This is a genomic window from Aromatoleum bremense (genome assembly GCF_017894365.1).
GTDB lineage: Bacteria > Pseudomonadota > Gammaproteobacteria > Burkholderiales > Rhodocyclaceae > Aromatoleum > Aromatoleum bremense.
Genome location: NZ_CP059467.1, coordinates 2,163,670 through 2,387,088 on the forward strand (window position 1 = coordinate 2,163,670; position 223,419 = coordinate 2,387,088).

A 223,419-nucleotide genomic window follows, 5' to 3' on the forward strand; every position below is an offset into this window, starting at 1 on the left:
ATCCCGGCACCCGCTCGGCCCAAGGAACAATCCGGACTCGAACACAACCGCTTTGATGGACTGCCGGATGGACTAATTTAGTCCAGCAGTGGGTGGATTTCGGTGGATCTCATTGGAATGTTGTCTAGCGAAAAATTCTTTTCTGACAACCGCTTATGGAACTCAGTGGATTTCCATGGAAGCCTAATTGGAGCGGGCGATGGGAATCGAACCCACGGCTCTAGCTTGGGAAGCTAGGGTATTACCATTATACGACGCCCGCGCTTCAGCCCGATTTGCGCTGAACAGGGCTGCCATTCTAATGGCGGGCGCGGCAGCGCGCAATGCGTGAGTCAGGCGTGCGGCGGGGGCTTCGGGGAAACCGGCGACCGGGCAAGCGCCGGCGGGGGACATGGTAAGATTTCGGTTCATTGCACCCTCGACAGCTTCAGCATGATTGAGCTCATCATCAATGGCAAACCCGAGCGCCTCGACGACGCGCCGACCGTGCTCGCGCTGCTCGAAGCCAGGCAGCTTGCCGGCAAGCGTCTCGCAGTCGAACGCAACGGCGAGATCGTGCCGAAAGGGCAGCATGCGCACACGCTGCTCGCTGACGGCGACCGGCTCGAGATCGTCGTCGCGGTCGGCGGCGGCTGAAGCCTTCGCCGCCCCGGCTGGCGGTCGCTGAGCCGCGCCTTCATCAACCCGATTCCTACAGGCCGAACATGAACGACTCCCTGACGATCGCAGGCAAGTCCTACCGCTCCCGTTTGCTGGTGGGCACCGGAAAATACAAGGATTTCGCCGAGACGCGCGCCGCGATCGATGCGAGCGGCGCCGAGATCGTCACCGTCGCGATCCGCCGCACGAACATCGGCCAGAACGCCGATGAGCCGAACCTGCTCGACGTGCTGCCGCCCGAGCGCTTCACGATCCTGCCGAACACGGCCGGCTGCTACACCGCGGACGACGCGGTGCGCACGCTGCGGCTCGCGCGCGAGCTGCTCGATGGTCACGCGCTGGTCAAGCTCGAAGTGCTCGGCGACCCGGTGAGCCTGTTTCCGAACATGCCTGAGACGCTGAAGGCGGCCGAAACCCTCGTCAAGGACGGTTTCCAGGTGATGGTGTACTGCGCCGACGACCCGATCCAGGCGAAGATGCTCGAGGACATCGGCTGTGTCGCGGTGATGCCGCTGGCGTCCCTGATCGGCTCCGGCATGGGCATCCTGAATCCGTGGAACCTGCGGCTGATCATCGACCAGGCGAACGTGCCGGTCCTCGTCGATGCCGGCGTCGGTACCGCATCCGACGCGGCGATCGCGATGGAGCTCGGCTGCGACGGCGTGCTGATGAATACTGCGATCGCGCACGCGAAGGACCCCGTGCTGATGGCGTCGGCGATGAAGAAGGCGGTCGAGGCCGGGCGCGAGGCGTTTCTTGCCGGACGCATGCCGCGCAAGCATTATTCGGCCGATCCGAGCTCGCCGACGAGCGGTCTGATCGGTTCCTGAACGAACGTCGCGCGCGCCGCCTGCAAGCTGGACCGCGCGCGTCGACCCTTTTCGCCGTGCCGGCACGCGCGCCGGTATGGATTCGCACGACGTTACGATCCCCGACGATGACTTTTCCCTCCCACAACCCGCCGGAAACCGGGCATCCATCCGCAGCTCCGGACGAAGCGCTCCCGGCCGCGGAAGCCCCTGTGCCGGGCGACCCGGAAGCGCGTTTTTCGAGCCGCTCGATCCGCAGCTTCGTGCTGCGCCAGGGACGCATGTCGGTCGCGCAGCAGCGCCACCTCGACGAGACGCTGCCGAAAGTCGGCATTCCCTACCGCGTCGCGCCGCTCGATCTCGACGCGGCGTTCGGACGTGCGGCGCCGAAAATCGTCGAAATCGGTTTCGGCATGGGCGAGACGACCGCGAAAATCGCCGCTGCGCTGCCCGACAAGGATTTCCTCGCGATCGAAGTGCACGGGCCGGGAGTCGGCAGCCTGTGCAAGCTGATCGCCGAAGGCGTGCTCGACAACGTGCGGATCGTCCAGCATGACGCGGTCGAAGTGCTGCGCGACATGATCCCCGAGCGGGCGCTGGCCGGTGTCCATGTGTTCTTTCCCGACCCGTGGCACAAGAAGCGTCATCACAAGCGGCGCATCATCCAGCCCGACTTCGTCGCGCTGATCGCATCCCGGCTCGCGCCCGGCGCTTACCTGCACTGCGCGACCGACTGGGAGGAATACGCTCAATGGATGCTCGAAGTGCTCGCCGCCGAGCCGGCGCTGGAGAATACTGCCGATGGCTACGCCCCGCGTCCCGCCTACCGCCCCCTGACGAAATTCGAAAACCGCGGCCTGAAGCTCGGGCACGGCGTGTGGGACCTGGTGTTCAGGCGGCGCGGCTGAGCGAAGCACGCGTCGAACGGGAGATCTGAACGATGGTGAAACGCATCTTTGGCTTTCTCGGCGCGGTTCTCGCAGGATTCTGGCGCACGCTCGACGTGCTGCGACGCGTGGTCCTCAACGCGGTATTCCTGCTGTTGCTCGCCTTTGTCGTGGTGCTGCTGTGGCGCGCGCTGCCGGCGGTGCCGGACGGCGCGGCGCTGGTGCTGCGCCCGGCCGGTCCGCTCGTCGAGCAGACAACGTTCGAGACCCCGCTCGGTTTGCTGCGCAATGGCGGCGTCGCGCCTTCCCAAACCGTGCTGCACGATCTGCTCGAAGCGGTGGGGGCGGCGCGCGACGACAGGCGGATCAAAGCGCTCGTCATCGAGACCGACCGTCTCGGCCCGACCGGCCTGTCGAAACTCGCCGAACTGCGCGCCGCGATCGTCGCCTTCCGCCAGAGCGGAAAGCCGGTGTTCGCCCGCGGCGAACGCTTCACGCAGGGGCAGTACTACCTCGCCAGCGTCGCCGACGAAGTCCATGTCGGGCCCGACGGCTTCGTGCTGCTGCAAGGGCTCGCACGCTATATCAGCTATTTCGCCGGGGCGCTCGACAAGCTCGGCGTCAGGATGCACGTGTTTCGCGTCGGCGAATACAAGGCGTTCAGCGAGCCTTTCACGCGCAACGACATGTCGGAAGCGGACCGCGAAGCGTCGCGCGATCTGCTCGAAGGGCTGTGGACCAGCGTGCGCGAGGATCTCATCGCGAGTCGCCGCCTCGCGCCCGAGAAGCTCGACGCCTACGTCAGCGCTTACCCCGCCGCGCTCGCGGCAACCGGTGGCGATGCGGTGCGGGCGGCGCGCGATGCCGGCCTGATCGATCGTGCGAGCACGCGCGACGAGTGGCGCGACCTGCTCAAGGCGCGCGTCGGCGCAAGCGAGGACGGCAAGGATTTCCGCCGCGTGGAGGCAGACGACTATCTCGCCGTGGTGCGCGCCGCGCGCCCGGGCCGGGACGAGCACGTCGCGGTGCTGGTCGCGCAGGGGGCGATCATCGACGGCAGCGACACGCAGTCGGCGGTCGGCGGCGACAGCCTCGCGCACCTGATCCGCACGGCGCGCGAGGACGAGCGGGTGAAGGCGCTGGTGCTGCGCGTCGACAGCCCCGGCGGCAGCGCGTGGGCGTCGGAAGTGATCCGGCGCGAGCTCGAACTGACGCGCGAGGCGGGCAAGCCGGTTGTCGCGTCGATGAGTTCGGTCGCCGCGTCCGGCGGTTACTGGATCGCGACCGGGGCCGAAGAGATTTTTGCGAGCCCCGCCTCGCTGACCGGGTCGATCGGCATTTTCGCGCTGTTCCCGGAGCTCGCCGGAGCGCTCGACAAGCTCGGCGTGAATACAGACGGGGTCGCGACCGGTCCTCTCGCCGGCGCCTTCGATCCGCGTCGCCCGCTCGAACCGACGGCGGCGAAGACGATCCAGCTCGGCATCGAACACGGTTACCGGCGCTTCCTCGAAACCGTCGCCAAGGCGCGCGACATGAGCGCCGCCGAGGTCGACACCGTCGCGCGCGGACGCGTCTGGACCGGCGAGGCGGCCACCAAGCTCGGGCTCGTCGACCAGCTCGGCGGCCTGGAGGCCGCGGTCGCCGCGGCAGCGACTCGCGCCGGCTTGAAGCGCTACGAGACGGTCTGGCTGAGAGCGGACGTCGGCCCCGGCCAGCGACTTCTGCAGCGCTTCGTCGCCGCGGTGGTGCCGGCCCCCGGTCTTTCCGGCCTTTCCACGTCGCCGCTCGCCGTCGTCATCGACGGTTTGCAGCAGGATGCCGGCGAGCTGCTACGCTGGAATGACCCGCGCCACCTCTACACGCATTGCCTTTGCGAAGCGCTCTAGCCGAGGACGATCCCATGTCCACTCCCGATTTGCACCGCGTTGCCGTGCTGTCGCCGCGCCGCGCCCTGGTTGCCCTGCTGTTGCCGTTGCTGCTCGCCGCGTGTGCCGGAACACGCGACACGCCCGGCGTGCTGGACCTGACCCCGGCAGCAGGCGTCGGGCCGAATCAGCAGCTGTATTTCGAGCTCGCGAGCGGCGACTACGATTGCGAGCTCGGCGTGAAGGTGCGCGTCAGCCGCGACTTGCACGACGCGAATCGTCTCGAACTGGGTTGGGCCGGCCGCTCGTTCGATCTGCGGCGCGACGCGTCGTCGTCGGGCTTGCCCCGCTTCGAGGCGCGCGACGCGGGACTGGTGTGGATCGACCTGCCGTGGAAGAGCATGCTGCTCGATTCGCGCGAGGACCGGCCGCTCGCGACGGAGTGCCGCCCGGCCTGACGCCGCTGTGCACGGCCCGCTCCCGCTGGACCCGCTCAGTCGCGCAGGAACAGCGTCAGCAGGTCGTTGAGGAAATGCCGGCCGCGTTCGGTCGGGCGGATGACGTCCGGCGTGACCTCGACCAGGCCTTGCTCGCGTGCCGTCTTCAGTTCGGCTTCGATCGCCGCGAGCGGCAGGCCGGTGCGCTCGGCGAACAGCCGGCGCGGGACGCCGCCGCTCAGGCGCAGCGCGTTCATCATGAATTCGAACGGCAGTTCGACGACGCCGACCGGGCGGCGTTCCTGCACGAACTCGCGGCTCTTCGCCGCGTCGAGGTAGCGCCCGGGATGCTTGTGGCGCATCTCGCGCACGATGCCCTCGAAGCTCGACAGCTTGCCGTGCGCCCCCGCGCCGACGCCGAGGTAGTCGCCGAACGTCCAGTAGTTCAGGTTGTGGCGACATTCCTCGCCGGGCCGGGCGAACGCCGACGTCTCGTAGTGGTGGAATCCCGCGCCGGCGAGCCGCGCTTCGATCGCATCCTGCATGTCGGCCGCGATGTCGGTATCGGGCAGCGGCGGTGGGGCGTGGTGGAATGGCGTGTTCGGCTCGAGCGTCAGCTGGTAGCACGACAGATGGGTCGCGCCGGTCGTGAGCGCGGTGTCGAGGTCGGCGAGCGCCTGCTCAAGCGTCTGCTCCGGCAGCGCGTACATCAGGTCGAGGTTCACGCGATCGAAGTTCGCCAGCGCGGTGTCGATCGCGACGCGCGCTTCCCGCCCGTCGTGGATGCGCCCGAGGCGCACGAGCTGCGCGTCGTCGAAGCTCTGGATGCCGAGCGACAGGCGGTTCACGCCGGCAGCGCGGTAATCGCGGAAGCGGCCCGCCTCGACGGTACCGGGATTGGCTTCGAGCGTGATTTCGGCGAGCGGGTCGAGCGGCAGCAGCATGCGCACGCCGGTCAGCAGGCGGTCGAGCGCCGCCGCCGACATCAGGCTTGGCGTACCGCCGCCGATGAACACCGACAGCACGCGCCGTCCCCACACCTGCGGCAACGCGGTCTCGATGTCGGCGAGCAGCGTGTCGATGTAGGCCTGCTCCGGGATGTCGCCGGGGCCGCCGCGCGACGCATGCGAGTTGAAGTCGCAGTACGGGCATTTTTTCACGCACCACGGGTAATGCACGTACAGCGCGAGCGGCGGCGACGCCGTCAGTTGTGCTCGCTCCGGCAGTAGGCCTGGAGTGGCCGGGGCGGGCGCGAGGGGGATGATGCGATGTCGGGTCACAGCGGTTCGGTGGACAGGCGGGACAGCAGGTGGCGCATCGCCGCGCCGCGGTGGCTGAGCGTGTTCTTCAGCTGCGCGTCGAGCTCGGCGGCAGTCTGGGCGAGCTCGGGGACGAAGAACAGCGGATCGTAGCCGAAGCCGTTGGCGCCGCGCGGCGCGTAGAGGATCGTGCCGTGCCACTCGCCGTCGGCGATCACCGGCCGCGGATCGTCGGCATGGCGCACCAGTACCACGACAGAATAGAAGAATGCGCGCCGGTCGGGGCTGCCCGCGAGCCGCTCGATGAGCAGCGCGTTGTTGCGCGCGTCGGACTTCGGCTCGCCGGCGAAGCGCGCCGACTGCACGCCCGGCGCTCCACCGAGCGCCGCGACGCACAGCCCGGAGTCGTCGGCGATTGCCGGCAGCCCGCTCAACGCGGCAGCGTGTCGCGCCTTCGCGAGCGCGTTCTCGACGAATGTCGGGTGCGGCTCGTCGGCTTCCGGAATGTCGAACGCCGACTGCGGCAGCACCTCGATGCCGAGCGGCGCGAGCAGCGTCGTCATCTCGACGGCCTTCTTGGCGTTGTTGCTGGCGAGAACGAGTCGGGTCGTCATGATTTCAGTTCCGGTCGATCGCCGCTTTCTGCACTTCGACGAGCCGGCGGATACCGGACTCGGCAAGCTCCAGCAGCGCGTTGAGCTCGGCGCGCGAGAACGTCGCGCCTTCAGCGGTGCCCTGCACTTCGACGAACCCCCCCGCGCCCGTCATGACGACGTTCATGTCGGTATCGCAGCCCGAATCCTCGGCATAGTCGAGATCGAGCACCGGCACGCCCTGGAACACGCCGACCGACACCGCGGCGACGAACTCGCGCAGCGGGCTGTGCGGCAGCTTGCCCGCGGCGACGAGTTTGCGGAACGCGTCGTGGACCGCGACGCAGGCGCCGGTGATCGCGGCGGTGCGGGTGCCGCCGTCGGCCTGCAGCACGTCGCAGTCGATGACGATCTGGCGTTCGCCGAGCGCGCTGAGATCGACGACTGCGCGCAGGCTGCGGCCGATCAGGCGCTGGATTTCCTGCGTGCGCCCGCTCTGCTTGCCCTTGGCCGCCTCGCGCGCGCTGCGCGTGTGGGTCGCGCGCGGCAGCATGCCGTATTCGGCGGTCAGCCAGCCCTGGCCGCGGCCGCGCAGGAACGGCGGCACGGTGTCCTCGACGCTGGCGGTGCACAGCACGCGCGTGGCGCCGAATTCGACGAGCACCGAGCCTTCGGCGTGGCAGGTGAAGTTGCGGGTGATCGTGACCGCGCGCAGCTGGTCGGGGCGGCGTTGGCTGGGACGCATGAAGGATTCCTATCTGCTGTACTTGTGAATGGCGTGGTTGATTTCGGCGATCGCTTTCTCGATCTCGTCGTCGCTGATGTCGCCGGCGGCGGTCGGTGCGCGCGCGTGTCCGAAGACGTTGAGCTGCGTCGTGACCCGGTCGAGCGCCCTCGTCTGCGTCGATTCCATGTCGTCGTGCGCCGCGCCGCTCTCGTCGTGCCAGTACATCGCGATCATCGACAGGTTGTCGCAGCCCGGGCCGGCGAGCTGCTCGGCGCGGTCCAGCAGCTTCGGCACGGCGTGCATGACATTGGTTCCGGCGAGCCCGTCGACGACGCCCTGGTCGCGTACCGGGCCCCACACGCCATCGGTGCATAGCGCGAGGATGTCTTTGTCGCGCAGCGGCATCGGCATCGACAGTTCGACCTGCGGCGCCCGCGTGCCGCCGAGACAGCTGTAGATGCGATTGCGTTCCGGATGGTGCGCGGCTGCTTCGGCGTCGAGCAGGCCCTGGTCCATCAGCAGCTGCACGCGCGAATGGTCGCGCGTCTGTGCGGCGATGCGCCCGTGTCGCAGCAGGTAGAGGCGCGAGTCGCCGGCATGCGCCCAGTGCGCGAGGCCGTCCTGGACCACGCAGGCGACGACCGTCGTGCGCGGCGCGTCGTCGAGGTCTTTGTCGAACGCGTAGTCGACGATCGCGCCGTGTGCGTTCATCAGCACGCGCGACAGGAAGCGCGCCGGCTCGGCAAGCGTCGGTGTCGCTTCGCGCTGGAACGCTTTGGTGATGAACTGCACGGCCAGATGCGCGGCAATGTCGCCATGCAGGTGTCCGCCCATGCCGTCGGCGATCACCATCAGCAGCGCGTCGCGCGAGTAACAGTATGCGAGGCGGTCCTGGTTGCTTTTGCGCCGGCCGATGCGGCTTTCCTGATAAATCGTGAATTTCATCGCGCGCCTCTCAAGTGCGACCGATAAAGGATTTGATGCGCGTGCCCAGGTCGCCGAACAGGCCGGCCGGGACCGTGTCGTCGTCGCCCCTTTGCATCAGCGTCTTTTGCAGCGAATAGACGCTCTGGGGCCGCTCGAGCGGATCAAGTTTCAGGCACCAGTCGATCGTCTGCAGCAACTGCGCCGAATAGCGCGTGGCATACGCCCTGGTCGCCGGGACGAAAGTGTCGCGCCGGCTGCGCTCGTCCGAGCGCGGCGGCGCGGTGCCGGCGATGCATGCGTACAGGCTCGCGCCAACACTGTAGATATCGCTCCACGGCCCCAGCGCGTCGCGGTTCGTGAACTGCTCGGGGGACGCGAAGCCGGGCGTATACATCGGTTTGAGCATCACCTGGCCGGTCAGCAAGGTCTGGCGCGCGGCGCCGAAGTCGAGCAGCACCGGCGTGCCGTCGTTCCGTAGATAAACGTTCGACGGCTTGATGTCGAGGTGCAGCAGCTTGTGCGAGTGGACTTCGCGCAGGCCGTTGAGCATGCGCGCGAAGACCGCCCGGATGAAGGCCTCGCGCACCCCGTCGCGGTGTTTGTGGATATAGTCGTGCAGCGTGCGGCCGCGCTCGAACTGCATCACCATGTACACTGTGCCGTTGGCGCGAAAAAAATTGAGCACCCGGACGACGTTCGGATGCATCAGCTTCGCGAGCGAACGGCCTTCCTCGAAGAAGCATTTCATACCGTAGCGGAAGGCCGGCCGGTTCTCTTCCGTGACCTGCGGTTCGAACTCGCCGTCCTTGCGCAGCGCGAGAGAATTCGGCAGGTATTCCTTGATCGCGACCGCCGTGCCGTGGCGATCACGGGCGAGATAGACAATCGAAAAACCGCCGACGGAAAGCTGCCGCTCTATTTGGTACTGGTCCAGCTGGAAGCCGGATGGCAGAGGGCAGTTGGCTTGAGGCGGCATCGACAGGGGGAGAGCCGGAGTCGGCTTTCCGCGGGATTTTCTTGATTGGGCCTGCAGTGTAAAGGATCGCGGCAGGTTCCCGGAGACACTTCATGATCCACAGCATGACCGGTTTCGCTGCGCAGACGCGGGACCTTGGGCCGGTGAGCCTGCATATCGAACTGCGCAGCGTCAATTCGCGCTATCTCGATCTGTTTTTCCGCATCGGCGACGAGCTGCGCCAGGCCGAGCCGGCGCTGCGCGAGCGGATCACGGCGAAACTCACGCGCGGCAAGGTCGAATGCCGTCTCAACCTGCAGACGAACGGCGCCGCCCCGCGCAAACTCGCCCTGAACACCGCGCTGCTCGACCAGCTGCGCGACGCCGAACAGCTCGTGCGCGAACGCCTGCCGCAGGCCGGGTGCCTGTCCGTCAATGAAGTGCTGCGCTGGCCCGGCATGCTCGCCGACGACGGCGTGAGCTTCGAGCAGCTGCAGCCGGCGCTGATGGAACTCGCACAGGCCGCGCTCGACGAGCTCGCCGCGACGCGCCGGCGCGAAGGCGACAAGCTCGCCGCGATGATCCGCGAGAGGCTCGCCCGCCTGCGCGAACTGGTCGCTCAGGCCGAGCCTCGCGTGCCGGTGATCGTCGCCGAATACCAGGAGCGCCTCGCGACGCGGCTGCGCGACGCGGTCGCCGCGCTCGACGAGGACCGCATCCGCCAGGAAGTCGCGCTGTTCGCGCAGCGCATCGACGTCGCCGAGGAGCTGTCGCGCCTCAGTACGCATCTCGACGAAGTCGAACGCATCCTCGCCGCGGGCGGCGCCGCGGGAAAACGGCTCGACTTCCTGATGCAGGAGCTGAACCGCGAAGCAAACACCCTGGCCTCGAAATCCGCCGCCACCGACGTCACCGGCATCGCGATGGAAATGAAAGTGCTGATCGAGCAGATGCGGGAGCAGGTGCAGAACATCGAGTAGCGTTTCGCATAGCTTCATCCCGTCGCAAAAACCAATAAGGCCCGCGCAGTTAGCGGGCTTTGTTGTATCTGAGCGCATCACGTCATATCATGGAATCGCGGTCTAGGCGTGTACCCAAACGTGCACCCAAAGCTGGTAATGGCCGAAAAGTTGGGTACACACGAGGTGATGACATGAGCAAGCTGACGGACGTTCAAATTCGCAACTGGATCAAGGCCGGCGACCGCTTCGAGGGGCGAGGGGATGGTGGCGGGCTGTACCTGCGTTTCCGCGCTGCGGATGCGGTGCCGTCCTGGCTGTTCCGGTATCGCCTCATGGGCAAGCAGCGCGTCATGGTGATCGGCAACTACACCAATCTGTCACTGGCGGACGCACGCAAGGAGGCGAAGCGGCTGTCGGCTCAGGCCGCACTCGGTCACGACGTGGCAGGGCAGAAGCAGGAGCGCAAGGCCGAAGCTGTCGCCAAGATCGAAGCCGAGGCGCGCAAGGTGACGGTTGCTGATCTGGCTGACGACTACTTTCAGCGGATGATTGCCGGACGATGGAAGCACCCCAACATTGTGCGCAGCAGGATCGAAAAGGACATCAAGCCAGCTATCGGCAAGATGAAGGTGGAATCAGTACGTCCTGCCGACATAGACGCCATGTTGCAGACTGTCGTGAAGCGTGGCGCACCGACCATTGCAAACGACGTGCTGCGCTGGGTGCGGCGCATGTTCGACTACGCGATCAAGCGGCACCTGTGTGAGTACAACCCCGCCGGGGCGTTCGATCTGGCGGACGCTGGCGGCAAGGAAGATGCGCGCGACCGGGCGCTGTCGAGGTCGGAACTGGTCGCATTCTTCGAGGCGATGCGCAGCGCCAAGGGGTTTTCAGTGGAAAACGAACTGGCGGTGAAGCTCTTGCTGTTGCTCGCCGTGCGGAAGCAGGAACTAACGGCGGCGCGCTGGGACGAGTTCGACCTGGACGCGGCTGTGTGGCACCTGCCAGCCGAACGCACCAAGACCGGGGCGGCAATCTCGATCCCCCTGCCTACGGTGGCTGTCGGATGGCTGCGCGACCTTCACCGGCTGGCCTGCGGTTCTGCATATGTGTTTCCTGCTCGCAAGATGCAGCACCGGATGATTCCCCACATCCATGAGAACACGCTGAATGTCGCGCTCTCCAAGGTGAAGCACGGACTCGACCCCTTCACGATTCACGATCTGCGGCGCACGGCGCGGACGCACCTTGCTGGGCTGGGTGTGCCTCCCCACGTTGCCGAGAAGGTGCTGAACCACAAGCTGAAGGGCGTGGAAGGCCGGTATGACCGATATGACTACTTCGAGGAACGAAAGGGTGCGCTGAACCAGTGGGCGGCGCTGATCGGGCAGTTGGAGCAAGGCGGCGCGGACGTGATCCCGATCCACGAGAAGCGGGCCGGTGGGAAGGGGTGATGCCTGTGGGTAAGTCTGTGCGAAACATGTGGATTATTTTTTGCTGTATGGGCTGAGGCGACCGTTACAATACGCCTTGAGTGCTGTTGATACGGTATTCGATTTCAAATTCTTACCCTGGAAGCAAACGATGCTGTTACTCACTACGACCCGTGATGCCTTTCTCGCGCCACTTCAATCCGTGATCGGTAATAGATGCCGTTCGCTACCGTCTTTTTGCCATGGCCTCCTGAACTCCGGGACTCACATCCGCAACGAAACCAACCTGACCGGCGGCGAAAACGTTGGCGGAAAAACGGCTGTACCTACTGCACCGGACGCCGCGAGCGATGATGACGGCGGCGGCGATCCCGACCCCGAGCCAGAGCGACGACACCCTCGCACCCGCAAGACCCGCAACACTTCTACCGCTGGCAGTCCTGCCGCCCCCCGCGCGCACGTCCCTGGCGCGCTCCAAAACTTCGATGCACTTCCCGACGCTGCGCATGTGCGCCTGCCAGTCGTCTGTGGCCTCTTCGCCTGCTCGCCTGCGACTGCATGGCGGCGAGCCAAAGCCGGAACCCTCCCCGCACCTGTAAAGCTCTCCGACCGCGTTACCGCGTGGCGTGTCGGTGATCTGCGCGCGGCGCTTGCCGACATTCGAGCATAGGGAGGCGCGACCATGACAACCAAACGCCACATGCGCGGCGGGGATGCGCACGTCCAAAAAGAAGCGGCCCACACCCCGAGGGATGCAGGCCGACAAACAACTGACTCCGGGAATTCTACCAACCCTGACCCGGTAGCGGGCTGGTACGCGCTCGGCAAGCCTGCGCGCATGAAGCGCCAGCAAAAGCGCACCTGGCGGCGCAGGGGCGGCGGCGCGATCAGCGCTGATCTGGTGGCGCTGCTGATCCTCGCGGCGGTGGCGGCGCTGCTGCTCGCGGAGGTGTGGCTGTGAACGCGCGCGACATCATCGAAGCCTTCCGCGATGCGATGCACGAAAGCCGAATCGTTCCGCCTGCGGTGATCGAGGCGGACGGGCTGCTGCATCGCTTTCACGTCGAGGGCGACCGGCGCGGCACGCTCAACGGCTGGTATTCGCTGCATCTGGATGGCCGGGCGGCGGGCGTGTTCGGCAACTGGAAAACCGGGCTGCGCTCGACGTGGGTGGCGGACGGCAAGCGCATGAGCGACACCGAGCGCGAGGCGTTCGCCAAGCTGATCGAGGCGGCGAAGATCAAGGCGCAAGCCGAGCGGCGGGCGGAACACGAGGCGCGGGCTATCGAGGCGCGGGCCGAATGGGATGCTGCGGCACCGGCTGACCCAGCGCACCCGTACCTGACCAGGAAGGGCGTGAAGCCGCACAACCTGCGCCAGCGTGGCGGGCTGCTGATCGTTCCTCTGTTCGATGCTTTTGGGCTGCTGTGGAACGTGCAGCGCATCCAGGCGGACGGCGGCAAGCGGTTCAAGCCGGGCCGGGCCGGTGGCCTGTTCTCTCCGATTGGCGACTTCACCAACCCGGCAATCATCGTGATCTGCGAGGGATGGGCGACCGGCGCAACGCTGCACGAAGAAACCGGGCACCCGGTGCTGTGCGCGATGAACGCGGGCAGCCTGCTGCCAGTGGCGACGGCGGCGCGTTCCGCCTGGGCTGGTGCTGAACTGGTGATCTGCGCGGACAACGACCGCCAGACCGAAGGCAATCCGGGCGTGACGTATGCAACCGCTGCGGCGAAGGCGACCGGGGCGAAGCTGATCGTTCCCGAGTTCCCCGAGGGCGTGGCGGGTTCCGACTTCAACGACTTGGCGGCGATCCGTCGGAAAGGGGCGCGTCATGGCGAATGACCTGCTCGATACCGCGACCGCTGATCTTTTCGGCGCAGACGTGGCAGACGTTCCGCTGATCGAGGCGAACCCCGCGCCAATACTGGCCGGAACGGCAGAACGTGAAGAACGTGAACTCAATAGCTCGCTGAAAAATGTTTCTGGCCTGGGGGCGGCTGAGGGCGCTGAGGCTGATTGCGCATTGCTTCATCCGTTTGGCGACGTTCCAGACGTTCCAGACGTTCCGCCCAATAACGGCGCGGGTTCTAGCGGAACGGCAGGCGGAACGGCAGACGTTCCAGGCGTTCCGGCGCTGGCCGATCTGATCGAGGCCGCGACCGCTGGCGAGGGTGGCGACACCGAGGAAACGGCGGTTCCGTCCGTGCCAGAGGATGAACGCCCCTGCTTCAAGGTGTATGACGACTGGACGCTGCTCGACACCGGGCGAAGGCTGAGGCCGGGCGTGTGGCTGCACGGCATGAGCAAGCCGAAGAAGGAGGAAATGCCGGTTCCCGTCGACACCTGGGTATGCGGGCCGCTGCATATCGAGGCGCAGACCTTCGACGGCGGAGAAAACAACTTCGGGCGGCTGCTCCGCTTCAAGAACACGGCGGGCCGCTGGCGTTCGTGGGCGATGCCGATGGAACTGCTGAAGGGCGACGGTTCCGACCTGCGCGGCGAACTGCTGGCGATGGGGCTGGAACTTGATCCGTTTGCACGCCAGAACCTAGCGCGCTACCTGCAAGAGCGCACGCCGAAAAAGCGCATCCGGTGCGCGCTGCAAGTCGGATGGTGCGGCAGTGTGTTCGTGCTGCCTGATGCGGTGATCGGGCCGAACGCGGCGGGCGTGATCTTCCAGAGCGGCGAACGCTCGCACGACGAGCATGGGCAGGCCGGAACGCTCGACGGGTGGCAAGCCGAGATCGCGGCGCGGGCGGTGGAGAATCCCCTGTTCCTGCTGGCGCTGTCGGCGGCGTTCGCCGGGCCGCTGCTCAAGCGCACCAATACCGAGGGCGGCGGGTTGCATTTCGTGGGCGATTCCTCGACCGGCAAGACGACGATTCTGGAAGCCGCGTGTTCCGTGTGGGGCGGGCCTGGGTATCGGCGGAGCTGGCGGGCGACCGCGAACGGGATGGAGGGCGCGGCGGCGCTGCTCAATGACTGCCTGCTGGCGCTAGACGAAATCAGCGAATGCGATCCCCGCGAGGTGGGCGCAATCGTCTACAGCCTGGGCAACGGGCGCGGGAAGCAGCGGGCGAGCCGAACGGGCGCGGCGCGATCCGTGACCCGGTGGCAGGCGTTCATCGTGTCGACGGGCGAGCGCACCATCGGCACGACGATGATGGAAGGCGGGCAACGCACGAAGGCCGGGCAGGCTGTGCGGCTGCTCGACATTCCTGCGGCGCGGCGCTTCGGCTGCTTCGATGAACTGCACGGCATGGCAACCGGCACCGCGCTGTCGGATGCGATCAAGCGGGCGGCGACTCAACATCATGGCCGGGCCGGGCGGGCGTTCCTCGAACGGCTGACGCACGACGAGCGCGACATGGCCGGGCGGCTCGAACGCTTCAAGGCGCTGCCTGCCTTCAATCCGCCAGAGGCCGAAGGGCAGGACAAGCGAGCGGCATCCCGCTTTGCACTGCTGGCGCTGGCGGGCGAACTGGCGACCGAGTACGGCATCACCGGCTGGCCGGAACAGGCGGCGCTCGACGCTGCGGTGATCGGGTTCCAGGCGTGGCGAGCCATGCGCGGCGGCGGCAACGACGAGCGGCGGCAAATCCTCGACAAGCTGGCCGGATTCCTCGAACGGCATGGGGATAGCCGGTTCTCCGACTGGACGGCAGACGGCGCGGCGATCCGTGACCGGGCGGGCTGGTGGAAGCCTGACGATGCGGGCGGGCGGCTGTACCTGTTCAATGCGGACGGGCTGCGCGAGGCGCTGAAGGGCTTCGACTTCAAGCGGGCGCTCGACGTGCTGGAATCCTGCGGCGTGATCCCCAAAGCGAGCGCGACGGGCGAACGCTCGAAAACAGAGAACGTCGGCGGGCGCAAGGTACGCGTCTATCCCGTCCGTGCCGACGCGCTGCATGGGGTGGGCAATGGGGCTTGATGACCTGCTCGCCAGACTGGAACGGGCCGCTGGAACGGCTGGAACGGCAGACGTTCCCGCAGACGTTCCAGCAAATCCCTTGCAAACACTGGGCGGAACGGCTGGAACGGCTGGAACGGCAGAAAAAGGCAAAGGCGGGGGCGATTCCAGCGAAACGCTGCCGAGCGACACCGCGCCGCCCATCCGGGCAGCGCGCTGGCTGCTGCACTACGCCGACCGCGAGCCGCTTGAAGTGTGGTTCGCGCCCGCTGCCGACCATGCCGAGGCACTGGTGGCCTATCCCGATGCTGTGGCGGCTGAACCGCTGGCCGAAGTACGCACGCAAGTACGCAACGAGGTACGCACGGAAACGACGGCGCGGGGCTGCTCGACTTGCCGACACCGCAAGAGGCCGGGCCTGTCGGCGGGCTACTGCGGCGGCGGGCGTGACGATCTTCCTGCCGCGTATGGACTGCATCACCCGCTGCGCAAGCTACCCGACGACCAGGGCGCGAGCTGCGCCAGCTACAAGACCTTCGAGGACTGACCATGCAAAAGACCTTCCCCCCTGAGTTCTCCGCGCTGATGGCGCAGTACCACGCTACCGCTGCTGGCCTGGGTGACGATCACCCGATCACGCGGCGGCTGTGGTTGATGGTGGTGCACACCGCGCCTTCGTGGTTCGTGGATGAAATGTCCGCGATGGCGAAGGACATGGGCCTGATCCCTGAGCCGTGCGCGTGCGACGACGACGGCCAGAGGTTCTACAGCCCCGATGCGCTGGCGGCGAAGCTGGGCATCCCCGCAGACGAGGTGCAGCAGCACATGGATGTGCTCAGGGCCGATGCGGCAGCGATGGGCCTGCCTGATGCGATCCTGGCGAAGGATGCGACCGAGTTGAATCGGCTGCACTGATCGAGGACGACGCCATGACCAGGAAGAAAACGCCACCAACCCCGAAGCCGAGGAAGGCGATCCATTGCCGAGCCGACGACGACCCCGAGGTGACACACCGCAACTATGCTCAGGCGATCATCGCGCCCGAAGTGGGCGCGTTTCGCATCGTGTCGGCGTGCGAGCAACCGGGCCTCAAGGATCAACTCGATACCCCTGCCATGATCCGGCTGCTGAAAGATCGCGGCGAGGCGGTCAATCAGGGCGACATGACCCACGCCGAACAGATGCTTGCGGCTCAGGCGACGGCGCTTCAAACGCTGTTCGTGCGGCTCTCCGAACGGGCGATGGAGCAAGGGCACACGCCGAACATCGAAGCCTTCATGCGGCTGGCACTGCGTGCGCAATCGCAGAGCCGGGCAACGCTGGAAACCCTGGCGACGATCAAGAATCCGCCGATGATCTTCGCCAAACAGGCGAACGTCACGACGGGGCCGCAGCAGATCAACAACGGAACCGTCGCGGGATCGTGCGCGCGGGAAAACGAAACCGAGCAAAGCAAACTATTCGAGGTCGAGAATGGGCAACGGCTGGACACCCGAGCGCCGGGCGCGACAATCCGAACTGATCCGGCAATGGCGACCGTGGGAACAATCGACGGGACCGCGAACCGCTGAAGGCAAGGCGCAGGTATCGCGCAACGCTTTCAAGGGCGGCTGGCGCGATCAACTGCGGGCGCTGGGGCGGGCGCTACAGGCGCAAGAGCAAGCCCGGCGGGACGCGCGCTGCGACGGGGGGAGGGCTGAAAGTCCGGCGCTTCAAGCTGGGAAACCGACCGGTATCAATCGTGAGAGCGCTAACCTGAAATAGCCGAGGACGCGAACCGGCACGCCGGCACGGCGCGGAACTGTTTACCAAGGTGGTTACCACGAAGACCAGGGTACGCAGCTAAGCAGTTACGCAAAGAGGTACGCATGCAAAGCGGGTTTCCATGGTCGCGGTTACCACATCGGTTTCCACGAACACCCGGTATCCGTGCGCGCTGCTTGGCACAATCTGGCCTATGGACTCAAGACGTGAAAATGTGTGCACCCATGCGTGTACCCACCACTGATCCACATTGAGAGAAGCCCAGTAGCGGCGCGGGTTTCACGGCTAACTCAATATTCAGGTGCAATTGAATGAGGTTGCGGGGTCGCAGCACGTCGCAATAATCGATAAAGCCCGCGCTGTTAGCGGGCTTTATGATTTCCGGTAGCAGTACGTCATATGAGCTCGGAAAGCTTTGCGAAGCTATGAGAACTCCTGGAAAGGAAGTGTTGTATTGCAAGACCTGACCCCATGTGTGGACCCATGTGTGTGCCATGTGTGTGTGACCCCATGTGTGTGGGCCGGCGTCCAGGCACCCGTTTTCAACGGGGCAGGACGAAGGCGGCCCGGCTGTAGCAACTATGTAACACGGTGTTGCGAAACTGCTCTTCCTGATTTCGTTCCTTTCATCCGACCAAGGAGAAACCATGAAGGCCAAGTTCATCGCCCTGGCGCTCGCGGGCGCCGTTTCCACGCCGCTGCTGGCGCAGTCCAACGTCACCGTGTATGGCGTCGCCGACACCTACTTCGGCTACGGCAAGTATGACGACAACACCTTCACCGGGGTCAACAGCGGCGGCCTGTCGGGCTCGCGCCTGGGCTTCAAGGGCAGTGAAGACCTCGGCAACGGCCTGAAGGCGCTGTTTGTCCTCGAATACGCGCTGAATCTTGACAAGAACGAAGGCGTCGGCACCAGCGGCGCGCGCCAGCAGTTCGTCGGCCTGCAGGGCGGCCTCGGCTTCCTCGGCTTCGGTCGCCAGTACGCGCCCGGTTATTTCGTGAACAAATACGACGCCACCGCCGGCTCCAGCGCGCTCAGCCCGCAGATCCAGCTCGCCAAGGCGGCCAAGTCGACGATCGACGCCGGCAGCGGCTCGCGCTTCGACAATTCGATCAATTACAAGTCGCCCAGCTTCGGCGGCCTGAGCGTGAACGCCATCTACAGCTTCAACGAGACGAACCAGGACGACGACCGCCGCAGCAACGACAAGCTCGGCCTCGGCCTCGAATACAAGGGCGGCCCGCTCGCCGCCGGCCTGACCTTCCAGCAGATCGAAGGCGGCGACGACCGCAAGGACCAGAAGGAATGGATGCTCGGTGCCGCCTATGACTTCGGCGTGGTGAAAGTGCTCGGCTCCTACCAGCAAGTCAAGGACGTCATCGGCAAAGCAGGCAACACCGACAAGCTCTTCCAGATCGGCGCCGTCGTCCCCGCCGGCACCGGCAAGGTCCATGTCGCCTGGGGTAAGCTCGACGCCGACCAGGGCAGCGACTACGACGTCAAGTCCTGGGTGCTGGCCTACACTTACCCGATGTCCAAGCGCACCACGCTGTATACCGGCTTCCTGCGCAACGACAACGGCAGCCTGACGAGCCAGACCAACCTCGCTAGCAATACGGTCGACGGCAGCAAGATCACGGGCGAAGACAGCGACAACTTCGTCGCCGGCCTGCGCCACACGTTCTGACGCCGACTGCCACCCCGGATGGGCGCCCTGGCGCCCGTTTTTCGATAGAGCCGCACGGATCTGTGCACAGATCTGGGGTCAGGTCTTGCAATAGCGCATCCTCCTCTGTCATAGTGCTGCCATGGCACGTCCCTTGAGACTCGAACTCTCCGGAGGTCTTTACCACGTCACCTCGCGCGGCGATGGCAGGGATGATATTTACCTGTCGGAGGAGGACCGGGAAATCTGGCTGGCGGTGCTGGGGCAGGTGTGCAAGCGCTTCAACTGGGTGTGCCACGCCTGGTGCCAGATGACCAATCACTACCATCTGGTGATTGAGACGCCGGAGGCGAATCTCGCCGCGGGGATGCGCCAACTCAATGGCGTTTATACGCAACGATTCAATCGCTTGCATGGGCGGGTAGGACATGTGTTCCAGGGCCGATACAAGGCTATTCTGGTCGAGCGTGACAGCTACCTGCTCGAACTCGCGCGGTACGTGGTGCTGAACCCGCTGCGCGCCGGGATGGTCAGGGAACCCGAAAGCTGGCGATGGAGCAGCTACCTTTCCACGTGCGGGTTGGCGCCGGCGCCCGAGTGGCTGCGGACCGACTGGGTACTCGCGCAATTCGGACGGCGGCGTGTCAGCGCGATTCGCAAGTACGTTCAGTTCGTGCACCAGGGTGCGCGGCTGCCGAGTATATGGACGCAGTTGCGCGGGCAGATTTACTTGGGCTCGGAAGCTTTTGTGGCCCAGATGCATACGCAACTGGAGCAGAGGCCGTCACTGGATGAAATCCCGCGTGCGCAAAGGCGGGGGGCGCCTCAGCCGCTGACGGATTTTGAGTCGCGCTATGGGCGCCGCGAAGCGATGGCCCGTGCGTACCTGTCGGGCCAGCATACGATGGCGGCGATCGCAGAGCATTTTGGCGTGCACTACTCCACCGTGAGCAGAATGGTGCGAAGCCATGAAAATTCCGGGAAGAGGTGATCTTGCATTGCAAGACCTGACCCTATGGTCCCTCTGTTGACCCTATGGCCCCTCTCGACCCTATGGCCCCTCTGAGAGACTTCGACATGATGCTGTCCCGCCTCACGCTGGGCGTCGCGATCCTTGCCGCCTTGGTGCTGTTCATGTCCGGCTCGGGCACGCGCTTCGGGCTGTGGCCGTTTCAGACCGGCTTCCTGCTGCTGAAATGGGCCGCGTATTTCGGGCTCGCGGCGGCCGCGGTTGCGCTCGTCGGTCTGCTCGCGCCGAAGCTGCGCGCCGGACGGGGCCTCTGGTTCGCTGCCACGCTCACGCTCGGCCTCGCCGTCGCGGCCGTGCCGGCGTACTGGATGCAGGCGGCCGGCAAGGTGCCGCCGATTCACGACCTCAGCACGGACCTCGACAATCCGCCGGCTTTCGCCGCGGTGTTGGCGCAGCGGGGCGACGCGTCGAACCCGCCCGAGCATGGCGGCCCGGCAATTGCCGAGGCGCAGCGCCGCGCCTATCCGGACATCCGGCCGCTGGTGCTGTCGCTGCCGCCCGCGCAAGCGTTCGCGCGCGCATTGCGGGCAGCGCGCGCGATGGGTTGGGAGATCGTCGCGCAGGATGCTGCCGCGGGACGGATCGAAGCGACGGCGACGACGCTGTGGTTCGGCTTCAGGGACGATGTCGTCGTGCGTGTCGCGCCGACGGACGGCGGCAGCCGCATCGACGTCCGCTCGGCGTCGCGCGTCGGCGTCAGCGACGTCGGCGCCAACGCGAAGCGGATCCGTGCCTATCTGGCGAAGCTCGCCGACTCCGCCGATTGATGTTCAGCAGCCGGAGAGACACTTCGCGTCGGCGTCGAACGTCATCGTCCGGCCGCTCAGCGGCACGCGCATCGGCACCGTCACGGCCTTGCCGAACTGCGCGGTGCGCGTCTCCGGCAGCAACTGGCCGTTCCGCGTCGCCGCCTCGTTGGCGTGCGACGCGATCACCGCGTTCGGCTTGACCATTTCGTTGATGACATAAGCCGCTTCGGCCGGGCCCGTCGTGAAGGTGCCGCCGATATTGATCACCGCGAGCTTCGCGTTGTAGAAGCGCCGCACGACGAGATCCTGCTCGGCGGTCACGCCGGTGTCGCCGGACAGGTACGCGACGAGGCTGTTCGAGAACTTCAGCACGTAGCCGCCGGGCGGGCCGACGTAAGCGGTCAGTCCGGCGGCTTTCAGCGCTTCGGCGTGGCCGTCGTCGAGAAACGCCGGGTCGAGGCCGTTGCTGTGCACCGCCGGCACGCTGGCAATGGCGACCCCGCCGACTTTTGCGCTGCCGCCGAAGCGCAGCAGCTGGACCTGCTTCGGGTCGCCGCCCGCCGCCTTGAGACGGGCCGCGAGGAAGCCGTGCATCTCGCCGCCGACGACCAGTTTCGCTTTCTTGCCGACGACGATGTTCACAGTGTTGGAATTCGGCGTCACCTTCACCGAGGCATCCGGTTTGCCGCATTCTCCCGCGTTCGCCGCCGGCGTGTGGGCGTCGCCGAGATGGTCGCCATGCACATGCGTCAGCAGCACCGCGTCGATCTGCCCGAGGCGCGGGTCGTCTGCGCCGCGCACGGTGCGCCCGGGGTCGTAGAGGATGCGGGTACCGTCGGGGTCCTCGAAGACCATCGCGCGGTCGAGTGCGCAGAATTCGCCGTCGTGGCTTCCGAGCGGGGTGACCTTGACGGTTGCGCCCTCCGCAGCGGGCGTGGCCGCAGTGGCCGGCGCGGCTGCCGCGATTGCTGCGAACGCGAGCGCGAAAGCTGTCGTTTTCATTCTTTTCCCTCCGTGGGGGCGGCCGGCGGCGCGAGTCCGCACGGTCAGGCGCCGTCGACGCCGGAAAACCTTTCCGAAGCTTAGACCACCGGCCGGCATCCAGCCCGCCGGGGCGGCGCAAGTGCGAACGGGGCGGAGGTCGCCGGCCTGTCGGCGGGGCGCGATGGCGCTGACGCTCGCGCTGCGCTATCCGGCGCTTTTCGCCGCCGTCGGCACGCACTCCGGCGCCGTGCTGCACAGCGTGTCGTCGGCGCTGCAGGCCCGGGCGAGCGGCCTAAGGAGCGTGGCGTTTTTCGGGGCGACGGTGCGGCGGGCCGTTCGCCGCGTCGACATGTTGGCGGTGGTACACCGGTGTGGCGCTCACCACGCCGGGGATTTCCCGTATCCAGCCGACCAGTCCCAGAGTGTCGGAGAAGCGCGTGCAGTCGCTGATCACGGCGAGCTTGCCCGCCGCCGGGTTGATCGTGCAGATGTCCAGCTCGGGCACCGCTGCGATTGCCCGGGCAACCTCCGCGGTCCGTTCGGGCTGCGTCTCGACGAGGATCCCCGGAACATGGGCCGGGGAATCGTCGGCAACCAGGGGTGAAGAACCCTCCGCCGCGGAGCCGTATCGTGCGCCGAAGCTCCTGAAAAGGAAGTGGAGCGCGACCGGCAGCAACGCGAGCGCCGGGTCGACGACGATGCCGAGAAAAGCGCCCGCCAGCGCGAGAAGAATCAGGCGCGGGAGCTGATGCTGCCTCTTCCATCGGGAACTCGATCGTGCATCCATTGCTATTGCTCCAGAACAGGGCTTGCTGCACAGAAGCGGGAGCCATGTGGAGGATACAGCTTAATGGGTATTCGATATGTCAACAACAAGTAGATTCATTCAGTGACGGAATGCCGTTGAGAGTGCCTCGGGGCAGATCCACCAGCTGGAATCACGCTGCGGGGGAGTCAAAAAACCCTGTCGCCGGAGCTGCGCGGCGATAGCGGCATGCCTGCGCTTTTGCACTCCACATGCACTTTGATCGGCGCGCGCCCGCAGGATTCCTCAGCCCGCCGTTTCTTCGGCAGGTGGTTCCACGCCACCGCTGCGCAGGATTCAGGAGCCGGCGGGATCCACCCGCGCGCCTTTTTCGGTCAGCAGCGCGCGAAGAATCGAGCGATGGCAGTGCGATTCGTCGGCGCAATAGCAGCCGACGGAAAAATTCGCGTGGTGCGACAGGGCCGCGAGCACGTCGAGCGAGCGGCTGTTGTCCGGCGTCGCCATCTCGGCGCGGTAGTGCCTGGCGAAAGCCTGCCAGTCGGCGGATGTGCTGGCGTGTTGCGCCATCTTCATCGTCGCTACGCTCGGTGCGAGGTTCGGATACCAGACGTCGTACCAGTCGCGCGACGCGAACTCGGTTTTCCGCACGCCGCGCGGAGGCCGGCGCACGGTCCCGATGCGCAACCCTTCGTCTGCGGCTCGCGGCGTGCCGAGCCGCACGATACGAACGACCATTACTGCTCCTCGCGTGTTGCCGCGGGAATATCCGCGGTGCCCGGCGCGGCCTGCGGCGAGCTTCACAGTTCCTTATAGACGAGCCTGACTTCGTCGGCACCATGCACCCGTTCGAGGCGGCGCACGGTGAAGTGGCCGCGGGCCATGTCCTGGAAGTGGTCGATGAACAAAGTGTTGATCAGCGCCCCGCCGACCGCGCCAACGACCGGTACGGCTTGTGCCGCGACTTTCTGCGACACGGTGATCGAAAAACGCGATGCGACCTGGGTGATGAGCTGCACGATCGCCGGCGCGCCGCGGGCGATCGCGCCCTGCTGCGTGGCGTATCGCGCCGCCTCGGAGACAGCTTTCGCCATCGCCGCGCGCGCCGCGAAGTATCCCGTCTCCGCGGCGTCGTCATGGCCGGATTTCCCGCCCAGCGCCAGCACCTGGACGCACTGCAGGCGCGCTTCGGCCGAACCGAGGTCTTCGCCTTCGCTGCGCGCGATCTCGGCGATCGAGCGCAGCATGATCGTCGTCGACAGCGGCAGCTCGATCGCCAGCGCCGCGAGGCCGAATGCGCCGCCCGCCGCGCCGGTCGTCCCCACCGCGAGCTTGTGCCAGCGGTTCGACGTCGTCTCGGCCCGTTCGGGGTCCAGTGTGCGCAATGCGACGTCGAGCGCGGCCTCGATCGCCTTGCGCGTGGCGTTCATCACCGCCGCGTTCCAGCTCTTCGGCAGCATTCCGAAGCCGCGCTCGATCGGCGACCCGACGACGTCGCTGATGCGCGCGGCCAGCCCGGGGTTCTCGAGCAGCGCGCGCGCGCGGCGCAGGTCTTCGATGTCTGCAGCGGTCAGTCCCATGCGTGGCTCCGGTATCGAACGTCAGAGGTGCGGCGGGGAAGACGGTTCCCTCCCGGACCTCCGCGCGGGCGCCGCGCGTTGCGTCGGTCTGCGCGGCGGTTTATCTTCGCAGGCTTTGCTGTTTCCCGATACGAGCCCGAGGATGCCGATGAAACCCGTGCAACCACCCCGCCGCGGAAGCGTCCGCGCCGGCGCTGCGGACTGCCGCGCATGAGCGTGCAGCTCGAACTCGGGCTGCGTGACGTCGCCGCGCTCGGCCAGGTGTTCACGCCGGAGCCGGTCGTGCAGGCGATGCTCGCGCTGCGGCGCAATCGCGGCCGCGTGCTCGAGCCGGCGTGCGGCGACGGCGCGTTCCTGCGCCACTTGCCCGGCGCAGTGGGCATCGAGTTCGACCGCGCGCATTGCCCGCCCGGCGCGCTGAACGAGGATTTCTTCGCCTATCCGGTCGTCGAGTGCTTCGACACCATCATCGGCAATCCGCCCTACGTGCGCTTCCAGGACATTCCGCCGGCGACGCGACGGCTGCTGCACGCGGAACATTTCGACGGGCGCTCGAACCTGTACCTGTTCTTCATCGAGAAGTGCGTGCGCCATCTTGCGCCGGGCGGCGAGCTGATCTTCATCACGCCGCGCGACTTCCTCAAGGGGACCTCCGCCGTGAAGCTCAACCGGCTGCTGTTCGCCGCCGGCACGATCACCGAGGCGATCGAACTGGGCGACGCGCGGGTGTTCGACGACGCGGTGCCGAACTGCCTGATCTGGCGCTTCGAGAAGGACTGCTTCGCGCGCGGCATGCGCTACGCGCAGATCGGTGTCGCCGACCGCCTTGCCGCGGCACTCGCCGCGCCGCGCTGGGAGGTTCGCCACCTGATCGAATGCGCCGGGCACCTGATGTTTGCGCGCGGCGACTATCCGCTGCGGCTGTCGGACGTCGCGTTCGTCAAGGTCGGCGCGGTGTCGGGCGCGGACGACCTGTATGCGGGCGCGGCGGGCGCGAACCGCGATTTCGTCTGCTCGGCGACGGTCAGGACCGGCGAGACGCGGCGCATGCTGTGGATCGCGCCGGGCGAACCGCCGCCGCCGGCGCTGCTCGCGCACAAGGCGCGGCTGATCGCGCGCCGCGTCCAGCCTTTCGACGAGTCGAACTGGTGGCACTGGGGGCGCGGCTACCATCAGTCGGAGCAGCCGCGGGTGTACATCAATGGCCGCACGCGCACGCCGCGGCCGTTCTTCCTGCACGAATGCCGCCATTACGACGGCGCGGTGCTGGCGGTTTTCCCGCGCCGCGCGGACATCGATATCGCCGCCTTCCGCGATGCGCTGAACGACGTCGACTGGGCCGATCTGGGCTTCGTCTGCGATGGCCGCTTCCTCTTTTCGCAGCGCAGCCTCGAGAACGCGCCGCTGCCGGAGCACTTCCGGGCCTTCGCCGCGGTCTGAGTGGTGTGGGAGCGCGCTACTCCGGCTGGTGTAATATTGGTTGCAATTCACTTGCCGCGGCACGTCCGCCTGCGGACTTTCCCGAGAAAATCTCATGGTTCCTCATCTGACTACCGCGCTGACCGGCCCGCTTTTGGAACTGGAAAAGCGATTCCTCGACCACGCGACGGAAATCGAGCGCTGGATGCGCGTGCAGTGGCAGGACCACCTGCCGCCGTTCTACGGCTCGACGGATCTGCGCAACTCCGGTTTCAAGCTCGCGCCGGTGGACCTGAACCTGTTCCCGGGCGGCTTCAACAACCTCAACGACGCCTTCATGCCGCTGTGCGTGCAGGCGGCGCAGGCGGCGATCGAGCGCATCTGCCCCGATGCGCGGCAACTGCTGCTGATCCCGGAAAACCACACGCGCAACCAGTTCTACCTGCAGAACGTCGCCAAGCTGGTGTCGGTGCTGCAACTCACCGGGCTCGACGTGCGCCTCGGCTCGCTGCTGCCCGAGATCACTGCCCCGACGACGCTGGAGCTGGCGAACGGCAGCACGCTGACGCTCGAGCCGCTGGAACGGCGTGGCGCGCGCCTCGGCCTCGCCGATTTCGAGCCGTGCGCGGTGCTGCTGAACAACGACCTGTCGGGCGGCGTGCCGCCGATCCTCAAGGGACTCGACGACCAGTGGCTGATCCCGCCGCTGCATGCGGGCTGGCACGTGCGCCGCAAGTCGATCCACGCTGCCGTCTATGACCGCGTCGCGCGCGATTTCGCCGCAGTCATCGGCATCGACCCGTGGCGCATCAACCCCGAATTCGGCGTGTGCAGCCAGATCGACTTCCACGAACGCACCGGCGAGGAACGCCTTGCCGACGAGGTCGACGCGCTGCTCGCGCGCATCCGCGAGAAATACCGTGAATACGAAGTCACCGAGACGCCGTTCGTCGTCGTCAAGGCCGATGCCGGCACTTACGGCATGGGCGTCATGACGGTGCGGGACGCGTCCGAAGTGCGCGGCCTGAACCGCCGCCAGCGCAACAAGATGAGCGTCGTCAAGGAAGGCCTCGAAGTGCACGAGGTCATCATCCAGGAAGGCGTGCATACTTTCGAGACCGTCGACGATGCGGTCGCCGAGCCGGTCGTCTACATGATGGACCACTACGTCGTGGGCGGCTTCTACCGCGTGCACACCGAGCGTGCGCGCGACGAGAACCTCAACGCGCCGGGCATGCACTTCAAGCCGCTGGCGTTCGAGACCTGCTGCTCGCTGCCCGACTGCCGCCAAGGCCCGGACGCGGCGCCGAACCGCTTCTACGCGTACGGCGTCGTCGCCCGGCTCGCGCTGCTCGCGGCCTCGATCGAGATCGAGGAAACGATGCCGGCCGAAGCCGAACTGGCGGCGTGAATGAACCATCCCGATCGGATTCCCGGCGAGCGCCCGGCGCCTGAGCCCAAAGTGCGGCCGTCGCGCCCGCTGAACCTTGCCTTCATCCTCGACCCGCTGCACGGCCTCAAGGCCTACAAGGATTCGAGCATCGCGATGATGCGCGAGGCCGCGGCGCGCGGTCACCGCGTATCGGCGATCCAGCGCGAGGCGCTGACGTGGCGCGAGGGCGTGGTCGCCGCGCGCAGCCACGCGATCCACACCCGTGCCGACGAGCGCGGCTGGTACGAAGCGGGCGACGAGGCGTCGCTGCCGCTCACCGCGTTCGACGCGGTCGTGATGCGCCAGGACCCGCCGTTCGACTTCGAATACATCGCCGCGTCGTGGCTGCTCGAACGCGCGGTGGCGGGCGGGGCGCGCGTGTTCAACGATCCGCGCGCGATCCGCGACCATTCGGAGAAGATCGCGATCACCGAATTCCCGCAGTTCACCGCGACGACGCTGGTCGCGCGCGACGCCGCCGATATCGACGCGTTCATCGACGAGCTCGGCGACGTGATCCTCAAGCCGCTCGACGGCATGGGCGGCAGCCAGATTTTTCGCGTGACTGCTTCCGATCCGAACCGCAACGTCATCGTCGAGACGCTGACGCACGAAGGCGCGCGCACCATCATGGCGCAGCGCTTCCTGCCGGCGATCGCCGACGGCGACAAGCGGGTGCTGATCATCGGCGGCGAAGTCGTGCCCTATGCGCTCGCGCGCATTCCGAAACCCGGCGAGACGCGCGGCAACCTCGCCGCCGGCGGGCGCGGCGTGGCGATGCCGCTGACCGGCCGCGAGCGCGAGATCGCCGAATTCCTTGCGCCGGTCCTGTGGCAGCGTGGCCTGATGGTCGTCGGCCTCGACGTCATCGGCGGCCACCTTACCGAGATCAACGTCACGAGCCCGACGTGCTTCGTCGAGATCGCCGCGCAGACCGGTTTCCCGGTCGCCGGGCTGTTCGTCGACAAGCTCGAACAGGCCTGCGCCTGATGCGCCGGTGGCACGCGCTTGGCCGCCTCGGCGCGGCTTGGGTCGCCCTGTGGTGCGTCGTGCTCCTCGGCGCGTGCACGCAGCCGCAGCTCTTCCACCAGGAAGCCTATGTGTTCGGCACGCGCGTCGATCTCACCGTATACGGCGAACCGCACGAGGCCGCGGCGGAGGCGATGGGCGCGGTGCTGCAGGAGTTCGACCGCCTGCACCGCGCCTACCACGCGTGGCAGCCTTCCGAACTGACGGCGCTGAACGAGGCCATCGCGCGCAGCGAGGCCGCTACGGTGTCCGACGAGCTCGCCGCGATGCTGACCGACGCGCAACGCCTGTCGGCAGCCGGCGACGGGCTGTTCAACCCGGCGATGGGCGCGCTGATCGGCCTGTGGGGATTCCACGGCGACGAATTCGCGCCGCGCCTGCCCGATGCGGCCGCGCTGGGCACGGTGCTCGAAGCGCGGCCGCGCATGTCGGACCTCGTCATCACCGGCAATCGCGTCGAGAGCCGCAATCCGGTCGTGCAGCTCGATCTGGGCGGTTACGCGAAAGGCTACGCACTCGACCGCGCAGTCGCGATCCTGCGCGACAAGGGCATCGACAACGCGCTCGTCAATATCGGCGGCAATGTCATGGCGCTCGGCAAGAAAGGCGATGCGCCGTGGCGCCTCGGACTGCAGCATCCGCGCGAGCCGCAACCGCTCGCGACACTGCCACTGTACGACGGCGAGGCGATCGGGACGTCGGGCGACTATCAGCGCTATTTCGAACTCGAGGGGCGACGTTATTCGCATCTGCTCGATCCGCGCACCGGCATGCCCGCGACCGGCAGCCAGTCGCTGACGGTGCTGGTCACGCCGCGCGAGGACGCCGGCACGCTGTCGGACGCGGCGAGCAAGCCCGCCTTCATCGCTGGCGACGACTGGCGTGAATACACACGTCGCTACGACATCGACCACGCGTTGCGCGTCACCGCGGACGGCCGCATCGAAGTCACCCGTGCGCTGCGCGCCCGCCTCCAGTTCCCCTCCGGCACGCCGGAAGTCACCGTCGTCGATTAGGTTGACCATGCCCCCTCGCCCGCATCTAGATCGCTTTGCCATGGGATTGATGGTGCTGCTGTGCACCGTGTGGGGATTGCAGCAGGTCGCGATCAAGCTTGCCAACGCCGGCATTTCGCCAGTATGGCAGGCCGGGCTGCGCTCGCTCGGCGCAACGGCGCTGGTGTGGGCGTGGGCGAGCGCGCGCGGCGTGAAGCTGTGGTCGGCAGACGGTACGCTCGCGCCGGGCCTCATCGCCGGTCTGCTGTTCGCCGGCGAGTTCGCGCTGATCTTCTGGGCGCTCGAATTCACGACCGCGTCGCGCGGCGTGATTTTCCTGTACACCGCGCCGTTCTTCGTCGCGCTCGGCGCGGTGTGGCTGCTGCCGCACGAGCACATGCGCCGCGCGCAGTGGGCTGGCATGGCACTGGCGTTCGCCGGCGTGCTGGCGCTGTTCGGTGAAAGCCTGCTGCTGGCGTCCGGTCGCGCCTGGATCGGCGACCTGATGATGCTGCTCGCCGCGAGCATGTGGGCCGCGACGACGCTGACCGTCAAGGTCAGCCCGCTGATCCGCGTGCCGGCCGAAAAGACGCTGCTGTATCAATTGGGCGTCTCGGCGCTGGTGCTGCCGCTGCTGTCGCTCGCGTTCGGCGAGCCCGGCGTGTTCGCGCCGACGGCGATGGTGTGGGCGAGCCTCGCATTCCAGACCGTTGTCGTCGCCGCCGCGAGCTACGTCGCATGGTTCTGGCTGATCAGCCAGTATCCGGCGACGCGCTTGTCGTCGTTCTCGTTCCTGACGCCGGTGATGGGCGTGCTCGCCGGCGGCATCCTGCTCGGCGAGGCGCTGACGCCGGCGGTGTTCGCCGCGCTCGCGCTCGTCGGCGCCGGCATCTGGATCGCGAATCGCCCGTCGCCGGCGCGCTGAGCGCCACGCCTGCAGCGCGGCCTCAGGCCGTTGCCGCGCCTTCTGCGCGCAGCCACTCGGCAAAGCGCGCAACCTCCGGGCGCGGCGCCCCCGGTGCGGTGACGAGCCAGAAGCCGCGGCGCGCAATCTCGCGCGGGCTGCCGCCGACGCACTGCAGACGGCTGTCGGCGAGCAACTGGTCGAGCAGCTGGGCGCGGCCGATCGCGATGCCCTGGCCGGCGACCGCCGCCTGGATCAGCTGGTCGTAGTGGTTGAATACCAGCACCGCGCGCGGCCGGATGTGCTCCAGTCCCATCGCCGCCAGCCAGTCGCTCCAGCGCAGCCAGGGATAGCGCGGATCGTCGAAGTCGAGCAGCACGGTGTCGGGGAGCGTCGTGGCGTCGAGCGGGCGCGCGGCCAGCACCGGGCTTGCGACCGGCACGACCGACTCGCCGAACAGGTGCTCGGCGCCGGCCGGCGCGTCGCGGTCGGCGCAATAGCGCACGGCCAGATCGACGCCTTCGCGCCCCAGCTCGAACACCCGGTTGCTGGCCGCGACGCGCACGTCGATGTCGGGGTAGCGCGCCTGGAAACGCGACAGCCGCGGCACCAGCCACAGCGCCGAAATGCCGATGGTGGCAGTCACCGTCACCGGCCGCGGGCCGCGCGCGCGCAGCGCGTCGGCGAGTGCGGCATAGTCGTCCAGCCAGCCTTGCGCAGCGCGCGCGAGCCGGGCGCCCTCGGCGGTCAGCGCCAGAGTGCGCACGCCGCGCACGAATAGCCGCACTCCCAAGGCGTCCTCCAGTGCCTGCACCTGCCGGCTGATTGCTGACTGGGTCAGGAACAGTTCCTCTGCGGCGCGCGTGAAGCTCAGGTGCCGCGCGGCGGCGACGAAGCCGCGCAGCGGATCGAGCGGCAGGAGTCGGCGGAGTGGGTTATGCATGATTTCTGCGCATCCGAACGATGCGCCTTTTCCGTTTGCAGGGCCATGATGTACTGACAATACTGCAGTCACGGCGGTACGGATAGATGCACGACGTGCATCCGAAATCGCCGTCACGGGAGTTCCTCATGAACATGCCTACGCAAATCACCAGGCTGGCCCTCGGGCCGCGCGAAACGATGGTTCTCGACCACGCGCAGGGTGTGGAAGTGATCGCGCGCCAGGGCTGCGTATGGCTGACCCAGCATGGCGACAGCCGCGACATCGTGCTCGATCAGGGCCAGTCATTCACGCTGGAAAGCGCCGCGGGCGTCGTCATGACGACGTCGCGCGGTGCGGAACTGATCCTGCGCGCGGCGCAGCCGGGGAGCGTGGCAGCAGCGCGAGCGGGCTGGCTGCGGCGGCTCGCGGGCTGGCTCGATCCGCGCGCGGGCAGCCGCGTGTGCGCCGCGCTCGAGGGGCGCGTGCGCATGCACCGCGTGGCCTGATCCGGGACATCCGCGCTCCGGATCGGCTACATTGACTTATCAACCGTTCAACGAACTGGAGTGCGACCCCATGTCGAGTCCGAAGATGGAGTTCTGGTACGAGTTCGCCAGCTCGTATTCCTACCTGTCAGTGATGCGCATCGAGAGGCTCGCGACCGATGCCGGCGTCGACGTGCAGTGGCGGCCCTTCCTGCTCGGGCCGGTGTTCCTCGCGATGGGCTGGAACGATTCGCCGTTCAACATCTATCCCCCCAAGGGACGCTACATGTGGCGCGATCTGGCACGGCTGGCGGACAAATACGACCTGCCCTTCCGCCTGCCCACCCGTTTCCCGCGCAGCGGCGTGCTCGCCGCGCGCGTCGCGCTGCTGGGGGTCGAGCCCGGGTGGGTGGCCCCGTTTTCGCGCAAGGTGATGCTCGCGAATTTTGCCGAGGACCGCGAGATCGGCGAGGCGGACGTGATCAGCGGGATTCTCTCCGATCTCGGTCTGCCGGCGCGGGAGCTGCTCGCCGCCGCGGTCGCGGATGATAACAAGCTTGCGCTGCGCCGCCAGACCGAGCGCGCGGCCGAACTGGGGCTGTTCGGCGCGCCCAGCTTTCGTATCGGCGATGAGATGTTCTGGGGCAACGACCGCCTGGAGGACGCGCTCGCGTGGGCGCAGCGCACGACCGCCTGAGGTCGCGCGCGACGACTTACTTGCCGTCGCGGGCCTTTTCCTGCTCGCGCTTGCGGATCCGTTCGTCGTAGCGCGCGCGGTCGCGGGCCGCGTCTTCGGCCCGTTTCGCGGCCTCCGCTTCGGCTTTTGCGCGTTCGCGCGCTTTTTCCGCGTCTTGCTCGCGTTGCCGGTCACGGGCGGTGGCGGCATCGCGGGCAGCCTGCGCGTCGCGTTCCCGTCGCGTGGCCTCGGCGGCAGAATCGGGCGCGATCTGCGTGTCGGCCGACGGCGGCGCGGCAGGTGGCGGCGCGACCGGCAGCGGAGCCGGTGCTCCCGACGGCGGCGCGGGCGGCATCGTGCCGCGCAACGCGGCCTGGCGCTGTTTTTCGGCGAGTTCGAGCCGGCTCGCCTCGGCTTCGATCGTGCGCGCCTTGCGGATCGTCTCGAGGCGCGCTTCCTTCGCCTTGGCGATGCAGCGATTGACGAGAAAACGTTCGTAGCACGCCGGTTCGGCGCGACGCAGCGCGTCGTCGGCCTGTTCGCGCAGCGCCTTGGCTTCGTCGCGCAGACGGGCAGCGTGCTCGAGATCGGCTTCGGCGGCGCCCGTGGTCGCGGCCGCGACGGCGAGCAGCAACGGCAGCAGGCGAGGGATCATCGGCATTGGGCAGCAGTCGATTGGGGGGATGCGTAGAATAACGCCTTTGCCCGAAGATGCGCTGACGTGATCCAGTTCCGCAACCTGCGCCTCGCCCGAGGCGCCAAAATCCTCGTCGATGCGGTTTCGCTGCAGATCCACCCCGGCTGGCGGGTCGGTCTGACCGGCGCGAACGGCACCGGCAAGTCGAGCCTGTTCGCGCTCTTGCGCGGCGAATTGCACCAGGACCAGGGCGATCTCGACATCCCCGCCGGCTGGCAGATCGCGCACGTCGCGCAGGAAACCCCGGCGCTGGCGAAAGCCGCGATCGAGTACGTGCTCGATGGCGACGTCGAACTGCGCACCATCGAGGCGCAGCTCGCCGCGGCCGAAGCCGCGCACGACGATGTCCATGAGAGTACTCATGGCGAAGGCCACATTGGTGCTCACATTGGTGCTCATATTGGTGACCTCCACGCCCGGCTGCACGAGATCGGCGGCTACGCGGCGCGCGCCCGCGCCGCGGCGTTGCTCGACGGCCTCGGCTTTCTGCCGGGTGAGGCCGACCGCCCGGTGTCGGACTTCTCCGGCGGCTGGCGCATGCGGCTGAACCTCGCGCAGGCGCTGATGTGCCGCTCCGACCTGTTGCTCCTCGACGAGCCGACCAACCACCTCGACCTCGACGCGGTGCTGTGGCTCGAACAGTGGCTGCGCGACTACCGCGGCACGCTGGTGCTGATCTCGCACGACCGCGAGTTCCTCGACGCCTGCGTCACGCACATCGCGCACATCGAGTCGCAGCGCCTGACGCTGTATTCCGGCGGCTACTCCGACTTCGAGCGCCAGCGCGCCGAGCGCCTGTCGCAGCAGCAGTCGCTGTTCATCAAGCAGCAGCGCGAGATCGCGCACATCGAGGACTACATCCGCCGCTTTCGCGCGAAGGCGACGAAGGCGCGCCAGGCGCAGAGCCGCATCAAGGCGCTCGAACGCATGGAGCGCATCGCCGCCGCGCATATCGACACGCCGTTCAGCTTCAGCTTCCGCGACGGCCCGCCGGCGCCCGATCCGCTGCTGCAGGTCGAGGACGGCGTCGTGCGCTACGGCGAGCGCACCGTGCTCGGCGGCATCCGCCTGACGCTGCGCCCGGGCGAGCGCATCGGCCTGCTGGGGCGTAACGGCGCCGGCAAATCGACGCTGATCAAGCTGCTCGCCGGCCAGCTGCCGCTCGCCGCCGGCAGCCGCAGCGAAGGCAAGGGCTTGGCAATCGGCTATTTCGCGCAGCACCAGCTCGAAACGCTGCGCCCGGACGAGTCGCCGCTGCAGCATCTGACGCGCCTCGACCCGCGCACGCGCGAGCAGGAGCTGCGCGACTACCTCGGCGGCTTCGACTTCCGCGGCGACATCAACGCAACCGGCACCGGCGCCGGCACGCCGTGCGGCAGCTTCTCGGGCGGCGAGAAGTCGCGCCTCGCGCTCGCGCTGATGATCTGGCAGCGGCCGAACCTGATGCTGCTCGACGAGCCGACGAACCACCTCGACCTCGAGATGCGCCACGCGCTGACGCTCGCGCTGCAGGACTACGAAGGGGGCATGGTGCTGGTGTCGCACGACCGGGCGCTGCTGCGCGCGACCTGCGACCGCTTCCTGCTCGTCGACGCCGGCCGCATCCAGCCCTTCGACGGCGACCTCGACGACTACCGCGACTGGCTTGCCGAGCGTCGCGCGCAGGCGAGCGAAGCGGCGAAATGCCCGGACCGCAGCGCCGACAAGGCAGCGCGCAAGGCCGACCGCGAACAGTCCGCGGCCGAGCGCCAGGCGCGCCTCGCCGCGCGCCGTCCGCTGGTCAAGGAACTCGAACAGCTCGAAAAGAAGCTCGCCGGCTGGCACGGCGAGAAGAAGCTCCTCGACGCGCACCTCGCCGACCCGGCGCTCTACAGCGGCGCCGAAGCCGGCCAGCTGCAGACGCTGCTCAAGCGCCAGGCGGAACTCGCCGGCTGGGTCGACGACGCCGAGCTGCGCTGGCTCGAAATCTCGGAGCAACTCGAAGCGATGCAGGCTGATTGAGTACGCCGAAGCGCTTCTGGCGTCTGCCCGCGCCTGCGGCTTTGCGCATACAGTAGCGATTCGAACGCCCGTTCCGGGCGGGTTGCGGAGAATCGACATGTCGTCCATCCCGGTGCCGCTCGAACTGCCCGATCTCGTCGCTGCGCGCGAACGCATCCGCGACGCGGTCGTCCGCACCGGCCAGTGGCAGAACGACGCGCTGTCCGACGAACTCGGCGTGCCGCTGCAACTGAAGCTCGAAAACATGCAGCGCACCGGCTCGTTCAAGCTGCGCGGCGCGACGCACAAGATCGGCCGCCTGCTGGAGACCGGTGCCCGGCTCACCGGCGTCGTCGCCGCGTCGGCCGGCAACCACGCGCAGGGGGTCGCGCGCGCGGCGGCGCGGGCCGGCCTCTCCGCGGTCGTCGTGATGCCGACGAACGCGCCGCTGACGAAAATCCAGGCCTGTCGCAAGCTCGGCGCCGACGTGCGCCTCGTCGGCGACACGCTCGAAGCCGCTGCCGACGAAGCGCGCCGGCTCGCTGACGGCGAAGGGCTCGCGCTGATCCACCCGTATGACGACTGGGACGTGATCGCCGGCCAGGCGAGCTGCGGCCTGGAGATGCTCGAAGACGCGCCGGACATGACCGTCGCGATCGTGCCGCTCGGCGGCGGCGGACTGATCTCCGGCGTCGCGCTGGCGCTGAAGCTGCAGAATCCGGCGATCCGCGTGATTGGCGTGCAGACCGACGCGGTTGCGCCGTGGCGGCATTTCCTGCGCGACGGCACGCTCGAAGCGGTGCGGCCGGACGCCCACACCATCGCCGACGGCATCAAGGTGAAGCGCCCGGGAATGCTGACGCGGCAGGTGATCGCGCGCCACGTCGACGACATCGTCACCGTCGATGACAACGCGATCGCCGAGGCGATCGTCACGCTGCTCGAACGCACACGCACGATCGGCGAGGGCGCGGGCGTGGTCGGGCTCGCAGCGCTGCTGCAGCGCAAGGTCCGCCTCGCGCCCGACGACCGCGCGGTGGTCGTGATCTCGGGCGGCAACGTCGATATGACGCTCGTCGGCCGTTCGATCGACTACGGCCTCGCGTCGAGCGGGCGGCTGATGAGCGTCGCGGTGATGATTTCCGATGCGCCGGGCCAGTTGCTCGCGCTGCTGAAGACCGTCGCCGAGCTCGGCATGAACGTGCGGCATGTCGAACACCGCCGCGGCGAACTGCACGTCGCGGTCGGCATGACCGAAGTGATCCTGCAGATCGAGACGCGCGATGCCGAGCACCAGCACGCGCTGCTGAGGCACTTCGCCGCACAGGGCCTCGTCGTGCGCAACCTGCTCGCGGGCTGAGGTCCGGATTCGCCGGCCAGGCCATCCGCGCCGCTGCTAGAATCGCGGCTTTCCTCTTGCGCTACAGGATATTGCCGTGCAACTCGTCTGTCTCGACCTCGAAGGTGTGCTGGTCCCCGAAATCTGGATCGAATTCGCCGAGCGTACCGGCATCCCGGAACTGCGTCGCACGACCCGCGACGAGCCCGACTACGACACGCTGATGAAGTACCGGCTGAACATTCTCGCCGAGCGCAAACTCGGCCTGCCGGACATCCAGGAAGTCATTTCCAGCATGGGGCCGATGGCCGGCGCGCGCGAGTTTCTCGACGAGCTGCGCGAGCGCTACCAGGTCGTGATCCTGTCCGACACCTTCCAGGAATTCGCCAAGCCGCTGATGAAGCAGCTCGGCTGGCCGACGCTGCTGTGCCATCGCCTCGAAGCCGATGCGAACGGCGTGCTCGTGAACTACCATCTGCGCATGCCGGACCAGAAGCGCGAGGCAGTCAAGCGCTTCAAGGAGCTGAACCTGACAGTGGTCGCGGCCGGCGACTCGTACAACGACACCGCGATGTTGGGTGAAGCGCACGGCGGCATCCTGTTCCATCCGCCGGAAAACGTCATCCGCGAATTCCCGCAGTTCCCGGTGACGCACAACTACGCCGAACTGCGCCGCGAGATCGACAAGGCTTTCGCCCGCGTCGCCTGACCGGGACCTGCCATGCACCGCGACCGCCATTTCACGCTGTCCGCGTCCTGCCCCGACCGCGTCGGCCTCGTCGCGCGGGTATCGGGCTTCATCGCCGAACATCGCGGCTGGATTCTCGAGACTTCGCTGCACGCCGAACCTCCTGCCGACGGGGAGGCGCTCGGGCGCTATTTCATGCGCATCGAGATCAGGGCCTCGTCGCTGCCGTTTCACCTCGCCGAGTTCCGCGAGCGTTTCCGTCCGCTCGCGGACGAGCTCGAGATGGATTGGACGATCACCGATTCAGCGGTCAAGAAGCGCGTCGTCGTGCTGGTGTCGAAGCAGGAGCACTGCCTCTACGACCTGCTCGCGCGCTGGCAGTCGAAGGAGCTGGACATCGAGATCCCGTGCGTGATCTCGAACCACGACACGTTCCGCGGCCTCGTCGAGTGGCACGGCATCCCGTTCCACCACGTGCCGGTGAACACCGACAACAAGGCGCAGGCCTACGCCGAAGTGGGGCGCATCTTCGAGGAGGTGCGCGGCGAAACGATGGTGCTCGCGCGCTACATGCAGGTGCTGTCGCCGGAGCTGTGCGCGGCGTACGCCGGGCGCATCATCAACATCCACCACAGTTTCCTGCCGAGCTTCGTCGGCGCGAAACCGTACCACCAGGCGTGGGCGAAAGGCGTCAAGCTGATCGGCGCGACCTGTCACTACGTGACCGCGGACCTCGACCAGGGACCGATCATCGACCAGGACGTGATCCGCATCGACCATTCCGATTCGGTCGAGGACATGGTCCGCTACGGCAAGGACATCGAAAAGATGGTCCTTGCGCGCGGCCTGCGCTACCACCTTGAGGGCCGTGTGCTGGTGCATCGCAACAAGACGATCGTGTTCCGCTGACCGTTGACCACTGACCGCCGGCGGGCCGCCGTGAGGCTCGCGCGGTGCGCCGCCGTGGCGTAGCATTGCGCCCCTTTCCCGACCGGCTGCATCCGCTTATGGGCAAGACCTCCGCACGGGCCTGCGGCGTCGATTTCGGCACCTCCAACTCCACGGTCGGCTGGCTCCGGCCCGGCGTCCCGGCGCTGCTCGAACTCGAGGGCGACAAGCCGACGCTGCCGTCCGCGGTGTTCTTCAACGCCGACGAGGAGACGACGTGCTACGGCCGCGCCGCGCTCGCCGAATACCTCGAAGGCTACGAAGGCCGCCTGATGCGCTCGCTGAAGAGCCTGCTCGGCAGCAGCCTGATGGACGGCCAGACCGAAGTGCATGGGCGCGCGTTGCCGTTCCGCGACCTGCTCGCGAGCTTCATCGGCGAACTGAAGGCGCGCGCCGAGGCGGCGGCGGGACGAAGCTTCACGCAGGCCGTGTTCGGGCGGCCGGTGCATTTCGTCGACGACGACGAGAGCGCCGACCGCAAGGCGCAGGACACGCTCGAGGCGATCGCACGGCAGGCGGGTTTTCGCGACGTCAGCTTCCAGTTCGAGCCGATCGGGGCGGCGCTGCATTACGAGATCGGCCTCGAGCGCGAGGAACTCGTGCTGGTCGCCGATATCGGCGGGGGCACCGCAGACTTCTCGCTCATCCGGCTGTCGCCTGCGCGCGCCGGGCGCGACGAGCGGCGCGAGGATCTGCTCGGCAACGCCGGCGTGCATGTCGGCGGCACCGATTTCGACCGCGCGCTGAGCCTCGAATGCGTGATGCCGCTGCTCGGCTATCGCGGCCGGATGAAGAACGGTGCCGACGTGCCGTCGAGCCTCTTCTTCCAGCTCGCGACCTGGCACACGATCAATTTCGCCTACACGCGGCAGGCGTGGGCCGACCTGCAGCACATCTATCGCGATGCCGTCGCGCGCACGGAGCTCGACCGCCTGTCGCGGCTCGTCAGCAGGCGCGAAGGGCACTGGCTCGCGCTGCAGGTCGAGCAGGCGAAGATCGACCTGTCGCAGGCGCCGGCCACGGCGCTGCGGCTCGACCGGCTCGAACCCGGGCTCGTGCACCAGATCGGCCGCGAGGCTTTCACCCGTGCGACGACGGCGCTCGTCGAGCATGTCGCGGCGGCGGTGGCGCGCCTGCTGAATGATGCGGGGGTCGCGCGTGATCGGGTCGACACGATCTATTTCACGGGCGGCGCCAGCGGCGTCGCGCAGCTGCGCGCGCGCATCGCGGCTGAGCTGCCCGCAGCGCGCAGTGTCGAAGGCGACCTTTACGGCAGTATCGGCACCGGGCTCGCGATCGAGGCGGCACGCCGCTACGGATGAACGGTCCGCGCCGGGCCCGAAAAAGCAAAAAGCCCGGCAATGCCGGGCTTTGACTCGTTGCGCGGGCCGTACTGTTTACCGGACGGCCGCGCGAGAGATCGTATCAGCGAGGATCAGAGCGGGCGGATGTTGCCTGCCTGCTTGCCCTTCGGGCCGGACGTCTCGTCGTACTGAACTTTCTGACCTTCGGTCAGGCTCTTGAAGCCCGAACCCTGGATCGCGGAGAAGTGTGCGAACAGATCTTCGCCACCGTTGTCCGGCGTGATGAAACCGAAGCCCTTGGAGTCATTGAACCACTTAACAGTACCAGTTGCCATTTCGAAAAATCCCAAATCAAAGTTAATGAAGGGCGTTTGCCCGGAAGTGCGGCAATCGAGATCGGGGAAAGACGAACTGAGTACCCAAAGGCCGTCGAGCACGAAAAACCACGCGATTGCAGATGCGCATGCGCAGTCTGGTGAAAAACGGACGCGCGGTCAAGGGCTGAAATGGGTTGTCACGCTCATTCCGGGGTTTTGTAGGGGGTTGCCGGTATATGCGGGGGCAATGTCATACCTCTCAGGTGGTAATTCGGCGGCCCGCGGGGCATTTCCCGGCGGTCGCCTGCGCACCCGAAAGTTGCCGCGCCGAGCGTGCCCGGTGGCAGAATCCGGCCCACTCCAGATCCACGATAGCGCGGGGCGGCATGAGTTCCCAATTCAGACTGATGAGCGAGCGGCGCTTCCTGCCGTTTTTCATCACGCAGTTTCTCGGCGCGTACAACGACAACCTGTACAAGAACGCCCTGGTCGTGCTGATGACGTTCGAGGCCGCGCGTTTCACGACGATCGCGCCGGGCGTGCTGGTGAACCTTGCCGCCGGGATCTTCATCCTGCCGTTCTTCCTGTTCTCGGCGACGGCCGGCCAATGCGCCGACAAGTTCGAGAAAAGCCGGCTCATCCGCTGGACGAAACTGCTCGAAATTCTCGTCATGACGCTTGCGGCGCTGGCGTTTGCGCTCGAATCGCTGCCGCTGATGCTCGTCGCGCTGTTCCTGATGGGGGCGCAATCGGCACTGTTCGGGCCGGTGAAATACGCGATCCTGCCGGTGCATCTGCGCGAGGACGAACTGGTCGGCGGCAACGCGCTCGTCGAGTCGGGCACGTTCGTCGCGATCCTCGTCGGCACGATCGCCGGCGGGGTGACGATCAGCCTGCCGGGCGGCCCGCTGTGGGTGTCGGTCGCGGCGCTGTCGGTGGCGGTGCTCGGCTACGCTGCGAGCCGTGCGATCCCGACCGCCCCGGCGGCCGATCCCGGGCTGCGCATCAACTGGAACCCGTTGAGCGAAACCTGGCGCAACATCCGTTTCACCCGCGGCGATCGCACCGTGTTCCTCGCGGTGCTCGCGATCTCGTGGTTCTGGTTCTACGGCGCACTGCTGCTGTCACAGTTCCCCGGCTATGCGAAGGACGTGCTCGGCGGCGACGAACACGCGGTGACGCTGTTGCTCGCGGTGTTCTCGGTCGGCATCGGCATCGGTTCGCTGATGTGCGAGCGGCTCTCGGGCAAGCATCTCGAGCCGGGCCTCGTGCCTTTCGGTTCGATCGGCCTGAGCCTGTTCGCGTTCGACCTGTGGTGGGCGAGCCCGGCGCTCGCGGCGGGCAGTGCGCCGCTGCCGCTGGCCGCGGTGCTCGCCGATGCGGCGACGTGGCGGGTGCTGGTCGATCTGCTGCTGATCGCCGTGTTCGGCGGTTTTTTCATCGTGCCGCTCTACACGCTCGTGCAGGCCCGCTCCGCGGCGGCTCACCGCTCGCGCGTCATCGCCGGCCTCAACATCCTCAATGCGCTGTTCATGGTCGCCGCCGCCGGCATGGGTGCGGGGCTGCTCGCGGCCGGCCTGTCGGTGCCGCAACTGATCCTCGTTGGTGGGTTGCTCAATGCGGCGGCGGCGCTCTTTCTCTGTGTCCGGGCGCCAGAGTTCCCGCGGCGCTTCGTCGCCTGGATGCGCGGCACGGCTGCCAGTCGCCCCGGCAATGCCCGTTGACGGCCCTGCGGCTCATTCCCGCAGCAGGAAGTTCTCGAGCGCCGCGGCGACCTGCTCCGGCTGGTCGTGCTGGAGATTGTGGCCGGCGCCGGTCACGGTTGCGACCCGCACGTCGGCGAAACATGCGAGCCGCTGCCGGTATTCGTCCGAAGCCGCGGGGAATCGGTCGAGCACGTAGCCTTGGTCCGAGACCAGCAGCAGCACCGGCGCCGTGATCGCGCGCCAGCAGGCCATCGTGTCCTCGAGGCGGTACGGTGCAGGCGCGGCGGTCTTGTGCCAGGGGTCGCAAGCCATTTCGACTTGCCCGTCAGGCAGCACGCGGCCGACGTTTCGCGCGAGGAATGCCGCACGCTCCTCCGTCAGCCGCGGGTTGGCCTGCTGCAGGCGCCGCGCCAGCGCGTCGTGATCCGCATAGCGCCGCAACTGCGGGTCGGCCAGCACGGCGTCGAGCCACTGGTCGAGGCGCTTCGGCGCTTCGTCGGCGCTACCGTCCTTGAGACCGAGAACGTCGAGTATCGCCACCTGCGACACGCGTTGGGGCCGCGCCCCCGAATACACGCCGGCGATATTCCCGCCCATGCTGTGGCCGACGAGGCGCGCCGGGCGGTCCGGCGAATAATGCGCGAGCAGGGCGTCGAGATCAGCGTAGTAATCGGGAAACCAGTACGGCCGGCGCAGCCACTCGCTCGCGCCGTAGCCCCGCCAGTCGGGCGCGATGACGTGCCAGTCCTTTGCGAGCGCGGCGACGACAAACTGGAACGTCGCCGAGCTGTCCATCCAGCCATGCAGGAAGAACACCGGCGGCGCGTCGGGAGCGCCCCAGTGCCGGACGTTGTAGCGCAGCCCGCGCACATCGAGCTGCTCGCATCGGGATTCGGGATTCGATTTCATGACGGCAATGGTAGCAGCGCACGGGCCGGGACTGGCGCGAGCCGGTGCGCTGCAGCGGCCGCCCTCAGGCGAGAGTGACTTCCCGTGCCGTCAGCGAATAGCGGAAAGCCGCCGGGTCGAGGCTGTCGAAGCGCGTTCCGCCGCTTTCGCCCTGCGGATACATCAGGTACGGCGCCTGCGGTCCGCTGCTGCCCGGCAGGCGCACGTCGTGGGCGAAGTTGTAGCCGAGCCAGTTCATCTCCCACGCGCCGAACAACACGCGGCGCGCGGTTGCGACTTTCGGGTCGTCGAGCGCGAGGCCGCCCGGCGGTTCCTCGAGCACGACCTTGCGCACGTCCGCCGGATCGACCGGCACCCAGCCGAACTGCTCGAGCCAGACTTCGGCACGACAATGCTGTGCTTTCGAGACGTCGCCGCTCTTGCCGAGGCTTTTGTAGCCGAAACGCGAGTCGGCGACGCGCACGCCATACACGTCGCGTGCCGGCAGGCCTGCGGCGCGCGCGAGCCCGACATACAGGGCGTTCAGATCCGCGCACTTGCCGGAAAGATCGCGGTTTTCGAGCATCGTGCGGATGTCGCCGAGGCCGCAGCCGCGGGTCTTTGGGTTGCGGAACGTGTTGTCGACGATCCACTCGTAAATTGCCCGTGCGCGCGCCTCGTCGCTGGTCGCGCCGCGCACGATCGACTCTGCCGTGTCGCGCACGACACCGTCGGTCGGAATCAGCGCGGTGGGGCGGGTGTATAACGCCCGTTCGGCCGCCGGCAACTCGCGCGCGGGCCCCGGGCGGGTGAAGTCGACGGCCCGGTCGCAGGTCGCGAAGCGGCTGACGACTTCGAGCAGCGGGCTCACGGCGCCCGGCGCCCATTCGGCCTGCAGCATCGCGGCGCCGTAGTCCGCTTCGGTGACGACGCGCATCGTATCGGCATTGCCCCGCCACAGGTTGCCCATCGGGCGTATCCATTGGGGATCGTCGATGGACGGCAACGGCACCCAGACGCGCGTCGGGTCGCCGCTCGCGGCGGGCTCGATGCGGCTCGTCAATTCGAAAACGCGCCAGCCGTTGGCGGGGTGGGGCGCGAAAGGCTGCGCTGTCGCGGAGTCGGCGGCGCGGCTCCAGGCCGGGAGCGCGAGGCTGGCGGCGAGGGCGGAGGTTTTGAGGAAATTCCTGCGGTCCATGACAATCGTCCTGATCAGTGTGGTGTGGGGTCGTTCGGGGGCGCCACGAGCGTCATGACGCGCTCGCGCACGGCGGGGTCGTTCCAGTCGAGTTCGCCGCGTATGCGGTGGCGGGGCCGGTGGGAGGCGTCGAGGAGAAACGTCGTCGGGAGGAAGCGCACGTCCCAGGCGCGGGCGATGATCTGTTCGGGGTCGGCGACGACGAGCGGGTCGAGGCCGCGCGCGGCGAAGAACCGGCGCACGTCGCCCTCGCGGTCGGCGACCGCGACGGTGAGCAGCGCGAGGCCCGCTTCGGCAGCGTCGAGGCGCACCAGCGCGGGCATTTCGGCGCGGCACGGCTCGCACCAGGTCGCCCAGAAATTGACGAGTACCGCCCGGTTTCGCAGCGGTTCCAGCGCCGCCTGCAGCACCGCGGGGCGTGCATCGCGCGGATCCACCGCCACCGCTTCGAAGCGGCCGGGCGCGCCCGTGCCGCGAGTTGCGGCGACGAGCGTCGTCGGCGCAGCAGCAAGCGCCGCGAAGCTCGCGAGCGACGCCAGCGTGCGCCTGCGCAAGGCGCGACTGATGTCGGACATTGTCGTGTCCCGATTCCTGTCAGCCGCCCCGGCGCGGAAGCCGCCGGGGCTTAAATTGAGCGTGCGCGTTCGCGACGCCCATCGAAGAGGGCGGTACACAGACCGCCGGCCCGGTTCCGGGCATATCAATGATGTACCCGGAACCGCGGACGCCGGAACATCCGCTGGCATTTTCCGGCCGATGAGCGACAACGCCCGGCCGGACCGCGCATTATCGCCGCTGCAGCCGGATTTCAGAACCGGTCAGTGGCAGAACTTTGCGGGGACGCTTGCGGGGAGGGGGAGCAGCGGCGCCGTCAGCGACGGAGCGGGATCGGCGTTGCCCGTTCGACCGCCACGGCGGTGATGCTGTTCTTCGGGCTGCCTTCGATGAGCTTGTCGGAATAGGTGAGATAAACCAGGACGTTGCGGCGCACATCGACCATGCGCACGACCTGCAGCCGCTTGAACAGCACCGACAAGCGCTCGGAGAATACTTCCTCCTGCTGCGGCAGCGGTTCGCGCGTGCGGATCGGGCCGACCTGGCGGCACGCGATCGACGCTTCCGCGAGGTCTTCCGCAAGACCGACCGCGCCCGACAGTCCACCGGTCTTCGCGCGCGACACGTAGCACGTCACGCCCTCGACGCGCGGGTCGTCGTACGCTTCGACGACGACCTTGTGGTTCGGGCCGATCAGCTTCCACACCGTCGATACTTCGCCGACCGATTCCGCCCGCAGCGGCAGCGGCACGGCCGCGATCAGGGCAAGGATGGCGGCGAGGCGGCGGGCGCGCAGGGCGGGGCGGGGACGGGAAGATCTCATGGGCTGCGGTCCTGTGCGGGAAAGTGAGGTTTTCGGGTCATTCATCATTCGTCGATCGACGTGCGACGCGTCCGTTGCCGCTTGCGTTCGCCCTGCGTCCGCTTCGCTTCGAGCCGCCGGATCTTTGCTGCCCTGGTCGGACGCGTCGCGACCCGCGCGAGCGGTTTTTCATGGGCGCGGGCGATCAGCTCCGCGAGCCGGGCGCGCGCGTCGGCGCGGTTGCGGTCCTGGGTGCGGAAACGCTGGGCGCAGATCACGATCACGCCTTCGGACGTCGCGCGGCGCCCCGCCAGTTTCAGCAGGCGGGCGCGGACATCGTCGGGCAGCGACGGCGAATGCGCGGCGTCGAAGCGCAGTTCCACCGCCGTGGAGACCTTGTTGACATTCTGCCCGCCGGGGCCGGACGCGCGGATGAAGCGCTCTTCGAGTTCCTCTTCGGGCAGCGGCGACAGGAGCGGGACATCGACCATGGGCGACAGTATAGACCGCGGGACCGGGCGCCCTGGGACGGCGCCCGGTCGTGCCGGTCCCCGCCCCCAGCCTCGCCCGGTTCGCCTTACGAGGCGTGCAGCGACTGCAGGATCGCGGCGCCCAGCGTCGCCTGCGACTGCGCGCCCGACACCGCGAGTTTGCGGTTGAAGATGAAGAACGGAACGGCGGTGATGCCCTGCTTGCGGATCTGGCCCGCCATCCGCCTGACCGCCGCCGCATCGTCGTCGCTTTCGAGATAGGCGAGGACGGTTTCGCGCTCGTCACCGGCCGCGGCAGCGATATCCGCGAGCGTGGCGCTATCGCCGAGGTCGCGGCCGTCGCGGAAATGGGCGGCGAACAACGCGTGGCCGAGTGCGTTGACATGTTCCTGGGTGTGGCCGAGCGATTGTGCCCGGTAAGTCAGGCGATGCGCCTTCAGCGTGTTCGGACGGGTCGCGATGCGATCGAAAGCGAAAGTCACGCCATCGGGCGCGCCGGCTTCCACGATCCGGGCGAGGACTTCGTCGGCTTGGCGCCGCCCGCCGAACTTCGCGTCGAGGAACGGCCGATAGGGCACTCCGGCTGCCGGCGTGTCCGGATCGAGGAAGAACGGCAGCCGGTTCACGCGTATTTCTTCGAGGTCGGCGACGCCGTGGCCGACCTCCTCGATGGCCTGGCGCAGACGCTCGTTGCCGATGAAGCACCACGGGCAGACGAAGTCGGAAACGAAATCGATATCGAGAATCATGGAGGTTTTCTGTCGATTGGACCGTACGGGACGGCCGGAGAGCTCAGCGTGTTTCGGGGATGTCCGGGAGCCAGCGCGCTTCCCAGCTTGCCACATCCGGCAAGTGGCGGGACAGGGTGTTCTGCAGGCGGCTTTCGGCGCGATCGAGCAGGGCGAGGATTTCCGCGTCGGGCGCTTCGGGCAGCACCGGGACCAGCCGCACGATCAGGGCGCCTGCGCGCTGTCCGGCGCGCCCGGGAAAACCGGCACCCTTGACCCTCAGTTCGCGCGTCGTCGCCCGTCCGGGTTCGAGCTTCAGGTGGCGAACGCCGTCCGGCAGCGGAATCGGCAACTCGCCCCCCAGCAGCATCCTGAACGCGCTGACCGGGCGGCTCAGTATCAGGTCGCGACCGTCGAGCCGGTACAGCGCGTGCGGCGCCAGAACGACACGCAGGACCAGGTCTCCCGGCTCGCCGCCGGCGCGATCGCAGTCTTCGCCGGCCCCGGCGACCCGCAGTTCGTCGCCGTCGAGGACGCCGGCCGGAATCCAGACACGGAGCGTCCGCGCTGCGCGCGCCTGCCCGCTGCCGTGACAGGCCGCGCAGGCCTGCCTGCTCAGATAGCCGCGGCCCCCGCAATCGCCGCAGGGGGCGAGGCTCCTGCCATGGCGGACACGTCCCGAGCCGTGGCAGGTGGCGCACAGCCGGGTATGGCGCAGCACTTCCTCGCCGCTGCCGCCACAGGCATCGCACGGAATTTCATCGGCGATCGTGAACGCTTTCTCGCCGCCGGCGAACGCTTCTTCCACGCTCAGCACCAAGTCCTCGTGACGGTCGGCCCCGCGCGGCGGGGCTTCGGGAGGCGCATCGCCGGCCTCCGTGGCGTGGCGCGCCGCTGCCGGCGCCCGGCCGCGTGAATGTCCGGCGAGAAGGTCCTCGTAGGCGGCGCGCAGGCGCTTGAAATGCTCGATCGCGGCCGGATCGGCATTGCGGTCGGGGTGCCAGCGCATCGCGAGGCGGCGAAAAGCGTGCTTGATTTCGCGTTCCCCGGCGCCCGGGGACAGACCGAGGAGGCTATGGGGGTCGGTGCGCGACATTACACGCGAAAAAAGAGTTCATCGTCAGGAGTCCGGCGCAGCAAAGTGGGACAGGGTAACGCCTGACTCGCGCTCCGTCGAATCCCGCTGCGCGCGAGGGATCGACGTCTTTGCCCCCGGCGCCGGCCGGCTTCGACGCGGGGACCCTTGGTGATCGGCGGCACGGGCTGGCACAATCGGCCCCGCGGATACTTTCATCCCGGTAAGCGAATCCTGCAAGAAACGACGGAGAGTGCGCCGCCTGCGGGTCGGCACGACGAAGACATGCCCGGAACCCTGATCATCATCACTGCGCCGTCGGGTGCAGGAAAAACGACGCTCGTCAGCGGTCTGCTCGAACGCGATCCGCAGGTGAATCTGTCGGTGTCCTACACGACGCGCGATCCGCGTCCCGGCGAGCGGGACGGACGCGAATACCACTTCGTCGATGTCGCGACGTTTCGCGCGCTGCGCGATCGCGGCGAGTTCCTCGAATGGGCCGAAGTGCATGGAAACTACTACGCTACTTCGAAGGTCTGGTTGAAACAGCAAATCGCGACCGGGCAAGACATCCTGCTCGAAATCGACTGGCAGGGCGCGCAGCAGGTGCGCAAGAGCTTTCCCGACGCCGTCGGCGTGTTCATCCTGCCACCGTCGCTCGAAGAGCTGGAAGCCCGCCTGCGCGGGCGCGGCACCGACAGCGACGACGTGATCATGCGGCGGCTGCTCGGGGCGCGCGGCGAGATGCGTCATGTCGGGGAATTCGACTACGTTATACTCAACAACGACTTGCAGTGTGCGATCGACGACCTCGTCGCGGTCGTGCGGGCTTCGCGCTTGCGTTATGCAAACCAGCACGCGCGACATCTGCAGTATTTCGATTTTCTTGAACAGGACTGAACCATGGCTCGCATCACGATCGAAGATTGTCTGAAAAGGATCCCCAACCGCTTCCAGCTCACGCTGGCCGCGACCTACCGCGCGCGCCAGATCACGATCGGCTCCACGCCTCAGGTCGAGATTGAAAAGGGCGACAAGGACAAGCCGACCGTGATCGCGCTGCGCGAAATCGCGGCCGGAAAAGTCGGTCTGGAAGTCCTCAATCGCGGGCAGGCCTGACCCCTGCGGGGGGAGGGAACAGCCGATGGACGCTGCAGCGATTCCCGCTCCGGGCCCTTTCGGTTCGCCGTCCGGCCCCCCCGTGTCGTCTGATTTCATCGCGCTCAGGAAGAAGCTCGGGACCTATCTGCGTCCCGAGGATGTCGAGAAGGTCGAGGCTGCCTACCACTTCTCGGCGAGCGCCCACGAGGGGCAGCTGCGCATCAGTGGCGACCCGTACATTTCGCATCCGGTCGCCGTCGCCGACATCGTCGCCGACTGGCACCTCGACGCCCAGGCGCTGATCGCCGCCCTCCTTCACGACGTGATGGAGGACACGCACATCTCGAAGCAGGAGATCGCCGAGCGCTTCGGCCGCACCGCCGCCGAGCTCGTCGATGGCCTGTCCAAGCTCGACAAGATCGAGTTCCGCTCGCACGAGGAAGCGCAGGCCGAGAACTTCCGCAAGATGCTGCTGGCGATGGCGAGCGACCTGCGGGTGATCCTCATCAAGCTCGCCGACCGCCTGCACAACATGCGCACGCTGCAGTGCGTGCGGTCCGCAAAGCGGCGCCGCATCGCCAGCGAGACGCTCGAGATCTACGCCCCGATCGCGAACCGGCTGGGCCTCAACAATCTCTACCGCGAGCTGCAGGAGCTCGCGTTCGAGCACAAGTACCCGATGCGCTACCGCGTGCTGTCGCGCGCGATCAAGGCGGCGCGCGGCAACCGCCGCGAGGTCGTCGGCAAGGTGCTGCAGGGCATCGAGGAGCGTCTGCCGCAATGGGGCATCACGGCCGAAGTGCAGGGCCGCGAGAAGCACCTGTTCGGGATCTACCGCAAGATGGCCGAGAAGCGGCTGTCGTTCTCGCAGGTGCTCGACATCTACGGCTTTCGCGTCATCGTGCGCGACGTGCCGAGCTGCTACCTCGCGATCGGCGCGCTGCATTCGATGTACAAGCCGGTGCCGGGCAAGTTCAAGGACTACCTCGCGATCCCGAAGGCGAACGGCTACCAGTCGCTGCACACGACGCTGATCGGACCGTTCGGCACGCCGGTCGAAGTGCAGGTCCGCACCGCCGAGATGCATCACATCGCCGAGACCGGCGTCGCCTCGCACTGGCTGTACAAGGAAGACGAGAAGACGCTCACCGAGCTGCAGCAGAAGACGCATTCGTGGTTGCAGTCGCTGCTCGAACTGCAGTCGGCCTCGGGCGGCGCGACCGAGTTCCTCGAGCACGTCAAGATCGATCTCTTCCCCGGCGAAGTGTACGTGTTCACGCCGCAGGGCAGGATCCTGTCGCTGCCGAAAGGCTCGACGCCGGTCGATTTCGCCTACGCGGTGCACACCGACATCGGCAACCGCTGCGTCGCCTGCCGCGTCAACGGCGACCTGATGCCGCTGCGCACCGAACTGCACAACGGCGACCAGATCGAGATCATCACCGCCGCGCACGCGAATCCCAACCCGGCCTGGCTCGCGTATGTGCGCACCGGCAAGGCGCGCGCGCAGATCCGCCACTTCCTCAAGGGCGCGCAGCAGGAAGAATCCGTCGCCCTCGGCGAGCGGCTGCTGAACCAGGCGCTGCGCCCGCACGGGCTGACGCTCGGACAGATCAGCACCTTCGCGTGGGAGCGTTTCCTGCGCGACCGCAGCATGCGCAGCAAGAAGGAAGTGTTTGCCGACATCGGCCTCGGCCGGCGCCTGCCGGTCATCGTCGCGCGCCGCGTCGCGCAGGCGCAGGACCTCGAATCGGGCCGGCCGAACGTCATCAAGCCCAAGCCCGCCGGCGCGATCCTGATCCGCGGCAGCGAGGGCATCGCGGTGCAGCTCGCGCGCTGCTGCCAGCCGATCCCGGGAGACCCGATCATCGGCATGATCCGCAAGGGCCAGGGCCTCGAAGTCCACCTGCACGACTGCGCGGTGGTGGCGAAGCTGCGCAGCGACCGCGGACGCTGGGTCGACGTCGAGTGGGAGACGGGCGAAGACCGCCTGTTCGACGTCACGATCCGCGTGCTGACGCGCAACACCCGCGGCGTCCTCGCCAAGGTCGCGAGCGCGATCTCGGAGGAGGACTGCAACATCCAGAACGTCAGCATGGACAACGAGCAGGGCATCTACACCGCGATCAACCTTGTGCTGCAGGTCCGCGACCGGATGCATCTGGCAAAAGTCATGCGCGGCGTGCGACGGGTGCCGGAAGTCGTGCGGATCGGGCGGCTCAAGGGCGACGTGCGCAGCTGACCGGGCGGCGAGGCTGCGGTGCGGCCTGCGGTACACCGATCGCGATTGGCGCATTCGGGACGCTCGCCTACAATTGCCGATCTTTCCGGGAGCAATGCATGGCGATCTACGAATCCGAACACACCAAATTCATGCGCGAGTGGCTGGCGAAGCATCCGCAGGAAATCGAGGAACAGCGCAAGGGCCGCGCCCTGTGGTGGGACAAGCCGCAGGACGTCGTCGCGCAGGCGCGCCTCGACCAGTCGAAAGTGCCGGTCAAGCCCTATTACTACGATATCAACCACTGACGCGCGCCACCCGCGCCGCGGCACGCAACGCCTGATTGTGGAGCGGGTCGGACGCACGAACGTGTCTGACCGATGCCGCCATGTCGCTTCCTGATTCGCTGGTCCTGATCGACGTCGAGACGACGGGCGCGAACCCCGTGTCCGACCGCGTCACCGAGATTGCCGTGCTGCGCATCGAGCGCGGTGAAATCGTCGCGCGCTGGGAGAGCCTCGTCAACCCGGAGCGCCCCATCCCGTCGCTGATCCAGCGTCTGGTCGGCATCACCGACGAGATGGTCGCCGCGGCACCGACGTTCGCCGAACTCGCCGACAGCGTGCGCGGGCATCTCGACGGGGCGGTGTTCGTCGCCCACAACGCGCGCTTCGATTACGGCTTCATCCGCAACGAGTTCTCCCGCCTCGGCCAGCAGTTCGAGGCGTCGGTGCTGTGCACCGTCAAGCTTTCCCGCGCGCTGTACCCGCAACACCACCGTCACGGGCTGGACGCGCTGATCGAGCGCCACGGTTTCACGTGCGGCGCGCGCCATCGCGCGATGGGCGATACCGACGTGCTGTGGCAGTTTGCGCGCCTGGTCTCCGGATCCTTTTCCGCCGACGTGCTCGCGCACGCATGCGAGCGGGCGATGAAGCTGCCGGCCCGGCCGCCCGGACTGCCCGAAGGGGCGCTCGAGGGCGTGCCGGACGCGCCGGGCGTGTATTCGTTCTTCGGCGACAGCGACCGGCTGCTGTACGTCGGGCGCAGCGCGAGCCTGCGGGCGCGGGTCATGGAGCATTTTTCGGCCGGCGGCCGCGACGGCCGGGAGGCGGGATTGGCGCGCCAGGTGCGCCGCGTGGAATGGGAGGAGACTGCCGGCGAGTTTGCCGCGTCGCTGCGTGAAGCCGACCTGCTCAGGGCGCGTCGGCCGCTTCATGCACGGCCGGCGGTCGGCGGCGAAGAGGTGTTCGGCCTGCGCCTCGTGCCACAGCGCAAGCGCGCACCGATCTTCGAGCGCGTGCCGCTGCATGCGACCGATCCGGCGGCCTGGGAAGCGGTCCACGGCACTTTTCGTACCCGCAAGGAGGCCGACAGCCTGCTGCGTGAACTCGCCCAGCTCTACCAGCTATGTCCGCGCCGTCTCGGTCTCGAGGGCGGCAGCGGCGCCTGCGGCGCGCACGAGGCGCGGCGCTGCGCCGGTGTGTGCGCCGGCAAGGAGAGCATCGCCGCGCACGATGCGCGCCTCGCGGGCGCGCTGGAGTCGGTGGCGCTGCGCGCGTGGCCGTGGGCCGGCGCGGTCGTCATCGAGGAGCGCTGTGCGCATTCGGGGCGCGAGGCTTTCCATGTCGTCGACCACTGGTGTCATCTCGGCAGCGCGGACAGCGCTGAGGCGCTCGCGGCGCTGCTCGGCAACCTGCCGGCGCGCCGCTTCGACCTCGACACTTACCGCATGCTGGTGCGCTGGTTCGCTGCGGAGGCGAATCTGGCTGCCGTGCGACCGATCGAGACACTCGGCTGAGTCAGGCCTGGCGCCGCACGCCGGGCGGCCTCGGGGGTCAGGCGGCGATCGATTGCAGGCTGCGCAGGTCGGTGAGCGTGATTGAACGTCGGCCGCGCGGCACGATGATGCCGTCGCGGGTGAGCCGGTTGAGGACGCGCGAGAAAGTCTCCGGGGTCAGGTTGAGTTGCGAGGCGATCGTCTGCTTGTCGCACGACAGGCGCACTTCGGCATGCGGTGCGCTGCAGTCGGCATGCTGCACGAGGTAATGCGCGACGCGCTGGGTCGAGCTGCGCTGGATGCATTGCTCCATCCCTTCGACGAGCTCGCCCATCCGTTCCGACAGCCGCGCCATCAGCGCCTGCGTCAGCGACGGGTGCGCGGCCATCGCGGTCTGCAGCGCGGGGCGCTGCAGATGCAGCACCACGCTGTCGCGCGTTGCCTGGGCCGCGAGCGTCTGCGGCGTGTCGGACAGGATGTTCTCCTCGCAGAACGAATCGCCCCGGCCCGCGAGGCGCACGATCTTCTCGGCGCCCGCACTGGAGATCAGGAATAATTTGACTTCGCCCTCGATGACCGCGTACATGCCGGCCGGACGCGCGCCGCGGTGCATCAGCATTTCGCCGCGCGACGCACGGCAGACCCGCACTCCTCGCGAGAGGCGCTGTAGCGTTGCCGGATCGAGGCTGCTGAAGGGTTCAAGACAGGAAAGTGACTGGAACGCCGGGGTCTGGATAGCGGTCGCCATATTGTCGTGCTCCTTCGAGATGCTCGTGTTCAGGGATGCAGGCCGCAGTCTAGACGCTCCACGTGACGATCGACCCACTACGGGTCGGGCAGGCAAACTGGGGATACCTCCTTGGAGGTATAGGGGAATAAATGCAAGTCATTGACGCAAATGGTTTATACGGAATCATGGTAGCGATGGCCAGCAACCCCGGGGAAAAGGGGGTATGGGTGTGAACAGCGCCGGCAATGCGGATGTCCTTGTTGGCGTCAGGGTCATGGGCCGTGTGCGCGCCTCGATCGCGGGTCGCGCGACGCAACTGCTGCTGGTGCTGGCGTTCGTCGCCGTGGCGTTCATCAGCCTGGTCGGAATCGGCGCCTCGGCGGTCATCGTCGAAACCGTCCAGGGCAGCGGCAGCGCGGTCAACGCGGCGGGCGGACTGCGCCGTCTTGCTCATCGCGCAGCCAGCGTCGCGCTCGCAGCAGCCCTCGATGGCCGTACCGGACATGCCGAAGTCGCAGCGGCGATCGGTGCGTTCGAGGCCGGGCTGGGCCATGCGACGCTGGAGAAGGTGCTCGAACACGAACCGGGCAGCGTCTTCGCCTCGGTTTACCGCAGCATCCACGCGGACTGGTATGTGAACCTCAGGCCGCGCCTGCTCGGGGCGCCGGAGCTCGCGAGCGAAAGTCCCGACGTGTTGTTCTACGAGGACCTGCTCGCCGACGTCGACGCATTCACGGCGCAGATCGACGCGCTGGTGGCGGTGCTCGAGCAGGAAACCGAGACCGGCATCGAGCAGCTGCGCATGACGCTGGCGGTCGCGCTCGGGATGGTGATGGTCGTCATGGTCGCGGCGCTTTGCGTCATCCGCCAGCGCGTGTTCATGCCGCTGACCGAGCTGCGCGACTGCGCCGCACGCATCGCCAGCGGCGATTTCCGCGCCCGCAGCCGCTACACCGGGCGCGACGAACTCGGCCGCGTGGGTTCGGCGTTCAACGCGATGGCCGACGAGCTGTCGACCGTCTATTGCGACCTCGAGCAGCGGGTGGAGCAGAAGACCGCGGACCTGATGCGCAGCAACCGCGCGCTGGAGCTGCTGTACCACGTCATCGCGCGCCTCTATCACGCCCCGGCCTCGCCCGAGACGTATGCCGAGACGCTCAAGGATCTCGAACAGGTGCTCGGGCTCAAGGGCAGCTTCGTTTGCGTGCAGCCCAAGCACGGCGGCGTCGCAACGGTCCTTTCGACGACGATGGGCGACTGTCCGGCCCGCTCGCGCAGCGAGGAGGAGTGTACCCATTGCCCCGGGCGGACGATGCCGTGGAGCTATCGCCGTGAAGGCGACCTCGATGTGTTCCTGGTGCCACTGCGCGATGCCGACCACCTCTACGGCATGATGCGGCTCGCGCTGCCGCCGGGCGAGCGGCTGCGCGCGTGGCAGCACACGCTGGTCGAAGCGGTATCCCGCCACATGGGGATCGCGCTGGGCATTTCGCACCAGAGCGAGCGCGAGCGGCTCCTCGCGCTGCAGGAGGAGCGTTCGATCATCGCGCGCGAACTGCACGACTCGCTGGCGCAGTCGCTGTCGTACATGAAGATCCAGGCGAGCCTGCTATCGTCGGCGCTGCAGCGGCCCGAGCGTCGCGACGACGCGTCCGACATCCTTGCCGACATGAAGGGCGGCATCAACGCCGCGTACCGGCAGCTGCGCGAGCTGCTGTCGACCTTCCGCCTGCAGATGGAGGGGGATTTCGCCCGCCTGCTCGGCAGCACCGTCGAGGAGTACGCCGGCCGCAGCGGGATGCCGATCGACCTGGAGATCCGCCTCGGCGTGTGCCATCTGAACCCGAACCAGGAAATCCACGTGCTGCACATCATTCGCGAGGCGCTGTCGAACGCGACGCGCCATGCCCGCGCGAGCTCGATCCGCGTCGGGCTGTTCGGCCATCCGGACGGCGTCCGGGTGATCATCGAGGACGACGGCAAGGGCATTCGGCCGGCCGCTGCCACCGAACCGCACCATTACGGCCTGGCGATCATGGCCGAGCGGGCGCGGGGACTGGGCGGGGTGCTCGAGATCGTGCCCCCTCCCGACGGCGGCACGCGCGTCAGTGTCCGCTTCGACCCGGCCGCCCGGCACGAGGCTTCGTCACCCGCACCCACTGCCGAGGCGCAATGAACGACAGGAACGACACTCCCCAATCGGTCGTCATCATCGATGACCACCCGCTGTTCCGCAAAGGACTGATCCAGCTGCTGCGCACCGTGCCCGGCTTCCTCCTGGTCGCCGAAGCGGCTGATGGCAAGGAGGGCATCGCGCACATCCTGCATCTGCGCCCCGACCTGCTGCTGCTCGACCTGAACATGAGGGACATGTCCGGGCTCGAGGTGCTGAAGTTCGTGCGCCAGGCCGATCTGGACACGCGCGTCGTGATGGTCACCGTCTCGGATGCCGCCGAGGACCTCGTCGCGGCGCTGCGCGCGGGCGCCGACGGGTATCTGCTCAAGGACATGGAGCCGGAGCAGATGGTCGAGGCGCTGCAGGCCGCGGCAGCGGGACGCATCGTCGTGTCCGAGGCGCTGACCCACCTGATGGCGGCAGCGCTGCGCCGGGAAAAGCGTCCCGACAGCGTCACCGATGCGGGCCTCACCGAGCAGGAGCAGCGCATCCTCGAGCGCATCGCGGCCGGCCTGTCGAACAAGCTGATCGCCCGCGAGCTGGGCATCGCCGAAGGCACCGTCAAGGTGCACGTCAAGCACGTGCTGCGCAAGCTCAACTTCCGCTCGCGCGTCGAGGCGGCCGTATGGGCGGTTGCGAACCACCGCGGCGAGCGCTGAGCGCCGATCGATCCCCGCATCGCTGCGCGCCTCGCGCAGCGATATCCGGCCGGCCCCCTCATTTTTCCAAGCCGTAGTCTATGTTGAAGTCAGATTGACGGCTGAGGACGCGACTCATTCAGAAGGATTCTTTTCGCCCACTGCAAGCGGCGCTTGTCAGGTAGCGTTTTTCGCGGAGGAACCCGACCATGTTGAAACGCAAGCTACTCATCACTACCCTGATCGGCGCTGGCCTGATCGGTACGATGGCGTTCGGCGAGTACCAGGCTTCGCGGATAGCCAATACTTCCGCGCTGCTGACGACGATCGGCGTGCCGTTTTGTGCGCCGCAACGCAGCGGACCCCAATACAAGACCTTCTTCCGGCTCGCCATGGCGCAAGCGGAAGGCGGCCGTAAGCCGGCGCGAACCGAAGTCGGTCCGTTCAGCAGAGCGATCCCGGAGGCGGAGTCGATCGCCCACGCTGATGCCAACCCGCTGCTCATGAACAACCTGGGTACCTTGCACTACCCGATCACGACTTCCATACCAACCGCGCAGCAGTTCTTTGACCAGGGCTTGCGTCTTGCCTACGCCTTCAACCATGGCGAGGCGCTGCGCGCATTTCGCAAGGCGCGCACGCTCGATCCTGAGTGCGCGATGTGTTACTGGGGTGAAGCGCTCGTGCTGGGGCCCAACATCAACGCTCCGATGGACCCCGCTGCTGTCGCGCCTGCCTTCGATGCGGTGAACAAGGCGCAAGGGCTCTCGGCCAGGGCGAGCGCGAAGGAACGCGCCTTGATCGAAGCGCTGACGGCGCGCTACGCGCGGGATCCGCAGGCAGACCGCGCGGCGCTCGACGCAGCCTATGCCGACGCGATGCAGCGGGTTGCGGAGCGCTATTCCGACGACGACCAGATCACGCTGACCTACGCCGAATCCCTGATGGATCGGCAGCCTTGGGACTACTGGGAAGCCGGCGGCTTTCGACCCAAGGGGCGCGCGGCCGAGATCGTCGGCCTGCTGGAGAAAGTGCTGCGCAAGACGCCGGATCATCCGGGCGCGATTCACTACTACATCCATCTCACCGAGAGCTCCAGCGATCCTGCCCGCGCCGTGCCCTACGCGCAACGTCTGGGCCGGCTGATGCCGGGCGCCGGGCATGTCGTGCATATGCCGTTCCACACTTTCTTCCGTGTCGGCATGTACAAGGAGGCGATCGAGGCGAACCGGCAGGCCGTGCGTGCGGACGAGACCTACATCGCCCGTTCGGCGCCGGTCGGCATCTATCCGCAGGCCTACTATCCGCACAACGTTCACTCGCTGATGGTGTCCGCACAGATGGCCGGCGATGGCGCCACCGCCATCGAGTCCGCCACCAAGCTGGTCCGAATCGTCTCCGATGCGGCGGCCAAGAACATCCCCTGGGTGCAGCCGATCATGGCCGCGCCCTATTTCGCCCACGCGCAGTTCAGTGACGCGAAGACCATTCTCGGCCTGCCCGATCCGGGTGCGGACTTCCCCTATGTGCAGGCGATGTGGCACTACGCACGCGGTGTGGGCCTGGCCGGCGCCGGTGATGTGAGCGCGGCGCAGGCCGAAGTCGATGCGATCGTCGGCCTCGGGCAGCAAAACGACTTTGCCGACCTGGTCACCGGCGGCGTGCCGGCGAAGGACGTGCTGCGCCTCGCTGAACAGGTGCTGCGTGCGCGCATCGCCCAGGCGAACCGGGACCCGGTGCGCGCCGTTCGCCATTTCGAAGCGGCGGTCGCGCTGGAAGATGGGCTGGCCTACACCGAGCCGCCCTATTGGTACTATCCGACGCGCCAGTCCCTCGGGGCGGCACTGCTGCTCGCCGGCGACCTGGACAATGCGGAGAACGTGCTGCGCTCGAGCCTGGCACGCGCGCCCAACAATGGCTGGGCGCTGTTCGGCTTGATGCGGCTTTACGAGCAGCGCAGCGATGCGCCGGGTGCCCGGGCCGTCAGAGATTTGCTGGACAAGGCGTGGATCGGCGACACCCGTACCCTGGAACTTTCACGCCTGTGAGGGGCCGCGCTCGAGCGCTGTCGTGATGGGGTGGGTCAGATGTCGGCCGCGGCGAAACCGGAGTGAGCGAGTTCCGGTGATCCTGAAGCGCGGTTTCGCTTCCGGCAGCGAAACCGCGCTGTTTGACACTCAAGCAGCCTCCCGGAGCGCTCCGCTCTGTGGTTAAATCCACGCCCATGCTTTATGCCGCCGATCTCGCCTGTCTGAAGGGTGACCGCCTGTTGTTCCGTGGCCTCTCCCTGCAGGTGGCGCCCGGTGCCATGCTGAGAGTGGCTGGTCCGAACGGCTTCGGCAAAACCAGTCTGCTGCGCATCCTGTGCGGGCTCGCGCATCCCGAAGCGGGCGAGATTCGCTGGAACGGCCGGCCGATCGCCAGCGACCGCGAATCCTTCCATCGCACGCTGCTTTATCTCGGCCATGCGCCGGCCCTGAACGACCTGCTCACGCCGCTCGAAAACCTGCGCTTCACGTGTGCCGCGGCGGGCGACGAGGTCGACGAGGATGCTTGCGTCGACGCGCTCGTGCGCATCGGCCTCGCCGACCAGCTCGATCTGCCGGCGCGCGTGCTGTCGCAGGGCCAGCGCCGGCGCGTCGGGCTGGCGAGGCTTTTTCTCGGCATCGGCCGCAGCCTGTGGGTGCTCGACGAACCATTCACCGCGCTCGACGCCGCAGCGGTCGCCGATCTCGCCACCACGCTGTCGGATCACTGCGCCGCGGGCGGTCTCGTGATCCTGACGACGCATCAGGACGCCCCTTTTGCCGCACCGCCGACGGTGCTCGATCTTTCCAAGGTGGCCGCTTGAGCCGTACGCTGGGTCCGTTTGCTGCAGTGCTGCGTCGCGATCTGCTGCTCGCATGGCGAGGCCGGGCCGACGTGCTGGTCACGCTCGCGTTCTTCGTCGTCGTGGTGTGCCTGTTTCCGTTCGGCATCGGCGCCGAAACCAACCAGCTGCGTTCGATCGCGCCCGGCGTGCTGTGGGTCGCGGCGCTGCTCGCGACGCTGCTGTCGCTGCACCGCCTGTTCGCGCAGGATCACGCCGACGGCACGCTCGAGCAGCTGCTGCTGTCGCCGGAGCCGACGGTGCTGTGGGTCGTCGCCAAGGTCGTCGCGCACTGGATCGCCACCGGCCTGCCGCTCGTGCTCGTCGCGCCCGCGCTGGCGCTGCTATTTGACGTGGAGCAAGGAGCGCTCGGGGTCCTCGTCCTATCGTTGGCGCTCGGCACCCCGATCCTGGCCCTGCTCGGCGCGGTCGGCGCGGCCTTGACGCTGGGGCTGCGCGGCGGCGGCATGCTGCTCGCGCTGCTGGTCCTGCCGCTGTTCGTTCCGGTGCTCATTTTCGGCGCCGGCGCGGTGGATTCCCACCTTTCCGGCACCGGGGCGGACGCCCATATCCTGCTGCTCGGTGGCGGGCTGCTCGGGGCGCTGGCGCTGGCGCCCGTCGCATGCGCGGCGGCGCTCAGAATCGCAGTCGAATGATGAAAGAGATGAAAAGACCTGAACGCGGCAAGAGCCTGTTTCGCTTCGCGGCACCCCAGCTGTTCTACCCGCTCGCGGGCGCCCTGGCGCCGTGGTTCGCCGGCGCCGCCGCGGTGCTCACGATCATCGGGCTGTGGCTCGCGTTCTTCGTTGCCCCGACCGATGCGCAGCAGGGCGAGGTGTATCGCGTGATCTTCATCCATGTACCGGCGGCGTGGATGTCGATGTTCGTGTATCTGATCATGGCGTTCTGGTCGGCGGTCGGACTGGTCATGAACACCCGCCTGTCGTTCATGATGGCCCGCGCGCTGGCGCCGACCGGGGCGATGTTCTGTGTCGTCGCGCTGGTGACCGGCGCGCTGTGGGGCAAGCCGACGTGGGGGGCGTACTGGGTGTGGGATGCGCGCCTGACGTCGCAGCTGCTGCTGCTGTTCCTGTACTTCGGCTTCATGGCGCTGACCGAAGCGATCGAGGATCCACGCCGTGCCGACAAGGCGGGCGCGATCATCGCCCTCGTCGGCGCCGTCAATGTGCCGATCATCTATTTCTCCGTGAAGTGGTGGAACACGCTGCACCAGGGGGCGTCGGTGAGCCTGACGAAAGCACCTTCGATGGCCGCGACGATGCTCGCGGGCATGCTCGTGATGGCGCTGGCGTCATGGGCCTACACGATCGCCGTGACCTTGTGGCGGGTGCGCCCGCTGATTCTCGAGCGTGAACGTCACGCCGAATGGGTCGCGGCCGAACTCGACGCGCTGGAGGGCAGGATCTGATGCAGTGGGAGTCATGGAGCGCGTTCTGGCAGATGGGCGGTGCGGCGCCGTTCGTGTGGGGCAGCTACGGCATCACGGCGCTGCTGGTGGCAGGGGAACTGATCATGGTCATGCGCCGTCGTAAGGACGCCCTGCGGCGTCTGCTCAGGCTGCGTCGCGCGAGGGCGGGCGGCAGCGGCGGGCAGCGTGCTTTTGAGGAGATCGTTGAATGAAACCCCGTAGCAAACGTCTGCTGCTCGTGGCCGGCGCCGTCGCGTTGCTGGTCGGTGCGGTGGCGCTGGTGCTGAACGCGTTCCAGCAGAACCTGGTGTTCTTCCATACGCCCACCGAGGTCGCGGAAGGCAAGGCGCCCGTCGGCCGGGCGTTTCGCATCGGCGGCATGGTCGAAACCGGCTCGATCCGCCGTGCAGCCGATGGCGTGACCGTGCAGTTTGCGATCACCGACACGGCGAAAGTGATTCCGGTCTCCTACAAAGGCTCCCTGCCCGACCTCTTCAGCGAAGGGAAGGGCGCGGTGGTGCAGGGCACGCTCGGCCCCGACGGCCAGTTCCAGGCGTCCGAAGTGCTCGCCAAGCACGACGAAAATTACATGCCGCCGGAGGCGCAGCACGCCGTCGATCAGGCCAAGAAAGCGGCACAGACGGTGGCCCAATGATTCCCGAACTCGGCCATTTCTCGCTGATTCTCGCGTTGGTGCTCGCGCTCGTCCAGGCGGTCGTCCCGATGATCGGCGCCAACCGCAACCGCATCGCGCTGATGGCGGTCGGGCGGCCGGCGGCGCAGGGGCAGTTCCTTGCCATCGCGTTCGCCTTCGGCTGCCTGACCTGGGCCTTCGTCACGAGTGACTTCTCGCTGCAGCTGGCGGCAGTCAATTCGCATACCGACACGCCGCTGATCTACAAGATCACCGGGGTGTGGGGCAACCACGAGGGATCGCTGCTGCTGTGGGCGCTGTCGCTGTCGCTGTGGACGGTGGCGGTGACGGTGTTCAGCCGCAACCTGCCCGACGCCTTCATGGCGCGCGTCCTCGGCGTGCTCGGCTGGATCAGCGCGGGCTTCCTGTCGTTCACGCTGGTCACGTCCAACCCTTTCGACCGCCTGCTGCCGGCGGTCGCGCAGGGGCGCGACCTCAACCCGCTGCTCCAGGACGCGGGCATGATCATCCACCCGCCGCTGCTGTACATGGGCTACGTGGGCTTTTCGGTCGCGTTTGCGTTCGCGATCGCCGCGCTGCTCAGCGGCCGCATGGATGCCGCTTGGGCGCGCTGGTCGCGGCCGTGGACGACGGTCGCGTGGGTGTTCCTCACCGCCGGCATCGCGGTCGGGTCGGGCTGGGCCTACTATGAGCTCGGCTGGGGCGGCTGGTGGTTCTGGGACCCGGTCGAAAACGCGTCCTTCATGCCGTGGCTGCTCGGGACCGCGCTGATCCATTCGCTCGCGGTCACGGAGAAACGCGGCGCGTTCCGCAGCTGGACGATTCTGCTCGCGATCAGCGCGTTCTCGCTGTCGCTGCTCGGCACTTTCCTGGTCCGCTCGGGCGTTATCACCTCGGTGCACGCGTTCGCAACCGATCCGCGTCGCGGCCTGTTCATCCTCGCGCTGCTGGTGCTGGTGATCGGCGTTTCGCTGACGCTGTTCGCGTGGCGCGCGCCCAAGCTCGCAGGCGGCGGCAGCTTCGGCCTCGTGTCGCGCGACGCGACGCTGCTCGGCAACAACGTCCTGCTCGCAGTGGCGACGGGTTCGGTGCTGCTCGGGACGCTCTACCCGCTGTTCCTCGACGCGTTGAACCTCGGCAAGATCTCGGTCGGGCCGCCGTACTTCGAGGCGGTGTTCGTGCCGCTGATGACGCCGGTCGTGGTGCTGATGGTGCTCGGGCCGTTCGTCCGCTGGAAAGGGGACGGCATTGGGCGCGTGCTGCGGCCGCTGCTGCCGGTGATGATGGCGAGCATCGCGATCGGCCTCGGCGTTGCGTTCGCGGTCGGGCACGTCACGGTGCGCACCGTGCTCGGCCTGGTGCTGGCGTCGTGGGTGTTGCTCGGCAGTGCCCGGCTGCTGATGAGCCGCTTCGCCGAGCGTCGCGGCGCGAGCCCCGCGGCGGTGCTGCGGGGCATCCCGTCAGCGTGGTGGGGAATGTGGCTCGCGCATGCCGGCATCGGCGTCTTCATCATCGGCGTGACGATGGCCGGCAGTCTCAACGAGCGCCTGGACGTCAGGATTCAGCCCGGCCAGACTGCACAGCTCGCCGGCTACACCTTCACGTTCCGCGGTGTCGCCGACGCCCCGGGGCCGAACTACGACGCCGCGCGGGCGACGATCGAGGTGACGCGCGGTGGTCTCCCGGTCGCGACGCTGCACCCGGAGAAGCGCTTCTACGTCGCGCAGCAGATGCCGATGACCGAGGCGTCGATCGACATCGGCCCGTTCCGCGACGTGTACGTCAACCTCGGCGACCGCCTCGACGACGGCAGCTGGGTCGTCGGCCTGTTCTACAAACCCTTCATCAGCTGGGTATGGCTCGGCTGCGTGCTGATGGCGGTCGGCGGCGTTTTCGCCGCCTCGGATCGTCGCTACCGCCGCCTCGCGGAGCGTGAAGCGCCGGCCGGCGCGGCGCGCCGCACGACATGAGTAATCGACAATGAAAGCGAAGTTTCTCGTCCCCCTCGCGTTATTCCTCGTGTTGGCGGGTTTTCTCGGTTACGGGCTGCAGCTCAATCCGCGCGAGGTGCCGTCGCCGCTGGTCGACAAACCGGCGCCGCAGTTCCGCCTCGCGACACTGGCTGCCCCCGACGCCGCGCTCGGCGTCGCCGACATGCGCGGCGAAGTGTGGCTGCTGAACGTCTGGGCGTCGTGGTGCGTGTCCTGCCGCGAGGAGCATCCGGTGCTGATGGAGCTCGCGCGCGACAAGGTCGTGCCGCTCGTCGGCCTCAATTACAAGGACACGCGCCCCGAAGCGATCGCCTGGCTCGAAGCGCACGGCGACCCTTACACCGCGTCGGTCGTCGACGCGGATGGCCGCGTGGGGATCGACTACGGCGTGTACGGCGTGCCCGAGACTTTCCTCATCGACCGGCAGGGCGTGATCCGCTACAAGCATATCGGGCCGGTCACCCGGGAGGCGGTGCGCGACGTGCTGCTGCCGAAGATCGCGGAGCTGTCGCGTGCGAGCTAGATCCTCCTTCTGGCGTCTGCTGCCTTCGGCCGTGTCGGCCGTGCTGTTCACGCTGATCCTCGCCGTTGCCGCGCCGCAGGTTCTTGCCGCTGACGAAGCCGTGCCGCTCGTGACCGACCCGCAGCTCGAAGCGCGCGTCATGGATCTGTCGCACAAGCTGCGCTGCCTGGTGTGCCAGAACCAGTCGATCGCCGAATCGAACGCGCCGCTCGCGCTGGACCTGCGCAACCAGGTCCGCGAGCAGCTGGCGGCCGGCAAGAGCGAAGAGGCGGTGGTCGATTATCTCGTCGCCCGCTACGGCGATTTCGTGTTGTACCTTCCGCCGTTCAAGGGCACGACGCTGCTGCTGTGGCTGGGGCCGGCGCTGCTGCTCGTCGCCGGTGCGGGCTGGCTCGGATGGCGCCTGCGCCGCCGCGCCGCGGAGGTCCGCAGCGCGCCGCACCTGACGCGTGACGAGCGTGCCCGCGCCCGCGCCCTGCTCGACGGCACGTCCCCTGGCACGTCCCCTTCCTCCGAGGAGCCCCGTTCGTGATTCCCTTCCTGATTCTGGCCGCCGTGCTGGTGGCCGGTGCGTTGCTGCTTGTCGTTCCGCCGCTGCTCGGTGGCGGGAGCCGCGCGCGCGAACAGGCGCACCGGCAGCGCCAGGCCGAAACCGTGCTCGTCGTGCTGCGCGAGCAACTGGCGGAGCTGGAGGCCGAACATGCGGCCGGCCACATTGCCGAGGCCGACTATCAGCGCTCGCGCGAAGAGCTCGAACAGCGCGCGCTCGAAGAGGGGCGCGCGGCCGAAAGCGGCGCCGATCTGCGGCCGGCACGCCCATGGGCGGTTGCGATCGTCGTCGCGCTGCCGGCGCTCGCGGTGCTGTTCTACCTCGCGCTCGGCGAACCGCGCGGGCTCGATCCGGCGCAGATCGCCGCGCAGCAGGAACACCAGATCACGCCCGAGCAGATGTCGGCGCTGGTCGCCCAGCTCGCGCAGCGCCTCGAACGCGAGCCGAACGATGTCGAGGGGTGGATGATGCTCGGCCGCTCCTACTCGATGACGAACGATCTCGACGGGGCCGCGGCGACCTGGCGCAAGCTCGGCGCGAAGATTCCGGACCAGGCGGACATTCTCGCCGACTGGGCCGACCTGCTCGCCGGCGCGGCGGGTGGCAGGTTCGACGGCGACCCGGATCGCCTCATCCGCCGGGCGCTCGAACTCGACCCGGCTCACCTCAAGGCGCTCGCGCTCGCCGGCACGGCGGCGTTCCAGCGCGAGGACTTCGCCGCCGCATCCGCTCACTGGGAACGCATCCTCGCGAACATGGACCCCAGCGAAGGCGTTTACGCGGCGGTCGTCGCAAGCATCAACGAGGCGCGCTCCAAGGGCGGCATGCCGTTGCTGGAAGCGGCGGGCCCGGGTGCGGCGGCGCGGACGGGCCGCAGCGCCGGCGAGGCGGTCGACGAGGCGCTTAAGGTCAGCGGCCGGATCAGCATCTCGACCGAGCTTGCCGCGCAGGTCGAAGCGGACGACACTGTGTTCGTCTTCGCCCGCCCGATGGAGGGCGGGATGCCCGTGGCGGCGCTGCGCCTGCGCGCGGGCGAACTGCCCGCGTCATTCAGCTTTGAAAATGCACCACGCATGGCGAAGGGACCGCTCCCGGCGCAATTGAGCATCGGAGCGAGATTGTCGAAGCAGGGGGAGGCGACCGCCCAGGCAGGCGATCTTGAAGGGGAGCCGGTGAACGTCGCGCCGGATGCGGCGAACGTGGAGATCGTGATCGATCGGGTTCGCAACTAGCGCTGCCGTGCGCGAGGCGGGCGGACGAGGCTATTTTCGCGAGGACGTTCAAGCGGGCGGGTGGCCGCGATCCGGCCGCGGCGAAGTGCATGTTGCACCCCGCGCGTCCGGTGCAAGGGGATGTGCTCAGGTCCCGGCGCAACCGCAGCCGCCGCCACCGCCACCACATCCGCCAGCACTGCGCGGGGCCGGTTCGGTCGGCACGGGTTCCTGGGCGTTCAGCTGGACGGTGAAATCGATGACGATATTGCCCGGTTCGCGGGCGACGTAATTGATCTTGATCTGCGAGCCATAACGCTGCTGGATCTGACCGAGCAGCGGCAGCGGGTCATGGTCATTCACGAAACGCATCGTTTCCCCTTCTTCCAGGGACTCGAGGGCGCCGAAGATGGCGGCGTGGCGAAAACGCTTGGCGACGCCGCGGGCGTCGAACGGGAATACGGAACGGTCGATGATCGGCAGTTCATTCATGAAAGCATCCTCCGGGGGTGGGGGTGGGTGCGGCAAGTGTCCGCTGGTTGGAAATGCTAGGGAGCCGCAAGCGCTGCCGCCTTGAGCAAGAACAAGAATCGCGTGGCGACGCGACGACGTCAACGAGTGTTTGACGGCGGAAAATCCTCGCCATCGATGAGCAGTTCGAAGCGCTCGTCGATCAGGCGCGGATCGTCGAAATGACGGCGCCCGACGAACGCGGTCGCGTGCCGCCCCCACTGGCGCATCGCGCCCGGGTTGACGATTCCCATCGGCCAGAAGAGGAAGCGCTCGGCGCGTTCGGTGCCGGCGACGAAGCCGTCGGGACCGTACAGGCTGCGGCTTTCGCCGTGCGGCAGCGGTAGGCGGCGCAGGACGTCGTCCGCCTGCAGGGCATAACGGGACGACGGCGTCGACACCGGAGAGGGCTGCTCGTGCACGCGCTGCAGGTAATGCGTGCGCGGGGCGATGCGCAGCACGACGCGCTGCGGCTCGGCCTGGCGCGGCAGGGCCTGCGGCACGAACCGCCACTCGTCGACCGAGGCCGGGGCGATGCGCGGTCGTGCGCGCGGCGTCGGGAAGAAGAAATGGTAGCAGCCGCAGGGGTGGATGCTGTCGAACAGCAGCGGTTCGCCGTCGGGCGCAAGGGTCACGCGCCACACCAGGCCGTCGAGATGTCCGGCGAGCAGGTCGAGCGCGCCGCGGGGCGGCCGCGCCGGGAACCACGCCGTGTAGACGAGCTGCAGCAGCACCTGCCCGCCGACGCGCGCGTGCGCCGCGCGGTAGAAAACGGCCGGCTGCGACGGATCGACTCTTGCCGGGCCTCGCGGCGGCCACGCCGGCGTGCCGATCAGGTCGTCGTCGCCCGCGACATCGACTACCAGCACCGGCGCATGGGCGAGCGCGAGGACGCGCAGGGCTTCGCCCTCCACGTACGGCACGCCGAGCGGATTCGCCGCTGCCTCGCGGATCTGCCGCGCCTGTTCGCGTCGCGACGGCAATGCTTCGTCGGGCGGGGCGAAGTGCTGCAGCCGACCCTGAACGGGCAAGGAGGCGAGCGGCAGCGCGAAGACTTGTGCGGTCTCGCGCTCGAACACGCGGACGCCGGCGGCGAAGGGGATCCGCGTCAGCGGGTAGAGGCCGGCAATGCGCCGTACGGTGCTGTAGTCGTCCGGCACCACCGCGGCATCGCGCAGCGCGGCGAGCCGGACGGGGTCGGCAAGGTCGGCCGCGAGCAGTTCGTCGTGACACTGTGCGAGCGCCGCTGCGAGGCCGGCGTGCGGCTGTGGAATTGCGGCGGTGAGCGCGTCGCGTGCCGGCGGCGGAAGGTTCGCGATTTCGGCGCTGCGCGCCGTGGCGTCGAGGCGTGCGAGTCGTCCCGCCCAGAATCGCACCGCGGCGTCGCCGGTTGCTTCGGTGCGGAAGCTTGCGAGCAGGCGATCGACCCTCAGGTGCGGAAAGCCGCGGATGCGGGTCGCCGACGCGTCGCCGACCCCTTCGCGCGCCACGACGGCATCGACGCGGGCGAAGAGGGCTTCGCAACGCGCGTGCGGGTCGATGCGCGGCGCCGCGCGAAACGGTGGGCCGGCGCACGCGGTAAGCAGCGTGCTTCCCGCCGCGATCAGCGCGACGAGCGTTCGTCTCGTGCCAGTTGCCATGCAGCCCCCGCCCCCGGCCGTCCGCTCAGCCGGAATATTCGAAACGTACCCGCTTGACGTTGCAGAGCAGTTCGTAGGAAATCGTCTTTGCGGCCTGGGCGATGCGGTTCACCGGGATGTTCGCGCCCCACAGCTCGACGCGGCTGCCCAGGCCGGCAGCGGGGAGATCGGTGAGATCGATGGTCAGCAGGTCCATCGATACGCACCCGATCAGGCGCGTGCGCAGGTCGTCGACGGCGACCGGAGTGCCGTTGGGCACGCTGCGCGGATAGCCGTCGGCGTAGCCGAGCGCGACGAGGCCGACGCGAGTCGCGCGCTCGGCATGGAAGTGCGCGCCGTAGCCGAGCGGCGCGCCCGCGGGTATCTCGCGTACCGCGATCACCGTGCTCTCGAGCGTCATTACCGGACGCAGGCCGTTCGGCTCGTCGGGCATCGGATCGGCGCCGTACAACAGGATGCCGGGGCGCGCCCAGTCGCGGTGCGCGGCCGGCCAGCCGAGGATCGCGCCGGAGTTCGCGAGGCTGCGCGGACCGGGCAGCTCGCGCGTTGCGGTGTCGAATGCCGCGAGCTGCTCGCTCGTCGCGAGGACTTGCGGCTCGTCGGCGCGCGCGAAGTGCGTCATCAGCGTGATGCCGCCGACCTTGCCGCTGTCCTTGAGGCGCTGCCACGCCGGGCGCAGCTCGTGCGGCAGGAAGCCGGCGCGGTTCATGCCGCTGTTCATCTTGAGCCATACCTCGAGCGGCAGCGCCGGGCGCGCGTGGTCGATGATGCGCAGCTGCTCGGCATGATGGACGACGATCCACAGGTCGTGGCGAACCACTTCGTCAAGCTCGGCGGCGGCGAACACGCCTTCGAGCAGCAGGATCGGCTGGTCGATGCCGGCGGCGCGCAGTTCGAGCGCCTCTTCGAGGAACGCGACCGCGAAACCGTCGGCGTCGGCGGCGAGCGCGCGCGCGCATTGCACCGCGCCGTGGCCGTACGCGTTCGCCTTGACGACCGCCAGCGCGCGGCCTCCGTGCCGGCCCCGGGCGAGATGGTAGTTATGGCGCAGGGCGTCGAGATCGATCAGCGCGCGGGCGGGTCTCATGCAGCAGCGAAGGCCTGGGCCTGGTGAGCGGTAAGACGCTACTTTGCCACAGCGCCGCCGGCTTGCGTCGGCGCTGTGGCGCTTCAGTCCATTGCACTGCGGGCGACGGCCAGATTGCGCTGGGCACCTATGTGGCCGCGAGCACCTCGGTGCGTTTCGTCGACTGGCCTTGGGCATCGCCGGGCCGCGGACTGGCCGTCCTGGGGGCGAGCGGACTCGCCTGGACGGCGTTCAGCGAGCGGCGCCACATCTATGATCTCGGCTCATGGGCCTACGCCGGGTCGATGCCGACTCTGGCCGGGATCGGCCTCGCGCAGCTGGCGCAATGAGTGGTCGTACCCGGATTGGCGTTGTGTGCCTGCGTGAATGGCATCCGATGCGCCCGAAACCTGCCGGGAGGCCGCCGACCGGCGACGAGGGTAGGATTCAATGACGGACGACGAGAACGCCAGGCCGGCTTGATGGAGGTCCTCGAGATGCCTCGACCAGACGCCGGAGATTGACATGCGTATTTACGAGAGATGGATCCTGCCCCGGCTGATCGACCTCGCCATGCGCAATCGCGAGGTGCGGCGCTACCGGGCGCGCGTCGTGCCGCAAGCGCGCGGATGGGTGCTGGAGATCGGCATCGGTTCGGGGCTCAACCTGCCCCACTACGGCGCGGGGGTGCAACGGCTCTACGGTCTCGACCCGTCGGGAAGGCTCCTTGCCATGACGGGCAAGCGCGTGTCCGGTGCGCACTTTCCGGTCGAGTTGATCAACTGCGGCGCGGAGGCGATTCTCCTGGCGGATGGCAGCATGGACGCGGTGGTGACGACCTTCACGCTGTGCAGCGTCACCGACCCGCTGCAGGCGCTGAGGGAGATGCGCCCCGGGTGCTCAAGCCGCACGGCCTGCTGCTCTTCGCCGAGCACGGCCTTGCCCCGGAGCCGGGTGTGCAGCGCTGGCAACGGCGTCTCACACCGGGTTGGCGCCGCATCGCCGGCGGCTGTCACCTGGATCGCAAAATGGACGCGCTGATCGGCCAGGCGGGTTTTGCAATTGAGCACTTGGTGACCGAATGCGCCCGCGGGCCGCGTCCCATGACCTACATCTACTGCGGACGCGCTCGCCGCTGAGGATGCATGCCGGGGCTCCACGCCCGGCCGTGGCGGACTGCCTCGGTGCCTAGCGCTGCATTGCGATGATCGCCATGCCGGCGAGCGCGACGGCCGCGCCGACGGCGTCCCAAGGGGTGGGCGTGACCCCTTCGACGGCCCACAGCCAGGCCAGGGCAACGATAATGTACACCCCGCCGTAGGCAGCGTAAGTGCGCCCTGCCGCAAACGGATGCAGCGTGAGCAGCCAGAGGCGAAGACCGCGAGGGCTACCGCCGCCGGCAGAAGCAACCAGGCAGGTTTGCCGTGCTTGAGCACGAGCCAGGGGAGGTAACACCCGAGGATCTCGGCCACAGCCGTAACGGCAAAGAGGCCCGCAGTCTTGGCAAGTTCGATCATGATGGGCCGTGCCTTTCGGGGTTCTCTGCCTTTGCACGGCAGGCCCGAGCCTCGTCATGGGCGGCGGCAACCAGTTCATGAAGGATGCCGCAGTCCGCGGCCACGTGCCCGGCGCCGCAGCTCGCTCGCAACGCCAGCAACTGATTCTCCAGCGCGCTCAGGGACTTCAACCGCGCCTGCACCCGTCCGAGATGCTCGTCGATCAGCCGGTTGATCTCACCGCAATCGGCCTCCGGGTGGGCGACGAAATCGAGCAGGTGCCTGATCTCCGCAAGCGACATGTCGAGCGCCCGACAGTGGCGGACGAAGCTCAGGCGCTCCAGGTGCGCCGCGCCGTAGGCACGGTAGCCGTTCGCTGCCCGGGCGGGCGGCGGCAGCAGGCCCTCCTTCTCGTAGTAGCGGATCGTTTCGACATCCACGCCGGTCGCCTGGCCAAGTTCGCTGATGCGCATGACACCTCCTCGCACGATTGCTCATGCTACGCCGTTGACCCCGGAGCGACTACAGGGTTTTCAATGTTGATACTGCCGAAGCGGGCAGGACTCAGGGAACCCTCGAAAGGAGCGCGAGATGAAACCATTGATCACGTTGGGACTGGCCGCGGCCCTGGCGATGTCGGCGCCGGCCGTCTTTGCCGCCGATGCGCCGGGCGGCGCGGGCGGGCAGACGAAGCAGGAGGCCCCCGGCACGGCGGACTTCGACAAGCAGATGGCGCAGGTGCAGGAGAACATGAAAGCGATGCAGGAGCAGATGGACAGGATCCGCCAGACGCAGGATCCCCAGGCGCGGCAGAAGCTGCTCCAGGACCACTGGGCCACGATGCAGAACAACATGCAGATGATGCACGGGATGTTGGGGCCGGGGATGATGGGCTGCTGCGGCAGCGGCCCGATGATGGGCCAGGGCATGAGGGGCGGCCGCATGATGGGTGGGCCGATGTGGGGGGACTACCGGCGCCTGACGCCCGAGCAACTCAAGCAGCGCCAGTACATGATGGAGCAATACATGCCGATGCAGCAGATGATGATGGATCAAATGATGCAGCATCAGCAGTGGATGTGGCAGCAGCCGCAGCCGAAGTGAACCGTCCCGGGGCGGTCACTTCGGTGCCTCGCCCCGCGAGCGACGTTCCATTCCTCGTGCATGAACACCATGAAACAATCCGTTTTCGTCATCACCAACATGGACTGCCCGACCGAGGAGGCGCTGATCCGCAAACGCCTCGCCGCGCTGCCGGGCGTGGATGCGCTGACGTTCAACCTGATGGAGCGCCGGCTCACCGTCGGCCACGCCTTGCCCGACGAGCGGCCGATCCTCGACGCGCTGCGCGAGATCGGCATGCAGGCGCGGCCCGCGCAGCAGGCGCGGTCCGAAACCTGCAGTAGCTGCGAAGCCGATCGGGGGTCCGCCGTATCAGCCGGAGCCTGGGGACTGGTGGCCGCCTCGGGCGCCGCCGCGATCGGTGCCGAGCTCCTCGCCTGGACCGGTGCGTCGGAGACCACCCCGGCGGTCATCGCGCTCGCCCTGCTCTCCATTGCCACCGGTGGTCTTCCCACGCTGCGCAAGGGTTGGATCGCGCTCAGGACCTTCACCCTCAACATCAACTTCCTGATGAGCATCGCCGTGATCGGGGCAATGGCCATCGGCGAGTGGCCCGAGGCCGCGGTGGTGATCTTCCTCTTCGCCCTGGCCGAGCGCATCGAGACCCTGTCGCTCGAACGGGCCAGGAACGCTATCCGCGGCCTCATGGCGATGACCCCGGATACGGCCAGCGTGCGCCTGGCAAGCGGCGAGTGGCATGAATTGGCCGCCGCCGAAGTGCAGCTGGGGCAGACTGTCCGCGTGCGGCCCGGCGAGCGCATCCCGCTCGACGGGGACGTCACCGCCGGCGCGAGCGCGGTGAACCAGGCACCGATCACCGGCGAGAGCATCCCGGTGGAAAAGGCGCCGGGTGACGCGGTCTTCGCCGGCACCGTGAACGAGCGCGGCGCCTTCGAGTTCCGCGTGACGGCGATCAAGGGCGACACGACGCTCGCGCACATCATCCGCGCGGTGCAGGAAGCGCAGGGGCAACGCGCCCCCAGCCAGTGCTTCATCGACCGTTTCGCCCGTGTCTACACCCCGGCGGTCGTGCTGCTCGCGGTGTTGATCGCGGCGGGGCCACCGCTCGTCTTCGGCGCCCCGTTCCAGGACTGGTCCTACAAGGCGCTGGTCATGCTGGTGATCGCCTGCCCGTGCGCGCTGGTGATCTCGACCCCGGTCACGATCGTGAGCGGGCTGGCGGCCGCGGCGCGACACGGCATCCTGGTCAAGGGCGGCGTTCATCTGGAGAACGGCCGCCTCATCCGCGTGGTCGCCCTGGACAAGACCGGAACCCTGACCCACGGCCGGCCCGTCATGACCGACGTCATTGCGCTCGCGGAACGGCCCGCGGACGGGCTGCTGCAGCTGGCCGCGAGCGTCGATACCCATTCCGAGCATCCGGTGGCGGAAGCCATCGTCGCCGCGTGGCATGGCTCCGAGCGGCGCCCCCTGCTCGACGTCACCGCCTTCGAAGCGCTCGCCGGTCGCGGCGCGAAGGCCACAATCGATCGCGGCCTCTACCACGTCGGCAATCACCGCCTGGTGGAGGAGTTGGGCCTCTGCACGCCGCGCGTCGAAGCAGTGCTCGAGCGTCTGGAGCGGGAGGGCAAGACCGCGGTGGTGCTCGCCTCCGAACGCGAACCGCTGTGCGTGCTCGGCGTGGCGGACACCGTGCGCGGCCACAGTGCCGAGGCGATCCGCGAGCTCCACGCGCTGGGCGTCGTGTCGGTAATGCTCACTGGCGACAACCCCACCACCGCGCGCGCCATCGCCGATGCGGTCGGTATCGACGATGCCCGCGGCAATCTGCTGCCGGAGGACAAGCTCGCCGCCATCGACGACCTGCTCGCCCGCTACGGCACGGTCGGCATGGTGGGCGACGGCATCAACGACGCGCCCGCGCTCGCCAGGGCGTCCATCGGCTTCGCCATGGGCGCGGCGGGCACTGACACCGCCATCGAGACGGCCGACGTGGCGCTCATGGACGACGACTTGCGCAAGCTGCCGCGCTTCATCGCGCTCTCGCGGCGCACCGCGCAGGTGCTGCGGCAGAACATCACGCTCGCCCTCGGCATCAAGGCGGTGTTCTTCGCGCTCGCGCTTGCGGGGCAGGCAACACTGTGGATGGCGGTGTTCGCCGACATGGGGGCGAGTCTGATCGTGGTGGCGAACGGGCTGCGGCTGCTGCGAACATAGGGCAAGTCGTCCGAGGGAGCGCATCACGCACATTCCGCCCGACGTCTCTGCCTCATGCGCCGGCGCCCGCGCAGGCGAGGTGACGACAGATCCGCGGTAACCTACAATCGACGCCGTGCGCAATTTCGTGATCATCTTTCTCGTGTTTTTTCTGCCGCTGCAGTGGGGAACCACTGTTCTGGCGGCGTATTGCCTGCACGAGGAGAGTCCGGCTGCAATGCAGCATATCGGTCATCACGCACATCATCGCGAGCATCATGGCACCACTCTGAAAGAGGACGGTGGGCAGAAAGGCAAGGCATGGGACGCGAGTTGCAGTGCGGACCACGAACACAGCCATTGCACTCACGCCATCGTTCATGGCTCGCGCCTGCCCGAGATTTTTGCATCCGGGACAGGCGAAAGCCCCTACGGGACGTTTGTCCCCGACCCGCCGTTCGACGGCCTGCTTCGTCCGCCTCAAGTCACCCTCGCCTGACAGGCCGGCGAGGGTAATCAGTATCGTGCGCGCTCCGATCGAGGATCGATCGCGCACGCTCCCTCGTCGGTTTTCCATGATCCGCCGCGTCGCGCCCATCGCCCGAGCGGATCGGACCCATTTCCGACGAGGATTTCATGAGAAGAATACCCCCGAGGGGCGGCGTGACGCTGTGTGTGGCGTTGTGCCTTCCCGTAGCCGCATGGGCGCAGGACCGGCCCACGACCCCCTCACCGAACGTTGAATCGGTACCGGCTGCGCTTGCGCCGACACACGGTCAAGCGCCGACCGCGATCGCCGCGGCGGGCGCACAGCGACTCTCCTTGCGCCAGGCCATCGAACTTGCGCTCACCCATAACCCGGATCTCGCGGCAGCCACGCTGGAGGTGGACGCCAACGAAGGTGTTCGCCAACAGGCGGGCGCGTACCCCAACCCCGAAATTGCCTACCTTCAGGAAGACACGCAGCGCGCAACACGCACCACCACGCTGCAACTGAACCAGCCGATCGAACTGGGCGGCAAGCGGACGGCACGCCTGGCCGCGGCCGAGCGTGGCTACGACATCGCAACCGAGGATCTGGCGGCACGGCGACTGGCGCTACGTGCGGCCGTTACTACGGGCTATTTCGATACGCTCGCCGCGCAGGAACGCGTGCGCGTGGCAGACGAAGCCCTTGAACTGGCCGGGCGCGCCACGCGCGCGGCGACTTTGCGCGTGAAGGCCGGCAAGGTTGCGCCGATCGAGGAAACCAAGGCGCAGGTCGCGCAAGCCGGCGTGCAAGTGGAAGCAAATCAGGCACGCAGCGAGTTGCGAGGTGCCCAGGCACGATTGGCTGCGCTGCTTGGGCAAGGCCAGCCCCAAGCTTTGGTGCTCGACGGCAATCTAGACGCACTGCCGACCTACCCGACGCTGGAAGAAATGCAAGGACAGGTCGAGAACGCGCCGGCGCTTCGCCGCGCACGATTGGAGATCGAGCGCCGCATGGCCCTCACCGGGCTTGAGAAGGCGCGCCGCATCCCGGATCTCATCGTCAGTCTGGGAGCCAAGCGCGAGGAAGCGCTCGGCCGCAACCAGGCCATCGTCGGCGTGTCGATCCCGCTCCCGCTGTTCGACCGCAACCAGGGCAACCTGCTGGAGGCGCTGAAGCGCGAGGACAAGGCCCGTGAGGAGCTGAGATTCGCGCAACTTCAGGTTTTCGCCGACGCCGTGCAGGCCCGCGAACGGCTGGAGTCGGCCCGCATGCAGGCCGGGGCGCTCGCCGCGCAGGTGCTCCCCGGCGCGCAAAGCGCGTATGAAGCGGCGGTCAAGGGGTTCGAGCTCGGCAAGTTCAGTTTCCTCGAGGCTCTGGACGCCCAGCGGACCCTGCTGGAGGCGCGCGTGCAGGCGCTGCGCGCGATGGCCGAGGCGCATCGCGCCCGCGCCGAACTGGATCGCATCCTGGGAAGCGGTGATGCGGAACCCATCGCATCTGCGCCCGCTACCCGTTGAAAGCATTGGAGACATCTATGAACGAACCGAAACCCAAGAAGCAGATGTTGGCGATTGTCGCCGTTCTCGCCGCCGGATTCCTACTTGGCGCCGCGATCCTGACCAGCGAGAAAACCGCCCCGGCCGGCGACGGGCATGGCGAGCACCAGGAGGCAGCCCATGACGACGAGAAGGGCGGCCAGCATGCCGACGAGCACGACGACGAAGACGGCGAGGCGCACGATGAGGCGCGTGCCGAACCGGCGAAAGGTCCGCATGGCGGCAAGTTGTTGCGCGATGGGCGCTACGCAGTCGAAGTGACGATCTTCGAGACCGGGGTCGAGCCGCAGTTCCGCCTGTACCCTTATCTCGACGGCAAGTCGCTCCCTGTCGACCAGAGCCAGGTCGAGCTCACGCTCGAGCGCCTGGGGCAACCGGCGCAAGTCTTCAAGTTCGAAAAGGAAAAGGACTACCTCAAGGGCGACGCCGTGGTGGTCGAGCCGCATTCCTTCGCGGTGAAGGTGCGGGCGGTGCACGACGGCAAGACCTACCAGTTCGGCTACGAACAGGCGGAAGCTCGCGTCGCGATGACCGATGCGCAGTTGCAGGGAGCGGGAGTGGAACTCGCCACTGCGGGGCCGGCCATGATCGGCACCACCGTGAGCCTGCTCGGGGAGGTCCGCTACAACAGCGACCGCACCGTGCAGGTTGTGCCCCGACTGGCAGGGCTGGTGGAGTTGGTTGCCGCCAACGCCGGCGACCGCGTCCGCAAGGGCCAGGTGCTGGCCGTGCTGAGCAGCCAGGCACTGGCGGATCAGCGCACGGAGCTCCTCGCAGCGCAGCGCCGCTTGGCTCTTGCGCGCACCACGTACGAACGCGAGAAGACTTTGTGGGAAGAGAAGATATCGCCGGAGCAGGACATGCTGCAGGCGCGTGCGGCGATGCAGGAGGCCGAGATCGATGCCCTGAGCGCGCGGCAGAAGCTGGCGACGCTGGGCAGTGTGCCGGGCGGCGGCGGGAGTCTGACGCGCTACGAGCTGCGTGCGCCGATCGACGGCGTCGTCACCGAGAAGCGCGTCTCGATGGGCGAATCGGTCAAGGAGGACGCTGCCTTGTTCACCGTGTCCGATCTGTCCTCGGTATGGGTCGAGGCGCCGGTGTCGGTGCAGGACCTAGCCGTGGTCGCGACGGGGCAGAAAGCGAGCGTGCGGGCGAACGCATTCGAGGCCGTAGCCGAGGGGCGTATCGCGTATGTCAGCGCGCTGATGGGCGAACAGACCCGCAGCGCGATGGCGCGAATCGTGGTGAACAACGACAAGGGGCTGTGGCGCCCCGGTTTGCCGGTCACGGTCGAAGTGCTTGCGGACGAAACGCAGGTGCCGGTCGCCGTGGCCGCCGACGCAATCCAGGACCTGCGCGACTGGAAAGTGGTGTTCGGCCGCTATGACGATGCGCTCGAAGCCCGACCGCTCGAACTGGGCCGCCGCGACGGCCGCCATGTCGAGGTCCTGGGCGGACTCCGAGCGGGCGAACGCTATGCCGCGAAGAACAGTTTCGTCATCAAGGCGGAACTGGGCAAAGCCGGCGCGAGCCACGATCACTAATCCGGAGGCACGACGATGAAACAGATCACTGCAATCATTCGCCCCAACAGGCTCGAAGCCGTGGAAACGGCGCTCCATGCGCTGCCGCACCTGCCGGGTTTTACCGTTTTCAAGGCCACGGGGCACGCGCGCGGCCACGGCCAGGATCACCGTTTCGTTGCCGATGAATGGAACCCGGATGCCCACGATGCGCTGGTGCTACTGGTCCTGTGCACCGACGACGATGCGCCGGCCATTGTCGAAGCCGTGACCGAGGCGGCCCATACCGGCCATCCGGGCGACGGCATCGTCGGGATCGCGGAGCTTGCCGCCGCGGTGCGTATCCGCACCGGCGAACGCGACGCTGCGGCACTCTGAGGGATATCCCATGTTCGAACGCATCATCCGTTTCGCCATCGATCAACGATGGATCGTCCTCCTGGCTGTGCTCGGCATGGTCGGAATGGGCATCTATAACTACCAGCGCCTGCCCATCGACGCCGTGCCGGACATCACCAACGTCCAGGTGCAGATCAACACCGAGGCCCCCGGCTACTCGCCGCTGGAGGCCGAGCAGCGCGTCACCTTCCCGATCGAAACCGCGATGGCGGGGCTGCCACTGCTCGAAGAGACGCGCTCGCTGTCGCGCTACGGGCTGTCACAGGTTACCGTGGTGTTCAAGGACGGCACCGACATCTACTTCGCGCGCCAGCTTGTCAACGAACGCATCCAGGAGGCACGCAGCAAACTGCCCCCCGGACTCGCGCCGGCACTCGGACCGATAGCCACCGGTCTCGGCGAGATCTACATGTGGACGGTGGAAGCCGAGGACGGCGCCCGGAAACCGGATGGCACGGCCTACACGCTGATGGACCTGCGCGAGATCCAGGACTGGATCATCAAGCCGCAGCTGCGCACCGTGCCGGGCGTGACCGAGATCAACACCATCGGCGGCTATGCCAAGGAGTTTCACGTCGCACCGCTGCCCGACCGTCTGGTGTCGTTTGGCCTCGCCATCAGCGACGTCGTGACCGCGCTGGAGCGCAACAACGCGAACGTCGGCGCCGGCTACATCGAGCGCAGCGGCGAGCAGTACCTGATTCGCGCCCCCGGACAGGTGTCGAATATCGACGACATCGCCAACGTCATCGTCGGCCACGCCCGCGGCGTGCCGATCCGCATCCGCGATGTGGCTGAGGTGGGCCTGGGCAAGGAACTGCGCACCGGCGCCGCAACCGAGAATGGCCGTGAAGTAGTGCTGGGCACGGTGTTCATGCTGATCGGCGAGAACAGCCGGGACGTGTCGCGCGCGGTCGATCAGCGCCTGCAGGCGGTCAACAAGACGCTGCCCGCGGGCGTCGTCGCCAAAACCGTCTACGACCGCACGCTGCTCGTCGACAAGGCCATCGCGACGGTCAAGAAGAACCTGACCGAAGGCGCGCTGCTGGTCATCGTGATCCTGTTCCTGTTTCTCGGAAACATCCGCGCGGCGATCATCACCGCGCTGGTGATTCCGCTGGCGATGCTGTTCACCTTTACCGGCATGGTGAGCAACAAGGTCAGCGCCAACCTGATGAGCCTGGGCGCGCTCGACTTCGGCATCATCATCGACGGCGCGGTGGTGATCGTCGAGAACTGCGTGCGGCGCCTCGCCCACGCGCAGGCCGCGGCCGGGCGCCCACTGACGCGCAACGAACGCTTCCATGAGGTTTTCGTGGCATCCAAGGAGTCGCGGCGGGCGCTGCTGTTTGGTCAGCTGATCATCATGGTGGTGTATCTGCCGATCTTTGCGCTGACCGGCGTCGAGGGCAAGATGTTCCACCCGATGGCGTTCACCGTCGTGACGGCGCTCGTCGGCGCCATGATCCTGTCGGTGACCTTCGTGCCGGCCGCCGTGGCGCTGTTCCTGTCGGGCAAGATCAGCGAGAAGGAAAACCGCCTGATGACGTGGGCGAAGCGTGGTTATGCCCCGAGCTTCGATTGGGTGATGGCGAGAAAACCGCTCGTGCTCACGATCGCCTGCGTCTGCGTGGTGCTGTCGGGTTTGCTCGCGACGCGCATGGGCAGCGAATTCATCCCGAGCCTCGACGAAGGCGACGTTGCCCTGCACGCGCTGCGGATTCCGGGCACCAGCCTGACCCAGGCGATCGACATGCAGGTGCAGCTCGAGCAGACGGTGAAGGCGTTCCCGGAGGTCGACACCGTGTTCGCCAAGCTCGGCACGGCCGAGATCGCCACCGACCCGATGCCGCCGAACGTGGCCGACAACTTCGTGATGCTCAAGCCGCGCGACCAATGGCCGGACCCGAAGCGACCCAAGGCCGAGCTCGTCGAGGCGATGCAGACCGCGGTGCAGCAGGTACCGGGCAACAATTATGAGTTCACGCAACCGATCCAGATGCGCTTCAACGAACTCATTTCGGGCGTGCGCAGCGACGTCGCGGTGAAAGTGTTCGGCGACGACATGGACACGATGGCCGAGACGGGCGAGCGGATTGCCGAAGTGCTGGAAGGCATTTCCGGGGCCGCCGATGTGAAAGTGGAGCAGACCACTGGTTTGCCGATGCTGACGGTGCACATTGACCGCGACCGCACCGCCCGGCTGGGCCTGAACGTCGCCGATGTGCAGGACAGCGTCTCCGCCGCACTGGGCGGCCAGGAGGCCGGCGCGGTGTTCGAGGGCGACCGGCGCTTCGACATTCTGGTGCGGCTGCCCGAAGCCTTGCGCAGCGACCTCGACGCGATGCAGCGCTTGCCGCTCCGGCTACCGGCCGGGGACAACGGTGCGGCCCGCGGATTCGTGCGCCTGGGAGACGTCGCAAGCATTCGATCGGCGCCCGGCCCGAACCAGATCAGCCGCGAAAATGGCAAGCGCCGTGTGGTCGTGACCGCGAACGTGCGGGGGCGCGATATCGGCTCATTTGTCGCGGAAGCCGAGGCCCGGATCACCGAGATGGTGCAGGTGCCGACGGGTTACTGGACGACCTGGGGCGGCACTTTCGAGCAGCTGCAAAGCGCCGCCAAGCGCCTGCAGATCGTCGTGCCGGTCGCGTTGCTGCTGGTGTTCACGCTGCTCTTCGCGATGTTCGGCAACGTCAGGGACGGACTCATCGTGTTCACCGGCGTGCCGTTCGCGCTGACGGGCGGGATTCTCGCACTGTGGCTGCGCGACATCCCGCTGTCGATCTCGGCCGGTGTTGGCTTCATCGCGCTGTCCGGTGTGGCGGTGCTGAACGGACTGGTGATGATCTCGTACATCCGCAGCCTGCGCGACGATGGCCTCGCGCTGGACCACGCGATCCGCGAAGGCGCGCTGACGCGACTGCGTCCGGTGCTGATGACGGCATTGGTGGCGTCGCTGGGCTTCGTGCCGATGGCCATCGCCGTCGGGACTGGCGCCGAAGTGCAGAGGCCGCTGGCGACGGTCGTGATCGGCGGCATCCTGTCCTCCACCCTTTTGACGCTGCTGGTGCTGCCCGCGCTGTACCGGCTCGCGCACGCCCGCGATGAGCAAAGGCAATTGTCCCGAATTGCGGTCGCCGCGGCAGCTGCCGCGCCCGCTGCAAGCATCTGACTGAAACTGAAACGGGGTACGAACCGTGCCGCGCCGCCTACGAGCGAAACGCGCTCGAGTTCGTACCCAATCGAGAGAGATCCAAATGGAAGCACGTACCAAGATCGTTTTTCTTGCAGCCCTGGGCGGACTTGCCGGATCCGCGAGCAATATCGTTCATGAATGACATGGCAGACAAGGGACCGATGGCGGCTCACCTTGAGCAGGCGCTCCTCGACGCGGTCCGTACCGGCAACGCGCAGGAAGTGCTTCGGCGGCTGGACGACGGGCTGTCCTTCGCCTGGCGGGACGCGGAAGGATGCAGTGCCCTGTTTCATGCCGTGTACCGGCGCCAGTGGAAAGTGGTCGACGCTCTGCTGGCGCGCGGTGCGTCAATCGATCTACCTGATTTTCGGGGCTGGACGCCGCTCTTCTGGGCCGCCTTCAACGGGCACGCGGATATCGTCATGTTTCTGATCAGCCGTGGCGCCGATCCCGACGTTCGCACGGCCGAAGGTGAATGGCCCCTGTTCTGGGCAGTTTACAAGGGCCACATGGCGGTTGTCCGACACCTGCTGATCGGCGGAGCAAGGAGAGACCTGCTTGATGGGGATGGACATGACGTGCTCTGGCTGGCACGGACTCTGAAGCGACGGGAGTTCGTAGCGATGCTGGAAGGGCAGCGTCGCCGGCACGGTATCTCGCGTGCCCAACCGGACGAGACATGAGCGCAGGGGCCGCGCACTATGACCGGCGCACAGTAACCCTCTCCTGATTGCGTGTCTCGCCGGCTAGTTTCCGGCTCTAACGAAGCAGCCGCCTTACCCAAGAACCGCCAGCTCGGGCAGCACCTCAATGCGAGCGTCAGTGGTGAATGTCCGGGAAATGCGGGTGCTTATCGATCATGGCAGCGCGACGTCCCGGCCATCGCCCGGAGCGTCGCCTGGCCGGATGAGCGCCGCGCGTCCCCTCGACTGCGACCCTCATCCGGCACCGCCCTCATGGTCGACCCCAGGATCGCCGTCACATTACGGTAATATTGCGCATCTTCCGGGCCCTGCCTGCGCCCGGAAGCCGGCCTCCGGAGGGCCTGGTCATGCGTCTGCACCCACTCTTGAAGCCCCTCGCCTACCTTGCAGGCTGCCTCCTCTACGCCGTCCCCGACTGGCTGACCGACGAGTTCGGGTCGGTCAGCATCGACCAGGTTCTCTATCACCTGAATCTCGGCACCGATGGCCTGCTCTCGAGCGACCCGCAACTGCTCGTGCGCTTCCTGTGGCGCGGCGTCGCGCTGCCGGTTGCCCTCGCGCTCGTGCTGTGGGCCCTCGACACGTACGTCCGCTACCTCCGCGCGCATCCGCAAGCCGCGCCGATGCGGGTGATCGGCCCGGTGCTCGGCGCGATCCGCCGGCGCGGTGCGCGCATCGGCGAGCTGCTGAGGGGAGCGTTCCGGCGCGCGCTGCCGCACGCCCTGCCGCTGGTCGTGTTCGGCACGGGGGCGGCGTTCTTCATCGACAGCTTCTCGCTCGCGAGCTACGTCCGCACTTATTTCGGCGAGGATTATTTTTCCGGATCCTATGTCGACCCGCGCCGCGTCAGCCTGCGCAAGGAGAAGCCGAAAAGCCTGGTCCTGATCTACGTCGAAAGCCTCGAGAACACCTACTCGGATCCGGCGCTGTTCGGGCGCGACCTGCTCCAGCGCCTCAACGCCTACAAGTCGCGGGCGATCGCGTTCGACGACTATCGCCAGATGCCCGGCGCCCATTTCACGATCGCGGGAATCGTCGCGACGCAGTGCGGGTTGCCGTTGAAGTCGGTGGCGCTGTTCGGCGGCAACACGCAGGGCGAGCAGATCGACCGCTTTCTGCCCCGGGCGCACTGCCTCGGCGACATCCTCGCCGGGCTGGGCTACACGAACGTGTTCCTGAACGGCTCGAGCCTCGTCTTCGGCGGGGTCGGCAACTTCTTCCGCGATCACCATTACGCGAAAGTGCTCGGCCGCGAAGAGTGGGTCGGCCTCGGCGAAAAACCCGAGACAATGAGCGGCTGGGGGCTGCACGACGACGACCTGTTCCGCCGCGCGCGCGAGGAGCTCGGCGTGCTGATGAAGGCGAAACGGCCGTTCAACCTGACGGTGCTGACGATCGACACCCACCACCCCTACGGGCATCTGTCGTCGCGCTGCGCGCGCGAAGGACGCAGCGATTTCGACGGTATCGTCGAATGCACGGCCGGCCAGGTTGCCGACTTCATCGAGCATATCGCCGCGAAAGGCTGGATGGATCGCGTCGCGATCGTCGTGCAGGGCGACCACCTCGCGATGGGCAACACGTCGTACGACAAGCTGATCCGCAACCCGCACCGCACGATCTTCAACCTGCTGATCGGCGGCGACAGGAAGCTCGTGAAGAATACCGACGAGGTCACGCATTTCGACATGCTGCCGACGATGCTCGACCTCGTCGGGCTGCGCGTCGCAGGGCAGCGCGCCGGCCTCGGCTACTCGGCGGTCGGCCCGGCCACGGTGCCCCGCCCGGCCGACCGCCTCGCGCGCATGGAAGCGCAGCTGATGAACTACAGCGCGACCTACCGCGAACTGTGGGAGCTCCCTCCGGCGCCCGACGGCGGCCCGGTGCAGCTTGTCGCGCCCGATCATCCGCCGACATCGCCGCTCGCCGACCCGCGCCAGCTTGTGCGCGTCAACTGATTGCCGCGCAGGGGCAATGCCGGGCAGCGCATGCCGCGCCACGCTCGCCTCTCGCTGCCGAATCGAAAACCGCCTTTATACGCATATAACAGCAAGTTTTTGAGATGCGTAAGCCGTACGTAAGTCTCCGGGACTACTTTTCGTCTGTCCGGACGAAAGACCGGCCTGACTACCGTACGAGTGGAGGGAGACATGCAAAACGACATGGTGGCAAGAGTCATTGCCAATCCGAAGTACCAGCGCCTGGTGAAGTTGCGCACGTCATACGGCTGGCTGCTGACAGCGATCATGATGGTCGTCTACTACGGCTACATCGCGGTCATCGCGTTCAACAAGGAGCTGTTCGCGCAGCGGCTCGGCGAAGGCGTCATGACGGTCGGCATTCCGGTCGGCTTCGGCGTGATCGTGTTCACGATCATCATCACCGGCATCTACGTGCGCCGCGCGAACTCCGAGTTCGACAGGCTGACCCAGGAAATCATCAAGGAGAGCGCCAAATGAGCGGCCGTTTCACGCATATCGGCGCCGGGCTCGTCCTCGCGCTGCTGTCTGCCGCCGCGCTCGCCGCGGGGGGCGACCTCGGCCAGGCCGAGAAGCAGCCGACCAACTGGACCGCGATCGCGATGTTCGGCGGCTTCGTCGTCCTCACGCTGTTCATTACCAAGTGGGCGGCGGCGAAGACCAAGTCGGCGGCGGACTTCTACACCGCCGGCGGCGGCATCACCGGCTTCCAGAACGGGCTGGCGATCGCCGGCGACTACATGTCGGCGGCGTCGTTCCTCGGCATCTCCGCCGCGGTGATGGCGAACGGCTACGACGGACTGATCTACTCGATCGGCTTTCTCGTCGGCTGGCCGGTGATCACTTTCCTGATGGCTGAACGCCTGCGCAACCTCGGCAAGTTCACGTTCGCCGACGTTGCCGCGTACCGCTTCAAGCAGACGCCGATCCGCGCGTTTGCTGCGTCGGGCACGCTGGTCGTCGTCGCGTTCTACCTGATCGCGCAGATGGTCGGCGCCGGCCAGCTGATCAAGCTGCTGTTCGGCCTCGAGTACTGGATGGCGGTCGTCATCGTCGGCGCACTGATGATGGTGTATGTGCTGTTCGGCGGCATGACGGCGACGACGTGGGTGCAGATCATCAAGGCTGTCTTGCTGCTCGCCGGCGCGTCGTTCATGGCCTTCATGGTGCTGCTGGCCTACGACTTCTCGCCGGAAGCGCTGTTCGCCGCTTCGACGCAGGTCAAGGAGCAGCTCGCGCTGTCGGCCGGCAAGACGCCCGAGGAGGCGAGCATCATCGGCCAGGCGATCATGGGGCCAGGTTCGTTCATCAAGGACCCGATCTCCGCGATCTCGTTCGGCATGGCGCTGATGTTCGGTACCGCCGGCCTGCCGCACATCCTGATGCGCTTCTTCACCGTGCCGGATGCCAAGCAGGCGCGCAAGTCGGTGTTCTGGGCGACGACCTGGATCGGCTACTTCTACGTGCTGACCTTCATCATCGGCTTCGGCGCGATCGTGCTGGTGTCGACGAACCCGGGTTTCCTCGACGCGAAGGGCGTGCTGATCGGCGGCGGCAACATGGCCGCTATCCACCTCGCCAACGCGGTCGGCGGCAACGTCTTCCTCGGCTTCATCTCGGCGGTCGCGTTTGCGACGATTCTTGCGGTGGTCGCCGGCCTGACGCTGTCGGGCGCCTCGGCAGTGTCGCACGACCTGTACGCGACGGTGTTCAAGAAGGGCAACGCGGATTCCGCGTCGGAGCTGCGCGTGTCGCGGATGACGACGGTCGCGCTCGGCATCGTCGCGGTCATCCTTGGTATCGCGTTCGAGAAGCAGAACATCGCGTTCATGGTGTCGCTGGCCTTCGCGATCGCGGCGTCGGCCAACTTCCCGGTGCTGTTCATGTCGGTGCTGTGGAAGGACTGCACGACGCGGGGTGCGACGATCGGCGGCTTCCTCGGCCTGATCACCGCAGTCGCGCTGACGGTCGTGTCGCCGTCGGTGTGGGAAGCGACGCTCGGCAATCCGAAAGGCTCGGCGCTGTTCCCCTACACGTCGCCGGCGCTGTTCTCGATGGCCGCGGGCTTCATCGGCATCTGGCTGTTCTCGATCCTCGACAACAGTGCGCGTGCGAAGGAAGACCGCGCAGGTTACCTCGCGCAGAAGGTGCGCTCCGAGACGGGTATCGGCGCGGCCGGCGCCTCGGGCCACTGAGCCTGGTTTGCAAGCCGCCGTCCGTCACGGTGACGGGCAGCGGTGAACAGCAAAACGGCGACGACCGGAAGGTCGTCGCCGTTTTGCATTCCGGTTCGCCGCAGCGTGCGGTCAAGAGTTTCCGCGTTCGCCCGCCGCGTGCACGGCGAGCCACACCGCGTCAGGCCCGGTCGAGACGATGCGGTGACGGCAATGTGCCGGAATCGTCACCCAGTCGCCGGCGCGCATCACGAGCTGTCGGCCATCGGCGAACGCGAGCACCGCCTCGCCGCGCGCAAGCATCACCCACTCGTCGTCGGGCTGGTCGTACCAGAAGCCTTCCGGGCTCGCCGCCGCGTTCGACGCGATGCGCTCGATGCGCAGGCGCGCGTTGGCGAACAGCTTGTCGAAAATCTCCGTGCCGCTTGCGGGCGACGGCAGGTCGAACAGGTTGCCGTGGTCGGGCATGGTCCGTCACTTGCCCCGCTTCAGGTCGACGAGCGGCACGATGCCCGGTGGCAGGTCGAATTTCGGGCGGTTCGCTTCGGGCTCGGCCAGCGGCACGCACGGTTTCAGCGTCGCGAGGCTGCGCACGGTGAGTTCGTGGTAGCAGCGCGTGCCGTCGACTTTCCATTCCATTTCCTGCGCGGTGAGTTCGCGGACCACCTTCGCCGGGACGCCCGCGGCGAGCATGCGTGGCGGGACGACCATGTCGGCCTTGACGAAGGCGCAGGCGGCGATGACCGCCGAGTCGCCGACGATCGCGTTGTCCATGACGACCGCGTTCATGCCGACGAGTGCGTTGCGGCCGATGCGGCAGCCGTGCAGCACCGCCGCGTGGCCGATGTGGCCGTCCTCCTCGACGATCGTGTCGAGGTTCGGAAAGCCGTGCATCACGCAGTTGTCCTGCAGGTTCGACCCCGGTTCGAGAATGATGCGGCCGAAGTCGCCCCGCAGGCTCGCGAGCGGCGCGACGTAGCAGCGCGCGCCGACGATGACGTCGCCGATCAGCACCGCGTCGGGGTGGACGAAGGCGCTCGGGTGGACGACCGGACGCAGGCCGTCGATTTCGTAGCAGGGCATCGTTTGAATCTCCCGGATTCGAAAAGGGGACAAGACCGCCGGAGGATGGCGAGCGGAGCGCGGCGACGAGCGCTTGCGCGGGTTGGGGCGCCCAGAGCCGGCGATGCAAACGGGGCGCCGCAGCGCCCCGTTTGCACGGCAACCGGCGTTACCTCATTCGACGTGATAGCGCCGCTGCACGACGCGGAAGCGGTTCGCGACGAAGGCGCTGTCGGCGTAGCTCGCATTGGCCGCCGGGTTCATGCCGACTCCATGATAGTCGGAGAACGCCGCCGACTGATTGACGAACACGGCGCCGGTCAAGTTGATCGACAGCGCCGCACCGGCATGCATCGTCGCCGTGGTGATCGCGTCGAGCACCTGCGGCTTCGTCGAGTACACGCCGACCGTCAGCGCGCCGTGCTCGCGCACGATGCGCTCGGACAGCGCTACCGCGGCGTCGGCATCGGCGACGCGGACGACGAACGAGATCGGGCCGAAACGCTCGGTCATGTAGCTTTTCTCGTCGCTCGCGTCGCAGCTGAGCAGCACCGGCGTGCGCACTTCCGCGTTCGGGAACTCGGGGTGTTCGAGTTTGCGCGACGCGAGCACGACGCGGCCGTACTCGCCGGCTTCGTCGATGCGGCGCAGCGTGTCCGCGGACTGGATCGCTCCGAGCACCGCGGTCGCGACCGCCGGGTCCGCGAGCGTCTTGTCGATCGCGGCGGCGAGATCGGCGGCGAACTCGTCAAAGCTCTTGTGTCCCTGGTCGGTGTCGATGCCGCCGGCCGGCACCAGGATCGCCTGCGTCGTCGTGCACATCTGGCCGGAATACAGGCACAGCGTGAACGCGAGGTTGCGCAGCATCGCCTTGTACGCATCGGTCGACTCGACGACGACGTTATTGACGCCGGCGAGCTCGGCGTACACCTGCGCCTGCCGGGCGTTGTCGATCAGCCACTGGCCGAACAGGTTGCCGCCGGTGAAGTCGATGGATTTGACCGCCGGGTGGGTCGCGAGCGCCTGCGTGTCCTCGCGCTTGGTGACGACCGCGAGGCTGACGAGGTTCGGGTCGAGGCCCTGCTCGGCGAGCACTTCGCGGGCGATGCGCACGGTGATCGCCGCCGGCAGGATCGCGTGCTCGTGCGGCTTGACGATCACCGGGTTGCCGGTCGCCAGCGCGGCGAAGAAGCCCGGATAAGTGTTCCAGGTCGGGAAGGTGCCGCAGCCGATTACCAGCGCGACGCCACGGCCGACGATCTCGAAGTGCTTCTTCATCCGCAGCGGCGGATTCTTGCCCTGCGGCTTCTCCCACACCGTTTCGGCGGGGATGCGGCTCATCTCGTCCCACGCATAGGCGACCGCTTCCAGCCCGCGGTCCTGCGCGTGCGGGCCGCCGGCCTGGAAAGCCATCATCCAGCCCTGGCCGGTCGTCAGCATCACCGCATGCGCAATCTCGAAGCTGCGCTTGTTCAGGCGGTCGAGGATCTCGAGGCAGACGCCGACGCGTCCCTCCGCCCCGAGCCGCTGCCAGCCATCCTGCGCGGCCTGCGCCGCCTCGATGAGCGCCGACGGCGAGCACACCGGATAACGCACACCGAGGTCGGTGCCGTAGGGCGAGCGTTCCGGAGCGAGCCGGCCGGTTTCGCCGGCCTGGTCGAGCGGGAAGTCCTGGCCGAAGCAGGCTGCGACCGCGCGCTTGCCGTCTTCATTGGCAGTCTCGCCGTAAACCTTCGGGCTCGGCATCTCGGGATACGGCGTCCAGAAGCCGCGGCTGCGGATTGCCTGGACGGCTGCGTCGAGCGTGGCGCGGTGTTTTTCGAACAGCGGGTGGGTCATGGAACTCTCCTCTCGTCGGGATGGAATGCCGCCGCGCAGGGCTCTGCGTTCTGGGGTGCGCCGATGTTGCAGTGCGGCAAATTGTCAAGCAAAAAACAGTTGTCTTTTGATCTGGGTCAAGATTACTATTGATTGACCGGTCGGTCAAACAACGCCAACACCCCCAATTCGACGCTGGCAGGACGCGACCAGGACGCCGACAGGGTGCCACGCCGCACCCGGGCAAACAATCAGGAGACCTGAATGAGCAACGAGCTTGACATGCAGGGAGAAACGATCCGCATGGAAGTCGTCGGCGGGGTCGCGACGCTGACGCTGAACCGGCCTGACCGGCTCAACAGCTTCACGAACCGCATGCACGAGGAAGTGCGCGAGGCGCTCGCCGCGGTGAAGGCCGGTCGCGAGAGCGGCATCGTCCGCGTCCTCGTGATCACCGGTGCCGGGCGCGGCTTCTGCGCCGGGCAGGATCTCTCCGACCGCGCCGTCGCGCCGGGCGAGGCGCCGGTCGATCTCGGCGCATCGGTCGAGAAGAACTACAAGCCCTTGGCGATGGCGCTGCGCAATCTCGACCTGCCGGTGATCGCCGCGGTCAATGGCGTCGCCGCCGGCGCCGGGGCGAGCATCGCGCTGGCGTGCGACCTCGTGTTCGCCGCGCGTTCGGCGAGCTTCATCCAGTCGTTCAGCAAGCTCGGCGTGGTGCCGGATACCGGCGGCAGCTGGATCCTGCCACGCCTCGTCGGCCCGGCGCGCGCGCTCGGCCTCGCACTGCTCGGCGAGAAGCTCGGCGCCGAACAGGCCGAACAGTGGGGCCTGATCTGGAAATGCGTCGACGACGACGCGCTGATGCCGACCGTGCAGCAGGTCGCGGCGAGCCTCGCGCAGGGGCCGACCTTCGGCTACGCGCAGACCAAGAAGGCGATCTGGGCGAGCTCGACGAACGGCTTCGAAACCCAGCTCGACCTCGAGCGCAACATGATGACGGTGTGCGGCCAGTCGAACGACTACCGCGAAGGCGTCGCCGCGTTCATCGAAAAGCGCGCCCCGCGCTTCAAGGGGGACTAGGACATGAAACTCTCGCCATTCGCCGCAAAGGACGTCAAATGAAGGCGCTGAACAAGAACGTGAAAGTGCTCGTGATCGGCGCCGGCGCGATGGGCAGCGGCATCGCCCACATCGCCGCGCGCGCCGGCCACACGGTGTATCTGTACGACGGTCGCCCGGAGGCGGTCCAGTCAGGGTGTGCCGGCATTGACAAGGACCTGCGCTACCTCGTCGCCAAGGGGCGGCTGCCCGAAGCCGAGGCGCAGGCCATCCGGGTGCGCGTGCTGCCGGTCGCGGCGCTTGCCGACGCGCGCGACGCCGGCCTCGCGATCGAGGCGATCGTCGAGAACCTCGACGTCAAGCAGGCGTTGTTCAGGGACCTCGAAGCGCTGCTCGGCGAAGACGCGATCCTCGCGAGCAACACCTCGTCGCTGTCGATCACCGCGATGGGCGCCGGACTCGCGCGCCCGGGGCGCTTTGCCGGGCTGCATTTCTTCAACCCGGCGCCGCGCATGGCGCTCGTCGAGGTCGTCTCGGGCCTCGCGACGGAGCGCGCGATCGCCGACACGCTGCACGCCACGGCGCGGGCGTGGGGCAAGATTCCGGTGCATGCGAAATCGACGCCGGGCTTCATCGTCAACCGCGTCGCCCGGCCGTACTACGCTGAAGCGCTGCGCGTGCTTGCCGAGAAAGCCGCGGAGCCGCAGACGCTCGACGCGATCCTGCGCGAAGGCTGCGGTTTCGCGATGGGGCCGTTCGAACTGATGGACCTGATCGGGCACGATGTGAACTTCGCCGTCACCCGCTCGGTGTTCGAGGCGTATTTCAACGATCGCCGCTTCGCCCCGAGCCTGATCCAGCAGGAACTCGTTTTTGCCGGCCGGCTCGGGCGCAAGAGCGGGCGCGGCTTCTACGACTATGCCGAAGGCGCGGTCAGGCCGCCGGTGCGCAGCGAACCGGTGCGCACCGCCGAGGCGAAGATCGCCGTTGTCGGCGACATCGGCGCCGCGGCGCCGCTGATCGCGCGGCTCGAAGCGGGCGGCGTCGAGGTGCGGCGCGAAGCGGGCCAGGGCGGACGCGGCTGGATGAAGATCGGCGCGGCGTGCGTCGCGCTGTCCGACGGACGCACCGCGACCCGCCGCGCGGTCGAGGAGGAGTGCCCGAACCTGGTGCTGCTCGACCTGTGTCTCGACTTTGCCGCGACCGGGCGCATCACCGTCGCGCGCGCCGACCAGTGCGGCCTCGGCGCCTTCCGCGCAGTCATCGGCACGCTGCAGAAAACCGGCGCCAATGTGAGCGTCATCGACGACGTGGCCGGCCTGCTGTCGCTGCGTATCGTCGCGATGCTCGCGAACGAGGCTGCCGACGCGGTGCTGTACGGCGTCGCCAGCGCCACCGACGTCGATACTGCGATGTGTCACGGCACGAACTACCCGAAGGGCGGGCCGCTCGCGTGGGCCGACCAGCTCGGCGCGGCGTTCATCGCCGAAGTGATCTCGAACCTTGCGGCGCATTACGGTGAAGAACGCTATCGCGTGTCGCCGTTCCTGCAACGCAAAGCCTTCAAGGGAGAGCTGGTGCATGACTGAGGCGGGATTCAGGGATCTCACCAACGGACTCGAGCCGCAGGCGCTGGCCGAACGGGTGCGCGACGGCATGTCGGAGATGGACCCGACGCTGAAGGGCTTCGGCATCGGCGTCGAAGCGATCGGGCCCGGCTACGCGAAGATGACGATGACGGTGCGCAAGGACATGCTGAACGGTTTCGGCATCTGCCACGGCGGCTTCATCACGCTGCTCGCCGATTCGGCGTTCGCGTATTCATGCAACAGCTACAACGAAATGACCGTCGCGTCCGGCATCAGCCTTGACTTCATGGCGCCGGGCCGCCCGGGCGACGTGCTCATCGCGGAAGCGAAAGAGCTTTTCGTCGCCGGTCGCACCGGGGTCTATGACGTCAGTGTCGTCAACCAGAAAGGCGAGCTGCTCGCGATGATGCGCGGCAAGTCGTACCGGTTGAAAGGCCGGGCGGTCGTGGATTTGTGAGCAACCCTTGACGTGGATCGGAGCGCGCGATGTCCAGTGGTGGCCACAATCGCGCTTCATCATGAAATCCACGCAGCCGAAAACCTTTGGAGGAGAGAACCATGCCAGTGAAGACGCCGTCGCCCGGTGATCTGGAGCCGATCGAGACCGCCAGCCGGGACGAACTGCGCGCCTTGCAGCTCGAGCGGCTGAAATGGAGCGTGCGCCACGCGTATGAAAACGTGCCGCATTACCGCAAGAGCTTCGATGCGCAGGGCGTCCATCCCGACGACCTGAAAACGCTCGAGGACCTCGCCCGGTTTCCGTTTACCGCGAAGGCCGACCTGCGCGACAACTACCCCTTCGGGATGTTCGCGGTGCCGCGCGGCAAGCTCGCCCGGATCCATGCGTCGTCGGGCACGACCGGCAAGCCGACCGTCGTCGGCTACACGCTGAAGGACATCGACACCTGGGCCAATGTCGTCGCACGATCGATCCGCGCTGCCGGCGGACGGGCCGGCGACATGGTGCATGTGTCCTACGGCTACGGCCTGTTCACCGGCGGCCTCGGGGCGCATTACGGCGCCGAGCGGCTCGGCTGCGTGGTGGTGCCGATGTCCGGCGGCCAGACCGAGAAGCAGATCCAGGTGATCCAGGACTTCAAGCCCGACATCATCATGGTGACGCCGTCCTACATGCTGACGATCCTCGACGAGATGGAGCGCATGGGAATCGACCCGAAGTCGACGTCGCTGAAGATCGGCATTTTCGGCGCCGAGCCCTGGACGCAGGGCATGCGCGAGGCGATGGAGGCGCATTCCGGGCTCGAAGCCGTCGACATCTACGGCTTGTCGGAAGTGATGGGGCCGGGCGTCGCGAGCGAATGCGTCGAGTCGAAGGACGGCCCGGTCGTCTGGGAAGACCACTTCTACCCGGAGATCATCGATCCGCATACCGGCGAAGTGCTGCCCGACGGCGCCGAGGGCGAACTGGTGTTCACGACGCTGACGAAGGAGGCGATGCCGGTGATCCGCTACCGCACGCGCGACCTGACGCGGCTGTTGCCGCCGACCTCGCGCAGCATGCGACGCATGGCGAAGATTACCGGGCGTTCCGACGACATGCTGATCATCCGCGGCGTGAACCTGTTCCCGACACAGGTCGAGGAGCTGATCTGCAAAATGCCCAAGCTCGCGCCGCAGTACCTGCTCGAAGTCGACAAGCAGGGCCACATGGACACGCTGACGGTGAAAGTCGAGATCAACCCGGAGGCCGACGTCGGACGTCATCCGGAGCAGAAGGAAGCGCTGGCGAAGGAGCTCGCGCACCACATCAAGACCTTCATCGGCGTCTCGGCGAAGGTGCATGTCGGCGAGCCGTTCTCGATCGAGCGCGTGACGATCGGCAAGGCCAGGCGCGTCATCGACCGCCGCCCGAAGGAATGAGCGCAGTAGGACTCATCAGAGAATTTGAATTCTCCGGCAGCGCGATCCCGCGCCGCCGGACATGAAGAAGGAGCATATTCGATGTACACACAAGCTCTGGATATTCCCCAGCAGAACACCGAGGCGAAGGGCCCGCGGACGATCGAGAACCCCGCCTACCAGGCCGAATTCGACGCGAAGATCGACGCCGGCGGCTATATCGAGGCGAAGGACTGGATGCCCGAGTCCTATCGCAAGACGCTGGTGCGGCAGATCAGCCAGCACGCGCATTCCGAAATCGTCGGCATGCTGCCCGAAGGCAACTGGATCACGCGTGCGCCGACATTGAAGCGCAAGGCGATCCTGCTCGCGAAAGTGCAGGACGAAGGCGGCCACGGGCTGTATCTGTACGCGGCGGCCGAGACGCTCGGCGTGTCACGCGACGAGCTGCTCGACGCGCTGCACTCGGGCCGTGCGAAGTACAGCTCGATCTTCAACTACCCGACGCTGACCTGGGCCGACATCGGCGTCATCGGCTGGCTCGTTGACGGCGCCGCGATCATGAACCAGATCCCGCTGTGCAAGTGCAGCTACGGCCCGTATGCCCGCGCGATGGTGCGCATCTGCAAGGAAGAATCCTTCCACCAGCGCCAGGGCTACGACCTGCTGCTGGCGATGATGAAAGGCACCGAGGAGCAGCGCGACATGGTGCAGGACGCGGTGAACCGCTGGTGGTGGCCGTCGATCATGATGTTCGGCCCGCACGACAAGGACTCGACGCACTCCGCGCAAAGCTCGCGCTGGGGCATCAAGCGCATCTCGAACGACGACCTGCGGCAGAAGTTCGTCGACGCGACGGTCGAGCAGGCCAAGGTGCTGGGCGTGACGATGCCGGACCCCGAGCTGAAATGGAACGAGGCGCGCGGCCATTACGACTTCGGCGCGATCGACTGGGACGAGTTCTGGAACGTCGTGAATGGCCACGGCCAGGGCAACGTCGACCGGCTCGCGGCGCGCGTCAAAGCCTGGGATGACGGTGCCTGGGTGCGCGAAGCCGCGCTCGAATACGCGCGCAAGCACGACGCACGCGACAGCCAGGCCGCGTGAATCCCGATAACAAACCGACCGAAGGGCGGGCTGAGCCGCTCTCAACAGAGGAGATGAGACATGGAACGCAAGGAATGGCCGCTGTGGGAAGTTTTCGTCCGCAGCCGTAACGGGCTCGACCACAAACACTGCGGCAGCGTGCATGCGCCGGACGCGAAGCTCGCGCTGCAGGTCGCGCGCGACGTCTACACCCGCCGCCAGGAAGGCGTGAGCCTGTGGGTCGTGCAGGCCGACCACATCGTCGCTTCCGACCCCGACGCGAAGCCGGAGCTGTTCGATCCGGCCGAAGACAAGATCTACCGGCACCCGACGTTCTACCAGCTGCCGGACGAAGTGAACCATATGTAAAGAGGGCGATGACGATGACCCAACAGATGACAAGCCCCGAACATATCGAATACGTGCTGCGCCTCGGCGACAACGCGCTGATTCTTGGCCAGCGCCTGTCCGAGTGGTGCGGCCACGCGCCGGTGCTCGAAGAGGACATGGCGCTCGCGAACATGTCGCTCGACCTGATCGGCCAGGCGCGCATGCTGCTCACCCACGCCGGTCGGCTCGAAGGCCGCGGTCGCGACGAGGACCAGCTCGCGTTCCTGCGCACCGAGCCGAACTACCGCAACCTGACGCTGTGCGAGCTGCCGAACCAGGACTTCGCGCGCACGATGGTGCGCAACTTCCTCTACAGCAGCTTCCAGAAGCTGCTGTGGGAACGCCTGATGACGTCGAGCGATGCCGAACTGGCCGCGATCGCCGCGAAAAGCATCAAGGAAGCGCGCTACCATGCGCAGCACGCTGGCGACTGGGTGATCCGCCTCGGCGACGGCACGGCCGAATCGCACGCGCGGGCGCAAGGCGCGCTCGACTACCTGTGGCCCTACACCGCTGAGTTCTTCGTCACGACGCCGGTCGACGACACGGTCGCGGCGGCTGGCGTCGGCCCGGCGTGGAGCGAACTGGAAACGGCCTGGGAAGCGCTCGTCATGCCGGTGCTGGCCGAGGCGACGTTGACGGTGCCGGCGCGCACGCCGTTCCGTTCGTACGGCAAGTTCGGCCGCCACAGCGAGCACATGGGGCATCTGCTCGCCGAGATGCAGATCATGCAGCGCACCTACCCCGGCGCGCAGTGGTGAGCGGGGCGACGACCGCCATGCTGACCGAAGCCCGCGCCTGGGAGGTGCTCGAGGCCGTGCCGGACCCCGAGATCCCGGTGATCTCGGTGACCGAGCTGGGCATCGTGCGCGAAGTCGTCGCGACGGCCACAGGCCTGCGCGTCGTCGTCACGCCGACCTACTCCGGCTGCCCGGCGACCGAAGTCATCGCGCAGAGCATCCGCGACGCGCTCGTCGCTGCCGGCGGCGGAGACGTGACGGTCGAGACGCGTCTCGCGCCGGCCTGGACGACCGACTGGATCACCGAGCCGGCGAAGGAAAAACTGCGCGCCTACGGCATCGCCCCGCCGGGCGGCGACGCACCGGTCGGCCCGCAGCCGATCCGCTTCGTGCCGAAGAAGCTCGCGTGTCCGCGCTGCGGCTCGACCGATTCGGTGCGCCTGTCCGAATTCGGCTCGACCGCGTGCAAGGCGCTGTATCGCTGCCGCTCGTGCCTCGAACCGTTCGAATATTTCAAACCGATCTAAGTCGCCCGAGAGCGGCCACGGAGACCACTGATGACCCCCAGAACGCCGAAATTCCATCCCCTGAAAGTCACCGAAGTGCGGCGCGAGACGCCCGAATCGGTAAGCCTGCGTTTCGAGGTGCCGGCCGAGCTCGCCGACGACTACCGCTTCGTGCAGGGCCAGCACCTGAACCTGAAGGTGCGGGTCGGCGACGAAGAGATGCGCCGTTCGTATTCCATCTGTGCCGGCGTCGATGACGACGAACTGCGCGTCGCGATCAAGAAGATCGCCGGCGGCGCATTCTCGACCTGGGTCAACGACAACGGCATCAAGGTCGGCGACGTGCTCGACGTAATGACGCCCGAAGGCCGGTTCCACACGCCGCTCGACCCGTCGCATGCCAAGCACTACGTCGCGTTCGCCGCCGGCAGCGGCATCACGCCGATCCTGTCGCTGATCAAGACGACGCTGCGCGCCGAGCCGAAAAGCCGCTTCACGCTGGTGTATGGCAACCGCCGCCAGGGCAGCGTGATGTTCGCCGAGGCGCTCGAGGACTTGAAGAACCGCTATCTGTCGCGCTTCACGCTGTACAACCTGTTCTCGCGCGAGGAGCAGGAAGTGCCGCTGTTCAACGGCCGGCTCGATGCCGCGCGCGTCGCCGCGTTCCTCGACACGCTGATCCCGGTCGATACCATCGACGAAGCGTTCATCTGCGGCCCCGGCGGCATGATCGACGAAGTGGAGGCGGCGCTGCACAAGGCCGGCGTCGCGCACGAGCACGTTCATCTCGAGCGCTTCGGCGTGCCGGCTTCCGCGCCCGAACATCATGTCGAGCCGGGCGACGCGGCGCAGGCGAAAGTCACCGTGATCGCCGACGGTCTCAGGCGCGAGATGGAGTTCCGCGCCGAAGATCCGTCGATCCTGGACGTCGCGCTGCGCGCCGGCATGGACCTGCCGTATTCGTGCAAGGGCGGCGTGTGCTGCACCTGCCGGGCGAAAGTCATCGAAGGCAAGGTGCGCATGGACAAGAACTTCACCCTCGAGCAGCCCGACATCGATGCCGGCTACATCCTCACCTGCCAGGCGCATCCGCTGACCGAGCGGGTCGTGATCACGTTCGACGAGCGCTGAGCGCCCGACGGCGACCCGGAAACGGACGAAACGGAAAAAACAGCGCATGGCTCGAGGCAAGGCACCCACATTCGAACTGCAGCGCGCGACGATCCTCGGCGCGGCTGCCGCGCTGTTTGCGCAGAAAGGCTTCCACAACGCATCGATGTCGGCACTCGCGGAAGCCTGCGGCGTCTCGAAGCCCCTGCTGTACCACTACTACCGCGACAAGGAACACATCCTCTTCGACATCGCGGACAGCTATATCGACCGCCTGCTGGCGATCATCGACGGCGTTGCGGCACGCGGCCTCGACGACGACGCGCATTTCTCCGAGCTCGTCACACGGTTCATGGAGGAATATGAACACGCGCACGACCAGCACATCGTGATCGTCCAGGACGTGAAATTCCTGCAGCAGGAGCAGGCGGCGAAGATCGCCGAGAAGCAGCGCAGGGTGGTTTCGGCGTTCGCCGACGCGATCGTGCGGATCGAGCCGGGCCTGAAGGGGCGCAAGCTCGAACGTCCGGTCGCGATGATCCTGTTCGGCATGATCAACTGGACTTTCACCTGGATGCGGACCGACGGGCGGCTCACATTCCGCGACATGGCTCCGGTCGTGACCGGGATTTTCCTCAACGGCGTCAAAGGGTTCATCGAACAGAGCGGCAGGGTCACGGCATGAGCGGCGAGCCCCGCGGGCCCGCTGCTGTCGCCTTCCGGACTGCTCTCCGCGACATCGGGGAGCAGCGCAGCCCAAGGTGCATGTACGATGTGCGGCGGTGGCTTTCCGAGTGATGCGTCGGCCACCGCATCAATTCGGGCAAGATGAGGAATTTTTGCTCGTCAACCAGCGATTTGATACACAATAATCAGTCTGAGCAACAAAAAGTGTTGCACGTGGCCGGGACCCAGTCCGGGGTCGGCCGCTTATAAACCGAAGAGGAGGAGACACACATGAAGCTACGCACTTCAGTAATCGCGGTTCTCGGCATGGCTTTCGCGGCAGGTGCTGCTCACGCCGACATCAACGTCGGCGTTACCGTTTCTGCCACTGGTCCGGCCGCCTCGCTCGGCATCCCGGAAAAGAACACCATCGCGCTGATGCCGACGACGATCGGCGGTGAGAAAGTCAATTACATCGTGCTCGATGACGCTTCGGACACCACCGCCGCGGTGAAGAACATCCGCAAGCTGGTCTCCGAGGACAAGGTCGACGTCGTGCTCGGCTCGACGGTTTCGCCGAACTCGCTGGCGATGATCGACGTCGCCGCCGAATCCGGCACGCCGATGATCTCGATGGCCGCTTCGGCGCGCATCGTCGAACCGGTCGATGACAAGAAGCGCTGGGTGTTCAAGACGCCGCAGAACGACGCGCAGATGTCCACCGCGATCATCGAGCACATGACGAACAGCGGCGTGAAGACCGTCGCCTTCATCGGCTTCGCCGACGCCTACGGCGAAGGCTGGTACGAGCAGTTCTCGAGCGTCGCGGATGCCCGCAAGCTCAAGCTGGTGGCCAACGAGCGCTTCAACCGCAACGACACGTCGGTGACCGGCCAGGTGTTGAAGCTGATCGCCGCACGCCCCGACGCGATCCTGATCGCCGGTTCCGGCACGCCGGCGGCGCTGCCGCAGAAGGCGCTGAAGGAGCGCGGCTACACCGGCAAGATCTACCAGACCCACGGCGTTGCGAACAACGACTTCCTGCGCGTCTGTGGCAAGGATTGCGAAGGAACGTTCCTGCCGGCCGGGCCGGTGCTCGTCGCGAGCCAGCTCGCCGATAGCAACCCGGTGAAGAAGAGCGCGATCGAGTACATCACGAAATACGAGGCGGCAAACGGCAAGGGCAGCGTGTCGACGTTCGGTGCGCACGCCTGGGATACCGGCGTGCTGCTCGCCGCGGCGGCGCCGGAAGCGCTGAAGAAGGCGAAGCCGGGCACCAAGGAGTTCCGCGCTGCGCTGCGTGACGCGCTCGAGAGCGTGAAGGAAGTGCCTGCCGCGCACGGCATCTTCACGATGAGCCCGACCGACCACCTCGGTCTCGACCAGCGTTCGCGCGTGATGGTGCAGATCCAGAACGGGGCCTGGAAGCTCGTCAAATAATCAGTCGGAAACACGCTGAAGCAGACCGGTTCGGCGGCGTCGTCGGGCGCCGCCGAACCCGCTTTCGATGCATCGGAGACAGACCGGGTCCCGCCTTGGCAGGTTCTGGTCCGGTAACGAGGTTTGTCCATGGATTTCCAGATAGCTCTGCTGCTCGGGCAGGACGGCATCACCAACGGGGCGATCTATGCGCTGCTCGCGCTCGCGCTGGTGTTGGTGTTTGCGGTCACTCGGGTGATTTTTATTCCACAGGGTGAGTTCGTGTCGTACGGCGCGCTCACGCTGGTCATGATCCAGGCCGGCGCGATTCCCGCGACGGTATGGCTGCTGCTCGGCGCCGGGCTGCTCGCGGCGGCGCTCGATGTGCGTCTCGCGCTGCGCGCCGGCCAGCCCGGCCGGCTCGTGCGGCTCGTCGGCTGGTATGTCGCTTATCCGCTGGCCCTGGTCGCGCTGCTGTACACGCTGCCCGTCAAGGACTTCCCGATGGCGGCGCAGATCCTCTTCGCGCTGGCCGTCGTCGTGCCGATGGGACCGCTGATGTACCGGCTCATCTACCAGCCGATCGCCGCCGCGCCGGTGCTGGTCCTGCTGATCGTGTCGGTCGCGGTGCACGTCGCGATGGTGGGCCTGGGGCTCTTGTTCTTCGGCGCCGAAGGCTCGCGCACGCCGCCGTTCTCGGAAGCGCGCTTCGAAATGGGCCCGGTCATGGTTTCCGGCCAGACGATCTGGGTCGTGGTCTCGTCGCTCGTGCTGATCGTCGCGCTCTACCAGTTCTTCGAGCGCACGCTCTACGGCAAGGCGCTGCGGGCGACCGCGATCAACCGGGTCGGGGCGCGGCTGATGGGCATTTCGCCGGCGCTCGCGGGGCGGCTCACGTTCTTCCTCGCCGCGCTGATCGGGGCGCTGTCGGGCGTGCTGATCGCGCCGATCACGACGATCTATTACGACACCGGCTTCCTGATCGGCCTGAAAGGCTTCGTCGCCGCAATCGTCGGCGGGCTGGGGAGTTATCCGATGGCCGCTGCCGGCGCACTGCTGGTCGGCCTGCTCGAAGCGTTCAGCTCGTTCTGGGCCAGCGCACACAAGGAAGTGATCGTGTTCACGTTGATCATCCCGGTTCTGCTGTGGCGCTCGCTCAGAGGCCGCCACGTGGAGGAGGAGGAATGAAACCGATGTTCTCCCCGCGCCTGATTCTTGGCGTCTTTATCGCGGCGCTCGCGGTGGCTCCGCTCGCGCTGTCGCCGTTCTACGTCACGCTCTTGAACTACATCGGCCTGTATGCGCTCGTCGCACTCGGGCTCGTGCTGCTGACCGGCGTCGGCGGCCTGACGAGCTTCGGCCAGGCCGCTTTCGTCGGCCTCGGCGCCTACACCACCGCGGTGCTCACGACGGCGACCGAACTGCCGGGCTGGCTCGCGTGGGCGGGTGGCTCGCCGTGGCTCGCGCTCGTCGTCGGCCTGGTCTTCACCGCGGTCGTCGCGCTGGTACTGGGATCGCTGACGCTCAGGCTGTCCGGCCACTACCTGCCGCTCGGGACGATCGCCTGGGGCATCAGCCTGTACTTCCTGTTCGGCACGCTCGACACGCTCGGCGGCCACACGGGTCTGACCGGCGTGCCGCCGATCACGGTGTTCGGCTTCGAACTCGACCGCGGCGAAGAGCTCTACTACCTGATCTGGCTGTTCCTGCTGGCGGCGGTGTTCACGACCCAGAACCTTCTCGATTCGCGTGAAGGGCGCGCGATCCGGGCATTGAAGGGCGGCATGGTGATGGCCGAGGCGATGGGCGTGAACACCGCGCGCTCGCGGATGATCATCTTCGTCATCGCTGCGCTGCACGCCTGTGCGTCCGGTTGGCTGTACGCGCACCTGCAGCGCTTCGTGAACCCGACCCCGTTCGGCCTGCACATCGGCATCGAGTACCTGTTCATGGCGGTCGTCGGCGGGGCGGGCCAGGTGTGGGGCGCGCTCGTCGGTGCCGGCGTGATCACCATCGCCAAGCAGTGGCTGCAGGACGTGCTGCCGAGAATCTTCGGCCAGAGCGGCAACTTCGAAGTGATCTTCTTCGGCCTGATGATGGTCATCGTGCTGCAGCGGGCGCGCGACGGCCTGTGGCCGCTGCTGGCGCGGCTCGTGCCGGTGCGTGTCGTGCGCCGCGAACTCGACGCCGCCGCCGAGGCGCTGCCGAGAAAGCCGCTGCCGGCCAAAGGCGAAGTGATCCTCGAGGCCAAGGAGGTCACGCGCCGCTTTGGCGGCCTGGTCGCCAACAACAACATGAGCCTGTCGGTGCGCGCCGGCGAGATCCTCGCGCTGATCGGTCCGAACGGTGCGGGCAAGAGCACGATGTTCAACCAGATCTCGGGCGTCGATACGCCGACGTCGGGCGAAGTGCGGTTCCTCGGTCGCGCGGTCGCGGGGCGCGACTCGCGCGAGATCGCGCGCATGGGCATGAGCCGCACGTTCCAGCACGTGAAGCTCTTGCCGACGATGACGGTGCTGGAGAACGTCGCGATCGGCGCCCACCTGCGCGGCGACAAGGGCGTGCTCGCGTCGGCGTGGCGGCTCGACCGCAGCGAGGAAGCGCGGCTGCTGAACGAAGCCGCGCGGCAGATCGAGCGGGTCGGGCTGGCCGAGCACATGTTCGATGCGGCCGGCAGCCTCGCGCTCGGCCAGCAGCGCATCCTCGAGATCGCCCGCGCGCTCGCCGCCGACCCCTGCCTGCTGCTGCTCGACGAGCCGGCCGCGGGCCTGCGCTTCAAGGAAAAGCAGGCGCTTGGCGAGCTGCTGCGCAAGCTGCGCAATGAAGGCATCGGCATCCTGCTCGTCGAACACGACATGGACTTCGTGATGGGCCTCGTCGATCGCGTCGTCGTCATGGAATTCGGCGAGAAAATCGCCGAGGGCCTGCCGGAAGACGTGCAGAAGAACCCGGCGGTGCTCGAAGCCTATCTCGGAGGCGTCGAATGAACGCGAACACCCACGGCAGCAACCTGATCCTGAAAACCGTGCTGGAAGTGCGCGACCTGACCGTGTCGTACGGCAAGGTCGAAGCGCTGTCGAACGCCAACATCAAGGTCGGCGAAGGCCAGATCGTCACCGTCATCGGCCCCAACGGTGCGGGCAAGACGACGATGCTGTCGGCGATCATGGGATTGCTGGAGTCGCGTGGCAAAGTCGACTTCGACGGCACCATCGAAGGCGTGCCGGTCGTCGAGCGCATGGTGGCGCGCGGCATGAACCTGGTGCCCGAGAAGCGCGAGCTGTTCGGCGAGATGACCGTCGAGGACAACCTCGTGCTCGGCGCGTTCCAGCGCCATCGTTCGGGCCACCGCGACCACGCGCAGACGATGGAGGAGGTCTACCAGCTGTTCCCGCGCCTCAGGGAGCGGCGCAGCCAGCTCGCCGGCACGCTCTCCGGCGGCGAGCGCCAGATGCTCGCCGTCGGCCGCGCGCTGATGGCCAAACCCAAGCTCTTGATGCTCGACGAGCCGAGCCTGGGCCTCGCGCCGCTGATCGTGCGCGAGATCTTCCGCATCATCAGCGAGCTGCGCCGGCGCGGCGTGTCGATCCTGCTCGTCGAGCAGAACGCGCGCGCCGCGCTGCAGGTCGCCGACTACGCCTATGTGCTCGAGACCGGCGAGATCGCGATGGAAGGCCCCGCCCGGCAGCTCGCCGACGACCCGCGCGTCATCGAGGCTTATCTCGGCCTCGGCGGCAAGCATCAGGAAATGCTGTCGACCTGAGTGCAGGAGGTGCGGCGGCGCCCCGGCGTCCGTCGCACCCGTTGCCCGGCGGTCATGCGTCCGCCCTGTAAGTCGAAAACGGGCCCCGGGCAGCGCCCGCGCGGTGGCGCATCGCCCGCGAATGCTGGCAGAATGACCGCGGTTCGAATTTTCGATTCCCGCCCCAGGAGGCACCGTGAATTCCCGTCTGCTCCAACCCGTTCGCCTCGGCGCGCTGGAATTGCCGAATCGTGTCGTGATGGCGCCGCTGACGCGCTGCCGCGCCGACAATCCCGAATTTGCCCCGACCGAATCGACGGCGCGCTATTACGCACAACGCGCGAGCGCCGGCCTGATCGTATCGGAGGCGACGATCGTCTCGGCACAGGGGCGCGGCTATCCTTATACGCCTGGCATCTGGTCCGACCCCCAGGTCACCGGCTGGCGGCGCGTGACCGACGCAGTCCATGCCGCCGGCGGGCGCATCGTCTGCCAGCTGTGGCATTGCGGCCGCCTGTCGCTGACCGAATTCCACGATGGCGAACTGCCGGTCGCGCCGTCCGCGATCAATGCCGAATGGAAGATGTTCTCGGCCGAGGGGCTGAAGACGACGCCCACGCCGCACGCGCTGAGCCGCGAGGAAATCGCCGCGATCGTCGCCGACTTCGGACGTGCAGCCCGCAACGCAGTGCTGGCAGGCTTCGACGGCGTCGAGATCCATTCGTCGAACGGCTATCTGATCCACCAGTTCTTTTCGCCGATCGCCAACCGGCGCGACGACGAATACGGCGGCAGCCACGCGAACCGTGCGCGCTTCTTCTTCGAGGTGCTCGATGCGGTGGCCGCCCAGTGGTCGCCGTCGCGCATCGGCTTCCGGCTCAACCCAATGATGAACCGCTTCCATGGCATGCGCGTCGACGAGGACACGCTGCCGATGTTCGAGTACGTCGTACGCCGTGCCAATGCCTATGAGCTGGCCTATCTGCACCTGACCGAACCGTATCTGCCGAACCAGCTCGACGGCGCGGTCGGCGCGATCGACGAGGTGGCGCGCCATTTTCGCGATATCGCGACGATGGCAATCGTGACGAATGGCGGCTTCGACCAGGTGCGCGCCGAAGCTGCGCTCGCCGCCGGAATCTGCGATGCGGTCGCGTTCGGGCGCCCGTACATCTCGAACCCGGATCTTGTCGAACGCTTCCGGGTGGGCGCGCCGTTGAATGAGTGGGATGTGGATACCTTCTATCAGGGAGGCGACCGGGGCTATATCGACTATCCTACGCTCGGTGGATGACGGTTTTATGGCGGTGAAATCGCTGTTTTTCGTGTTGTATCCACGTTCGGGGCCAATGCCCCGACAACCGCGACGGTGCTAGAATCCGCGCGGTAAAGCTGCAATTCTGTACCACACACACACCAATCGAGGATAAGCATGAACAAAGGTGAATTCGTCGAGGCCCTGGCCGACCGTCTGGATGTTTCCCGTGCGCAGGCCGACCGGGCCCTGTCGACCGTGCTGGATATCATCGTCGAACGCATGGCTGCCGGCGAAAAAGTTGCCTTCACAGGCTTCGGCTCTTTCGAAGTGTCCGAGCGGGCTGCGCGTACCGGGCGGAATCCGCAAACCGGTGCCTCGATCAAGATCGCCGCGTCGCGCGTGCCGAAGTTCTCCGCCGGCGCTACGTTGAAGACCGCAATCAACAGCAAGTAAGAAGCCCGGCTTTTTCATGCCGAAGAAGGACCCGGCGCCTCCTGGCGTCGGGTCCTTCGTTTTTCTCTTTCCCGGATACGGAAAATCGGGTACCATCCGCATCGTTGTGCAATGCAGCAGTCGGTCTTTTTTCAGGTCTATCTCGCGGGATCAGGATTCCGCGGACCCAGCCGAGGGACTGTATCCACAGCCCCATCGCCCCCGACCCTCCCGTCGAACTCCATTCGTTCTTCTGATCGTATGGCATCGCGAATGCCGGTTGGTGCCGATGCGCGGTCGATTTCCGTCTGTTTTTCCGACGGAATCCGGCCGGCCCAAGCCCATCGCGCGCTTGCCGCCACCGCGTCCCCTATGGGACGGTGCGATGCTTTTTTATTTGCCCGATCACCCGGGCATCGATTCGGCACGACCATCCGTTGTGCCGGACATACAAGGAAGAACCCATGACGTTCCAGGAACTCGGCCTCCACGAAGCCCTGCTTCAAGCCATCGCAACCACCGGTTACACGGTCCCGACTTCGGTCCAGGAGCAGGCGATTCCCGCCGCGCTCGCCGGCGCCGACCTGATGGTGTCCTCGCATACCGGCAGCGGCAAGACCGCCGCCTTCACGCTTCCGAGCCTGCACCGCCTGATCGACCGCAAGCCTGCGCCTGGCGCCGGCCCGCGCGTGCTGGTGCTGACCCCGACGCGCGAACTCGCGCAGCAGGTCGAAAAAGCAGTCAAGACCTACGCCCGCAACCTGCGTTACCTGAACACCGCGTGCCTTGTCGGCGGCGCGCCGTTCTTCGCCCAGGCGAAGCTGCTGTCGCGCCCCGTCGACGTCGTCGTCGCGACTCCCGGCCGCCTCATCGATCACCTCAACCGCCGCAAGCTCAAGCTGTCGGACATCGAAGTGCTGGTGCTCGACGAAGCCGATCGGATGCTCGACATGGGGTTCGTCGAGGACATCGAGACCATCGTCGCCGCGACGCCGGCCAGCCGCCAGACCCTGCTGTTCTCGGCGACGCTCGACGGCGTGGTCGGCAACCTCGCGCGCAAGATGACACGCAATCCGCAGCGCATCGAGATCGCCGCGACGGTCGAGAACCGCGCGAACATCGAGCAGCGCCTGCTGATGGCCGACAACATCGTGCACAAGAACCGCCTGCTCGAATCGCTGCTCGGCGGCGATGACCTGCAGCAGGCCGTCGTCTTCACGGCGACCAAGCGCGGTGCCGAGGAGGTGTCGCTGAACCTGCAGGAAAAAGGTTTTTCGGCCGCTGCGCTGCATGGCGACATGCACCAGACTGCGCGTAACCGCACGCTGGACAAGCTGCGCCAAGGCCGCATTGGCGTGCTCGTCGCGACCGACGTCGCGGCGCGCGGCATCGACGTCGCCGGCATCAGCCACGTGATCAACTTCGACGCGCCCCGGCAGGTCGAGGACTACGTGCACCGCATCGGCCGTACTGGTCGTGCCGGCCGCGACGGCATCGCGATCACGTTCTCGGGGCCGCGCGAGATGGGGATCATCCGCGCGATCGAGCGCTTTACCGGCAAGCCGCTCGCGGTGCATGTGATCGAAGGCCTCGAGCCGACGCAACGCCCGTCGTCGCCACGTCGCGCGCCGACCAGTGGCAAGCCGGGCTTCGGCGGTCGCCCGGGCGGGTCGTCGTACGGCCGCGAAAGCCGTGACAGTCGTCCGGGCGCCGGCAAGGGCTGGTCGTCGGAGTCGCCGTCCGGAAACCGGGGCGGCTACGGTCGTGACGGTGGCGCCGGCCGCAGCGAAGGCAGCCGCTTCGGCGGCGACCGTCCGGACGGCGCCCGCCGCCCGCGTCCGGCTGCCCGCGGCTGAACGATCGAGCGGGACGACTATCCCAAGGGTCGTCCTTGCGACGAGGCGCGCGGCGCGTGAGCCGCTCACCTCGTCGTGTAGCCGGATCGGTTGCTCGACGTTGTATGCCGGAATGAAAAAAGCGCGGAACCGCCACAATGCGGTTCCGCGCTTTTGCTTTTTGGCGTCGCGTCGCGTCGCGCAGGGTCCCGTGGTCGCAGCGTTGCGCGTCCGGCGGGGCCGGACACTGCTGCCACGGCCCGCGCCGCCGGCTTCAGCTGCGGCCGGCGCTGACTTCGGTGGCGCGCAGCTGCGCCGCGAGCTTGTCGAGGACGCCGTTGACGAAACGGTGGCCGTCCGTGCCGCCGTAGCCTTTCGCCAGCTCGATCGCCTCGTTGATGATGACGCGGTAGGGAGTGTCGAGATTGTGCTTGAGTTCGTGCGTCGCGAGCAGCAGGATTGCACGTTCGACTGGCGACAGTTCATGCACGGCGCGATGGATGAACGGCGCGAACTCTGCCTGCAGGTCGTCGACGTTGTTCAGCGTGCCGCGCAGCAGGCTGATGAAGAGCTCGCGGTCGGCCTTGTCGAAGCCCGAGACCTGGCTGACATGCTCCTCGATGAGCGGCATCGAGTTGGCCGAAAGCAGCCACTGGTAAATCCCCTGCAGCGCGAATTCGCGCGCCCGGCGGCGGGCAGCCTTGCCGCTCATTGGAGCTGTTTCAGCAGCTTGGCCATCTCGATCGCGGTGCGGGCGCAGTCGGCGCCTTTTTCCTGCATCCGCGCGAGGGCCTGGTCGTCGTCTTCGGTCGTCAGCACGCCATTGGCGATCGGCATGCCGGTGTCGAGCCCGACACGGTTGATGCCGCTGCCCATCTCGTTCGAAACCAGCTCGAAGTGGTAGGTCTCGCCGCGGATCACCGCGCCGAGCGCGATCAGCGCATCAAAGCGGCCGCTGCGCGCCATCGTTTGCAGCGTCAGCGGGATTTCCAGCGCCCCCGGAACGGTGGCGATGCGCACCAGTTCCGGCGACACGTTCAGGCGCAGCAGCTCGGCGGTGCACGCCGACAGCAGGCCTTCACAGACGTCCTGGTTGAAGCGGCTCATGACGATGCCGACGCGCAAGCCGCGGCCGTCGAGATCGGTTTCGAATTCGGGGATGTTGTCGTAACGGGCCATGTTCGATTCTTCAATGACAAAAAGGCCGGCAGCACGGTCGCGATGCGCGACGGCTCCCGGCGCGGAGGCTCAGGGTAACACCCTCAGGGGCGTTCGACGAAGCCGGTGATCTCGAGGCCGAAGCCGGCCATGCTCGGGATCTTGCGCGGGCTGGCGAGGAGCCGCATCTTGCCGACCTTCAGGTCGCGCAGGATCTGCGCGCCGACGCCGAAGAGGCGCGCGTCCCATTTCGCCGCGAGCGGGGTGTCACCGCGCAGGCCGGCGAGCAGTTCGCTGCCCGACTGCGGCCGATAGAGCAGCACGATGACGCCCTGTTCGGCTTCCGCCAGGCGCGCCATCGCCTGATTGACAGGGAAAGTGTGGCGGCCGCTCTCGGGATCGATGAAGTCGACGACCGAAATCGGCTCATGCACGCGCACCAGGGTTTCGCGCTCGGGGCGTATTTCGCCGTGCGAGAGCGCGAAATGCACTTCGCCGGTCGTCTTGTCTTCGAACGCAGCGAGCCGGAAGCGGCCATACGGCGTCTCGACGTCCTTTTCGGCGACGCGCTCGACCAGGTGCTCGTTCGCGGAACGGTACTCGATCAGGTCGCGGATCGCGCCGATCTTCAAGCCGTGCTCTTTCGCGAACTCGACGAGATCCGGCAGCCGCGCCATCGTGCCGTCGTCCTTGAGGATCTCGCAGATCACCGACGCTGGTTCGAGCCCGGCCAGCGCAGCGAGGTCGCAGCCCGCTTCGGTGTGGCCGGCGCGGATCAGCACGCCGCCCTTCTGTGCCATCAGCGGGAAGATGTGGCCGGGCTGGACGATGTCGGCCGGCTTGGCGTGGCGCGCGACGGCCGCCTGCACCGTGCGCGAGCGATCGTGTGCGGAAATGCCCGTCGTGACGCCTTCAGCCGCCTCGATCGAGGTCGTGAAAGCGGTGCCGTGCGGCGAGCGGTTGTCGCGCACCATCAGGTGCAGGTCGAGCTGGCGGCAGCGCGCTTCGGTCAGCGTCAGGCAGATCAGCCCGCGGCCGAATTTCGCCATGAAGTTGATCGCTTCCGGCGTCACGTGTTCTGCGGCGAGCACGAGGTCGCCTTCGTTCTCGCGATCTTCCTCGTCGACGAGCACGACCATGCGGCCGGCGCGGATGTCCTCGATGATCTCGGTGATCGGGGCGAGTGCGCTCATTGTGCGGACTCCTCACGCCAGGCGAGCATGCGTTCGACGTAACGGGCGATGAGGTCGATCTCGAGATTGACGCGACTGCCTGCGGCGAGGTGCTTGAGATTGGTCACGGCCACGGTGTGCGGGATCAGGTTGATCGAGAATTCGCGGCTTTCGACGCGGTTCACCGTCAGGCTCACGCCGTTGACCGTGATCGAACCTTTCTTCGCGATGTAGCCGGCGAGCGTTGCCGGTGCCCGGATCACGAGGTCGTGGCTCTCGCCGACCGGCGTGAAGCTCACGACTTCACCGACGCCGTCGACGTGGCCGGTGACGAGATGGCCGCCGAGCCGGTCCGCGAGGCACAGCGCCTTCTCGAGATTGACCTCGTTGCCGACCGCGTCGAGGCCGGTGGTGCAGTTCAGCGTTTCACGCGACACGTCGAACTGCACGCGGCTGCCGTCGAGCGCGACGACGGTCAAGCAGACGCCGCTGTTCGCGATGCTGTCGCCGATGTGCACGTCGGCGAGGTCCAGTCCGTCGGCATCCACGGTCAGGCGCACGCCGTCCTGCAGGGGTTCGATACGTTCGATTCGGCCGCAGGCGGCCACGATTCCGGAAAACATGATGGAGGGACGGGCGAGTGGGTGAGCAGCGATTGTAGGCGAAAGTCGGCGAAAAACGGTGGATTGCCAGTCGCTTTCCGTCGCGGCCTCCCTGCGCCGGGTTCAGTGCAGCGCGCGGTCGAGCAATTCGCCGAACGGCTCCGCCGCCATGAATCCGACGACGCGCAGGCCTTCGCGCTCCTTGCCGTCGCGATCGAAGAAAATCATTCCCGGCGGACCGAACAGCGTGAAACGCTTCAGCAGCGCCTTGTCGTCGTCGCTGTTCGCGGTGACGTCGGCCTTCAGCAGCAGCATGCGGTCCATGCGCGCCTGCACCGCGCGGTCGCTGAACGTGAAGCGCTCCATCTCCTTGCACGACACGCACCAGTCAGCGTAGAAATCGAGCATCACCGGGCGGTCGGCGGAGGCGAGGCGTGCGTCGAGTTCGGCGACGGACGCGACTTTCTCGAAACGCGGCGCATTGGCGACGGGCGCCGACGCTTCCGCCCGCAGCACCGCGAGCGGCTGCAGCGGGTCGCGCGAGCCGGCCAGCGCCCCGACGAACATCGCCGCCCCGCCGATCAGCATGATGACGCCGGTGCCTTTCCAGAAGCGCGCCCAGCCTTTCGCGTGCGCCGGCAGCGGGTCGATCGCGTGCAGGAAGATGCCCGAGAACAGCAGCAGCGCCGCCCACGCGAGCATCGTCACGAGCGCCGGGACGACCGGCGTCAGCAGCCACACCGCGACGCCGAGCAGCATCACGCCGAAAGCTTTCCTGACGCCTTCCATCCACGGCCCGACTTTCGGCAGCACCGAGCGCGCGGCGACACCGACCGCGATCAGCGGCGCGCCCATGCCGAGCGCCATGACGAACAGAGCGAGTCCGCCGAGCGTCGCGTTGCCGGTCTGCGCGATGTAGAGCAGCGCCCCGGCGAGCGGCGCGGCGACGCACGGCCCGACGATCAGCGCCGACAGCACGCCCATGATCGCGACGCCGCCGAGACTGCCGCCTTTCTGGTGATTCGCGGTCGAGCTCAGGCGGCTTTGCAGCGCGCTCGGCAGTTGCAGCTCGTAGAAGCCGAACATCGACAACGACAGCAGCACGAACACCAGCGCGAAGGCGCCGAGCACCCACGCGTTCTGCAGCGCGGCCGACAGCAGCGTGCCGGAGATGCCCGCCGCGATGCCGGCCACGGCATAGGCTGCCGCCATGCCGAGGACGTACACGAGCGACAGCGCGAAAGCGCGTCCGCGCGAGATGTGGTGGCCGTGCCCGACGATGACGCCCGAGATGATCGGGATCATCGGAAAAGTGCAGGGCGTGAAGGCGAGCAGCAGGCCGAAGCCGAAGAAACTCAACAGGACCAGCGGTACGCTCGCGTCACGCAGCAGGCCGGCAATGCGGCCGCTTTCGTCGCCGCTCGGAGCCGTCCCGGAGCTTGCGCCCGCCGTGTTGCCGGGCGACAGGAGGCGGTCGATCAGGCTGCCGCCCGCCGCTACCGGCGTCGCCGTCAGGTCGATGTCGGTGCTCTGCTGCAGCGGCGGGTAGCAGATGCCGCCGTCCCAGCAGCCCTGGCTCGTCGCGGTCAGGCGGAACGCGGTGACGCCTTCGGCTGCGGTGACCGGCAGCAGGATCCTGATCCTGTCGCGGTAAGTCTCGACATCGCCGAAGAATTCGTCGTGCCTGATCTTGCCCGGCGCGCGTTCCGGAATGCCCAGTTGCACGGCCGGCGGGTCGGCGGTGAACTTGAACTTGTCGCCGTAAAGATAGTAGTCGTCGGCGATGTCGAACGTGATCTCGACGGTGGCGGGATCTAGCGCGCGAGCAGCGAAGCGGAAGGCTTTTTCGGGCTCGATCGGGCTGCCTTGCGCGAATGTCGGCGGGAGCAGGGCAAGCAGGCTGGCCAGGGCGGCCAGCAGTAACAGGAGGCGGCGCATCGGTGCGGGAAGGGTGTCGGAATTAGTCGGATTCTGGGGCGTGGCCGGCAACGGGGCCTGAACCGGGATCAAGCCGTTCGAAGATGACGCACTGCGCGCGATCACGGGGTCGGTCTGCGCCCGGTGGATGCCAGAGCCGTCTCTGCGGCCACCCAGTCGAGATAAGCAGGCAGACCCCGCACAACAGGGACCGCGATGATCTCCGGAAGTTCGTACGGGTGCGCGGCGCGGACCGCGGCTTCGAGCGCCGCGTAGCGGTCGGCGCTCGTCTTGATGAGCAACGGAACTTCCGCCGCCTCTTCGATCGCGTCGTGCCAGCGATAAACGGAACGGCAGGGCGCGAGCATGTTCACGCACGCGGCGAGCCGCTTTTCGACGAGATGCGACGCGAGCGCACGGGCACTCGCCTCGTCGGGAAGATTCGTCAGGACGACCAGCACTTCGTTCATTCGCGGGCTCACCCCTTTCAACTCTCGGCGGCCGGCTTGACGAGCGTCACGGGGATCGTGGAGCGCTTCAGCACCTCGTGTGCCACCGAGCCGAGCACCCTCTGCAGCAGCGCGGTGCGCCCGTGGGAGCCCATGACGACCTTGTCGAAACCGTGTTCCTTCGCGTAGCGGGTGATTGTGTCCGCGACATGGCCGACCGCGACGTGGTGGGTGTAGGGAACGTGCGCTTCGTCGAGGATGTGGCGCGCGGGGGCGAGCGCCGCGAGCCCTTCGTCGCGATGGTAATCCTCGAGCTCCTCCGGGCTGACGAACAGCCGCGCATGGCCCGAGTCGATCGGAATCTGCACGTTGAGGAGGTGGATGTCCAGCTGCGCGTCGCTGCGATAGAGCGCCAGCACGTGCGCCACGGCGCGGTTCGCGTTGTCCGATCCATCCACGGGTACGAGCACTTTCATCATCGCCATCGCAATCTCCTTTACTTGTCGCCCGGGCGCCCGGCGCGCGGGTCGTCGACCGCCAGTTCGACCAGCGGCGGCGGCGCCGCGCCACGCCTGGCGAGCCAGCTGCCGAGCACGACGACGAACGCCGCGCCGATCACCGACGTTGCATAGTGCAGCCACGACGGCATCTCTTCGACCCACGGCCTGACCGTCACGTCGCCGACCAGCATGCCGCCGGCGATCCAGCCGAGCAGCGCCGCGCCGAGCGTGATGACGACCGGGAAGCGGTCCATCAGCTTGAGCACGAACTTGCTGCCCCAGACGATGATCGGGATGCTGATGACGATGCCAAAGACCACCAGTCCGAGATCGTCTTTTGCCGCGCCGGCCACCGCGATGACGTTGTCGAGGCTCATGACGGCGTCGGCGATGATGATCGTGCGGATCGCGCCGAGCAGGTGCGGCGCGCCCTCGACGCCCGCGTGGCTGTCGCCTTCCTCGGGCTGCATCAGCTTGAGGCCGATCCACAGCAGCAGCAGCGCGCCGATGATCTTCAGGAACGGCAGTTCGAGCAACTGCAGCGCGAAGAAGATCAGCACGATGCGCAGCGCGATCGCGCCGACAACGCCCCACGCGATGCCCTTGCTGCGCTGGTGCTCGGGCAGCTTGCGGCACGCCAGCGCGATGACCACCGCGTTGTCGCCGCCGAGCAGGATGTCGATCGCGATGATCTGCAGCACCGACACCCAGAATGCGCCATCGGTCATGAATTCGAACACGTGTGAACTCCTTGCTGATGGGGGCCGGCCGGCGCCGCGTGCCGCTCCGTAGTCGCTATGTTCCGCACGGTACGCGCGCTTGGCAATCCGTATATGCCGCAGGCAGGCCGCAGCTGTGCGCGGCGCAGGAAAACGCGTGGAACTTTGACTCTGCCGGCCGTTCAGATCGTGCGGCGCTGCCGTCCCTTGCGCGGGCTCGGGGCTACTGCGCGCCGCACTTTTCGATGCCGCCATCCGTTTTCGACATCCTCGCCGAACAGCGCATCGCCGAAGCCATCCGGCGCGGCGAATTCGACAACCTGCCCGGCGCGGGGCGCCCCCTCCATCTGGACGACGAACCTCTCGTGTCGCCGGAACAGCGCATGGCGAACCGGATACTGAAGAACGCCGGCTTCGCGCCGGCCGAAATCATGCTGCGCCGCGAAATCGCCGCGCTGCGGGGGCAATTGGCCGACAGCGCCGGCAGCGAGCGTGACGATATCAAGCGGCGCCTCGCGCAGCTGGTCGCGGCGCTCGGCATGATGTCGCGCCGGTGATCGGCGCTGCGTGCGGTCGTCCGGAGGTCTGAAAGGTCAGGGCAGCTTGACCGCCTCGATCTTCGCCTTTGCGCCGATCCCCCGCGTCGTCGGCAGCGGCACGTAATGGGCGCGGCTGGTGACGTTGTCGTCATGGACCGCGAAGCCGACGTTATACACGCCCCCTTCGGCGAGCGCCTTGTCGTCACTGCTCGCGAGGCCGAGCGGGCGGATGATGACGACGGTCCAGACGCCGTCCTGCCAGCTGCCCGAAGCCTTGTTGTCGGCCGCCGAACCGCTCGCCTGCGCCGCGCTGAGAACATACTGCGGCAGCATGTCGCCCTCCTTCCAGCCTGCGCCGGCATCGAAGGGTGCGGCGTTGCCGCCCTGGACGAGAAGGTGTTCCTTCTTGAACACCTGCTCGGCCGTGACGGCCTTGGCGCCGGCCTTTGCGGCGTCGAACATGAACTTCGGCTGCTTTGTCTCCTTGTCCAGGTTCGAAGCGAAAGGATTCTTGCCTGCGTCGAAATTGCGGTATTCGAGGACGTACCCGTCGTCGGCCATGCCGACCGGATTGCTGCGGTGCGCACGCCACTGGATCAGGTCGACGAAGCCGCCCGCCGCCTTGAGGCGCTCGATCTCGGCGAGCGGCTTGCCGGTCTTCCAGTCGGACGGGTCGGTGCGCGTTGCCGGCAGGTATTTGCGCACGTCGGTTTTCTTGATCGCCGCCAGCAGCGGGTTGGCCGCCACTTCCTCGCTGCTCGCCTGCCCGCGGGTGTCGCGCTCGCCATCGTGGCACGTCAGCCAGCACCCCTGCTCGGCGAACAGCGGCACCTTGCCGTCGTCGAGCATGATCGACACGCGGTCTTCATAGATCGCCGGTTGCTTGCCGTCGCGGACCTCCTGCTTGAGACGCGGGCCGCCGTACGCTTTCCACTCCTTGCCGTCGAAACGGTAATACGGGTATTCGACGCCGGGCCACGCGCCTTTCGTTTTCCACTGCAGGCGCAGGTACGCGTTTCGCGTGTCGTAAGCGGCCTGGACCGTCAGAACAGCGTGATCTCTTCGGCGGGAACCTTCGACCAGTCGATGGTCGCCGGATCGGCTGCGATCGAGGGGCCGGCGGTGAGGACAGCGCAAATCGCGCTCAGTGCAAGCTTGTTCATGGCGTCTCCTGGTCGTGAAGAAGGGTTCTGGCGCCGGTTGCGTGGCGCTGCTGCCAAGATATGCCGGACAGCATAATACCGATACTGTCGACGCGGCAGATTCATGACGAGCGCGTTGACTCCGGGCAGCCGGGGCCGGGCCGATGAGCGATGTCAGGTCGCTACTTGAGAAGCCGCCGCCGCGTCAGCGCGAGCGCCAGCCAGAAGGCTGCGGCGCCGTAGCCGGCGATGACGCCCAGATGCAGGGCGACGTTCTCCGGCAGCCGTCCGAGCAGCAGCGGGCGGGCGAGTTCGATCGCGTGCGTCAGCGGCAGCAGGGTCGCGGCGGCACGCAGCGCGGGGGGGAGCTGTTCGATCGGGAAGAACACACCGGACACCAGCGTCATCGGCGTGATGAACAACGTGAAGTAATACATGAAGAAGTCGTAGCTTGGCGCGAGCGCCGTCATCACCAGGCCGAGCGCGGCGAACGCGAGGCCGACGAGGAAGATCAGCGGCAGCAGCCACAGCACGTAACGGGTGTCGACGAGGCTGAAGGCCGAGATCACGAGCAGGATCGCGGCGCCCGACAGCAGCGCTTTCGACGCCGCCCACACCAGCTCGGCGAACACGACGTCGTCGAGGTCGATCGGTGCGTTCATGATCGCTTCCCAGGTCTTCTGCACGTGCATGCGCGAGAAACCGGAATACAGCACTTCGAACGACGCCGCATTCATCGTCGAATAGCACACCATGCCCGCCGCGAGAAAGCTGATGTAGCGCACGCCGCCGACTTCGGGCACCAGCATGCCGATGCCGAAGCCGAGGCCGAACAGGTAGATCACCGGGTCGGCGAGGTTGCCGAGCACCGACGGCAGCGCGAGCTTGCGCCAGACGAGGAAATTGCGCCGCCATACCGGGATGAAGCGGCGCGAGAGTTGCGGCGCGCGCCAGGAACTCGCTGAGGTCGGCATCGATTCGCTCTGGTCAGTCCCTGAGCTCGCGCCCGGTGAGCTTGAGGAACACGTCTTCTAGGTTCGCCGGGCGGTGCAGGTAACGCAGGCCGCTCTGCGCGGACAGGTGTGCGAGCAGCGGCGCCGCGTCCTCGACGTAGCAGAAGGCGGTCTCGCCGCTGACTTCGAAGCGCCGCGCGAACGCCGCCGCATGCCGCGCGGCCCAGGCTTCGGCGCCGCCCGCGGCACCGCCGCCGTTCCAGTCGCCGTAGACCTCGACGACCTGCGGCTCGATCTGCGCGGCGATGACATCGCGTGGGCTGCCTTCGGTCAGCATGCGTCCGGCGTCGAGAATCGCGAGGCGGTCGGCGAGGCGCTCGGCCTCGTCCATGAAATGGGTCGTCAGCAGGATCGTCGTGCCGGCGCGGCTCAGGTGCTTGAGGCGTTCCCAGATCAGGTGGCGCGCCTGCGGATCGAGGCCGGTGGTCGGCTCGTCGAGGATCAGCAGGTCGGGGCGGTTGACCAGCGCGCGGGCGAGCGTCAGGCGCCGCTTCATGCCGCCCGACAGCGCCTGGATGCGCGCGTCGCGCTTGCCCTCGAGGCCGGCGAACGCGAGCAGCTCCGGGATGCGCGCGCGGATCGTCGCCTCGTCGAGGCCGAAATAGCGGCCGTAGACGATCAGGTTCTCGGCGCACGTGAAATCGGGGTCGAGGCTGTCCTGCTGCGGCACGATGCCGACGCGCATGCGCGCTTCCCGCGCGCGCGCCGGCACCGGCAGGCCGGCGAGTCGGATCTCGCCGGCGGACGGCGCGGTGAGCCCGAGCGCGCAGCGCAGCGTCGTCGTCTTGCCGGCGCCGTTCGGGCCGAGCAGCGTGAAGCACTCGCCGCGTCGCAGCTCGAGGTCGATGCCGGCGACCACCTCGGTGTCGCCGTAGCGCTTGCGCAGGCCGCGGATCGACAGCGGGGAGGCCGGCGACCGGCTCGCGAGCGTCAGGGGACGATCCGCCTGCACCGGCTCTCCGGAAAAGTCCGTCCTCGCAAGATGCACTGCATCATCATCCTACCGGCGGCTTGGTGTCGGTGAAGCTCGGGCGGGCGAACAGGCGTGCGGCCAGTGCCGCGAGCGCGGGGTGCCCGGCGCGCCAGTCGTAGTCCGGATGGCGCAGGTCGAGGTAGGCGAGCGCGGCGCCGACCGCAATGTCGCCGAGGCTCAGGCTGTCGCCGTGCAGCCAGTGACGACCGGTCGCGCGCCGCTCGAGCTCGTCCAGCGCCCGGCCGATCTTGCCCGTCTGGTGCGCGATCTCGTCGTCGCTGCGCTTCGCCTCGGGGCGGCGCGACTCGAGCACCATCGCGACGGCCGCATCGGTGATGCCGTCGGCGAGCGCCTCGATCTGCCGCACCCGCACCGCCTCGATCGGTTCGTGCGGCAGCAGGTGCGGGGAAACGTTGAGGGTTTCGAGGTAGCCGGCGATGACGGGGGAATCGAAGAGCACTTCGCCGCCGTCGGTGAGCAGCGCCGGCACCTTGCCGAGCGGGTTCACGGAAGGGATGCGCGTGTTCACTTCCCACGGCGAATCGACGACGAGCTCGAACGGCAGCCCTTTTTCGGCGAGGATGATGCGGATCTTGCGCGCGTACGGGCTGGTGAGCGAGGCGAAAAGCTTCATTGCGGCGATCTCCTTGAGGGCGGGTGCCCGGGCACTGTTCAGCGCGGCGCCCAGGCGCGCGCGATGATGTCGCGGATCAGATGCAGCTTGCCGTGGAAGAAATGGTCGGCGCCCGGGACGACGACGATCGGCAGTTCCTGCGGTCGCGCCCAGTCGAGCACGTTCGCCAGCGCGACGTTCTCGTCCTCGGCGCCGTGGATCACCAGCGTATCCTTCGGCACCGCTTCGGTGGTGTAGCTGCGCGCACCGCGCACTTCGCCGGTCGCGGTGCCGACCAGCACGATGCGCTCGGCCGGCGTCAGGCTGTCGGCGAGCCGTTTCGCGACCCGCGTCTGGACGAAGGCGCCGAACGAGAATCCGCCCAGCGCGATCGGCAGGCTGCCCCAGCGCGATTGCGCCCACGCGATCACCGACAGCATGTCCTCGGTCTCGGCGTCGCCATGGTCGTGCGCGCCCTCGCTCTTGCCGACGCCGCGGAAGTTCGGCCGGATCGTGGCGTAGCCGAGTTCGCGCAGGCTGCGGGCGAGCGTGTGGGCGATCTTGTTCGTGTTCGCGCCGCCGAACAGCGGGTGCGGATGGCACACCAGCGCGATGCCGCGGATCGTCCCGGGGACGTCGATCAGCGCCTCGATCGCGCCGTCCGGGCCGCGCAGCAGCACGCTTTCGCTCGCCTGCGGCCGGCTCATGCGGCGTCCGGCAGGCGCAGGCGGGTCACGATGCGGCCATGGACGAGATGCTCGTCGATGATCTCGTCGATGTCTTCCTTGTCGATATACGTGTACCAGACGTTGTCGGGGTACACGACGAGCACCGGGCCTTCGTCGCAGCGGTCGAGACAGCCGGCCTTGTTGATGCGGATCTTGCCGCGGCCCTTGAGGCCGAGCGCCGCGATGCGGTCTTTCGCATACGTCTGCATCCCGGTGGCGTTGTGGTTGTTGCAGCAGGTGTCGCCGGGTTCGCGCTGGTTGCAGCAGAAGAAAACGTGGTGCTTGAAGTAACTCATCGACGGTCTCCGGTGGGGAAGGTGGCCGGCGCCGCAACGCCGGACCGGCTTCGGGCCGATTATAGCTGCGGGACAATCCTCCCCGCGCAGTTCAGCGCCCGGCCAGGTGTTCGCCGCGCCACAGGCCGATCGCGGACAGGTAGGCCAGCGCGAGAAACGGCCACAGGTTCGCCGTGAGCCGGGTCAGACCGTGGAAGTTGAGGAAATTTCCCTGCGGCAGCGACGCCAGCCCGAGCATGAAATACGGGTTGTCGGGGAGCAGGTTCGTCAGCGTCGTGGCCGCCAGCATCGTCACGCCCGCGAGCGCGTGCTGGTGCAGGCGCGGCAGCAGCAGCGCCGCCGCCAGCAGCGGCACGCCGTACAGCAGCCCGCGCGTGGTGCCGGGCGTGAGCCACACCAGCGCCGCGCCGGGGGCGAAGAACGACGCGGTCGCGACGGTCTTCGCGGCAAGCCCGAGCAGCAACAGCAGCGCAACCGGCAGCGGACTGGCCGCCTGCATCATGCAGCGGCAGAAAAGGCCGACGGCGACGATGCTCACGGCGACGACGACCGATTCGAGCAGGATGAAGCGTTCGGGATCGAAATGCAGGGGCGTCGGCAGGCCGAGCAGCTGGCGCAGGTCGCCGCTGCCGAACAGCAGGCTGTCGGGCATCAGCTGCGCGAGCAGCCACAGGCCCAGCAGCATCAGGCCGAGGTCGCCCGAGTGGCCGGGAATGATGCGTTCGGAGCGCCAGCGGTGCAGCCAGCCGCGCTCGTCGAACAGCGCATGGCCCCAGCGCGCGCCGGCGAGCGCGCCGATCAGGCCGCCGAGGACGTTGAACCCGAGGTCGATGTTCGACGACACGCGGGTCGGCAGGAAATTCTGCGTGACTTCCATCGAGAAGCTCAGCACGCCGGCGATCAGCGTCGCGACCACGACTGCGCCGGCGCGCCCGAGGCGCTCGGGGAGCGCCGGCGCGAGCACGAAGCCGAACGGCACGAAGCCGAGCAGGTTGAGCGCGAGATCGGCGTAGCGGAAATACTTCGGCCACGGCGCGAACAGGAAGTCCAGCGGTGGCAGGCCCGTCGGCTTCCACCCGGCGAGCGGGTGCAGGCAGGCGTAGACGATCAGCAGTCCGTACGCGAAGGCGAGGTGGCGCGGCAGGGTGGGAACGGCGCGCGCGGCGGGCATCGGCAGGTCCGGGCGAAGAATCTGGGAAGCCGATTCTATCCCGGACGCCGGGGCGGGGACGTCGTCCCCGCTGCAGCGGATCAAACGGTGGTCGTCAGGCGGCTGTCCGCGCAGCGGTGGCGGGTGAGGGGGTTGAGCCGGCGCAGCACGTTGGCTGGCGCATATTCCTTCTGCAGCGCGTCCCAGTCCACGGCGTCGAGTGTGTTCTTCACCAGCAGGCCGAGGTCTGTGTCGCCTTCGGTCAGCAGCCGGCGGCCGAAGAACAGCGTATCGGCATCTTCCTCGCGCAGCGCGAGCGCAAGGTAGTCGCGGACGTTCGCGGTCAGCGTGAGGTCGGGCGTGCCGCGACCGGACAGCGGACGAAAGCCGCGCGCGTCGAGCGTGAAGTCGAGCGTCAGCCCGGCGTCGCGGACCTTGATGCGCAGGTGCCGGCCGCTCAGCGGTTCGAGGTTCTCGCGCGGCAGGATGCGCCCGAGCGCGAGGTTCAGCGCGGTGGTCAGTGCGAACGTCGGCGGGCGCTGCGGCAGGCGCGCGGCAAGGCGCGCGAGCGGCGCGGGCAGCGTGAAGGCCGGGAGGCGAAGCGTGGTCATCGGGATGGGCTCCAGGAAGGCGGATTCAGGATGGAACGTATTGTTCCACACCCGGGCGGCCGTGCCAGAAACCGTTGCACGGCGCCTCGACCATGCATTCGGCGCTGCGGCGGAAAGCTTCCTGCGGGGCGAGCCGCTCGTCGGCGGATTCGCGGAACAGTTGCAGCACCCGGATCGTATGCTCGCCCTGCGGACTCACCCGCACGACCTGCGCCGAACGCCGCACCGACGACAGGTCGGCGAGCAGGTTATGCACGCGCGCCGATTGCGTCTGCACGCCGTTGAGCGTCAGGAAAGGTTCGCCTTCGCGCGTGCGCAGCACCAGGCCGTCGCTCATGCCGAGGCAGCGGAATTCGCAGGTGTCCTTCTGCAGGTTGAAGTGGCGCGCGGTGAAGCAGCGCGCCGAATGCGCGAGCGGCAGCCGGCCCCACGCGAGCACCTCGGTCTTGATCTGCGGCGCGCCCGACGCGAGCAGCTCGGCGAGCACCGCGCCCGACATCTCCGGCGGCGCGACCCAGCGCGTCGCGCCCGACTCGGCCAGCAGCGCAAGCGTGTGCGGATTGAAGATGTTCAGCGTCGGCCCGGCGATCCAGTCGCGTCGGCCGGCGCCTGTCAGCAGGTGCACGGCCGACATGTCGTTCGCCTCGACGCGGAAATCGGCCTGGGCGACGATGCGGCGCAATGCCTTGAGATCGGATTCGGATTCGATCAGCGACTGCGACGACAGCACGACTTCCTTGCCGGCCGCCCGCAGCATCGCGGCGACCTCGAGCCAGTCGTCGAGGCGCAGCTCGTGGCGGCGCGAGCACACGGTCTCGCCGACATAGACGACGTCGGCTGGGCTGTCGGCGACCTGCGCATAGAAGTCGAGCGTCGCCTGGCGTGGCCAGTAATAAAGGAGGGGGCCGAGAGCGAGTTTCATCGGGGTCATCGGGTTCATCGCGTTCATTTCCACGGCCGGTAGTACGCGCCGAGCGTATGGCTGCGGCCTTCGGAGACTTTGTCGAGCTCGGCGATCCAGGCCGGCTGGACGCGGAAGCCGTCAATGTCGCGCATCACGCGGTCGAGCGCCTCGCGCCACACGCGCGTGACCTGCGCGACGTAGGCCGGGCTCCTCTGGCGGCCTTCGATCTTGATCGCGCGAATGCCGGCGCGGGCGAGGTCGGGGAGCAGCTCCAGCGTGTTGAGGCTGGTCGGTTCCTCGATCGCGTAGTAGGTCTCGCCGCCCACGTCGAAGCGGCCCTTGCACAGCGTCGGGTAGCCGGCGCGTTCGCCGTCACCGAAGCGGTCGATGAGGATGCCGTTGAGCCGCGTCTCCATCCCGCTCGGCGTCTGTTCCCAGCGCACGTGCTTGCCCGGCGAGCACGCGCCGTTGCAGTTCGGCGATTCGCCCGTCGCGTACGCGGACAGCGCGCAGCGCCCCTCGACCATCACGCACAGGCCGCCGAAGCCGAACACTTCGATCTCGACCGCGGTGTTCGCGATCACCTGCTCGACCTGCGGCAGCGACAGCACCCGCGGCAACACCGCGCGCTGGATGCCGAAGCGTTCGGCGTAGAAGTTGATCGCCTCGTAGCTCGTCGCCGAGCCTTGCACCGACAGGTGCAGGCGCAGTGCCGGGTGCGTCTTCTGCGCATAGGCCATCAGGCCCGGGTCGGCGAGGATCACCGCGTCGATGCCGAGGTCGGCGGCGCGGTCGATCGCCGCGGTCCAGGCCGACCAGTTGCCTGCCTGCGGATAGGTATTGAGCGCGAGCAGCACCTTGCGGCGGCGATCATGGGCGTAGCGCACGCCTTCGCGCATCGCGTTGGCGTCGAAATTGAGCCCCGTGAAGTTGCGCGCGTTGGTCGCGTCCTTGAAGCCGAGATAGACGCAATCGGCGCCGTGGTCGACGGCCGTCTTCAGCGCCGGCAGGCTTCCTGCCGGGCAGACGAGTTCTATTCTGGAATTGGAGGTCATGGAGGGGGCTGGGGAAAAGAGCCCCGCAACCATAGTGCGACTCGCCCCGGGCCGCGTTGACCGGGGTCAAGGGCGCGGCCGGCGGCTCCGTGCAAGCGCCGGCCCCCGTTGCGGCGATCGAAACCTACCGTGCCGCGTTCGGGAAGAACAACTGCTCGCCGCCGATCCTGTAGGCGGCGATCGCCTGTTGGCCCGCCGGGGAGACGATCCAGTCGATGAACTGCTGGCCAAGTTCGCGCTTGACGTGCGGGTGCTTCGCGGGATTCACGAGGATCACACCGTACTGGTTGAACAGCCGCTGGTCGCCTTCGACGACGATCGCCAGGTCCTGGCGGTTCCTGAACGACAGCCACGTGCCGCGGTCGGCGAGGAGGTAGGCGCCGAGCGACGCCGCCATGTTCAGCGCCGGCCCCATGCCCGAGCCCGAGTCGCGGTACCACGGCCCCTTCGCCTGCTCGATGTCGATGCCGGCGAGCTTCCACAGCCGCAGTTCGGCCGCGTGCGTGCCGCTCTTGTCGCCGCGCGACACGAACGGTGCCTGCGCCGCCTCGATCTTCTTCAGCGCCGCGACGATGTCGCGCCCGCCGGCGACCTTCGCCGGATCGCTCTTTGGTCCGACGAGGACGAAGTCGTTGTACATGACGTCGCGGCGCCCGACGCCGTGGCCTTCGGCGACGAATTTCTCTTCGGCTGCGCGGTCATGCACGAATACCACGTCCGCGTCGCCGCGCCGCGCGGTATCGAGCGCCTGGCCGGTGCCGAGCGCGACGACGCGCACCTCGATGCCGGACTGCTGCTCGAACGCCGGCAGGATGTGGCCGAACAGGCCGGACTGCTCGGTCGAGGTCGTCGACGAGACGATGATGAACCTGTCGCCGGCGTGCGCGGCGGCGAGGCCGAGCACGCAGGCGAAGGCGGTCAGCAGGGGGCGAAGCAGATGTGCCATGAAGAATCTCCGTGAAAAGAAAATGTTGGTGAAAACCCGGAATCGCGCGCCAAACAGCGCCCATCTGCAGGGTGTTGTACCAAAAGCCGCGGCGAGCGGGCCAGCGCGATGCGAATGCGCGGAGTGTTCTTCGGCAAATGCATGCATAAGTCCATCGGCATCGCCGGCGCGCTTCGCGTGCTGCATTTCGCCGGTCTGCCGGGGATATCCCGTTCCTGCCCGGTTACAGCCCCTCGGCGCTGGCAAAAATGACTGTTGCTTCTTGTCGGGGGTGAATGGGTTTCCCCGGTGAACACGGACTTTCGGCGGGTGCGGCGTGAAAGTCGCCGCAGCGTTTTCGGGTAAGCTTTTCCGATGAGCGTGAAACTCGAATACCGTTTCGTCGCCGGGGTGGCCGAGGCGCCGCCAGCAGCGGCACTGCAGCTGCAGAATCCGCTGCTGGCGATGCTCGACGCGATCCGTGTGCAAGGATCGATCGGCAAGGCGGCGACGCAGCTCGGGCTGTCGTACCGCCATCTGTGGGGCGAGCTGAAGAAGCACGAGGCGATTTTCGGCCAGGCGCTGCTCGCCAGCGGCCAGGGCCGGGCGGCGCGGCTGTCGGCGTTCGGCGAACGCCTGCTGTGGGCGGAAAAGCGCATCCTCGCGCGCCTGCTGCCGCAGGCGGAGAGCCTCGCCGGCCAGCTCGACCGCGAACTGTTGCTGGCCGTCGATCCGGGGCTGGCGCTGCTGCCGGCCTGTGCGAGCCACGATCTGCTGTTCGGCGTGCTGCGGGACGCGCTGCTGGGCGGCGCGCGCGTGCTGCTCGATGTCGAATACGTCGGCAGCACGCGCGCGCTCGAACGCCTCAATGCCGGTGCCTGCACCGTGGCGGGCATCCACCTGCCGCTCGATGACGAACGGCTGTGCCGGCGCGGCTCGCGGATCCACCTCGCCCTCGGGTGCGAACTGCGGCTCGGCGTGCACAAGCTGATCCGCTTCGCCCGCCGCGAACAGGGGCTGATCGTCGCGCCCGGCAACCCGCTCGGGCTGGTCTCGCTGAACGACCTCGCGAGACCCGGCGTGGTGTTCGTCAATCGCCTGCGGGGTTGCGGCACGCGGCTGATGTTCGACGAACTGCTCGCGCGCGCGAACGTGCCGCCAGCGGCGGTGGCCGGCTACGACACCGAGGAGCCCACCCATCTGTCGGTCGCGGCGAACGTCGCCGCCGGCAGCGCGAGCTGCGGCTTCGGCCTGCGCGCCGCGGCCGCGCGCTTCGGCCTCGATTTTGTCCCGCTCGCGCACGAGCAGTATTTCCTCGTCTGCCTCAAGGATGCGCTGGACACGGCGGCAATGGAGGCGGTCATCGGCGTGTTGCGCAGCGCAGATTTTCGGCGGCTGGCCGGGGCGGTGCCGGGCTACGATGCCGAAGCCGCAGGCGAGATCGTGTCGCTGCGGCGCACGCTGCCCTGGTACAAGTAGCGCGGCAGGCGCGGCCCCTGCCGGATCCCGGCCACGCCCATGCCGACGCTCCCCGGTGGGCAGATCCGGCCTGCGGCTCATCCGCCTTGTCGTGACGATTTCTTCGCGGGTCGTCAGCGTCGCTTCGCTTCGTCCCACAGCCTACGCACGAGGCGCTTCGCGAGCACCGGCGTCGCGCGGCGGCGGTAGGGCACGCTGACGAGCGTCGTCTCCATCGGCTGGATCGCACGCTTGATCTGGCGCTCGATGACCTCGAGCGCCGCGTCGTCGAGCGGCTGCCCGGCGAGCGTGTCGAGGCCGCCGACGAATTCGGGCCGCGACGACACGCCGGTGCAGGCGATGCGCAGCTCGCCGATCGCGTCGCCGTCGCGCCGCAACGCCACCGCGACGCCGGCGAGCGGGAAGTCGATCGCGCCGCGCACGCGCAGCTTTTCGTAGCCGCTGAGCCGGCCGGCGACGAGCGGCACCGTGACGGCGAACAGCAACTCGTCGGCTCCCAGCGCGAGCCAGCGCATGCCGTCGTCGACGTAGAGTTCGGCGAGCGGCAGGCGCCGGATCCCTTGCGGGCCGAGGAGCTCGACCTCGGCGCCGAGCGCGAGCAGCGCGGGCGCGACATCGCCGCTGAAGGCCGCATAGCAGCGGCTCGATTTCGGTGCGACGCGGCAGATGTCGCCAGCGAGCTTCATGCAGTAGTTGTTGCCCTGGCGCCAGCTCTCGCTCTGGTTGAAGTACTGGCAGCGCGTTTCGAGGCACAGGTTGCCGCCGAGCGTCGCCGCGGTGCGGTGCGTTGGGCCGGCGACGCAGAGCGCGGCCTGTGCGAGGGCCGGCAGATGGGCGCCCACTGTGGGGTCGGCGGCGAGCGTCGCGAGCGTGACGCCGGCGCCGATGCGCAGCGTGTCGCCGCTGCGCTGCAGTTCGCGCATCTCCCCGACGTTGCCGAGGTCGATGACGACGTCGGCGTCGACGAGTCCGCGGCGCATGTTCGGCACGAGGTCGGTGCCGCCGGCGATGAAGCGGCTCGCCGGATGTTCGCCGCGCAGGCGGACCGCGTCGGCGGCGCTCACCGGACGCAATACACTGAAATCGGACAGCGCGCCCATCATGCTTCTCCTTTTGCGGTGGCCGGCGCAGGGGCGCCGACGCGGGGTTTGCGGTGCAGCGCGTCGAAGACCCGGTCCGGCGTGAAGGGCATTGCCTGGATGCGGGTGCCGGTGGCGTCCTCGATCGCCGCGGCGACCGCGGACATCACGCCGGCCAGCGGGCCTTCGCTCGCTTCCTTGGCGCCGAACGGGCCGTTCGGGTCGAGGCTCTCGACGATATGCACTTCGATGTCGGGCGATTCGATGATCGTCGGCACGCGGTAGTCGAGCAGGCTGACCGCCTTGTGGCGGCCGTTCTCATAGACCGTCTCCTCCGAGATCGCCTGCCCCATGCCCATCCAGATCGCGCCCTGGACCTGGCCTTCGACCGACATCGGGTTGATCGCGAAGCCACAGTCGATCGCGGACCAGACCTTATCGACGGTGACCGTGCCGAGCTCGGTGTCGACGCTGACTTCGACCGCCTGCGCGGCATACGAGAAACCCATCGTCGAGCCGACCGCACCGCCGCGCTGCTTGCCGCCCTGGAACTCGGTGGGACACGTGAAAGTGCCCTTGACGGTCAGCATGCCGACATCGACGAGGGCTTCCTCGACGATGTCGTGGAACGGGATCTGGCGCGACGCATCGCCGACGACCGCGGCGGCTTCGCCGAGCCAGTCGACATCGGCCTCGGAAACCTGCAGCCGCTTCGCCGCAGCGGCGACCAGCACGCGCTTGAGGTTGCGCGCGGCATCTGCTGCGGCGTTGCCAACCATGAAAGTCACCCGTGACGAATACGAGCCGTTGTCCTTTGGCGTCAGCGCGGAGTCCGTGGCGATGAGGCGTAGGCGGCGGTACTCGACGCCGAGGATTTCGGCGACGACCTGGGTGATGATCGTCGACGAGCCCTGGCCGATGTCGGAAGCGCCCGTCAGGATCGTGATGCCGGCGTCGAAATCGACGCGCAGCGCGATTGTCGCGTGCGGCTGGCCAGTGAAATGCACCGGCTTGGCCGAGCCGCTGACGAAGTGCGAGCAGGCGATGCCGATGCCGCGCTTGATCGGGCCGTCGCTGTCGGCCTTGAGCCGCGCGGCACGCTCGCGCCAGCCGCTCGCCTGCTCGACCCAGTCGAGGCACTCGGGCAGGCCGTAGCTCATCACCTTGAGGCCGTTGATCGTCTCGGTCGGCGCCTTGAGCAGGTTGCGGCGGCGCACCGCGAAGGCGTCGAGGCCGAGTTCGGCGGCCATCATGTCGAGCAGCGATTCGAACGCGAAGCGCACATTGACCGTGCCGTGGCCACGCATCGCGCCGCACGGCGGGTTGTTCGTGTAGACGCGGTAGCCGTCGTACTTGACCGCGGGAAGGTCGTAGAGGCCGTTCAACAGCGCGCCTGCATACAGGATAGTCACCAGCCCGTAGCCGCCGTACGCGCCGCCGCGCTGCACGACCTCGGCCTCGCAGGCGGTCATGCGCCCGTCGCGCGTCAGGCCGAGCTTCATGCGGACCTGAGTCTGCGGCCGGCCGCGGTGCGTGAGGAAGGCTTCCTCGCGCGTCTGCAGCAGGCGCACGGTGCCGCGTGCCGCGCGGGCGAGCAGCCCGGCGATGATCTCGAAGTTCAGCGTCTCGACGCGGTGACCGAAGCCGCCGCCGACGAACGGCTTGATGACGCGGATATAGGCCGCGTCGAGCTTCATGCAGCGCGACAGCGATTCATGCACGTAGTACGGCACCTGGGTCACCGACCACAGCGTGAGGTGCCCGCGCTCGTTGTCCCACGCCGCGAGCGCGGCGTTCGGCTCCATCATCGCGTGGTGGACTTCGGCGCACTCGAAGGTGTCCTCGCGGATCAGGTCGGCCGCTGCGAAACCGGCGGCGGTGTCGCCGAACTCGTTGTGCACCTCGCGCTCGATGTTGCCTTTCTTGTTGTCGTGCAGCAGCACAGCGTCGGCCTTGCGCGCATCGGCCGCGGCGAAATAGGCCGGCAGTTCGCGCACCTTCAGCCGGATCAGCGCGAGCGCCGCGTCGGTGGTCGCCTCGTCAATCGCGGCGACGGCGGCGACCGGCTCGCCGACATAGCGGATGCGGCCGCGCGCGAGCGGGAATTCATTCTGCGCGATCGGGATCACCCCGTAAGGCGTGTCGCAGTCGTCACCGGTGACGATGCCGCGCACGCCGGGCAGCTTCAGCGCTTCGCTGATATCGACCTCGAGCAGCTCGGCGTGCGCGTAGGGGCTGCGCAGGATCTTGCCGACCAGCGCACCCTGGGCCGGCAGGTCGGCAGTGTAGCGGGCCGTGCCGGTGACTTTCTCGACGCCGTCGATGAGCGGCAGGCGGGCGCCGACGCCGCGCGGTGCAGCGTTGGCCGCGCCGGGCTTGCGCAATTCGCGGTCGGGCGCGTTCATGCCGGCACCTCGCTGCCGCAGGCGGCAGCCTCGACCGATTCGATGATCTTCACGTAGCCGGTGCAGCGGCACAGGTTGCCGGCGAGCGCCGCGCGGATCTCGTCGCGCGACGGCTGCGGGTTGCTGCGCAACAGCGCTTCGGCCGCCATGATCATGCCCGGCGTGCAGAAGCCGCACTGGCTGCCGAGATGCTCGTGGAACGCGCGCTGCAGCCGCGACAGGTTGCCCTCGTGGCTGAGGCCCTCGATCGTCTCGACCGAGCGCCCGGCGACGCTGTGCGCGAGCGTGCAGCACGCGAGGCGTGGCTGGCCGTCGACGAGCACGGTGCAGGCGCCGCATTCGCCGCCGTCGCAGCCCTGCTTCGTGCCGGTCAGGCCGAGCGTGTCGCGCAGGTAGTCGATCAGCAACGCATTCCCGGCCACTGCGTCCTCGCGCGGCCGGCCATTCACCGAAAGTGTCAGCAGGGTCTTCATGTCGCCTCCTTGGGCGAACCGCCGCGAGCGCAGGTGCGATCCTCGCCGGTCCGGCATCAATGTTTGATATCAAACAATTTAACGTGAAGCGATGCTAGCACCGTTGGAGGCAACGGAAAATATGAAGCGCAAAGCAGCGGTCGGTCGCGAGGCTGCCCCTGGAAGCGCATGATTTTCAATGGATTCGAGCCGATGATGCGAATGCTCGGCCTGCTCCGGCTGCAATAAACGGCCGCGGTTTGTGCGCTCGCCCGAAAGGCACGCAGCAGCTGCCGCAACTTTTTTGTCGGCGTCCCGCCGCAGCGCCGGGACGGACGTGCAGTCGGGGTGCGGGCGTGATTTGACCTCGCCGGAGCCGGAGGGAACAATGGCCGGCATCGAAACCCGGAGAGCCTGTGCGATGAATTCCGGCAACATGGCTGGCGCAGCGGAAGGAAGATCGCGCGCCGCGACGGGCGAAGGACAGCCGGCGCTGCCGCGCATCGTGCTGCTCGGCACCGGCGGCACGATCGCGGCGGTGGCGAGCGATGCGACGCAGCTCCACGACTACACCGTCGGCGCGACCACCGACGAACTGCTCGCCGCCGTGCCGCAACTGCGGGCGCTCGCCGAGGTCCGCGGCGAACAGCTCGCCAATGTCGACAGCCGCGACATCGACAATGCGCTGCTGCTGAAGATCGCCCGCCGCGTCGACGCGCTGCTCGCGCAGCCCGATGTCGACGGCATCGTCATCACGCACGGCACCGACACGCTCGAGGAGACGGCGTATTTTCTCAACCTCGTGCTGAGGAGCGCGAAGCCGGTCGTGCTCGCCGGCGCGATGCGTCCGGCGACCGCGCTGAGCGCCGACGGGCCGCTGAACCTGTACAACGCTTTTCTCGTCGCCACCTGCGCGGCGGCGCACGGCAAGGGCGTGCTGGTGATGATGAACGACCGCATCGGCGCCGCGCGCTTCGTGACCAAGGCGGCCACCACCGTGCCTGACGCGTTTCGCGCGTTCGAGCAGGGCAACCTCGGCGAAGTCGCCGCGGGCAAGGTTCATTTCTTCACCGCGCCGTTGTGCCGGCACACCGTCGACAGCGAGTTCTCGCTCGCCGCGATCGGCGAGCTGCCGCACGTCGACATCCTCTACGACCACCAGGGCGCGGGGCTGCACCACTATCGCGCCGCGATTTCCGCCGGCGCGCGCGGCATCGTCGTTGCCGGCTGCGGCAACGGTGGCCTGTCGCCGGCGGCGCGTGCCGGCGCCGAAGAGGCGGCACGCCACAGCGTCGCGGTCGTGCGCTCGAGCCGGGTCGGACAGGGCGTGGTCACGGCGTCGGCCGACGACGCGGTGCTCGGCACCGTCGCGGCGAACTCGCTGAATCCGCACAAGGCCCGCATTCTGCTGATGCTCGCGCTCGGCCGTTCGCGCGACGCCGGCGAGCTGCAGTGCTGCTTCGACCAGTACTGAACCGGGCGCCGCGTGCGGCGGCGCTCAGCGCCCCGCGTGCGGCTGGTGCTGCGTCTGCAGGTGGGCGGCGACGTGGCCGTGGACGGGCTTGACCAGCGTCTGCGGCAGCAGCGAACCGGCGATCATGCCGACGATGCCCGCGAGCATGCCGGCGAAATGCGGCGGGACGTCGGCGTCGGGGGCGGCGATCTCGAGCAGCACCCAGACGACGAGGCCGGCCAGGATCGACACCAGCGCGCCCTGCGTGCTGGCGCGCTTCCAGTACAGGCCGAACGCGAGCGGCACGAAGGCGGTCGCGAGCGTGACCTTGTAGGCGTTCTCGACCATGCCGTGGATCGTCTCCTCGGTGTACGTCGCATACCACGTGATCAGCAGCGCGAACGCGACGACGACGAGCCGCGTGAGCAGCAGGAACTGGCGATCGTCGAGGTGGCGGAACGTGCCGCGCAGGATGTTCTCGGAGAAGGTCACCGAGGGTGCGAGCAGCGTGCCCGAAGCGGTGCTCATAATCGCCGACAGCAGCGCGCCGAAGAACATCACCTGCGCGAACAGCGGAGTGTGCGCGAGAATCAGCTGCGGCAGGACGTGCTGGCTGTCGCTTTGCTGGTAGCGGGCGACCAGTTCGGGGTCGATCAGCGTCGCCGAGTACGCGATGAACAACGGCACGAACGCGAAGAGAAAGTAGCCGGAGCCGCCGAGCAGCGTGCCGCGCACGGCGATCTTCTCGTCGCGCGCCGAGTTCAGCCGCTGGAACACGTCCTGCTGCGGGATCGAGCCGAAACCCATCGTCAGGATACCGGCGAGGAAGGCGATGATGTCGGCCGGGTCGAGCGCGGGCAGGAAGTTCAGCTTGCCGGCGGCGCTCGCGTGGCTGACGACCGTGCCGACGCCGCCGGCCATGTCGCCGACCAGCCAGGCGATGTAGAACAGCCCGGCGATGATCACGATCATCTGCATGAAGTCGGTCAGCGCCACCGACCACATGCCGCCGAACAGCGTATACCCCAGCACCACCGCGGCGCCGATCATCATGCCGGCCTCGTTCGAGATCGCGCCGTCGGAGAGGGTGTTGAACACCAGGCCGAGCGCGGTGATCTGTGCCGCGACCCAGCCGAGGTAGGAGACGACGATCGCGATCGAACACAGCACCTCGACGGTGCGCCCGTAGCGCAAGCGGTAGTAGTCGCCGAGCGTCAGCAGGTTCATGCGGTACAGCGGGCGCGCGAAGAACAGGCCGACGAGGATCAGGCACAGCGACGCGCCGAACGGATCGGACCACAGCCCGCGCAGGCCTTCGTCGATGAACGTCGCGGAAATGCCTAGCACGGTTTCCGAGCCGAACCACGTCGCGAACACCGTCGCGGTGACGATGTACAGCGGCAGGTGGCGCCCGGCCGCGACGTAGTCGGTGGTGTTCTTGACGTGCGTCGCCGCGTACAGCCCGACGCCGATCGAAACCAGCAGGTAAGCGATGACGAAGCCGATCAGCATGGGCGGGTTCTTCCGGGGACGTGGATTGAGCGGGCCGAAGTTTAACGCAACGAATTTCGTTGCGGGGGCCGCCCGAATCGATCCGGATTCGCGTCCGATCGTGCCGACGAACGGGCCGACGATTGTGCCAAATTTCGTCGTCCCGTCCCGTCCCGTCCCGTCCCGGAGTGCGGAAGCGCGCTGCGCTCAGCCGTGCAACGGCCCGTGCTCGCGGCGGCGGCTCGCAGTCGCGAGCGTGTCGAGGATCACGTCGATCCCCGCGTCGAGCACGCTGTCGTCGATCACCAGCGGCGGCGCGAAGCGCAGCACCGTGTGGTGCGTGTCCTTCGTCGCGATGCCGCGCGCGAGCAGCAGTTCGGCACCGGTCGCGGCGTCGAGGATGCGCGGATCGAGCTCGATGCCGACCAGCAGACCGCGGCCGCGCACTGCCGTCACGCACGACGGCGCACCGTCGGCGAGCCGCCGCATCAGGTGTTCGCCGAGACGCGCGGCGTTTTCCCACGGCCGCGTTTCCTCAAGCAGATCGAGGACTTCCAGCGCGACGGCGGCGCCGAGCGGATTGCCGCCGAACGTCGAGCCGTGGTCGCCGGGGTGGAACACGTCCATGACTCGCGCGTCGGCGAGGAACGCCGACACCGGCAGCAGGCCGCCGCCGAGCGCCTTGCCGAGGATCAGCCCGTCCGGATGCACGCCTTCGTGCTCGCACGCGAGCAGCCGGCCGGTGCGCCCGAGCCCGGTCTGCACTTCATCGACGATCAAGAGCACGTCGCGCCGGCGGCAGATCTCGGCGCAGCGAGCCAGATAGCCGTCGGGCGGCACGATGATGCCGCCTTCGCCCTGGACCGCCTCGACGAGGAAGGCCGCGGTGTCCGGCGTGATCGCCGCTTCGAGCGCGTCGGCGTCGCCGTACGGGATCAGCTTGAAGCCGGGCGGGAACGGCCCGAAGCCGTCGCGGTACTGCGCCTCCGACGACATGCCGACGATCGCGGTCGAACGGCCGTGGAAGTTGCCCTGGCAGGCAATAATTTCGGCGCGGTCCGCAGCGACGCCCTTGACCTTGTACGCCCACTTGCGCGCCGCCTTGAGCGCGGTTTCGACGGCTTCTAGGCCGGTGTTGACGGGCAGCGCCCGCTCGAAGCCGAACAGCGCGCACAGCCGCTCGAGCAGCAGCGGCAGGCGGTCGTTCGAGTACGCACGCGAGGTCAGCGCGAGGCGCTGCGCCTGGTCGTTGAGCGCGCGCAGCAGGCGCGGGTGGGCGTGACCGAAGCTCACCGCCGAATACGCGCTCATCATGTCGAGGTAGCGCCGCCCCTCGACGTCCCACAGCCACACGCCATTGCCGCGATGGAACACCACCGGCAGCGGCGCGTAGTTGTGCGCGCCGAAATGCTGTTCCTTGGCGCGCAGCAGCGCAGTGCCCGGGCCGAGCGCGGCGCCGGCGAATTCGGCGATCCAGCCGGCGCCCGCGCCGAGCGGATCGAGTTCGGGCACGTATTCGACGATCTCGAATGCCGCGAAGTCGGGGCACGCGCGCAGCGCGAGCAGCGCGTCGGAAAGCTCGTCGGCCGCGAGACCGCCGCTTTCGAGACATGTCACCGCCGGAAAGATCGCCGGATCGAGCGCGTCGAGATCGAGCGTGACGCCGAACGCAGCGGTGTTGCGCCGCACGACGCCGAGCGCGTCGGAGAATACCGCCGACAGCCCCCGCTCGCGGATCGTCGCCATGTCGAAGATCGTCACGCCGAGCCGCTGCAGGCGCTCGAACTCTTCCGGTTCCCACGAGCGCGCGCCGATGATGCAGACGTTGCGCGGGTCGAGGCGCGGGCCGGGGATGCCGGTCAGCAGCGGATCGCCTTCGCCGAGCACTGCCGCGAGCGGCATGCCGTGGATGTTGCCGGAATGGGTGCTGGCGTCGGTGTGGCTGTCGAGGTGGGCGTCGATCCAGATCAGCCCGAGCGTGCCGCGCGCCGCGACGCGGCTGGCGATCGCCGGCCAGGTGCCGACCGCGATCGCATGGTCGCCGCCGAGGATCAGCGGGAAGCGCGCCGGGTCGAGCGCGGCGAGTTGGTCGGCGACGCTGCGTGCCAGGTCGCCGACGCTCTTCAGGCGTTCCTCCATCGACGCGCCCGGCGCCGCTGAGTCGTGCGGCAGCAGCGTTTGCTCCCATGTTGCGGTGATGCCGAGGCCGCGCAGCCGCGCGACGAGGCCGGACGCCTGCAGCGCCGCGGGGCCCGCGTCGGGGCCGCTTGCGGGCGCGCCAAGCGCCGACGCGACGCCGAGGATGCTGACAGCGGCATGCGTCGCGGAATCGTTCGAGATATGAAGCGGGGCTGAATGCGTCATGACATCCTCCCAGGCCGCAGCTGCGGACGAACAAGTCAAAATGCTTGACGGTTCGACGTGGGCGACAGGGATTCGTTCAGCCGCCGCAACGCGTGGCGCCGCGTCGACTGCGCCCGGGCTCCCGGCGCGGCCGCTCAGGCGAAGCCGCGGTACAGCTCGATCGTGACGATCGCCGCGAGCAGCAGCGCGACGACGGCGAGCAGGCGCCCCTGAAAACGCTGCGCCGCGGTGAGGCGATCGAGCTGCTCGCGCTGGACGGCGTGGTGCAGCGCCGGCTCGACCAGCGCCTGATGCATCAGGCGCGGCAGCTGCGGCAGCGTGCCGGCCCACGCCGGCGCCTCGTCGCGCACGCCGCGCAGCAGCGCGCGCCAGCCCATGCGCTCGTCCATCCAGCGTTCGAGGAACGGCTTCGCGGTCTTCCACAGATCGAGATCCGGGTCGAGCTGGCGGCCGAGGCCCTCGATGTTCAGCAGCGTCTTCTGCAGCAGCACGAGCTGCGGCTGCACTTCCATCTCGAAACGGCGCGCGGTCTGGAACAGGCGCAGCAAGGTCTTGCCGAACGAGATGTCCTTCAGCGGGCGGTCGAAGATCGGCTCGCAGACCGCGCGGATCGCCCCTTCGAACTCGTCGACGCGGGTGTGCGCAGGCACCCAGCCGGCTTCGATGTGCGCGCGCGCGACGCGGTTGTAGTCGCGCTTGAAGAAAGCGAGGAAGTTCTGCGCGAGGTAGTTCTTGTCGACTTCGGTCAGCGTGCCGACGATGCCGAAGTCGAGCGCGATATAGCGTCCGTCGGCATGCACGAAGATGTTGCCCGGATGCATGTCGGCGTGGAAGAAGCCGTCGCGGAACACTTGCGTGAAGAAGATCTCGACGCCGGCGCGCGACAGCCGCGACAGGTCCGTGCCCTGCGCGCGCAGCGTCGCGAGCTGCGAGATCGGCACGCCGTGCATGCGCTCCATGACCATCACCGACTTGCCGCACCAGTCCCAATAGACTTCGGGCACGACGAGGAGCAGGGAGTCCTTGAAATTGCGCCGCAGCTGCGAACAGTTGGCCGCTTCGCGCATCAGGTCGAGCTCGTCGTGCAGGTATTTGCTGAACTCGGCGACCACTTCGCGCGGCTTGAGCCGCCGGCCTTCGACCCACAGCCGGTCGAGCAGCATCGCCGCGGTCTCGAGCAGCGCGAGGTCGTGCTCGATGACGCGCTCGATGCCGGGGCGCAGGATCTTGACCGCGACTTCGGTGCCGTCGGGCAACCGGGCGAAATGCACTTGCGCGACCGAAGCGGAGGCGACCGGGGTGCGGGCGAAATCGACGAAGACGTCGTCGACCGGCCGCCCGTAGAAGTCCTCGAGGACTTTCAGTGCCTGCTCGGTCGGGAACGGCGGCACGCGGTCCTGCAGCAGCGCGAGCTCGTCGGCGAGGTCGGTCGGCAAGAGGTCGCGGCGTGTCGACAGCATCTGGCCGAACTTGACGAAAATCGGGCCGAGCGACTCGAGCGCCTGGCGCAGTCGCACGCCGCGCGGCGCCGACGGGCGGCGCCAGAAAAACACGACGTGCCACAGCCGCAGCAGCCGGCCGCTCGGATCGGCGTCGAGCACCATCTGGTCGAGGCCGAAACGCAGGCCCACGGTGACGATCTTGGCGAGGCGGAACAGGCGCACGGGAGGGGGTGAAAGAGGGAAACCGCGGACTTTAGCCCGAAAGGCGGGGCGGCGAAAGGCACAATCGGGCGCAACCGCGCGCGAACTGCGAAGCGCGGCGGGTCCGGTGGGGCCGATCCGTTATAATTCAGCCCTTTTACGATTTCCCGAGTGCCATGAGCGCCGATTCGAAAGTACAACTCACCGCCTTGCTGCGCGCCGCGCTCAAGAGCATCGCGCCGGAACTGGCCGATACGCCGATCCACCTCGAACGGCCGAAACAGGCCGGCCACGGCGATTTCGCGACGAACCTCGCGCTGCAGCTCGCGAAACCGCTGCGCCGCCGCCCGCGCGAGCTTGCGGAGTTGCTGCTCGCCGAGCTGCCGCGCTCCACGCTCGTCGCGGCGACCGAAGTTGCCGGCGCCGGGTTCATCAACTTCACGCTCGCCGCCGGCGCGAAGACCGCGGCGGTGCGCGTGGTGCTCGAGCGCGGTGCCGATTTCGGCCGCGGTCCGCGCAACGGCACCAGCGTGCAGCTCGAGTTCGTCTCGGCGAACCCGACCGGCCCGCTGCACGTCGGCCACGGCCGTGGCGCGGCCTACGGCGCGTCGCTTGCCGCGGTGCTCGATTTCGCCGGCTCGGACGTGACCCGCGAGTACTACATCAACGACGCCGGCCGCCAGATGGACATCCTCGCGCTGTCGACGTGGCTGCGCTATCTCGCGCTGTATGGCGTCGACATCCCGTTTCCGCCGAACGCCTACCAGGGCGACTACGTCATCGACATGGCGCGCGCGCTGCGCGAGGGGCACCAGGACCGCTTCGCCGGCTTCACCGCCGAACAGATCCTCGCAGGCAGCCCCGGTCTGCCGCTCGCCGAGCGCAAGGACGACGAGGCGAAGACGCAGCGCGAGGATCACCTCGACGCGCTGATCGCCAACGCCAAGCGCCTGCTCGGCGAGGACTACCACTTCGTGCACGGCTTCGCGCTCAACGAGCAGCTCGGCGACGGCCGCGAGGATCTCGAAGAATTCGGCGTGCATTTCGACAAGTGGTTCTCGGAGAAGAGCCTGTTCGACACCGGGCTCGTGGACCGCGCGGTCGCCGAGCTCGAAAAGTGCGGCCACGTGTATCTGCAGGACGGCGCGAAGTGGTTCCGCTCGACCGCGTTCGGCGACGAGAAGGACCGTGTCGTGCAGCGCGAGAACGGCCTGTACACGTATTTCGCGTCCGACATCGCGTACCACCTGAACAAGTACGAGCGCGGCTACGACCGCATCATCGACATCTGGGGCGCCGACCACCACGGCTACATCCCGCGCGTCAAGGGCGCGATCGCCGCGCTCGGCCTGCCGCCGGAAAAGCTCGAGGTGACGCTGGTGCAGTTCGCGGTGCTGTATCGCAACGGCCAGAAGGCGTCGATGTCGACGCGCTCGGGCGAATTCGTCACGCTGCGCGAACTGCGCCGCGAAGTCGGCAACGACGCGTGCCGCTTCTTCTACGTGCTGAGAAAGAGCGACCAGCACCTCGATTTCGACCTCGACCTGGCGAAAAGCCAGAGCAACGAGAACCCGGTGTATTACGTGCAGTACGCGCATGCGCGGGTGTGCTCGGTGCTGCAGCAGTGGGGCGGCGAGGCGGCCGAACTGCGCGCCGCGCAACTGGATCTTCTCGAAAACGAGCGTGAGCTCGCGCTGTGTGCGCGCCTCGGCAGCTTCCCCGAGCTGGTCCAGAACGCCGCCGCGGACTACGCGCCGCACCAGGTTGCGTTCTACCTGAAGGACCTCGCGGCGGAGTTCCACAGCTGGTACAACGCCGAGCGCATGCTCGTCGACGATCCCGCGCTGCGTCTGGCGCGGCTCGCGCTGGCGGCAGCGGTGCGGCAGGTGCTGGCCACCGCGCTGGCGCTGCTCGGCGTGTCCGCCCCGCAGTCGATGTAACGACGTAACGTCCGGAGAATCCCGTGAGCCGCGCCCCCAAGTCCCGGCCGACAACCGGCCGCCCGCCCGCGAAAAGCGGCGGCGGCGTGGTCGTCGGCATCTTCATCGGCCTGATCCTAGGCGCGCTGTTCGCGGCCGGAGCCGCGTGGTGGTTCACCCGCTCGTCGCCTTTCCAGACGCCGCAAGGCAGCGTGCCCAGCCGCGTGCCGTCGGCGCCGGACCAGCCGCCGGTGTCGCTGCCGGGCAAGCCGGGCGACCGTCCTGTCGTCAAGCCCGACTTCGAGTTCTACAAGATCCTGCCGCAGGGCAATGTGGCGCCGGCCGAAGTCCCGCCCGCCCCGCCGCCCGCAGCCCCCGTCGCCGAGCGGCTGTACCTGCAGATCGGCGCTTTCGAGAATCCCGCCGAAGCCGACAACCTCAAGGCGAGGCTCGCGCTCGCCGGCATCGAGGCGAGCGCGCAGCGGGCGCAGCTGCCCGACGGACGCACGATGCACCGCGTGCGGATCGGGCCGTTCGCCAAGCCGGAAGACATGAACCCGGTGCGCACGCGGCTCGCCGAGGCCGGCTTCACCGGGACCGTCGTGAAGGCCAGCCCCTGATTCGCGGCTCCATGCCGCCGGCACGGGCGTTTGCGGGAACGTCCGCCCGCGGCCGCCGTCCGAGACCCTGTCATCAACCCGGGAGCAATGCATGAATCGTCGTCTCGCCCTCAAGCAACTTGTCGCGCTCGGCGCGCTGTCCACGCTGGGCGCCTCCGCCTCCGCCCCTGTCTTCGCCCAGCGGGAGGCTTTCCAGACGCTGGGTACGAAGGTGCCGACCGAAGTCGCGGGCAAGGTCGAAGTGATTGAGTTCTTTTCCTACGGCTGCCCGCACTGCCACGACTTCGAACCGCTGCTCAACGGCTGGGTGAAGAAGCTGCAGGGCGACGTGAGCTTCGTCAAGGTGCCGATCACGTTCAACCGTCCCGAATGGACGGCGCTGGCGCGGCTCTACTACACGCTTGAAGCGATGGGCCAGGCCGAAGAGAAGGGGCCGGCGGTGTTTGCCGCGATCCATGAGCAGAAGCAGCCGCTGTATCGGGACGATGCGCTGATGCAGTGGGCGGCGGGCGCCGGCCTCGACAGCAAGCGCTTCGGCGACATCTACAAGTCGTTCGGCGTGCAGTCGAAAGTGCAGCGCTCGAACCAGATCGCGGCGGCCTACAAGGTCAGCGGCGTGCCGATGATGGCCGTCGACGGCCGCTACACCGTTTCCGCGAGCTCGGCGGGCGGATTCGAGCAGATGCTCAAGGAAGTCGACCAGCTGATCGCGCGCTCGCGCAGCGAGCAGAAAAAAGGCTGAACTTCGCCACGGCGCGCAGCCACCGGCCGACCCGCGCGGCCGGATAACCCTACCGGGTAAAAGCTTCTTTCGCCGGGCGCCCGATCCGCGTATCGTTTTCGGCGGAAGCGGGTCGGCGTCCGTATGACGTCGCGTTGCACAGCCCGTCTTCGACAAACGGAGGCAGCGATGCAGTCACTTCAGGCGGACGTCGACGCCGCGCAATTCGACGCGGTTCTGGAACAGATCGCGAACAAGTTGCCGGCCGACCAGGCGGCGCTCATCGAGCCGTTCGCGCGGCGCTGGTTCGGCCAGGTCGCGCCGGAGGATCTCGTCGACCGCTCGGTCGACGACCTGTACGGCGCCGTGGTCAGCCACTGGCAGTTCGTGCGCAAGCATCGCGGCGGCACGCGCTTGCGCGTGTACAACCCGAAGCTCGAAGAGCACGGCTGGGAATCCACACACACCGTCGTCGAAATCGTCAATGACGACATGCCGTTCCTCGTCGATTCGATCACGATGGAAGTCAACCGGCAGGGGCTCACGCTGCACCTGATCATCCATCCGGTGATGCGTGTCGTGCGCGACGAAGCGGGCCAGTACCTCGGAATCGCCGAAGACGGCGACACGCGGGGGCATTACGAGTCGATCATCCACGTCGAAGTCGACCGGCGCACCGAAGCGGACGACGTCGACGCGCTGCGCAGCGGGCTCGAGCGCGTGCTTGCCGACGTGCGCGCGGCGGTCACCGACTGGCCGGCGATGCAGCAGCGCGTGGTCGAGATCATCCAGGGTATCGAGCAGGACCCGCCGCCGGTCCCGCCGGACGAGGTCGCGGAGACGGTGGCTTTTCTGAAGTGGCTGCTGGACGAGAACATCGTGCTGCTCGGCTGCCGCGACTACGAGCTGGTCGCCGCCGACGGCGACAGCGAACTGCGCATCCGGCCCGGCTCGGGGTTCGGCTTGCTGCGGCAACGTCCGGGAGAGAACGTGTCGCGCTCGTTCGCCGCGCTGCCGATGAACCTCAAGGCGACGCTGCCGAATCTGCCGGTGCTGCTGACCGTGACCAAGTCGAACACGCGCTCGACCGTGCATCGGCCGGGGTTCATCGACCGGTTCAGCGTCAAGGTGTTCGACGAGAACGGCCACGCGCGCGCCGAGCGCCGTGTGATCGGGTTGCTCGCGTCGACCGCGTACAGCACCAGCCCGAGGCTGATCCCGTTCCTGCGCCGCAAGGTCGCAGCGGTCGTCGAGCAGGCCGGCCTGCTGCCGAAGAGCCATGCCGCGAAGGCGTTGCTGACGATCCTCGAACGCTATCCGCGCGACGAGCTGTTCCAGATCTCGACGGAGGATCTGTACCACCAGGCGATGGGCATCCTGCGGCTCGGCGAGCGCCAGCGCACGCGCCTTTTCGTCCGCACCGACCCGTTCGCGCGCTTCGTCTCGTGCCTGATCTACGTGCCGCGCGAGCACTACAACACCGACCAGCGGCTGCGCATGCAGGCGGTGCTGATGGAAGCGTTCAACGGCAGCAGCTCCGAGTTCGACGTGCAGTTCTCCGAATCGGCACTGGCGCGCATCCTGATCATCGTGCGCACGCGCGACTCGACGATTCCGCCGTTCGACGTGCACGAACTCGAGCAGCGGCTGGCGCGGGCGACGCGGCGCTGGGAAGACGAGCTGCAGCGCGCGATCCTCGAACACTGCGGCGAGGAGCGCGGCATGGCGCTGCTGCGCCGCTACGCCGACGGTTTCCCGGCCGGCTACCGCGAAGAATACGCGCCGCGCGTCGCGGTGTTCGACATCGAACAGATGGAGTCGCTCGCCGATGACCGCGACCTCGGCATGAGCCTCTACATCCCGCTCGAAGCGCCGCCGGGACGCCTGAACTTCAAGATGTACCGCGTCGGCGCGCCGGTGCCGCTGTCGCAGAGCCTGCCGATGCTCGAACGCATGGGCGTGCGCGTCATCGACGAGAAGCCGTCGGAGATCGAGCGCCAGGACGGGCGCTGCGTGTGGATCCACGATTTCGGGCTGGCATATGCGGGCGCCGAAGAGCTGAACATCGACCGCGTGCGCGCGCTGTTCCACGACGCTTTCCTGCATGCGTGGCGCGGCGAGATCGAGAGCGACGACTTCAACCGCCTGACGCTGCTCGCCGGACTCACGTGGCGCGAGATCGTCGTGCTGCGCGCCTACGCCAAGCACATGCGCCAGGCGGCTTTCACGTTCAGCCAGGCGTACATGGAACAGACGCTCGCGGCGCACCCGAAGCTCGCGCGGCAACTGATCGACCTGTTCGCGCTGCGCTTCGACCCGGCAGGCGGCGGCGAGCGCGAGGCGCGCACGGCGACGCTCGTCGCGAGCATCGAGGCGGCGCTCAACACCGTCGCCAACCTCGACGAGGACCGCATTCTGCGGCAGTTCCTCGCGATGGTGCTGGCGACGCTGCGCACCAACTACTACCAGCGCGCGACCGACGGCGGGCCGAAGCCGTACCTGTCGCTGAAGCTCGATCCGCGCCGCATCCCGAACCTGCCGCAGCCGCTGCCGATGTTCGAGATTTCGGTCTATTCGCCGCGCTTCGAAGGTGTGCATCTGCGCGGCGGGCGCGTGGCGCGCGGCGGGCTGCGCTGGTCCGATCGCATGGAGGACTTCCGCACCGAGGTGCTCGGCCTGGTGAAGGCGCAGATCGTCAAGAACGCGGTCATCGTGCCGGTCGGCTCGAAAGGCGGCTTTGTCATCAAGAACCCGCCCGCCGGCGACCGCGAGGCGCTGCTGGCCGAGGGCGTCGAGTGCTACCGGACGTATCTGCGCGGCCTGCTCGACGTGACCGATAACCTCGTGCAGGGCAAGGTCGTGCCGCCCGTGGATGTGCTGCGCCACGACGAGGACGACCCTTACCTCGTCGTCGCCGCCGACAAGGGAACGGCGACGTTCTCCGATCACGCGAACGCGGTGGCGGCCGAATACGGTTTCTGGCTCGGCGACGCGTTCGCGTCCGGCGGCTCCGCGGGCTATGACCACAAGAAGATGGGCATCACCGCGCGCGGCGCCTGGGAGTCGGTCAAACGCCACTTCCGCGAACTCGGGCTGAACACGCAGGAACAACCGTTCACCGTCGTCGGCATCGGCGATATGTCCGGCGACGTGTTCGGCAACGGCATGCTGCGCTCGCGCAAGATCCTGCTCGTGGCGGCGTTCGACCACCGCCACATCTTCATCGACCCGATCCCGGACGCCGAAACCTCGTTTGCCGAACGCGAGCGCCTGTTCGCGCTGCCGCGTTCGTCGTGGGACGACTACGACAAGGCGCTGATCTCGGCAGGCGGCGGCGTGTGGTCGCGCCACGCCAAATCGATCCGCCTGTCGCCGCAGGTGCGCGAGGCGCTCGGCATCGAAGCCGAGGTGCTGGCGCCCGCCGAACTGATCCGCGCGATCCTCGCCGCGCCGGTCGATCTGCTCTACAACGGCGGCATCGGGACGTATGTCAAGGCGACCAGCGAGACCGACGCCGCGGTCGGCGACCGGACGAACGACGCGGTGCGGGTCAATGGCGCGGCGCTGCGCTGCCGCGTCGTCGCCGAAGGCGGCAACCTCGGCGTCACGCAGCTCGGGCGCATCGAATACGCGCTCCGGGGCGGCAAGATCAACACCGATGCGATCGACAACTCGGGCGGCGTGGACTGCTCGGATCACGAGGTGAACATCAAGATCCTGCTCGACAGCGTCGTCGCCGAAGGCGATCTGACCGAGAAGCAGCGCAACGCACTGCTTCTCGAGATGACCGACGAGGTCGCCAGCCTCGTGCTGCGCGACAACTACGGCCAGACGCAGGTGCTGTCGGTGACGCGCTCGCGGGGCGTGGCGCTGCTCGGCGAGCAGGCCGAATTCATCCGCCGGCTCGGCCATGCGGGGCGCCTCAACCGCAAGCTCGAGTTCCTGCCGATGGACGAGGAGATCGCCGAGCGGGCGCTCAAGCAGACCGGCCTCGTCGCACCCGAGCTCGCGGTGCTGCTCGCGTACAGCAAGATCGAGCTGTTCGACGAAGTCATCGAATCCGACGTGCCGGAGGACCCGTACATCTCCGCCGCGCTGAAGAATTATTTTCCGCAGCCGCTGCGCGAACGCTACGCGGCGCAGATCCAGCGCCATCCGCTGCGGCGCGAGATCATCGCGACGCACGTCGTCAACAGCATGATCAACCGCGTCGGACCGACTTTCGTCAGCCGGCTGCACGGCGAACTCGGCGCCACGCCCGCGGAAGTCGTCCGGGCCTACATGGCGAGCCGCGAAGTGTATGGCCTCGTGCCGACGTGGCGCGACATCGAGTCGCTCGACAACGTCGTCGCCGACGCGGTGCAGACCGAGATGATCAGCGAGTCGGTCCGGCTGATCGAGCGCGGCGCGGTGTGGTTCCTGCGCCACCGCAACTGGATTGCCGACTTGCAGGCGACGCTCGACTACTTCTCGGCGGGGGCGGCGGAACTGTCGGCTGGGCTGCGCGACTTTGTCCAGCCGGCGTACCGCGAAGTCCTCGACGCCGTCGCTGCAAGCTTCATCGAGAAAGGCGTGCCCGCGCCGCTCGCGCAGCGCATCGCGTCGCTCGACGAGCTGTATTCGGCGCTCGACCTCGTCGAGGTCGCGGCGGAAACCGGCCGGCCGGAGGCGACCGTCGCCCGCGTGTATTACGGCCTCGGCGATCAGCTCGACCTGTACTGGCTCGGCCTGCAGATCTCCGCGCTGCCGGCCGAATCGCGCTGGCAGGGGCTCGCGCGCAGCGCGCTGCGCAGCGAGCTGTCGAACCAGGCGCGCATCCTCGCTGCCGAAGCGCTCAGGCATTGTCCGGGCGTCGAACCGCCCGAAGAGGTGATCGCCGCATGGGAGTCCCGCAACCGGAGCAACGTCGAGCGTTACCGGCACCTCCTCGCGGACGTGAAGACCGCCGCGCAGACCGACATGTCGATGCTGTCGGTGCTGTTGCGCGAGCTGCGCAACATGAGCTGAAGAGCGCCGGGTCGGCGCTGCGGGTCTACAGTTCGACCTGCGTGCCGAGCTCGACGACGCGGTTCGGCGGGATGTGGAAGTAGTCGGCCGCACTGCCGGCGTTGCGGAACATGACGATGAAGAGCTTCTCGCGCCAGCGCGGCATGCCGGAACCGACGCGCGACACGAGGGTTTCGCGGCCGAGGAAGAACGACGTCTCCATCATGTCGAATTTCAGGCCGAAATCCGCGCACCGCACGAGCGCTGCCGGCAGGTCGGGGTCGTCCTTGAAACCGTAGTTCACGCGCACGCGGTAAAAGCCGTAGTCGAGTTCCTCGACGACCACGCGCTCGTTGTCGGGAACGTGCGGCACATCGGCGGTCTCGACCGTCAGCAGCACGACCCGGCGGTGCAGCACCTTGTTGTGCACGAGGTTGTGCAGCAGCGCGCGCGGCACGCCCTCGAGCCAGGTCGTCATGAATACCGCGGTGCCGTCGACGCGCGGCGAGGGGCTGTTGAACATCGAGCGGATGAAGCTGTCGAGCGGCATCGTGTCGCTGCGGATGCGGCTGTTGAGCAGTTCGCGGCCGCGCTTCCAGGTCGTCAGCAGCGTGAAGATCAGCGCCCCGATCAGCAGCGGGAACCAGCCGCCGGCGAGGATTTTCACGGTGGTCGCGGAGAAGAACGCGACGTCGACCGCGAGGAACACGCCGAGGAAGAGTCCCGCCTGCAGCCTGCCCCAGCCCCACAGCGCGCGGACGACGACGAACGCGAGCAGGGTGTCGATCATCATCGTCAGCGTGACTGCGATGCCGTACGCCGACGCGAGAGCGCTCGACGAGCGGAAGCCGACGACCAGCGCGATCACCGCGCCGAGCAGCATCCAGTTGATGCTCGGCACGTAGATCTGGCCCATCTCGCGTTCCGACGTGAAGATCGTGCGCATGCGCGGCGCGTAGCCGAGCTGCATCGCCTGGCGGGTCAGCGAATACGCGCCGGAGATCACCGCCTGGCTGGCGATGATGGTCGCGAACGTCGCCATCGCGACCATCGGGTACACCAGCGCGTCGGGCACCAGCAGGTAGAACGGATTGCGCACGTTGTCCGGGTGAGCGAGGATCAGCGCGCCCTGGCCGAGGTAGTTCAGGTACAGCGCCGGGAACACGACGAGGAACCACGCGAACTTGATCGGCCGGCGGCCGAAATGCCCCATGTCGGCGTACAGCGCTTCCCCGCCGGTGATCGCGAGCACGACCGCGCCGAGCGACAGCCAGCCGACCAGCGGCATGTCGGCGAAGAAGCGCAGCGCCCAGCGCGGGTCGAGCGCGCCGATGATTTCGGGATGCAGCGTGATGCCCAGGATGCCCAGCACCGCGAGCAGGACGAACCACACCAGCATCACCGGCCCGAAGATCCTGCCGACACTGCCGGTGCCGTGGCGCTGCATCAGGAACAGGCCGAGCAGCACGACCAGCGCGATCGGCAGCACGTACGGGCGGAACGCCGGAGTCGCGACTTCGAGGCCTTCGACCGCCGACAGCACCGAGATCGCCGGCGTGATCATGCCGTCGCCGTAGAACAGCGCGGCGCCGAACACCCCCAGCGACGACAGCACCCACGCCTTGCGCCCGGGCGGCACCGCGCGCAGCACGAGCGAGGTCAGCGCCATGATGCCGCCTTCGCCGCGGTTGTCGGCGCGGGTGATGAACAGCACGTATTTCGCCGACACCACGAGCACCAGCGCCCAGAACACCAGCGACAAGATGCCGTAGACGTTCTGCGGCGTCACCGGCACCGCATGCGGGCCGTTGAAGACTTCCTTCAGCGTGTAGAGAGGGCTTGTGCCGATGTCGCCATAGACGACGCCGATCGCGGCGACCGCGAGCCCGGCAATGCCGCGTCGCGGAGCGGGGGCGTGCGCGGTGGCAGCTGCTGCGGGTGAAGTATTTACACCCTCGAGTGCCTGCATGAATACTCCCGGGGGACTTGGCGCGAGGCGCGTAGATTAGCGCAGTGCACCATTACCGACGAGCAGATTTTCACGCTCCGGAGAAGAATCTTCGGCCGTCAGGGGCTCATCGGCGGCACCGCTGCAAGGTCGCGCGCGTTGCTGGGCTCGACGCCCAGGGCCGCCGCGACGCCGGGATGCATGATGTGGCCGGCGCAGATGTTCAGCCCCTGCGCCAGCGGCGGGTCGTCGCGCAGCGCCTGGCGCCAGCCCTTGTCGGCGAGGGCGAGCACGCAGGGCAGCGTCGCGGCGTTCAGCGCGAGCGTCGAGGTCCGGGCGACTGCGCCAGGCATGTTCGCGACGCAGTAATGCACGACCTCGTCGACGACGAAGGTCGGATCGGCATGAGTCGTTGGGCGCGAAGTCTCGAAGCAGCCGCCCTGGTCGATCGCGACGTCGACGACCACGGCGCCGGGGCGCATCCTGCGCACCATGTCGCGCGTGACGAGCTTCGGCGCGGCGGCACCCGGTACCAGCACCGCGCCGATCACCAGATCGGCGTCGAGCACCGCGGCTTCGATCGCGTCGGTGCTCGCGTGCAGGGTGTGCAGCTGCGGGCCGAAGCGATCGCCGAGACGGCGCAGGACTGCCACCGACCGGTCGACGATGGTCACCGCGGCGCCCATGCCGAGCGCGATCAGCGCGGCGTTGCTGCCGACCACTCCGCCCCCGAGGATCACTACCCGCGCCGGTTCGACGCCCGGCACGCCGCCGAGCAGCAGCCCGCGGCCGCCGGCTTCTTTCTCGAGGCAGTGCGCGCCCGCCTGCACGCTCATCCGCCCGGCGACTTCCGACATCGGCGCGAGCAGCGGCAGCCCGCCGTCGGCGTCGCTGACCGTCTCGTATGCGATCGCGGTGACGCCGCTCGCGAGCAGGTCTTTCGCCTGTTGCGGGTCCGGGGCGAGGTGGAGATAGGCGAACAGCACCTGGCCGGCGCCGAGGCGCACGCGCTCGACGGGCTGGGGTTCCTTGACCTTGACGATCAGTTCGGCCGCGGCATACAGCGCCCCGGCGTCGTCGACGATGCGTGCCCCGGCGCGCCGGTAGTCGTCGTCTCCTGCGCCGATGCCGCGCCCCGCGTCGCGCTCGACGATCACCTCGTGGCCGTGCGCGACGACCTCGCGGACGCTCGCCGGCGTGAGCCCGACGCGATATTCATGGACCTTGATTTCCCTCGGTACGCCGATAAGCATGCTGAAAACCTCCCGCGAAGGTGGCCGGACGCCGGCCGGCGCGACCCCGGGCAGCGGCCCGATTGCCGCATCGCCTACAATCGTAGCCTTCCCCAACGACTGCAAATCGAAATGCAAGTATCCACGATCCCGCCCGAATCCGCCGCACTGGAAGACGCCGTCGGCGTGGTGCACCGCCCGGCCGAAGGGCCGGTGCGCATCGTGTCGCTGGTGCCGTCGCTGACCGAACTGGTGTGCGGGCTCGGTCTCGCCGACCAGCTCGTCGGGCGCACCGGCTTCTGCATCCATCCGCGCGACATCGTGAGGAGGGTCGCGAAGATCGGCGGCACGAAGGACGTCAGGATGGAAGCCGTGCGGGCCCTCGAACCCACTCACCTGATCGTGAATATCGACGAGAACCGGCGCGAGACGGTCGACCGGCTCGCCGCATTCATCCCGAACGTCATCGTCACCCACCCGTGCGCGCCCGAGGACAATTTCGGGCTGTACCGGCTCTTCGGCCGGATCTTCGAGCGCGACGCCGAAGCCGGCCGGCTGGCCGCGGATCTCGCCGCCGCCCTCGATGCCGCGCGCGCCGCCGCCGTGTCGCTGCCGCCGGAGCGGGTGCTGTACCTGATCTGGCGCGAGCCGTGGATGAGCGTGTCGCGCGACACGTATATCTCGGCGACGCTGCGCGCGGTCGGCTGGGAAACGGTGCCGGGCGACGCATCGAGTCGTTATCCGGAAATCGACTGGCAGGCGCCCGCGCTCGCGCAGGCGCAACGGGTGCTGCTGTCGTCCGAACCCTACCGTTTTCGCGCGTCGCATCTGGACGAGGTCGCGCGGCTGTCCGGCCGGCCCACTGTGCTGATCGACGGCGAAATGACGTCCTGGTACGGCAGCCGCGCCGCGGCCGGGCTGCGCTATCTCGTGCGGCTGCGGGAGCGGCTCGCCGCGGCGTGAGGAAAGCTCGCGGGCCGCTTCGACGCCGGCAGCCGATTCAGCGCGAAGCGAGCTCCTGCGCGAAGTTTTCCGGCGTCATGACCGCGAACAGCGACCGCAGCAGGCGGTGGCGGTTGAGCTTCAGCAACGCCTTGTCGCGGCTGACGAGATGGCTCGCTTCGCCGTCGCGCGCGATCTCGAGAAACTTCTGGTCGTCGCGGTCGCGGCACAGCGGCAGTGCGGGCAGCGCCTGTGCCGGTCCGTCGACCCGTGCGGGTGCACCGCGGTCGGCGAGTAGCGTGACCCGCGCCGTGTAGCCGGCGAGGATCGTCGCCTGGCGTTCGGCATCGACGCCGAACTGGCGGTATGCGAGGACGTGGCGCAATTCGTCGAGGGCGTCGGTGCGCGTGACGAGCGTGAGATGGCGGCCCTCGATCAGGTCTCGCAGGCGCGCCAGCGCCGGGTCTTCGAAAAGCCACAGCGCCATGACGGTATTCGTGTCGAGGACGACGCGCGGGCAGGGAAGGTCGGGCATCGGGTCTTCCGGGGAGCGGTCAACGACTGCGAGGGGGCCGCAGCCCCCTCGCGATGTGCGAGCGGCAGCCCGCGTCAGGCCGCCTGGGTCGCGTCGAGGCGGATCTTGACGAAGGAGCCGGGAGCGTCTTCGATCGGCTTGAGCTTGCCTTTCGCCGGGTCGCGCACGTCAACCTGCTCGGGATCCTGCAGCACCACCCATCCCTGCCAGTCGGTCCACCACGAACCCTCCTGGTGCTGCGCGCCTTCGAACCACGCGTCGGCGTCCTTCGGCAGCTTTGCCGACGGATTCAGCCAGTAGCCGTACTTGTTCGATGCCGGCGGGTTGACGATGCCGGCGATGTGGCCGGAGCCGCCGAGCACGAAGCGTACCGGCCCGCCGAGCGCCTGTGCGCCGGTGTAGGTGCTCTTCCACGGCGCGATGTGGTCTTCGAGCGTCGAGATGAAGTAGCACGGGATCTTGATCTTCGACAGATCGATCGGCACGCCGTCGATGACGATGCCGCCCGGCTCGACGAGCCGGTTTTCCATGTACATCGTGCGCAGGTAATAGCTGTGCATCTTCGCCGGCATGCGCGTCGAGTCGGAGTTCCAGTACAGCAGGTCGAACGGGAACGGATCCTTGCCCATGAGATAGTTGTTCACGACGAAGGACCAGATCAAGTCGTTCGCGCGCATCATGTTGAACGTGCCGGCCATCTCGGAACCTTCGAGGTAGCCGCGCTCGAACATCTTCTTTTCGAGGCTCGATACCTGGCCTTCGTCGATGAACACGCCCAGTTCGCCCGGCTCCGCGAAGTCGATCATCGTCGTGAAGAACGTTGCCGTCGCGATGCGCTTGTCCTTCTTCGCGGCGAGGTAGGCGAGCGTCGTCGCCAGCAGCGTGCCGCCGAGGCAATAGCCGCAGACGTTCACTTCCTTCTCGCCGGTCTGCTTCTCGATCGCGTCGAGCGCCGCGATGATGCCTTCGTGCATGTAGGACTCGAAGGTCTTCTCGGCCAGGCGCTCGTCGGGATTCACCCACGACACGACGAACACCGTGTGGCCCTGGTCGACGCACCACTTGATGTACGAATTCTTCTCGCGCAGGTCGAGGATGTAGAACTTGTTGATCCACGGCGGCACGATCAGCAGCGGGCGCTTGAGCACCTTGTCGGTCCGCGGCGTGTACTGGATCAGCTGCATCATGTCCGTCTGGAACACGACCTTGCCCGGCGTCGTCGCGACGTTGCGGCCGAGTTCGAACGCGGTCGTGTCGGTCATCTTGACGCGCAGCTGGCCGCCGCCGTCTTCCATGTCGCGCAGCAGGTTGTTCAGGCCCTTGATCAGGTTCTGGCCGTTGTTCTTGACCGTCTCGCGGAAGACCTCGGGATTCGTCAGCGCGAAATTCGACGGCGACAGCGCGTCGATGTACTGGCGCGTGAAGAAGTTCACCTTCTTCTGCGAGTGCTCGTCGAGCCCTTCGACACAGCACACGGTGTCATGCACGTGGCGCGCGGTGATCAGGTATGACTGCTTGATGAAGTCGAACAGGAAATACTCTTCCCACTGCTCGTCCTTGAAGCGCTTGTCGGCTTTCTCGGGTTGCGCGATCGGGGCGCCGTGCATGCCCATGACGCGCAGCATCGAATGCTGCCACAGCGAGAAGTAGTCCCACACGAGGTTCATCTGCGACTGGGCGAGCTTGTAAGGATTGGCCAGCAGCTTGGCCATCATGTCCATGAACGCCTGCGCGATGCCCAGCTCGTCGCTGGGCGTGGAGACGCCTTTCTTGAGCTGGCGCTGGACGTGTTCGCTGATCAGGTGCGAAGCGCGCTGGGCGACTTCCGCGTAGGTCTTGGCGACCTCCTTCGGGTCCGGCAGCTCGGCAAATACATTCTCGGGGGTGGGTGCAGCCATCTCTCTAGTGCTCCTGTTTTTCATGCAATGCGTTCGAATCGGATCGTGCCGTCGTCGCTGGTCAGCCTGCGAGCCTCGTTTCTTTTGACAAGGTAGTTGAGGTGAGCGATCGCTTCTCCCATCGCGAACATGACCTGGTGCGTGTCCAGCTCGCGGGGAAACAGTGTCGAGAGAACGTCCGCGGCGCTGCCGGGCATTCCGATTGCGCCCAGCAGTTCGTCGCAGCGTTCACGGTGGTGTGTTTCGAGCTGTGCGATTCTTGTCCTGATGCCGCGGAATGGTCGACCGTGCGATGGTAGCACGAGCGTATCGTCGGGCAAGTCCTTGAAGCGATTCAGCGAATCGAGGAACCAGCCGAGCGGATCGTCATTCGGCGTTGCCGCATAGACGCTGACGTTCGTCGAAATGCGCGGTAGCAGCATGTCACCCGAAATGAGTACCCCGAGCTGCGCGCAGTACAGGCTCGCATGCTCGGGCGCATGACCATATCCTACGATGACGCGCCACTCGTGGCCGCCGATCGTCACGACGTCGCCGTCGAACAGCCGGTGGTAGGCTCCGGGTAGCGTGGGCACGCCGCGGCGGTAACCGTTGCCGCGATCGACGAGCGCCGCCAGGCGCCCGTCGGCGAGTCCATGGCTGCGGAATTGCGCGACCATGTCGGTGACCGAATATCCAGGTAGCTGGTTCCACGTCGTATGGCCGCACAGGAACTCGCCCTGCGTCATCCAGACCGGTGCGCCGTCGCGCGCGGCGAGCCAGGCCGCCAGGCCGAGATGGTCGGGGTGGTGGTGGGTGACGATGACGCGGCCGACCGGGCGCCCGTCGTTCGCGAGGATCGTGTTCCAGTGCTCGCGCACTTCGTCGAGACCGAAGCCGGTGTCGATCGCGGTGAGCGTTTCGCCGTCGTCGAGCAGCCACAGGTTGATGTGGTCGAGGGCGAATGGCAGCGGCATCCGCACCCAGCTCACACCCTTCGCCACGGGAAGCGTCTCGCCGCCGGCAGGGGTCTCGCTGAACGGATACTGCAGTTCGGTAAGACGGTTCATCGGTTTCTCTCCGTTGGACGGGGCACGCAATCGCCGATTGCTCAAACCCCTCAATTCTGATTAACTTTTTCGCTCTCTCAGAGCGGCTGCTTGCGCTGGACGCAATCGACCAGGCCGTTTTACTTCGGGCACCGACCAATGGCAAGCGAACAAATCTACACCATTACCGAACTCGCGCGCGACTTCGACGTGACACCTCGGGCAATCCGCTTCTACGAGGACCAGGGTCTGTTGAAGCCTTCCCGTGCCGGGCGCACGCGCATCTATTCCAAGTCCGACCGTACCCGCCTCAAGCTCACGCTGCGCGGCAAGCGCCTCGGCCTGTCGCTCGCCGAAATCAAGGAATTGCTCGAGATGCACGGCGGTGTGCGCAATCCCGCCGCCCAGCTGGTGCGTTTCCTCGTCGTGCTCGCCGACCGTCGCGAAGCACTCGAACAGCAGCGCGAGGACATCGAGGCGGTACTCGGCGAGATCGCGATGCTCGAAAAACAGTGCTCCGAGCTGCTCGGCCACGATGCCGGCGGCGCGGCGGCCGCACGCGCCGAGATCGTGCGCCGGATGCGCAGCGGGGCTTGATTTTTTTTGCGATTAGTTTACGTTGACGTAAACGTAATAACAACTGGAAATTCTACAATCCGGACGAGGAGACGCGATGAGACACGAGCTGCCGATTTTCCAGCCGAAAGATCCTGGGTATGCAGATCGCGTCCATGAAAGTTTCCGCCTGCAGCAGGCGATGGCGCTGATCGGCGCCGAGTTGCCGGTCGTCGAGCCGGGCCATGTCGAGATCCACCTGCCGTTCAAACCGGAAATCACGCAGCAGCACGGCTTCATCCATGGCGGCGTCGTCGGGATGATCGCGGACTCCGCGGCCGGCTACGCGGCGAACACGTTGACGCCGGCCGGCACCAGCGTGCTGACCGTCGAATACAAGCTGAACCTGCTCGCGCCGGCCGACGGCGAACGGCTCGTCGCGCGCGGCGAAGTCGTCAAGCCCGGCCGCACGTTGCTGATCACGCGGGCGGAAGTGTTCGCGATCAGGCGCGAGCAATGGACGCTGTGCGCGGTGATGCAGCAGACGATCATGGCGATGCATGGCAAGAAGGAAGGGGTCGAGTGATTTCAGCCGCCGCTGCGCGGCCGCGGCGTTGCAGGCAAAACTGAAGGAATTCTCTGTGCCAGTCGAACTTCGTGTGTTGGGTGCCGATGACCGGGTCTGCCTCGACCATGTCCGCCAGTTCTTCCGCAACTATGCCGGGTCGCTCGGCGTGGACTTGTGTTTCCAGGGTTTCGGCGACGAGATGGCGTCCTTGCCGGGAGCCTACGGGGCGCCGCAGGGCAGGCTCTTTTATGCCGAAATCGATCGCCAGCCCGCGGGCTGCGTCGGAATCCGCCCGTTCTCCGACGGTATCTGCGAGATGAAGCGACTGTACGTCGAGCCGGCGCTGCGCGGGTTGGGCGTCGGTCGCGAACTGGTCCTCGCGGCGATCCGGGCGGCGAAGGAAATCGGTTACCGCCGCATCCTGCTCGACACGCTGCCGACGATGCGCATCGCCGTGAAGCTGTATCGCGAACTCGGATTCACCGAGGCGCCGGCCTACTACCCGACGCCGATCGAAGGGACGCTTTTCCTCGCGCTGGACCTCGACAACTGGTCCGAGGAGGAGGTCGCGAACGAGAACCTGTTCCACCTCTTCGATTACAACCGCGCCTGGGCGCAACAGATGCAGCAGATCGACCCGGGTTTCTTCGAGAAACTGTCGAAGCTGCAGGCGCCCGAATACCTGTGGATCGGCTGCTCGGATTCGCGCGTGCCGGCGAACCAGGTCATCGGCCTGCTGCCGGGCGAAGTCTTCGTGCATCGCAACGTCGCGAACGTCGTCGTGCATACCGACCTCAACTGCCTGTCGGTGATCCAGTTCGCCGTCGACGTGCTGAAGGTCAGGCACATCATGGTCGTCGGCCACTACGGCTGCGGCGGCGTGAAGGCGGCGCTCGGGCGCGAGCGCGTCGGCATCGTCGACCTGTGGCTGCGCCACGTGCAGGACGTGCACGTCAAGCACCGCCAGGCGGTCGATGGGCTGCCGCCGGAACTCGCGCACGATCGGCTGTGCGAGCTGAACGTGCTCGAACAGGTCGTCAATGTGGCCCAGACGGTGGTCGTGCAGGACGCGTGGAAACGTGGCCAGCCGCTGGCGGTGCATGCGTGGATCTACGGGCTGAAGAACGGCCTGGTGCGCGATCTGGGCCTTAACGTGACGCGCCCCGAAGACCTGATGCCGCGCTATGTCGCGGCGCTCGAAACGCTGGCCTGAGAGCTGGCTATCCCTACAAGTCGTACAGGAGAGAAAAGCATGAATGATCCAGTGGTCATCGTTTCCGCCGCCCGCACGCCGCTGGGCGGCTTCCAGGGCGATTTGTCCGCACTGAGCGGCCCGCAACTCGGCGCGGTCGCGATCCGGGCGGCCGTCGAGCGCGCCGGGGTCAACCCCGGGCAGGTGCAGGAAGTGTTGATGGGCTGCGTGCTGCCGGCCGGCGTCGGCCAGGCGCCCGCCCGCCAGGCTGCGCTCGGCGCCGGCCTGCCGCTGTCGGCCGGCTGCACCACGGTCAGCAAGGTGTGCGGCTCCGGCATGAAGTCGGTGATGCTCGCGCACGACCTGCTGGTCGCGGGCACGAACGAGGTGATGGTCGCCGGCGGCATGGAGTCGATGTCGAACGCCCCCTACCTGCTGCCGAAGGCGCGCGGCGGCTACCGCCTCGGCCACGGCCAGGTGCTCGACCACATGTTCCTCGACGGCCTCGAGGACAGCTACTCGAAAGAGAACAAGGGTCGCCTGATGGGCACTTTTGCCGAGGACTGTGCGAGCCACTTCGACTTCACCCGCGCCGCGCAGGACGAGTTCGCGGTCGCCTCGACGACGCGCGCGCAGAACGCGATCCAGGACGGCAGCTTCGCGTGGGAAGTCGCGCCGGTGACGGTCCCGGGGCGCAAGGGTGACGTCGTCGTCGACCGCGATGAGCAGCCGCCGAAGGCGCAGATCGACAAGATCGCCGGCCTGAAGCCGGCGTTCAGGAAGGACGGCACGGTGACTGCGGCGAACTCCAGTTCGATCTCCGACGGCGCCGCCGCGCTCATGCTGATGCGCCGCTCGACCGCCGACAGGCTGGGCTTGAAGCCGCTGGCGACGATCGAGGGACACGCGACGCACGCGCAGGATCCGGCGTGGTTCACGACCGCCCCGGTCGGCGCGATTCAGAAGGTGCTGGCGAAGGCCGGCTGGAACGTCGGCGACGTCGACCTGTGGGAAATCAACGAAGCGTTCGCGGTCGTCACGATGGCGGCGATGAAGGAGCTGAACCTGCCGCACGACCGCGTGAACGTCCACGGCGGCGCGTGCGCGCTGGGCCATCCGATCGGCGCGTCCGGCGCCCGGATCATCGTCACGCTGCTCGGCGCGCTGAAGCGGTACGGCAAGACGCGCGGCGTCGCGAGCCTGTGCATCGGCGGCGGCGAAGCGACGGCGATTGCGGTGGAGCTCGTCTAAATGATCCTCACGCAAGAACAGGAGATGATCCGCGATTCCCTGCGCGCGTTCGCGCAGGAGCGCCTTGCGCCGTTCGCGGCCGAGTGGGACCGCAATCACACCTTCCCGCGCGAGGCGCTCAAGGAACTCGCCGAACTCGGCGCGCTCGGCATGGTCGTGCCCGAGCAGTGGGGCGGCGCGGGGATGGACTACGTGAGCCTCGTGCTCGCGCTCGAAGAGATCGCGGCCGGCGATGGCGCGACCTCGACGATCGTCAGCGTGCAGAACTCGCTCGCCTGCGGTATCCCGAACCGCTACGGCAGCGACGCGCAGAAAGAGCGCTGGCTGAAGCCGCTCGCGAAAGGCGAGAAGCTCGGCTGCTTCTGCCTCACCGAGCCGCATGTCGGCTCGGACGCGGCGGCGATCAGGACGACCGCTGTGCGAGTAAACGATAATGAGGGCGACGGCTGGGTCATCAACGGCGTCAAGCAGTTCATCACCACCGGCCGCGAGGCCGACGTCGCGATCGTGTTCGCGGTGACCGACAAGAGCGCCGGCAAGAAGGGCATTTCGTGCTTCCTCGTGCCGACGGGTTTCCCCGACTACGCGCCGGGCTACATCGTCGCCCGCGTCGAGGAGAAGATGGGGCAGAAGGCGTCCGACACGGCGCAGATCCTGTTCGAGAACTGCCGTGTGCCGGCCGACGCCCTGCTCGGCGCCGAGGGCGAAGGCTACAGGATCGCGCTGTCGAACCTCGAGGCGGGCCGCATCGGCATCGCCGCGCAGTGCCTTGGCATGGCGCGCGCGGCGCTGGAAGCGGCGGTCAAGTACGCGCACGAGCGCGAGACCTTCGGCAAGCCGATCTTCGAGCACCAGGCGGTGAACTTCCGCCTCGCCGACATGGCGACGCAACTGGAAGCCGCGCGCCAGCTCGTGTGGCACGCTGCGAGCCTCAAGGATGCCGGCCGGCCGTGCCTCAAGGAGGCGTCGATGGCGAAACTGTTCGCGTCCGAGATGGCCGAAAAGGTGTGTTCGGATGCGATCCAGATCCATGGCGGCTATGGTTACGTAGCCGACTTCCCGGTCGAGCGCATCTACCGCGACGTGCGCGTGTGCCAGATCTACGAAGGCGCGAGCGACATCCAGCGGCTGGTGATCGGGCGGGCGCTCGCCGCCTGATTTCGTTGCCGCGCCCGCGGGAGCCGGGCCGGGAGGCCCGGGCAACAGGAGACAGCAGGATGTACGAAACTCTCGAAATCCGGACCGAAGGCGGCGTCGCGACGATCTGGATGAACCGCCCCGACGTGCATAACGCGTTCAATGCCCAGCTGATCGCGGACCTGACCGCCGCCTGCCGAGAACTCGACGCGGACGACACCGTGCGCGTCGTCGTGCTCGCCGGACGCGGCAAGAGTTTCTCCGCGGGCGCGGACCTGAACTGGATGAAGGCGGCCGCCGCAGCCAGCGTCGAGGACAACCTCGAGGATGCGCGTAAGCTCGCCGGCATGCTGCGCACGATTTCCGGGATGGGAAAGCCGACGATCGCGCGCGTGCAGGGCGCGGCGCTCGGTGGCGGCATGGGGCTCGCGAGTGCGTGCGACATCTGCGTCGCCGCGGAGCAGGCGGTGTTTGCGACCTCCGAAGTCAAGTTCGGCATCATCCCCGCGGCGATCAGCCCCTACGTGATCCGTGCGATCGGCGAGCGTCAGGCGTATCGCTATTTCCAGACCGCCGAGCGGATCACCGCCGCGCGCGCCGGGGAGATCGGCCTTGCGCACGAAGTCGTCGCTGCCGAAGCGCTCGACGCGAAAGTCGCGCAGATCGTCGCGGCGCTGCTGCAGGGCGGGCCAAAGGCGCAGGCCGCGGCTAAGGACCTGATCCGCAACGTCGCGAACCGGCCGGTCGGCGAGGCCGTCGTCGAGGACACCGCGCGCCGCATCTCCAGCCTGCGCGCGACGCCGGAAGCGAAGGAAGGCCTCGACGCTTTCCTGTCGAAGCGGCCCGCGGCGTGGGTGTCGCAGCAGGGCTGACCCAGTCGGTTTCGTCGGGGGCCGTTCCGCCTCCGGGAGCGCGTGACGCCATGCCGCACGGCGGTGCACGAATCGAAAACGCGACGACCAACGATCACAACGATTCAACGGACCCGAGCACATGAGCCCGACTTCCCCCTGCATCAATCTGTGCCGCATCGACGCCGGCACCGGCTACTGCGAAGGCTGCTTTCGCAGCCTCGACGAGATCGCCGGCTGGAGCCGCCGCGCCGACGCGGAGAAACGCCGCATTCTCGAGGCGGTGGACCGGCGCCGCGCGCAGGCCCTCGCCGGGGCGAGCGCGGCTCGCGCGGAGCAAGCACGATGAGCGATGCGCTGTGCGTTGGCGTGTGCATGATCGACTGGGATAGCGGAGTGTGCCTCGGTTGCGGCCGCACGCCCGAGGAGATCGACGGCGTGCCTGTGGCACCCGCGCCCGCGCAGACACCGGCGAAAGTGCCGCTGCCGGCGAACGTCGCGGCACAGGTCGGCGAAGGGGCGCAATGAGCGCGGCGGCGAAGCTTCCGGCGACGATCGCCGTTCTCGAGCGCGGCTGGCTGTCGTCGAACAACGTCGTGCTGTTCGACGACAGCCAGGCGACGCTGATCGACAGCGGCTACGTCAGCCACGCCGCCCAGACGGTTGCGCTGCTGCACCGCACGCTCGACGGCCGCCGCCTCGGACGGCTGATCAACACGCACTCGCATTCCGACCATATCGGCGGCAACGCGGCGGTGCAGCGGGCGTTCGCCTGTGCGATCACGGTGCCTGCGGGGATGGCGGGCGCGGTTGCCGAGTGGGACGAGGCGGCGCTGCTGCTGAGCACCGCGGAGCAGGCCGGCGAACGTTTCCACGCCGATCGTCTGCTGGCCGCAGGCGAGACCGTCGAGATGGGCGAACTGACGTGGCAGGCCCTCGAAGCCCCGGGTCACGACATGGATGCGCTGGTGTTCCACAATCCCGACCGCCGCATCCTGATTTCCGGCGACGCGCTGTGGCGCGACGGCTTCGGCATCCTGTTCGCGGACGTGCTCGGCACCGGCGACGGCATCGGTGCGGCGCGGCGTACGCTGGAGGCGATCGCGCGCCTGCCGGTCGACGTCGTCATTCCGGGGCACGGCGCGCCGTTCGTCGAGTTCGACGACGCGCTGGCCCGGGCGTTTGCGCGCCTGAAGGCGTTCGAGGAGGACGGCGCGCGCATGGCGCGCAACGCGATCCGCGCCTGCATGACATTCTCGCTGCTCGACCTGCGCTCGATCGCGCTCGACGAATTGCCGGAACATCTCGCGCGTGTGCCGCTCTACCGGGAAGCCAACGCGCGTTTCCTCGGCCAGTCGCCGTCGGCGCTGGCCGACTGGCTGGTCGCGGAACTGTCGCGCGCCGGCGTCGCCCGCCGCGAAGGAGGGCGGCTGGTCGCGGTCTGAATGCCGCCTGCATCGACACGGATTTTCGCCGCTGGCCTGTGCCTACGACTTTCGCCATAATCCCCGCGATATGGGGAGTGTCCTGTCATGCAGATCGTCCTGATCAGTGGCTTGTCGGGTTCCGGCAAGAGCATCGCACTGAAAGTGCTGGAAGACGTCGGTTATTACGCGGTCGACAACCTGCCCGCGACACTGCTGCCCGAACTCGTCGCCGAGCTGCGCGACACCGGGCACGTGCGCGTCGCGATCGCCGTCGATGTGCGGTCCGGTGCGAGCCTTTTGGCGCTGCCGCAGCAGGTCGAGCACCTGCGCGCGCTCGCGTCGGATCTGCGCGTGATCTTTCTGGATGCACGCGACGACACGCTGATCGCGCGTTTTTCGGAAACCCGCCGCCGCCATCCGCTGGCGAGCGAAGACGTCTCGCTCGCCGAAGCGATCCAGAACGAGCGCGGCGCGCTCGCGAGCATCGCCGAACTCGGCCACCGCATCGACACCAGCGAACTGCAGGCGAACACGCTGCGCGCATGGATCAAGGACTTCCTCGCGATCGAGGCGACCGAAGGGCTGACGCTGATGTTCCAGTCGTTCGGCTTCAAATACGGTATTCCGCTCGACGCGGACCTCGTCTTCGACGTGCGCTGCCTGCCGAACCCGCATTACGACCTGTACCTGCGGCCGTTTACCGGCAAGGACCTGCCGGTCATCGAGTTTCTCGACAGCTTCCCCGAGGTCGGGCGCATGTGCGAGGACATCCGCCGCTTTGTCGCGACCTGGTTGCCGAGCTACGCGCGCGACAATCGCAGCTACCTCACGGTCGCGATCGGCTGCACCGGCGGACAGCACCGCTCGGTGTATATCGCCGAATGGCTCGGCCGGCACTTCAGCGACACGCTGCGCGTGCTCGTGCGTCACCGTTCCGCCGCGCGCCGTATCGTCGACCACGGCGCCGACGTGGCAGGCCAGTGAATCCGCGCTTCGCCGACTGGCTGGCGCTGCTGCGGCCGGGCGATTTCGCGACGCTGGCGGGCGCGCTCGCGGTATGCGTCGTGTCGGTGTTGCTGCTGTGGCGCGGCGGCGCCCCGGACAAGGCGATCGTGCGCGCCGGCGGCGCGGTGTTCGCCGAACTGAGCCTCGCGAGCCCGCAGCGCGTCGACGTCCCGGGGCCGCTCGGGATCACGCGCATCGAAGTCGAGCCGGGCCGCGCGCGCGTCCTCTCCGATCCCGGGCCGCGCCAGTATTGCGTTCGCCAGGGCTGGCTGAGCCGCGCCGGAGCGGTCGCGATCTGCGCGCCGAACGAGGTCAGCCTGAGCCTTGCCGGCGGCGCAGCGGACTATGACACGCTCAACTATTGATTTTTCATCCTGCGCGGCCCCCGTCCGGGCGGCTGTGCGCACCCAAAACAGTTCAAAAGGAAACCATTTAACATAGACATGATGTTCCGGCCTCTGTACTCTTGCCGCTTGGCAGGCCCGATGGACGTGTCATACCTGAAGGTGCGGGGCGGGCACGACGGGATGGGTCGCAATCAACCATAAACAGGATGCGCAATGTCGGGTCGTCAAACATCGGTAGCGGTCAGGTTCAGCCTGGTACTCGTTACTGCCATCACCCTTTTGCTGCTCGGCGTTGCATTCGGGCTCGCGCAATATTTGAGCAATAAACTGGAACAGAAGTCGCTGGAGGGGCTGCAAGCGACCAACCGCCTGATCATCAACATGATCGACGGCTATAACAGCGCCGCGCAACAGGCTGCCCAGCGCCTCGGCGCGGTCTTTGCAGGCAATTACCCGCAAGCGTTCCACATTCATTCCGGCAGCGGTCTCCTGATGCACGGCGACCTCCCGATCACATTCGAAGAAACCTCCATCCCCGATCGCTTCACCAGCCTCTCGGGCGCGGCGGCGACCGTGCTGACCCGCCGCGGCAATGACTTCGAACGCATTTCGACTTCGATAAAGGACGAAAAGGGCAACCGCGCCTCGGGTATTCTGTTGGGCGATGACCATCCGGCCGTCCCGTTCCTTCTCAAGGGGAAGTCCTATACCGGCATCGCCAAGATGCTCGGCCGGGACGTCATGACACACTACGCTCCCATCAGCGACAGCCGCGGCGAAACGATCGGTGCGTTTTTTGTCGGCGTCGACTTCACCGACGGCATGGCGGCGATGAAAGAAAAAATCTCGGCAATCCGGATCGGTGCGACCGGCTATCCCTATGGGCTCGACGCCGGGCGCGACAAGGGCCGCATCGTCATCCACCCGAGCCTTGAGGGCAAATCGCTGCTCGGTCAGAAAGACGTCCATGGCCGCGAGTTCATTGCCGAAATGCTGGCTTCCGGGAACGGCGTCATCAACTACTGGTGGAAGAATCCTGATGAAAAGGAAGCGCGGGAAAAAATCGTCGTGTACAACCTTTATCCGGCGTGGAACTGGGTCGTGGCTTCCGGCAGCTATCTGGACGAATTCAACAGCGAAGGGAAGGAAGCCGGCCGGGGGCTGATGCAAGCCGCCCTGCTGCTGATTCCGGTGGTGCTTGCCCTGGTGTGGATCGCGACGCGGCGCTGGATCGCCAAGCCGCTTGGGGAAGCCGTCGTCGTCGCCAACAAGGTCGCCGAGGGCGATTTCACCGCGCGTGCCGAAGTGAAGTCGAATGACGAGATCGGTGCGCTGGTCCGCGCGCAATCGACGATGGTCGAACAGCTTGGCCAAACCATCAGAGACGTGCGCGTTGCTGCGGCCAGCGTCGCCGCCGACGCCAGGCAGCTTGCCACGGCCGCCGACAACGTCGCGACCAGTTCGACGATGCAAAGCGGCGCTGCGGCCGACATGGCCGTATCCGTCGAACAGATGAGTGCAAGCATCGACATGATCGCCCAGCACGCCGCCGAGGCGCTGAAAATTTCGACCGACTCCGAAACCGAATCACGCAGCAGCGTCCTCGTCATCGACCGCGCGGTGGCTGCGATGAATCATATTGCCGACACCGCTCGCCGCTCTTCGGCGGCCGTCGAGCAACTCGGGCGCGAATCCCAGGAAATTTCCGCGATTGCGCATACGATCAAAGACATCGCCGACCAGACCAACCTCCTTGCCCTCAATGCCGCAATCGAAGCTGCGCGCGCCGGGGAGCAGGGCCGCGGTTTCGCCGTCGTCGCAGACGAGGTACGAAAGCTCGCCGAGCGCACCACCACTTCGACGCACGAAATCGGCGAGATGATCGGACGCATCCAGCAGGGCACGCTGAATGCCGTGGACAACATGAACATCGGGGTCGAGCAGGTCTCCAGCGGGGTCGAACTCGCGGCGGAGGCTACTGCTGCCATCGAACGGATCCATCACAGCGCGGTACAGGTGTCCCAGGCGGTGTCGGGCATCACCACGGCCATTCGCGAACAGAGCATCGCGACGACCAGTGTGGCTCAAGGTCTGGAGAAGATTGCCCACATGACCGAGCGCAATAACGTCGAAGCGCAGGAAACCGCGCAATCGGCCGAAGGATTGCAGTCGATCGCTGCCCGGCTCCAGGCGGCTGTCCAAGTCTTCAAGGTGTAGCGTCGGGATCACCGCGGGGCCGAACCTCAAAAGCCGGAGTCATTGCCAGGGCCCGGCCAGTCACGCTGCCGGACCCCTCCGGACCATCCCTCAGGCCGGCAATGCGGCTGCGAACCGTTTGATGAAGCGGATGTTTTCTTCCACCTTCCCCTGAATATGCTCGATCTGCGCGGGGCTGAGGTGGCGGAAGCGTCCCATGGCCTTGAGGTAGTCGGTGACCGGCAGGGGGTCGTCGACGGGGCGGGTGAAGTTGAGGCCCTCGTCGGGCGTGAACTCCCACAGCATGACGAAGTTGGTCTCGACGGCCTTTCTCGCGACCTCCATGTTCTGGTCGGACGCAAAGCGCCAGCCGGTCGTGCAGGGGGAATAGACATGCACGTAGGCGAAACCGGTTTTCGACGCCTCGATCGCGCGGTCGAGCTTCGCGTAGAGGTCCTCCATGTACGCGGTCGAGGCGGTCGCGACGTACGCGCAGCGGTGGTTCACCATCAGGAGCGGCAGGTTCTTCGCGTCCTGCGTCTTGCCCTGCGCGGGCTGCCCTGCGGCGCAGCCGGCGCCGATCGGCGTCGTCGAGGTCCAGGCGCCGTACGGCGTGCAGCTCGAGCGCTGCATGCCGGTGTTCATGTAGCCCTCGTTGTCGACGACCATGAAGAGCATCTGCTCGCCGCGCTCGGCCGCCCCCGACAGCGACTGGAAGCCGACATCGGAGGCCCCGCCGTCGCCGGCGATCGCGAGCGCCGTCACCTCGCGCCCCATCCTCTTGAACTGGCGCTTGACCCCGGCGAGCATCGCCGCGGTGTTCGTCAAGAGCGGATGGAAGACGGGCACTTTCGTGCCGGTCGCGCCGTTGAAGCCGACCGAACCCATGCCGGGCACGCACCCGGGTGGGGTCGCGAGCACGGTGTCGGGGCCGACGCGGCGCAGCGTGTGGCGCATCAGGAGCTCCGTGTTGCAGCCCTGGCAGCCGGCCAAGCCCGGCGCGAACAGATCTTCCCAGTCGCCGACCTCGTTGTAGATGTTCGCCGTCGTGACATAGGTCAGCGCGCCCTTGCTGCACACCGGCACGCACGCAGGCTTGCCATCGCAAGTGTCGCACTTCGACACGTGGCCGGTGGCCTCCTCCAACGCGATGCCGCCGTACGCACAGCCGACCGTGCACAACAGGCAATCGACGCATTTCGAAGCGTCCCAGCCGATCACGCCCGACGCGCCGTCCTTGGCCAGGGCGCCTGCCGGACACACGGTGACGCATTTCGGATCGGCGCACTGGCGGCACAGCGCCAGCTCGAACGCTTTTTCAGTGGCGTCCTTGGTTGCGTCCTTAATTGTGTCCCCTCGGCCGACGATCTGGATGCGCGAACGCGCCCGATCAATGGTGCCGGTCTTGGCCTGCGCGCAGGCCGTCATGCAATCGCCGCAGCCGTCGCACTTGGCGGGGTCGAAGGCGATCGTGCTGTAAGCTCGTCCCATATCTGCTCCTTGATCGGGCGCTTCTAGCGCCACGTCCTCGACATCAGCTCACGGCCGACTTTGAGCGGGTCGGCGACCAGGCGCTCCTTGACTGCCGTGAGGTCCATGCGCCGCACGATCAGCTGCGCCATGATGCCGCCGTCGAAGAATTCATTGACCCCGAAGATGCCGGCGAGCCGTCCGTCGCGGAAGATCGCCTTCAGGTAGCGCCCGGTTTTTTCGTCGAAGCGCGTGACGACCTCACTGCCTGCGGGCGCCTCGCTCGAGCCGACCGAGATCGCATGCCGGCCGAAGAAGTGGTAGGTGTTGAGTGGCACGCCGCCCGCGTAAGGACGGATGCCCGCATCGCCCGCCATCGCCATGCCGGCGATGCGCCCCTGCTCGGTGGCCGAAGGCAGGATGGCGTTGACGCGCGGCGTCGGCGAGAAGAAATGCTTCGCCTGCGCGCAGTCGCCCGCTGCCCAGACGTTCGGGCGACTGGTGCGCATCGTGTCGTCGACGAGGATGCCGTGCTCGAACGCGACGCCGCTGCCGTCGAGGTAGTCGAGGTTCGGCTTGACGCCGGTCGCCACGAGCAGGAGATCGGCTTCGAGCGTCGTGCCGTTGGCGAGCGTCAGGCGCGCACCCACCGATGAGGGCTCGAGGCGCACGACGCGGCTGCCGGTCAGGATCTTCGCGCCGTTGTCGATAAAGGCCTGCTCGATCATCTGCGCGGCAACTTTGTCGAAGTAGCCCGCGGTGAGCTGGTCGCTCATCTCGACGATGGTCACGCTCGCGCCCGCCTTGACGAGGTTCTCCGCGGCGTGCATGCCGACGAGGCCCGCGCCGAGCACCACCGCCTGGCGCGACTGCGCGATCGCCTCGCGCAGCCCGAGCGCGTCGTCGAGGGTGCGCAGCACGTGGTAGGCGACGGTGTCGATGCCCGGGATCGGCGGGATCGCGGGCGAGGTGCCGGTGGCGAGCAAGAGCTTGTCGTAGGCGAGGTGCGTGCCGTCGGCCAGTTCCGCGGTGTTCGCGTCCGCGTCGAGTGCGGCGAGTCCCGCACCCGGCCGGTAGCTCACCGCGTTGCGGGCGAAGAAGTCGTCGTCCCTGAGGAACACGCGCTCGGGCGCGGATTTTCCGGACACGACGTAGGGCAGCACGGTCGGCGAATACGGCAGGTGGGCGTCGCGCGTCACCACCGTCAGGGTGCCGGTCGCGTCATGCATGCGGATCGCGCTGATCGCCTCGAGCGCCGCGTGGCTGCTGCCGACGACGAGGTATTGGGTGTGTTCCATTGCTGGTTCCATGGTTCTGCCGCCCTCAGTCATTCTCGTTGAGCCACACCGGCTCGTTGGGCGCCGGCCCGTCGAGCAGCCGCTCGGTGGCGTCGATGACGCGGTGAAAGTGGCCAATCGTGATGTCCGCGCCCGCCAGGCCCCCGATGAAGCTCATCGCCGGCAGCACCGTGCCCGCCTCGCGCGCGAGGCGGTACAGCACGCCGAGCACTTCCTGGTACATCGGCCCGCAGTTCCAGCGAAAGCCCACCGAGCGGTCGACGACACCGAGCGCGCGCACCTTCGACAGGGCGCGCATCAACGCCTCGACCGGGAACGGGCTGAAAGTCTTGATCTTGATGAGGCCGACCTTGCGGCCCGCTTCGCGCGCTTCATCCACGGCGTCCTTGGCCGCGCCCGTCATGCTGCCGAGCGTCATGATCGCGAACTCGGCATCGTCGAGGCGGTACTCCTCGACGAGCGGCGCGTAGCTGCGCCCGAAGCGGCTCGCCCACTCGGCGTGCACGGCCTCGATGACGCCCAGCGCGTTCTGCATGCCGCGGCACTGGCTCTTGCGATAGCGCACGAACGTCGCCGGCCCCTTGCCGCCCGAGCCGCCAGTGAGCGGATCGACCGCCATGGGCTTCATCGGGTCGAGCGCGACGTGCCAGTTCACGTCCTTCGCCCCCATGAACGCGTCGACGTCCGATTGCTCGGGCAGCTCGACGCGTGACGTGCCGTACGACAGGTAGTTGCCGTCGAGGCAGATGTTAACGGGGAGCATGACGTCGTGGTCTTCGGCGATCCTGAACGCCATCACCGTGGTGTCGAGCACTTCCTGCACCGTCTCGCAGTAGATCTGCACCCAGCCGACTTCGCGCACCGTCATCGCGTCCTGGTGCCCGCCCCACACGCACTGCGGCGTGATGCCGTCGCGCGTGACGATCGACATCACGATCGGCAGGCGCATGCCGGAGGTGCGAAAGTACGGTTCGAACATGAACGCGAGCCCCGGCCCGCAGGTCGCGGTGTAGGTGCGCGCGCCGGCCAAGGCGCCTCCCTGCAGCACCGACAGCACCGAGTGCTCGCCTTCGGCGTCCACGATGTCGGCGTCCATCCTGCCGTCGGCGATGAGCTTGGCGACGTGCTCGACGAGGGACGACTGCGGCGTGATCGGATACACCGCGACCATGTCGGGGCGCGCGAGCGCGACGCCGAGCGCGGCCGCTTCGTTGCCTTCGCACAGCATCACTTTCTGCTTCGTCGGCGCGCCGACGGCGGGTTTTTCGAGCGTGGTGGTGCTCATGTTCACTGGGCCTCCCCGATCATCGTGATCGCGCGCTGCGGGCATTCGGTCGCACAGATGCCGCAGCCCTTGCAGGTGTTGAGGTTGAAGTCGAACCACGCGGCGTGCTCCTCGACGCACTGCACCGGGCAGTACAGCCAGCACACCGCGCATTTGACGCATTTGTCGCGGTCGATGACCGGGCGCTGGCTGCGCCAGTCGCCGGGCAGCATCGGGCTGATGTCGGTCGCGACCGGGCACAGGTCGTCGGGGACATTCGCCTGCTCGAGGTTGAACAGCGGATAGCTTTGATGCCGGCTCATGCGGCGGCCCTCCTTGCGATCGTGTGCACGGTCGTCTCGGCGTAGCCGCGCTCGAGCGCCGTCATGTTCTGCGCGAGCCCGGCGTCGCGAAAGTCCGAGTCCTCGAGCGCGCGCTTCAACGCGTCGAGCGACACCACCCCCGTCGTCTTCGCGAACGCACCGAGCATCAAGGTGTTGGTGATCGGGCGGCGGAAGATCTCGATCGCGATCTTCACCGCATCACACAGGCCGACGCGCCCGACCGTGTCGGGCAGCACGAGCTCGCCAAGCGCCTTGTGCGTCGCCTGTACCAGCGTGCCGCCCGGCTTCAGCCCGGCGAAGATGTCGACCGAGCGGGTCAGCGTCGGATCGACGCAGATCAGGCAGTCGGGGTGGTAGATATTGGTGAGCTGGCGGATTTCGCGCTCGCTTGCGCGCAGGAACGACACCACCGGCGCGCCGCGCCGCTCGAAACCGAACGACGGGATCGATACCGCGTATTTGCCTTCCTCGACCAGCGCCGCGGCCAGAATGCCCGACGCCAGCACCGAACCCTGGCCGCCCCGGCCATGGAATCGCACTTCGTACATGTTGTCTCCTCCTGCCTCGCAGGGACGGGACGGCTTGGCCCCGCCTTGTGGTTTGCTTCGGGTGCTACCGGATTGCTATTCGTGCTGTGTCAGTTGGCCCCGCCCCAGCCCGGTTTCACCGCGGCGCCGGCCGGACCGCGCCCGCGCACCGGCAGGTGCGGCAGCGCGAAGCCCTGCGTGAAGGCGGCGCGGCGCACCAGCGTGTATTTGACGAGCCAGCCGCCGCCGACCGCGAGCAGTCCGGCCGGAATCAGCGCGAGGCCCGCCAGCGGCGCGCCGAGCGCCGCCAGCAGTAGCAAGGCCGCCGCCAGCAGGTTGCCGAACTTGAGGAACGGCCCGTCGACCGCCGCCAGCGCACGCAGGCTGCCTTCCGGCGCCCCGTCGGCGCGCAGGCCGGCGAGGTAGCTGCGCCACGCGAGCACGCGCACGAGCAGCAACCCGAGCGTCACGGCGGCGACGCCGAGCTGGCCCGCCGCGCTCGTCATCACGAACGGCGACGCCACCGCCACCAGCGCCGCGCCTTCAGCGAAACCGGTCGCGACCAGCATCGGCCGGCAGCGCGGATGGCGCCACGCCGGAATGCCCTTGTCGGCCGACAGGATGCGTGCCTGGGCATAGACGAAGGCGGCGCCGAACACGCCCGTCAGCAGCACGAACAGGCTGTGCCCGGTGAGCAGTGCAAGCGCGCCACAGCCAAACACCAGCGGCGCCACCGCCGCCTCCCGCGTCATCCACGAGGTGGCCAGGTGCCGATAGACGTTCAACGCGCGCCACGGCTTGCCGATCTCGAACCACACGCAGGTGAGCCCCGCACCGATCAGCGCCATCCCGCCGAGCAGCAGGGCGCGAACGTCGATGCCCGCGAGGCTCGCCAGCGCGGCGAAGGCGAGCAGCCCGCCGCCGGCGCCTCCGGCAATGAAGTTCGATGCCGCGCGCCAGTCCCAGTGGTGCTGCTGCCGCGGCCCGATCCGCTCGCCCGCCTTCAAGGTCTTCGCTTTCATCCCCGCCTTCACCCCTTGTCCCAGATGTAATACACGCCGGGGCCCGTGCCGAGTTCCTCGTGCATGCGCGAAATTCTCGATACCGGACCTGCCGACGGTCGCGGTAACGCCAGGCCGAGCCCGAACATAAAGAATGAATATTCGTTCACAAATGTTCGATGAAATCTTTCACAACGTCAACCAGTATTGACAAAATATGCACACAACCGACCATGACGCGCCAGCCCGGTGGCAGGCAGCGTGAGGTTGTCGATGTTCGTTGATAGCTGGGACACGCGTCCACTATAGTTGGCGCCGAATCCCTCAGCTGAGCAGGGTCGGCCACGCGCAGCACGGCAGCGCCTGTTGTACGCATGTCGTCAACTGCTGTTGACGTGTTTTGATGAGTGGACGATCATTCATTAATTATCTATTCGTATGTCGTCGCCCTACGGCTGCGACATACCGTCAAAGCGGCCCGCTCGCTACAGCATGCGGCCGGTCCGCGATTCCCGAGCCACGTGGTTGATCGAAACGACAAGGAGTCATTACATGCACAATGAATCGAAATCGCGCCGCGACGGCGTCCCGGCAAATCCCGAAATGGCGGCGATGTTCCGGCACGTGCTCGCCGACGGGCGCGACGCGCTCGATGCCACCGAACTGGGCATCCTGCTCTCGGACCTCGGCGTACAGATGGATGCTGGCGGCGGCGCCGCGGCCGGACCGGCCGGCGTCGAACTGCGCATCGGCTTGTACAACACCGCCGAATTCGGCATCGTCATTCGCGCCGGCCTCGGCGGGCTGGATGCCGAGCTCGATCAGGCCAATTTCAGGAAGGACCGTGCCGCCGTGTCGGCAATCGCCGAGCTGACTGACGCCGACGATTTTCTCGCGCTGTTCCAGCGCACCATCGTCTATCAGAAGCTCGCCACGCTCGCCGCGCGCAGCGGTCGACCGGTCCCGGACGCCCAGCTCAGGGTTTGCTTCGCGCGCTTGCTGGCGCTGGCCGGCCGCTTTGCACCGGGCACTGCGGAGGCGAGCGTCGTCGTGAACCGCCTGGAACTCGATCCGCTGCACGTCGGCGAGCGGCTGGTGGCCCGCTCGGCGCGCTGCGAACTCGCCGCGCCGTCGGCCCCGCGCAACCCCCGCCCGATCCACAAGATCGACAAGCTGGTCCACCCCGACTCGATCGGCATCATCGGAGTGTCGGCCACCAGCATGAACTTCGGCCGGCTGATCCTCGGCAACCTGCTCAAGAGCGGCTGCAGCCCGGAGCGCGTGACGATCATCCGTCCAGGTGAGACCGAGATCGACGGGGTGCGTTGCGTCGAAAGCCTCAAGGCGCTCGATCACAAGCTCGACCTGCTGATCGTCGCGGTCGCCGCGAGCGCGGTGTACGACCTCGTCGACGAGGTCATCGAGACCGGCGCAGTCGAATCGGTGATGCTGATCCCGGGTGACCTCGGCGAAACGAAGAAGAGCCGGGAACCGGCCGCGGCCCTCGCGGCGCGGATCAACGCCGCTCATGCGCGCGCCGACGGCGGCCCGATCTTCGTCGGCGCCAACTGTCTCGGCGTCGTGTCGCATCCCGGGTCGTACGATTCCTGGTTCATCCCCAAGGAGCGCATGCCGAAGCCGCGCAACACGGCCGAACGAACGTCGGTGCTGATCAGCCAGAGCGGCGCGTTCATGGTCGTCCGGCTGACGATGAATCCGTGGCTGGACCCGCGCTACATGGTGGCGCTCGGCAACCAGACCGACCTCACGCACGGCGACATGCTGAGCTATTTCGCCGGGCGCCCGGAAATCGAGACGATCGGGATCTATGTCGAGGGGTTCAAGGAGCTGGACGGACTAGATTTCGCCCGGGCGGTGCGCCGCGCGGTGCTCAACGGCAAGCAGGTCGTCGTCTACAAATCGGGCAAGACCCCGGCCGGCATGGCGGGCGTGATGGGTCATACTGCATCGGTCGCAGGCGATCCGGTGCTGTTCGAGTCGGTGGTCCGGCACGCCGGGGCGATGGTGGCCGAAGACTTCAGCACCTTCGACGATCTCCTCTACATGGCGGGCGCGCTGCATCACAAGAAGATCGGCGGCCACCGCCTGGCCGGTCTCAGTGGTGCCGGTTCCGGCGCCGTGGCGATCGCCGACGCGACCGGGTCGGACACCTTCTCGATGGAAATGGCCGAGCTCGACGAAAGCACGGTCACGCGCCTGGGCGAGATTCTTGCAGCCAAGCGCCTCGACGCGCTGGTCGAGATCCGCAACCCGATCGACATCAACCCGGGCGCCGACGACGAAGCGCACCTGCAGATCGCCGAGGCCCTGGCCCAGGACCCGAACGTCGACGCCGTCGTCGTCGGGCTCGACCCGACCGCGCCATCGGTACGCGGGCTGGAGGCGAGTGCGTTGCGACCCGGTTTCGACCTGGGTGATCGGAAAGGCACGGTGCACCTGATGCCGGCGATCGTCGAGCGCAACGACAAGCCGATCGTCGGCATCGTTGATGGCGGGAGTCTCTACGACGCGATGGCAGAACGCCTGATGGACCAGGGCGTCTGCGTGTTCCGCGACTGCGCGCGCGGTACGCGGGCGCTGGTGCGCTATGTCGAGGCGCGGCGCAGCGCCGAGGCGATCAGGGACTGGAACCTGTGATCCACTCCCATGGTGGGTTACGCTTCTCGATATTCGCTGCAGCATCGAGCCGCCCCCACGTCACGCGCACCCGCGTCCGGGTCGGCTGGCCGTGCCTGGCGAAGACGACCGGGCACTTGCCGCAGCACCAGCACGTCTTCGAATATCTGATCCATCCGACTTCCTTCAGGAGCGAAGGTTTTGGCGCATCCGGCACCTTCAACCATCGAGATTCATCCGAGCGCGGACGACCGGCGTATCGCGCGGCTGGCGACCGCGGCGATCGTGCTGACGGTCGCCGAAGCCGCGATTCCACTGCCGCTGCCAGGAGTCAAGCCGGGGCTCGGGAACATCGTGATCCTGATCGTGCTGTTGCGCTGGGGCTGGCGCGATGCGGTGTGGGTCGGGCTGCTGCGCGTGTTCGCGAGCAGCCTGCTGCTCGGGCAGCTGTTCGCCCCGGGATTCTTCCTCAGCCTCGCCGGCTCGCTGACGAGCCTCGCGACGCTGGGTGTGACGAAGCACCTGCCGCGGCGCTGGTTCGGCCCGGTGAGCCTCAGCGTGTTCGCCGCGTTCGCGCACATCGGCGGGCAGCTCGCGCTCGCGCGCGTGTGGCTCGTGCCGCACGACGGCGTGTTCTATCTCGTGCCGGTGTTTGCCGCGGCGGCGACGCTGTTCGGCCTGATCAACGGGCTGGTCGCGGCGCGCCTGCTGCGGGACCGCATTCCCGCGCCCGCCGGGGCGAGCGGCCAGTAACAGGTGGAAGCGCGACGGTGCCGAACGGCAATCGGCGTTCGACGTCCAATTGGCCGCTTGCCCGCGTCAAGGGGAGCGTTATCGTGGCGCGGCAGCCATTTTCCTGTCCGTTGCGCAGCGGACTTCAATCGAGAGGAGGCATCATGTTCAAGGCGGTACTGATCGAGAAAGACGACGCCGGCTATCGGGCAACGCTGACCGATGTCGATGACGCGCGCCTGCCCGACGGCGACGTGACGGTGCGGGTCGCCTATTCGACGCTGAACTACAAGGACGCGCTCGCGATCACCGGCAAGGGGCCGGTCGTGCGCAAGTTCCCGATGGTCCCCGGCATCGACCTGGCCGGCACCGTCGAGCACAGCTCGCATCCGGAGTGCCGGGCCGGCGATATCGTCGTGCTCAACGGCTGGGGCGTCGGCGAAGGACACTGGGGCGGGCTCGCGCAGAAGGCGCGGCTCAGCGGCGACTGGCTGGTGCCGCTGCCGGCGGCGTTCTCGCCGAAACAGGCGATGGCGATCGGCACCGCCGGTTACACCGCGATGCTGTGCGTGATGGCGCTCGAACGGCACGGCGTGACGCCGGACAAGGGCGAGGTGCTGGTCACCGGGGCGAACGGCGGGGTCGGCAGCGTCGCGGTGTCGCTGCTCGCGAAGCTCGGCTACCGCGTCGTCGCCTCGACCGGCCGGCCGAACGAGGCGGAGTACCTGAAGGCGCTCGGCGCCGCCGAGATTATCGACCGGGCGCAGTTCTCGATGCCGGGCAAGCCGCTGGCGAAGGAACGCTGGGCCGGCGCCGTCGACACGGTCGGCAGTCACACCCTCGCGAACGTCTGCGCGAGCATGAAGTACCGTGGCGTCGTTGCCGCGTGCGGCCTCGCGCAGGGCATGGACTTCCCTGCGACGGTTGCGCCGTTCATCCTGCGCGGCGTCACGCTCGTCGGCGTCGACAGCGTCTATTGCCCGCGGCCGGAGCGCCTGGAAGCGTGGCAGCGGCTCGCTCGCGATCTCGATCCGGCCCATCTCGACCTGATCTCGCACGAAGTCGGCCTCGCCGAGGTGATCCGGCTCTCCGGCGAGTTGCTCGCCGGCCAGGTGCGCGGGCGGCTGATCGTCGACGTCAACCGTTGAGCACATCGCCCCCTGGCCGTTTTTTTCAACCCGCTGTCAAAAGGAAATGCCCATGACCGACCGTCCCATCAGCCGCTTCCCGGTGCCCGAACTGAAGGACCTGCCCGACGACGTGCGCGGGAAAATCCTCGCGGTGCAGGAGAAAGCCGGTTTCGTGCCGAACGTCTTCCTCGCACTCGCGCACCGGCCCGACGAGTTCCGCGCCTTCTTTGCGTATCACGACGCGCTGATGGAGAAGAACGAAGGCCTGACGAAGGCCGAGCGCGAGATGATCGTCGTCGCGACCTCGGGGGCCAACGGCTGCCTGTACTGCGTCGTCGCGCACGGCGCGATCCTGCGCATCCGCGCGAAGAACCCGCGCGTCGCCGATCAGGTCGCGACGAACTACCGCAAGGCCGAGATCACGCCGCGCCAGCGCGCGATGCTCGACTTCGCGATGAAAGTCGCGCTCGCTTCGGCCGAAGTCGATGATGCTGATCTCGCCGCGCTGCGCACCCAGGGTTTCAGTGACGACGAGATCTGGGACATCGGCGCGATCGCGGCTTTCTTCGCGATGAGTAACCGCCTCGCGAACCTCTCGAGCATGCGGCCGAACGACGAGTTCTTCCTGATGGGGCGGCTGCCGAAAAGCTGAACGCCATGCGGCGCGCGGCAACAGGGCGGCACGATGCGCCGGGGCGCCGACCGATGGCCGCGAACAGCGGGCGGCGTCAGCCGAGGTCCGGCGCGACGAGGATGCGCCCGGCGCGACGCCGCCCGACGAGCCCGCCCGGCGTGCCCTGGCCGCCGTGCGCGTGACAGATCGCGCACGCGAGCGCGTCGGCGGCATCCGGGCTCGGGCTACCGTCGAGCGCGAGCAGCCGCTGCACCATGTGCTGGACCTGCTCCTTGGCCGCCTTGCCGTAGCCGACGACCGCCTGCTTGACCTGCAGTGCGGTGTATTCATGCACCGGCAGGTCACACGACACGGCGCCGCAGATCACCGCGCCGCGCGCCTGGCCGAGCAGCAGCGTCGATTGCGGATTGACGTTGACGAACACTTTCTCGACCGCGACCTGGTCGGGGGTGTAGGCCGCGACGACTTCGCGCACGCCGTCGAGCAGCGTCTTCAGCCGTCCGGGCAGCTCGCCGTCGCGGGTCCGGATGCAGCCGCTCGCAACGTAGCGCAGCTGGTTGCCGAGCTTGTCGATGACGCCGAAGCCGGTGATGCGCAGCCCCGGATCGAGTCCGAGAATGCGGGTGGCAACGACGGTGGAAGCGCTTTTCATGCCGTGCATTCTACGGGCCATCCCGACCCGGCGCTCGACCCGGCGATGGGCGGACGCGAACTGGTTGCAGCGCGGACGCCGCGCGGAGCGACCCGCTCGTGCATCGCTTCTTTTCCGGCTATGCGAAGAGCATGTTCTATGCTTGAATTCCATGGCCAGGAGAAGCCTCATGCTCGCACGTACCCTGCTTGGCTCGGCGGCCGCGACGCTGTTCAGCGTCGCGGCCGCTGCCGACTTCAGCGACACCGTTTTCTTCGGCGACAGTCTCAGTGACGCCGGCAGCTTCGCGCCGTTCCTGCCCCCGGGCAGCGGGCGATTCACGACGAACCCGGGGCCGGTGTGGACCGAGAACCTTGCCGCCGAGCTCGGCACCAACGCGACGCCCGCGACGGCCGGCGGCAGCAATTTCGCGCAGGGCGGAGCGCGCGTGACCCTGCAGCCGGGCGTCCCCGACACGAATCCGCTGACTGCCGCGGCCGTTCCGGTCCGTGACCAGGTTTCGGCGTTCCTCGCCGGTGCCGGGAGCGCGGACCCGGACGCGCTGTATTCGGTATGGGCCGGGGGCAACGACCTGTTTCGCGCGATCGACCCGATGAAGCCGGAGGCGGCCGATCCGGCGGGCTACATCGCCACGACCGCAACGCAGCTCGTCGGCGAGATCGCGCGCCTGAAGGCGGCGGGGGCTCGTTACATCCTCGTCGCGACGCTCCCCGACATCGGCGCGACGCCGTTCGGCGCCGCGGTCGGCCCGGCCAATGCGGCCGGAATCACCGCGCTGGCCGGCGCGTATAACCAGACGCTGTTCGGCGGCGTTGCGGCCGCAGGCGTCGAGGTGATTCCGCTCGACACCTTCACGCTGCTGCAGGAAGTCGGCGCGGACCCGGCGGCCTACGGATTCGCCAACGCGGTCGTGCCGGCCTGCGGTGCGACCGCGTCGCTCGTTTGCGCCGCGGCGAATTTCGTCGTTCCCGGCGCTGAGCAGAGCTTCCTGTTCGCCGACGGCGTGCATCCGACGACGGCCGGTCACCGCGTCATCAGCGACTATGCGCTCGGCGTCCTGTCGGCGCCGCATGTGATATCGCTGCTCGCCGAGTCGCCGCTGCATTCGCGCGCGGCGCTGTTCGCGACGATCCAGGACCAGACGATGCTCGGCGCCCGGGCGCCGCACGCGGGGCCGAAAGTGTGGGCCAGAGCCGGCGGCGGGCAATTGAGGTTCTCGTCGGGGGCCGCGTCGCCGGGCGCGAGCGGCGATCCACACGACTTCGCGCTGGGCGTCGACTGGCGACTGTCGTCGAACGTCGTCGTTGGCGCCGCGCTCGGCCTCGCCACGCTCGACGCGGACTTCTCGCGCAACCGCGGCGGTTACGAGCAGGATGAGCAGACCCTCGCGCTCTACGCCGGCTACCGCAACGGCGGCGCGCATGCGATGCTCGTCGGAGCGGCCGGCGATCTGGATTACGACATCAAGCGGGTCGTCACGCTCGGCAGCCACCGGCGCGCGATGAACGGTTCGACTTCCGGCTCCAGCGTGTCGCTCGGCGTGCTCGCCGGCTACGATTTCGCTGCCGGCGCACTGATGCACGGCCCGATCGCGAGCCTGCATTTCCAGCGCGTCCGGGTCGATGGCTTTGCCGAGCGCGGCCTCGCTTCGACCGCGATGATTTTTCGCAGCCAGGAGCGTGAATCGCAGCTCGGCAGCGTCGGCTATCAGGCGGCGTACGATCTCGGCCGCTACCTGCCGTATGCGCGCGTGACGCTCGACCACGACTTCGAGGATGCGGACCGCGACGTGCGCGCGCGGCTCGCGTCGCTGCCCGCCAACGGCTTCGGCCTGCCCGCGTTCGAAGCCGGGCGTACCTATGGCACGGCAACGCTCGGCGTCGGCGCCAGGTTCTCGCCGGCGCTGGCCGGGAATGTAGCGCTGACGGCGCGCATCGATCAGGATGACGTCCGGGCGTACGCGCTGCGCGTCGGGCTCAGCGTCGGCTTCTGAATACGGCCGAATACGGCCACCTGAGGCGCTTGCCGCCGGGCAAGCGCCAGCCTCGCGGGGGACGGTTGCGGGCTGCCATGAACTTCGGTGGTCGTGCGGCGGTCAGCCGTGATGAGGGACGAGGAACGATGACTCCGCAAGTGGACCGGGTGTATGTGATCGAGCTGTGCAGCGGCGAGTTGCGGCGCTGGAGTTTTCTCGGGCTGGATCGCCGCGAAACGGCATGGTGGCGCGACGAGGAGACCGGGCGCACGTTCTCCGAGGCGAGCCTGATGTACGTCTGGAAGATCGTCGCGGAGGCGTGAAGATGTCGGGACGTCGGCGCCTCGCCGCAGTCGAATTTCCGTATTCGCTCGGCCTTCCGCTCGCGGGCGCGTTCGTGATTGCGGGGCTCGAGCTGATCGCGTGGCGGGCCCCGTGGTACCTGCTGGCGCCGGCAGCGGCGGCGGGCCTGCTGTCCTGGACGCTGGTCGAATACCTGCTGCACCGTCTCGTGCTGCATCACGTCGAGCCTTTCCGCAGCTGGCACGTGGAGCATCACCGCTTTCCCGATGTGCCGATGCGCATCCCGCTGGTCTACGACGTGCTGCTCGTCGCGGCCCTGGTCGCGGTCCCCGCGTTGCTGATCGCGGACCGTGCGTTTGCGGGCGGCGTCGCGTTCGGCCTGCTCGTCGGCCACATGGCGCAGGAGGCGACGCATCACGGCCTGCATTGCGGCAGCGGCGGCGTGCGCGGAGGGTGGTTCGAGCGCCGCCGGCGCGAGCACGACTTCCACCACTACGTGAACGAGCGTGTCGCGTTCGGCACCGTGACGTCGTTCTGGGACCGGGTGTTCCGCACTCCGGCCCAAGCGGGGCAGTGACGGGTGTCCTTCCGTGAGTCCGCGGCACCTGCCGTCACGGGCCGCTCAGCTCCGGTTGAGCCGCTTCCACAAGGTCGTGCGCGACATGCCGAGCCGGCGCGCGGCTTCCGCCCGGTTGCCGCCGCACTGCTCGAGCATGCGCCGGATCTGCGCCTGCTCCTCGTCCGGCGTCACGTGCGTCGCGTAGTAGCGCGTCAGCGGTAGTGGCAGCAGCGCCTCGCGTGTCGACTCGACGGGCGCCACGACTTCGGGCAGCAGATGCCGCGGCAGGATCGTCGCGCCGTCGGAATTGACGACGGCATATTCGAGCGCGTTGAACAGCTGCCGCACGTTGCCCGGCCAGCTGAAGGACTCCATCGCCACGATCGCCTCCGGCGACAGCCGCAGGTCGGGCCGGCGGTAGCGTTCGCCGAGTTCGCCGAGCAGGCGGCTCGCGAGCAGCGCGATGTCCTCGCGGCGCTCGCGCAGCGCCGGCACGTGCAGCGGCAGCACGTGCAGGCGGTAATACAGATCCTCGCGGAACTCGCCGCGGCCGACCATCCCGGCGAGGTCGCGATGGGTCGCAGCGACGACGCGCACATCGACCTTGCGCGGATGGTTCTCGCCGACGCGCACGATTTCGCGCTCCTGCAGCACGCGCAGCAACCGGGTCTGTGTTGCCGGAGAAATCTCGCCGATCTCGTCGAGCAGCAGAGTGCCGCCGTTGGCCGCTTCGAAGCGGCCCAGGCGGGCGCCGGTCGCCCCGGAAAACGAGCCTTTGGCATGGCCGAAGAGTTCCGATTCCTCGAGGTTTTCCGGCAGCGAAGCGCAATGCACGGCGACGTAGGGGCCTTTTGCGCGCGTCGAATTGTCGTGCAGTGCGCGTGCAACCAGTTCCTTGCCGACGCCGCTTTCGCCGGTGATCAGCACGTTGGCTTCACTTGCCGCGACGCGCAGCACTTTCTGGTAGAGGTCCTGCATCGCGCGGCTGCGCCCGGTCAGTCCGCCGAGCTGCCAGCGGTCGCGCACCTCGGCTTCGAGTTCGAGTTCGCGCGAGCGGTCGCGCAGCACGATCGCGCAGTACAGCCCGGAATCGTTCGGCGGTAGCAGCATCGCCCACATGCGCAGCGGAATGTCGACGCCCGTGGGCGAGCGCACAACGATGTCCTGGACCTTGTCCTCGCCCTTCGTCGGGGTGAGGGAACATTCTCCGCGTGCCACGCAGGCGCGGGCACACTCGGTGCCTTCGAACAGCGTCGGGCACAGTTCGTCGACGAGGCGCCGGTTGTCATGTCCGATCATCCGCGCGGCTGCGCTGTTCATCTCGAGGACGCGGCGCGCCCGATCGAGAAACAGCACGCCTTCTTCGAGGCTGTCGAGAAATACTCGCAGGGTTGCCAGACTCGGCATCTGAATCCTCCTTTTGTTCAGACTGAACGTCCAGAGCGAACGTTCAGTTTCTCCTCCCCTACATTCCAGCAGCTAAGCGCTGCGTGAAAAATGATTGTGATCAACGATTTGCCAGATGTGGCACAGTGTTGGCTAGGAGAATTACAAGGGGGACGGCTTGTCCCGAAGACGATCGCATGACAGGAGAATCCACCGTGCAACCAATCGCTTGGCAAATATCGCTCGTGCTGATGGCACTCGTTGCGTTCGGCTTTGCCTTTGTCGCCATCAATTCCGGGCGGCGCCAGGAAGACTATTCGCCGCTGCAAAAAAGCGCCTATCGCCTGCGCTCGCGCCTTTTCTGGGGCCTGGTGCTGGTGTTCGGCCCGGCGATGATCTACACGCTGTTCGAACTGCCGTACGACGCGGCGCGGGCTAACACCGGGGCAGGCCCGGTGCAGGTCGTCGACGCGACAGGCTACCAGTGGCGCTGGGAACTCAGCCAGGACCAGTTCGCTGTCGGCCAGCCGGTCGAGTTCCGCGTCACCAGCGCCGATGTCAATCACGGCTTCGGCATTTACGACGCGAACCTGCATCTGGTCGCGCAGACGCAGGCAATGCCCGGCTACACCAACACGCTGCGTCACACCTTCAGCGAGGAAGGGACGTACAAGATCCTGTGCATGGAGTACTGCGGCCTCGCGCACCACAACATGTTGACCGAAATCCGGGTCGGCGCTCAGTAACGGAGGAGACGAACGTGGCGACCTACAAATACGAACATATTCCCGACCAGGGAGCGAAGGCCGGCGTGCTGGCCTACCTGGCGACATCGGCTGTCGTGCTGCTGCTGATGATGGTCTTCGGTCTGCTGATGCGGCTCGAGCAGGCGCAGTGGATCTCGATCGGCGCGATCCGCTTTTACGAACTGATGACCTTGCACGGCGCCGGCATGGTCGGCATCGCGGCGATCGCCGGTGCGTCGGTCATGTGGCACTTCCTGCGCCAGTACGTCGACCTGTCGGCGCGCATCTTCGTCGCGAACCTTGTATTGTTCCTCGCCGGCGTCGTGATGATCCTCGGCAGCGTGTTGCTCGGGCATTTCCACGGCGCGTGGACGTTCCTCTACCCGCTGCCCGGCAAGTCGATGGGCTTGTGGAGCCCCGGCGCGGCGGCGCTCTTCATGGGCGGGCTGCTTGTCATCGGCGTCGGTTTCCTGCTGCTGCACCTCGACATCGCGCGTGCGCTCGTCGCGCGCTACGGCAACTTCTCTCGCGCGCTCGGCTGGCCGCAGCTCTTCGGCCACGACGACGGCAAGGCGCCGCCGCCGACCGTGGTCGCGAGCGCGATGGTCACGGTCGTCAACGTCATCGGCCTGGTCGTCGGCGCGAGCATCCTGACAATGATGCTGGTGAACCTCTACGTGCCGGGCTTCGACATCGACCCGCTGCTCGCGAAGGGGATGATCTACTTCTTCGGCCACATCTTCATCAACGCGACGATCTACATGGCCGTGATCGGCGTCTACGAGATCCTGCCGCGCTACACGCAGCGCCCGTGGAAGGCGAACAAGGTGTTCCTCGCATCCTGGACCGCGTCGACGCTGATGGTGATGTTCATCTTCCCGCACCACCTGCTGATGGACTTCGCGTTCCCGAAATGGATGCTCGTCATGGGCCATATCATCGGCTACCTGAACACTGTGCCGATCCTCGTCGTCACCGGCTACGGCGCGCTGATGATCGTCTATCGTTCCGGCATCCGCTGGGACATGGCGTCGAAGCTGCTGTTCCTGTCGCTGTTCGGCTGGGCGGCGGGAGCGATGCCGGCGTTCATCGACGGCACGATCACCGTCAACTACGTGATGCACAACACGCTGTGGGTGCCCGGCCACTTCCACACCTACCTGCTGCTCGGCATGGTGACGATGGTGTTCGGCTTCATGTACTACCTCGGCAAGCCGAGCCACGAGCACGACGATCATCTGATCGACCGCATCGCGTTCTGGCTCTTCACGTCGTCGGTGCTCGGTTTCACGATGAGCTTCCTGTATTCCGGCAAGGAAAGCGTCGCGCGCCGCTACGCTGCCCACCTGCCCGAATGGGTGCCGTACGACCGCGTCGCGTCGGTGTTCGCAGTGCTCGTGATCGCCTCGTCGCTGGTGTTCATCGGGCGCTTCTTCGCCCGCATCGGGCTAGCGCGCCACGACTACCAGCGCGCTCCGGTCGCGCGCAGCGTCACCGCATGAGTCCGGGTCGATGAGTGCGGCCGTGCGCAGCGTCGTCCTGACGGTGCTGGTGACCGTTCTCGGCACCGGCGCCTTCTGGTGGGGAACTGACGGTTTCAGCGCTTTTACTGCTGAAACCGCCCGCCGGGCCGACATCCTGCGCGCGCCGCGCCCGCTGCCTGCGGCCGTCCTCGAAGACCAGGACGGCCGTGTCTTCCGGCTCGACGATTACCGCGGGCGCTTGCTCGCGGTCGAGTTCATCTACACGCGCTGCACGACGATCTGCCGCAGCCTCGGCATGGCGTTCAAACAGATCCGCGATCGTGTGCCGCCCGACGCCCTCGGACGTGAGGTCGCGCTGCTGAGCATCAGCTTCGACCCCGAGCGCGACGATCCGGCGAGCCTCAAAGCCTACGGCAGCGGTCATGGCGCCGACGGCGAGCACTGGCGCATCGCGCGAGTGCGTGACGCAGCGCAGCTGCAGGCGCTGCTGGAGGCCTTCGGCGTCGTCGTGATCGCGGACCGCTTCGGCGGGTTCGAGCACAACGCCGCGATCCACCTCGTCGCCCGCGACGGGCGGCTCGTCGAAATCAGCGATCTCGAGGCGCCGCTCCAGTTTGCCCAGAAGCTCGCGGAGGCGCTGTGATCGCCGCGCTCGCCCGTCCGCAAGTCGGGCTCCGCGTGCTCGGCGCGCTGTACCTGCTGCTCGCGGCGCCGCCGCTGCGGACATCGCTCGAAGCGACGATGAGCGGCCACATGCTGGTGCAGATTCCGCTTCTCGCCGCGATCGGCTTCGTCGCCTGCCGCCTGCTGCCGGAACAGCGGCAGGAGCGCCTGCTCGCCGCGGGCGGCGGTGCGGTGCCGTACGTCGTGCTGGCGGTCTTCGCATCGACCTGGTGGATGTTGCCGCGTGCGCTCGACGATGCGCTCGCGAGCCCGACTGTCGAGGCGGCGAAGTTCGTCAGCCTGCCGGCGCTCGTCGGGCTGCCGCTCGCGCTTGCGTGGCGCCGGCTCGGACCGATCGGCCGCGGCTTCGTCTGGACCAACTTCATCAGCATGCTCGCGGTGCTCGGCTGGCTGTACATCGCCGCGCCGCTGCGGGTGTGCAACAGCTACCTCGTCGACCAGCAGGAGAGCGCCGGCTGGCTGATGGTGAAGCTCGCGCTGCTGCTGTTCGCCGCCTGGCTCGGCAGCCTGTTCGTCGGCGGGGGCGGAAGTCCCGCGCTGTCCGCCGCGGAGCATGTTGCGCCCCGGTCGGCGCAGAGCCGCGACTGCGGTCCGGAGCGCGATTGAACCGTGTTCAGACCTTGCGCGCGAGCCACACGCCCGACACGGCGATCACCATGCCGGCGAGCGCGAACCCGGTCAGCGTCTCGCCGAACAGCAGCCAGGCCATCAGCGCGGTCGTCGGCGGCGTGAGGTAGAACAGGCTCGCGACGTTGACCGCGCTGCCGCTGCGGATCAGCAGGTTCAGCAGGCTGATCGCGCCGAGCGACAGCACCAGCACCAGCCACAGCATCGCAAACACGAACTCGCCGCTCCAGTCGATCTGCATCGTCTCGGTGCGGCTCGCGAAGTACGCGGTGACGAGCAGGCACGGCACGAACTGGATGACCGAGCCGGTGCGCAGGTCGAAGGATGGGCAGAAGCGCTTCTGGTACAGCGTGCCGGCGGTGATGCCGGCGAGGGCGGCCAGCGCCGGGGCGAGCATCCAGCCGAGCTCTGCGGACGACCCGTTGCCGAACGCGACCTTGTTGCTGACGACCAGCGTGACGCCGATGAAGCCGAGCGCGAGTCCTGCCCATTGCCGGGCGCTGACGCGTTCGCCGAGCAGCCAGCCGGCGCCGAGCGCGGTGAGCAGCGGCTGCATGCCAACGACGAGCGCCGCGACCCCGGTCGGCAGCCCGCGGTGCAGCGTCATGAAGACGCCGCCGAGATAGGTGGCATGCACGAGCAGGCCGGCAACGCCGATATGCACCGCCTGGCGCCAGTTGCTCGGCCAGCGCGCGCGGGTGGCGAGTGCCAGCACCGCCATCAGCGCGATCACCAGCCCGTAGCGGGCGGAAAGAAAGGTCAGCGGCTCGGCATAGGGCAGACCGAACTTCGCGCCGATGAAGCCGGTGCTCCATAGGAGCACGAACAGCAGCGGGGCGGCGGCGGTGAGGGAGGGCGGCAGGGTCGGCATCGGTCAGCGGGCGGCTCGCGCGAGATGGAAAATGGCAGAAGCACGCAATCTTACCGGTCATCAATTTGTTTGAGTTCAAACATTGACGAAAAAAAACCGCCCGGCGGGCGGTTTGTCGCGGGCGGTGCGGCGCCTTATTCGTCCATTACGGCGGACGTATATACTTCCTGGACGTCGTCGAGCGATTCCAGCGCATCGAGCAGTTTCTGCATCCGCTCGGCGTCGTCGCCGGAGAGTTCGGTTTCGTTCTGTGGCTTCATCGTGACTTCGCCGAATTCGGCCCTGAAGCCGGTCTTCTCGAGCGCATCCTTGACGTTCGAGTACTCGTACGGCGCCGTGATGACTTCGATCGAACCGTCGTCGTTGGTGACGACGTCCTCGGCGCCGGCCTCGAGCGCCGCTTCCATCAGCGCGTCCTCGCTCGTGCCCGGCGCGAACATCAACTGGCCGCAGTGCTTGAACTGGAACGCGACGCAGCCGTCGGTGCCCATGTTGCCGCCGTATTTCGAGAACGCGTGGCGCACGTCGGCGACGGTGCGCGTCTTGTTGTCGGTGAGGCAATCGACCATCACCGCTGCGCCGGCGATGCCGTAGCCCTCGTAGCGTGCTTCCTCGTAGCTGACGCCGTCGAGCTCACCGGTGCCGCGCTTGATCGCGCGGTCGATGTTCTCGCCGGGCATGTTCTCGGCCTTGGCCTTGTCGACCGCCAGGCGCAGGCGCGGGTTGAAGTTTGGATCGCCCCCGCCCATGCGCGCGGCGACGGTGATCTCCTTGATCAGCTTGGTGAATACCTTGCCCCGCTTGGCGTCCTGACGACCCTTGCGGTGCTGGATGTTGGCCCACTTGGAATGACCCGCCATAAAATCCCCGATACTGCCGATTGCGATTGAAAATGGCGGCCATTATACAGGCGCACGCCGGCCGTGCCCCGCAGCGCTCGTTCGCGAGGTCTGGTAGATTGTCGCCGTTCTGTCAGCGCCATCGATCCTGACCTCCGCACTGGATCTTCCTGCGTATGCTGCATGGATTTCGGCGGAAACTGCAGGACCGTGCGGGGCGTTTCTTTCCGCTGCCGCCCGCGTGACGATCTGCACCCTTGCTCATGGATGCTGTATCCGTCCCGTGGTCTGCGGATCTCGTGGTAATTCGAAAAAACCGATGTCGAGGAAATTGAAGTGACGGCCAGTTCTCCCCTTGCGTTGCCTTTCGTGCCGCGCCGGGTTTTTCTGTTCAGCGGCCACCGCATCGACACGCCCGGCCGGCGTACGCCACGTTTCCCGGCCGGCCAGGAAGCCGTCGCGGCACGATGCATGGCGGAGGCGCTCGACGCGTGGGAGGCCGGCGCGGGCGATCTGGCGCTGGCGCAGGGGGCGAGCGGCGGCGACATCCTGTTTCTGGAAGCGTGCCGCGCCCGCGGCCTGCACCTGCAGATCCTGCTGCCGCTCGACGAGGCGCAGTTCGTCGAATGCAAGATCCTGCCGTCGGTCGACGGCGAGCGCTGGCGGGAGCGCTACCAGGCATTGAAGGCCGGCCTCACTTCGCCGCCGCTGGTCATGCCGGTGCGGCCGATCACGCTTGCGCACCTCGTGGTTCCCGAAGGCGCCGGCCCCTGCGAGCGCTGCAATCTGTGGTCGCTCGACATCGCCCTCCATTGGGGGGCGGATAGGCTGCGCTTCCTGTGCCTGTGGAACGGCGGCGGGGCGGACGGGGCTGGCGGCACTGCGCACCTGTACCGTGAAGCCAGGCGCCGCGGTGCGCAAGTGGTGTGGCTCGACACGCGCTCGTTGTGGTGAGCCGGCTCCGTTTCTTTTGACAACGCGCGCCAGCCCCGGAGTTGAACGGCCGGCTGCGTCGGAGGATGCCGCCGGCCGAAGGTGCGCAAAGGCTATTTCGACTTCGCGACCTGCTTTTTCGCGCTGCCTACGGTGAGTTGCTCACGCAACTGGGTGACCGATTTATCCCCGATTCCAGGCACTTTCGTCAGATCGTCGACGCTCGCGAAGGCCCCGTTCGCCTTGCGGTATTCGATGATCGCCTTGGCCCTCGCCGGCCCGATTCCCTTGACCGTCTCGAGAGCGGCGGCATCGGCGGTGTTGACGTCGACCGGCGCCTCGGCGAGCGCCACCAGTGGCGACAGGGCGAGGGCGAAGAGCAGCGAACGGAGCAGTTTGTTCACGTGGGTACCTCCAGGCGGGTTCATGCCATATGGCAAATGCAATTTACGAGTCGCTGCTGACGATGTCAATGACATTTGACCCGGAGCCGCTCTGACGATTCGCGGGCAGCAGCGGCTTTGCTGCATGAGCAGCGCGCGCTCATGCCGGGCGGCGGCTCGCCAGGCGGGTCAGGGTATTCAATCCGCCGAAGTGGGTGGTTGGTAACGGTGAACAGGCAGGCTTCGATTATGCTTGCGGGCATGGAACCGAATCCCGCCGACGCCGCGCTGCACGTCCCGGGGCCTCTCGCGGCCCGTGACGTTGCGATACCCGCCTATCTTCGCCACGCATACACTTGGGCTTATCTCGACCCGCGCACGCTGCGCTGGCTCGATCGGCCTGGCGTCGTCTCGGCGATTCTGTGGGGGAACGCGAATCGGCTGATGCGCGACGCGGTCGCCGAGTTCGCGCCCGGGCAGCGCGTGCTGCAGGCGGCCTGCGTGTATGGCGGATTTTCGGTGCTGCTCGCGCAGCGCGTCGGTGCACTGGGCGCGCTCGATGTCGTCGACGTCGCCGCGTTGCAGGTCGCGAACGCGCGCCGCAAGCTTGCGGGTTTCCGGCAGGCGAGGGTATGGCAGGCGGATCTTTCCATGTCCGGCTGCGTCGTTGCCGACGCGTACGACGGGGTGTGCTGTTTCTTCCTGCTGCACGAGGTGCCGGAGGCCGAGCGCTACCCAATCGTCGACAACCTGCTCGCGGCAGTGCGGCCCGGCGGCAGGATCGTGTTCGTCGATTACCACCGGCCGCACGGCTGGCATCCGCTGCGCCCAGTGATGTCGCTGGTATTCCGCAGGTTCGAGCCTTATGCGGAATCGCTTTTCGGCGCCGCCATCGAGTCGCGGTCGGCGCGCTCGGCCGGCTTCGAATGGACAAAGACCACCTGCTTCGGTGGTCTTTATCAAAAGCTGGTCGGCACGCGGCGAGGCTGAAAACCCCTGCGCCGCGATCGGAGCGTCAGCGGTTGCGATCGTCCGTCTTGGCGTTGAAGAGTGCCGGACGCGGTTGCGGGCGACGGTTGCCGTCGGGGCGCGGCGTCGGGCGGGCGCTGTCACCACCGCGTGGCGCGCCGTTCGGCCCGGCGTTGCGCGGCGCCCGGTTGCCGTCCGCGTCGGGACGTGTGCGGTTAGCCTCGACCTCGCTGCGCGGGGCGCGATTGCCGAAATTGTCGGCGTCGCGCGGCCGGGTGGGAGCACGGGCCGACGACGGGTGGGCCGCCTGCCGGCCGGCGGGGCGGTCGGTGCGTGCCTGGCGCGGCGCGTTCGCGTCGTTGTGTCGCGACGGCTGACGCGGCTGGGGCCGCGGGGGACGGGCGTCGCTCTCGTTCGGGTCGACCGGCGCGATCGCGAAGGCCGGCAGCGCTTCGCGGTCGATCGTGCGCTTGATCAGCCGCTCGATGGCCGTCAGGTGCTGGCGCTCTTCCGAATCGACGAACGACACCGCTGCGCCGCTCGAGCCGGCGCGGCCGGTGCGGCCGATGCGGTGGACGTAGTCTTCGGGAACGTTTGGCAGTTCGAAGTTCACGACATGCGGCAACTGGTCGATGTCCAGTCCGCGCGCGGCGATGTCGGTCGCGACCAGCACCGGCAGCGAACCGTCCTTGAATTCGGCCAGCGCGCGGGTACGCGCCGACTGGCTCTTGTTGCCGTGGATTGCGGCCGACGGGATGCCGTGCTTGGCGAGGTATTCCGCGAGCTTGTTGGCGCCATGCTTGGTGCGCGTGAAGACGAGCACCTGGTGCCAGTCGTTTTGCTTGACGAGATGCACCAGCAGGTCGCGCTTCTGCTTCTGCGCCACCGAATAGACTGACTGCTGCACGAGTTCCGACGCCGTGTTGCGCCGCGCGACTTCGACGCAGCCCGGGTTGTGCAGCAGGCCGTTGGCGAGGCTGCGGATCTCGTCCGAGAAGGTCGCCGAAAACAGCAGGTTCTGGCGCTGCTTCGGCAGCAGCGCGAGGATCTTGCGGATGTCGCGGATGAAGCCCATGTCGAGCATGCGGTCGGCTTCGTCGAGGATCAGGATCTCGACGCCCGACAGGTCGAGCGTCTTCTGGCCGACGTGGTCGAGCAGGCGGCCGGGCGTCGCGACGAGGATGTCGACGCGTTTCTTCAGCGCCTGGATCTGCGGGTTGATGCCGACCCCGCCGAACATCACCATCGATGTCGTCGGCAGGTGCTTGCCGTAGGTCCGGACGGACTCCTCGACCTGCGCTGCGAGTTCGCGCGTCGGGGTCAGGATCAGGCAGCGCGGTCGTCCCGCCTTCGGGTTCGCAGCCGGGGCGGCGGAGAGGCGGTGCAGCACCGGCAACGTGAAGCCGGCAGTCTTGCCGGTGCCGGTCTGTGCCGCGGCGAGCAGGTCACCGCCGGCCAGCACCAGGGGGATCGCCTGTGCCTGGATCGGCGTTGGCGTCGTGTAACCGGATTCGGAAATTGCGCGCAGCAGCGGTTCGGCCAGTCCGAGACCGGCAAAGTTTACTTCTGATGTCATCGAGAAAATTGCTCCAGCGACGGCCTGTCGCTCAAGTTGAGTGACACCAATCGAGGCGGGCGGGGGAATGAGACCGGAAAAGGTCGTTGGGGATGAGCGTCGCCGATTGGTTGGGCGCACGCTAAGGAATGGATTGTACGGGCTTTTGCGGCACTGCAGCGAAATTCTTGCGCAAAGTGTGGACGATGCGCCACGCTACCCCTTATGTACGATGTTTCGGCGGCCGATTGGCGGTTATAGTCCCCGTTCTGCCCATGGTTTACAGGTGCCGGCCCATGCAAGCTTCCTGTCCGCGTTTGTCACGCCTCCGGTCGCGTCTGGCGCGGCGACTCGGCTTGAAGGCGCTGGCCGGCCTGGTGCTGGTCGGCTGCATGGCCCTCGCGTTCGGCGCCATCGCCGGCCACGTCGCGTTCGCGACCTGGAGTTTTCTCGTCGATGGGAAAGTGGTCGTGGCAACGACTTCCGCGGCCGTGTCGATGGTCGCATTCGCGCTGGCCTGGCGCGTCCTCGGGTGGCTGATTGCGCCGGCTGCCTGCCCCGACGGTGTTCGTCTGCCGCGCGAGGCGGCACGCTCCCTATATGCGATGATCGACCAGATGAGCCAGCGCTTCGGCGGGATCCCCGTCGACGCGGTGTGGATCGGCGGCGACATGAACGCGGCGATCCTGCAACGGCCGCGCTGGGGCTGGGTCGGACCGATCGAGACGCATCTGATCATCGGCCTGCCGCTGGCCCACAGCGTTTCGCGGCGCCAGTTCTGCGCGATTCTCGCTCACGAATTCGCCCATCTCGCATGCCAGCGGCAGCGGCTCGACGCATGGGGAGGGCACTTGCGCGCGTGGTGGTTCCGCGTGCTGGATCGCTGCATCGACGGTACTCCGCTGCTCGGGCGCGGGCTCGAATGGGGGTTTGCGGGCGATCTGCGCGACGCGCTGCGCCTGGCGCGCATCGAGGAGTTCGAAGCGGACGCGGTCGCCGCCCGCGTCGTCGGCGCCGGGCTGGTCGGCGAAGCCTTGGTCGAAGTGGCGCTGAAGGAGCGTTTTCTCAGCGAGGATTACTGGCGCAAGGTCATGGCGCAGAGCCGGCTGCAGCCGGAACCGTCGATTCGCCCGTACCGGGACATGGGGCTCGGAATGATGGCGGGCTTCAGGCGGCCGATGCCGGGATCGCTCGATCTGAGGCGCTGGATGGCGGGTGACGAAGAGCATGTTCCGGTCGCCAGCTTTCACCCGACAGTCGCCGAGCGCTTGCGTGCGCTGCGCGTGCGCGCCGCGGTGTCGCACGGCGAGCGCATGTCGGTGGCGGACGCCTGCCTCGCCCCGCTGCTGCCGACGCTGGCGTGGGTCTTCGACCGCGCCTGGTGGGAGGACTCGCGCCTCGCGTGGCAGCGCTGTTACCAGCTGTCGCGGCCGGTTTGAGTTGCGATGATCAGCGCACTCCGCGTTTCGCGCGCGCCGCGTCGAGAAATTCGCACAGCTGCGCGGCGCCGTCGAGAATCCGCGGCGTGTGGCGCTGGATGAGTTCGGGCGGCACGAAGTAGAGGTTCCCGGCCCGGCTCGCCGACAGCCCCGGCCAGCGTTTCCATCGATCGAGCCATTCCGGGCGCGCCTCGCCCATGCCGCTGGCGACGATCGCTTCCGGATCGGCCGCGAGCACGCTTTCGATACCGATCGCCGGCGCAAGCTGCGCCAGCGTGCCGAACACGTTCCTGCCGCCGCACAGGCGTATGACGTCCGAAATCAGGTGCTCGTCGTTGATCGTCATCAGCGGATCGTCCCAGATCTGGTAGAACATCGGCACCGGCGGCCGCTTGCCGTAACGCCGCGCGAGCTCCGTCCTGCGGGCGCGAAAGGACTCCGCCGCGGCATGGCCGGCCTCGTCGCTGCCGGCGAGGCGGCCAAACGTCTCGAGGCTGCGCGCGACGTCGTCGAGGCTGCGCGGTTCGTTGAGGAACACCGGGATCCCGAGCGCCGCGAGCTTGTCGAGATGCGCATCGCGATTGCCGCTGTGCCAGGCGATCACGAGGTCCGGCCGCAACGCCGCGATCGCCTCCATATCCACGTTGCTGTAACCGCCGACCCGTGGCAGCGCCTTCGCCGCGTCGGGGAAGTCGCTGTACGCGACCACGCCGACGAGCCGCGCCCCGGCGCCCGCCGCGAACAGCAGTTCGGTGACGTGCGGCGCGAGGCTGACGATGCGACGTGCGGGCTGCGGCAGCTGCACGCGGCGTCCGGTGTCGTCCTCGACGACGAGTTCCGCTCGCAGCGGAGCGGCGAACAGGAGGTAAAGGCAGAGCGCCGCGGCGAGGCGAAGCGGGGTCATCGGAGGTACCGTGAGGCCGGCGCCAGGCTCGAACAGCCTGGAAATCGTCGACGGGAAGCTTATCTTATCGGCGATAATCCGCCGCTTTGAACGAAGCGGGATTTTACGCGATGCCGGATGCTGTTGCGCTGATGGTTCAGGGGACGACGTCGGACGCCGGGAAAAGCACGCTGGTCGCCGGCCTCGCCCGGGTGCTGTTTCGCCGCGGCGTGCGGATCGCGCCGTTCAAGCCGCAGAACATGGCGTTGAACTCGGCCGTGACTGTCGACGGCGGCGAGATCGGCCGCGCCCAGGCGCTGCAGGCGCTGGCCGCAGGGCTCGAGCCGCATAGCGATTTCAATCCGGTGCTGCTGAAGCCTTCGACCGACGTCGGCGCGCAGGTCGTCATCCACGGCCGGGTCGCTTTGAGCCTGTCGGCGCGCGACTACCATGCGTACAAGCCGACGGCGATGGCGGCGGTGATGGCGTCGTGGGATCGCCTCGTCACGGCCTATGAGTGCGTGCTCGTCGAAGGGGCCGGCAGTCCCGCGGAAATCAACCTGCGCGACCGCGACATCGCGAACATGGGGTTCGCGGAAGCCGCCGACGTGCCGGTGATCCTCGTCGCGGACATCGACCGCGGCGGAGTGTTCGCGCATCTGGTCGGCACGCTGGAACTGCTGTCGCCGTCCGAGCAGGCGCGCGTCAAGGGCTTCGTCATCAACCGCTTTCGCGGCGACATCGGGCTGCTGCAGCCGGGGCTCGACTGGCTCGAAGCGCGTACCGGCCGCCCGGTGCTGGGCGTGCTGCCGTACCTGCACGGGCTCTTTCTCGACGCCGAGGATGCGCTCGCCGACGCGCGCGCGGACAAGGGCGAGACGCGCCTCACGGTCGTCGCGCCGGTCTATCCGCGCATCTCGAACCATACCGATCTCGACGCGCTGCGCCTGCACCCGCAAGTCGATTTCCGCTGGGTCGGACCGGGGCAGGCGATGCCGCCTGCGGACCTGATCGTGCTGCCCGGCTCGAAGAGCGTGCAGGCCGATCTCGCCTGGTTGCGCGCGCAGGGCTGGGACGCGGCGATCCGGCGCCATCTGCGCTATGGCGGCAAGCTCGTCGGGATCTGCGGCGGTTTCCAGATGCTCGGTGCAACGCTGGCCGACCCGCTCGGGCTCGAAGGTGCGGCGACGACGGTCGCGGGCCTCGGCCTGCTCGACATGGATACCGTGCTCGAAGTGGAAAAGCGGCTCGAGAATGCTCGCGGCACGCTGTCGTTGCCGGGCGGCGCGGCGGTATCCGGTTACGAGATCCACATGGGCGTGAGCCGCGGCCCGGCACTGGACCGCCCGGCGCTGCGTTTTGCCGATGGGCGCGGCGATGGCGCACTGTCGGGTGACGGCCAGATCCTCGGCACGTATCTGCACGGTCTCTTCGACACCCCCGCCGCGCTGTCGGCGCTGCTCGCCTGGGCGGGCGCCGGTGAAGTCGAAGCCGTCGATCTCGCCGCACGGCGCGAAGCCGACCTCGACCGGCTTGCCGACGCGATCGAGCGCCACCTCGACCTCGGCCGGCTGTTTCCCGCGGCGTGGTTCGGACGGTAACGCCTCCTGCAATCTTTACGACTTTTTTACCCGGCCGCGCCTACGATGCGGCCGCTATGAACGTCTTCGACCGCCTGGCGCGGGGGCACAGGCTCCTGGCCGGCCCGCGCCTCGCGCCCGGCACGCTGCGCACCTATTTCCCTGTCCTGAACACCCTCGGCGTGGTCGTGATGATATTCGGCCTGCTGATGAGCTTTCCGCTCGCAGTGTCGCTGTTTCTGCACGACGCCGCGACGGTGGCCTACGACGAGGCGATCCTGATCACTTTCGGGACGGGCCTGGCGCTGTGGACGGCGACACGAGGAAGCCGGCGCGACTTGCGCCCGCGCGACGGTTTCCTGCTGGTCGCCGTCACCTGGGCCGTGATGCCGGTATTCGGCAGCCTGCCGCTGATCTTCTACATGCCGGAACTCTCGTTCACCGACGCGTATTTCGAGGCCGCGTCGGGGCTGTCCACGACGGGCGCGACGGTGCTCACCGGGCTCGACAAGCTGCCGGTCTCGATCAACCTGTGGCGGACCTTCCTGCACTGGGTCGGCGGCATGGGGGTGATCGTGCTGATGGTCGCGATCCTGCCGCTGCTCGGCATCGGCGGCCGCCAGGTGTTCAAGGCGGAGGCGCCGGGGCCGATGAAGGAATCGAGCCTCACGCCGCGCATTGCCGAGACCGCGAAAGGCTTATGGACCGTGTATACGTTGATCACGGTCGCGTGCGGGATCAGCCTGTGGATGGCCGGCATGGAGCCGTGGGAGTCGCTGATCCATGCGTTTTCGATCGTCGGCCTCGGCGGGTTTTCGAGCAAGGATGCGTCGCTCGGCCATTTCAACAGCGTGCCGATCGAAATCGTCACGATCGTTTTCGCGCTGCTCGCCGCGTGCAACTACGGCACGCATTATCTTGCGCTGGCGCGCGGAAGCTTCCGGCCGTACGCGCAGGACCCGGAGATCCGCTGGTTTTTCGCCGTACAGATCATTGCGATCCTGTTCCTGACCGCGTACCTGACGTACTTCGGCGCGCACGAACACATCTGGGCGACGCTGCGCTACGTCGCGTTCCATGTCGTCTCGATATCGACCGCGCTCGGCCTGGCGACCTACGATTACACGCTGTGGCCGATGTTCGCGCAGCTGCTGATCCTCTTTCTCGGCAGTTTCGCCCCGTGCTCGGGCTCGACCGGCGGCGGTATCAAGATGATCCGCGCGATCATTCTGTACCAACAGGTTTTTCGCGAGGTCGTGCGCTCGCTGCATCCGGCCGCGGTAAGGCCGGTGCGCGTCGGCAACGCGCTGGTGCCGGACCAGGTGTTGCATGCCGTGCTCGGTTTCAGCTTCATGTACATGGTCAGCATCGTGACGCTGACGCTGGTGCTGTCGGCGACCGGGCTCGAGATCATCACCGCGTTCTCCGCGGTCGTCGCTTGCATCAACAACACCGGCCCCGGCCTCGGCGCTGTCGGCCCGGCGTCGAATTACCAGGGGCTTACCGACGTCCAGACGTGGGTGCTGTCGTTCACGATGATTCTTGGCCGCCTGGAAATCTTCACGCTGCTCGTGGTGCTGACTCCGACGTTCTGGCGGCGCTGAAGCGGCGCGCTTACAGCGCAAGCCGGTAGCCGACCCCCGACTCGGTCAGGATGTGCGACGGGAAAGCCGGGTTCGGTTCGAGCTTGCGGCGCAGACCGGCCATGTATACCCGCAGGTAATGCGTGTGTTCGACGTGTGCCGGGCCCCAGATCTGCGCGAGCAGCTGGCGGTGCGTCAGTACGCGGCCGGCGTTCGCGATCAGATGACCGAGCAGCTTGTATTCGATCGGTGTCAGATGGACCGGCTCGCCGGCCCGCGTCACGGTGCGCCGCGTCGGGTCGACGACGATGTCGCCAAAGCTCACGACGGCCGGGCCGTCCGGCTGGGGCCGCAGCGCCCGGCGCAGCAGGGCGCGCACGCGGGCGAGCAGCTCGGCCACGCCAAAAGGCTTGGTCAGGTAATCGTCGGCCCCGGCGTCGAGTGCCGCGACCTTGTCGGCTTCGTCGTCGCGCGCCGACAGCACGAGGACCGGCACTGCGGACCACGCGCGCAACCGGGCGATCAGTTCGCCGCCGTCGCCGTCAGGCAGGCCGAGATCGACGATCAGCAGGTCCGGTTTGCGCGAACCGGCTTCGATCAGGCCGCGGGCGGCATTCGCGGCTTCCACGACCTGGCAGTGCTCGGATTCGAGCGCCGCACGCAAGAAGCGCCGGATGTGGGGTTCGTCCTCGATGATGACGACGATCGGAGCAGGGCTGCGCGAATCGGTCATGAGTCGGCTTGCGGTAACGCGGGCGGCTCGCCCCGGGGAAGTTCGAGGACGAAGCGTGCTCCACCGGTTATCGCGTTTTCCGCGCGCACGGTGCCGCCATGGGCCTCGATGATCGCCTCGACGATCGCGAGCCCGAGGCCGATTCCCGGCATCGCCGATTCCGTCTGCCCGCGGCTGAACTTCGCGAACAGCTCCTGGGTGCGTCCGGGCGGCAGTCCCGGGCCGTCGTCGGCGACAACGACCTGGATTGCTTCATCGAGCGCCCGCGCACGGATTTCGATGGAGCCGCCGCCCGGCGTGTACTTGGCGGCATTTTCGAGCAGATTGCAGAACACCCGTTCCATCAGCACTGCGTCGATCTGCATCAGCGGAAGGTCGGTCGGCAGATCGAGCCGCAGGCGGTGGCCGGCGAGCTGCCGCGCGCGCGCCTGGAGGCTCGCACCGACGACGTCCTCGAGCGGCTGCCATTCGCGTTGCAGCCGGACTTTGCCGGACTGCAGGCGAGCCATGTCGAGCAGGTTCCCGACGAGCGCGCTGGTGCGCAGTGCCTCTTCGCGGATCCCCTGGGCGAGTTCGGCCTGCGCGGCCGGCAGCGGCGGGCCGGCGAGCGGCAACGCGTCCGCGAGTCCTACCAGCGCGGTCAGGGGCGTGCGCAGATCGTGCGACAGGGCGCCGAGCAGCGAATTGCGCAGCCGCTCGGACGCCATCTCGATCTGCGTTTCCTGCGCGATGGCGATGTAATGGACGCGCTCGAGTGCGATCGCGATCAGCGCGGCGAAGGTCTCGAGCAGGCGAAGCTGCCCGGCGGACAACGCGTCGGACTTGTCGCCGGCTTCGACCGCCAGGACGCCGCGCACCTGCATCGGTCCGCGAAGCGGAACGAGCACCATGTCGCCGGATGCAGGGGCAGCTGCATGCGGACCATGCGGGTCGGCGATCACTTGGCGCGCGCGTTCGACCAGCGCCTCGTCGCACGGCTCGTCGTCGGCCCCTGCGAATCGCCCGCCGCCTTGCGGCAGAAGCAGCCTTGCACGGGCCCCGAACCCGTCGCGCAGATAGCGCGCCGTGATGTCCGCGATCTGCGCCGCGGTCAGCGCGGCCGACAGCTCGCCGCCCATTTCGCAAAGGGCCTGCGTGTGCCGTTCACGAAGCTGCGCGGCGTCACGCTGCAGCTTCAACTTCGTCGCGAGCTCCGCGGTGATCAGCGCCACCGCGAGCAGCACTGCGAAGGTCAGCAGGTACTGCAGATCGCCGACCGCGAACGTGAGATGCGGTGCGACGAAGAAGAAGTCGAACAGCGCGACGGACAGGAAGGCTGCGAAAACCGCCGGCCCGCGCCCGAACCGTGCCGCGGAGAACAGCACCGCGAGCGGGAACAGCATGACGATGTTGACTGGATCGAGGTGGCCGAGCGCCGCCGTGCTGAACAAGGCCACCGCACCGACCGCGAGGCCTGCCATCGCATACATTCGCCAACCCGGCCGGATCCCGTGCGGCGTGAACATGTTCTGGACGGAATCGGTCATGGGTGGACTTTAACCCGGGTTGCCGCCCTTGCATCCCGGACGAGGCCGCCGTCCGGCTGGATCAGCGGCCGGTGAAGCGCGGCGGGCGCTTGGCGAAGAACGCTTCGAGCCCTTCGCGGTAGTCCGTGGTGTCGAGGAAGGCGAAGGCGGCGCGCTTCTCGTCCGCGCTGAGCGGCTCGTCCCGCATCAGCCGGTGCACCCACTGCTTGTGCCAGCGCGCCACCAGCGGCGCCCCCGCGGCGATGCGGGCGGCGCTCGCCTGCGCTTCGTCGATCACTTTCTCGTCGTCGACGATCCGCGTCAGCAGGCCTTTCTGCAGCGCTTCACGCGCGCTCAGGATGCGGCCTTCGAGCAGGATCTCAAGCAGCACCGCCGGCCCGACGAGCTCGAGCAGCCCCGCCATCTCGCCCGGATACATCGAGAAGCCGAGGCGGTTGATCGGTGCGCCGAAGCGCGCGGATTCGCCGGCGATGCGCAGGTCGCAGCAACCCGCGATCTCGAGGCCGCCGCCGACGCACGCGCCCTGGATCGCCGCAACGGTTGGAACCGGACATGCACGGATCGCGTCGAGCGCGGCCGCGACGAGTTCGTCGTGGTAGTGCAGCGCGTCCTCGACAGTCGCGCGCACGGTGAGGAATTCCTCGATGTCGCCGCCCGCCGCGAAGGCCTTGTCGCCGTCGCCGCGCAGGATCACGCAGCGCAGCCCGTCGTCGGCCGCGATCCGTTCGAACGTTTCGTGCAGCGCGATCCACATCGCCGAATCGATCGCGTTGAGCTTGCCAGGGTTCGACAACACGAGGGTCGCGATACCGTCGCCGGACGAAAAAACGATCCGGCCTTTCATCGCGCGGTGCCGTGGGTAGTCTTCAACATGCTGTTTTCGCTTGTATTTTATGTAATAAAAATTCTTTTTTGCGTTACAAAAAAACTTCCATACTCAACAGTATGGAGGGATTTAAATGATATATCATCCGCCCCATGTCACGACCGCATCAGACGGTCGGGCGGAAAAATGAAGGGGAAGGTGGGGGCAGCCGTGTTTTCGTTGCTTTCTTACTTTGGGAGAGGTGAAGGTGTCCAGTTCCATGTATGCGCATATCAGGCGCAATCCGCGTTTCGCGGAACTCGTTTCGAAGCGCACGCGCTTTGCGACGATCCTGTCGGCCATCGTGCTGACGATCTTCTACGGCTTCGTGCTGCTCGTGGCGTTCGCGCCCGATCTGATCGGCTCGCGCCTGTCCGGTACCAGCAACCTGACGTTCGGCGTCGCTGCCGGTCTGTTCCAGTTCATCTTCTTCTGGGTGCTGACCTTGGTCTACGTGCGCCGTGCGAACGGCGAGTTCGATGACATCAACAATGAAATCGTGCGTGCCGCATGGAAGGATGAAAAATGAGGAAATCATCCTTCCTGTCGTGTCTCGCGGGCGGCCTGCTGCCGCTCGGATTCGCTGCTTCGGCGTTCGCCGGTGACGCGATCGAGGCCACCGAGAAGCAGGGCGTCAATCTCACCGCGATCGGCATGTTCTTCGTCTTCGTGCTGATGACGCTCGGCATCACCTACTGGGCGGCGAGCCGCACCAAGTCGACCGCCGACTTCTACACCGCCGGCGGTGGCATCACCGGCTGGCAGAACGGGCTGGCGATCGCCGGCGACTACATGTCGGCGGCGACGCTGCTCGGCCTGACCGCGATGATGTACACGCAGGGCGTCGATGCGTACATCTACATGATCGCGTTCTTCGTCGGCTGGCCGATCATCCTGTTCCTGATGGCCGAACGCCTGCGCAACCTCGGCAAGTTCACGTTCGCCGACATCACGTCGTACCGCCTCGACCAGGGCAAGGTGCGCACGATGGCGGCGGTCAGTTCGCTGACGGTCGTGTGCTTCTACCTCGTCGCGCAGATGGTCGGCGCCGGTCAGCTGATCAAGCTGCTGTTCGGCCTCGACTACGTCTATGCGCTGTTCGTCGTCGGCGCGCTGATGATGGTGTACGTAACCTTCGGCGGCATGGTCGCGACGACCTGGGTGCAGATCATCAAGGCCTGCATGCTGCTGATCGGCGGCACGACGGTGATGCTGCTGGCGTTCAGCCAGTTCGGTTTCAGCTTCGACGAGCTGACGTTGCGCGCGATGGAAGTGCACAAGCTCGGCGGCAAGCTGCTCGCGCCGGGCAGCCTGCTCGCCGATCCGGTCACCGCGATCTCGCTCGGCCTCGGGCTGATGTTCGGCACCGCCGGCCTGCCGCACATCCTGATGCGCTTCTTCACCGTCACCGACGCCAAGGAAGCGCGCAAGTCGGTGCTCTACGCTTCGGGCATCGTCGCGTACTTCTTCAACGTCATCGCCATCATGGGCCTGTGCGCGATCCTGATCGTCGGCACGAACCCGGCGTTCTTCGAAGGCGGCGAGCTCGGCGGCAAGGTCATCGGCGGCGGCAACATGATCGCGATGCACCTGGCGAAGGCGGTCGGCGGCAACCTGCTGCTGGGCTTCCTGTCGGCGGTCGCGTTCGCGACGATCCTCGCGGTCGTCGCCGGCCTCGCGCTGGCCGGTGCATCGGCGATCTCGCACGACATCTACTCGCGCGTGATCATGAAGGGCAAGGCCTCGGAATCGACCGAGCTGAAAGTGTCGAAGTTCGCGACGATCGGCCTCGGCATCGTCGCGGTGCTGCTCGGCATCGCGTTCGAGAAGATGAACATCGCGTTCATGGTCGCGCTGGCTTTCGGCGTCGCGGCGTCGGCCAACTTCCCGGTGCTGATCCTGTCGATGTACTGGAAGGGCCTGACGACGCGCGGTGCGCTGGTCGGCGGCTACTCTGGCCTCGTGAGCGCGGTGATGTTCGTCGTGCTGTCGAAGTCGGTGTGGGTGGACGTGCTCGGCAACGCAACGGCGATCTTCCCCTACACCCAGCCGGCGCTGTTCTCGATGCCGATCGCGTTCCTGCTGACGATCATCGTGTCGAAGCTCGACATGAGCGCGCGGGCGAAGCGCGAGATCGAGGCCTTCGAAGACCAGTACGTACGTGCCCAGACCGGTGTCGGAGCGGCGACCGCTTCCAGTCACTGAGCGTCCCCAGGAAACGGCTTTGCCGTTTCCGCCCCCCAAGGGGGACAAGAAAACTTGGGGCGGCCCGGCGTTTTCTTGAGAGCCCAGGTACAAGAGACACCGTCGCGCTTCGGCGCGGCGGCGCGACCCCCGCCAGGGCCACCGTCCGGCGGGGGTTGTTTTTGTGCTCCCTGCGCGACGCCTGCGTCACTCCCCGGAAGCGGCAGCGGTCCGCACCTCTGCAACCTGCACAGCGGGACTGCGGGCGATCCGGGTGCACAGCCCCAATACGGCGCAGGCATCGCTGCGGGTGAGGTCGCGCCCCAGCATCAGCCGCACGTCGACGGCGAGATCGTTCGATGCCGTGGCCCGGATTGTCGGCCGGAACGGCAGGCGGGCGGCGAATGCGGTGGCCGCTTCGCGGTAGCCGTCGCGGTATTCGACGAAGGAGACGGCCTGGTCGAACGGCCGGCTATTCGTCAGCCGCGGGCGCGCCACCCCCTGCTGTCCGAGCAATCCGGCGAGCCGTCGAGCGAGGCCTTCGCCGCCATGACCGTTCGAGATCTCGTAGCGTGCCGGCCGGGACGCTGACGGAAGGGGCGCAGCTGCCGGGGGCAGGCCATCTGCGACGCTCGGGTTGGCGGCACGAACGGCAACCGGCTCGGCCGTCCGTGCGAGGGCAGAGGGGCGTGCGGCGGCCGTGATGATCGCGGCCGCCTCGACGACAGCCGTTTCACGGCTTACCGGCGCATTGCGCAGTTCGAAAACGTTTTCGGCAATTTTCACGAGAATCGCGCGTGGCGCGGTGCCAGCCGCAGGCGTTCCGGCCGCCCGGGCCGGCGCGAGCGCCGGTGCGGCGGTCTGCACCTCGATGCCTGTTGCGGGAGCGGCGGCAAGCGGCGCCGTCGCCAGGGCAGGTGCCAAAGCAGGAAGCGGCGTTGCGGCGTCCAGCTGCTCGGCACCTATCGTGCCGACCGTAACTGGCGGCAGCGCCCCTGCTGCGGCGCTATCGGCCGCGGCCAGAAGCGGTTGTGACGGCGCGCCTGCACCCGGCGCGAGGGGCAGTGCGGCATTGCGGCGCGGCGCGGGTGCAGCGGAGGCTCGCGGTGCGCCAGACCCGTTGCCGCTCGCGCGCGCAGCGGCGAATTCCGCCTGGTCCTGCAGGCCGAGGTGCCGATACGTCGTTGCAAGATTGCTCCACGCGCGGCGATTGTTCCCGTCGAGTTCGACGGCCCGGCGCAGCGACGCGACGGCGGCTTCGTGCCGGCCCGCGAGCAGCAGGGCATAACCGAGGTTGTTGTGCAGGTGACTCGCCTCCGGGGAGTGATCTATCGCACGCGTGAGCGCCTGCAAGCCGTCTTCGACCCGGCCGAGCCGTACCTGTAGCGCGCCGAGCGCGTTCCACGCCGCGGCGTGTTCGGGGTCGGTGTCGAGCGCACTGCGGTACGCAGCGACGGCCTGCTCGTTCGCGCCCCGGCTCTCGTTGTAACGCCCGAGCGCGAAATAACCCGGCGCGGCGTTCATGCCGCCGTGACGCACGGTCTGCACCGGCGCGATCTTCCATGCGTTTTCCGGCATCGTCGGGCTCGTGCTGCAGGCACCGAGCACGAGCGCAGCGAACACGGGTGTCAAAGTGGGTGCGAGCTTGTTCATTCCGTTCTCCCTCGTGTCAGCCGCCGCCGCCGGCCATCGTCGGCAGCAGGATGCGGTAGATCTGGATCATCGCCGGCCCGAGCAGCACCAGCATCAGCGACGGGAAGATGAAGAAGATCAGCGGGAACAGCAGCTTCAGCGCGATTTTCGCCGCGGCTTCCTCGGCGCGCTGGCGGCGGCGCGTGCGCAGCATGTCCGAATGGATGCGCAGCGACGCGGCGATGCTGGTGCCGAAGCGCTCGGCCTGGATGATCATCGCGACGAAGCCATCGACCTCGTCGATGCCGGTGCGCGTGGCGAGGTTGCGCAGCGCGCGTGCGCGTTCGAGCCCGGCGCGCAGTTCCAGTGTCACGAGGTGGAGTTCCTCGGCGAGCGCCTCGCTCTTGTGCTGCATCTCGTCGGCGACGCGAACGAGCGCCGCCTCGACGCCGAGCCCGGCTTCGACGCACACCGTCATCAGGTCGAGCGCGTCGGGGAAAGTCTCGAAGATCTCGCGCTGGCGCACGAAGATCAGTCGGTTCAGCACGAGGTTCGGCAGGTAGTAGCCGAATGCTGCCGCGACCAGCACGACCAGAAGCGTGCCCTGGAACTCCAGTTCGGGGGTCGAGATCAGCACGGTGAAATACGCCAGCAGCGGCAGCCCGAGCGCCAGCACCGTCTTGATGCCGAAATAGGCGAGCGGGGCGGACGCGTGGCGGATGCCGGCATGGAGAAAGCGCGTGCGCAGCGCCGACATGTGCTCGCTGTCCTCGGGAGTCGACAGTTTCGCGAACGGGCGGGTCAATTGGACGGTGCGCTCGATCCACGCCTCCGCCCCCGGCGCGGACGAGGCCTTGCCGGCGCCGAGCGCATGCAGGCGGTCCGCCGTCGGCGAGCGCGAAAACAGGCTCATGACGAAGAACGCGCCGGCCGAAACGGCGACGAACATCAGCCCGAGAATTGCAATTTGCGGATAGTCCATGTTCGCGTTCTCCCCTTTGCCGCCGTGGCTAGACCCGGATGCGGATGATCTTGCGCATCCACAGCACGCCGAGAACCATCATCACCAGCGCGCCGTAGATGAAGTTGATGCCTGCCGGGTCCTCCCACAGCACCTTCATGAAGCCTGGATTCACGATGTTGATCATTGCCGCGGTCGCGAACGGCAGCCCGCCGAGAATCCACGCCGATAGTCGCCCCTCGGCCGACAACGTGCGGATCTGGCCATACAGCTTGAGGCGCGCGCGGATGATCGCGCTGATGTTGTCGAGCAGCTCGGCGAGATTGCCGCCGGAGTCGCGCTGGATCAGCACCGCGATGACGAAGTAGCCCAGGTCCGTGCTGTCGGTGCGTGAGGCGAGGTTCAGCAGCGCGGTCTCTAGCGGCACGCCGTAGTTCGTCTCGTCGAACAGGATGCGGAACTCGCCGCCGACCGGATCCTTCATCTCCTCGCCGACCATCTTGATCGCGGTCGGGAACGCGTGGCCCGCGCGCAGCGCCCGGCTCATCAGGTCGAGGGCCTCCGGCAGCTGCTGCTCGAAGCGCTGCATGTGCTGGTTGCGTGCCCGCAACACGTACAGCGTCGGCAGCGCGGCCAGCACGCCGCCGACGACCAGGCCGATGACCGCCGGCCGGTTCAGCAGCACCGGCGCCGCGTAGCCGAGCGCGCCGAGCGCCACCGTCCAGCCGACGAACTGCGCCAGCGTCAATGACAGGCGCGACTGGACGATCAACCGGTTCAAGCCATGCAGGCGCGGTACTGCAGCGAGCAGCCGGTCGCCGGCGGCCGAGCCCGTGGCACTCTGTTCCTTGTACAAGGATGCCGGCCGTGAGCCCTGCACACTGCCCGCGACCTCTTCGAGACGGCGGTTGAGGCGCTTGGCTTCCGTGCTGCGCGTCGAGGCCCACCACAGGTAGCCGCCTTCGAGGAACAGCACCACGGCGATGAAGGTCGCCAGCGCAAACAGCAGCGTCAGGATGTCCATTTCAGCCTCACTCGAAGCGTCGCGTCGGGTCGAACATTTCCTCCGGCAGGCGGATGCCGAAGGAACGCAGGCGTTCGGCGAAATGCGGGCGCACGCCGGTCGCCGCGAAATGCCCCTGCACCGCGCCGCTGTCCGAGATGCCCTGCTGCCGGAACGTGAAGATCTCCTGCATCGTGATCATGTCGCCTTCCATGCCGGTGATTTCCTGGATGCTCACCAGCTTGCGCTTGCCGTCGGTGAGGCGGCTCGCCTGCACGATGACGCCGATCGCGCTGGCGATCTGCGCCCGCGCGACCTTCTGCGGCAGATTCACGCCGGCCATGCCGATCATGTTCTCCATGCGGCCGAGCGCATCGCGCGGCGTGTTCGCATGCACCGTCGTCATCGAACCCTCGTGGCCGGTGTTCATCGCCTGCAGCACGTCGAAAGCTTCTGCGCCGCGCGTCTCGCCGAGGATGATGCGGTCGGGGCGCATGCGCAGCGCGTTCCTCACCAGCGCGCGCTGCGTCACCTCGCCCTTGCCCTCGATGTTCGGCGGGCGCGTTTCGAGCCGCACCACGTGCGGCTGCTGCAGCTGCAGTTCGGCCGCGTCCTCGATCGTGACGATGCGTTCGTCCTCGGGAATGTTGTGCGACAGGATGTTCAGCAGCGTCGTCTTGCCGCTGCCGGTGCCGCCGGAAATGAGGATGTTCACCTTCGCCCGCACCAGCCCCGCGAGCAGGTCGGCCATCGCCGGCGTCAGCGCCTTGAAGTCGAGCAGTTTGTCGATCGTCAGCGGAATCGCGGCGAAGCGGCGGATCGACACCACCGGCCCGTCGAGCGCGAGCGGCGGGATGATCGCGTTCACGCGCGAGCCGTCCGGCAGGCGCGCGTCGACCATCGGGCTCGATTCATCGACGCGCCGTCCGACCCGCGACACGATCTTGTCGATGATCTTCATCAGATGCGCGTCGTCGCTGAAGGTCACGTTCGTCAGTTCGATCTTGCCGTGGCGCTCGACGTAGATCTGCTGCGAGCCGTTGATCAGGATGTCCGACACCGTCGGGTCGGCGAGCAGCGGCTCGATCGGCCCGAGCCCGAGCATCTCGTACTGGATGTCGCGCACGAGGTCGCGTCGTTCGTTCGCATTGATGACAACGTTTTCCTCGGCGAGCAGGCGCTCGACCATCAGCCGCAGCTCGTCCCGCAGCCGCTCGGGGGCGAGGTTCTCCATCGCCTCGAGATCGATGCGCGACAGCAGCAACTGGTGGATGTGCAACTTCAGGCTCTGGTAGGCCCTGCTCGCGCTGGAGTCGGAAGCCGCCTGCGAGCGCAGGGCGTTTTCCGGCGAGACCGATTCGAGACGCTGGCGCAGACTCATTTCATGCTCCCTCGGTTGTTGGCAGTCGGCTTCAGTGCGTCGCGAACAGGCGCCCGAACCAGCCCTTGCCAGCCTTCTCCGGCTCGGCGGCAAGCGATTCGGCGATCTCGCGCAAGGCCTTCGTCACCGGGCTGTTCTTCGCCAGGCGCGCGATCGGCTCGCCCTGATTCACCGACGCGGCGACCGCCTCGTAACAATTCGGCACCGTCTTGAACACCTTCGCATTGACCGTGCGTTCCAGGTCCTGCAGCCCGATGTCGCTGTTCTTCTGGTGGCGATTGACGATCAGCCCGACTTTCGACATCGGGTACCCCAGCGACACGAACACCTCGACGAGGCGCTTTGCTTCGCGGATGAACGGCAACGTGAGCTGCACCACCGGAAAGATCCTGTCCGCCATGTCGAATGGTCGCAGGCTCACCGCGTCGAGCGAGCGGCCGACATCGACGATGACGAAGTCGTAGTTCGCGCGCGCCACCTTGAGGATCGCCTCGACGTGCTCGGGCTTGACGTCAGTCGCGTGCGCCGGGTCTTCCGGTGCCGCGAGGAGGTGGAAACCGGGCGCGACCTCGATCATCGCCGACGCGAGGAAGGCGGCGTCGAGGCGATGGATCTGCTGGCACACCAGCGCGAGGTTGCTCGCCGGCTTCTGGTTCGTGACGAACATTGCCGCGTCGCCGAACTGCAGGTTCAGATCGATCAGCGCGACCCGCTTGGCATGGGTGGCGGCGAGCACCCACGCGAGGTTCGTCGCGAGAAAGGTCGCGCCGCTGCCGCCCTTGCATGACATCATCGCGAGGATCTTGCCCTCGGTCGCCGCGCCGCCGCGCTTGTGGGCGATGCGCGCCAGCGCCGCCTGCAGCGCCTCGGCGCTCGGCGCGCTCGGCAGCACTTCGCGCACCCCGGCGCGAAATGCCTGCAGCAGGAAGTCTGACGAGGTGTCGGCAGTGATGATGATCGGGTCGATCGTGGGATAGCGCTGTGTCAGCCGTTCGAGTGCGTCGAGGCTGCTCGGCTCGAAGGCATCGAGTACGACGATATCGGGCACCGTGCCGTTGACGGCGCCGATCGGATCGCTCGACGTCGCGTGTCCGACTGCGACGTCCATCGTGTTGCCACCCCGGGTCAGCGCGGCGCGCAGGCGCTCGGCGTTGTCATGGCTGTCGGAAAGAATCCTGATTTTCATGGCGACATCCTCAGTTGCACTTGTCTGCTGCGTCCATCAGCTGCATACCGGATTACCGGCCGAACTCATGCTTTCCCGTGTCAAGGTGGTGGCAAAGCCCGGCATCGTCAACGTCAATGGAATGTACGGAATCACCGTGTTCACCGTGATGCCGGACACGGAAACCGTGGCCTCGCTGCAGGTATCGGCGGTACAGCCCGGCGGGGTGTAGCTGACATTGATCGCACCGATCGGAATGACCGGGAAGAAGGCATTCATCTTCGCCTTGATCACCCCGTCGTCGATGTCGCAGACGACCGCCGTGCGCGCACCCAGGCGCGTCGCCTCGACCGAGGTATTCCAGTAGAACAGCACCCGCCCCATCTCCATGATGCCGATCAGCAGCGAGAAGAAGACCCCCGCGACCAGCGCGAACTCGACGGCCGCGACGCCGCGCTGACGTTTGCCGAAGCGTGCCATTCGCGCAGTCATAGCACCTGCTCCATAGTTGAACTGATCGGGCCGAAGGTGATGCTGGGCATCACGAACGGCACCAGGGAATTGAACTGGAAGCCGGAAGCCGTCATCGTCACCAGATTCACCTGGCCCAGCGTGCTGCCGCCATAAACCACCGGTTGCAGGTTGTGGTCGGCGCAATTGCTGCGATCGCAGACGCTGATCATGCCGACGTTCAGGCCGGTCACGAGCGCCGAAGCGCCGGAACAGGCGGCGGTCGTGCCGCACACCGCCAGATTCTTCGCAATTGCGATGCGCGCGGCATCTCCCGGAGCGTAGTGCGTGAGGTAGCGCACGCCATCGCGTACCCCCTTGGCAATGGTGTTGTACTGGTACATCGCGCGGCCGAATTCGGTGATGCCGAACGCGAGCAGCACCAGCGGCACGATCAGGATGCCGAGTTCCACTGCGGCCACGCCGCGTTGTCTGGATCGTAAGTTCATCGCCGTTCTCACTGCACCAGGGTGGGGACGCGCGGGCCGGTGGCGAGGTTGCTGCCTGGCAGCCCGGCGCTTCGGCACGGGCTACCGGCGGCGTTCGCCGCTCCGCGGTACTCGATGTAGATGGTGCCGGTCGCGCCGTTGGACATCGGATTGAGCATCAGGGCGCAGGCCATGCCGAGGATCGGCACCTGGTTTCCCGCGTCGCAGTCGATCATCGGTACGCCCACCACGCGGCGCTCGGCTCCATAGGTGGCGTGCTCGGCGGGGCTGATCGGATTGCCCGGAATATTCCCGGCCGCACCCGTTGGTGCGTATTCGTTGCTGATGAACGGATCATTAGCGTCCTGCCTGCTCACGTAGTCGTCATAGGCGCTGGTGCCGACCGGGATCACCGGACTGCCCGGCGCCTTGTTCGGGTAGGCATAACCCGTTCGATCCGGGGGCGCGGTCTGCGCCGTGTAGGCGTTGGCCCCGTTCGGATAGATGCCGAAGCGGGTGTTGTAAGCCGACTTGGCGCCCTGCTGCGTTCCGGGCTGGCGGATATCGTCGCCGACACGCAGACCGCAGACCGCGCCGTTGCCCGCGAGCTGATCGCGAATCTCGGAGTTGCCGCCGGCACTGATGGTGAAATCCACCCACCTGAAGTTGCCGTCCAAACTCTCGTCGCTGTTGGCCCCGGAGTTGAACGTCGACCCGATCCATTCTCCGATCGTGTAGCCGAAGTCGGGCATCGCCGAGCCCGGCTTCTTGCAGATGCCGATCGGCAGCGCGTTGCAACTCGTCTGTCCGGGCGCGAGGGTTGCCACCGCGCTGGCCGTTACCGCCTGCGCTCCGACTCCCAGGACCCCCATGAACCACGGCGTGATGCCCGTGGCACGGGTGATGCACATCGCGAACTTGGAATTCGGATCGGCGCTGCCCCGCGGCGCATAGCTCGAGTTCGGGCCGAGGGTGGTGCTGAAGCGGACATCGCCGGCGGCGATCGTCACCGCGTCGCCCTGAAAATCCTTGTTGCCCTTGCCGCCGACGAAAATGCCCGCGGCTTCGGCGTTCAGGAGAAACGAAGCCGGGCAGGTGCCGACCACGGCGGGATCGCAGACCAGTTCGTTGGCCGCTGCCAGCGCGCAAGCATCGGCGGCACTCTGCAACTCGGTCTTGTTGACATACAGCCGCCCAAGGTCGAGCGCGAGGCCAGTGAAGCCGACCAACACCGCCATCGACAGCCCGGTGATGATCGCGACCGCACCGCGCTGCCGGGAACGTATGCTGAAAGTCTTTGGCATGTCTGCTCTCCTCGCGCGCATGGTGTCAGCGCCCCGAACCACCGCTGCCCACGCCGATGGTGAACACGTCGGGCTGTGGCTGTGGCTGCGTGTAGCTCTTGGCATATTCGCCCATCGCCCCCTGCGCCGCCTTGCCGTCGATACCGGTGACCGGGTCGGCGTTGTGTGATGCGCCGGGGTCGATCGCCTGCTGCGCGGCGACGGTTCTTGCCGCTTCGCCGAAACGGGCGTCCCAGTGGGGGGAGGTGGACATGCAGCCGGTCAGGCCCAGGATCACCAGGGCGCCGGTCAGGCTCGCGAATTTGTTCATGATCCGCCTCCTCATTTGGGTTCGAAGCCGCCGCGGGCGGGATCGGTGATCTGGGGCATCGCTTCCATCCTGTCGGCTGGAGCAGGGCTATCGCCTTCGACCTTGCCGCGCAGGATCACGTCGGCGCGGTTCGGCTCGACGTAGTTGTCGGTCGGCAGCACGTAGTCCGCGGGCAGCGGCTTCACCAGGCGCGGCGTGATGACGAACACCAGCTCGGAGCGGTCGGTCTGGAATTCGGTGCTGCGGAACAGCGCGCCGAGCACCGGGATCTCGCCGAGGAAGGGGAAGGCCTTGATGTTGGTCGTGGTGTTGTTCTTGATCAGGCCGCCGATCGCGAAGCTCTGGCCGTCGTGCAACTGGACGGTCGTGAAGGCCCGGCGCGTCGTGAAGGATGGCAGGATCGCCAGGCCACTGATGCCCGGTGCAGTGATGCCGACGCCCTCGCGGTTCAGTTCGGATACCTCCGGCCGCACCGCGAGGTTGATGCGCCCGCCTTCGAGCACGGTCGGCGTGAACTTCACCGAGACGCCGAACTCCTTTTCCTCCAGCGTGATCGTTCTCGTGCCGCCGTCGTTCTGCGACACCGGGATGAAGATCTTGCCGCCGGCGAGGAAGCTGCCCTCCTGGCCGCTGATCGCCATTACCGTCGGCTCGGCGAGAATCTTGATCAGGCCGTCGCTCTTCAGCGCATCGACGCTGAGCATCGTGCTGTTGCTGCCGGAAATCAGCGGAATCGTTGTGGAGTCGCCGCCGATCGTCGCGTTGCCGATCGGCGCGGTGATCGCGCTGGTGGCGCTGCTGTTGCTGAGGGAGTCGACGATACCGCCGCCGACGCGGGCGCCGACCGTGCCCGACACCTGGCCGCCGACAGCGCTGCGTCCGCCGAAGACGCCGGACAGGAAGCGGATCATCGAGCCGTCGCCGGCGGCATAGGCGCGGGTGAAGTCGATGCCGAAGCGATCCAGCACCGCTTTCGACACCTCCGCTACCTTCACTTCCAGCATCACCTGTTGCGGTGCGCCGACGTTGAGCATGTTCAGCACCCGCACGTTGCGTCCGTCCTCTCCGCCGCCGTCCCGAACATACGCCGAAGCGATTTCGACGGCGCGATCGACCTTCGTCGCATCGCTGACGGTGCCGGTGAGCACCAGCGAGTCGTACGCCGAGCTCACCTTGATGCCGGTCTCGTTCGGCAGCAGCGTCGCGAGGACCCCCTGCACCGAGGTCACGTCCATCGCGACCGTCACGTCGAGCGCGGTGCAGCCGCCGGAGCGGTCGACGAGCACGACGTTCGTCGAGCCGACGGTCTTGCCGAGCAGGTAGATCTCGTTCGGGCTCAGCAGCAGCACGTCGACCTGCGCGACGCCGGGGCGGCCGTCGGCCTGCTTCGTCTGCTGCTTTGCAGCTTTGTCGTCCTTCGCAGCTTCGGTGCTCGGGCGCGCGGCCTGGGCGTTTTCCGGGTTGCCCAGCAGGATGCGCGTGACCGGGATCTGCGGCCGGATCACCGAGGACTTGCCGACCGGGATCGTCACCATCGGCGCGATTTCGACACGCCCGCAGGGCGAGCCGCCGCCCGCGGCGACGGCGACGGGCTTTTTCGCCACCGGCGTACCGGTGACGGCCGCCTGTGCCGCACCGGACAGCATCAGCGCGATGAGCGCTGTCGTGCCAACCCCTGCGAGCCTGCGACTGCTGCTGTTCTTGTTCGTGGTCATGATGTCCCCTGCGATCCGTGATCGGTTCGATTTGGCTAGAAGCATTCGTTGACCTTGCTGACGCCGCGGATCACTTCGACGCAGACCTGTGCGCCGGGTGCGGGCGCAGGGCGCGGCTTGGCCGCCGTGCGGCGCGGGGCTGCGGCCTTCGCAGGAGTCGGTGCCGGCGGCACCTCGACCGAGGTGCGCAGCAGCATCGCCTTGGTAATGCCGACGGTCTCGGTGGGGCTCGAATCGATCTGGTTGCGCAGCACCAGCGACAGGTTGCCGACGCTGCGCGCGAGGTCGAGCCGCTCGGCCTGCTCGGGGGTGACTTCGAGCGTGACGGCATTGACGACGCGGGGCTTTGTCTCGTCGCGGTTCGCTTCCTGCGCGACGGCGAGCACGAGGATGCGCTCGAGCACGATTTTCGAGATCATCTGGTCCTGGTTGTTACGGCTCGCTCCCGTGTCCTCGGTATTCACCATGATGTCGACATAGTTGCCGGGCAGCGTGAAGCCGGCGACGCCGACGACGTCATTGACGCGCACGGTGATCGCGCGCTTGCCGTCGGGCACGACTGCGGAAAGGCCCCCTTTGGTGCCGACCGGAGCGAGGCGGGATTCCAGGATCGGCTCACCGGGCTGGATGCCGGTGATCGCGACGCGGCCGTCGAGCGCCGCGATGTCGGTGAAGGCGCCGCTGGGAATGCTGCTGGATGGCCAGTCCACGAGGCGGATCGCCTCCGGGCCGATTCGGCCGCCGAGCTGCAGTTCGACCGCCGCGACGGCGATGCGGTTGCCGTCGCCGCCGGCCTTCGCCTGCAGCCAGCGTGCTCCGAGGACGACCGCGGCAAGGCCGGCGAGCATCGCTACCAGGAGAAAGACGAGACCTTTGGCCTTCATGTGAGCCCCCTTGTTTCCGGACCGTCAGAGTCTGCCTCGCGGTCCTGCAAGTGCCCGCCGGGGCGGGCGTTCCGGTACTGTGCCGGCGGCCATCGGTGCGCCGCCGGCCCCTCCCTCCGATGCGCGGCCCTTACTGGGCCGCGAAGTAGTTGTGCCAGGCCCAGTGCAGCGCGTCGGGCGTCAGCTGTGCCGGTTCGCCGAGGTAGCGGGCGAGATCGGCGATCTGGTTCACGATGTCGCGTGGGAAGCACGCCAGCAGCGGCTGTCCATGCACCGCGTGGTAGTCGTTCAGCAGGGTCTGGAACGCCGCTTCATCGAACGGTACGCCGCGTTCCTCGCAAACCCGTGTGAATATGTTCCTGTATTCCTGTTCGTTCATCGGCCCGATGTGGATCTTGTAGCCGAGGCGGCGCAAGAAGGCCGGGTCGGCGACATCGGACGGCGTCAGGTTCGTCGAGAACACCAGCACGACGTCGAACGGCAGCGTGAACTTCGTGCCGCTGTGCAGCGCGAGGTGGTCGTGATGCCGGTCCATCGGCACGATCCAGCGGTTCATCAGCTGCTCCGGCGTGACGAGCTGCCGGCCGAGGTCGTCGACGACGAACAGCCCGCCATTCGCCTTGACGTGTGGCGGCGCCTGGTAGAAGCCGGTGCTCGCGTCGTAGTCGAGGTCGAGCATGCGCAGCGTCAGCTCTCCTCCGGTGATCGCGACCGGCCGCCGGCAGCGCACCCAGCGCAGGTCCGGGCGCAACAGGTTGTCGAGCACGGCAGGGCGATGATCGTCGTCCACCGGCGTATGGATCAGCGGGTCGAACACCTGGATGATCTCGCCGTCGACGAGGATCGCATGCGGCACCGCGACGTCGCCATCGAGCAGCAGCGCGAGCCGTTCGGCGAGGTAGGTCTTGCCGGCGCCCGCGGGGCCGTAGAGGAACAGCGCGCGCCCCGAGCCCATCGCGGCGCCGAGCTGGTCGCGCACTTCCGGCTTGATGATCAGACCGCGAAACGCTTCGTTCACGCCCTCGCGGGTCACGCACATCTTCGTCACCGACTGGCGCTCGACCTGGGCGACATACGCCGCGAGGCCGACCGGCGCCGCGCCGGCGTACTTGCAGCGGCCGAGGAATTCGGCGGCGCGGGCGCGGCCCGCGTCGGTGAGTTCATACAGGATGTCGCCGTCCGTCTCGCCGCGGCGCATGACTTCGCAGATCCGCTCCGCGCGCATGAACGCGAGCAGGCTTTCGAGCACGATCGCCGGCAGGCGCAGCTGCTGCGACAGCTCGGTGAGGCGCAGCTGGCCGCGCACGAACAGCAGCTTCGCCGCCAGCTCGACGAGAAACAGCAGCGGCAGGCCGGTTTCGTCGAGCGTACGCGGCGCGCGCGGGTACGCGGCGGGTTCGTCGAAGGGGATCACTCGGGCGCTGGAGGAGGCGTTCATGGCGAGGCTCCGCAAAATCCGTTCAGCTCAGTGCCCAGCCGCCGGAGCGGACCAGGATCAGTTGCAACAAAGTCCCGGCGGCGATCGCGACCGCGTACGGCATGCGCCCGGCGGTCTGCTGCAGCGGTTCGAAGCGGGGGCTCTCGCCGCCCGCGGCGCGCACTGCGCTGGTCGTCAGCATGAAGCGCAGGTTCAGCGCGAGCTGGGCGAACGAGCGCTGCCACAGCGCCATGCCGAGCGCGAGCACACCGCCGGCGGCGAAGGTCAGCACGACGACGCCTAGAGTCTGCAGCGGGCCGAGGAAGGCGCCGACCATCATCATCAGCTTGACATCGCCGGCTCCCATGGCGTGCAGCACGTAGAGGGGAAACAGCGCCGCGAAGCCGACGGCGATACCCGCCATGGCGGCAAGGAGGCCGATCGCTCCACCGGGCGCGCTAAGAATTCCGGGGCCCGGATCTGCTATTCCGTGGAAGATCAATGCCGAGAGCAATCCAGTGAGCACGAGCAGATTCGGCACCTTGCGGTCACGCAGGTCACTAAACAGAGTTATTGTCAGCGTGCCGAACAAGATTGTAAGAACCCATGTCATTGGATTGGCCTCGTCTTGTGAAATGCTTTCCTGTTCGGCGTCCAGCCTGGAGCTGGCAGCAAGAACGCCGAACGTTCTAGCGGCGTACTTAATCGAGTTCGCCCGCGATCTTTGCGAACAGCAAGTCAAGGTTGGTGCCGACCAGCTTTACCGACGCAATAATCACCACAGCGATCAGCGCAGCAATCAATCCATATTCGATCGCCGTCACGCCTTCTTCATCCCGAATGAACTGCTTCATCATTTCCAACATGATTCTCTCCTTCATCAAGAAAACGCCGGACCTCCGGCTGCCACACCGGAGCGGGAGGCCCGTTCCGGAAAACCGCTGCGAGTGGCCTTTGCTCCTCGCAGTAAAACCTCTACCCGTTCAGGACACCGCGTCGGTCACCTTTGCGGCAACGTCGTCATAGAGCACCTTGAGGCTATCCCCGACCAAGCCGACCGAACCAACAATCACCCCGAAGATCAGTGCCGCGATCAGCGCGTACTCGATTGCGGTGACGCCGTCCTGTTCTGTCCGGAATGCGTTGAGCATTGCCATGATCTGCACGGTCTTCATTTCTGTCACCCCGTCCTGTGCGTCTTGAGTTCAGATTAGGCCCCCCCCTTTTTCGAGGCATCGGCAATTGCGCCCAATCTGCCTAGTCATATGCAACGAGGGATATGGGTGACAGTTGTCATGGTCAGAAAGAAGCTTCGGTGACCGGTCGTCGGGTGCGGGGGCAGTGCAAGCCCACGCGCGACTTGATGCCGCGATGAATATCGAACGACCCGGGACGAGGGCGCGATCAGCGGGCGAACGGTGTTAGGCAAGGCGGGGACGGGTGAAGGAAGACTCGGGCGCCAGGGACGGAGGCGAATTTCGTCCGGCCCGGTCATCGCAACTGTTCTTTGATCCTACCCGTCAGCCGGTCGCCCCGCGGATCGCCGCGATCAGTTCTTCGCCCGGCGCGGTTTTCGCAACGAAGCCGGCCGCGCCGAGGCGTAGCGCCCGCAGGCGTACGCAGGGTTCGGCGAGGCAGGTGAAGACGACGATCGCGGCGCTGCAGCAGCCGAGAAGCAGCGGAATGAGGTCGAGGCCGTCCTCGCCGCCGAGGTCGACATCGAGGACGATGACGTGGGGTCGGGCGCTGCGGGCGAGTTCGAGCGCCTGGCGGCCGCAGCGGGCGTGACCGGCGACCCGCATATGCGGTGCCTCGCTCTCGATCAGCGCCGTCACGCCGGACAGGATCGCCCGCTGGTCGTCGACTAGGAGGACTTCGATCGGCGGGGCGAAAACGCTCGACACGGTGGCGTGCTCCACGCATGCGGCAAAGGCCGCGGATGATCGCAAGGTACCGCGAACGCCGTAAGCGGCCCATAGTAAGAGATGCCCGGATTCGGCAGGACAAAACGACCGGGGGGTGGAGCGACGATGCATGGACGATGAGGCTGCCTCGTGCCCGGCCGCCGCCGCGGTGAGGATGCAGGCTGCGTTCGGAGTGCGGCTGACGGCGACCCGCGAGCTGGTGCAGCGATGTGGTCGAGCAGGAGGCGACCTGCCGGAATGCGCCGGCTGCCGCGCCGGCCGAGTCAGTCGTCGGCGAAGACTTCGTCGAGGCTCGCGGCGTTGATCACCCGGTCGGCCCAGGTTTCCAGTTGCCGGGACTCGGCGCAGGCGAGGCGGTCGAGCACGTTCTGCGGAAGAGGGCCGAAGCGGCGGGTGAGCAGGCGGCGCAGGATGGTGCCTTCGCCTTCGATACGGCCTTTCTCCATGCCCTGTTGCATGCCGCGCTCGACTGTGAGCCGTTCGACGCTGGTCACGTATCGCACTTTCCGTTCTCCTTCAATGTGGAAGTGATCGGGTTTCCAGCCCGCGTCTTGATCCGCCAGAACGGCGAGGCTCGCGACCGGGCGGTCGTAGCGGTCGAAGAGGCGGTAGTTGTAGACGAAAATGCGCCTGGCGAAGTCCGCTTCGCGGCTGCCCTGCACCTCGACATGGACGTACACCCATCCTTCGCCGCCGCCGAGGCGCGTGACCCGCACCAGCTTATCGACGAAGCGCCGGCCGAGCTCGGCATCGCGCACGACCTGGCGGAGTTCCTGGTCGAGAAAGACGTGTTCGTGCGTCCAGTCGATCTGGCGATGGGCGTCGGGAAAAGGCAGCGGCCGCAACCAAACTCGATGATCCGTGGTGGCCGTAGCCGATCAAGCAGCCAGCTTGGCGCTCGCGAGACGGTTCAGGCTGACTCCTTGTTCGGCAGCCTGCATCGCCAAGGCGCGATGGACCTCAGGCGGAATGCGAACCCGGAATTCGCCGCTGTAGTGTTTTTCAGCAATCGGTGACGGGATCTTCTCGCCAGCGGTCTGCATCTCGGCCACAACATCCGCTACCACCTGGCGGATGCCTTTCAAGGCCGCTTCCGGCGTTTCAGCCAGCCACGACAGCGACGGAAATTCCGCGCACAGGCCCACATGTTCGCCATCCTCCGGCGACCACGTAACGCGGTAGGTATAGTGATCAACGCTCACGGCGCATTTCCTCCAACTTCGCGATTGCGAGAAGCACCTGCCGAACCTGATATGCCTTGGCTTTGCCCTTGTCGTCCTGAATGTTGATTCGAGGATCACCAGCCCAAGGCATCTTGAAAATCGCGTGACTGGTGCCCATCTGGCGTCGCTTGCCGAAGTATTCCTCGCAGACTTTCTTGAGGTCACCGAACCGGACATTAGCCGGTTCATGTCGCATCTGATCAAGGATCTTCTTCGAAGCCGCCATGTGGAAAATGGTATCAATAGTGGCACCACATTTTCAAGCTGATCGCGACTTCCGATACAAAAAAATCCCGGCCGTAGCCGTGCTCAGCCGCGAATGGGCCGGTTCGCGGCTGAAGCCGCTCCTGCAGCGTGTCGTCGAGGCAGTTCCGCGAGCCGGATTCTCGCGGTGGTCAGTCCTCGGCGAAGACTTTGTCGAGGCTCGTGGCGTCGATCACCCGGTCGGCCCAGGTTTCCAGTTGCTCGGACTCGGCACGGGTGAGGGGCGGGCGGGGCGCGCCTGCGGCTAACCCGCCCGGAAGGCTGCGGATGTGCGAAGCGCTAGAAAACGACGACGGCCTCGTTCGAGCAGGTGGCCGTTCCCGCTTCGCACAGCTTGTAGGTGTAGGCGCCGCCGCCGTTCTTGTTGATGGGGTCGGTGTAGGCACCGTCGTTGCTCTCGGAAGGGGCGGACACGATGCTGCCGTTGCGCCAGACGTCGATGAAGGCGGATGTCGCGCCGGTCCACTGCAGATTGGCCTTTTGCAGGCCTTTGACCTTGTAGCCGGTGGCGGTCAGGCTGATGTTGGCGGGGGGCGGGGCGGGATCGTCGGCGGTCAGAGCCTGGTAGGCATTCACCCGGCCGTATTTCACCCAGGCGCGGAAGTTCTGGCCGAGCGCACCCTGCGCGTCCGCGCCGTCTTCGATGGAGCTGCGCACTTGCGCGTTCGTGATGCCGGGATAGTGCGCCCAGACCAGCGCCGCGACGCCGGCGACGTGCGGCGATGCCATCGACGTGCCCGACAGCCAGGTGTAGCAGCCGTCGGGGTCGTTCGCGGGCAAGCCGCAGGCGGCGTTCGGATAGGCGGAGAGAATATTGTGGCCCGGCGCGGCGACCGACACCCACGCGGAGCCGAAGCTCGAGAAATATGCGAGGTTGTCATGGCGGTCGGTCGCCGCGACGGAGATGACTTCGGGGAAGGCGGCGGGGTAGTGGCGGGTCGAGGCGTAGTCGTTGCCTGCGGCCGCCACCAGCACCACGCCCTTGCTCCAGGCGTACGTGATCGCATCCGCTTCGGCCTGCGACGGTGAATAGGGATCGGGGTCGCTGCCATAGCTCATGTTGATGACCTTGTAGCCCTGATCGGCGGCATAGAGGATGCCTTCGACCGAGTCCGCGACGTCGCACATGCCGAGCAGCGGAAAGGACTCCGACGGGTATTCGCGGCACACTTTCAGCGAGCCGATTTTCGCGCTCCACCCCACGCCGGCGGTGCCCCTGCCGTTGTCGGTGTTGGCGGCGGCAATGCCCGCGACGTGCGTGCCGTGTCCGATCAGGTCGCCGGGCGTGCTGCTGATCGTGAAGTTCTTCTGCTCGACACATTTGCCGAGCAGATCGACGTGGGTACATTCGACGCCGGCATCGAGGATCGCGATCCTGACGGTGTCGCTGCCGGTCGACAGGTTCCAGGCCTCCTCCGCATCGATGTCCGCGTTCAGCGTACCCGTGACGCTGCCCCCGGTGTCCGGGTCGTACAGCGCCTGGGCGGTGTTGTCGAGCCCCCACTGTTCGGGAAAGTAATCGATGCCGAGCCCCGCCGGCGGCGCCGGATCCTTGCCCTCGGTGGGCAGGATCAGCAACCGGTAATGGTCCGGTTCGGCGTAGCGGACATTGGGATTGCGTTGATAGAGCGCGACCGCGTCCTCGACCGTCCCCGCCGGCACCGCGAGCACCTGCACGCCGATCGCATCGAAGCGCTTCACCAGTTGCGCCCCGGCGGCGGCATGCGCCTGGGCGATCTGGGCGCCTGCGGTGCCGGGCCGGAAGGCGACCAGGACTTTGTCCGGCGCGAAGCGCGGCGGGGTTTCGACGCCAGCTGGGAGGCCGCCGGCATCGGCGAGTGGCGCTGCGAGCAGGAAGAAAGCGCCGGCGAGCGGTGCGAGGAAGGCGGCATGACGCATGATCTTGTCCTCCGGGGTGACGGCTGACGTCTCGGGAACGGGGAAGCCCGGCACGACGCTGCGGCGGCCTGCGCATTGCGCTCCGCGGCCCGGCGTGCCGGTCGCCCTGCCTGCCGAGGAGCTCGCGCAATGGCTTGCCGAACCCGCCGGGCTCATCAAGCTTAGTGCGTGACGGACGCTGCGCGCGCGGGAGGAGATGCCCGCCGCGGCCATGACAATTCGACTAGCGGGCCGGGCCGCTTCGGATGTTCGTGTGATGACGCGGCTGCGCCGAGTGCGGAACTTACTGGTCGGCCGCGCCGAGCCCGTGTTCCTTGGCGTACACATACAGATCGAGCCGGCCGTGCAGCTCGAGCTTGTGGTAGATCACGGTGAGGTGGTTGCGCAGCGTATGTTCGCTGATGCCGAGGCCTTCTGCGATGATCAGGCTTTTTGCGCCCCGGTGCCGGACCACCGCGGCGATCACTTCGTGTTCCTTCGGCGTCAGGCTGGCGATCCGGGCGCTGTGCTCGTCGTCGGCCGGGCGGGCGCCGGTCAGCATGTCCATGATGTCGCCGATCAGCGCGCGGTTGACCCAGACGTCACCCTCATGGACTTTCTCGATCGCGCGCAGCAGCACGTCCACCGGTTCTTCCTTCCTGACGACTCCGCGCGCGCCGGCCAGCACCGCGCGGCGATGCACATCGAGATCGCGCGCGCCGGTGAGCACCAGGATGCGGGCGTTGAGAGTCCGTTGCAGGTCGGCCAGCGAGGTGCTGGAGTCGAGGCCGCCCAGGTCGAGATCGAGCACGATCACGTCGGCCTCGCGGCTGTCGGGCGACGAGAGCAGCTCGGCCATGCTGGTGGCGCTGCCGACCAGGCGCATGCGGCCGGCGGCGCTGTCGATGAGCCGCTCGAGCCCCCACAGGGTCGCGCGGTGGTCATCCACGAGGAATACCCGGATCGGACTTTCGGTGGTTACTACCATGATTCGTCCCTGCTCATGAAGTCTTGGGGATGGAGATGATTAGATCAGTGAAACCGGGCCGCTGGAGGTCGACTTCTGCACACCCGTGCAGAGATTCCGCGCGTTCCACGATCGCGCGTGGCACGAACTGGGCGGGTGGAGCCACCGCGTCGCCGTGCGCGTTGCTGATTCGCAGAACGTACGTGTCGGCCTGCACGCCAAGCTCAATGTCGGCACGCATGGCGTTCGTGTGCCGGCGGATGTTGGTGAGCGCTTCGCTGACGATGGGGAAAATGGCACTGGCGAGCTTGCGGCTGATCGGCAGATCGTCCGGACAACTCACCGACACGGCTATGCCGAAAAGCTCGGAAAAGCGTTTGGCCTGCCGGCGCAGCGCAAGTCCGATCGTGTCGTCGGCCCCGCTCGCGCTGCTGCGCATGCCGGTCACGAGTTCGCGCAATTCATGTAGTTCGCATATCGCGACGTCCTTCAGGGCGTGGATGTCGTGGTGCAGCGGATTGTCATGGCCGGTCTTGCGTGCCAGCGCCTCGATTCCATACTTGAGTCCCAGGTAGGGCTGGATCGCGGTGTCGTGGAGATCGCGGCCGATGCGGGCGCGTTCGGCCGCCATCGCGGCTTCGGTGAGTCGCTCCAGCAGGCCCGCGTTTTCGATGACCGGTGCGAGCTGCTCCATCACCCCGTACAGCAGGTCGGCGTCGCGCGCGCGGTAGCGCCGGTGCCGCGACTCGAGCAGCAGCCGGCAGGGGTGCGGCGCACGGCGGCAAATCGGCATCGCGATCATCGACTGTGCGTCAAGCAGTTCGGCGAGGTGTTCGGCGGCGGGCCGTGCCGCGCTGCTCGGTGATTTGGTTTCGAGGTGGAAGCCGCTGTGATAACGGAGCGGGAGGCGGCCGAACAGGTGCCCGAGATGATGCACGACAGCGACGTCGGACGGCAGTCGGCCCAGCGACTCGACCAGGCTGGCGTGCAGTTCGCCCGACAATTCGCTGACTTTGCCGCTGGCGTTGCAATGAAACAGACGCGGCTCGCTGTCCGGGAGCCACAGCAGAATCAAGCCCAGATCGGCTTCGAAATGGTGCGTGAGGGCGCGCAGCGTCGTCTCCGCGACCCGCTGCACGCCCAGTCTCGGGTCCACCTGTCCGAGCAGGCGATCGGCGACCGTCAGTTGCTCGTTCATCTGCACGCCTGCTCGCGCGAGACCGGCCACCAGCGGGCCGAGAACGAGGACCGACAGCGGCTGCAGCATCGCGCCCTGCCACGGAACGTCGCCGTACCGGCCGTGGATGATCAACTGGGCTGCCGCGACTGCGGCGGCGAACAGCGAAACCAGCAGGCCGGAGACAAAGCCGAAGCTCAGCGACGCGAACAGGACCGGAAAGAGCAGCAGCAGGATGAACAGGCTGCTTTGCGCATCGGCGAGCCAGGCGAAGAGCAGGATCCAGGCCGCATCGACCCACGGCGTGAGGCGCGGCAGAATCGGGCGACTGCCGCGGGTTTCCATCCAGCACAACCAACCGGCATACACGGCGTAGCCGAGGACCGCGAGCGCGGCCGGCGTGCGTCCTGCGCCCGAGATCGAGATGGCTTCCGTTTCGGCGACGATCGCGACGAGAACGCGAATGTTCGCGAGAATCCGCCGAAGCTCGGGGTTCAGGTGCAGGCTGGCGTTCGCAGCGCCAGGCGGGAGCATCGCCGCCGAGGTGGCGTTGCTGTTGTCCATCCTTGGAGTTCTCCCTTCGGTCGTGGCGCTTTCCGCGCGTCTGCCAGGAGCAATTGCCCCGTCTGCCGAATGTCAGGATATTAAGGCATTCGGTCGTTGCATAGCTTTACGAATACCACAATCGGGCAACGAACCTGCTTTTGGGGAATCCCCGCCGGCGGCGTGCGTCAAACCATCCGGGGCCGGGAAGCGGCCGGGAGACGATGATGGACGCCACGCGTACCGAAACCGACTCGATGGGACCTGTCGAAGTCGCGGCTGACCGTTACTGGGGAGCCCAGACCGAACGCTCGGTGGCTCATTTTCCGATCGGCACCGAGCGCTTCCGCTGGGGGCGGGCGATGATCCGTGCGCTGGGCATCCTGAAGAAGGCGGCGGCCCGGGCGAATGCGGAACTCGGCGAGTTGCCGCCGGAAGTCGCGGTGCTGATCGAGCGCGCCGCGGACGAGGTCATCGACGGCACGCTCGACGCACACTTCCCGCTGGTGGTGTTCCAGACCGGTTCCGGCACGCAGTCGAACATGAACGCGAACGAGGTCATCGCGAACCGCGCGATCGAGCTCGCCGGCGGCGAGCTGGGTTCAAAGCGCCCCGTGCATCCGAACGACCACGTGAACCGCGGCCAGTCGTCGAATGACACGTTCCCGACCGCGATGCATATCGCGGCGGTCGAGCAGCTGCAGGACCGCCTGCTGCCGGCGGTGGCGCGGCTGCGCGGCACGCTCGCCGACAAGGCGAAGGAATTCAGCGACGTCGTCAAGACCGGGCGCACGCATCTGCAGGATGCGACGCCGATCACGCTTGGGCAGGAGATCGGGGCGTGGGGCGCACAGATCGATTTCGGCATCGCGGCGGTCGAGGGCGCGCTGCCGGGGCTGTACGACCTGGCGATCGGCGGCACCGCGGTCGGCACCGGGCTCAACGCCCATCCGCGTTTCGGCGACCGCGCGGCGGCGGAGATCGCCGCGCTCACCGGCTGCCCGTTCCGCAGTGCGCCGGACCGCTTCTTCGCGCTGGCTGCGCACGACGCGCTGGTGCAGGCGTCGGCGGCGATGCGCACGCTCGCGGGCGGTCTGATGAAAATGGCGAATGACGTGCGCTGGCTCGCGAGCGGGCCGCGCTGCGGCATCGGCGAACTGACGATCCCCGAGAACGAGCCGGGGTCGTCGATCATGCCGGGGAAGGTCAACCCGACGCAGTGCGAGGCGCTGACGATGGTGTGCGTGCAGGTGTTCGGCAACGACGCAGCGGTCGCCTTCGCCGGCACGCAGGGGAATTTCCAGCTGAATGTCTACAAGCCCGTGATGGCGCACAACGTGCTGGAGAGCATCGCGCTGCTCGCCGACGCGTGCGACGCGTTCGAGGCGCACTGCGCACGCGGGCTGCTGCCGAACTTGCCGCGCATCCGCGAGAATCTCGAAAAGAACCTGATGCTGGTGACGGCGCTCAATCGCCAGATCGGCTACGACCGTGCCGCCGAGATCGCGAAGAAGGCGCACAAGGAAGGGGTGTCGCTGCGCGAGGCGGCGCTCGCGTCGGGCTACGTCGGTGCCGAGGAGTTCGATCTGTGGGTGGACGCGGAGGCGATGACGCGGCCCGGCACTTGACGCTTGTTGTCCCGGGCTCAGGCGACCTTGTTCCTCGCCTTCGCGATCCGCGCGAGGGCCGCGCGCCCGCTGTCGATATGGGCGCGCATCAGCAGCTGCGCCCGCTCCGCGTCGCGTTCGGCGAGCGCGGCGAGGATCCCACGGTGCTCGGCAAGCGACTGTTCGAGCCGGCCCTCGCTGAACAGCGAATGGTGGCGCGACAGCTTGATGACCTTGCGCAGGTCCTCGATGACCTGCAGCAGCCAGCGGTTGTCGGTGATCTTCTGCAGCGCCTGGTGAAACGCCTGGTTGGCTTCGAAGTAGCCGTCGATGTCGCCCCCGCCGGCAGCTTTCTCCAGTTTTTCGTGGATTTTCCGCAGGCGCTCGAGATCGGCGTCCGTCGCCTTGCGGGCCGTGATGTGCGCGCACTGGCCTTCGAGCAGCGCCATGACGCCGAAGATCTCGTCGAGATCGCGCTCCGAGATTTCGGTGACGTAGCAGCCGCGCCGCGGCTTGAGCGTGACGAGCCCCTCTGACGCGAGCACTTTCAGCGCCTCGCGCAGCGGCGTCCGGGAGATGCCGTAGTCGTCGGCCAGCGCCTGCTCGTCCACCCACGTGCCGGGGGCGAGATCGTGCGAATAGATACGCTGGCGAAGCCGCTCGGCGACCTCCTGGTAAAGGGCTAGCGGGGCAATGCGGGAGGCGGTCATAGGCGATTCACTGCGGAGGTGGTAGCGCTTCCGGCAGTCATGGTGCGCGGAAGTTGCATTCATAATTATGGATAAAGTATTATTCCGCGGTCGGCACAAGTCAACTTCCGGCGCGCGGCGTAGCATGGGAGTGCCAAGGGTTCAGGAATGCGCTGAACCTGCGGCGAGGGAAGGGAGAGCGCTACGCTGCAGGCGCAGGAGCGTCGGCGGCCGCCCGCGGGGTCCGTTCCGCGGGCGGTCTCGTCGCCGCCAGTTCGTTGTTGGCCCGGTTTCCGTCGGGTTTCGACCCGGTTCGCGTTTTACCGAATATCGCACCGCCGCTTTTTGCGGCCCTGAACAGAGAGGGTTTGTCATGTCGAACGCCAAGATGCCGGCGTACCCCCAGCCGGATATGGACGCCTGGAAGAAGGCCGCGGCGAAGCACGCGCCCGAAGGCGATGTCGAGAAGCTGAACTGGATCACCCCCGAGGGGATCGCGGTGAAGCCGCTGTATACGAAGGCCGACGTCGCCGACCTGCAGCATGTCGACACGCTGCCGGGCTTCGAGCCGTTCCTGCGCGGGCCGCAGCCGACGATGTACGCGGTCAAGCCATGGACGATCCGGCAGTACGCGGGCTTCTCGACCGCCGAGGAGTCGAACGCGTTCTATCGCAAGGCGCTCGCCGCCGGCGGCCAAGGCGTGTCGGTCGCGTTCGACCTCGCGACGCACCGCGGCTACGATTCCGACCATCCGCGCGTCACCGGCGACGTCGGCAAGGCCGGGGTTGCGATCGACTCCGTCGAAGACATGAAGATCCTCTTCGACAGCATCCCGCTCGACAAGGTGTCGGTGTCGATGACGATGAACGGCGCGGTGCTGCCGATCCTCGCCGGCTACATCGTCGCCGCCGAGGAACAGGGCGTGCCGCAGGACAAGCTCTCGGGGACCATCCAGAACGACATCCTCAAGGAGTTCATGGTTCGCAACACCTATATCTATCCGCCGACGCCGTCGATGAAGATCATCGCCGACATCTTCGGCTACACCGCGCAGCACATGCCGAAGTTCAACTCGATCTCGATTTCCGGCTATCACATCCAGGAAGCCGGTGCGAACCAGGCAATCGAGCTCGCGTTCACGCTCGCCGACGGGCTCGAATATGTCCGCACCGGCATCAACAGCGGCATGGACGTCGACGCATTCGCCGGCCGGCTGTCATTCTTCTGGGCGGTCGGGATGAACTTCTATCTCGAAGTCGCGAAGATGCGCGCCGCGCGCCTCTTGTGGTGGCGGATCATGAAGGGCTTCAACCCGAAGAGCGCGAAGTCGATGATGCTGCGCACGCACAGCCAGACCTCGGGCTGGTCGCTGACCGAGCAGGACCCGTACAACAACGTCGTGCGCACGACGATCGAGGCGATGGCAGCCGTCTTCGGCGGCACGCAGTCGCTGCACACCAACGCGCTGGATGAAGCGATCGCGCTGCCGACCGAGTTCTCGGCGCGCATCGCGCGCAACACGCAGATCATCATCCAGGAAGAGACGCACATCTGTAACGTCGTCGATCCGTGGGCCGGCTCCTACATGATGGAGAAGCTCACGCAGGACATGGCCGACACCGCGTGGAACTTGATCGAGGAGATCGAGGCGATGGGCGGCATGACGAAGGCCGTCGAGTCCGGCTGGGCGAAGATGAAGGTCGAGGAATGCGCCGCCGAGAAGCAGGCGAAGATCGACTCGGGCCAGGACGTCATCGTCGGCGTGAACAAGTACAAGCTCGCGAAGGAAGACCCGATCGAGATCCTCGACATCGACAACCACGCGGTGCGCGATTCGCAGATCACGCGGCTGAAGAAGATTCGCGCGACGCGCGACGCGGCGGCGGTGCAGGCGGCGCTCGACGCGCTGACCGCGTGTGCCGAAGGCGCCGGCGGCAACCTGCTCGACCTCGCGGTGAAGGCGGTGCGACTGCGGGCGACGGTCGGCGAAGTGTCGGACGCGCTCGAAAAAGTGTTTGGCCGCTACCGCGCGAACCCGCAGGCGGTGTCCGGCGTGTATGGCGCGGTCGTCGAGAACGATGCGGACTGGAAAGCGCTGAAAGCCGACATCGAAGCGTTCGTCGCCGAGGAAGGCCGGCGCCCGCGCATCATGATCGCGAAGCTCGGCCAGGACGGCCACGACCGCGGCGCGAAAGTCGTCGCCTCGGCATTCGCCGACCTCGGCTTCGACATCGACATCGGCCCGCTCTTCCAGACGCCGGAAGAAGCCGCGCGCCACGCGGTCGAGAACGATGTCCACGCGATCGGCTGCTCGAGCCTCGCCGCCGGCCACAAGACGCTCGTGCCGGAGATCATCGACGGCCTGAAGCAGCTCGGCGCCGGCGACATCGTCGTCTTCGTCGGCGGCGTGATCCCCGCGCAGGACTACGACGGGCTGTACGCGGCCGGCGCGAAAGGCATTTTCGGCCCGGGCACGCCGATCCAGACCGCGGCGCGCGAAGTGCTGAAGCAGATCCGCGCGGCGCGCGTCAAGGCGTGATTACGGGCGTAGGGCGGAAAAGCGTAGCGCCTTCCGCCAGCGGTATGACATGCGGCGGAAGGCGCCTTCGGCTTTTCCGCCCTACGAGAGTTACGAGAGCTACGAGAGCTGTTGCCCCGGCGGAACCGTCCCGCGAAGTGATGCACCCGACGTATCGATGCCGATGAACAAATCCGAACGCCTGCCGGAATCCAGGGCCGATTTCGTGCCCGAGCTCGACGCCGCCGACCGCGCCTTGGTCGACGGCGTGCTAGCCGGACAACTACGCCCACTGGCGAAGACGATCACGCTGATCGAGTCGTCGCGCGAGGACCATCAGGCGCGCGCGCACAAAGTAATGGAGGCGCTGTTGCCGGCGAGCGGCAATGCGCTGCGCATCGGCATATCCGGCGTGCCCGGCGTCGGCAAGTCGACGTTCATCGAGGCGCTGGGCCTGTACCTGATCGAACAGGGGCATCGCGTCGCGGTGCTCGCGGTCGATCCGTCGTCTTCGGTGACCGGGGGCTCGATCCTCGGCGACAAGACGCGCATGGAGATGCTGTCGCAGCGCACCGAAGCGTATATCCGCCCCAGTCCGTCGGCCGGTTCGCTCGGCGGCGTCGCAGCGAAGACGCGCGAGACGATGCTCGTGTGCGAGGCGGCGGGCTTCGACGTGATCATTGTCGAGACGGTCGGCGTCGGCCAGTCGGAGACCGCCGTCGCCGGCATGACCGACATCTTCTGCCTGCTGCAGCTGCCGAATGCCGGCGACGACCTGCAGGCGATCAAGAAGGGGATCATGGAGATCGCCGACCTGATCGTCATCAACAAGGCCGACATCGATGCGCGCGCGGCGCAGCTCGCGAAATCCCAGATGAAGAGTGCGCTGATGATGTTCCGCCACGCGTCGCCGAACTGGACGCCGCCGGTGCTGACGCTGTCGGCGCTGCAGAAGGACAGTGTCGCCGGGTTCTGGGACGAAGTGAAGCGCTACCGGGACACGCTGAGGCCGACCGGAGAGTTCGACGCGAAGCGCCGCCATCAGGCGCTCGCGTGGATGTGGGAAATGATCGACGGCGGCCTGCGCAGCCGCTTTCGCAGCCACCCGCAGGTGAAGCACGAGTTGCCCGGGCTTGCCCGCGCGGTCGAAGAGGGCGCGACCACGCCGTCGGCCGCCGCGATGCGCCTGCTCGGCTATATGGAAAAACCGTCACAGTAGCGCGGAAAACGAAATTTCGGCGCCGCCAAAAGCGAAGCACAAGGAGGTTTTCAATGCACGACATCATCCGCCAGCTGCGGGAAAAGCGGGAGGCAGCCCGTCTCGGCGGCGGCCAGCGGCGCATCGACGCCCAGCATGCGAAGGGCAAGCTTACCGCACGCGAGCGCATCGAACTGCTGCTCGACGAGGGCAGCTTCGAAGAGTGGGACATGTACAAGGAGCACCGCTGCACCGACTTCGACATGGCGGACGAAAGGGTGCCCGGCGACGGCGTCGTGACCGGCTACGGCACGGTCAATGGCCGGCTGGTGTTCGTCTTCTCGCAGGATTTCACGGTGTTCGGCGGGTCGCTGTCCGAGACGCACGCGCAGAAGATCTGCAAGATCATGGACCACGCAATGAAAGTCGGCGCGCCGGTGATCGGGCTCAATGACTCGGGCGGTGCGCGCATCCAGGAAGGCGTCGATTCGCTCGGCGGCTACGCCGACGTGTTCCAGCGCAACGTCATGGCGTCGGGCGTGGTCCCGCAGATCTCGCTGATCATGGGCCCGTGCGCCGGCGGCGCGGTGTACTCGCCGTCGATGACCGACTTCATCTTCATGGTCAAGGACTCGTCGTACATGTTCGTGACCGGCCCCGAAGTCGTGAAGACCGTCACGCACGAGGAAGTGACTGCCGAGGAGCTGGGTGGCGCGGTGACGCACACGACGAAGTCGGGC

General features: G+C 67.3%; 216 protein-coding genes, 1 tRNA gene and 2 pseudogenes (1 of these 219 only partly in view). 120 read left to right on the top strand and 99 right to left on the bottom strand.

Going from position 1 to position 223,419, the window contains the following annotated elements:
• Positions 1-188: 188 nt before the first annotated feature.
• Positions 189-262, bottom strand: a tRNA-Gly gene (locus tag pbN1_RS10150).
• A 170-nt stretch (positions 263-432) separates the two neighbouring features.
• On the opposite strand from pbN1_RS10150, the gene thiS reads away from it, so the two are divergent.
• From thiS to pbN1_RS10175, 5 genes are all read left to right on the top strand, one after another.
• On the top strand, positions 433-636 hold the full coding sequence (thiS, locus tag pbN1_RS10155; protein ID WP_041645926.1) for a sulfur carrier protein ThiS: 204 nt from the start codon (positions 433-435) through the stop codon (positions 634-636).
• 68 nt (positions 637-704) lie between these two features.
• Positions 705-1,490 (top strand): thiazole synthase, encoded by a 786-nt coding sequence (locus pbN1_RS10160; RefSeq protein ID WP_011237141.1) that lies wholly within the window; start codon positions 705-707, stop codon positions 1,488-1,490.
• Positions 1,491-1,597: 107 nt separating this feature from the next.
• Positions 1,598-2,377 carry a tRNA (guanosine(46)-N7)-methyltransferase TrmB gene (gene trmB / locus pbN1_RS10165; RefSeq protein WP_211161441.1) on the top strand — a complete coding sequence of 260 codons (780 nt, stop codon included), beginning with the start codon at positions 1,598-1,600 and terminating at the stop codon, positions 2,375-2,377.
• Between the two features lie 32 nt (positions 2,378-2,409).
• Positions 2,410-4,242, top strand: a complete 1,833-nt coding sequence (gene sppA, locus pbN1_RS10170; RefSeq protein WP_169202470.1) for a signal peptide peptidase SppA — start codon at positions 2,410-2,412, stop codon at positions 4,240-4,242.
• A 14-nt stretch (positions 4,243-4,256) separates the two neighbouring features.
• Positions 4,257-4,679: a hypothetical protein gene (locus tag pbN1_RS10175; protein WP_169202471.1), complete on the top strand. Its 423-nt coding sequence runs from the start codon at positions 4,257-4,259 to the stop codon at positions 4,677-4,679.
• 35 nt (positions 4,680-4,714) lie between these two features.
• Here pbN1_RS10175 and hemW read toward each other — a convergent pair whose 3' ends face one another.
• Genes hemW through pbN1_RS10200 form a run of 5 tightly spaced genes read right to left on the bottom strand, consistent with a single transcriptional unit; the run spans position 4,715 to position 9,140 of the window.
• Positions 4,715-5,938 (bottom strand): radical SAM family heme chaperone HemW, encoded by a 1,224-nt coding sequence (gene hemW / locus pbN1_RS10180; RefSeq protein WP_169202472.1) that lies wholly within the window; start codon positions 5,936-5,938, stop codon positions 4,715-4,717.
• On the bottom strand, positions 5,935-6,531 hold the full coding sequence (gene rdgB, locus pbN1_RS10185) for an RdgB/HAM1 family non-canonical purine NTP pyrophosphatase (protein WP_169202473.1): 597 nt from the start codon (positions 6,529-6,531) through the stop codon (positions 5,935-5,937). Before rdgB ends, hemW begins: the two co-directional genes overlap by 4 nt.
• A gap of 4 nt (positions 6,532-6,535) precedes the next feature.
• Positions 6,536-7,255 carry a ribonuclease PH gene (gene rph, locus pbN1_RS10190; RefSeq protein WP_169202474.1) on the bottom strand — a complete coding sequence of 240 codons (720 nt, stop codon included), beginning with the start codon at positions 7,253-7,255 and terminating at the stop codon, positions 6,536-6,538.
• Positions 7,256-7,264: 9 nt separating this feature from the next.
• Entirely contained in the window at positions 7,265-8,182 is a 918-nt protein-coding gene (locus pbN1_RS10195; protein ID WP_169202475.1) for a PP2C family protein-serine/threonine phosphatase, read from the bottom strand.
• Between the two features lie 10 nt (positions 8,183-8,192).
• Positions 8,193-9,140, bottom strand: coding sequence for a serine/threonine protein kinase (locus pbN1_RS10200; RefSeq protein ID WP_169202476.1), 948 nt, complete (start codon positions 9,138-9,140; stop codon positions 8,193-8,195).
• Positions 9,141-9,232: 92 nt separating this feature from the next.
• On the opposite strand from pbN1_RS10200, the gene pbN1_RS10205 reads away from it, so the two are divergent.
• From pbN1_RS10205 to pbN1_RS10255, 11 genes are all read left to right on the top strand, one after another.
• Positions 9,233-10,099 (top strand): YicC/YloC family endoribonuclease, encoded by an 867-nt coding sequence (locus pbN1_RS10205; RefSeq protein ID WP_169202477.1) that lies wholly within the window; start codon positions 9,233-9,235, stop codon positions 10,097-10,099.
• Between the two features lie 173 nt (positions 10,100-10,272).
• Positions 10,273-11,535: a tyrosine-type recombinase/integrase gene (locus pbN1_RS10210; RefSeq protein ID WP_169202478.1), complete on the top strand. Its 1,263-nt coding sequence runs from the start codon at positions 10,273-10,275 to the stop codon at positions 11,533-11,535.
• A 661-nt stretch (positions 11,536-12,196) separates the two neighbouring features.
• Positions 12,197-12,475: a hypothetical protein gene (locus tag pbN1_RS10215; protein WP_169202479.1), complete on the top strand. Its 279-nt coding sequence runs from the start codon at positions 12,197-12,199 to the stop codon at positions 12,473-12,475.
• Positions 12,472-13,362 carry a toprim domain-containing protein gene (locus pbN1_RS10220; protein ID WP_169202480.1) on the top strand — a complete coding sequence of 297 codons (891 nt, stop codon included), beginning with the start codon at positions 12,472-12,474 and terminating at the stop codon, positions 13,360-13,362. Before pbN1_RS10215 ends, pbN1_RS10220 begins: the two co-directional genes overlap by 4 nt.
• Positions 13,352-15,451: a DUF927 domain-containing protein gene (locus pbN1_RS10225; RefSeq protein WP_244857236.1), complete on the top strand. Its 2,100-nt coding sequence runs from the start codon at positions 13,352-13,354 to the stop codon at positions 15,449-15,451. Before pbN1_RS10220 ends, pbN1_RS10225 begins: the two co-directional genes overlap by 11 nt.
• Positions 15,441-15,977: a hypothetical protein gene (locus pbN1_RS10230; protein ID WP_169202481.1), complete on the top strand. Its 537-nt coding sequence runs from the start codon at positions 15,441-15,443 to the stop codon at positions 15,975-15,977. The genes pbN1_RS10225 and pbN1_RS10230 overlap by 11 nt, the downstream gene beginning before the upstream one ends.
• A gap of 2 nt (positions 15,978-15,979) precedes the next feature.
• Positions 15,980-16,345, top strand: a complete 366-nt coding sequence (locus pbN1_RS10235; RefSeq protein WP_169202482.1) for a hypothetical protein — start codon at positions 15,980-15,982, stop codon at positions 16,343-16,345.
• A gap of 14 nt (positions 16,346-16,359) precedes the next feature.
• A complete protein-coding gene (locus pbN1_RS10240) occupies positions 16,360-17,001 on the top strand; it encodes a hypothetical protein (RefSeq protein WP_169202483.1) in 642 nt (213 codons plus the stop codon).
• 840 nt (positions 17,002-17,841) lie between these two features.
• A complete protein-coding gene (locus pbN1_RS10245; RefSeq protein WP_169202484.1) occupies positions 17,842-18,882 on the top strand; it encodes a porin in 1,041 nt (346 codons plus the stop codon).
• A 133-nt stretch (positions 18,883-19,015) separates the two neighbouring features.
• Complete coding sequence (locus tag pbN1_RS10250) at positions 19,016-19,852, top strand: transposase (RefSeq protein WP_244857237.1); 837 nt, start codon at positions 19,016-19,018, stop codon at positions 19,850-19,852.
• A gap of 86 nt (positions 19,853-19,938) precedes the next feature.
• On the top strand, positions 19,939-20,658 hold the full coding sequence (locus pbN1_RS10255) for a DUF1499 domain-containing protein (RefSeq protein WP_169202486.1): 720 nt from the start codon (positions 19,939-19,941) through the stop codon (positions 20,656-20,658).
• A gap of 3 nt (positions 20,659-20,661) precedes the next feature.
• Here the strand turns inward: pbN1_RS10255 and pbN1_RS10260 are convergent, their stop codons facing one another.
• On the bottom strand, positions 20,662-21,642 hold the full coding sequence (locus pbN1_RS10260; RefSeq protein ID WP_169202487.1) for an MBL fold metallo-hydrolase: 981 nt from the start codon (positions 21,640-21,642) through the stop codon (positions 20,662-20,664).
• A gap of 163 nt (positions 21,643-21,805) precedes the next feature.
• Here pbN1_RS10260 and pbN1_RS20785 point away from each other — a divergent pair.
• Positions 21,806-21,889, top strand: a pseudogene (locus pbN1_RS20785) (hypothetical protein); the annotation flags it as partial.
• A 27-nt stretch (positions 21,890-21,916) separates the two neighbouring features.
• On the opposite strand, the gene pbN1_RS10265 reads toward pbN1_RS20785, so the two are convergent.
• The 3 genes from pbN1_RS10265 to pbN1_RS10275 all read right to left on the bottom strand — a co-directional run bounded on the left by pbN1_RS10265 (position 21,917) and on the right by pbN1_RS10275 (position 23,967).
• Positions 21,917-22,411: a chaperone NapD gene (locus pbN1_RS10265; protein WP_169202488.1), complete on the bottom strand. Its 495-nt coding sequence runs from the start codon at positions 22,409-22,411 to the stop codon at positions 21,917-21,919.
• A gap of 315 nt (positions 22,412-22,726) precedes the next feature.
• Complete coding sequence (locus tag pbN1_RS10270; RefSeq protein ID WP_169202489.1) at positions 22,727-23,125, bottom strand: DUF488 domain-containing protein; 399 nt, start codon at positions 23,123-23,125, stop codon at positions 22,727-22,729.
• Positions 23,126-23,187: 62 nt separating this feature from the next.
• The gene (locus tag pbN1_RS10275) at positions 23,188-23,967 is read right to left on the bottom strand and encodes an EcsC family protein (protein WP_169202490.1); all 780 of its coding nucleotides are present in this window, start codon (positions 23,965-23,967) and stop codon (positions 23,188-23,190) included.
• A 210-nt stretch (positions 23,968-24,177) separates the two neighbouring features.
• Here pbN1_RS10275 and pbN1_RS10280 point away from each other — a divergent pair, with 210 nt between their 5' ends.
• The 5 genes from pbN1_RS10280 (at position 24,178) to pbN1_RS10300 (ending at position 29,767) form a co-directional block, all read left to right on the top strand.
• A complete protein-coding gene (locus pbN1_RS10280) occupies positions 24,178-25,407 on the top strand; it encodes an Eco57I restriction-modification methylase domain-containing protein (protein WP_169202491.1) in 1,230 nt (409 codons plus the stop codon).
• A 94-nt stretch (positions 25,408-25,501) separates the two neighbouring features.
• Positions 25,502-26,797, top strand: a complete 1,296-nt coding sequence (gshA, locus tag pbN1_RS10285; RefSeq protein ID WP_169202492.1) for a glutamate--cysteine ligase — start codon at positions 25,502-25,504, stop codon at positions 26,795-26,797.
• Complete coding sequence (gene gshB / locus pbN1_RS10290) at positions 26,798-27,808, top strand: glutathione synthase (protein ID WP_169202493.1); 1,011 nt, start codon at positions 26,798-26,800, stop codon at positions 27,806-27,808. It begins immediately after the preceding gene.
• Entirely contained in the window at positions 27,808-28,863 is a 1,056-nt protein-coding gene (locus pbN1_RS10295) for an FAD:protein FMN transferase (RefSeq protein ID WP_169202494.1), read from the top strand. The genes gshB and pbN1_RS10295 overlap by 1 nt, the downstream gene beginning before the upstream one ends.
• 7 nt (positions 28,864-28,870) lie before the next feature.
• Complete coding sequence (locus pbN1_RS10300) at positions 28,871-29,767, top strand: DMT family transporter (RefSeq protein ID WP_169202495.1); 897 nt, start codon at positions 28,871-28,873, stop codon at positions 29,765-29,767.
• 22 nt (positions 29,768-29,789) lie between these two features.
• Here pbN1_RS10300 and pbN1_RS10305 read toward each other — a convergent pair whose 3' ends face one another.
• Entirely contained in the window at positions 29,790-30,689 is a 900-nt protein-coding gene (locus pbN1_RS10305; protein ID WP_169202496.1) for a LysR substrate-binding domain-containing protein, read from the bottom strand.
• A gap of 128 nt (positions 30,690-30,817) precedes the next feature.
• Between pbN1_RS10305 and pbN1_RS10310 the strand changes: the two genes are divergently transcribed.
• Together pbN1_RS10310 and pbN1_RS10315 are read left to right on the top strand one after the other, a co-directional pair.
• Positions 30,818-31,177 (top strand): DUF2917 domain-containing protein, encoded by a 360-nt coding sequence (locus pbN1_RS10310; RefSeq protein WP_169202497.1) that lies wholly within the window; start codon positions 30,818-30,820, stop codon positions 31,175-31,177.
• Positions 31,178-31,247: 70 nt separating this feature from the next.
• Complete coding sequence (locus pbN1_RS10315) at positions 31,248-31,853, top strand: 2-hydroxychromene-2-carboxylate isomerase (protein ID WP_169202498.1); 606 nt, start codon at positions 31,248-31,250, stop codon at positions 31,851-31,853.
• Positions 31,854-31,869: 16 nt separating this feature from the next.
• Here the strand turns inward: pbN1_RS10315 and pbN1_RS10320 are convergent, their stop codons facing one another.
• Positions 31,870-32,493, bottom strand: a complete 624-nt coding sequence (locus tag pbN1_RS10320; RefSeq protein WP_169202499.1) for a hypothetical protein — start codon at positions 32,491-32,493, stop codon at positions 31,870-31,872.
• A gap of 60 nt (positions 32,494-32,553) precedes the next feature.
• Here pbN1_RS10320 and pbN1_RS10325 point away from each other — a divergent pair, with 60 nt between their 5' ends.
• From pbN1_RS10325 to pbN1_RS10345, 5 genes are all read left to right on the top strand, one after another.
• Entirely contained in the window at positions 32,554-34,530 is a 1,977-nt protein-coding gene (locus pbN1_RS10325) for an ATP-binding cassette domain-containing protein (RefSeq protein ID WP_169202500.1), read from the top strand.
• 97 nt (positions 34,531-34,627) lie between these two features.
• Positions 34,628-35,869 carry a threonine ammonia-lyase gene (ilvA, locus tag pbN1_RS10330; RefSeq protein ID WP_169202501.1) on the top strand — a complete coding sequence of 414 codons (1,242 nt, stop codon included), beginning with the start codon at positions 34,628-34,630 and terminating at the stop codon, positions 35,867-35,869.
• A 76-nt stretch (positions 35,870-35,945) separates the two neighbouring features.
• Positions 35,946-36,557: a bifunctional phosphoserine phosphatase/homoserine phosphotransferase ThrH gene (thrH, locus tag pbN1_RS10335; RefSeq protein WP_169202502.1), complete on the top strand. Its 612-nt coding sequence runs from the start codon at positions 35,946-35,948 to the stop codon at positions 36,555-36,557.
• A 12-nt stretch (positions 36,558-36,569) separates the two neighbouring features.
• A complete protein-coding gene (gene purU / locus pbN1_RS10340) occupies positions 36,570-37,445 on the top strand; it encodes a formyltetrahydrofolate deformylase (protein WP_169202503.1) in 876 nt (291 codons plus the stop codon).
• Between the two features lie 98 nt (positions 37,446-37,543).
• A complete protein-coding gene (locus tag pbN1_RS10345; RefSeq protein WP_169202504.1) occupies positions 37,544-38,806 on the top strand; it encodes an Hsp70 family protein in 1,263 nt (420 codons plus the stop codon).
• Between the two features lie 113 nt (positions 38,807-38,919).
• Here pbN1_RS10345 and pbN1_RS10350 read toward each other — a convergent pair whose 3' ends face one another.
• Entirely contained in the window at positions 38,920-39,123 is a 204-nt protein-coding gene (locus pbN1_RS10350; RefSeq protein ID WP_011237778.1) for a cold-shock protein, read from the bottom strand.
• A 368-nt stretch (positions 39,124-39,491) separates the two neighbouring features.
• Here pbN1_RS10350 and pbN1_RS10355 point away from each other — a divergent pair, with 368 nt between their 5' ends.
• A complete protein-coding gene (locus pbN1_RS10355) occupies positions 39,492-40,829 on the top strand; it encodes an MFS transporter (protein ID WP_169202505.1) in 1,338 nt (445 codons plus the stop codon).
• Positions 40,830-40,841: 12 nt separating this feature from the next.
• On the opposite strand, the gene pbN1_RS10360 is transcribed toward pbN1_RS10355, so the two are convergent.
• The 7 genes from pbN1_RS10360 to pbN1_RS10390 form a co-directional block, all read right to left on the bottom strand.
• Complete coding sequence (locus tag pbN1_RS10360; RefSeq protein WP_169202506.1) at positions 40,842-41,720, bottom strand: alpha/beta fold hydrolase; 879 nt, start codon at positions 41,718-41,720, stop codon at positions 40,842-40,844.
• 64 nt (positions 41,721-41,784) lie between these two features.
• Entirely contained in the window at positions 41,785-42,897 is a 1,113-nt protein-coding gene (locus pbN1_RS10365; protein ID WP_169202507.1) for a transglutaminase-like domain-containing protein, read from the bottom strand.
• A 14-nt stretch (positions 42,898-42,911) separates the two neighbouring features.
• Positions 42,912-43,472, bottom strand: coding sequence for a TlpA family protein disulfide reductase (locus tag pbN1_RS10370; RefSeq protein ID WP_169202508.1), 561 nt, complete (start codon positions 43,470-43,472; stop codon positions 42,912-42,914).
• Between the two features lie 296 nt (positions 43,473-43,768).
• The gene (locus tag pbN1_RS10375; protein WP_210147461.1) at positions 43,769-44,275 is read right to left on the bottom strand and encodes a CreA family protein; all 507 of its coding nucleotides are present in this window, start codon (positions 44,273-44,275) and stop codon (positions 43,769-43,771) included.
• Between the two features lie 44 nt (positions 44,276-44,319).
• Positions 44,320-44,745 (bottom strand): alternative ribosome rescue aminoacyl-tRNA hydrolase ArfB, encoded by a 426-nt coding sequence (gene arfB / locus pbN1_RS10380; protein ID WP_169201631.1) that lies wholly within the window; start codon positions 44,743-44,745, stop codon positions 44,320-44,322.
• Positions 44,746-44,831: 86 nt separating this feature from the next.
• On the bottom strand, positions 44,832-45,494 hold the full coding sequence (locus pbN1_RS10385; RefSeq protein ID WP_169201630.1) for a DsbA family oxidoreductase: 663 nt from the start codon (positions 45,492-45,494) through the stop codon (positions 44,832-44,834).
• Between the two features lie 43 nt (positions 45,495-45,537).
• Positions 45,538-46,569: a DnaJ C-terminal domain-containing protein gene (locus pbN1_RS10390; RefSeq protein WP_169201629.1), complete on the bottom strand. Its 1,032-nt coding sequence runs from the start codon at positions 46,567-46,569 to the stop codon at positions 45,538-45,540.
• Between the two features lie 264 nt (positions 46,570-46,833).
• Here pbN1_RS10390 and gmk point away from each other — a divergent pair, with 264 nt between their 5' ends.
• From gmk to pbN1_RS10415, 5 genes are all read left to right on the top strand, one after another.
• Positions 46,834-47,448 carry a guanylate kinase gene (gene gmk, locus pbN1_RS10395; protein WP_169201628.1) on the top strand — a complete coding sequence of 205 codons (615 nt, stop codon included), beginning with the start codon at positions 46,834-46,836 and terminating at the stop codon, positions 47,446-47,448.
• A gap of 3 nt (positions 47,449-47,451) precedes the next feature.
• Positions 47,452-47,667, top strand: a complete 216-nt coding sequence (rpoZ, locus tag pbN1_RS10400; protein WP_169201627.1) for a DNA-directed RNA polymerase subunit omega — start codon at positions 47,452-47,454, stop codon at positions 47,665-47,667.
• A 25-nt stretch (positions 47,668-47,692) separates the two neighbouring features.
• Positions 47,693-49,891: a RelA/SpoT family protein gene (locus pbN1_RS10405; protein WP_169201626.1), complete on the top strand. Its 2,199-nt coding sequence runs from the start codon at positions 47,693-47,695 to the stop codon at positions 49,889-49,891.
• Between the two features lie 98 nt (positions 49,892-49,989).
• The gene (locus tag pbN1_RS10410) at positions 49,990-50,178 is read left to right on the top strand and encodes a DUF3460 family protein (protein ID WP_053420776.1); all 189 of its coding nucleotides are present in this window, start codon (positions 49,990-49,992) and stop codon (positions 50,176-50,178) included.
• 80 nt (positions 50,179-50,258) lie between these two features.
• Complete coding sequence (locus tag pbN1_RS10415) at positions 50,259-51,671, top strand: exonuclease domain-containing protein (protein WP_169201625.1); 1,413 nt, start codon at positions 50,259-50,261, stop codon at positions 51,669-51,671.
• Positions 51,672-51,708: 37 nt separating this feature from the next.
• On the opposite strand, the gene pbN1_RS10420 is transcribed toward pbN1_RS10415, so the two are convergent.
• Positions 51,709-52,398, bottom strand: a complete 690-nt coding sequence (locus tag pbN1_RS10420; RefSeq protein WP_169201624.1) for a Crp/Fnr family transcriptional regulator — start codon at positions 52,396-52,398, stop codon at positions 51,709-51,711.
• 205 nt (positions 52,399-52,603) lie between these two features.
• On the opposite strand from pbN1_RS10420, the gene pbN1_RS10425 reads away from it, so the two are divergent.
• The 12 genes from pbN1_RS10425 (at position 52,604) to ccmI (ending at position 64,443) form a co-directional block, all read left to right on the top strand.
• The gene (locus pbN1_RS10425) at positions 52,604-54,556 is read left to right on the top strand and encodes a histidine kinase (RefSeq protein ID WP_211161371.1); all 1,953 of its coding nucleotides are present in this window, start codon (positions 52,604-52,606) and stop codon (positions 54,554-54,556) included.
• Positions 54,553-55,215 (top strand): two-component system response regulator NarL, encoded by a 663-nt coding sequence (gene narL, locus pbN1_RS10430; protein ID WP_169201623.1) that lies wholly within the window; start codon positions 54,553-54,555, stop codon positions 55,213-55,215. Before pbN1_RS10425 ends, narL begins: the two co-directional genes overlap by 4 nt.
• A gap of 245 nt (positions 55,216-55,460) precedes the next feature.
• On the top strand, positions 55,461-57,242 hold the full coding sequence (locus pbN1_RS10435) for a tetratricopeptide repeat protein (RefSeq protein ID WP_244856906.1): 1,782 nt from the start codon (positions 55,461-55,463) through the stop codon (positions 57,240-57,242).
• 176 nt (positions 57,243-57,418) lie between these two features.
• The gene (ccmA, locus tag pbN1_RS10440; protein ID WP_169201621.1) at positions 57,419-58,045 is read left to right on the top strand and encodes a cytochrome c biogenesis heme-transporting ATPase CcmA; all 627 of its coding nucleotides are present in this window, start codon (positions 57,419-57,421) and stop codon (positions 58,043-58,045) included.
• On the top strand, positions 58,042-58,719 hold the full coding sequence (gene ccmB, locus pbN1_RS10445) for a heme exporter protein CcmB (RefSeq protein ID WP_169201620.1): 678 nt from the start codon (positions 58,042-58,044) through the stop codon (positions 58,717-58,719). Before ccmA ends, ccmB begins: the two co-directional genes overlap by 4 nt.
• An 8-nt stretch (positions 58,720-58,727) precedes the next feature.
• Entirely contained in the window at positions 58,728-59,492 is a 765-nt protein-coding gene (gene ccmC, locus pbN1_RS10450) for a heme ABC transporter permease CcmC (RefSeq protein WP_041647124.1), read from the top strand.
• Complete coding sequence (gene ccmD, locus pbN1_RS10455; RefSeq protein ID WP_169201619.1) at positions 59,492-59,704, top strand: heme exporter protein CcmD; 213 nt, start codon at positions 59,492-59,494, stop codon at positions 59,702-59,704. The genes ccmC and ccmD overlap by 1 nt, the downstream gene beginning before the upstream one ends.
• Positions 59,701-60,147 carry a cytochrome c maturation protein CcmE gene (gene ccmE, locus pbN1_RS10460; protein ID WP_169118890.1) on the top strand — a complete coding sequence of 149 codons (447 nt, stop codon included), beginning with the start codon at positions 59,701-59,703 and terminating at the stop codon, positions 60,145-60,147. The genes ccmD and ccmE overlap by 4 nt, the downstream gene beginning before the upstream one ends.
• Entirely contained in the window at positions 60,144-62,117 is a 1,974-nt protein-coding gene (locus tag pbN1_RS10465) for a heme lyase CcmF/NrfE family subunit (RefSeq protein WP_169201618.1), read from the top strand. Before ccmE ends, pbN1_RS10465 begins: the two co-directional genes overlap by 4 nt.
• 10 nt (positions 62,118-62,127) lie before the next feature.
• The gene (locus pbN1_RS10470) at positions 62,128-62,661 is read left to right on the top strand and encodes a DsbE family thiol:disulfide interchange protein (protein WP_169201617.1); all 534 of its coding nucleotides are present in this window, start codon (positions 62,128-62,130) and stop codon (positions 62,659-62,661) included.
• Positions 62,651-63,193 carry a cytochrome c-type biogenesis protein gene (locus pbN1_RS10475; RefSeq protein WP_210147462.1) on the top strand — a complete coding sequence of 181 codons (543 nt, stop codon included), beginning with the start codon at positions 62,651-62,653 and terminating at the stop codon, positions 63,191-63,193. The genes pbN1_RS10470 and pbN1_RS10475 overlap by 11 nt, the downstream gene beginning before the upstream one ends.
• On the top strand, positions 63,190-64,443 hold the full coding sequence (gene ccmI / locus pbN1_RS10480) for a c-type cytochrome biogenesis protein CcmI (protein ID WP_169201616.1): 1,254 nt from the start codon (positions 63,190-63,192) through the stop codon (positions 64,441-64,443). Before pbN1_RS10475 ends, ccmI begins: the two co-directional genes overlap by 4 nt.
• Before the next feature lie 126 nt (positions 64,444-64,569).
• On the opposite strand, the gene pbN1_RS10485 is transcribed toward ccmI, so the two are convergent.
• The 3 genes from pbN1_RS10485 to alr all read right to left on the bottom strand — a co-directional run bounded on the left by pbN1_RS10485 (position 64,570) and on the right by alr (position 67,659).
• The gene (locus pbN1_RS10485; RefSeq protein ID WP_169201615.1) at positions 64,570-64,914 is read right to left on the bottom strand and encodes a DUF2249 domain-containing protein; all 345 of its coding nucleotides are present in this window, start codon (positions 64,912-64,914) and stop codon (positions 64,570-64,572) included.
• 119 nt (positions 64,915-65,033) lie between these two features.
• Positions 65,034-66,572 carry a hypothetical protein gene (locus pbN1_RS10490; protein ID WP_169201614.1) on the bottom strand — a complete coding sequence of 513 codons (1,539 nt, stop codon included), beginning with the start codon at positions 66,570-66,572 and terminating at the stop codon, positions 65,034-65,036.
• 25 nt (positions 66,573-66,597) lie between these two features.
• Positions 66,598-67,659 carry an alanine racemase gene (gene alr / locus pbN1_RS10495; RefSeq protein WP_169201613.1) on the bottom strand — a complete coding sequence of 354 codons (1,062 nt, stop codon included), beginning with the start codon at positions 67,657-67,659 and terminating at the stop codon, positions 66,598-66,600.
• Positions 67,660-67,682: 23 nt separating this feature from the next.
• Between alr and pbN1_RS10500 the strand changes: the two genes are divergently transcribed.
• Both pbN1_RS10500 and pbN1_RS10505 read left to right on the top strand, forming a co-directional pair.
• Positions 67,683-67,988, top strand: coding sequence for a hypothetical protein (locus pbN1_RS10500; protein WP_169201612.1), 306 nt, complete (start codon positions 67,683-67,685; stop codon positions 67,986-67,988).
• A 175-nt stretch (positions 67,989-68,163) separates the two neighbouring features.
• Positions 68,164-68,679 (top strand): class I SAM-dependent methyltransferase, encoded by a 516-nt coding sequence (locus pbN1_RS10505; protein ID WP_210147463.1) that lies wholly within the window; start codon positions 68,164-68,166, stop codon positions 68,677-68,679.
• Positions 68,680-68,826: 147 nt separating this feature from the next.
• Here the strand turns inward: pbN1_RS10505 and pbN1_RS10510 are convergent.
• Together pbN1_RS10510 and cadR are read right to left on the bottom strand one after the other, a co-directional pair.
• Positions 68,827-69,155, bottom strand: a pseudogene (locus pbN1_RS10510) (YnfA family protein).
• Entirely contained in the window at positions 69,152-69,607 is a 456-nt protein-coding gene (cadR, locus tag pbN1_RS10515; protein WP_169201611.1) for a Cd(II)/Pb(II)-responsive transcriptional regulator, read from the bottom strand. Before cadR ends, pbN1_RS10510 begins: the two are co-directional and overlap by 4 nt.
• A gap of 118 nt (positions 69,608-69,725) precedes the next feature.
• On the opposite strand from cadR, the gene pbN1_RS10520 reads away from it, so the two are divergent.
• The 11 genes from pbN1_RS10520 to pbN1_RS10570 all read left to right on the top strand — a co-directional run bounded on the left by pbN1_RS10520 (position 69,726) and on the right by pbN1_RS10570 (position 84,440).
• Complete coding sequence (locus pbN1_RS10520; RefSeq protein WP_169201610.1) at positions 69,726-70,238, top strand: hypothetical protein; 513 nt, start codon at positions 69,726-69,728, stop codon at positions 70,236-70,238.
• A 60-nt stretch (positions 70,239-70,298) separates the two neighbouring features.
• Complete coding sequence (locus tag pbN1_RS10525) at positions 70,299-72,434, top strand: heavy metal translocating P-type ATPase (RefSeq protein ID WP_210147464.1); 2,136 nt, start codon at positions 70,299-70,301, stop codon at positions 72,432-72,434.
• Positions 72,435-72,561: 127 nt separating this feature from the next.
• Entirely contained in the window at positions 72,562-72,912 is a 351-nt protein-coding gene (locus tag pbN1_RS10530) for a hypothetical protein (RefSeq protein ID WP_169201608.1), read from the top strand.
• Positions 72,913-73,235: 323 nt separating this feature from the next.
• Positions 73,236-74,402 carry a TolC family protein gene (locus tag pbN1_RS10535; protein ID WP_244856908.1) on the top strand — a complete coding sequence of 389 codons (1,167 nt, stop codon included), beginning with the start codon at positions 73,236-73,238 and terminating at the stop codon, positions 74,400-74,402.
• Between the two features lie 17 nt (positions 74,403-74,419).
• A complete protein-coding gene (locus pbN1_RS10540) occupies positions 74,420-75,985 on the top strand; it encodes an efflux RND transporter periplasmic adaptor subunit (RefSeq protein WP_169201607.1) in 1,566 nt (521 codons plus the stop codon).
• 15 nt (positions 75,986-76,000) lie between these two features.
• On the top strand, positions 76,001-76,342 hold the full coding sequence (locus pbN1_RS10545) for a P-II family nitrogen regulator (protein WP_169201606.1): 342 nt from the start codon (positions 76,001-76,003) through the stop codon (positions 76,340-76,342).
• A gap of 10 nt (positions 76,343-76,352) precedes the next feature.
• On the top strand, positions 76,353-79,538 hold the full coding sequence (locus pbN1_RS10550) for an efflux RND transporter permease subunit (protein WP_169201605.1): 3,186 nt from the start codon (positions 76,353-76,355) through the stop codon (positions 79,536-79,538).
• 158 nt (positions 79,539-79,696) lie between these two features.
• The gene (locus pbN1_RS10555; protein ID WP_169201604.1) at positions 79,697-80,245 is read left to right on the top strand and encodes an ankyrin repeat domain-containing protein; all 549 of its coding nucleotides are present in this window, start codon (positions 79,697-79,699) and stop codon (positions 80,243-80,245) included.
• A gap of 368 nt (positions 80,246-80,613) precedes the next feature.
• Positions 80,614-82,224, top strand: coding sequence for a sulfatase-like hydrolase/transferase (locus pbN1_RS10560; protein ID WP_169201603.1), 1,611 nt, complete (start codon positions 80,614-80,616; stop codon positions 82,222-82,224).
• A gap of 192 nt (positions 82,225-82,416) precedes the next feature.
• Entirely contained in the window at positions 82,417-82,725 is a 309-nt protein-coding gene (locus tag pbN1_RS10565) for a DUF485 domain-containing protein (RefSeq protein WP_169201602.1), read from the top strand.
• A complete protein-coding gene (locus tag pbN1_RS10570) occupies positions 82,722-84,440 on the top strand; it encodes a cation acetate symporter (protein ID WP_169201601.1) in 1,719 nt (572 codons plus the stop codon). The genes pbN1_RS10565 and pbN1_RS10570 overlap by 4 nt, the downstream gene beginning before the upstream one ends.
• A 111-nt stretch (positions 84,441-84,551) precedes the next feature.
• Here the strand turns inward: pbN1_RS10570 and pbN1_RS10575 are convergent, their stop codons facing one another.
• From pbN1_RS10575 to paaN, 3 genes are all read right to left on the bottom strand, one after another.
• Positions 84,552-84,887, bottom strand: a complete 336-nt coding sequence (locus pbN1_RS10575; protein WP_169201600.1) for a cupin domain-containing protein — start codon at positions 84,885-84,887, stop codon at positions 84,552-84,554.
• A gap of 6 nt (positions 84,888-84,893) precedes the next feature.
• Positions 84,894-85,502, bottom strand: coding sequence for a phenylacetic acid degradation protein PaaY (gene paaY / locus pbN1_RS10580; protein ID WP_169201599.1), 609 nt, complete (start codon positions 85,500-85,502; stop codon positions 84,894-84,896).
• 153 nt (positions 85,503-85,655) lie between these two features.
• On the bottom strand, positions 85,656-87,320 hold the full coding sequence (paaN, locus tag pbN1_RS10585; RefSeq protein ID WP_169201598.1) for a phenylacetic acid degradation protein PaaN: 1,665 nt from the start codon (positions 87,318-87,320) through the stop codon (positions 85,656-85,658).
• A gap of 243 nt (positions 87,321-87,563) precedes the next feature.
• On the opposite strand from paaN, the gene paaG reads away from it, so the two are divergent.
• The 17 genes from paaG to pbN1_RS10670 all read left to right on the top strand — a co-directional run bounded on the left by paaG (position 87,564) and on the right by pbN1_RS10670 (position 105,015).
• Positions 87,564-88,382: a 2-(1,2-epoxy-1,2-dihydrophenyl)acetyl-CoA isomerase PaaG gene (gene paaG / locus pbN1_RS10590; protein WP_210147465.1), complete on the top strand. Its 819-nt coding sequence runs from the start codon at positions 87,564-87,566 to the stop codon at positions 88,380-88,382.
• A 38-nt stretch (positions 88,383-88,420) separates the two neighbouring features.
• Positions 88,421-89,950, top strand: a complete 1,530-nt coding sequence (gene paaH, locus pbN1_RS10595; RefSeq protein ID WP_169201597.1) for a 3-hydroxyacyl-CoA dehydrogenase PaaH — start codon at positions 88,421-88,423, stop codon at positions 89,948-89,950.
• The gene (gene paaI, locus pbN1_RS10600; RefSeq protein WP_169201596.1) at positions 89,943-90,407 is read left to right on the top strand and encodes a hydroxyphenylacetyl-CoA thioesterase PaaI; all 465 of its coding nucleotides are present in this window, start codon (positions 89,943-89,945) and stop codon (positions 90,405-90,407) included. The genes paaH and paaI overlap by 8 nt, the downstream gene beginning before the upstream one ends.
• Positions 90,408-90,508: 101 nt before the next feature.
• Positions 90,509-91,831 (top strand): phenylacetate--CoA ligase PaaK, encoded by a 1,323-nt coding sequence (gene paaK, locus pbN1_RS10605; RefSeq protein ID WP_169201595.1) that lies wholly within the window; start codon positions 90,509-90,511, stop codon positions 91,829-91,831.
• Between the two features lie 81 nt (positions 91,832-91,912).
• Positions 91,913-92,917 carry a 1,2-phenylacetyl-CoA epoxidase subunit PaaA gene (paaA, locus tag pbN1_RS10610; protein ID WP_169201594.1) on the top strand — a complete coding sequence of 335 codons (1,005 nt, stop codon included), beginning with the start codon at positions 91,913-91,915 and terminating at the stop codon, positions 92,915-92,917.
• A gap of 60 nt (positions 92,918-92,977) precedes the next feature.
• On the top strand, positions 92,978-93,265 hold the full coding sequence (paaB, locus tag pbN1_RS10615; protein ID WP_011237819.1) for a 1,2-phenylacetyl-CoA epoxidase subunit PaaB: 288 nt from the start codon (positions 92,978-92,980) through the stop codon (positions 93,263-93,265).
• A 14-nt stretch (positions 93,266-93,279) separates the two neighbouring features.
• Complete coding sequence (gene paaC / locus pbN1_RS10620; RefSeq protein ID WP_169201639.1) at positions 93,280-94,047, top strand: 1,2-phenylacetyl-CoA epoxidase subunit PaaC; 768 nt, start codon at positions 93,280-93,282, stop codon at positions 94,045-94,047.
• Between the two features lie 17 nt (positions 94,048-94,064).
• Positions 94,065-94,553: a 1,2-phenylacetyl-CoA epoxidase subunit PaaD gene (gene paaD, locus pbN1_RS10625; RefSeq protein ID WP_169201640.1), complete on the top strand. Its 489-nt coding sequence runs from the start codon at positions 94,065-94,067 to the stop codon at positions 94,551-94,553.
• 30 nt (positions 94,554-94,583) lie between these two features.
• On the top strand, positions 94,584-95,663 hold the full coding sequence (gene paaE, locus pbN1_RS10630) for a 1,2-phenylacetyl-CoA epoxidase subunit PaaE (RefSeq protein WP_169201593.1): 1,080 nt from the start codon (positions 94,584-94,586) through the stop codon (positions 95,661-95,663).
• A gap of 46 nt (positions 95,664-95,709) precedes the next feature.
• Positions 95,710-96,327 (top strand): TetR/AcrR family transcriptional regulator, encoded by a 618-nt coding sequence (locus tag pbN1_RS10635; RefSeq protein WP_169201592.1) that lies wholly within the window; start codon positions 95,710-95,712, stop codon positions 96,325-96,327.
• Positions 96,328-96,599: 272 nt separating this feature from the next.
• Positions 96,600-97,748 (top strand): ABC transporter substrate-binding protein, encoded by a 1,149-nt coding sequence (locus tag pbN1_RS10640; protein ID WP_169201591.1) that lies wholly within the window; start codon positions 96,600-96,602, stop codon positions 97,746-97,748.
• 129 nt (positions 97,749-97,877) lie between these two features.
• Positions 97,878-98,915, top strand: a complete 1,038-nt coding sequence (locus tag pbN1_RS10645; protein WP_169201590.1) for a branched-chain amino acid ABC transporter permease — start codon at positions 97,878-97,880, stop codon at positions 98,913-98,915.
• 5 nt (positions 98,916-98,920) lie between these two features.
• On the top strand, positions 98,921-100,714 hold the full coding sequence (locus pbN1_RS10650) for a branched-chain amino acid ABC transporter ATP-binding protein/permease (RefSeq protein WP_169201638.1): 1,794 nt from the start codon (positions 98,921-98,923) through the stop codon (positions 100,712-100,714).
• Positions 100,711-101,490 (top strand): ABC transporter ATP-binding protein, encoded by a 780-nt coding sequence (locus tag pbN1_RS10655; RefSeq protein ID WP_169201589.1) that lies wholly within the window; start codon positions 100,711-100,713, stop codon positions 101,488-101,490. Before pbN1_RS10650 ends, pbN1_RS10655 begins: the two co-directional genes overlap by 4 nt.
• Before the next feature lie 175 nt (positions 101,491-101,665).
• Positions 101,666-102,763: an alkene reductase gene (locus tag pbN1_RS10660; protein ID WP_169201588.1), complete on the top strand. Its 1,098-nt coding sequence runs from the start codon at positions 101,666-101,668 to the stop codon at positions 102,761-102,763.
• A gap of 138 nt (positions 102,764-102,901) precedes the next feature.
• Entirely contained in the window at positions 102,902-103,180 is a 279-nt protein-coding gene (locus tag pbN1_RS10665; RefSeq protein ID WP_053420808.1) for an HU family DNA-binding protein, read from the top strand.
• 443 nt (positions 103,181-103,623) lie between these two features.
• Positions 103,624-105,015 carry a DEAD/DEAH box helicase gene (locus pbN1_RS10670; RefSeq protein ID WP_169201587.1) on the top strand — a complete coding sequence of 464 codons (1,392 nt, stop codon included), beginning with the start codon at positions 103,624-103,626 and terminating at the stop codon, positions 105,013-105,015.
• A 253-nt stretch (positions 105,016-105,268) separates the two neighbouring features.
• Here the strand turns inward: pbN1_RS10670 and nusB are convergent, their stop codons facing one another.
• The 8 genes from nusB to pbN1_RS10710 form a co-directional block, all read right to left on the bottom strand.
• Positions 105,269-105,706, bottom strand: coding sequence for a transcription antitermination factor NusB (gene nusB, locus pbN1_RS10675; RefSeq protein ID WP_169118432.1), 438 nt, complete (start codon positions 105,704-105,706; stop codon positions 105,269-105,271).
• Entirely contained in the window at positions 105,703-106,173 is a 471-nt protein-coding gene (gene ribH, locus pbN1_RS10680) for a 6,7-dimethyl-8-ribityllumazine synthase (RefSeq protein ID WP_169201586.1), read from the bottom strand. The genes nusB and ribH overlap by 4 nt, the downstream gene beginning before the upstream one ends.
• 83 nt (positions 106,174-106,256) lie before the next feature.
• Positions 106,257-107,345, bottom strand: coding sequence for a bifunctional 3,4-dihydroxy-2-butanone-4-phosphate synthase/GTP cyclohydrolase II (gene ribBA, locus pbN1_RS10685; protein ID WP_169201585.1), 1,089 nt, complete (start codon positions 107,343-107,345; stop codon positions 106,257-106,259).
• Entirely contained in the window at positions 107,342-107,947 is a 606-nt protein-coding gene (locus tag pbN1_RS10690; RefSeq protein ID WP_169201584.1) for a riboflavin synthase, read from the bottom strand. The genes ribBA and pbN1_RS10690 overlap by 4 nt, the downstream gene beginning before the upstream one ends.
• Positions 107,948-108,049: 102 nt before the next feature.
• Positions 108,050-109,864: a protein-disulfide reductase DsbD gene (dsbD, locus tag pbN1_RS10695; protein ID WP_169201583.1), complete on the bottom strand. Its 1,815-nt coding sequence runs from the start codon at positions 109,862-109,864 to the stop codon at positions 108,050-108,052.
• Between the two features lie 101 nt (positions 109,865-109,965).
• A complete protein-coding gene (gene cutA / locus pbN1_RS10700; protein WP_169201582.1) occupies positions 109,966-110,313 on the bottom strand; it encodes a divalent-cation tolerance protein CutA in 348 nt (115 codons plus the stop codon).
• 17 nt (positions 110,314-110,330) lie between these two features.
• Entirely contained in the window at positions 110,331-110,777 is a 447-nt protein-coding gene (locus tag pbN1_RS10705; protein ID WP_244856910.1) for a universal stress protein, read from the bottom strand.
• An 11-nt stretch (positions 110,778-110,788) separates the two neighbouring features.
• Positions 110,789-111,532 carry a TerC family protein gene (locus pbN1_RS10710; protein ID WP_169201581.1) on the bottom strand — a complete coding sequence of 248 codons (744 nt, stop codon included), beginning with the start codon at positions 111,530-111,532 and terminating at the stop codon, positions 110,789-110,791.
• 224 nt (positions 111,533-111,756) lie between these two features.
• Between pbN1_RS10710 and pbN1_RS10715 the strand changes: the two genes are divergently transcribed.
• Positions 111,757-112,068, top strand: a complete 312-nt coding sequence (locus pbN1_RS10715; protein ID WP_169201580.1) for a DnaJ family domain-containing protein — start codon at positions 111,757-111,759, stop codon at positions 112,066-112,068.
• Positions 112,069-112,104: 36 nt separating this feature from the next.
• Here the strand turns inward: pbN1_RS10715 and pbN1_RS10720 are convergent, their stop codons facing one another.
• The 11 genes from pbN1_RS10720 to pbN1_RS10770 all read right to left on the bottom strand — a co-directional run bounded on the left by pbN1_RS10720 (position 112,105) and on the right by pbN1_RS10770 (position 121,481).
• Complete coding sequence (locus tag pbN1_RS10720) at positions 112,105-113,187, bottom strand: ethylbenzene dehydrogenase-related protein (protein WP_244856913.1); 1,083 nt, start codon at positions 113,185-113,187, stop codon at positions 112,105-112,107.
• Positions 113,188-113,374: 187 nt separating this feature from the next.
• Entirely contained in the window at positions 113,375-114,166 is a 792-nt protein-coding gene (locus pbN1_RS10725; RefSeq protein ID WP_169201579.1) for an ABC transporter permease, read from the bottom strand.
• Positions 114,167-114,179: 13 nt separating this feature from the next.
• Positions 114,180-115,157 (bottom strand): ATP-binding cassette domain-containing protein, encoded by a 978-nt coding sequence (locus pbN1_RS10730; protein WP_210147466.1) that lies wholly within the window; start codon positions 115,155-115,157, stop codon positions 114,180-114,182.
• 43 nt (positions 115,158-115,200) lie between these two features.
• Positions 115,201-115,812 carry a glutathione S-transferase gene (locus pbN1_RS10735; RefSeq protein ID WP_169201578.1) on the bottom strand — a complete coding sequence of 204 codons (612 nt, stop codon included), beginning with the start codon at positions 115,810-115,812 and terminating at the stop codon, positions 115,201-115,203.
• Between the two features lie 38 nt (positions 115,813-115,850).
• Positions 115,851-116,498 carry an alpha/beta hydrolase gene (locus pbN1_RS10740; protein ID WP_169118443.1) on the bottom strand — a complete coding sequence of 216 codons (648 nt, stop codon included), beginning with the start codon at positions 116,496-116,498 and terminating at the stop codon, positions 115,851-115,853.
• Positions 116,495-116,815, bottom strand: a complete 321-nt coding sequence (locus pbN1_RS10745; RefSeq protein ID WP_011237845.1) for a (2Fe-2S) ferredoxin domain-containing protein — start codon at positions 116,813-116,815, stop codon at positions 116,495-116,497. Before pbN1_RS10745 ends, pbN1_RS10740 begins: the two co-directional genes overlap by 4 nt.
• A 91-nt stretch (positions 116,816-116,906) precedes the next feature.
• Positions 116,907-117,986 (bottom strand): VanZ family protein, encoded by a 1,080-nt coding sequence (locus pbN1_RS10750; RefSeq protein WP_169201577.1) that lies wholly within the window; start codon positions 117,984-117,986, stop codon positions 116,907-116,909.
• A gap of 80 nt (positions 117,987-118,066) precedes the next feature.
• Positions 118,067-118,576 carry a ubiquinone anaerobic biosynthesis accessory factor UbiT gene (gene ubiT, locus pbN1_RS10755; protein ID WP_169201576.1) on the bottom strand — a complete coding sequence of 170 codons (510 nt, stop codon included), beginning with the start codon at positions 118,574-118,576 and terminating at the stop codon, positions 118,067-118,069.
• Between the two features lie 25 nt (positions 118,577-118,601).
• A complete protein-coding gene (locus pbN1_RS10760) occupies positions 118,602-119,498 on the bottom strand; it encodes a U32 family peptidase (RefSeq protein ID WP_169201634.1) in 897 nt (298 codons plus the stop codon).
• 23 nt (positions 119,499-119,521) lie between these two features.
• Positions 119,522-120,535, bottom strand: coding sequence for a ubiquinone anaerobic biosynthesis protein UbiU (gene ubiU / locus pbN1_RS10765; RefSeq protein WP_210147467.1), 1,014 nt, complete (start codon positions 120,533-120,535; stop codon positions 119,522-119,524).
• Positions 120,536-120,659: 124 nt separating this feature from the next.
• Positions 120,660-121,481 (bottom strand): ABC transporter substrate-binding protein, encoded by an 822-nt coding sequence (locus pbN1_RS10770; protein WP_169201574.1) that lies wholly within the window; start codon positions 121,479-121,481, stop codon positions 120,660-120,662.
• 354 nt (positions 121,482-121,835) lie between these two features.
• Between pbN1_RS10770 and pbN1_RS10775 the strand changes: the two genes are divergently transcribed.
• Complete coding sequence (locus pbN1_RS10775; protein ID WP_210147468.1) at positions 121,836-122,939, top strand: substrate-binding domain-containing protein; 1,104 nt, start codon at positions 121,836-121,838, stop codon at positions 122,937-122,939.
• A 113-nt stretch (positions 122,940-123,052) separates the two neighbouring features.
• On the opposite strand, the gene hcrB is transcribed toward pbN1_RS10775, so the two are convergent.
• The 4 genes from hcrB to pbN1_RS10795 form a co-directional block, all read right to left on the bottom strand.
• Positions 123,053-124,039, bottom strand: coding sequence for a 4-hydroxybenzoyl-CoA reductase subunit beta (gene hcrB, locus pbN1_RS10780; protein ID WP_169201573.1), 987 nt, complete (start codon positions 124,037-124,039; stop codon positions 123,053-123,055).
• Complete coding sequence (gene hcrA, locus pbN1_RS10785; RefSeq protein ID WP_210147469.1) at positions 124,039-126,423, bottom strand: 4-hydroxybenzoyl-CoA reductase subunit alpha; 2,385 nt, start codon at positions 126,421-126,423, stop codon at positions 124,039-124,041. The genes hcrB and hcrA overlap by 1 nt, the downstream gene beginning before the upstream one ends.
• On the bottom strand, positions 126,420-126,896 hold the full coding sequence (gene hcrC / locus pbN1_RS10790) for a 4-hydroxybenzoyl-CoA reductase subunit gamma (protein ID WP_169201572.1): 477 nt from the start codon (positions 126,894-126,896) through the stop codon (positions 126,420-126,422). Before hcrC ends, hcrA begins: the two co-directional genes overlap by 4 nt.
• A gap of 78 nt (positions 126,897-126,974) precedes the next feature.
• Positions 126,975-127,313, bottom strand: a complete 339-nt coding sequence (locus tag pbN1_RS10795) for a hypothetical protein (protein WP_169201566.1) — start codon at positions 127,311-127,313, stop codon at positions 126,975-126,977.
• On the opposite strand from pbN1_RS10795, the gene pbN1_RS10800 reads away from it, so the two are divergent.
• Complete coding sequence (locus tag pbN1_RS10800; RefSeq protein ID WP_244856915.1) at positions 127,297-128,349, top strand: type II asparaginase; 1,053 nt, start codon at positions 127,297-127,299, stop codon at positions 128,347-128,349. The genes pbN1_RS10795 and pbN1_RS10800 overlap by 17 nt on opposite strands.
• Positions 128,350-128,373: 24 nt before the next feature.
• Here the strand turns inward: pbN1_RS10800 and pbN1_RS10805 are convergent, their stop codons facing one another.
• The 3 genes from pbN1_RS10805 to ubiB all read right to left on the bottom strand — a co-directional run bounded on the left by pbN1_RS10805 (position 128,374) and on the right by ubiB (position 133,847).
• Positions 128,374-129,840, bottom strand: a complete 1,467-nt coding sequence (locus pbN1_RS10805; protein WP_169201570.1) for a high affinity choline transporter 1 — start codon at positions 129,838-129,840, stop codon at positions 128,374-128,376.
• Positions 129,841-130,026: 186 nt separating this feature from the next.
• Entirely contained in the window at positions 130,027-132,183 is a 2,157-nt protein-coding gene (gene rocD / locus pbN1_RS20950; RefSeq protein ID WP_169201569.1) for an ornithine--oxo-acid transaminase, read from the bottom strand.
• 134 nt (positions 132,184-132,317) lie between these two features.
• Positions 132,318-133,847: a ubiquinone biosynthesis regulatory protein kinase UbiB gene (ubiB, locus tag pbN1_RS10815; RefSeq protein ID WP_169201568.1), complete on the bottom strand. Its 1,530-nt coding sequence runs from the start codon at positions 133,845-133,847 to the stop codon at positions 132,318-132,320.
• Between the two features lie 155 nt (positions 133,848-134,002).
• On the opposite strand from ubiB, the gene argS reads away from it, so the two are divergent.
• The 4 genes from argS to pbN1_RS10835 all read left to right on the top strand — a co-directional run bounded on the left by argS (position 134,003) and on the right by pbN1_RS10835 (position 142,093).
• Positions 134,003-135,766 carry an arginine--tRNA ligase gene (gene argS / locus pbN1_RS10820; protein WP_169201567.1) on the top strand — a complete coding sequence of 588 codons (1,764 nt, stop codon included), beginning with the start codon at positions 134,003-134,005 and terminating at the stop codon, positions 135,764-135,766.
• A gap of 23 nt (positions 135,767-135,789) precedes the next feature.
• Positions 135,790-136,365 carry an SPOR domain-containing protein gene (locus pbN1_RS10825; protein WP_210147470.1) on the top strand — a complete coding sequence of 192 codons (576 nt, stop codon included), beginning with the start codon at positions 135,790-135,792 and terminating at the stop codon, positions 136,363-136,365.
• Positions 136,366-136,456: 91 nt separating this feature from the next.
• Complete coding sequence (locus tag pbN1_RS10830) at positions 136,457-137,107, top strand: thiol:disulfide interchange protein DsbA/DsbL (RefSeq protein WP_169203692.1); 651 nt, start codon at positions 136,457-136,459, stop codon at positions 137,105-137,107.
• 168 nt (positions 137,108-137,275) lie between these two features.
• Positions 137,276-142,093: an NAD-glutamate dehydrogenase gene (locus pbN1_RS10835; protein ID WP_169203693.1), complete on the top strand. Its 4,818-nt coding sequence runs from the start codon at positions 137,276-137,278 to the stop codon at positions 142,091-142,093.
• Between the two features lie 25 nt (positions 142,094-142,118).
• Here pbN1_RS10835 and pbN1_RS10840 read toward each other — a convergent pair whose 3' ends face one another.
• Together pbN1_RS10840 and ald are read right to left on the bottom strand one after the other, a co-directional pair.
• Positions 142,119-144,041, bottom strand: a complete 1,923-nt coding sequence (locus pbN1_RS10840) for a potassium transporter Kup (protein WP_169203694.1) — start codon at positions 144,039-144,041, stop codon at positions 142,119-142,121.
• Positions 144,042-144,139: 98 nt separating this feature from the next.
• Positions 144,140-145,273, bottom strand: coding sequence for an alanine dehydrogenase (gene ald, locus pbN1_RS10845; RefSeq protein WP_169203695.1), 1,134 nt, complete (start codon positions 145,271-145,273; stop codon positions 144,140-144,142).
• Positions 145,274-145,384: 111 nt separating this feature from the next.
• Between ald and pbN1_RS10850 the strand changes: the two genes are divergently transcribed.
• Complete coding sequence (locus pbN1_RS10850; protein ID WP_169203696.1) at positions 145,385-146,215, top strand: helical backbone metal receptor; 831 nt, start codon at positions 145,385-145,387, stop codon at positions 146,213-146,215.
• 37 nt (positions 146,216-146,252) lie between these two features.
• On the opposite strand, the gene pbN1_RS10855 is transcribed toward pbN1_RS10850, so the two are convergent.
• From pbN1_RS10855 to pbN1_RS10865, 3 genes are all read right to left on the bottom strand, one after another.
• A complete protein-coding gene (locus pbN1_RS10855; RefSeq protein WP_169203697.1) occupies positions 146,253-146,729 on the bottom strand; it encodes a putative toxin-antitoxin system toxin component, PIN family in 477 nt (158 codons plus the stop codon).
• A 74-nt stretch (positions 146,730-146,803) separates the two neighbouring features.
• Positions 146,804-148,627 (bottom strand): PHA/PHB synthase family protein, encoded by a 1,824-nt coding sequence (locus tag pbN1_RS10860; RefSeq protein WP_169203698.1) that lies wholly within the window; start codon positions 148,625-148,627, stop codon positions 146,804-146,806.
• A gap of 20 nt (positions 148,628-148,647) precedes the next feature.
• The gene (locus pbN1_RS10865) at positions 148,648-149,676 is read right to left on the bottom strand and encodes an MBL fold metallo-hydrolase (RefSeq protein ID WP_169203699.1); all 1,029 of its coding nucleotides are present in this window, start codon (positions 149,674-149,676) and stop codon (positions 148,648-148,650) included.
• A 138-nt stretch (positions 149,677-149,814) separates the two neighbouring features.
• On the opposite strand from pbN1_RS10865, the gene pbN1_RS10870 reads away from it, so the two are divergent.
• From pbN1_RS10870 to pbN1_RS10925, 12 genes are all read left to right on the top strand, one after another.
• A complete protein-coding gene (locus pbN1_RS10870; protein ID WP_169203700.1) occupies positions 149,815-150,252 on the top strand; it encodes a MerR family transcriptional regulator in 438 nt (145 codons plus the stop codon).
• Between the two features lie 76 nt (positions 150,253-150,328).
• The gene (locus tag pbN1_RS10875) at positions 150,329-150,796 is read left to right on the top strand and encodes a PaaI family thioesterase (protein ID WP_169203701.1); all 468 of its coding nucleotides are present in this window, start codon (positions 150,329-150,331) and stop codon (positions 150,794-150,796) included.
• 55 nt (positions 150,797-150,851) lie between these two features.
• Positions 150,852-151,991 (top strand): carbonate dehydratase, encoded by a 1,140-nt coding sequence (gene can, locus pbN1_RS10880; RefSeq protein ID WP_169203702.1) that lies wholly within the window; start codon positions 150,852-150,854, stop codon positions 151,989-151,991.
• Between the two features lie 39 nt (positions 151,992-152,030).
• The gene (locus tag pbN1_RS10885; RefSeq protein ID WP_169203703.1) at positions 152,031-153,221 is read left to right on the top strand and encodes an acetyl-CoA C-acetyltransferase; all 1,191 of its coding nucleotides are present in this window, start codon (positions 152,031-152,033) and stop codon (positions 153,219-153,221) included.
• Positions 153,222-154,379: an acyl-CoA dehydrogenase gene (locus tag pbN1_RS10890; protein ID WP_169203704.1), complete on the top strand. Its 1,158-nt coding sequence runs from the start codon at positions 153,222-153,224 to the stop codon at positions 154,377-154,379.
• A 59-nt stretch (positions 154,380-154,438) separates the two neighbouring features.
• Entirely contained in the window at positions 154,439-155,230 is a 792-nt protein-coding gene (locus pbN1_RS10895) for an enoyl-CoA hydratase/isomerase family protein (protein ID WP_169203705.1), read from the top strand.
• 121 nt (positions 155,231-155,351) lie between these two features.
• The gene (locus pbN1_RS10900; RefSeq protein ID WP_169203706.1) at positions 155,352-155,558 is read left to right on the top strand and encodes a DUF1289 domain-containing protein; all 207 of its coding nucleotides are present in this window, start codon (positions 155,352-155,354) and stop codon (positions 155,556-155,558) included.
• The gene (locus pbN1_RS10905) at positions 155,555-155,737 is read left to right on the top strand and encodes a DUF1289 domain-containing protein (RefSeq protein ID WP_169203707.1); all 183 of its coding nucleotides are present in this window, start codon (positions 155,555-155,557) and stop codon (positions 155,735-155,737) included. The genes pbN1_RS10900 and pbN1_RS10905 overlap by 4 nt, the downstream gene beginning before the upstream one ends.
• Positions 155,734-156,654 (top strand): MBL fold metallo-hydrolase, encoded by a 921-nt coding sequence (locus tag pbN1_RS10910; RefSeq protein ID WP_169203708.1) that lies wholly within the window; start codon positions 155,734-155,736, stop codon positions 156,652-156,654. The genes pbN1_RS10905 and pbN1_RS10910 overlap by 4 nt, the downstream gene beginning before the upstream one ends.
• An 87-nt stretch (positions 156,655-156,741) precedes the next feature.
• Entirely contained in the window at positions 156,742-157,620 is an 879-nt protein-coding gene (gene rapZ / locus pbN1_RS10915) for an RNase adapter RapZ (RefSeq protein WP_169203709.1), read from the top strand.
• Positions 157,617-158,006, top strand: a complete 390-nt coding sequence (locus pbN1_RS10920; protein WP_244856917.1) for a NusG domain II-containing protein — start codon at positions 157,617-157,619, stop codon at positions 158,004-158,006. Before rapZ ends, pbN1_RS10920 begins: the two co-directional genes overlap by 4 nt.
• Positions 158,007-158,201: 195 nt before the next feature.
• Positions 158,202-160,205: a methyl-accepting chemotaxis protein gene (locus tag pbN1_RS10925; protein ID WP_169203711.1), complete on the top strand. Its 2,004-nt coding sequence runs from the start codon at positions 158,202-158,204 to the stop codon at positions 160,203-160,205.
• A gap of 90 nt (positions 160,206-160,295) precedes the next feature.
• Here the strand turns inward: pbN1_RS10925 and padI are convergent, their stop codons facing one another.
• From padI to pbN1_RS10955, 6 genes are all read right to left on the bottom strand, one after another.
• Positions 160,296-161,675 (bottom strand): NADH-dependent phenylglyoxylate dehydrogenase subunit beta, encoded by a 1,380-nt coding sequence (gene padI / locus pbN1_RS10930; protein ID WP_169203712.1) that lies wholly within the window; start codon positions 161,673-161,675, stop codon positions 160,296-160,298.
• A 23-nt stretch (positions 161,676-161,698) separates the two neighbouring features.
• A complete protein-coding gene (padH, locus tag pbN1_RS10935) occupies positions 161,699-162,952 on the bottom strand; it encodes an NADH-dependent phenylglyoxylate dehydrogenase subunit epsilon (RefSeq protein WP_169204258.1) in 1,254 nt (417 codons plus the stop codon).
• 25 nt (positions 162,953-162,977) lie between these two features.
• A complete protein-coding gene (padG, locus tag pbN1_RS10940; RefSeq protein ID WP_169204257.1) occupies positions 162,978-164,237 on the bottom strand; it encodes an NADH-dependent phenylglyoxylate dehydrogenase subunit alpha in 1,260 nt (419 codons plus the stop codon).
• A gap of 2 nt (positions 164,238-164,239) precedes the next feature.
• Positions 164,240-164,539 carry an NADH-dependent phenylglyoxylate dehydrogenase subunit delta gene (gene padF / locus pbN1_RS10945; protein ID WP_169204256.1) on the bottom strand — a complete coding sequence of 100 codons (300 nt, stop codon included), beginning with the start codon at positions 164,537-164,539 and terminating at the stop codon, positions 164,240-164,242.
• Positions 164,536-165,108 (bottom strand): NADH-dependent phenylglyoxylate dehydrogenase subunit gamma, encoded by a 573-nt coding sequence (gene padE, locus pbN1_RS10950; protein ID WP_169204255.1) that lies wholly within the window; start codon positions 165,106-165,108, stop codon positions 164,536-164,538. Before padE ends, padF begins: the two co-directional genes overlap by 4 nt.
• An 89-nt stretch (positions 165,109-165,197) precedes the next feature.
• Entirely contained in the window at positions 165,198-166,109 is a 912-nt protein-coding gene (locus pbN1_RS10955; RefSeq protein ID WP_169204254.1) for a DmsC/YnfH family molybdoenzyme membrane anchor subunit, read from the bottom strand.
• 531 nt (positions 166,110-166,640) lie between these two features.
• Between pbN1_RS10955 and pbN1_RS10960 the strand changes: the two genes are divergently transcribed.
• The 4 genes from pbN1_RS10960 (at position 166,641) to pbN1_RS10975 (ending at position 171,239) form a co-directional block, all read left to right on the top strand.
• A complete protein-coding gene (locus pbN1_RS10960) occupies positions 166,641-168,746 on the top strand; it encodes a CoA-binding protein (protein WP_244856919.1) in 2,106 nt (701 codons plus the stop codon).
• A gap of 204 nt (positions 168,747-168,950) precedes the next feature.
• The gene (locus pbN1_RS10965) at positions 168,951-169,478 is read left to right on the top strand and encodes a Gx transporter family protein (RefSeq protein WP_210147753.1); all 528 of its coding nucleotides are present in this window, start codon (positions 168,951-168,953) and stop codon (positions 169,476-169,478) included.
• A gap of 143 nt (positions 169,479-169,621) precedes the next feature.
• A complete protein-coding gene (acuI, locus tag pbN1_RS10970; protein ID WP_169201775.1) occupies positions 169,622-170,605 on the top strand; it encodes an acrylyl-CoA reductase (NADPH) in 984 nt (327 codons plus the stop codon).
• 52 nt (positions 170,606-170,657) lie between these two features.
• Positions 170,658-171,239 carry a peroxidase-related enzyme gene (locus pbN1_RS10975; protein ID WP_169201774.1) on the top strand — a complete coding sequence of 194 codons (582 nt, stop codon included), beginning with the start codon at positions 170,658-170,660 and terminating at the stop codon, positions 171,237-171,239.
• 76 nt (positions 171,240-171,315) lie between these two features.
• Here pbN1_RS10975 and ruvC read toward each other — a convergent pair whose 3' ends face one another.
• A complete protein-coding gene (gene ruvC, locus pbN1_RS10980) occupies positions 171,316-171,873 on the bottom strand; it encodes a crossover junction endodeoxyribonuclease RuvC (RefSeq protein WP_169201773.1) in 558 nt (185 codons plus the stop codon).
• A gap of 169 nt (positions 171,874-172,042) precedes the next feature.
• On the opposite strand from ruvC, the gene pbN1_RS10985 reads away from it, so the two are divergent.
• The 3 genes from pbN1_RS10985 (at position 172,043) to pbN1_RS10995 (ending at position 174,728) form a co-directional block, all read left to right on the top strand.
• Positions 172,043-173,866 (top strand): autotransporter domain-containing protein, encoded by a 1,824-nt coding sequence (locus pbN1_RS10985; RefSeq protein ID WP_169201772.1) that lies wholly within the window; start codon positions 172,043-172,045, stop codon positions 173,864-173,866.
• Between the two features lie 128 nt (positions 173,867-173,994).
• Positions 173,995-174,171, top strand: coding sequence for a hypothetical protein (locus pbN1_RS10990; protein ID WP_169201771.1), 177 nt, complete (start codon positions 173,995-173,997; stop codon positions 174,169-174,171).
• A 2-nt stretch (positions 174,172-174,173) separates the two neighbouring features.
• Entirely contained in the window at positions 174,174-174,728 is a 555-nt protein-coding gene (locus pbN1_RS10995; RefSeq protein WP_169201770.1) for a sterol desaturase family protein, read from the top strand.
• 45 nt (positions 174,729-174,773) lie between these two features.
• On the opposite strand, the gene pbN1_RS11000 is transcribed toward pbN1_RS10995, so the two are convergent.
• The gene (locus pbN1_RS11000) at positions 174,774-176,117 is read right to left on the bottom strand and encodes a sigma-54 interaction domain-containing protein (RefSeq protein WP_169201769.1); all 1,344 of its coding nucleotides are present in this window, start codon (positions 176,115-176,117) and stop codon (positions 174,774-174,776) included.
• Between the two features lie 194 nt (positions 176,118-176,311).
• Between pbN1_RS11000 and pbN1_RS11005 the strand changes: the two genes are divergently transcribed.
• Genes pbN1_RS11005 through pbN1_RS11020 form a run of 4 tightly spaced genes read left to right on the top strand, consistent with a single transcriptional unit; the run spans position 176,312 to position 179,616 of the window.
• Positions 176,312-176,842: a cupredoxin domain-containing protein gene (locus tag pbN1_RS11005; protein WP_011237885.1), complete on the top strand. Its 531-nt coding sequence runs from the start codon at positions 176,312-176,314 to the stop codon at positions 176,840-176,842.
• A gap of 14 nt (positions 176,843-176,856) precedes the next feature.
• Positions 176,857-178,344 (top strand): cbb3-type cytochrome c oxidase subunit I, encoded by a 1,488-nt coding sequence (locus pbN1_RS11010; RefSeq protein ID WP_169201768.1) that lies wholly within the window; start codon positions 176,857-176,859, stop codon positions 178,342-178,344.
• 10 nt (positions 178,345-178,354) lie between these two features.
• Complete coding sequence (locus pbN1_RS11015) at positions 178,355-178,969, top strand: SCO family protein (RefSeq protein ID WP_169201767.1); 615 nt, start codon at positions 178,355-178,357, stop codon at positions 178,967-178,969.
• Entirely contained in the window at positions 178,966-179,616 is a 651-nt protein-coding gene (locus pbN1_RS11020; RefSeq protein WP_169201766.1) for a hypothetical protein, read from the top strand. Before pbN1_RS11015 ends, pbN1_RS11020 begins: the two co-directional genes overlap by 4 nt.
• Positions 179,617-179,623: 7 nt before the next feature.
• Here the strand turns inward: pbN1_RS11020 and pbN1_RS11025 are convergent, their stop codons facing one another.
• Together pbN1_RS11025 and pbN1_RS11030 are read right to left on the bottom strand one after the other, a co-directional pair.
• Complete coding sequence (locus pbN1_RS11025) at positions 179,624-180,508, bottom strand: DMT family transporter (RefSeq protein ID WP_169119745.1); 885 nt, start codon at positions 180,506-180,508, stop codon at positions 179,624-179,626.
• A gap of 134 nt (positions 180,509-180,642) precedes the next feature.
• On the bottom strand, positions 180,643-181,368 hold the full coding sequence (locus tag pbN1_RS11030; RefSeq protein WP_169201765.1) for a YebC/PmpR family DNA-binding transcriptional regulator: 726 nt from the start codon (positions 181,366-181,368) through the stop codon (positions 180,643-180,645).
• Positions 181,369-181,683: 315 nt separating this feature from the next.
• Between pbN1_RS11030 and pbN1_RS11035 the strand changes: the two genes are divergently transcribed.
• Positions 181,684-182,301 carry a hypothetical protein gene (locus pbN1_RS11035; protein ID WP_169201764.1) on the top strand — a complete coding sequence of 206 codons (618 nt, stop codon included), beginning with the start codon at positions 181,684-181,686 and terminating at the stop codon, positions 182,299-182,301.
• Positions 182,302-182,393: 92 nt separating this feature from the next.
• On the opposite strand, the gene pbN1_RS11040 is transcribed toward pbN1_RS11035, so the two are convergent.
• A complete protein-coding gene (locus pbN1_RS11040; RefSeq protein WP_210147473.1) occupies positions 182,394-182,684 on the bottom strand; it encodes a ComEA family DNA-binding protein in 291 nt (96 codons plus the stop codon).
• A gap of 240 nt (positions 182,685-182,924) precedes the next feature.
• On the opposite strand from pbN1_RS11040, the gene rquA reads away from it, so the two are divergent.
• Positions 182,925-183,653: a rhodoquinone biosynthesis methyltransferase RquA gene (rquA, locus tag pbN1_RS11045; RefSeq protein ID WP_244856920.1), complete on the top strand. Its 729-nt coding sequence runs from the start codon at positions 182,925-182,927 to the stop codon at positions 183,651-183,653.
• A 25-nt stretch (positions 183,654-183,678) separates the two neighbouring features.
• Here the strand turns inward: rquA and pbN1_RS11050 are convergent, their stop codons facing one another.
• On the bottom strand, positions 183,679-185,208 hold the full coding sequence (locus pbN1_RS11050; protein ID WP_169201761.1) for a DEAD/DEAH box helicase: 1,530 nt from the start codon (positions 185,206-185,208) through the stop codon (positions 183,679-183,681).
• Between the two features lie 275 nt (positions 185,209-185,483).
• Here pbN1_RS11050 and pbN1_RS11055 point away from each other — a divergent pair, with 275 nt between their 5' ends.
• Positions 185,484-186,626, top strand: coding sequence for a M48 family metallopeptidase (locus pbN1_RS11055; RefSeq protein ID WP_169201760.1), 1,143 nt, complete (start codon positions 185,484-185,486; stop codon positions 186,624-186,626).
• 10 nt (positions 186,627-186,636) lie between these two features.
• On the opposite strand, the gene pbN1_RS11060 is transcribed toward pbN1_RS11055, so the two are convergent.
• Entirely contained in the window at positions 186,637-187,530 is an 894-nt protein-coding gene (locus pbN1_RS11060; protein ID WP_210147474.1) for a cobalamin-binding protein, read from the bottom strand.
• 110 nt (positions 187,531-187,640) lie between these two features.
• On the opposite strand from pbN1_RS11060, the gene pbN1_RS11065 reads away from it, so the two are divergent.
• Both pbN1_RS11065 and pbN1_RS11070 read left to right on the top strand, forming a co-directional pair.
• Positions 187,641-189,110 carry a cobyric acid synthase gene (locus tag pbN1_RS11065; RefSeq protein WP_169201759.1) on the top strand — a complete coding sequence of 490 codons (1,470 nt, stop codon included), beginning with the start codon at positions 187,641-187,643 and terminating at the stop codon, positions 189,108-189,110.
• A 125-nt stretch (positions 189,111-189,235) separates the two neighbouring features.
• Positions 189,236-190,693 (top strand): TrkH family potassium uptake protein, encoded by a 1,458-nt coding sequence (locus tag pbN1_RS11070; protein WP_169201778.1) that lies wholly within the window; start codon positions 189,236-189,238, stop codon positions 190,691-190,693.
• 10 nt (positions 190,694-190,703) lie between these two features.
• On the opposite strand, the gene pbN1_RS11075 is transcribed toward pbN1_RS11070, so the two are convergent.
• The 3 genes from pbN1_RS11075 to pbN1_RS11085 form a co-directional block, all read right to left on the bottom strand.
• Positions 190,704-191,405: a response regulator gene (locus pbN1_RS11075; RefSeq protein ID WP_169201758.1), complete on the bottom strand. Its 702-nt coding sequence runs from the start codon at positions 191,403-191,405 to the stop codon at positions 190,704-190,706.
• Complete coding sequence (locus pbN1_RS11080; protein WP_169201757.1) at positions 191,402-192,931, bottom strand: DUF4118 domain-containing protein; 1,530 nt, start codon at positions 192,929-192,931, stop codon at positions 191,402-191,404. The genes pbN1_RS11075 and pbN1_RS11080 overlap by 4 nt, the downstream gene beginning before the upstream one ends.
• A gap of 61 nt (positions 192,932-192,992) precedes the next feature.
• Complete coding sequence (locus pbN1_RS11085) at positions 192,993-193,775, bottom strand: enoyl-CoA hydratase/isomerase family protein (RefSeq protein ID WP_169201756.1); 783 nt, start codon at positions 193,773-193,775, stop codon at positions 192,993-192,995.
• A 229-nt stretch (positions 193,776-194,004) separates the two neighbouring features.
• Here pbN1_RS11085 and pbN1_RS11090 point away from each other — a divergent pair, with 229 nt between their 5' ends.
• Both pbN1_RS11090 and pbN1_RS11095 read left to right on the top strand, forming a co-directional pair.
• Positions 194,005-194,325 (top strand): DUF485 domain-containing protein, encoded by a 321-nt coding sequence (locus tag pbN1_RS11090; RefSeq protein ID WP_425305737.1) that lies wholly within the window; start codon positions 194,005-194,007, stop codon positions 194,323-194,325.
• Positions 194,322-196,001 (top strand): cation acetate symporter, encoded by a 1,680-nt coding sequence (locus tag pbN1_RS11095; RefSeq protein WP_169201754.1) that lies wholly within the window; start codon positions 194,322-194,324, stop codon positions 195,999-196,001. The genes pbN1_RS11090 and pbN1_RS11095 overlap by 4 nt, the downstream gene beginning before the upstream one ends.
• Positions 196,002-196,187: 186 nt before the next feature.
• On the opposite strand, the gene pbN1_RS11100 is transcribed toward pbN1_RS11095, so the two are convergent.
• From pbN1_RS11100 to pbN1_RS11195, 20 genes are all read right to left on the bottom strand, one after another.
• Positions 196,188-197,633: a LytR C-terminal domain-containing protein gene (locus pbN1_RS11100; protein ID WP_169201753.1), complete on the bottom strand. Its 1,446-nt coding sequence runs from the start codon at positions 197,631-197,633 to the stop codon at positions 196,188-196,190.
• A 16-nt stretch (positions 197,634-197,649) separates the two neighbouring features.
• On the bottom strand, positions 197,650-198,594 hold the full coding sequence (locus pbN1_RS11105) for a type II secretion system F family protein (protein WP_169201752.1): 945 nt from the start codon (positions 198,592-198,594) through the stop codon (positions 197,650-197,652).
• A gap of 28 nt (positions 198,595-198,622) precedes the next feature.
• Complete coding sequence (locus pbN1_RS11110) at positions 198,623-199,597, bottom strand: type II secretion system F family protein (protein ID WP_169201751.1); 975 nt, start codon at positions 199,595-199,597, stop codon at positions 198,623-198,625.
• Positions 199,598-199,604: 7 nt separating this feature from the next.
• Positions 199,605-200,957 carry a TadA family conjugal transfer-associated ATPase gene (locus tag pbN1_RS11115; RefSeq protein ID WP_169201750.1) on the bottom strand — a complete coding sequence of 451 codons (1,353 nt, stop codon included), beginning with the start codon at positions 200,955-200,957 and terminating at the stop codon, positions 199,605-199,607.
• 31 nt (positions 200,958-200,988) lie between these two features.
• Entirely contained in the window at positions 200,989-202,143 is a 1,155-nt protein-coding gene (locus pbN1_RS11120; protein ID WP_169201749.1) for a CpaE/TadZ family protein, read from the bottom strand.
• 36 nt (positions 202,144-202,179) lie between these two features.
• Entirely contained in the window at positions 202,180-202,614 is a 435-nt protein-coding gene (locus pbN1_RS11125) for a TadE/TadG family type IV pilus assembly protein (RefSeq protein WP_169201748.1), read from the bottom strand.
• The gene (locus pbN1_RS11130; protein ID WP_169201747.1) at positions 202,611-203,081 is read right to left on the bottom strand and encodes a TadE/TadG family type IV pilus assembly protein; all 471 of its coding nucleotides are present in this window, start codon (positions 203,079-203,081) and stop codon (positions 202,611-202,613) included. Before pbN1_RS11130 ends, pbN1_RS11125 begins: the two co-directional genes overlap by 4 nt.
• Before the next feature lie 8 nt (positions 203,082-203,089).
• Complete coding sequence (locus pbN1_RS11135; RefSeq protein WP_169201746.1) at positions 203,090-204,364, bottom strand: pilus assembly protein TadG-related protein; 1,275 nt, start codon at positions 204,362-204,364, stop codon at positions 203,090-203,092.
• Positions 204,365-204,389: 25 nt separating this feature from the next.
• On the bottom strand, positions 204,390-204,674 hold the full coding sequence (locus pbN1_RS11140) for a pilus assembly protein (protein ID WP_169201745.1): 285 nt from the start codon (positions 204,672-204,674) through the stop codon (positions 204,390-204,392).
• Between the two features lie 11 nt (positions 204,675-204,685).
• The gene (locus pbN1_RS11145) at positions 204,686-206,389 is read right to left on the bottom strand and encodes a type II and III secretion system protein family protein (RefSeq protein WP_169201744.1); all 1,704 of its coding nucleotides are present in this window, start codon (positions 206,387-206,389) and stop codon (positions 204,686-204,688) included.
• A 35-nt stretch (positions 206,390-206,424) separates the two neighbouring features.
• The gene (gene cpaB / locus pbN1_RS11150; RefSeq protein ID WP_169201743.1) at positions 206,425-207,273 is read right to left on the bottom strand and encodes a Flp pilus assembly protein CpaB; all 849 of its coding nucleotides are present in this window, start codon (positions 207,271-207,273) and stop codon (positions 206,425-206,427) included.
• A gap of 130 nt (positions 207,274-207,403) precedes the next feature.
• On the bottom strand, positions 207,404-208,711 hold the full coding sequence (locus pbN1_RS11155; RefSeq protein ID WP_169201742.1) for an ATP-binding protein: 1,308 nt from the start codon (positions 208,709-208,711) through the stop codon (positions 207,404-207,406).
• A 22-nt stretch (positions 208,712-208,733) separates the two neighbouring features.
• A complete protein-coding gene (locus pbN1_RS11160) occupies positions 208,734-209,303 on the bottom strand; it encodes an A24 family peptidase (RefSeq protein WP_169201741.1) in 570 nt (189 codons plus the stop codon).
• 88 nt (positions 209,304-209,391) lie between these two features.
• Positions 209,392-209,556 carry a Flp family type IVb pilin gene (locus tag pbN1_RS11165; RefSeq protein WP_210147475.1) on the bottom strand — a complete coding sequence of 55 codons (165 nt, stop codon included), beginning with the start codon at positions 209,554-209,556 and terminating at the stop codon, positions 209,392-209,394.
• Positions 209,557-209,673: 117 nt separating this feature from the next.
• A complete protein-coding gene (locus tag pbN1_RS11170) occupies positions 209,674-209,865 on the bottom strand; it encodes a Flp family type IVb pilin (protein ID WP_169201739.1) in 192 nt (63 codons plus the stop codon).
• A gap of 345 nt (positions 209,866-210,210) precedes the next feature.
• Positions 210,211-210,594: a response regulator gene (locus pbN1_RS11175; protein ID WP_244856921.1), complete on the bottom strand. Its 384-nt coding sequence runs from the start codon at positions 210,592-210,594 to the stop codon at positions 210,211-210,213.
• 284 nt (positions 210,595-210,878) lie between these two features.
• Complete coding sequence (locus tag pbN1_RS11180; RefSeq protein ID WP_169201737.1) at positions 210,879-211,460, bottom strand: DUF4351 domain-containing protein; 582 nt, start codon at positions 211,458-211,460, stop codon at positions 210,879-210,881.
• Between the two features lie 33 nt (positions 211,461-211,493).
• On the bottom strand, positions 211,494-211,817 hold the full coding sequence (locus pbN1_RS11185; RefSeq protein ID WP_169119188.1) for a type II toxin-antitoxin system HicB family antitoxin: 324 nt from the start codon (positions 211,815-211,817) through the stop codon (positions 211,494-211,496).
• Entirely contained in the window at positions 211,807-212,064 is a 258-nt protein-coding gene (locus tag pbN1_RS11190; protein ID WP_169201736.1) for a toxin HicA, read from the bottom strand. The genes pbN1_RS11185 and pbN1_RS11190 overlap by 11 nt, the downstream gene beginning before the upstream one ends.
• Before the next feature lie 317 nt (positions 212,065-212,381).
• Positions 212,382-214,001: a S8 family serine peptidase gene (locus pbN1_RS11195; protein WP_169201735.1), complete on the bottom strand. Its 1,620-nt coding sequence runs from the start codon at positions 213,999-214,001 to the stop codon at positions 212,382-212,384.
• Here pbN1_RS11195 and pbN1_RS11200 point away from each other — a divergent pair.
• Complete coding sequence (locus tag pbN1_RS11200) at positions 214,000-214,173, top strand: hypothetical protein (RefSeq protein WP_169201734.1); 174 nt, start codon at positions 214,000-214,002, stop codon at positions 214,171-214,173. The genes pbN1_RS11195 and pbN1_RS11200 overlap by 2 nt on opposite strands.
• Positions 214,174-214,284: 111 nt before the next feature.
• Here pbN1_RS11200 and pbN1_RS11205 read toward each other — a convergent pair whose 3' ends face one another.
• Both pbN1_RS11205 and pbN1_RS11210 read right to left on the bottom strand, forming a co-directional pair.
• The gene (locus tag pbN1_RS11205; protein WP_169201733.1) at positions 214,285-214,968 is read right to left on the bottom strand and encodes a response regulator; all 684 of its coding nucleotides are present in this window, start codon (positions 214,966-214,968) and stop codon (positions 214,285-214,287) included.
• A gap of 13 nt (positions 214,969-214,981) precedes the next feature.
• Positions 214,982-216,688, bottom strand: coding sequence for a sensor histidine kinase (locus tag pbN1_RS11210; protein WP_169201732.1), 1,707 nt, complete (start codon positions 216,686-216,688; stop codon positions 214,982-214,984).
• A 206-nt stretch (positions 216,689-216,894) separates the two neighbouring features.
• Here pbN1_RS11210 and fumC point away from each other — a divergent pair, with 206 nt between their 5' ends.
• Positions 216,895-218,295, top strand: a complete 1,401-nt coding sequence (fumC, locus tag pbN1_RS11215) for a class II fumarate hydratase (RefSeq protein WP_169201731.1) — start codon at positions 216,895-216,897, stop codon at positions 218,293-218,295.
• Positions 218,296-218,312: 17 nt separating this feature from the next.
• On the opposite strand, the gene pbN1_RS11220 is transcribed toward fumC, so the two are convergent.
• Positions 218,313-218,984, bottom strand: a complete 672-nt coding sequence (locus pbN1_RS11220; protein WP_169201730.1) for a GntR family transcriptional regulator — start codon at positions 218,982-218,984, stop codon at positions 218,313-218,315.
• Positions 218,985-219,336: 352 nt separating this feature from the next.
• On the opposite strand from pbN1_RS11220, the gene scpA reads away from it, so the two are divergent.
• The 3 genes from scpA to pbN1_RS11235 form a co-directional block, all read left to right on the top strand.
• Positions 219,337-221,502, top strand: a complete 2,166-nt coding sequence (gene scpA, locus pbN1_RS11225; RefSeq protein WP_169201729.1) for a methylmalonyl-CoA mutase — start codon at positions 219,337-219,339, stop codon at positions 221,500-221,502.
• A 157-nt stretch (positions 221,503-221,659) separates the two neighbouring features.
• A complete protein-coding gene (meaB, locus tag pbN1_RS11230; protein ID WP_168954470.1) occupies positions 221,660-222,700 on the top strand; it encodes a methylmalonyl Co-A mutase-associated GTPase MeaB in 1,041 nt (346 codons plus the stop codon).
• A gap of 53 nt (positions 222,701-222,753) precedes the next feature.
• Positions 222,754-223,419, top strand: partial view of an acyl-CoA carboxylase subunit beta gene (locus pbN1_RS11235; RefSeq protein ID WP_169201728.1) — the beginning only. It continues 867 nt past the right edge of the window; 666 of the gene's 1,533 nt are visible here — the first part of the coding sequence; it begins with the start codon at positions 222,754-222,756; its stop codon lies off the right edge, out of view.

Excerpts from the sequence above, each read along its gene's own strand:
- paaA (WP_169201594.1), top strand. The coding sequence starts at position 91,913 with ATGTACACACAAGCTCTGGATATTCCCCAGCAGAACACCGAGGCGAAG.
- pbN1_RS10295 (WP_169202494.1), top strand. The coding sequence starts at position 27,808 with ATGCGCCGGTGGCACGCGCTTGGCCGCCTCGGCGCGGCTTGGGTCGCC.
- purU (WP_169202503.1), top strand. The coding sequence starts at position 36,570 with ATGCACCGCGACCGCCATTTCACGCTGTCCGCGTCCTGCCCCGACCGC.
- pbN1_RS10205 (WP_169202477.1), top strand. The coding sequence starts at position 9,233 with ATGATCCACAGCATGACCGGTTTCGCTGCGCAGACGCGGGACCTTGGG.
- pbN1_RS10315 (WP_169202498.1), top strand. The coding sequence starts at position 31,248 with ATGTCGAGTCCGAAGATGGAGTTCTGGTACGAGTTCGCCAGCTCGTAT.
- pbN1_RS11055 (WP_169201760.1), top strand. The coding sequence starts at position 185,484 with ATGCAAGCTTCCTGTCCGCGTTTGTCACGCCTCCGGTCGCGTCTGGCG.
- pbN1_RS11210 (WP_169201732.1), bottom strand. The coding sequence starts at position 216,688 with ATGGACAACAGCAACGCCACCTCGGCGGCGATGCTCCCGCCTGGCGCT.
- pbN1_RS11195 (WP_169201735.1), bottom strand. The coding sequence starts at position 214,001 with ATGCGTCATGCCGCCTTCCTCGCACCGCTCGCCGGCGCTTTCTTCCTG.
- pbN1_RS10355 (WP_169202505.1), top strand. The coding sequence starts at position 39,492 with ATGAGTTCCCAATTCAGACTGATGAGCGAGCGGCGCTTCCTGCCGTTT.
- pbN1_RS10645 (WP_169201590.1), top strand. The coding sequence starts at position 97,878 with ATGGATTTCCAGATAGCTCTGCTGCTCGGGCAGGACGGCATCACCAAC.
- pbN1_RS10830 (WP_169203692.1), top strand. The coding sequence starts at position 136,457 with ATGAATCGTCGTCTCGCCCTCAAGCAACTTGTCGCGCTCGGCGCGCTG.
- pbN1_RS10470 (WP_169201617.1), top strand. The coding sequence starts at position 62,128 with ATGAAAGCGAAGTTTCTCGTCCCCCTCGCGTTATTCCTCGTGTTGGCG.
- pbN1_RS10760 (WP_169201634.1), bottom strand. The coding sequence starts at position 119,498 with ATGAAACTCGCTCTCGGCCCCCTCCTTTATTACTGGCCACGCCAGGCG.
- pbN1_RS11155 (WP_169201742.1), bottom strand. The coding sequence starts at position 208,711 with ATGAACGCCTCCTCCAGCGCCCGAGTGATCCCCTTCGACGAACCCGCC.
- pbN1_RS10255 (WP_169202486.1), top strand. The coding sequence starts at position 19,939 with ATGATGCTGTCCCGCCTCACGCTGGGCGTCGCGATCCTTGCCGCCTTG.
- pbN1_RS11125 (WP_169201748.1), bottom strand. The coding sequence starts at position 202,614 with ATGACTGCGCGAATGGCACGCTTCGGCAAACGTCAGCGCGGCGTCGCG.
- ribH (WP_169201586.1), bottom strand. The coding sequence starts at position 106,173 with ATGGCCCGTTACGACAACATCCCCGAATTCGAAACCGATCTCGACGGC.
- pbN1_RS11115 (WP_169201750.1), bottom strand. The coding sequence starts at position 200,957 with ATGAGTCTGCGCCAGCGTCTCGAATCGGTCTCGCCGGAAAACGCCCTG.
- ubiT (WP_169201576.1), bottom strand. The coding sequence starts at position 118,576 with ATGACCACGCTTCGCCTCCCGGCCTTCACGCTGCCCGCGCCGCTCGCG.
- pbN1_RS11220 (WP_169201730.1), bottom strand. The coding sequence starts at position 218,984 with ATGACCGCCTCCCGCATTGCCCCGCTAGCCCTTTACCAGGAGGTCGCC.
- pbN1_RS10540 (WP_169201607.1), top strand. The coding sequence starts at position 74,420 with ATGAACGAACCGAAACCCAAGAAGCAGATGTTGGCGATTGTCGCCGTT.
- pbN1_RS10405 (WP_169201626.1), top strand. The coding sequence starts at position 47,693 with ATGGACGCTGCAGCGATTCCCGCTCCGGGCCCTTTCGGTTCGCCGTCC.
- pbN1_RS10840 (WP_169203694.1), bottom strand. The coding sequence starts at position 144,041 with ATGCAGGCACTCGAGGGTGTAAATACTTCACCCGCAGCAGCTGCCACC.
- pbN1_RS10975 (WP_169201774.1), top strand. The coding sequence starts at position 170,658 with ATGACCGACCGTCCCATCAGCCGCTTCCCGGTGCCCGAACTGAAGGAC.
- pbN1_RS10705 (WP_244856910.1), bottom strand. The coding sequence starts at position 110,777 with ATGGCGATGATGAAAGTGCTCGTACCCGTGGATGGATCGGACAACGCG.
- hcrA (WP_210147469.1), bottom strand. The coding sequence starts at position 126,423 with ATGAACGCGCCCGACCGCGAATTGCGCAAGCCCGGCGCGGCCAACGCT.
- ald (WP_169203695.1), bottom strand. The coding sequence starts at position 145,273 with ATGCTTATCGGCGTACCGAGGGAAATCAAGGTCCATGAATATCGCGTC.
- pbN1_RS10655 (WP_169201589.1), top strand. The coding sequence starts at position 100,711 with ATGAACGCGAACACCCACGGCAGCAACCTGATCCTGAAAACCGTGCTG.
- pbN1_RS10485 (WP_169201615.1), bottom strand. The coding sequence starts at position 64,914 with ATGAATGAACTGCCGATCATCGACCGTTCCGTATTCCCGTTCGACGCC.
- pbN1_RS10215 (WP_169202479.1), top strand. The coding sequence starts at position 12,197 with ATGACAACCAAACGCCACATGCGCGGCGGGGATGCGCACGTCCAAAAA.
- pbN1_RS10300 (WP_169202495.1), top strand. The coding sequence starts at position 28,871 with ATGCCCCCTCGCCCGCATCTAGATCGCTTTGCCATGGGATTGATGGTG.
- pbN1_RS10465 (WP_169201618.1), top strand. The coding sequence starts at position 60,144 with ATGATTCCCGAACTCGGCCATTTCTCGCTGATTCTCGCGTTGGTGCTC.
- pbN1_RS10735 (WP_169201578.1), bottom strand. The coding sequence starts at position 115,812 with ATGAAGCTTTTCGCCTCGCTCACCAGCCCGTACGCGCGCAAGATCCGC.
- pbN1_RS11100 (WP_169201753.1), bottom strand. The coding sequence starts at position 197,633 with ATGAACAAGCTCGCACCCACTTTGACACCCGTGTTCGCTGCGCTCGTG.
- padE (WP_169204255.1), bottom strand. The coding sequence starts at position 165,108 with ATGTACGAAGTGCGATTCCATGGCCGGGGCGGCCAGGGTTCGGTGCTG.
- pbN1_RS11065 (WP_169201759.1), top strand. The coding sequence starts at position 187,641 with ATGCCGGATGCTGTTGCGCTGATGGTTCAGGGGACGACGTCGGACGCC.
- pbN1_RS10775 (WP_210147468.1), top strand. The coding sequence starts at position 121,836 with ATGAGCGTGAAACTCGAATACCGTTTCGTCGCCGGGGTGGCCGAGGCG.
- pbN1_RS10505 (WP_210147463.1), top strand. The coding sequence starts at position 68,164 with ATGCGTATTTACGAGAGATGGATCCTGCCCCGGCTGATCGACCTCGCC.
- pbN1_RS10905 (WP_169203707.1), top strand. The coding sequence starts at position 155,555 with ATGAGCGATGCGCTGTGCGTTGGCGTGTGCATGATCGACTGGGATAGC.
- pbN1_RS10195 (WP_169202475.1), bottom strand. The coding sequence starts at position 8,182 with ATGAAATTCACGATTTATCAGGAAAGCCGCATCGGCCGGCGCAAAAGC.
- pbN1_RS11060 (WP_210147474.1), bottom strand. The coding sequence starts at position 187,530 with ATGACCCCGCTTCGCCTCGCCGCGGCGCTCTGCCTTTACCTCCTGTTC.
- pbN1_RS11165 (WP_210147475.1), bottom strand. The coding sequence starts at position 209,556 with ATGTTGGAAATGATGAAGCAGTTCATTCGGGATGAAGAAGGCGTGACG.
- pbN1_RS10435 (WP_244856906.1), top strand. The coding sequence starts at position 55,461 with ATGGCGTTCGGCGAGTACCAGGCTTCGCGGATAGCCAATACTTCCGCG.
- paaD (WP_169201640.1), top strand. The coding sequence starts at position 94,065 with ATGCTGACCGAAGCCCGCGCCTGGGAGGTGCTCGAGGCCGTGCCGGAC.
- padG (WP_169204257.1), bottom strand. The coding sequence starts at position 164,237 with ATGAGCACCACCACGCTCGAAAAACCCGCCGTCGGCGCGCCGACGAAG.
- pbN1_RS10870 (WP_169203700.1), top strand. The coding sequence starts at position 149,815 with ATGGCAAGCGAACAAATCTACACCATTACCGAACTCGCGCGCGACTTC.
- pbN1_RS10370 (WP_169202508.1), bottom strand. The coding sequence starts at position 43,472 with ATGTCCGACATCAGTCGCGCCTTGCGCAGGCGCACGCTGGCGTCGCTC.
- pbN1_RS11130 (WP_169201747.1), bottom strand. The coding sequence starts at position 203,081 with ATGAACTTACGATCCAGACAACGCGGCGTGGCCGCAGTGGAACTCGGC.
- nusB (WP_169118432.1), bottom strand. The coding sequence starts at position 105,706 with ATGAGCGGCAAGGCTGCCCGCCGCCGGGCGCGCGAATTCGCGCTGCAG.
- ruvC (WP_169201773.1), bottom strand. The coding sequence starts at position 171,873 with ATGAAAAGCGCTTCCACCGTCGTTGCCACCCGCATTCTCGGACTCGAT.
- pbN1_RS10670 (WP_169201587.1), top strand. The coding sequence starts at position 103,624 with ATGACGTTCCAGGAACTCGGCCTCCACGAAGCCCTGCTTCAAGCCATC.
- ccmC (WP_041647124.1), top strand. The coding sequence starts at position 58,728 with ATGAAAAGACCTGAACGCGGCAAGAGCCTGTTTCGCTTCGCGGCACCC.
- pbN1_RS11120 (WP_169201749.1), bottom strand. The coding sequence starts at position 202,143 with ATGAAAATCAGGATTCTTTCCGACAGCCATGACAACGCCGAGCGCCTG.
- ubiU (WP_210147467.1), bottom strand. The coding sequence starts at position 120,535 with ATGACCTCCAATTCCAGAATAGAACTCGTCTGCCCGGCAGGAAGCCTG.
- pbN1_RS11170 (WP_169201739.1), bottom strand. The coding sequence starts at position 209,865 with ATGAAGACCGTGCAGATCATGGCAATGCTCAACGCATTCCGGACAGAA.
- pbN1_RS11145 (WP_169201744.1), bottom strand. The coding sequence starts at position 206,389 with ATGACCACGAACAAGAACAGCAGCAGTCGCAGGCTCGCAGGGGTTGGC.
- pbN1_RS10985 (WP_169201772.1), top strand. The coding sequence starts at position 172,043 with ATGCTCGCACGTACCCTGCTTGGCTCGGCGGCCGCGACGCTGTTCAGC.
- pbN1_RS10175 (WP_169202471.1), top strand. The coding sequence starts at position 4,257 with ATGTCCACTCCCGATTTGCACCGCGTTGCCGTGCTGTCGCCGCGCCGC.
- pbN1_RS10550 (WP_169201605.1), top strand. The coding sequence starts at position 76,353 with ATGTTCGAACGCATCATCCGTTTCGCCATCGATCAACGATGGATCGTC.
- pbN1_RS10420 (WP_169201624.1), bottom strand. The coding sequence starts at position 52,398 with ATGGCGACCGCTATCCAGACCCCGGCGTTCCAGTCACTTTCCTGTCTT.
- padH (WP_169204258.1), bottom strand. The coding sequence starts at position 162,952 with ATGGAACACACCCAATACCTCGTCGTCGGCAGCAGCCACGCGGCGCTC.
- pbN1_RS11200 (WP_169201734.1), top strand. The coding sequence starts at position 214,000 with ATGATCTTGTCCTCCGGGGTGACGGCTGACGTCTCGGGAACGGGGAAG.
- pbN1_RS11080 (WP_169201757.1), bottom strand. The coding sequence starts at position 192,931 with ATGACCGATTCCGTCCAGAACATGTTCACGCCGCACGGGATCCGGCCG.
- acuI (WP_169201775.1), top strand. The coding sequence starts at position 169,622 with ATGTTCAAGGCGGTACTGATCGAGAAAGACGACGCCGGCTATCGGGCA.
- pbN1_RS10235 (WP_169202482.1), top strand. The coding sequence starts at position 15,980 with ATGCAAAAGACCTTCCCCCCTGAGTTCTCCGCGCTGATGGCGCAGTAC.
- pbN1_RS10805 (WP_169201570.1), bottom strand. The coding sequence starts at position 129,840 with ATGCTGATCGGCTTCGTCATCGCTTACCTGCTGGTTTCGATCGGCGTC.
- pbN1_RS10770 (WP_169201574.1), bottom strand. The coding sequence starts at position 121,481 with ATGGCACATCTGCTTCGCCCCCTGCTGACCGCCTTCGCCTGCGTGCTC.
- pbN1_RS10850 (WP_169203696.1), top strand. The coding sequence starts at position 145,385 with ATGCAAGTATCCACGATCCCGCCCGAATCCGCCGCACTGGAAGACGCC.
- pbN1_RS10160 (WP_011237141.1), top strand. The coding sequence starts at position 705 with ATGAACGACTCCCTGACGATCGCAGGCAAGTCCTACCGCTCCCGTTTG.
- pbN1_RS10570 (WP_169201601.1), top strand. The coding sequence starts at position 82,722 with ATGAGCGGCCGTTTCACGCATATCGGCGCCGGGCTCGTCCTCGCGCTG.
- cadR (WP_169201611.1), bottom strand. The coding sequence starts at position 69,607 with ATGCGCATCAGCGAACTTGGCCAGGCGACCGGCGTGGATGTCGAAACG.
- pbN1_RS10410 (WP_053420776.1), top strand. The coding sequence starts at position 49,990 with ATGGCGATCTACGAATCCGAACACACCAAATTCATGCGCGAGTGGCTG.
- pbN1_RS10665 (WP_053420808.1), top strand. The coding sequence starts at position 102,902 with ATGAACAAAGGTGAATTCGTCGAGGCCCTGGCCGACCGTCTGGATGTT.
- pbN1_RS10995 (WP_169201770.1), top strand. The coding sequence starts at position 174,174 with ATGTCGGGACGTCGGCGCCTCGCCGCAGTCGAATTTCCGTATTCGCTC.
- pbN1_RS10390 (WP_169201629.1), bottom strand. The coding sequence starts at position 46,569 with ATGTCGCGCACCGACCCCCATAGCCTCCTCGGTCTGTCCCCGGGCGCC.
- pbN1_RS10715 (WP_169201580.1), top strand. The coding sequence starts at position 111,757 with ATGCCGCCATCCGTTTTCGACATCCTCGCCGAACAGCGCATCGCCGAA.
- pbN1_RS10740 (WP_169118443.1), bottom strand. The coding sequence starts at position 116,498 with ATGAGCCGGCCGCAGGCGAGCGAAAGCGTGCTGCTGCGCGGCCCGGAC.
- pbN1_RS10725 (WP_169201579.1), bottom strand. The coding sequence starts at position 114,166 with ATGCCGACCTCAGCGAGTTCCTGGCGCGCGCCGCAACTCTCGCGCCGC.
- scpA (WP_169201729.1), top strand. The coding sequence starts at position 219,337 with ATGTCGAACGCCAAGATGCCGGCGTACCCCCAGCCGGATATGGACGCC.
- paaH (WP_169201597.1), top strand. The coding sequence starts at position 88,421 with ATGAAGGCGCTGAACAAGAACGTGAAAGTGCTCGTGATCGGCGCCGGC.
- pbN1_RS10520 (WP_169201610.1), top strand. The coding sequence starts at position 69,726 with ATGAAACCATTGATCACGTTGGGACTGGCCGCGGCCCTGGCGATGTCG.
- ribBA (WP_169201585.1), bottom strand. The coding sequence starts at position 107,345 with ATGAGCGCACTCGCCCCGATCACCGAGATCATCGAGGACATCCGCGCC.
- pbN1_RS11030 (WP_169201765.1), bottom strand. The coding sequence starts at position 181,368 with ATGGCGGGTCATTCCAAGTGGGCCAACATCCAGCACCGCAAGGGTCGT.
- pbN1_RS10860 (WP_169203698.1), bottom strand. The coding sequence starts at position 148,627 with ATGGCTGCACCCACCCCCGAGAATGTATTTGCCGAGCTGCCGGACCCG.
- cpaB (WP_169201743.1), bottom strand. The coding sequence starts at position 207,273 with ATGAAGGCCAAAGGTCTCGTCTTTCTCCTGGTAGCGATGCTCGCCGGC.
- pbN1_RS10690 (WP_169201584.1), bottom strand. The coding sequence starts at position 107,947 with ATGTTTTCCGGAATCGTGGCCGCCTGCGGCCGAATCGAACGTATCGAA.
- rph (WP_169202474.1), bottom strand. The coding sequence starts at position 7,255 with ATGCGTCCCAGCCAACGCCGCCCCGACCAGCTGCGCGCGGTCACGATC.
- gshB (WP_169202493.1), top strand. The coding sequence starts at position 26,798 with ATGAACCATCCCGATCGGATTCCCGGCGAGCGCCCGGCGCCTGAGCCC.
- cutA (WP_169201582.1), bottom strand. The coding sequence starts at position 110,313 with ATGAACGAAGTGCTGGTCGTCCTGACGAATCTTCCCGACGAGGCGAGT.
- paaB (WP_011237819.1), top strand. The coding sequence starts at position 92,978 with ATGGAACGCAAGGAATGGCCGCTGTGGGAAGTTTTCGTCCGCAGCCGT.
- pbN1_RS10305 (WP_169202496.1), bottom strand. The coding sequence starts at position 30,689 with ATGCATAACCCACTCCGCCGACTCCTGCCGCTCGATCCGCTGCGCGGC.
- ilvA (WP_169202501.1), top strand. The coding sequence starts at position 34,628 with ATGTCGTCCATCCCGGTGCCGCTCGAACTGCCCGATCTCGTCGCTGCG.
- ccmE (WP_169118890.1), top strand. The coding sequence starts at position 59,701 with ATGAAACCCCGTAGCAAACGTCTGCTGCTCGTGGCCGGCGCCGTCGCG.
- fumC (WP_169201731.1), top strand. The coding sequence starts at position 216,895 with ATGGACGCCACGCGTACCGAAACCGACTCGATGGGACCTGTCGAAGTC.
- pbN1_RS10360 (WP_169202506.1), bottom strand. The coding sequence starts at position 41,720 with ATGAAATCGAATCCCGAATCCCGATGCGAGCAGCTCGATGTGCGCGGG.
- pbN1_RS10560 (WP_169201603.1), top strand. The coding sequence starts at position 80,614 with ATGCGTCTGCACCCACTCTTGAAGCCCCTCGCCTACCTTGCAGGCTGC.
- pbN1_RS10280 (WP_169202491.1), top strand. The coding sequence starts at position 24,178 with ATGAGCGTGCAGCTCGAACTCGGGCTGCGTGACGTCGCCGCGCTCGGC.
- pbN1_RS10855 (WP_169203697.1), bottom strand. The coding sequence starts at position 146,729 with ATGCCCGACCTTCCCTGCCCGCGCGTCGTCCTCGACACGAATACCGTC.
- pbN1_RS10800 (WP_244856915.1), top strand. The coding sequence starts at position 127,297 with ATGAATTCCGGCAACATGGCTGGCGCAGCGGAAGGAAGATCGCGCGCC.
- pbN1_RS10900 (WP_169203706.1), top strand. The coding sequence starts at position 155,352 with ATGAGCCCGACTTCCCCCTGCATCAATCTGTGCCGCATCGACGCCGGC.
- pbN1_RS11105 (WP_169201752.1), bottom strand. The coding sequence starts at position 198,594 with ATGGACTATCCGCAAATTGCAATTCTCGGGCTGATGTTCGTCGCCGTT.
- paaN (WP_169201598.1), bottom strand. The coding sequence starts at position 87,320 with ATGACCCACCCGCTGTTCGAAAAACACCGCGCCACGCTCGACGCAGCC.
- paaC (WP_169201639.1), top strand. The coding sequence starts at position 93,280 with ATGACCCAACAGATGACAAGCCCCGAACATATCGAATACGTGCTGCGC.
- pbN1_RS10635 (WP_169201592.1), top strand. The coding sequence starts at position 95,710 with ATGGCTCGAGGCAAGGCACCCACATTCGAACTGCAGCGCGCGACGATC.
- pbN1_RS10310 (WP_169202497.1), top strand. The coding sequence starts at position 30,818 with ATGAACATGCCTACGCAAATCACCAGGCTGGCCCTCGGGCCGCGCGAA.
- pbN1_RS10200 (WP_169202476.1), bottom strand. The coding sequence starts at position 9,140 with ATGCCGCCTCAAGCCAACTGCCCTCTGCCATCCGGCTTCCAGCTGGAC.
- pbN1_RS10230 (WP_169202481.1), top strand. The coding sequence starts at position 15,441 with ATGGGGCTTGATGACCTGCTCGCCAGACTGGAACGGGCCGCTGGAACG.
- pbN1_RS10270 (WP_169202489.1), bottom strand. The coding sequence starts at position 23,125 with ATGGTCGTTCGTATCGTGCGGCTCGGCACGCCGCGAGCCGCAGACGAA.
- sppA (WP_169202470.1), top strand. The coding sequence starts at position 2,410 with ATGGTGAAACGCATCTTTGGCTTTCTCGGCGCGGTTCTCGCAGGATTC.
- pbN1_RS10385 (WP_169201630.1), bottom strand. The coding sequence starts at position 45,494 with ATGATTCTCGATATCGATTTCGTTTCCGACTTCGTCTGCCCGTGGTGC.
- pbN1_RS10345 (WP_169202504.1), top strand. The coding sequence starts at position 37,544 with ATGGGCAAGACCTCCGCACGGGCCTGCGGCGTCGATTTCGGCACCTCC.
- pbN1_RS11015 (WP_169201767.1), top strand. The coding sequence starts at position 178,355 with ATGAGTGCGGCCGTGCGCAGCGTCGTCCTGACGGTGCTGGTGACCGTT.
- pbN1_RS11190 (WP_169201736.1), bottom strand. The coding sequence starts at position 212,064 with ATGGCGGCTTCGAAGAAGATCCTTGATCAGATGCGACATGAACCGGCT.
- pbN1_RS10260 (WP_169202487.1), bottom strand. The coding sequence starts at position 21,642 with ATGAAAACGACAGCTTTCGCGCTCGCGTTCGCAGCAATCGCGGCAGCC.
- pbN1_RS10365 (WP_169202507.1), bottom strand. The coding sequence starts at position 42,897 with ATGGACCGCAGGAATTTCCTCAAAACCTCCGCCCTCGCCGCCAGCCTC.
- hcrB (WP_169201573.1), bottom strand. The coding sequence starts at position 124,039 with ATGGGCGCGCTGTCCGATTTCAGTGTATTGCGTCCGGTGAGCGCCGCC.
- pbN1_RS10565 (WP_169201602.1), top strand. The coding sequence starts at position 82,417 with ATGCAAAACGACATGGTGGCAAGAGTCATTGCCAATCCGAAGTACCAG.
- pbN1_RS10245 (WP_169202484.1), top strand. The coding sequence starts at position 17,842 with ATGAAGGCCAAGTTCATCGCCCTGGCGCTCGCGGGCGCCGTTTCCACG.
- pbN1_RS10265 (WP_169202488.1), bottom strand. The coding sequence starts at position 22,411 with ATGGATGCACGATCGAGTTCCCGATGGAAGAGGCAGCATCAGCTCCCG.
- thiS (WP_041645926.1), top strand. The coding sequence starts at position 433 with ATGATTGAGCTCATCATCAATGGCAAACCCGAGCGCCTCGACGACGCG.
- pbN1_RS11095 (WP_169201754.1), top strand. The coding sequence starts at position 194,322 with ATGAGGAAATCATCCTTCCTGTCGTGTCTCGCGGGCGGCCTGCTGCCG.
- pbN1_RS10890 (WP_169203704.1), top strand. The coding sequence starts at position 153,222 with ATGATCCTCACGCAAGAACAGGAGATGATCCGCGATTCCCTGCGCGCG.
- pbN1_RS10650 (WP_169201638.1), top strand. The coding sequence starts at position 98,921 with ATGTTCTCCCCGCGCCTGATTCTTGGCGTCTTTATCGCGGCGCTCGCG.
- pbN1_RS11135 (WP_169201746.1), bottom strand. The coding sequence starts at position 204,364 with ATGCCAAAGACTTTCAGCATACGTTCCCGGCAGCGCGGTGCGGTCGCG.
- gmk (WP_169201628.1), top strand. The coding sequence starts at position 46,834 with ATGCCCGGAACCCTGATCATCATCACTGCGCCGTCGGGTGCAGGAAAA.
- rocD (WP_169201569.1), bottom strand. The coding sequence starts at position 132,183 with ATGACGCATTCAGCCCCGCTTCATATCTCGAACGATTCCGCGACGCAT.
- alr (WP_169201613.1), bottom strand. The coding sequence starts at position 67,659 with ATGAGACCCGCCCGCGCGCTGATCGATCTCGACGCCCTGCGCCATAAC.
- pbN1_RS10525 (WP_210147464.1), top strand. The coding sequence starts at position 70,299 with ATGAACACCATGAAACAATCCGTTTTCGTCATCACCAACATGGACTGC.
- pbN1_RS10990 (WP_169201771.1), top strand. The coding sequence starts at position 173,995 with ATGACTCCGCAAGTGGACCGGGTGTATGTGATCGAGCTGTGCAGCGGC.
- rdgB (WP_169202473.1), bottom strand. The coding sequence starts at position 6,531 with ATGACGACCCGACTCGTTCTCGCCAGCAACAACGCCAAGAAGGCCGTC.
- padI (WP_169203712.1), bottom strand. The coding sequence starts at position 161,675 with ATGGGACGAGCTTACAGCACGATCGCCTTCGACCCCGCCAAGTGCGAC.
- pbN1_RS10640 (WP_169201591.1), top strand. The coding sequence starts at position 96,600 with ATGAAGCTACGCACTTCAGTAATCGCGGTTCTCGGCATGGCTTTCGCG.
- argS (WP_169201567.1), top strand. The coding sequence starts at position 134,003 with ATGAGCGCCGATTCGAAAGTACAACTCACCGCCTTGCTGCGCGCCGCG.
- dsbD (WP_169201583.1), bottom strand. The coding sequence starts at position 109,864 with ATGCGCCGCCTCCTGTTACTGCTGGCCGCCCTGGCCAGCCTGCTTGCC.
- paaY (WP_169201599.1), bottom strand. The coding sequence starts at position 85,502 with ATGCCCTGCTACGAAATCGACGGCCTGCGTCCGGTCGTCCACCCGAGC.
- pbN1_RS11140 (WP_169201745.1), bottom strand. The coding sequence starts at position 204,674 with ATGAACAAATTCGCGAGCCTGACCGGCGCCCTGGTGATCCTGGGCCTG.
- paaK (WP_169201595.1), top strand. The coding sequence starts at position 90,509 with ATGCCAGTGAAGACGCCGTCGCCCGGTGATCTGGAGCCGATCGAGACC.
- pbN1_RS11075 (WP_169201758.1), bottom strand. The coding sequence starts at position 191,405 with ATGACCGATTCGCGCAGCCCTGCTCCGATCGTCGTCATCATCGAGGAC.
- pbN1_RS10885 (WP_169203703.1), top strand. The coding sequence starts at position 152,031 with ATGAATGATCCAGTGGTCATCGTTTCCGCCGCCCGCACGCCGCTGGGC.
- ccmD (WP_169201619.1), top strand. The coding sequence starts at position 59,492 with ATGCAGTGGGAGTCATGGAGCGCGTTCTGGCAGATGGGCGGTGCGGCG.
- pbN1_RS10545 (WP_169201606.1), top strand. The coding sequence starts at position 76,001 with ATGAAACAGATCACTGCAATCATTCGCCCCAACAGGCTCGAAGCCGTG.
- pbN1_RS10745 (WP_011237845.1), bottom strand. The coding sequence starts at position 116,815 with ATGAGTTACTTCAAGCACCACGTTTTCTTCTGCTGCAACCAGCGCGAA.
- pbN1_RS10865 (WP_169203699.1), bottom strand. The coding sequence starts at position 149,676 with ATGAACCGTCTTACCGAACTGCAGTATCCGTTCAGCGAGACCCCTGCC.
- pbN1_RS10795 (WP_169201566.1), bottom strand. The coding sequence starts at position 127,313 with ATGTTGCCGGAATTCATCGCACAGGCTCTCCGGGTTTCGATGCCGGCC.
- padF (WP_169204256.1), bottom strand. The coding sequence starts at position 164,539 with ATGAGCCGGCATCAAAGCTATCCGCTGTTCAACCTCGAGCAGGCGAAT.
- paaE (WP_169201593.1), top strand. The coding sequence starts at position 94,584 with ATGACCCCCAGAACGCCGAAATTCCATCCCCTGAAAGTCACCGAAGTG.
- pbN1_RS10910 (WP_169203708.1), top strand. The coding sequence starts at position 155,734 with ATGAGCGCGGCGGCGAAGCTTCCGGCGACGATCGCCGTTCTCGAGCGC.
- pbN1_RS10895 (WP_169203705.1), top strand. The coding sequence starts at position 154,439 with ATGTACGAAACTCTCGAAATCCGGACCGAAGGCGGCGTCGCGACGATC.
- pbN1_RS10750 (WP_169201577.1), bottom strand. The coding sequence starts at position 117,986 with ATGCCCGCCGCGCGCGCCGTTCCCACCCTGCCGCGCCACCTCGCCTTC.
- pbN1_RS10575 (WP_169201600.1), bottom strand. The coding sequence starts at position 84,887 with ATGCCCGACCACGGCAACCTGTTCGACCTGCCGTCGCCCGCAAGCGGC.
- pbN1_RS10375 (WP_210147461.1), bottom strand. The coding sequence starts at position 44,275 with ATGAGATCTTCCCGTCCCCGCCCCGCCCTGCGCGCCCGCCGCCTCGCC.
- pbN1_RS10415 (WP_169201625.1), top strand. The coding sequence starts at position 50,259 with ATGTCGCTTCCTGATTCGCTGGTCCTGATCGACGTCGAGACGACGGGC.
- rapZ (WP_169203709.1), top strand. The coding sequence starts at position 156,742 with ATGCAGATCGTCCTGATCAGTGGCTTGTCGGGTTCCGGCAAGAGCATC.
- pbN1_RS10425 (WP_211161371.1), top strand. The coding sequence starts at position 52,604 with ATGGGTGTGAACAGCGCCGGCAATGCGGATGTCCTTGTTGGCGTCAGG.
- rpoZ (WP_169201627.1), top strand. The coding sequence starts at position 47,452 with ATGGCTCGCATCACGATCGAAGATTGTCTGAAAAGGATCCCCAACCGC.
- trmB (WP_211161441.1), top strand. The coding sequence starts at position 1,598 with ATGACTTTTCCCTCCCACAACCCGCCGGAAACCGGGCATCCATCCGCA.
- hcrC (WP_169201572.1), bottom strand. The coding sequence starts at position 126,896 with ATGAAGACCCTGCTGACACTTTCGGTGAATGGCCGGCCGCGCGAGGAC.
- pbN1_RS11110 (WP_169201751.1), bottom strand. The coding sequence starts at position 199,597 with ATGGACATCCTGACGCTGCTGTTTGCGCTGGCGACCTTCATCGCCGTG.
- pbN1_RS11050 (WP_169201761.1), bottom strand. The coding sequence starts at position 185,208 with ATGACATCAGAAGTAAACTTTGCCGGTCTCGGACTGGCCGAACCGCTG.
- pbN1_RS10925 (WP_169203711.1), top strand. The coding sequence starts at position 158,202 with ATGTCGGGTCGTCAAACATCGGTAGCGGTCAGGTTCAGCCTGGTACTC.
- pbN1_RS11025 (WP_169119745.1), bottom strand. The coding sequence starts at position 180,508 with ATGCCGACCCTGCCGCCCTCCCTCACCGCCGCCGCCCCGCTGCTGTTC.
- narL (WP_169201623.1), top strand. The coding sequence starts at position 54,553 with ATGAACGACAGGAACGACACTCCCCAATCGGTCGTCATCATCGATGAC.
- pbN1_RS10555 (WP_169201604.1), top strand. The coding sequence starts at position 79,697 with ATGAATGACATGGCAGACAAGGGACCGATGGCGGCTCACCTTGAGCAG.
- pbN1_RS10320 (WP_169202499.1), bottom strand. The coding sequence starts at position 32,493 with ATGCCGATGATCCCTCGCCTGCTGCCGTTGCTGCTCGCCGTCGCGGCC.
- pbN1_RS10875 (WP_169203701.1), top strand. The coding sequence starts at position 150,329 with ATGAGACACGAGCTGCCGATTTTCCAGCCGAAAGATCCTGGGTATGCA.
- pbN1_RS10240 (WP_169202483.1), top strand. The coding sequence starts at position 16,360 with ATGACCAGGAAGAAAACGCCACCAACCCCGAAGCCGAGGAAGGCGATC.
- pbN1_RS10490 (WP_169201614.1), bottom strand. The coding sequence starts at position 66,572 with ATGGCAACTGGCACGAGACGAACGCTCGTCGCGCTGATCGCGGCGGGA.
- pbN1_RS10835 (WP_169203693.1), top strand. The coding sequence starts at position 137,276 with ATGCAGTCACTTCAGGCGGACGTCGACGCCGCGCAATTCGACGCGGTT.
- pbN1_RS10955 (WP_169204254.1), bottom strand. The coding sequence starts at position 166,109 with ATGAAAGCGAAGACCTTGAAGGCGGGCGAGCGGATCGGGCCGCGGCAG.
- pbN1_RS10210 (WP_169202478.1), top strand. The coding sequence starts at position 10,273 with ATGAGCAAGCTGACGGACGTTCAAATTCGCAACTGGATCAAGGCCGGC.
- meaB (WP_168954470.1), top strand. The coding sequence starts at position 221,660 with ATGCCGATGAACAAATCCGAACGCCTGCCGGAATCCAGGGCCGATTTC.
- pbN1_RS10275 (WP_169202490.1), bottom strand. The coding sequence starts at position 23,967 with ATGGGACTGACCGCTGCAGACATCGAAGACCTGCGCCGCGCGCGCGCG.
- pbN1_RS11085 (WP_169201756.1), bottom strand. The coding sequence starts at position 193,775 with ATGAAAGGCCGGATCGTTTTTTCGTCCGGCGACGGTATCGCGACCCTC.
- arfB (WP_169201631.1), bottom strand. The coding sequence starts at position 44,745 with ATGGTCGATGTCCCGCTCCTGTCGCCGCTGCCCGAAGAGGAACTCGAA.
- paaI (WP_169201596.1), top strand. The coding sequence starts at position 89,943 with ATGACTGAGGCGGGATTCAGGGATCTCACCAACGGACTCGAGCCGCAG.
- ccmA (WP_169201621.1), top strand. The coding sequence starts at position 57,419 with ATGCTTTATGCCGCCGATCTCGCCTGTCTGAAGGGTGACCGCCTGTTG.
- pbN1_RS11000 (WP_169201769.1), bottom strand. The coding sequence starts at position 176,117 with ATGCCGAGTCTGGCAACCCTGCGAGTATTTCTCGACAGCCTCGAAGAA.
- pbN1_RS10225 (WP_244857236.1), top strand. The coding sequence starts at position 13,352 with ATGGCGAATGACCTGCTCGATACCGCGACCGCTGATCTTTTCGGCGCA.
- paaG (WP_210147465.1), top strand. The coding sequence starts at position 87,564 with ATGAGCAACGAGCTTGACATGCAGGGAGAAACGATCCGCATGGAAGTC.
- pbN1_RS11160 (WP_169201741.1), bottom strand. The coding sequence starts at position 209,303 with ATGACATGGGTTCTTACAATCTTGTTCGGCACGCTGACAATAACTCTG.
- gshA (WP_169202492.1), top strand. The coding sequence starts at position 25,502 with ATGGTTCCTCATCTGACTACCGCGCTGACCGGCCCGCTTTTGGAACTG.
- pbN1_RS11205 (WP_169201733.1), bottom strand. The coding sequence starts at position 214,968 with ATGGTAGTAACCACCGAAAGTCCGATCCGGGTATTCCTCGTGGATGAC.
- rquA (WP_244856920.1), top strand. The coding sequence starts at position 182,925 with ATGGAACCGAATCCCGCCGACGCCGCGCTGCACGTCCCGGGGCCTCTC.
- pbN1_RS10960 (WP_244856919.1), top strand. The coding sequence starts at position 166,641 with ATGCACAATGAATCGAAATCGCGCCGCGACGGCGTCCCGGCAAATCCC.
- pbN1_RS10350 (WP_011237778.1), bottom strand. The coding sequence starts at position 39,123 with ATGGCAACTGGTACTGTTAAGTGGTTCAATGACTCCAAGGGCTTCGGT.